The organism is Vogesella indigofera (assembly GCF_003633895.1).
In the GTDB taxonomy this organism is placed as follows: domain Bacteria; phylum Pseudomonadota; class Gammaproteobacteria; order Burkholderiales; family Chromobacteriaceae; genus Vogesella; species Vogesella indigofera.
Genome location: NZ_RBID01000015.1, coordinates 224254 through 386899, shown reverse-complemented (window position 1 = coordinate 386899; position 162646 = coordinate 224254). Strand labels below are relative to the sequence as shown.

At 65.2% G+C, this 162646-nt stretch carries 145 protein-coding genes and 1 pseudogene (1 of these 146 cut by a window edge); 78 read left to right on the top strand and 68 right to left on the bottom strand.

The window, feature by feature from the left end:
* Nucleotides 1-131: 131 nt before the first annotated feature.
* Nucleotides 132-619, bottom strand: a pseudogene (locus tag C8E02_RS11805) (transposase); the annotation flags it as partial.
* A gap of 374 nt (nucleotides 620-993) precedes the next feature.
* Between C8E02_RS11805 and C8E02_RS11800 the strand changes: the two are divergent.
* Nucleotides 994-2388 carry a sodium:proton antiporter gene (locus C8E02_RS11800; protein WP_120810922.1) on the top strand — a complete coding sequence of 465 codons (1395 nt, stop codon included), beginning with the start codon at nucleotides 994-996 and terminating at the stop codon, nucleotides 2386-2388.
* Nucleotides 2389-2481: 93 nt separating this feature from the next.
* On the top strand, nucleotides 2482-3861 hold the full coding sequence (gene mpl, locus C8E02_RS11795) for a UDP-N-acetylmuramate:L-alanyl-gamma-D-glutamyl-meso-diaminopimelate ligase (protein WP_120810956.1): 1380 nt from the start codon (nucleotides 2482-2484) through the stop codon (nucleotides 3859-3861).
* 46 nt (nucleotides 3862-3907) lie between these two features.
* Here mpl and C8E02_RS11790 read toward each other — a convergent pair whose 3' ends face one another.
* The 10 genes from C8E02_RS11790 to smpB form a co-directional block, all read right to left on the bottom strand.
* Complete coding sequence (locus tag C8E02_RS11790) at nucleotides 3908-5776, bottom strand: sensor domain-containing diguanylate cyclase (RefSeq protein ID WP_120810921.1); 1869 nt, start codon at nucleotides 5774-5776, stop codon at nucleotides 3908-3910.
* On the bottom strand, nucleotides 5773-6285 hold the full coding sequence (locus tag C8E02_RS11785) for a PilZ domain-containing protein (RefSeq protein ID WP_120810920.1): 513 nt from the start codon (nucleotides 6283-6285) through the stop codon (nucleotides 5773-5775). The genes C8E02_RS11790 and C8E02_RS11785 overlap by 4 nt, the downstream gene beginning before the upstream one ends.
* 17 nt (nucleotides 6286-6302) lie before the next feature.
* Complete coding sequence (gene serB / locus C8E02_RS11780) at nucleotides 6303-7151, bottom strand: phosphoserine phosphatase SerB (RefSeq protein ID WP_120810919.1); 849 nt, start codon at nucleotides 7149-7151, stop codon at nucleotides 6303-6305.
* 46 nt (nucleotides 7152-7197) lie between these two features.
* Nucleotides 7198-7653 (bottom strand): DoxX family protein, encoded by a 456-nt coding sequence (locus C8E02_RS11775; RefSeq protein ID WP_245961135.1) that lies wholly within the window; start codon nucleotides 7651-7653, stop codon nucleotides 7198-7200.
* Nucleotides 7650-8402: an HvfC/BufC family peptide modification chaperone gene (locus C8E02_RS11770; RefSeq protein WP_120810918.1), complete on the bottom strand. Its 753-nt coding sequence runs from the start codon at nucleotides 8400-8402 to the stop codon at nucleotides 7650-7652. The genes C8E02_RS11775 and C8E02_RS11770 overlap by 4 nt, the downstream gene beginning before the upstream one ends.
* Nucleotides 8395-9249, bottom strand: a complete 855-nt coding sequence (gene bufB, locus C8E02_RS11765) for an MNIO family bufferin maturase (protein ID WP_245961134.1) — start codon at nucleotides 9247-9249, stop codon at nucleotides 8395-8397. The genes C8E02_RS11770 and bufB overlap by 8 nt, the downstream gene beginning before the upstream one ends.
* 53 nt (nucleotides 9250-9302) lie before the next feature.
* On the bottom strand, nucleotides 9303-9554 hold the full coding sequence (locus C8E02_RS11760) for a BufA1 family periplasmic bufferin-type metallophore (protein WP_120810917.1): 252 nt from the start codon (nucleotides 9552-9554) through the stop codon (nucleotides 9303-9305).
* A 233-nt stretch (nucleotides 9555-9787) separates the two neighbouring features.
* Nucleotides 9788-11365, bottom strand: a complete 1578-nt coding sequence (gene guaA / locus C8E02_RS11755) for a glutamine-hydrolyzing GMP synthase (protein WP_120810916.1) — start codon at nucleotides 11363-11365, stop codon at nucleotides 9788-9790.
* Nucleotides 11366-11455: 90 nt separating this feature from the next.
* The gene (locus C8E02_RS11750) at nucleotides 11456-11782 is read right to left on the bottom strand and encodes a hypothetical protein (protein ID WP_120810915.1); all 327 of its coding nucleotides are present in this window, start codon (nucleotides 11780-11782) and stop codon (nucleotides 11456-11458) included.
* Between the two features lie 3 nt (nucleotides 11783-11785).
* Nucleotides 11786-12232, bottom strand: coding sequence for an SsrA-binding protein SmpB (smpB, locus tag C8E02_RS11745; RefSeq protein WP_047965770.1), 447 nt, complete (start codon nucleotides 12230-12232; stop codon nucleotides 11786-11788).
* Nucleotides 12233-12382: 150 nt separating this feature from the next.
* On the opposite strand from smpB, the gene C8E02_RS11740 reads away from it, so the two are divergent.
* Nucleotides 12383-12820: a type II toxin-antitoxin system RatA family toxin gene (locus C8E02_RS11740; protein ID WP_120810914.1), complete on the top strand. Its 438-nt coding sequence runs from the start codon at nucleotides 12383-12385 to the stop codon at nucleotides 12818-12820.
* Nucleotides 12813-13103: an RnfH family protein gene (locus C8E02_RS11735; protein ID WP_120810913.1), complete on the top strand. Its 291-nt coding sequence runs from the start codon at nucleotides 12813-12815 to the stop codon at nucleotides 13101-13103. Before C8E02_RS11740 ends, C8E02_RS11735 begins: the two co-directional genes overlap by 8 nt.
* A 261-nt stretch (nucleotides 13104-13364) precedes the next feature.
* On the opposite strand, the gene aceA is transcribed toward C8E02_RS11735, so the two are convergent.
* Nucleotides 13365-14663, bottom strand: coding sequence for an isocitrate lyase (aceA, locus tag C8E02_RS11730; RefSeq protein ID WP_047965767.1), 1299 nt, complete (start codon nucleotides 14661-14663; stop codon nucleotides 13365-13367).
* A gap of 419 nt (nucleotides 14664-15082) precedes the next feature.
* Between aceA and grpE the strand changes: the two genes are divergently transcribed.
* The 6 genes from grpE to hemB all read left to right on the top strand — a co-directional run bounded on the left by grpE (nucleotide 15083) and on the right by hemB (nucleotide 22042).
* Nucleotides 15083-15613 carry a nucleotide exchange factor GrpE gene (gene grpE / locus C8E02_RS11725; protein WP_047965766.1) on the top strand — a complete coding sequence of 177 codons (531 nt, stop codon included), beginning with the start codon at nucleotides 15083-15085 and terminating at the stop codon, nucleotides 15611-15613.
* Nucleotides 15614-15745: 132 nt separating this feature from the next.
* On the top strand, nucleotides 15746-17662 hold the full coding sequence (gene dnaK, locus C8E02_RS11720) for a molecular chaperone DnaK (protein ID WP_047965765.1): 1917 nt from the start codon (nucleotides 15746-15748) through the stop codon (nucleotides 17660-17662).
* A gap of 105 nt (nucleotides 17663-17767) precedes the next feature.
* Nucleotides 17768-18892: a molecular chaperone DnaJ gene (gene dnaJ, locus C8E02_RS11715; RefSeq protein WP_047965764.1), complete on the top strand. Its 1125-nt coding sequence runs from the start codon at nucleotides 17768-17770 to the stop codon at nucleotides 18890-18892.
* A 280-nt stretch (nucleotides 18893-19172) separates the two neighbouring features.
* Entirely contained in the window at nucleotides 19173-20663 is a 1491-nt protein-coding gene (locus tag C8E02_RS11710) for an alanine/glycine:cation symporter family protein (RefSeq protein ID WP_120810912.1), read from the top strand.
* A 69-nt stretch (nucleotides 20664-20732) separates the two neighbouring features.
* Nucleotides 20733-20918, top strand: a complete 186-nt coding sequence (locus C8E02_RS11705; protein WP_120810911.1) for a hypothetical protein — start codon at nucleotides 20733-20735, stop codon at nucleotides 20916-20918.
* A gap of 125 nt (nucleotides 20919-21043) precedes the next feature.
* Nucleotides 21044-22042, top strand: a complete 999-nt coding sequence (gene hemB, locus C8E02_RS11700; RefSeq protein ID WP_047965761.1) for a porphobilinogen synthase — start codon at nucleotides 21044-21046, stop codon at nucleotides 22040-22042.
* 62 nt (nucleotides 22043-22104) lie between these two features.
* Here the strand turns inward: hemB and C8E02_RS11695 are convergent, their stop codons facing one another.
* On the bottom strand, nucleotides 22105-22908 hold the full coding sequence (locus C8E02_RS11695; RefSeq protein ID WP_211329234.1) for an alpha/beta fold hydrolase: 804 nt from the start codon (nucleotides 22906-22908) through the stop codon (nucleotides 22105-22107).
* A 117-nt stretch (nucleotides 22909-23025) separates the two neighbouring features.
* On the bottom strand, nucleotides 23026-24180 hold the full coding sequence (locus C8E02_RS11690) for an autotransporter outer membrane beta-barrel domain-containing protein (RefSeq protein ID WP_245961137.1): 1155 nt from the start codon (nucleotides 24178-24180) through the stop codon (nucleotides 23026-23028).
* A 974-nt stretch (nucleotides 24181-25154) separates the two neighbouring features.
* On the opposite strand from C8E02_RS11690, the gene C8E02_RS11680 reads away from it, so the two are divergent.
* The 13 genes from C8E02_RS11680 (at nucleotide 25155) to C8E02_RS11620 (ending at nucleotide 36666) form a co-directional block, all read left to right on the top strand.
* Nucleotides 25155-26354, top strand: coding sequence for a glycine C-acetyltransferase (locus tag C8E02_RS11680; RefSeq protein ID WP_047965760.1), 1200 nt, complete (start codon nucleotides 25155-25157; stop codon nucleotides 26352-26354).
* 95 nt (nucleotides 26355-26449) lie between these two features.
* Nucleotides 26450-27475 (top strand): L-threonine 3-dehydrogenase, encoded by a 1026-nt coding sequence (gene tdh, locus C8E02_RS11675; RefSeq protein WP_120810908.1) that lies wholly within the window; start codon nucleotides 26450-26452, stop codon nucleotides 27473-27475.
* Nucleotides 27476-27591: 116 nt separating this feature from the next.
* Nucleotides 27592-28482, top strand: a complete 891-nt coding sequence (gene glyQ, locus C8E02_RS11670) for a glycine--tRNA ligase subunit alpha (RefSeq protein ID WP_047965816.1) — start codon at nucleotides 27592-27594, stop codon at nucleotides 28480-28482.
* 1 nt (nucleotide 28483) lies between these two features.
* The gene (locus tag C8E02_RS11665; RefSeq protein WP_047965758.1) at nucleotides 28484-28954 is read left to right on the top strand and encodes a surface-adhesin E family protein; all 471 of its coding nucleotides are present in this window, start codon (nucleotides 28484-28486) and stop codon (nucleotides 28952-28954) included.
* Nucleotides 28955-28956: 2 nt separating this feature from the next.
* A complete protein-coding gene (gene glyS / locus C8E02_RS11660) occupies nucleotides 28957-31017 on the top strand; it encodes a glycine--tRNA ligase subunit beta (protein WP_120810952.1) in 2061 nt (686 codons plus the stop codon).
* 168 nt (nucleotides 31018-31185) lie between these two features.
* Entirely contained in the window at nucleotides 31186-31728 is a 543-nt protein-coding gene (gene gmhB / locus C8E02_RS11655) for a D-glycero-beta-D-manno-heptose 1,7-bisphosphate 7-phosphatase (protein WP_120810907.1), read from the top strand.
* A gap of 7 nt (nucleotides 31729-31735) precedes the next feature.
* Nucleotides 31736-32491, top strand: coding sequence for a lysophospholipid acyltransferase family protein (locus C8E02_RS11650; RefSeq protein ID WP_120810906.1), 756 nt, complete (start codon nucleotides 31736-31738; stop codon nucleotides 32489-32491).
* Nucleotides 32466-33179, top strand: coding sequence for a M48 family metallopeptidase (locus C8E02_RS11645; protein WP_120810905.1), 714 nt, complete (start codon nucleotides 32466-32468; stop codon nucleotides 33177-33179). The genes C8E02_RS11650 and C8E02_RS11645 overlap by 26 nt, the downstream gene beginning before the upstream one ends.
* Before the next feature lie 267 nt (nucleotides 33180-33446).
* Nucleotides 33447-33836 (top strand): lactoylglutathione lyase, encoded by a 390-nt coding sequence (gene gloA, locus C8E02_RS11640; protein WP_120810904.1) that lies wholly within the window; start codon nucleotides 33447-33449, stop codon nucleotides 33834-33836.
* 130 nt (nucleotides 33837-33966) lie between these two features.
* Nucleotides 33967-34731, top strand: a complete 765-nt coding sequence (locus C8E02_RS11635; protein WP_120810903.1) for a DeoR/GlpR family DNA-binding transcription regulator — start codon at nucleotides 33967-33969, stop codon at nucleotides 34729-34731.
* The gene (locus tag C8E02_RS11630; protein WP_120810902.1) at nucleotides 34731-35105 is read left to right on the top strand and encodes a MerR family transcriptional regulator; all 375 of its coding nucleotides are present in this window, start codon (nucleotides 34731-34733) and stop codon (nucleotides 35103-35105) included. The genes C8E02_RS11635 and C8E02_RS11630 overlap by 1 nt, the downstream gene beginning before the upstream one ends.
* Before the next feature lie 60 nt (nucleotides 35106-35165).
* Entirely contained in the window at nucleotides 35166-35969 is an 804-nt protein-coding gene (locus C8E02_RS11625; RefSeq protein ID WP_120810901.1) for an SDR family NAD(P)-dependent oxidoreductase, read from the top strand.
* Nucleotides 35970-36027: 58 nt separating this feature from the next.
* Nucleotides 36028-36666 carry a LysE family translocator gene (locus C8E02_RS11620; RefSeq protein WP_120810900.1) on the top strand — a complete coding sequence of 213 codons (639 nt, stop codon included), beginning with the start codon at nucleotides 36028-36030 and terminating at the stop codon, nucleotides 36664-36666.
* Between the two features lie 172 nt (nucleotides 36667-36838).
* Here C8E02_RS11620 and glpD read toward each other — a convergent pair whose 3' ends face one another.
* The 8 genes from glpD to C8E02_RS11580 all read right to left on the bottom strand — a co-directional run bounded on the left by glpD (nucleotide 36839) and on the right by C8E02_RS11580 (nucleotide 46237).
* On the bottom strand, nucleotides 36839-38368 hold the full coding sequence (gene glpD / locus C8E02_RS11615) for a glycerol-3-phosphate dehydrogenase (protein WP_120810899.1): 1530 nt from the start codon (nucleotides 38366-38368) through the stop codon (nucleotides 36839-36841).
* 216 nt (nucleotides 38369-38584) lie between these two features.
* Nucleotides 38585-39289 (bottom strand): MIP/aquaporin family protein, encoded by a 705-nt coding sequence (locus tag C8E02_RS11610; protein ID WP_120810898.1) that lies wholly within the window; start codon nucleotides 39287-39289, stop codon nucleotides 38585-38587.
* Between the two features lie 259 nt (nucleotides 39290-39548).
* A complete protein-coding gene (gene glpK / locus C8E02_RS11605; protein ID WP_120810897.1) occupies nucleotides 39549-41051 on the bottom strand; it encodes a glycerol kinase GlpK in 1503 nt (500 codons plus the stop codon).
* Between the two features lie 454 nt (nucleotides 41052-41505).
* Nucleotides 41506-42444, bottom strand: a complete 939-nt coding sequence (locus C8E02_RS11600) for a diacylglycerol/lipid kinase family protein (RefSeq protein WP_120810896.1) — start codon at nucleotides 42442-42444, stop codon at nucleotides 41506-41508.
* Between the two features lie 258 nt (nucleotides 42445-42702).
* A complete protein-coding gene (locus tag C8E02_RS11595; protein ID WP_120810895.1) occupies nucleotides 42703-43386 on the bottom strand; it encodes a type 1 glutamine amidotransferase domain-containing protein in 684 nt (227 codons plus the stop codon).
* 70 nt (nucleotides 43387-43456) lie between these two features.
* Nucleotides 43457-44557 carry an N-ethylmaleimide reductase gene (gene nemA / locus C8E02_RS11590; protein ID WP_120810894.1) on the bottom strand — a complete coding sequence of 367 codons (1101 nt, stop codon included), beginning with the start codon at nucleotides 44555-44557 and terminating at the stop codon, nucleotides 43457-43459.
* 228 nt (nucleotides 44558-44785) lie between these two features.
* Nucleotides 44786-45391 (bottom strand): TetR/AcrR family transcriptional regulator, encoded by a 606-nt coding sequence (locus C8E02_RS11585; RefSeq protein WP_120810893.1) that lies wholly within the window; start codon nucleotides 45389-45391, stop codon nucleotides 44786-44788.
* Between the two features lie 402 nt (nucleotides 45392-45793).
* A complete protein-coding gene (locus C8E02_RS11580) occupies nucleotides 45794-46237 on the bottom strand; it encodes a winged helix-turn-helix transcriptional regulator (RefSeq protein ID WP_120810892.1) in 444 nt (147 codons plus the stop codon).
* Nucleotides 46238-46421: 184 nt separating this feature from the next.
* On the opposite strand from C8E02_RS11580, the gene C8E02_RS11575 reads away from it, so the two are divergent.
* The 4 genes from C8E02_RS11575 to C8E02_RS11560 are packed head-to-tail and all read left to right on the top strand — an operon-like array spanning nucleotide 46422 to nucleotide 50251.
* Nucleotides 46422-47261 carry an alpha/beta fold hydrolase gene (locus C8E02_RS11575; protein ID WP_245961136.1) on the top strand — a complete coding sequence of 280 codons (840 nt, stop codon included), beginning with the start codon at nucleotides 46422-46424 and terminating at the stop codon, nucleotides 47259-47261.
* A gap of 44 nt (nucleotides 47262-47305) precedes the next feature.
* A complete protein-coding gene (locus C8E02_RS11570; RefSeq protein ID WP_120810951.1) occupies nucleotides 47306-48307 on the top strand; it encodes an NADP-dependent oxidoreductase in 1002 nt (333 codons plus the stop codon).
* 53 nt (nucleotides 48308-48360) lie between these two features.
* Nucleotides 48361-49155 (top strand): SDR family NAD(P)-dependent oxidoreductase, encoded by a 795-nt coding sequence (locus C8E02_RS11565; protein ID WP_120810890.1) that lies wholly within the window; start codon nucleotides 48361-48363, stop codon nucleotides 49153-49155.
* A gap of 28 nt (nucleotides 49156-49183) precedes the next feature.
* A complete protein-coding gene (locus C8E02_RS11560; protein ID WP_120810889.1) occupies nucleotides 49184-50251 on the top strand; it encodes an alkene reductase in 1068 nt (355 codons plus the stop codon).
* A gap of 225 nt (nucleotides 50252-50476) precedes the next feature.
* Here the strand turns inward: C8E02_RS11560 and C8E02_RS11555 are convergent, their stop codons facing one another.
* A complete protein-coding gene (locus C8E02_RS11555; RefSeq protein ID WP_120810888.1) occupies nucleotides 50477-51385 on the bottom strand; it encodes a LysR family transcriptional regulator in 909 nt (302 codons plus the stop codon).
* A gap of 209 nt (nucleotides 51386-51594) precedes the next feature.
* Here C8E02_RS11555 and C8E02_RS11550 point away from each other — a divergent pair, with 209 nt between their 5' ends.
* The 4 genes from C8E02_RS11550 (at nucleotide 51595) to C8E02_RS11535 (ending at nucleotide 55799) form a co-directional block, all read left to right on the top strand.
* Nucleotides 51595-52749, top strand: a complete 1155-nt coding sequence (locus tag C8E02_RS11550) for an aldo/keto reductase (protein WP_170152152.1) — start codon at nucleotides 51595-51597, stop codon at nucleotides 52747-52749.
* Nucleotides 52750-52872: 123 nt separating this feature from the next.
* Nucleotides 52873-53868 (top strand): aldo/keto reductase, encoded by a 996-nt coding sequence (locus tag C8E02_RS11545; protein WP_245961133.1) that lies wholly within the window; start codon nucleotides 52873-52875, stop codon nucleotides 53866-53868.
* A gap of 27 nt (nucleotides 53869-53895) precedes the next feature.
* The gene (locus C8E02_RS11540) at nucleotides 53896-54402 is read left to right on the top strand and encodes an NAD(P)H-binding protein (RefSeq protein ID WP_211329232.1); all 507 of its coding nucleotides are present in this window, start codon (nucleotides 53896-53898) and stop codon (nucleotides 54400-54402) included.
* A 35-nt stretch (nucleotides 54403-54437) separates the two neighbouring features.
* Nucleotides 54438-55799, top strand: a complete 1362-nt coding sequence (locus C8E02_RS11535; protein ID WP_211329231.1) for an MFS transporter — start codon at nucleotides 54438-54440, stop codon at nucleotides 55797-55799.
* A 240-nt stretch (nucleotides 55800-56039) separates the two neighbouring features.
* On the opposite strand, the gene C8E02_RS11530 is transcribed toward C8E02_RS11535, so the two are convergent.
* Together C8E02_RS11530 and C8E02_RS11525 are read right to left on the bottom strand one after the other, a co-directional pair.
* Complete coding sequence (locus C8E02_RS11530; RefSeq protein ID WP_120810885.1) at nucleotides 56040-56987, bottom strand: sensor domain-containing diguanylate cyclase; 948 nt, start codon at nucleotides 56985-56987, stop codon at nucleotides 56040-56042.
* Nucleotides 56988-57136: 149 nt separating this feature from the next.
* Entirely contained in the window at nucleotides 57137-57754 is a 618-nt protein-coding gene (locus C8E02_RS11525) for a helix-turn-helix domain-containing protein (protein WP_120810884.1), read from the bottom strand.
* Nucleotides 57755-57797: 43 nt separating this feature from the next.
* On the opposite strand from C8E02_RS11525, the gene C8E02_RS11520 reads away from it, so the two are divergent.
* The 3 genes from C8E02_RS11520 to C8E02_RS11510 all read left to right on the top strand — a co-directional run bounded on the left by C8E02_RS11520 (nucleotide 57798) and on the right by C8E02_RS11510 (nucleotide 59902).
* Nucleotides 57798-58493, top strand: coding sequence for a B3/B4 domain-containing protein (locus tag C8E02_RS11520; RefSeq protein ID WP_120810883.1), 696 nt, complete (start codon nucleotides 57798-57800; stop codon nucleotides 58491-58493).
* A gap of 19 nt (nucleotides 58494-58512) precedes the next feature.
* Nucleotides 58513-59127: a LysE family translocator gene (locus tag C8E02_RS11515; RefSeq protein WP_120810882.1), complete on the top strand. Its 615-nt coding sequence runs from the start codon at nucleotides 58513-58515 to the stop codon at nucleotides 59125-59127.
* Between the two features lie 136 nt (nucleotides 59128-59263).
* Entirely contained in the window at nucleotides 59264-59902 is a 639-nt protein-coding gene (locus tag C8E02_RS11510; protein ID WP_120810881.1) for an FMN-binding negative transcriptional regulator, read from the top strand.
* 78 nt (nucleotides 59903-59980) lie between these two features.
* On the opposite strand, the gene C8E02_RS11505 is transcribed toward C8E02_RS11510, so the two are convergent.
* From C8E02_RS11505 to C8E02_RS11485, 5 genes are all read right to left on the bottom strand, one after another.
* On the bottom strand, nucleotides 59981-60784 hold the full coding sequence (locus C8E02_RS11505; protein WP_120810948.1) for an alpha/beta fold hydrolase: 804 nt from the start codon (nucleotides 60782-60784) through the stop codon (nucleotides 59981-59983).
* A 73-nt stretch (nucleotides 60785-60857) separates the two neighbouring features.
* Nucleotides 60858-62075, bottom strand: a complete 1218-nt coding sequence (locus C8E02_RS11500; RefSeq protein WP_211329230.1) for a pyridoxal phosphate-dependent aminotransferase — start codon at nucleotides 62073-62075, stop codon at nucleotides 60858-60860.
* Between the two features lie 2 nt (nucleotides 62076-62077).
* Nucleotides 62078-62719 carry an RraA family protein gene (locus C8E02_RS11495; RefSeq protein WP_211329229.1) on the bottom strand — a complete coding sequence of 214 codons (642 nt, stop codon included), beginning with the start codon at nucleotides 62717-62719 and terminating at the stop codon, nucleotides 62078-62080.
* Entirely contained in the window at nucleotides 62716-63378 is a 663-nt protein-coding gene (locus C8E02_RS11490) for an RraA family protein (RefSeq protein ID WP_120810878.1), read from the bottom strand. The genes C8E02_RS11495 and C8E02_RS11490 overlap by 4 nt, the downstream gene beginning before the upstream one ends.
* Complete coding sequence (locus tag C8E02_RS11485; protein WP_120810877.1) at nucleotides 63375-64043, bottom strand: RraA family protein; 669 nt, start codon at nucleotides 64041-64043, stop codon at nucleotides 63375-63377. The genes C8E02_RS11490 and C8E02_RS11485 overlap by 4 nt, the downstream gene beginning before the upstream one ends.
* Before the next feature lie 107 nt (nucleotides 64044-64150).
* Here C8E02_RS11485 and C8E02_RS11480 point away from each other — a divergent pair, with 107 nt between their 5' ends.
* The gene (locus tag C8E02_RS11480; RefSeq protein WP_120810876.1) at nucleotides 64151-65056 is read left to right on the top strand and encodes a LysR family transcriptional regulator; all 906 of its coding nucleotides are present in this window, start codon (nucleotides 64151-64153) and stop codon (nucleotides 65054-65056) included.
* A 37-nt stretch (nucleotides 65057-65093) separates the two neighbouring features.
* Here the strand turns inward: C8E02_RS11480 and C8E02_RS11475 are convergent, their stop codons facing one another.
* Nucleotides 65094-65993 carry a DMT family transporter gene (locus tag C8E02_RS11475; RefSeq protein WP_211329228.1) on the bottom strand — a complete coding sequence of 300 codons (900 nt, stop codon included), beginning with the start codon at nucleotides 65991-65993 and terminating at the stop codon, nucleotides 65094-65096.
* A gap of 534 nt (nucleotides 65994-66527) precedes the next feature.
* On the opposite strand from C8E02_RS11475, the gene C8E02_RS11470 reads away from it, so the two are divergent.
* The 6 genes from C8E02_RS11470 to C8E02_RS17745 all read left to right on the top strand — a co-directional run bounded on the left by C8E02_RS11470 (nucleotide 66528) and on the right by C8E02_RS17745 (nucleotide 72822).
* On the top strand, nucleotides 66528-67214 hold the full coding sequence (locus C8E02_RS11470) for a 3-oxoacid CoA-transferase subunit A (RefSeq protein WP_120810874.1): 687 nt from the start codon (nucleotides 66528-66530) through the stop codon (nucleotides 67212-67214).
* A gap of 12 nt (nucleotides 67215-67226) precedes the next feature.
* Nucleotides 67227-67892: a 3-oxoacid CoA-transferase subunit B gene (locus tag C8E02_RS11465; RefSeq protein WP_120810873.1), complete on the top strand. Its 666-nt coding sequence runs from the start codon at nucleotides 67227-67229 to the stop codon at nucleotides 67890-67892.
* A gap of 11 nt (nucleotides 67893-67903) precedes the next feature.
* Entirely contained in the window at nucleotides 67904-69106 is a 1203-nt protein-coding gene (pcaF, locus tag C8E02_RS11460; RefSeq protein WP_120810872.1) for a 3-oxoadipyl-CoA thiolase, read from the top strand.
* Between the two features lie 86 nt (nucleotides 69107-69192).
* Nucleotides 69193-69972: a 3-oxoadipate enol-lactonase gene (gene pcaD, locus C8E02_RS11455; RefSeq protein ID WP_120810947.1), complete on the top strand. Its 780-nt coding sequence runs from the start codon at nucleotides 69193-69195 to the stop codon at nucleotides 69970-69972.
* A 317-nt stretch (nucleotides 69973-70289) separates the two neighbouring features.
* Entirely contained in the window at nucleotides 70290-71663 is a 1374-nt protein-coding gene (locus C8E02_RS11450; RefSeq protein WP_120810871.1) for an MFS transporter, read from the top strand.
* A 142-nt stretch (nucleotides 71664-71805) separates the two neighbouring features.
* The gene (locus tag C8E02_RS17745; protein ID WP_170152151.1) at nucleotides 71806-72822 is read left to right on the top strand and encodes a methyl-accepting chemotaxis protein; all 1017 of its coding nucleotides are present in this window, start codon (nucleotides 71806-71808) and stop codon (nucleotides 72820-72822) included.
* On the opposite strand, the gene C8E02_RS11440 is transcribed toward C8E02_RS17745, so the two are convergent.
* Nucleotides 72816-73721 (bottom strand): LysR family transcriptional regulator, encoded by a 906-nt coding sequence (locus C8E02_RS11440; protein ID WP_120810946.1) that lies wholly within the window; start codon nucleotides 73719-73721, stop codon nucleotides 72816-72818. The genes C8E02_RS17745 and C8E02_RS11440 overlap by 7 nt on opposite strands.
* 111 nt (nucleotides 73722-73832) lie before the next feature.
* On the opposite strand from C8E02_RS11440, the gene C8E02_RS11435 reads away from it, so the two are divergent.
* The 9 genes from C8E02_RS11435 to C8E02_RS11400 all read left to right on the top strand — a co-directional run bounded on the left by C8E02_RS11435 (nucleotide 73833) and on the right by C8E02_RS11400 (nucleotide 81464).
* Nucleotides 73833-74942, top strand: a complete 1110-nt coding sequence (locus tag C8E02_RS11435) for a muconate/chloromuconate family cycloisomerase (RefSeq protein WP_120810869.1) — start codon at nucleotides 73833-73835, stop codon at nucleotides 74940-74942.
* A gap of 42 nt (nucleotides 74943-74984) precedes the next feature.
* Complete coding sequence (gene catC, locus C8E02_RS11430) at nucleotides 74985-75275, top strand: muconolactone Delta-isomerase (RefSeq protein ID WP_047965727.1); 291 nt, start codon at nucleotides 74985-74987, stop codon at nucleotides 75273-75275.
* 93 nt (nucleotides 75276-75368) lie between these two features.
* Complete coding sequence (catA, locus tag C8E02_RS11425; protein ID WP_120810868.1) at nucleotides 75369-76289, top strand: catechol 1,2-dioxygenase; 921 nt, start codon at nucleotides 75369-75371, stop codon at nucleotides 76287-76289.
* A 75-nt stretch (nucleotides 76290-76364) separates the two neighbouring features.
* Nucleotides 76365-77309 (top strand): Rieske 2Fe-2S domain-containing protein, encoded by a 945-nt coding sequence (locus tag C8E02_RS17780; RefSeq protein ID WP_342766777.1) that lies wholly within the window; start codon nucleotides 76365-76367, stop codon nucleotides 77307-77309.
* Between the two features lie 15 nt (nucleotides 77310-77324).
* Nucleotides 77325-77732: an SRPBCC family protein gene (locus C8E02_RS17775; RefSeq protein WP_342766776.1), complete on the top strand. Its 408-nt coding sequence runs from the start codon at nucleotides 77325-77327 to the stop codon at nucleotides 77730-77732.
* Nucleotides 77729-78220: a benzoate 1,2-dioxygenase small subunit gene (gene benB, locus C8E02_RS11415; protein WP_120810867.1), complete on the top strand. Its 492-nt coding sequence runs from the start codon at nucleotides 77729-77731 to the stop codon at nucleotides 78218-78220. The genes C8E02_RS17775 and benB overlap by 4 nt, the downstream gene beginning before the upstream one ends.
* A gap of 21 nt (nucleotides 78221-78241) precedes the next feature.
* The gene (gene benC / locus C8E02_RS11410; protein WP_120810866.1) at nucleotides 78242-79261 is read left to right on the top strand and encodes a benzoate 1,2-dioxygenase electron transfer component BenC; all 1020 of its coding nucleotides are present in this window, start codon (nucleotides 78242-78244) and stop codon (nucleotides 79259-79261) included.
* 4 nt (nucleotides 79262-79265) lie between these two features.
* Nucleotides 79266-80051: a benzoate diol dehydrogenase BenD gene (gene benD, locus C8E02_RS11405; protein ID WP_120810865.1), complete on the top strand. Its 786-nt coding sequence runs from the start codon at nucleotides 79266-79268 to the stop codon at nucleotides 80049-80051.
* 177 nt (nucleotides 80052-80228) lie between these two features.
* Nucleotides 80229-81464, top strand: coding sequence for a benzoate/H(+) symporter BenE family transporter (locus tag C8E02_RS11400; protein ID WP_120810864.1), 1236 nt, complete (start codon nucleotides 80229-80231; stop codon nucleotides 81462-81464).
* On the opposite strand, the gene C8E02_RS11395 is transcribed toward C8E02_RS11400, so the two are convergent.
* The 3 genes from C8E02_RS11395 to C8E02_RS11385 form a co-directional block, all read right to left on the bottom strand.
* On the bottom strand, nucleotides 81445-82035 hold the full coding sequence (locus C8E02_RS11395; protein ID WP_120810863.1) for a DUF4360 domain-containing protein: 591 nt from the start codon (nucleotides 82033-82035) through the stop codon (nucleotides 81445-81447). The two genes, C8E02_RS11400 and C8E02_RS11395, sit on opposite strands and share 20 nt — an antisense overlap.
* Before the next feature lie 58 nt (nucleotides 82036-82093).
* Nucleotides 82094-82684, bottom strand: a complete 591-nt coding sequence (locus C8E02_RS11390; RefSeq protein ID WP_170152150.1) for a DUF4360 domain-containing protein — start codon at nucleotides 82682-82684, stop codon at nucleotides 82094-82096.
* Between the two features lie 423 nt (nucleotides 82685-83107).
* Complete coding sequence (locus C8E02_RS11385; protein WP_120810861.1) at nucleotides 83108-83788, bottom strand: GntR family transcriptional regulator; 681 nt, start codon at nucleotides 83786-83788, stop codon at nucleotides 83108-83110.
* A 325-nt stretch (nucleotides 83789-84113) separates the two neighbouring features.
* Between C8E02_RS11385 and C8E02_RS11380 the strand changes: the two genes are divergently transcribed.
* Genes C8E02_RS11380 through C8E02_RS11370 form a run of 3 tightly spaced genes read left to right on the top strand, consistent with a single transcriptional unit; the run spans nucleotide 84114 to nucleotide 87233 of the window.
* Complete coding sequence (locus C8E02_RS11380) at nucleotides 84114-84854, top strand: SDR family NAD(P)-dependent oxidoreductase (protein ID WP_211329227.1); 741 nt, start codon at nucleotides 84114-84116, stop codon at nucleotides 84852-84854.
* Nucleotides 84847-85905 (top strand): phosphotransferase, encoded by a 1059-nt coding sequence (locus tag C8E02_RS11375; RefSeq protein WP_120810860.1) that lies wholly within the window; start codon nucleotides 84847-84849, stop codon nucleotides 85903-85905. Before C8E02_RS11380 ends, C8E02_RS11375 begins: the two co-directional genes overlap by 8 nt.
* Nucleotides 85902-87233, top strand: a complete 1332-nt coding sequence (locus C8E02_RS11370) for an aspartate aminotransferase family protein (RefSeq protein WP_120810859.1) — start codon at nucleotides 85902-85904, stop codon at nucleotides 87231-87233. Before C8E02_RS11375 ends, C8E02_RS11370 begins: the two co-directional genes overlap by 4 nt.
* A gap of 389 nt (nucleotides 87234-87622) precedes the next feature.
* On the opposite strand, the gene C8E02_RS11365 is transcribed toward C8E02_RS11370, so the two are convergent.
* The 8 genes from C8E02_RS11365 to C8E02_RS11330 all read right to left on the bottom strand — a co-directional run bounded on the left by C8E02_RS11365 (nucleotide 87623) and on the right by C8E02_RS11330 (nucleotide 94381).
* Nucleotides 87623-88216 (bottom strand): PqiC family protein, encoded by a 594-nt coding sequence (locus C8E02_RS11365; RefSeq protein WP_120810858.1) that lies wholly within the window; start codon nucleotides 88214-88216, stop codon nucleotides 87623-87625.
* Nucleotides 88213-89862: a PqiB family protein gene (locus tag C8E02_RS11360; RefSeq protein ID WP_245961132.1), complete on the bottom strand. Its 1650-nt coding sequence runs from the start codon at nucleotides 89860-89862 to the stop codon at nucleotides 88213-88215. The genes C8E02_RS11365 and C8E02_RS11360 overlap by 4 nt, the downstream gene beginning before the upstream one ends.
* On the bottom strand, nucleotides 89843-90340 hold the full coding sequence (locus C8E02_RS11355; RefSeq protein ID WP_238377236.1) for a paraquat-inducible protein A: 498 nt from the start codon (nucleotides 90338-90340) through the stop codon (nucleotides 89843-89845). Before C8E02_RS11355 ends, C8E02_RS11360 begins: the two co-directional genes overlap by 20 nt.
* A 134-nt stretch (nucleotides 90341-90474) precedes the next feature.
* On the bottom strand, nucleotides 90475-91050 hold the full coding sequence (locus tag C8E02_RS11350) for a paraquat-inducible protein A (protein ID WP_211329226.1): 576 nt from the start codon (nucleotides 91048-91050) through the stop codon (nucleotides 90475-90477).
* A 109-nt stretch (nucleotides 91051-91159) separates the two neighbouring features.
* The gene (locus C8E02_RS11345) at nucleotides 91160-91963 is read right to left on the bottom strand and encodes a bestrophin-like domain (RefSeq protein WP_147424492.1); all 804 of its coding nucleotides are present in this window, start codon (nucleotides 91961-91963) and stop codon (nucleotides 91160-91162) included.
* Between the two features lie 417 nt (nucleotides 91964-92380).
* Nucleotides 92381-93001 (bottom strand): phosphoribosyltransferase, encoded by a 621-nt coding sequence (locus C8E02_RS11340; protein WP_120810855.1) that lies wholly within the window; start codon nucleotides 92999-93001, stop codon nucleotides 92381-92383.
* Nucleotides 93002-93018: 17 nt separating this feature from the next.
* On the bottom strand, nucleotides 93019-93579 hold the full coding sequence (locus C8E02_RS11335; RefSeq protein ID WP_120810854.1) for a phosphoribosyltransferase family protein: 561 nt from the start codon (nucleotides 93577-93579) through the stop codon (nucleotides 93019-93021).
* Between the two features lie 208 nt (nucleotides 93580-93787).
* Complete coding sequence (locus C8E02_RS11330; RefSeq protein WP_170152149.1) at nucleotides 93788-94381, bottom strand: TIGR02466 family protein; 594 nt, start codon at nucleotides 94379-94381, stop codon at nucleotides 93788-93790.
* A gap of 244 nt (nucleotides 94382-94625) precedes the next feature.
* Between C8E02_RS11330 and C8E02_RS11325 the strand changes: the two genes are divergently transcribed.
* The 3 genes from C8E02_RS11325 (at nucleotide 94626) to C8E02_RS11315 (ending at nucleotide 100204) form a co-directional block, all read left to right on the top strand.
* Nucleotides 94626-96584, top strand: a complete 1959-nt coding sequence (locus tag C8E02_RS11325) for an autotransporter family protein (RefSeq protein ID WP_170152148.1) — start codon at nucleotides 94626-94628, stop codon at nucleotides 96582-96584.
* Nucleotides 96585-96650: 66 nt separating this feature from the next.
* Nucleotides 96651-98465, top strand: a complete 1815-nt coding sequence (locus C8E02_RS11320; RefSeq protein WP_147424491.1) for a hypothetical protein — start codon at nucleotides 96651-96653, stop codon at nucleotides 98463-98465.
* 2 nt (nucleotides 98466-98467) lie between these two features.
* Nucleotides 98468-100204 (top strand): hypothetical protein, encoded by a 1737-nt coding sequence (locus tag C8E02_RS11315; protein WP_147424490.1) that lies wholly within the window; start codon nucleotides 98468-98470, stop codon nucleotides 100202-100204.
* Nucleotides 100205-100325: 121 nt separating this feature from the next.
* Here the strand turns inward: C8E02_RS11315 and C8E02_RS11310 are convergent, their stop codons facing one another.
* The 11 genes from C8E02_RS11310 to C8E02_RS11260 form a co-directional block, all read right to left on the bottom strand.
* Nucleotides 100326-100763 carry an Lrp/AsnC family transcriptional regulator gene (locus C8E02_RS11310; protein ID WP_120810849.1) on the bottom strand — a complete coding sequence of 146 codons (438 nt, stop codon included), beginning with the start codon at nucleotides 100761-100763 and terminating at the stop codon, nucleotides 100326-100328.
* Between the two features lie 44 nt (nucleotides 100764-100807).
* A complete protein-coding gene (locus tag C8E02_RS11305; RefSeq protein ID WP_120810942.1) occupies nucleotides 100808-101977 on the bottom strand; it encodes a trans-sulfuration enzyme family protein in 1170 nt (389 codons plus the stop codon).
* Between the two features lie 35 nt (nucleotides 101978-102012).
* Nucleotides 102013-102699: an ABC transporter permease gene (locus C8E02_RS11300; RefSeq protein WP_120810848.1), complete on the bottom strand. Its 687-nt coding sequence runs from the start codon at nucleotides 102697-102699 to the stop codon at nucleotides 102013-102015.
* Nucleotides 102700-102710: 11 nt separating this feature from the next.
* On the bottom strand, nucleotides 102711-103388 hold the full coding sequence (locus C8E02_RS11295; RefSeq protein WP_120810847.1) for an ABC transporter permease: 678 nt from the start codon (nucleotides 103386-103388) through the stop codon (nucleotides 102711-102713).
* A gap of 48 nt (nucleotides 103389-103436) precedes the next feature.
* On the bottom strand, nucleotides 103437-104213 hold the full coding sequence (locus C8E02_RS11290) for an ABC transporter substrate-binding protein (RefSeq protein WP_120810846.1): 777 nt from the start codon (nucleotides 104211-104213) through the stop codon (nucleotides 103437-103439).
* A 28-nt stretch (nucleotides 104214-104241) separates the two neighbouring features.
* Complete coding sequence (locus tag C8E02_RS11285) at nucleotides 104242-105039, bottom strand: ABC transporter ATP-binding protein (RefSeq protein ID WP_047965702.1); 798 nt, start codon at nucleotides 105037-105039, stop codon at nucleotides 104242-104244.
* A gap of 95 nt (nucleotides 105040-105134) precedes the next feature.
* Nucleotides 105135-106550, bottom strand: a complete 1416-nt coding sequence (locus tag C8E02_RS11280) for an aldehyde dehydrogenase family protein (RefSeq protein ID WP_120810845.1) — start codon at nucleotides 106548-106550, stop codon at nucleotides 105135-105137.
* Nucleotides 106547-107614, bottom strand: coding sequence for a homoserine dehydrogenase (locus C8E02_RS11275; RefSeq protein ID WP_120810844.1), 1068 nt, complete (start codon nucleotides 107612-107614; stop codon nucleotides 106547-106549). The genes C8E02_RS11280 and C8E02_RS11275 overlap by 4 nt, the downstream gene beginning before the upstream one ends.
* Before the next feature lie 87 nt (nucleotides 107615-107701).
* Nucleotides 107702-108214, bottom strand: a complete 513-nt coding sequence (locus C8E02_RS11270; protein ID WP_047965699.1) for an Lrp/AsnC family transcriptional regulator — start codon at nucleotides 108212-108214, stop codon at nucleotides 107702-107704.
* A gap of 16 nt (nucleotides 108215-108230) precedes the next feature.
* Complete coding sequence (locus tag C8E02_RS11265) at nucleotides 108231-108887, bottom strand: hypothetical protein (protein ID WP_147424489.1); 657 nt, start codon at nucleotides 108885-108887, stop codon at nucleotides 108231-108233.
* A gap of 259 nt (nucleotides 108888-109146) precedes the next feature.
* A complete protein-coding gene (locus tag C8E02_RS11260) occupies nucleotides 109147-109911 on the bottom strand; it encodes a transporter substrate-binding domain-containing protein (RefSeq protein ID WP_047965698.1) in 765 nt (254 codons plus the stop codon).
* A gap of 276 nt (nucleotides 109912-110187) precedes the next feature.
* Between C8E02_RS11260 and C8E02_RS11255 the strand changes: the two genes are divergently transcribed.
* From C8E02_RS11255 to astD, 6 genes are all read left to right on the top strand, one after another.
* Nucleotides 110188-110418, top strand: coding sequence for a DUF3079 domain-containing protein (locus C8E02_RS11255; protein ID WP_120810941.1), 231 nt, complete (start codon nucleotides 110188-110190; stop codon nucleotides 110416-110418).
* 483 nt (nucleotides 110419-110901) lie between these two features.
* Nucleotides 110902-111873, top strand: coding sequence for a GlxA family transcriptional regulator (locus C8E02_RS11250; RefSeq protein ID WP_047965697.1), 972 nt, complete (start codon nucleotides 110902-110904; stop codon nucleotides 111871-111873).
* A 272-nt stretch (nucleotides 111874-112145) separates the two neighbouring features.
* A complete protein-coding gene (locus C8E02_RS11245) occupies nucleotides 112146-113387 on the top strand; it encodes an aspartate aminotransferase family protein (RefSeq protein WP_120810940.1) in 1242 nt (413 codons plus the stop codon).
* A 58-nt stretch (nucleotides 113388-113445) separates the two neighbouring features.
* Nucleotides 113446-114486 (top strand): arginine N-succinyltransferase, encoded by a 1041-nt coding sequence (locus C8E02_RS11240; RefSeq protein ID WP_120810842.1) that lies wholly within the window; start codon nucleotides 113446-113448, stop codon nucleotides 114484-114486.
* Complete coding sequence (gene astA, locus C8E02_RS11235; RefSeq protein WP_120810841.1) at nucleotides 114486-115511, top strand: arginine N-succinyltransferase; 1026 nt, start codon at nucleotides 114486-114488, stop codon at nucleotides 115509-115511. The genes C8E02_RS11240 and astA overlap by 1 nt, the downstream gene beginning before the upstream one ends.
* A 103-nt stretch (nucleotides 115512-115614) precedes the next feature.
* The gene (gene astD / locus C8E02_RS11230; RefSeq protein ID WP_120810840.1) at nucleotides 115615-117081 is read left to right on the top strand and encodes a succinylglutamate-semialdehyde dehydrogenase; all 1467 of its coding nucleotides are present in this window, start codon (nucleotides 115615-115617) and stop codon (nucleotides 117079-117081) included.
* A 247-nt stretch (nucleotides 117082-117328) separates the two neighbouring features.
* On the opposite strand, the gene C8E02_RS11225 is transcribed toward astD, so the two are convergent.
* A complete protein-coding gene (locus C8E02_RS11225) occupies nucleotides 117329-119800 on the bottom strand; it encodes a putative bifunctional diguanylate cyclase/phosphodiesterase (protein ID WP_120810839.1) in 2472 nt (823 codons plus the stop codon).
* A 480-nt stretch (nucleotides 119801-120280) separates the two neighbouring features.
* On the opposite strand from C8E02_RS11225, the gene C8E02_RS11220 reads away from it, so the two are divergent.
* Nucleotides 120281-120628, top strand: a complete 348-nt coding sequence (locus tag C8E02_RS11220; RefSeq protein WP_120810838.1) for a hypothetical protein — start codon at nucleotides 120281-120283, stop codon at nucleotides 120626-120628.
* Between the two features lie 174 nt (nucleotides 120629-120802).
* Here C8E02_RS11220 and gcvA read toward each other — a convergent pair whose 3' ends face one another.
* A complete protein-coding gene (gene gcvA / locus C8E02_RS11215; RefSeq protein ID WP_120810837.1) occupies nucleotides 120803-121729 on the bottom strand; it encodes a transcriptional regulator GcvA in 927 nt (308 codons plus the stop codon).
* Between the two features lie 151 nt (nucleotides 121730-121880).
* On the opposite strand from gcvA, the gene C8E02_RS11210 reads away from it, so the two are divergent.
* From C8E02_RS11210 to C8E02_RS11195, 4 genes are all read left to right on the top strand, one after another.
* Entirely contained in the window at nucleotides 121881-122927 is a 1047-nt protein-coding gene (locus C8E02_RS11210) for a DUF1338 domain-containing protein (protein ID WP_120810836.1), read from the top strand.
* A 111-nt stretch (nucleotides 122928-123038) separates the two neighbouring features.
* Nucleotides 123039-126083, top strand: coding sequence for a D-2-hydroxyglutarate dehydrogenase YdiJ (gene ydiJ, locus C8E02_RS11205; RefSeq protein WP_120810835.1), 3045 nt, complete (start codon nucleotides 123039-123041; stop codon nucleotides 126081-126083).
* A 153-nt stretch (nucleotides 126084-126236) separates the two neighbouring features.
* Nucleotides 126237-127958 carry a thiamine pyrophosphate-binding protein gene (locus C8E02_RS11200; protein ID WP_120810834.1) on the top strand — a complete coding sequence of 574 codons (1722 nt, stop codon included), beginning with the start codon at nucleotides 126237-126239 and terminating at the stop codon, nucleotides 127956-127958.
* Nucleotides 127959-128107: 149 nt separating this feature from the next.
* A complete protein-coding gene (locus C8E02_RS11195) occupies nucleotides 128108-128614 on the top strand; it encodes a DUF1993 domain-containing protein (protein ID WP_120810939.1) in 507 nt (168 codons plus the stop codon).
* Nucleotides 128615-128927: 313 nt separating this feature from the next.
* Here C8E02_RS11195 and C8E02_RS11190 read toward each other — a convergent pair whose 3' ends face one another.
* Together C8E02_RS11190 and C8E02_RS11185 are read right to left on the bottom strand one after the other, a co-directional pair.
* Nucleotides 128928-130286, bottom strand: a complete 1359-nt coding sequence (locus tag C8E02_RS11190; RefSeq protein WP_120810833.1) for an MBL fold metallo-hydrolase RNA specificity domain-containing protein — start codon at nucleotides 130284-130286, stop codon at nucleotides 128928-128930.
* Between the two features lie 249 nt (nucleotides 130287-130535).
* Nucleotides 130536-132422 carry a methyl-accepting chemotaxis protein gene (locus C8E02_RS11185; RefSeq protein WP_211329225.1) on the bottom strand — a complete coding sequence of 629 codons (1887 nt, stop codon included), beginning with the start codon at nucleotides 132420-132422 and terminating at the stop codon, nucleotides 130536-130538.
* Between the two features lie 448 nt (nucleotides 132423-132870).
* Between C8E02_RS11185 and C8E02_RS17740 the strand changes: the two genes are divergently transcribed.
* On the top strand, nucleotides 132871-134187 hold the full coding sequence (locus tag C8E02_RS17740; protein ID WP_120810832.1) for a methyl-accepting chemotaxis protein: 1317 nt from the start codon (nucleotides 132871-132873) through the stop codon (nucleotides 134185-134187).
* 28 nt (nucleotides 134188-134215) lie between these two features.
* Here the strand turns inward: C8E02_RS17740 and C8E02_RS11175 are convergent, their stop codons facing one another.
* Nucleotides 134216-134779: a lipocalin family protein gene (locus tag C8E02_RS11175; protein WP_120810831.1), complete on the bottom strand. Its 564-nt coding sequence runs from the start codon at nucleotides 134777-134779 to the stop codon at nucleotides 134216-134218.
* Between the two features lie 166 nt (nucleotides 134780-134945).
* Between C8E02_RS11175 and ahpC the strand changes: the two genes are divergently transcribed.
* From ahpC to C8E02_RS11160, 3 genes are all read left to right on the top strand, one after another.
* Nucleotides 134946-135509 (top strand): alkyl hydroperoxide reductase subunit C, encoded by a 564-nt coding sequence (gene ahpC / locus C8E02_RS11170; RefSeq protein WP_047965683.1) that lies wholly within the window; start codon nucleotides 134946-134948, stop codon nucleotides 135507-135509.
* A gap of 484 nt (nucleotides 135510-135993) precedes the next feature.
* Entirely contained in the window at nucleotides 135994-137568 is a 1575-nt protein-coding gene (ahpF, locus tag C8E02_RS11165; RefSeq protein WP_120810830.1) for an alkyl hydroperoxide reductase subunit F, read from the top strand.
* A gap of 553 nt (nucleotides 137569-138121) precedes the next feature.
* Nucleotides 138122-139936, top strand: coding sequence for a hypothetical protein (locus C8E02_RS11160; protein WP_245961131.1), 1815 nt, complete (start codon nucleotides 138122-138124; stop codon nucleotides 139934-139936).
* A 118-nt stretch (nucleotides 139937-140054) separates the two neighbouring features.
* Here C8E02_RS11160 and C8E02_RS11155 read toward each other — a convergent pair whose 3' ends face one another.
* Together C8E02_RS11155 and C8E02_RS11150 are read right to left on the bottom strand one after the other, a co-directional pair.
* Nucleotides 140055-141857, bottom strand: coding sequence for an NEW3 domain-containing protein (locus C8E02_RS11155; RefSeq protein WP_120810829.1), 1803 nt, complete (start codon nucleotides 141855-141857; stop codon nucleotides 140055-140057).
* A gap of 790 nt (nucleotides 141858-142647) precedes the next feature.
* A complete protein-coding gene (locus C8E02_RS11150) occupies nucleotides 142648-143361 on the bottom strand; it encodes a DsbC family protein (protein ID WP_245961130.1) in 714 nt (237 codons plus the stop codon).
* 101 nt (nucleotides 143362-143462) lie between these two features.
* On the opposite strand from C8E02_RS11150, the gene C8E02_RS17455 reads away from it, so the two are divergent.
* The 4 genes from C8E02_RS17455 (at nucleotide 143463) to C8E02_RS11140 (ending at nucleotide 146742) form a co-directional block, all read left to right on the top strand.
* Complete coding sequence (locus tag C8E02_RS17455) at nucleotides 143463-143666, top strand: hypothetical protein (protein WP_170152147.1); 204 nt, start codon at nucleotides 143463-143465, stop codon at nucleotides 143664-143666.
* Nucleotides 143667-143869: 203 nt separating this feature from the next.
* Entirely contained in the window at nucleotides 143870-144331 is a 462-nt protein-coding gene (locus C8E02_RS17255) for a hypothetical protein (protein WP_147424488.1), read from the top strand.
* Nucleotides 144292-146082 carry a PAS domain S-box protein gene (locus C8E02_RS11145; protein ID WP_120810828.1) on the top strand — a complete coding sequence of 597 codons (1791 nt, stop codon included), beginning with the start codon at nucleotides 144292-144294 and terminating at the stop codon, nucleotides 146080-146082. Before C8E02_RS17255 ends, C8E02_RS11145 begins: the two co-directional genes overlap by 40 nt.
* 282 nt (nucleotides 146083-146364) lie before the next feature.
* Nucleotides 146365-146742, top strand: coding sequence for a YkvA family protein (locus C8E02_RS11140; RefSeq protein WP_120810827.1), 378 nt, complete (start codon nucleotides 146365-146367; stop codon nucleotides 146740-146742).
* Between the two features lie 153 nt (nucleotides 146743-146895).
* On the opposite strand, the gene chrA is transcribed toward C8E02_RS11140, so the two are convergent.
* Nucleotides 146896-148458 (bottom strand): chromate efflux transporter, encoded by a 1563-nt coding sequence (chrA, locus tag C8E02_RS11135; protein ID WP_245961129.1) that lies wholly within the window; start codon nucleotides 148456-148458, stop codon nucleotides 146896-146898.
* Nucleotides 148459-148643: 185 nt separating this feature from the next.
* On the opposite strand from chrA, the gene C8E02_RS11130 reads away from it, so the two are divergent.
* Together C8E02_RS11130 and C8E02_RS11125 are read left to right on the top strand one after the other, a co-directional pair.
* Entirely contained in the window at nucleotides 148644-152042 is a 3399-nt protein-coding gene (locus tag C8E02_RS11130; protein WP_170152146.1) for an EAL domain-containing protein, read from the top strand.
* A 202-nt stretch (nucleotides 152043-152244) separates the two neighbouring features.
* Nucleotides 152245-154458, top strand: a complete 2214-nt coding sequence (locus C8E02_RS11125; RefSeq protein ID WP_120810824.1) for an FUSC family protein — start codon at nucleotides 152245-152247, stop codon at nucleotides 154456-154458.
* 30 nt (nucleotides 154459-154488) lie between these two features.
* On the opposite strand, the gene C8E02_RS11120 is transcribed toward C8E02_RS11125, so the two are convergent.
* Nucleotides 154489-156990, bottom strand: a complete 2502-nt coding sequence (locus tag C8E02_RS11120) for a cation-translocating P-type ATPase (RefSeq protein WP_120810823.1) — start codon at nucleotides 156988-156990, stop codon at nucleotides 154489-154491.
* Between the two features lie 174 nt (nucleotides 156991-157164).
* Entirely contained in the window at nucleotides 157165-157935 is a 771-nt protein-coding gene (locus C8E02_RS11115; RefSeq protein ID WP_120810822.1) for a type 2 periplasmic-binding domain-containing protein, read from the bottom strand.
* Nucleotides 157936-158075: 140 nt separating this feature from the next.
* On the opposite strand from C8E02_RS11115, the gene C8E02_RS11110 reads away from it, so the two are divergent.
* Nucleotides 158076-159602 (top strand): fumarate hydratase, encoded by a 1527-nt coding sequence (locus C8E02_RS11110; protein WP_120810821.1) that lies wholly within the window; start codon nucleotides 158076-158078, stop codon nucleotides 159600-159602.
* Nucleotides 159603-159691: 89 nt separating this feature from the next.
* On the opposite strand, the gene C8E02_RS11105 is transcribed toward C8E02_RS11110, so the two are convergent.
* The 4 genes from C8E02_RS11105 to C8E02_RS11090 form a co-directional block, all read right to left on the bottom strand.
* Nucleotides 159692-160123, bottom strand: a complete 432-nt coding sequence (locus C8E02_RS11105) for a DUF411 domain-containing protein (protein ID WP_120810820.1) — start codon at nucleotides 160121-160123, stop codon at nucleotides 159692-159694.
* Nucleotides 160124-160198: 75 nt separating this feature from the next.
* Nucleotides 160199-160900, bottom strand: a complete 702-nt coding sequence (locus C8E02_RS11100) for an EF-hand domain-containing protein (RefSeq protein WP_170152145.1) — start codon at nucleotides 160898-160900, stop codon at nucleotides 160199-160201.
* Nucleotides 160901-161006: 106 nt separating this feature from the next.
* Nucleotides 161007-162122 (bottom strand): ATP-binding protein, encoded by a 1116-nt coding sequence (locus C8E02_RS11095; protein WP_120810818.1) that lies wholly within the window; start codon nucleotides 162120-162122, stop codon nucleotides 161007-161009.
* Nucleotides 162119-162646: the 3' portion of a response regulator gene (locus C8E02_RS11090; protein ID WP_120810817.1), read on the bottom strand. It continues 192 nt past the right edge of the window; only the last 528 of its 720 coding nucleotides appear in the window; its start codon lies off the right edge, out of view; it ends in the stop codon at nucleotides 162119-162121. Before C8E02_RS11090 ends, C8E02_RS11095 begins: the two co-directional genes overlap by 4 nt.

The window sequence follows — 162646 nt, the reverse complement described above, 5'->3', positions numbered from 1 at the left end:
CCGGATACCGCCAGCAGTGTTTGCGGCACGCTACCGCCAGCAGCGGGCCACCGAACTATCAAGCAGTACCACTACCATGCAAACCTAGGACTTCTCTCCTTATCGCTGGTATGGCTGGCGGGGGCAGATCACTTCCACCTGCGAATTTGCAGACACGCCTCGGCATAGAGCCGATCCACCCGCTTGTGATTGACCTGCATGCCTTGCTGCCGCAGCTTCAGGTAAATCATGCCGGTGCCGTAGCGTCGGTGACGTTGCGCGAGCGCGATGATCTGCGCTTTCAAGACGGCATTGCGGTCGGTGGCGGGCTGGTAACGGAATGAACTGAGGCTGATGCCTGCCAGACGCAGCGATCGACGCTCGCTGAGCCCTTTGTCCAGCAGGTGGCGCACCAGCTCCCGCCGCGACGGTACGCTCATCACTTTTTTCGCAGCGCCTCTTTGGCAATCTCGTTCTCAAGCATCGTCTCGGCCAGGAGTTTCTTCAGGCGCGCATTCTCGGTCTCCAGCTCTTTGAGGCGCTTGGCATCCGAGATATTCATGCCGCCAAACTTGCTGCGCCAGAGGTAGTAACTGGCTTCCGAGAAGGCGTGCTTGCGGCACAGCTCGGCAATGGGCATGCCGGCTTCTGCTTCGCGCAGGAAGCAGATGATCTGTTCTTCGGTGAATCATTTCTTCATGTCCAAACTCCTTGTCATGGTGGATTGGACTCTAAAGTCACGTGCTACTCAATACGGGGGGACGTCGCAGCCTTCCGACTCCCATCGAATCGTCTTGCCGAGTGGTGTCGCCGTTGTTCGGCTAACACGATCCAATTCGAACCCTATGTCATTAGTTGTCTTGAAACCGTCAATCGGTTGAATCTTTTTGTGAAAAACTAGTCTACCGAGCTTGCTTCGAATAACTAAAGTCAACACTAGCGGTTTCCTGCACGATACGGCGTGGAGTGGTCAGTGCCTGTCTGGTTTAGTGTTGTCTGCCAAGAGGAGAAAAAATGCCCCGTCTGATCGTCTTGTTGCTGCTGTGCAGTACGCCGTTACTGGCCCATGCGGCAGCGCTGGATGGCGCCAGCCTGAGCCTGCTGTGGGGCGTTCCCTTCGCCGGCATTCTGCTGTCGATTGCCTTGTTTCCGATTGTGGCGCCGGAGTTCTGGCACCATCACTTTGGCAAGATCACTGCCGGCTGGACCCTGCTGTTTCTGCTTCCATTCACCGTGAGCTTTGGTGGCGCCACTTCGGCCGCGCTGGTGGTGCATGCCATGCTGGCCGAGTTCATCCCCTTCGTCGTGCTGCTGTTTGCGCTGTACACGGTGTCCGGCGGCATCCTGGTGGCGGGCAACCTGCACGGCTCGCCGGCGTTGAATACCGGCCTGCTGGCCTTGGGCACGGTGCTGGCATCGATCATGGGGACCACCGGTGCGGCAATGCTGCTGATCCGGCCGTTGATCAAGGCCAACGACAACCGTCGCCACAATGTCCATGTGGTGGTGTTTTTCATTTTCCTGGTGGCGAATATTGGCGGTGGCCTGACGCCGCTGGGCGATCCGCCACTGTTCCTCGGTTTTCTGAAGGGGGTCGATTTCGGCTGGACCCTGCAAGCAATGGCACTGCCGGTGCTGCTGATGGCGGTGGCGTTGCTGCTGATTTTCTATGCGATCGACAGCTATCTGTTCCGGAAAGAAGGCGTGTTGCCACGTGACCGGACGCCGGACTCGCCGGTCCGCATCAGCGGCTTGCAGAACCTGCCGCTGCTGGGTGTGGTGATTGCCGCGGTGCTGCTGTCCGGCATCTGGAAGCCGGGCGTGGTCTTCGATGTGCTGGGCACGCCGGTGGCGCTGCAGAACCTGGTGCGCGACCTGCTGCTGCTGGCGATTGCCGCGCTGTCGCTGTGGCTGACGCCGAAAGCCATTCGCGAGGGCAACGAATTCAACTGGGATCCGATGCTGGAAGTGGGCAAGCTGTTTGCCGGTATCTTCATTACCATCGGGCCGGTGCTGGCGGTATTGCAGGCCGGTGAGCAGGGTGCGCTGGCCGCCCTGGTGCAGCTGGTGACCACCGAGCAAGGCACCCCGGACAATGTGATGTACTTCTGGCTGACCGGCGTGCTGTCCAGTTTCCTCGACAATGCGCCGACCTATCTGGTGTTCTTCAATCTGGCATCGGGCGATGCGGCAACGCTGATGGGGCCGTTGGCGCCGACGCTGCTGGCAATCTCGATGGGGGCGGTGTTCATGGGGGCGTGCACCTATATCGGCAACGCGCCCAACTTCATGGTCAAGGCCATTGCACAGCAGCGCGGCATCGTGATGCCCAGCTTCTTCGGTTATATGGCCTGGTCGTTCGGCATCCTGCTGCCGCTGTTCCTGCTGCTGACGCCGATCGTGCTGTAAACCGTCGCGCAGGCATCCGGGCTGCCCGCTGTGGCAGCCTTTTTTGCTTGAAATCCGGTATCCTTGCTGTTTTTCCGTTTTCGCGATTCTGTCATGCACATCCATATCCTCGGTATCTGCGGCACCTTCATGGGCGGTATCGCCGCCATCGCCAAGGCCGCCGGCCACAAGGTTACCGGCTGCGACGCCAACGTCTACCCGCCGATGAGCACCCAGCTACAGGCCATGGGCATCGAGCTGCTGCAGGGCTTTGGTGCCGAGCAGGCCGACATCGGCGCCGACGTGTTCGTGATCGGCAACGTGGTGACGCGCGGCAAGCCGCTGATGGAAGAAATCATGAATCGCGGCCTGCCGTACATCTCCGGCCCGCAGTGGCTGGCCGAGAATGTGCTGCACGACAAATGGGTGCTGGCGGTGGCCGGTACCCACGGCAAGACCACCACCACCTCGATGCTGGCGTGGATCCTGCAGGATGCCGGCCTGGAGCCGGGCTTCCTGATCGGTGGCATTCCGGAAAACTTCGGCATCTCCGCGCGGCTGCCGGGTGCGCCGCGTCAGGATGCGGCCAGTACCAGCCCGTTCTTCGTGATCGAGGCCGACGAGTACGACACCGCCTTCTTCGACAAGCGCAGCAAGTTCGTGCACTACCACCCGCGCACCGCGGTGCTGAACAACCTGGAATTCGACCACGCCGACATCTTTGCCGATCTGGCCGCCATCGAAACCCAGTTCCACCACCTGGTGCGCACCGTGCCGGGCAATGGCCTGATCGTGAGCAATGGCCGCGAGGCCAGTCTGCAGCGCGTGCTGGAACGCGGCTGCTGGAGTCCGGTAGAGCAGTTTGGCAGCGATGCCGGCTGGCAGGCCGGCGCGGCGGCTGCCGACGGCAGCTTCGACGTGCTGCTGCACGGTGAACGGCTTGGCCGCGTGCAGTGGAATGTGCCCGGCGAACACAACCGCCTGAATGCGGTAGCGGCGATTGCCGCCGCGCGCCATGTCGGCGTCACGCCGGCGCTGGCCATTGATGCACTGTCGCGCTTCAAGAGCGTGAAGCGGCGCATGGAGGTGAAGGGCACCGTGCGCGGCGTGACCGTGTACGACGACTTCGCCCATCACCCCACCGCCATCACCACCACCATTGCCGGCCTGCGCCACAAGGTTGGCCGCACTACGCGCATCCTGGCGGTGCTGGAGCCGCGCTCCAATACCATGAAGCTGGGCACCATGAAGGCGGCACTGCCCGAGTCGCTGGCCGATGGCGATGTGGTGTTCTGCTTTGGTGCGGCCAACCTTGGCTGGAGCGTGGCCGAGGCGATGGCGCCACTGGGCAGCAAGGCGCAGTGCTTCGACGACATCGACGCGCTGGTGGCCGCCATCGTGGCCGAGGCGCGCGACGGTGACCAGGTGCTGGTGATGAGCAACGGCGGCTTCGGCGGTATCCACGGCAAGCTGCTGAGCGCACTGGCCGGCTAAGACACCTTGCCGGTGCAATAACGCCAGACTGCGGTCTGGCGTTTTTTTATGGTGCGCTGCTTTCCACGCAATTGCGGCCGTTGGCCTTGGCGCGATACAGCGCCTTGTCGGCCAGCTTCAGCAGCTCGGACAGGTCGTGCGCGTGGCCGTTGCGGCTGGCGGCGACGCCGGCGGAGAAGGTCAGCTGCAGCTGCTGGCCGTCGGTATGGAACGACTGCGCGGCGATGCCGTTGCGCAGCACGTCGACGATGGCGTGTGCCTCGCCCAGCGAGGTATCCGGCAGCAGCAACGCAAACTCCTCGCCACCCATGCGCCCGGCCATCGCGCTGTCCGGCAGTGCCGCGCGCAGGTTGCTGGCGAAGTGTTGCAGCGCGGCATCGCCGGCGGCGTGGCCGTAGCGGTCGTTGATGTTCTTGAAGTGGTCGAGGTCGATCAGCGCCACGGCGACGGTGTCGTCGGCCAGCCGCGCGCGTTCCAGCGCCTTGCCGGCGAAGGACAGGAAGTGGCGGCGATTGGCCAGCCCGGTGAGGTCGTCCAGCGTGGCGCGCTGGTACAGCTCGTGCTGGGTGGCCTGCAGTTGCGCCAGTGCGCGTTCGGTAGCCTGTTTCTCGTCCTGCAGCCGCTGGGCGTGGGCGATGCGCTCGGTGATGTCGATCAGGCTGACGGCGATGGCGTGGCGTTCGCGGAATTGCAGGTAACGCATCGAGGTCATGCTCCAGCAGACCTTGTGGTTGTGGTTGTTGAGCTGCGCCTCGCGGTCGGTGACGATCTGCTGTTCCTGCAGTACCGCCAGCAGCTCCTCGCAGCGTTGCGGGTTGTGGAACAGCGCCGGCAGCGTCTGCCGCTGCAGCATCTGCCGCGACATGCCCAGCATGCGCGCGGCGGCATCGTTGCTGGTGAGGATGGACAGCTCGCTGGCGTCGACGATCAGCACGCCGACCTGCACCGTTTCGATCAGCGTCTGCTGGTCGCGCTGTTCGTCGATCAGGGTGCGCATCTTTTCGCGCAGGCTGCTGTTGGTCAGCGCCAGCAGCTGCTGCGCGTGGTTGAACTGGCTGCTGCTGTGCTCGACATGCAGCAGGATCTGGTTGATGCGCCACATCATCAGCAGCAGCAGGCAACTGAGCACCAGCGCGACACCGAGCAGGCTCAGCGCGAACAGGTTGAAGCTGCGGATGATCTGGCTGCTGCGGTAGTTGGCCGCCAGCAGCAGCGGCACCTGGCCCAGACGGGTGGTGGCGACCTGGGTCAGGTTGTCGCCGTTGAAATCCATGCTGCCATTGCTGGCCAGTACGCTGCCGTTGATGTCGAGCACGGCGTAGGCGGGGTGATCCACCAGCTGTTCCGGATCCAGTAGTTCGCTGACGCGCAGGAAGCCGGTGAGCGCGCTGTGACAGCGCTCCAGCTCGCACAAGGGCAGCACCACTTGCAGCAGCTCGCTGTTGCCGGGGCGTTTGTCGATCACCGGCAGCGGCAGCACGGTCAGCGCGGGGTGCACCGCCGGGCTTTGCAGCCATTGCCGCACTTGCAGCGCGGCCGCTGCGCTCAGCGCCTGCTGCTGTCCGCGCAGCTGTTGCTGCTGACTGGCGTCCACCAGCCACAGGCTGCCGCCCTGCAGCGGGAACAGCTGGGTGGCGTCGCGGGCCAGGCTGGGCTGGTCATTGGCGAACAGCTGCAATTCCTTGTACAGGTTGCGCAGCCGGTCATCCACCGCCGCGCTGGACAGGCGCAGCCATTCTGCCTGCTGGGTCTGTTGCTGGGCGCTGAGCAGCGACTGGCGCTGGCGCAGGCCCTCGATCACGCCGCCCCACATCACCGCCAGTACCAGCAGGGCCAGCACCCACGACAGGCGCAGCAGACGGCGGGCGCGTTGCGCTTCCGGCGCTTGCTGTTCCGGCGGCAGGGTCGGCGTCATGCCTTGCCCTTGCCGATGTGCTGGCGATGCTGCTGGAACACCCAGCGCTCCCAGCGGCGGGTGTCGCTGTCGTGGCGCAGCGGCTGCAGGCGCGCCAGATGCTGGTGGCCGTCAGGGCTGGCCTGGCTGGCTTCGATGGTCACAAACAGGTACAGCGGGCAGCCGGACGGCGCGTGCGGATGCAGCTGCAGCAGGCCGCTGTCGCCGGCGCTGGCAGGCTGCTCGTCCTGCCACACCACCGCCTCCAGCCCGATGCGGCAGGGGCGCGCTGGCGGCAGTTGCGGATAGCGCGCCAGCAGGCCCAGCTCCAGCACGAAGTCGAGCTTGGCTTCCAGCCGTTGCAGCAGCGGGCTGCCGTCACTGTCCTGGTCCAGCGGCGCGGCGAGCACCGCCAGCGCCAAGCCGGTTTCCAGCTGCGCGGCGTGGCGGGTGACTTCGTCCGGCGCCGGGTGGAAGCGCAGCGGAAAACAGCTGTCAAAGTAGACGGTGTCCAGTTCGGGCAGTGGCATACAAGGTTGGCCGCAGGCTACAGGAACAGGTGGCGGATGCCATCCAGTCCGACATGGTTGAGGGTGTAGCTTGCCTGGGCGCGCACCACCGGCTTGGCGTGGGTGGCGACGCCGACGCCGGCTTCGGCCAGCATCAGCAGGTCGTTGGCACCGTCGCCCATGGCGATCACCTGCTCGGCGCTCAGTCCCAGTGCCTCGCGCTGCGCGATCAGCAGGCGGCGCTTGGCGGCGCCGTCGACGATGTCGCCGATGACGCGGCCGGTGAGCTTGCCGTCGACGATTTCCAGCTGGTTGGCGTGACAGTAGTCGAGGTTCAGCTCCGCCTTCAGCCGTTCGGTGAAGTAGGTGAAGCCGCCGGAAACCAGCATGAATTTCACGCTGTGCTCACGACAGGCGGCCAGCAGCTCACGGGCGCCGGCCATCAGCTGCAGGCGCTCATCGTAGACGCTGGCCAGTGCCGCTTCCGGCAGCCCGGCCAGCAAAGCGACGCGCGCTTTCAGCGATTCGGTAAAGTCCAGCTCGCCGCGCATCGAGCGCTCGGTAATGGCCGCCACTTGCGGTTTCAGCCCCTGCATGTCGGCGATCTCGTCGATGCACTCGATGGTGATCAGCGTGGAATCCATGTCCGAGACCAGCAGCCCGAAATCGGCAAAGCGGCGCGCGCTGTCGACATAGTTGGCATCCACGCTCAGGCGTTCGGCGCGCGCCAGCACCAGCTCGCGGCGGGCGGGGTCGACACCGTCGAGACGCACCACGTTGGCCGCAACGCTGCGGCTGTCGCTGGCGCCGGACAGGGCGGCCAGTTCGGTGATGCGGGCTTGGTCGAGGGTGGGGGCTTGTAATACCAGGGTCTGTGGCGTGCTCATGCGTGGGCAGGGGTCGAGAGTGAACAGTGCCGACGATTATGCCATGTCACAGCCGATACTGGCGTCTGATCAGCGCGTCCAGCGCCAGCCGTCCGGGGCCGCAGGCCAGCAGCGTAAACAGCATCAGCCCCCACTGGTAGTGGAAGTCCAGCGCGCTGCCTTCCAGCGCCGGATAGCTGATCACCGCCACCGTGTTGAGCACGAACAGGCCGAGCGCGGCGAAGCGGCCGGCCAGCCCCAGCGCCAGTAGCACCGGCAGCACCAGCTCGCCGCCGGTGCCCAGCCATGCGGCCAACGTTGGCGGCAGCAGCGGCACCGCGTACTCCTCGTGGAACAGGAACAGCGTGCTGTCCCAGTCCTCGATCTTGGTCAGCCCGGACCTGAAGAACACCCACGCCAGCCACAGGCGCAGCGCCAGCAGGGCGAGGTCTTGCAGCGGTGGCGCCAGTGGCGTGATCACGCGGCTGGACTGGCGCAGCAGGCAGGCGATGGGCGAGTTCATGGCGGGTTTCCTTGGGCTTGCGCAAACCAGCCGTGCTGCAGGCCGGTCAGCAGGGTGTCCTGCAATGCGAAATCGGGTGCTACCGCCAGCGCGGCGGCGGTGGCTTCGTCCAGCGTGGCGCCCTGTTGCAGGCGGTGCAGGAACTCGGCCGGCGCGTCGGCCACGGGGCGCAGCTGCATCCGGCCGTGCTCGCGCCACAGCAGCAGGTTTTCCGCCTGTGCCAGCGTGAACGGCTCTTTTGTTGTACCCGGCTGGTGGTAGGCGTGAATCGCCGACAGCGCCCACGGCGAGCGCAACAGGCTCAGCGAGGCATCCAGCGGCAGGCGCAGCGCGCCCCATTGCGCGGGTGACAGCGCGGCGAGGGTGGCGACGTCGAGACGCGCACTGTCGGGGGCGTAATAGCCGCGATGCAGCGCCCACTCCATGCGCGCCACGTCCGGCAGGTAGGGCCACTCGGCAGTAGGCGCAAAGCCGGCGATGAAGTCGGCGAAGCCGGCGCCGTAGCGGTGCAGGTTGCCGCTGTGCGACGGGGTGGCGCGCACGAATTCGCGGCTCAGCGCGCCGAAGAATTCTGCACCCAGCAGCTGCTGCACGATGGGGTAGACGAGGGCGAGCATCTCCATCAGCCCGACGCGGTAGTTGTTGCGGTACACCGCCAGCGCATTGGCCGGCAGCGTGGCGTGCGCCTGCCACTGCGGTGCGGTGATGGCGTCCAGCAGCGCGTGCTGCCAGCGTTGTGCGTCAGTCATGGCACGCCCCCCGGCCGGTGGTGTCGAGAATGCGCTGTGCCGTTGCCGCCTCCGCCTGCAGCGTGTCCAGCGGCGGAATGTCGCTGTCCCACTCGATCAGGGTTGGCCGCGGCCCGATGCGGGCAATCACCGTGCGGTACAGTTGCCACACCGCCGGCGCTACCGGCCGGCTGTGAGTATCGACCAGCAGGCTGCTGCCGTCGTCGAAGCGGCGTTCACTGTGGCCGGCGAGGTGGATCTCGCCGATGGCGGCCGCCGGCAGCGCGTCGAGGAAGGCATCGACATCCAGTCCGAGATTGACGTGGTTGACGTACAGATTGTTGACGTCGAGCAGAATGCCGCAGCCGGTGCGCTGCACCAGCTCGGCGAGGAATTCGGCTTCGCTCATCTCGTTGCCTGGAAACTGCAGGTAGCTGGACAGGTTTTCCAGCAGCAGCGGGTGGCCGATGGCGTCCTGGGCCTCGGCCACGTTGGCCTCAACCTGCGCCAGCATGGCGCGGGTGTAGGGGATGGGCAGCAGGTCGTTGGCGAAGCGGTAGTCGGCATCGTGGTTGAACGACAGGTGCTCCGACACCGCCGCCACCGGCAACTGCGCCAGCAGCCGCTGCAGCGACGCCAGGTGCTGCGGCTCGGGGCGCGCGGCGGAACCCAGGCCGAGGCCGACGCCGTGCAGCGACAGCGGATAGCTTGCGGCCAGGCTTTGCAGCATTGCCAGCGGCTGGCCGCCGTCAAAGAAATTCTCGCTGTGCAGCTCGATCCAGCCCAGCGCGGGCAGGGTGTCCAGCACCTGGCGGTAGTGCGGCTGGCGCAGGCCGATGCCGGCGCAGGCGGGAAGCGGGGTGGTCATGATCGGCTTTCGCAAAAAACCGGCGGGGCAGGTGCCCCGCCCGGTGCGCAGGCTTACTTGCTGCCCGGCTGCAACATGCCGCCCAGCTGGGTGCAGCTGCCGGCGGCGACGTATTTCCACTCCGCCGGATCCTTGTCGAGCTTGGCCTGGCCGGCGCAGCTGTGGCCGTTGGCGGCGCAGTCGTTCTTGCCTGCGGCGGCGACGCCGTAGCATTTTTCCTTGCTGGCGGCGACGGCCGGGGCGGCCGCGCTCATGGCGATGACGGCGGTCAGGGCGGAGGCAAGCAGGGTGCTGGATGCGGACATGGTGTTTCTCCTGAATGGTCGGGGTGGTGGTTGATGAAATGCGCGATGTCGCGCATTACCGCCTTTAGTCGCCTGCGGTATTGATTCATTACAGCATGCCCGAAAAAATTTTGGCATGGCGATGGCGCGTGGGTCCGGGGCGGTGTGCTTGCCGTGGGCGCAAAAAACCCCGCGCCTTGGCACGGGGGGGCGGGGTGTGGCGTTGCCCGCTGTCAGCGGCGAGCCGCGTCAGATCACTCCCACTCGATGGTTGCTGGCGGCTTGCCCGATACATCGTAGACCACGCGGTTGAGGCCGCGGACTTCGTTGATGATGCGGTTGGACACGCGGCCGAGCAGGCTGTACGGCAGCTCCGCCCAGTGTGCGGTCATGAAGTCGCTGGTTACCACCGCGCGCAGTGCGCACACGTAGTCGTAGGTGCGGCCGTCGCCCATCACGCCCACCGACTTCACCGGCAGGAATACCGCGAACGCCTGGCTGGTCAGCTCGTACCAGTTCTTGCCGGTTTTCTCGTCGACGGTGTTGCGCAGCTCTTCGATGAAGATGGCGTCGGCACGGCGCAGCAGGTCGGCGTATTCCATTTTCACTTCGCCGAGGATGCGCACGCCCAGGCCCGGGCCCGGGAACGGGTGACGGTAGACCATGTCGTGCGGCAGGCCCAGCGCCACGCCCAGCTGGCGCACTTCGTCCTTGAACAGGTCGCGCAGCGGCTCCAGCAGCTTCAGGTTCATGTCGTCTGGCAGGCCGCCGACGTTGTGGTGGCTCTTGATGGCGTGCGCCTTGCCGGTCTTGGCGCCGGCGGATTCGATCACGTCCGGATAGATGGTGCCCTGTGCCAGCCACTTGGCGTTGGTGAGCTTGCCGGATTCGCGCTGGAACACCTCGACGAACTCGGCGCCGATGATCTTGCGTTTCTTCTCCGGGTCGGACTCGCCGGCCAGCTTGCCCATGAACTGGGCGGTGGCATCGACCTGGATCACTTTCACACCCAGGTTCTGCGCGAACATTTCCATCACCATCTTGCCTTCGTTCAGGCGCAGCAGGCCGTGGTCGACGAAGACGCAGGTCAGCTGGTCGCCGATGGCGCGGTGGATCAGCGCGGCGGCTACCGAGGAATCGACACCGCCGGACAGGCCGAGGATGACTTCCTCGTCACCGACCTGGTCGCGGATCTTCTGTACCGCTTCCTCGATGTAGTTCGGCATGGTCCAGCTCGGCTTGGCGCCGGCGACGTGCAGCACGAAGCGGTGCAGCATCTCGGTGCCGCGCTTGGTGTGGGTCACTTCCGGGTGGAACTGCACCGCGTAGAAGCCGCGGGCCTCGTCGGCCATCGCGGCGATCGGGCAGGACGGGGTCTCGGCGATGACGTTGAAGCCGGCCGGCAGCGCGGTGACCTTGTCGCCGTGGCTCATCCACACGTCGAGGAAGCCGTTGCCGGCGTCGTCGATGCGGTCCTGCAGGCCTTCCAGGATCTTGGAGTGGTGACGCGCCTGGATTTCGGCGTAGCCGAATTCGCGGGTGTCACCGGCCTCGACCTTGCCGCCCAGGCTCTGCGCCATGAACTGCATGCCGTAGCAGATACCCAGTACCGGCAGGCCGAGCGAGAAGATGGCAGGATCAGCCTGGTAGTCGGATTCGTATACCGAGTTCGGGCCGCCGGACAGGATGATGGCTTTCGGGGCGAAGGCCTTGATGTCGGCCAGCGGCATGTCGAACGGGTGCAGCTCGCAGTAAACGTGCGCTTCGCGTACGCGGCGGGCGATCAGCTGGGAAACCTGGGAGCCGAAATCGAGGATGAGGATTTTGTCCATGACTGTCCTTGAATGTAAAAGACTGGTCGGGTCACCAGTCGGATTTGAATACGGGTACTCGGGGCCGGGCCTGCGGCTGCCAGGCGGGCGCTATTTCTTCAGGCGCCGCTCCGGAATGTGGTCGCTGCGCGCGATCAGCATCAGGATGCCAAGCAGGATCATGCCCAGCGCCAGGCTGTGGCTCAGGCGCAGCCTGCTGGTGTCGAACAGGTAGAGGGCAGCACCGGTATAGATCAGCATCGGGTTGGTCACAACGCTGGATTTGGTGAGGCCATCGATCAGCAGCAAGCCGGCGCCGGCTCCCGCCAGCAGTATGGCCAGCAGCGTGGTGGTGTCCGGCAGCAGCGCGGTGCTTTTCAGCAGCCACAGGGCGCCGAGGATGATGAGGATGAAGGCCTGGGTGGCGCTGGGTTTCATGGCTCAGCCCTTGTCGCGCATCAGACGCTGTTTCTCGCGCGCCCATTCGCGTTCTTTCTCCGACTGGCGCTTGTCGTGCTGCTTCTTGCCCTTGGCGAGGCCGATGTCGACCTTGATGTTGCCTTTGCTGTAGTGCAGGTTCAGCGCCACGATGGTGTAGCCGGCGCGCTCGACCTTGCCGATCAGGCGGCTGATCTGCTCCTGCTTCAGCAGCAGCTTGCGGTCGCGGATCGGATCGGGCTTGATGTGGGTCGATGCGGATTGCAGTGCGGTAATATGGCAGCCGACGAGGTAGAATGCGCCATTGCGGTAGATGACGTAGCTTTCTTTCAGCTGCACGCGACCGGCGCGGATGGCCTTGACCTCCCAGCCTTCCAGGACCAGACCGGCCTCGATGTTTTCTTCGATGAAGTAATCGTGAAACGCTTTGCGGTTGTCGATGATGCTCATGGCGGCGGTGGCGGAAAGACGAAGCAGTAAACCGGGTATTCTACCAGAACAAAGCGTATCGCCAAAGTATCGAAAATTCATGGGCTTGCTGCGGCCAACCTTGGCTTGCCGTCGTGCCCGCCTTTTACGGACCTCCACACAGTTTTCATCATGCAAGTTGTCGAGAAAAATGTCCTGGTCGCCCACACTCCGGAGCAGATGTTCCGCCTGGTGGACGACGTGGCGCACTACCCGCGCTTTTTACCGTGGTGCAGCAAGGGGGAGGAGCACTCCCGCGACGGCGACCAGCTGGTCGCCAGCCTGCACATCGATTACCTCAAGGTGAGGCAGCACTTTACCACCCGCAATCATAACGAGCCGTACAGCAGCATCCTGATGGAGCTGGTGGACGGGCCGTTCAAGCACCTGCAGGGGCGCTGGCACTTCCACCCTTTGGGCGATGTCGGCTGCAAGGTGGAGTTCCGCCTCAGCTACGAGTTCTCCAGCAAGATCCTGGAAAAACTGATCGGGCCGGTGTTCGGCCACATTTCTGGCACGCTGGTCGACGCCTTCATCAAGGAAGCCGACAAGGTGTACGGCGATGACTGACCGGCTGCAGCTGGAGGTCGCCTATGCGCGTCCGGAGCGGCAGCTGATCGTCAAGCTGTCGCTGCCGGCCGGCACCACCGCGCGCGAGGCGGTGCTGCAGTCCGGCATCGCCGGCGAGTTTCCGGACATCGACCTTGCGCACCTGCAGCTGGGCGTGTTCGGTAAGGCGGTGCCGCCGGAGCACGTGCTGCGCGATCGTGACCGCGTGGAGATCTACCGCCCGTTGCAGGCCGACCCGAAGGAGGTGCGCCGCCGCCGGGCCGAGGCCGGCAAGGCGGAGTAGCGGGGCGTACGGCCGCCGCGGCTTGCGGCCAACCTTGAACACGCCAGCGGCTTGCCGCTGGCGTTGTCGTTCTGGGCGGCCCGGCATGGTGGCGTTCCCCGGTACCTGTCGGCGTGGGGCTGGTGTTTGGCGGCAGAAAAGCAAACCGCCCGCAACGGGGTTGCAGGCGGTTTGGGTGCCCCGCGCACGAGCACTGCGTGCAGTGTCAGGCGGGGCTGTTTGACGCAGACGGCAGGGTCGAGGTGCCGTAATGTCGAACGCTTAGTGGAACTGTTCTTCTTCGGTGGAGCCGGTCAGCGCGGTCACCGAGGACTTGCCGCCCTGGATCACGGTGGTCACGTCGTCGAAGTAACCGGTGCCGACTTCCTGCTGGTGCGACACGAAGGTGTAGCCGCGGTCGCGGGCCGCGAATTCCGGCTCCTGCACCTTCTCCACGTAGGCGGACATGCCGCGTGCCACGTAGTCCTGCGCCAGATCGAACATGTTGTACCACATGGAGTGGATGCCGGCCAAGGTGATGAACTGGTACTTGTAGCCCATGGCGCCCAGCTCGCGCTGGAACTTGGCGATGGTGGCATCGTCCAGGTTTTTCTTCCAGTTGAAGGAAGGCGAGCAGTTGTAGGCCAGCAGTTTGCCTGGATGCTTGGCGTGCACGGCTTCGGCGAAGCGGCGGGCAAATTCCAGATCCGGGGTGCCGGTTTCGCACCATACCAGGTCGGCGTACTCGGCGTAGGCCACGGCGCGGCTGATGGCTTGCTCCAGACCTTTCTTGGTCTTGTAGAAGCCTTCGGCTGTGCGCTCGCCGGTCAGGAATGGCTTGTCGTTTTCGTCGTAGTCGCTGGTCAGCAGGTCGGCCGCTTCGGCGTCGGTACGGGCGATCACCAGGGTTGGGACGCCGTAGACGTCGGCAGCCATACGGGCGGCGATCAGCTTCTGTACCGCTTCCTGGGTTGGAACCAGGACCTTGCCGCCCATGTGGCCGCATTTTTTCACGGAAGCCAGCTGGTCTTCGAAGTGCACGCCACCGGCGCCGGCGCGGATCATCGCCTTCATCAGCTCGTAGGCGTTCAGCACGCCACCGAAACCGGCTTCGGCATCGGCCACGATCGGTGCGTAGTAGTCGACATAACCGGCGTCGCCTTGTTCCACACCCTTGGAGTGCTGGATTTCGTCGGCACGGGTGAAAGCGTTGTTGATGCGCTCTACCACCTTCGGCACCGAGTCAACCGGATACAGCGACTGGTCCGGGTACATGGCGGAGTATTCGTTGTTGTCGGCGGCAACCTGCCAGCCGGACAGGTAGATCGCCTTGATGCCGGCTTTCACCTGCTGCATCGCCTGACCGCCGGTCAGTGCGCCCAGACAGTTGATGTACGGCTCGTTGTTCACCAGATTCCACAGCTTCTCGGCACCGTTGCGGGCCAGGGTGTGCTCTACCTGCACGGAGCCGCGCAGGCGCTCAACGTCAGCAGCGGTGTAGCCACGTTTGATGCCTTTCCAGCGCGGGTTGGTGTCCCAGTCGTGCTGGATGGCGGCGATGCGTTGTTCGCGAGTAGTCATGGTAAACCCTTCACTTGATAGTTTCGTTTTGCCGGATAAACCGGCGCTCCCAGTTTCTCTTGCTGCAGGCCGGTGATGCCGGTCTTTGGTGCGTTGCTAACCCGCCTGTTCTGGTGGCGGGCCTGACTGCCGGAAACCGCCCCGGATCCAGTGCTGGCGGGCCTTGCAGTAGCGCTGTTGTGGAATCATTTAAGCATAAAAAAATTGCGTTGTGTGCACTGCAGCACAAAAAAATCCTTTGTTTTCAAAAGGTAACAAAGGTGCACAAAAATGAATCACCGGCGCGCGCCGATCCTGATCGTTAACGAAAATAAAAGTAACTAAATGACCATTTACTTATTGTGGAGAAGATCTTGAAAACGGCGGGCTTGGCCTTATTTACCTGAGGTCTTTGTGAATTCAGCCAAACGGAAGCGATCATGCAGGAAAATCAAAATCCCCAAGCGGAAGAAGTGCTTGAACAAGTTGCCAACCCGGCCGAAGGCGCCGTCGTCAGTGACGCGGAGCGTGTCGCCCAGCTGGAAGTTGAACTTGCAGAAATGAAAGAGCAGTTTTTGCGCGCCAAGGCCGAAACTGAAAACCAGCGTCGCCGTGGCGTGGAAGAAGTGGCCAAGGCACAAAAGTTTGCCATCGAAAAATTCGCCTCCGAACTCATCGCGGTCAAGGACAGCCTGGAAATGGCGCTTCAGGACCAGTCCGGCCAGTTCGAAAACCTCAAATTCGGCGTCGACCTGACGCTGAAGCAGCTGCTGGCCGCCTTCGAGAAGGGCCAGATCAGCGAAATCAACCCGCTGGGCGAGAAGCTGGACCCGCATCGCCACCAGGCTATCAGCACCGAAGAGTCCGACGCCGAGCCGAATTCGGTGGTGCGCGTGATGCAAAAAGGGTATCTGATCGCCGATCGCGTGCTGCGTCCGGCAATGGTGGTGGTCGCCAAGGCCAAGAGCTGAGATTGCGGCGACTAACCCTCTTGAAAACGCGGAAATAGCCAATATCTGGCAAGACAACCCCCCGGCGCACCACCGGCTGCGACGGGCAAGCAAACAGATTAAATCGAGATCAAATCGAAAGGATTCAGCACTATGGGCAAAATTATCGGTATTGACCTGGGCACCACCAACTCCTGCGTGGCCGTCGTTGAAAACGGCAACCCGCTGGTGATCGAGAACGCCGAAGGCGCACGCACCACCCCGTCCATCATCGCCTACATGGAAGACGGCGAGATCCTGGTCGGCGCCCCGGCCAAGCGCCAGGCGGTGACCAACCCGAAGAACACCCTGTACGCGGTGAAGCGCCTGATCGGCCGTCGCTTCGAAGACAAGGAAGTGCAGAAAGACATCGACCTGATGCCTTTCCAGATCAAGAAGGCCGGTAACGGCGATGCGTGGGTACAGGTACGCGACAAGGAAATGGCGCCGCCGCAAATCTCCGCCGAAGTACTGCGCAAGATGAAGAAGGCCGCCGAAGACTACCTGGGCGAAGAAGTGACCGAAGCGGTCATCACCGTGCCGGCCTACTTCAACGACAGCCAGCGTCAGGCCACCAAGGACGCCGGCCGCATCGCCGGTCTGGACGTGAAGCGCATCATCAACGAACCGACCGCTGCCGCGCTGGCCTTTGGCCTGGCCAAGCAGGAAGGCGACCGCAAGATTGCCGTCTATGACCTCGGCGGCGGTACCTTCGACGTGTCCATCATCGAAATCGCCGACGTTGACGGCGAGCACCAGTTCGAAGTGCTGTCCACCAACGGCGACACCTTCCTCGGCGGCGAAGACTTCGACCAGCGTGTGATCGACTACATCGTGACCGAGTTCAAGAAGGACCAGGGCGTTGATCTGAAGAACGACGTGATGGCACTGCAGCGCCTGAAGGAAGCCGCGGAAAAGGCCAAGATCGAACTGTCGTCCGCCACCCAGACCGAAGTGAACCTGCCGTACATCACCATGGATGCGACCGGTCCAAAGCACCTGGCGATGAAGATCACCCGCGCCAAGTTCGAAAGCCTGGTCGACGACCTGGTACAGCGCTCCATCGAGCCGTGCAAGGTAGCGCTGAAAGACGCCGGCGTATCGCTGGCCGACATCACCGACGTGATCCTGGTCGGCGGCCAAACCCGTATGCCGAAAGTACAGGAAGCGGTGAAGGCCTTCTTCGGCAAGGAACCGCGCCGTGACGTGAACCCGGACGAAGCCGTGGCCGTGGGCGCCGCGATCCAGGGTTCGGTACTGTCCGGCGATCGCAAGGACGTGCTGCTGCTGGACGTGACCCCGCTGTCGCTGGGTATCGAGACCATGGGCGGCATCATGACCAAGCTGATCCAGAAGAACACCACCATCCCGACCAAGGCGTCGCAGGTGTTCTCCACTGCCGAAGACAACCAGACCGCGGTGACCATCCACGTGCTGCAGGGCGAGCGCGAGAAGGCTTCCGCCAACAAGTCGCTGGGCCAGTTCAACCTGGGTGACATTCCGGCTGCCGCCCGCGGCGTGCCGCAGATCGAGGTCGAGTTCAACATCGACGCCAACGGCATCCTGCACGTATCCGCCAAGGACAAGGCCACCAGCAAGCAGGCCAACATCACCATCCAGGCCTCCAGCGGCCTGTCGGAAGACGAAATCCAGCAAATGGTACGTGACGCCGAGCTGAATGCGGAAGAAGACAAGAAGCTGCACGAGCTGGTACAGGCCCGCAACCAGGGTGAAGGCCTGATCCACAGCGTGAAGAAATCGCTGGCCGAACACGGCGACAAGATCTCCGCCGAAGAAAAGACCACCATCGAAGCCGCGCTGAAGGATGCGGAAGAAGTGGTCAAGGGCGACGACAAGGAAGCCATTGACGCCAAGATCGAAGAGCTGATGAAGGCATCGCACAAACTGGCCGAGCAGATGTACGCGGCGCAAGGTGCGGAAGGTGCCGCCAACACCGAAGCGGACGCCGGCAAGCAGGACGACGGCAATGTCGTTGACGCCGAGTTCGAAGAAGTGAAGAAAGACAAGTAATCGGCTGACGGTCGACAAGGCACAGGGCTCGCGCGCGGGCGCTGTGCTTTTTCATTGGTAAAACTTGCGGCCAACCTTCGCGGTTGGGCGCACTGGTGAGACAGCATGGCTAAAAAGGACTTTTACGAGGTACTGGGCGTCAATCGCGATGCGTCGGACGACGACATCAAGAAGGCCTATCGCAAGCTGGCGATGAAGTACCACCCGGACCGTAATCCGGACAGCAAGGACGCCGAAGAAAAGTTCAAGGAGGTCAAGGCCGCGTATGAAATCCTGTCCGACGGCCAGAAACGTGCCGCCTACGACCAGTACGGCCACGCCGGGGTAGACCCGCAGGCCGGCATGGGCGGCGGCGGTGCCGGCTTTGGCGGCTTCGATTTCGGCGACATCTTCAGCGACATCTTCGGCGGCCAGCGCGGCGGTGGCGGTGGTGGCCGTTCCAATGTCTATCGCGGCTCCGACCTGCGCTACAACATGGAGATCACGCTGGAAGAGGCGGCACGCGGCTGCGAGAAGCAGATCCGCATCCCGTCGCACGAAAACTGCGACGTGTGCCACGGCTCCGGCGCCAAGCCGGGCACCCAGCCGAAGACCTGCACCACCTGCGGCGGTCACGGCCAGGTGCGCATGAGCCAGGGCTTCTTCTCCATCCAGCAGACCTGCCCGACCTGCCACGGCAGCGGCAAGCAGATCACCGATCCGTGCCACAAGTGCCACGGTGCCGGCCAGGTAAAGACGCACAAGACGCTGAACGTGAAGATCCCGGCTGGTGTCGACGAGGGCGACCGCATCCGCCTGTCCGGCGAGGGCGAACCGGGGCAGAACGGCGGCCCGGCCGGCGACCTGTTCGTGGTCACCCACATCAAGAAGCACAGCGTATTCGAGCGCGACGGCATGGATCTGCATTGCGAAATGCCGATCAGCTTCGCCACCGCGGCGCTGGGCGGCGAGGTGGAGATCCCGACCCTGGACGGCATGGTCAAGGTCAAGATCGCGTCGGAAACGCAGAGCGGCAAGGTATACCGCGTGCGCGGCAAGGGCGTGAAGTCGGTGCGCGGCCATGATGTCGGCGACCTGATGTGCCACGTCATCGTCGAAACGCCGGTCAGCCTCACCGAGCGGCAGAAGGAATTGCTGCGCGAATTCGAGGCCATCAGCCAAGGCGATGTCGCAACGCACAATCCGCGTGCCAACTCCTTCATGGACAAGCTGAAAGACTTTTTTGGCTGATTAGTGTTGTTTTCAGTTGTTTCAATGGCGCGCCGTCAAGCAAGTTTGACGGCGCGTTTTGTTTTTTGGCGCAAGGATGTGCCGTTATTCTGCGGATTGTCGGACAAATAATGGCTAATGTATCCAGACTACTATTCACGCGGAACTTGTTTCAGTAATGTTCTGCTCTCGCGAAACAGGCGCATGACCTGTGCGATAGCACGCTACAGCTTACTAGGCTGTGGCGGCCACAACACCGTCGGAGCGGGTACAGACCCTCCCTTGAAACTGAGGAGTAAACATGCAGGCAGCAGTTGATTTTCTGAATGGCTGGATCTGGAGCAAGGGATTGATCTTCCTTTGCCTGGGCGTTGGTTTGTTCTTTTCCATTCGCAGCCGTTTTGCCCAGGTGCGCCATTTCGGCGAAATGATCCGTTTGATGTTTGACGGCAAGTCCAGCGACAGCGGCGTGTCGTCCTTCCAGGCACTGGCCATGACACTGGCCGGCCGTGTGGGTACCGGCAACATTGCCGGTGTGGCCACCGCCATTACCTTTGGCGGCCCTGGTGCCGTGTTCTGGATGTGGATGGTAGCCTTCCTGGGCGCCAGCTCGGCCTTCGTCGAGTCCACCCTCGGCCAGATCTACAAGGAAAAGATCAACGGTGAATACCGTGGCGGTCCGGCCTTCTATATCGAGAAGGGCCTCGGCATGAAGCCGTTCGCGATCGTATTCGCCATCGCCACCATCTTCGCCTGCGGCGTGCTGCTGCCGGGTACCCAGTCCAACTCGATCGGTGCCGGCCTGCAGAACGCACTGGGCATTGACCCGAACGTGACGGCGGCCATTCTGGCGCTGATGCTGGGCTTCATCATCTTCGGCGGCGTGAAGCGTATTGCTTCCTTTGCCGAAATCGTGGTGCCGTTCATGGCCCTGGGTTACATCCTGGTGGCCTGCGTGATCGTGGCGCTGAACATTCACGAACTGCCGCACGTACTCAGCCTGATCTTCAAGAGCGCTTTCGGCTTCGACGCCGGCTTCGGTGCCATCCTGGGCATGGCGATCCAGTGGGGCGTGAAGCGTGGCGTGTACTCCAACGAAGCCGGTCAGGGTACCGGCCCGCACGCATCGTCCGCCGCTTCGGTATCGCATCCTGCCAAGCAGGGTCTGGTACAGGCGTTCTCGGTCTACATCGACACCCTGTTCGTGTGCTCCGCGACCGCCTTCATGCTGCTGATTACCGGCCAGTACAACGTACAGGGTCCGGATGGCAACGCGCTGCATACCGGTATCGCCGGTGTGGCTGCAGGCCCGGGCTATGTGCAGACCGCGATGGAAAACATCATGCCGGGCTTCGGTTCCATCTTCGTGGCCGTGGCACTGTTCTTCTTCGCCTTCACCACCATCATTGCCTACTACTACATCGCTGAAACCAACATCGCCTACCTGAGCCGCAAGGTAAACCGTCCTTGGCTGACGCTGGTGTTGAAGATCGGCATCATGGCGACCGTGGTATACGGCACCGTGAAGACCGCCGATCTGGCCTGGGGCCTGGGTGATATCGGTGTCGGCATGATGGCATGGATGAACATCGCCGCCATCCTGATGCTGCAGAAGCCGGCCTTCATCGCACTGCGCGACTACGAGGCACAGCTGGCCAAGGGTGTGGATCCGGTGTTCCACCCTGAAAAACTGGGTATCAAGGGCGCCGACTACTGGACCGGCCACCAGTCGGAAGACAATCTGGAAGAAGAGCGCAAGCACGGTGGTCAACCGGTCTACGATCGAGTTTGATAGACTTACCGTAATCCGCATCATCATTGACGCCGGGGCAACCCGGCGTTTTTTCATTGGACCACCGACATGGATTTACTGCACAGCACCTGGTTCTGGATCGTGATCATCGGCGCACCGCTGGGCACCGTGCTCGGCACCCTGGCGCGGCTGTCGCAAAAACAGCCGCCGATTGAGCTGCCGCCGGGCGTGGCACCGGGCACCTACGCCCGCCGTGAACAGGCCGAGCAGGATGAGGACGCGGCATCGCGCTAACGCCGCGCGGCGTTGCGGCCAACCTTGCGCTGCCGCAAATGGCGCTGAACTTCTGCTGTGCCGGCTGTCCCAGTCTTGCTATCTTTAGCGCCTTCCTTCTGAACCGTTTGCCGCGAAAGACCCTCATGTTTGCCAACCGCTACTTCCCCGCGACCCGTCTGCGTCGCATGCGCCGTGACGATTTCTCCCGCCGCCTGATGCGCGAGAACGTGCTGACCACCAACGACCTGATCTATCCGGTATTCGTGCTGGAAGGGCAGGGGCGCGAGCAGGCGGTGACGTCGATGCCGGGCGTGGTGCGCCAGAGCTTGGACAAGCTGCTGTTTACCGCCGAAGACGCGCTGCAGCTGGGCATTCCGATGCTGTCGATCTTCCCGGTGGTGGAAACCGGCAAGGACAACTCCGGCAAGGAAGCCTACAACCCGGACGGGCTGGTGCCGACCGTGGTGCGCGAGCTGAAGGCGCGTTTCCCCGAGCTTGGCATCATGACCGACCTCGCGCTCGACCCGTACACCATCCACGGCCAGGACGGCCTGCTCGACGACAGCGGCTACGTGCTGAACGACGAAACCACCGAAGTGCTGGTGCAGCAGGCGCTGTGCCACGCCGAAGCCGGCGCCGACGTGCTCGGCCCGTCCGACATGATGGACGGCCGCATCGGCGCCATCCGCAGCGCGCTGGAAGAGGACGGCTACATCCACACCAGGATCCTGGCCTACAGCGCCAAGTACGCGTCCGCCTTCTACGGCCCGTTCCGCGACGCGGTCGGCTCTGCGGCCAACCTTGGCAAGGCCGACAAGTACACCTACCAGATGGACCCGGCCAACCTCGACGAGGCGATCCAGGAAGTGGCGATGGATCTGGAAGAGGGCGCCGACATGGTGATGATCAAGCCGGGCATGCCCTATCTGGACGTGATCCGCCGTATCAAGGACACCTTCAAGGTGCCAACCTACGCCTACCAGGTGTCCGGCGAATACGCGATGCTGAAAGCCGCCGCGCAGAACGGCTGGCTGGACGAAGAGAAGTGCATGATGGAAAGCCTGCTCGCCTTCAAGCGCGCCGGTGCCGACGGCATCCTCACCTACTTCGCGCTGGACGCGGCGCGGCTGCTGCGTCGCTGATACACGCAGCACGCTCAGCAACAATGCGGCCAACGTTGGCCGCATTTTTCATGGGCGCAGCGTCAGGGTGCCAGCGTGCCGCTTTCCAGTTGCCGCCAGATTTGTGGCCACTGCGCCGCCCAGCAGCAGTGATGATCGAAGCCCGGAAACGAGACGATAAGCTGCTGTTGCGCCGGCGCCCGCCGGGCGAAGGACTGCGCGATGAGCACGGGAATGACGCGATCCTGCTGGCCAAGCAGATGCCATTGCGGTATCTGCGTCAGCCGTTCGGCCGAATCCGCCGGGTTGAGCGAATGGCGCAGCGGGCTGATGCGGTGATGCTCGGTCCAGGCCTGGCTGTCCAGATTGCCGGCGACGCTGATCAGGCGGTCGACATCCTGCCGTCGGGCGCCGACCAGCGCCGCCACCGCCGCACCGCCGGAGTAACCGATCAGGCTTACCTGCCTGGCGCCATAACGGGTTTTCAGCTGGCTGATCGCCTCGTCGGTGGCCTGGATCACGTCGGCGGAAAAGCGGGCGTCCGTCCAGTAGCGTTGCGCGCAGCGCCGGTCTTGTGCCGTTAGATACTGGCAGGGGCGGGCCAGGTACACCGCATTGCCATCGGGCTGGGCAAGGGCGAGGCGCAGCGCCAGCGGGTCGATGGGGGTCGGGTCGCCGGACGGTTGCTCGCGGTTGAGCCAGGCAAAGCCGTCGCCTTCGATGTAGACGCTCAGCGGCTTGTCGGCCCGGATGTGTGCCGGGCCATAGCTGCGCAGCATGAAGGTGCTGCTGCTCAGGGTGCTTGCCTGCCAGTTGCCGGGCAGGGTCAGCGCCTGTGCCGTGGTGGCGCGCTCGGCCGGCGTCGGCAGCGTACTGCATGCGGCCAAGCATAGCAGCGGCAACAAGCGGTAGCGGAGGGCAGGGGGTCTGCTGTTGTCTGTTGTCGTCATCATGAAAAAGGCCACAAGCCGGTGACGGGTTGTGGCCGGGTGAGCATGGGTTATTTAGAACGCCCAGCGTGCCTTGAGCGATGCGGTCTGGTTCAGGAAGGCTTCCCGGTGTTCGGCATCATAACGCAAGGTGATCTCGGTACCGTTGGCGGTGGTATGCGTCAGGCCGACGCCGGCTCGTGCCGACCATGGCTCCGCATCCAGGCCGTAGGTGGTAAACGCGGCACCGGGAGCACCGGCAAAGGTGGCGGTGATGCTGGAGCGCTTAGCCATGGTGTCATAGCCGACACCCAGGTTGGCCGACAGGCTGGTGTTGTCACTCAGCTGGTGGCTGATCTTGCCGTCCAGACCAAGCACGAACTCTTCGCTGTCACGGCTGCCCACGTTCAGGTTCAGCAGGCCGGCGCCGCTTTCCTGGTAGGCCTTGTCCTTGATCCAGGTGTAGTCGGCGCGGATGGACGGGGTGATGCTGGTGGCGGCGCTCAACTGGTAGGTGCGGCCAAGGCCGGCACCGGCGTGGGCGGTGTAGCTGGTGTACTCGGAGGTCGCGGTGCTGTTGGTAAAGGCGATGCTGCGACGGCCCTTGTTGCTGTTCTGGCCCACGTCTACCTGGAAGTTGACTTCGCTGTTGTTGCCCAGGCTGTAGCTGCCGTAGCCGACCAGCTGGAACACGTCCACATCGGCACTCTGCTTGGCCACGTTCGAATTGCTGTCCACGTCGGCCTTGGCGTAGGCCATGGCCGTGCCAAGGCGCAGCTTGTCGTTCACGGCGCTGTCGACACCAAATGCCACGCCGGTGGTGGTCGACTTGAAGCCGGACACGCCTTGCTGGTCATCCTGATCTGCCCACGAACCGAACGGCTTCACCCACACGTATTTGTCGCCGAAGAAACCGTCACCGGCAGACAGGCCGCGGTTGGATTCGATGCGAGCCTGAATCACCTTGTTGATGCCGGACAGCGCGTTGCCTGCTGCCGCCATGGAACCGCCGGTCAGCAGGGGCAGCGTCTGGCTGGCGGCCGCAGAGACTTCTTGGTCGGTGCTCAAGTCACTGAACAGGGCTTGCAGATTAGGGGTGGCATCAATGATGGTGGCAGCGTTCAGGGCCGGATTGTTGGACTGGTTGGTGGATGATTGGGTGACGTTTAGCGCCAGATGGCCGAGGGCATAATAAAAACTTTCTGTCGCAATAACATAAGGGTCAAACATCCCACCATTTGTTATATGGGTGTGGCCTGTATGCAGGAAAGTGCCAGTCACGTCATTGTCACTGACGGAGGTCGCAAATAAAGGCCCTGCGTAGCCATTCGTATTCATATTGAAAGAGGCGCCCGTATTTACCCCTGTCAAATCACCGGAAGCAAGAGCCAAGGAGTTTGCTAGCGTGGTATTTCCCCACCATGGTTGACTTTGCAATTGGCTGCTGGCCGCATTAAAGGTGGTCTGCGTGTAGCTGATGACGTAACGCTTGCCATCCGAGCCCGTGACGGTGACTTCCGTAATAGATGGCGTTGCGTAGACTGTATGACAGAGACCGGTCAGCAGAAGGCTTGCTGTTATGTTTTTTACGGAAAATGTCGGGTGCATTTGTAATCCAATCTATAAAGTGTTGTTGGTATGACTGTGAGTATTGAGGGGGGTAATACAAAAAGTCAATATGACAGACACAGTGTTTGATCTGGATGCAACGCCAATTGAATAGCTATGGCTTCGCGTTACTTTTAGAATGGTTGCAAGCTATTCGAGTGTGAGTAAGTCGGTGATTCTATTTGAGGCGGATAACGCGACCAAGGTTGGTTGGGGGTTTGGCTTGAAATAGCTGGCAGTCGCGCCCTGTCGCCTCGCGCACTTCCTGCAGCGGCAGCCGCTTGCTCTTGAAGTCCATGGCGCGGCAGCCGTAGGGGAAACGGGCGTCGTGGGTGATGTAGTAGTGGACGCAAGCGCGGCAATGCGGCACGGGAGGGCTGGGGCGGTTCACGGTCGGTTCGGCGCGGGAATGGGACGTGGATTGTCGCACAGCCGGGCTGTCGTCGGCCGGCGGGGGGTAACACTCACCCGGTGAAAATCGTGTGCAACTGTCCCTGATAAAGTCGTTGGCGCGGGTCTAGAATGGTGACAGAACGATGCTCGCCGGCCAGGTCAACGGCGCCGGCTTCCACGCTGAACAACAGGGACCCTCCCGCATGAACCACACCTATCTCGCTCATCTGCAAGCCACGCTGGCGCAAATCCGTGCCGACGGTTTCGAGAAACCGGAACGCGTGATTGCCACGCCGCAACGTGCCGGCATCACCCTGTCCGGCGGCCGCGAGGTGCTGAACTTCTGTGCCAACAACTACCTGGGCCTGGCCGACGACGCGCGCCTGATCGCGGCGGCGAAGCAGGGTCTGGACGACTACGGCTACGGCTGCGCCTCGGTGCGTTTCATCTGCGGCACGCAGCAGGTGCACAAGGATCTGGAAGCGGCGATCTCCGGCTTCCTCGGCACCGACGACACCATCCTCTATTCCAGCTGTTTCGATGCCAACGGCGGCGTGTTCGAGACCCTGCTCACCGAAGACGACGCGGTGATCTCCGACGAGCTGAACCACGCCTCCATCATCGACGGCGTGCGCCTGTGCAAGGCCAAGCGTTTCCGCTACAAAAACAACGACATGGCGGATCTGGAAACCCAGCTCAAGGCCGCCGAAGAGGCCGGTGCCCGCTTCAAGCTGATCGTCACCGATGGCGTGTTCTCGATGGACGGCATCATCGCGGACCTGAAAACGCTGTGCGACGTCGCCGAACGTTACGGCGCCATCGTGATGGTGGATGATTCGCACGCGGTTGGCTTCATGGGCGAGCACGGTGCCGGCACCCCGGAGCTGTGCGGCGTCAGCGACCGCGTCGACATCTACACCGGCACGCTGGGCAAGGCGCTGGGCGGCGCGTCCGGCGGTTATGTCTCCGGCCGCAAGCCGATCATCGACCTGCTGCGCCAGCGTTCGCGGCCGTACCTGTTCTCCAACACCCTGGCGCCGGCCATCGCCGCCGCCAGCCTGAAGGTGCTGCAGATTCTGGCCACGGAAGAGGGCGCTGAGCTGCGCGCCAACCTGAAGCGCAACGCCGACTACTTCCGTCAGGCGATGAGCGAGGCCGGTTTCAGCCTGGTGCCGGGCCAGCATCCGATCATTCCGGTGATGCTGGGCGACGCCAAGCTGGCCGGCGAGATGGCAGCGGCACTGCTGGCGGAAGGCGTGTTCGTCACCGGCTTCTCCTACCCGGTGGTGCCGAAGGGCAAGGCGCGCATCCGTACCCAGATGTCGGCCGGCCACAGCCTGGCGCAGGTGCAGCACACCGTGGCCGCCTTCATCAAGGTTGGCCGCGAGCTGGGCGTGATCTGATTCTTGCGGTGGCCACGGCGGCGCTGCCTGCCGCTTGGCCCGCGCGTTCCGTTTCACCGCGCCGCCGCCTGTCGCGGCGCACTACAGGATAAAACATGAAAGCTCTTGCCAAACTGCAGGCCGCTCCCGGCCTGTCGATGACCGATGTACCGCATCCGGAAGTCGGCCACAACGACCTGCTGATCAAGATCACCAAGACCGCGATCTGCGGCACCGACATCCACATCTGGAACTGGGACGACTGGGCGCAGAAGACCATTCCGGTGCCGATGCACGTCGGTCACGAGTATGTCGGCGTCGTTGCCGGCATGGGTTCGGAAGTACAGGGCTTCAAGATCGGTGACCGCGTGTCCGGCGAAGGCCACATCACCTGCGGTCACTGCCGCAACTGTCGCGCCGGCCGTCGTCACCTGTGCCGCAACACTACCGGTGTCGGTGTCAACCGCGAAGGCGCGTTTGCCGAATATCTGGTGATCCCGGCTTTCAACGCCTTCCCGATTCCGGATGACATCTCCGACGACCTGGCCTCCATCTTCGATCCGTTCGGCAATGCGGTGCACACCGCGCTGTCGTTCAACCTGGTCGGCGAGGACGTGCTGATCACCGGCGCCGGCCCGATCGGCATCATGGCGGTGGCGATTGCCAAGCACGTCGGCGCGCGCCACGTTGTGATCACCGACGTCAACGACTTCCGCCTCGATCTGGCGCGCAAGATGGGCGCCACCCGCGCGGTGAACGTGGCCAATGAAGACCTGAAGGCGGTGATGCAGGAACTGCACATGAGCGAAGGCTTCGATGTCGGCCTGGAAATGTCCGGCAACCCGCACGCCTTCCGCCAGATGCTGGAAACGATGAACCACGGTGGCAAGGTGGCGCTCTTGGGCATCCCGCCGGCCAATACCGCCATCGACTGGAACCAGGTGATCTTCAAGGGTCTGGAGATCAAGGGCATCTACGGTCGCGAGATGTTCGAGACCTGGTACAAGATGGTGGCGCTGATCCAGTCCGGGCTGGATATTTCGCCGATCATCACCCACCACTTCAAGGTCGACGATTTCGAAGCCGGCTTCGCCGCCATGCTGTCCGGACAGAGCGGCAAGGTGATTCTGGACTGGCAGTAAGCGCAATATGATGTTTGCGGCCAACCTTTGCCACAAGGTTGGCCGCAATGGATGGCAGAGCAAGGCACGATGCGGTTAGAATCGTGCCTTGTTTTTCATCTTTGAAACGCCGCGACATGCTCACTTTTCAGGAAATCATCCTCACCCTGCAGCACTACTGGAACCGTCAGGGCTGCGCCTTGCTCCAGCCGTACGATACCGAAGTGGGCGCAGGCACCTCGCATACCGCCACCTTCCTGCGCGCCCTCGGCCCGGAACCTTGGCACGCCGCCTACGTGCAGCCCAGCCGCCGCCCGAAAGACGGCCGCTACGGCGAGAACCCCAACCGCCTGTTCCAGCACCACCAGTTCCAGGTGGTACTGAAGCCGTCGCCACCGAATATCCAGGACCTGTACCTGGGCTCGCTGCGCGAGCTGGGCATCGATCCGACCGTGCACGACATCCGCTTTGTCGAGGACGACTGGGAAAACCCGACCCTCGGCGCCTGGGGTCTGGGCTGGGAAGTGTGGCTCAACGGCATGGAAGTGACGCAGTTCACCTACTTCCAGCAGGTCGGCGGCCTCGATTGCAAGCCGGTGCTGGGCGAGATCACCTACGGCCTGGAACGGCTGGCGATGTACCTGCAGGACATCGAAAACGTGTACGAGCTGGTGTGGACCTACCTGCCGGACGGCACGCCGGTGAGCTACGGCGACGTGTTCTTCCAGAACGAAGTCGAGCAGTCGCGCTTTGCCTTCGAGCACAGCAATGTCGAGCTGCTGTTCAAGCAGTTCGGCGACTACGAAGCCGAGGCCAAGCGCCTGCTGGACGCCGGCCTGCCGCTGCCGGGCTACGAGATGATCCTGAAGGCCGGCCACACCTTCAACCTGCTGGACGCGCGCGGCGCCATCTCGGTGACCGAACGCGCCGCCTACATCGGCCGCATCCGCAACCTGGCCCGTGGCGTGGCGCAAGCCTACTACGCCGCACGCGAGGCGCTGGGCTTCCCGATGTGCAAGAAAGACTGACATGAAGACGTGGGCAGCGCTGTTCTTTGTGCTGTTGGCCACGCTGGCCGCGCTCAGCTGGTATGTGCGCAGTCAGCAGGCGGAGCCGCAACCGGAAGGGCAGTTCCAGGTGTACCAGAGCGGTACCGGCCTGGAACTGTCGCTGGAGCTGGCCACCATCGCCAACGTCAAGGACGGCCTTGTCCGTTTCGTCAACCAGGAGCGGTTCAGCGAGCGCAAGACCCAGAAAGAGCTGGGCATCCGCTATCACATCCGCCGCCTCGAAGGTCGTGCCGACTGCAACGCGCGCCAGTATGCGTTCATCAGCGCCTCGTACTGGACCGCCAGTGGCCAGCACGTGTACACGCAGATGTTCCCGTTGCAGCGTTTCAACTGGACCTTCGTGCCGGTGGTCGCCGATTCGACGGCCGATACCATGCTGCGCCTGGTGTGCCGACTCGCCCCCAATGCTCCTAGCTTGAAGATTGAATGACCATGACTGCTACCCTGTTGATCGAGCTGCTCACCGAAGAGCTGCCGCCGAAAGCACTGGAAAAGCTGGCCGCCAGCTTTGCCGATACCATTACCGACGAACTGAAAAAACTGCAGTTCGTGGCCAGCAACGTGCAGTCGCACGTGTTCGCCAGCCCGCGCCGTCTGGCGGTGCAGATCCCGACCGTCGCCGCCATCCAGCCCGAGCAGCACAGCGTGCGTCGCGGCCCGGCGGTGGCCAGCGGCATGAAGGACGGCCAGCCGACTCCGGCACTGGCCGGCTTCGCCCGCTCCTGCGGCGTGGAGGTGAGCCAGCTCACTACCGTGCACGACGGCAAGCAGGACGTGTACGCCTATGAATCGACCAAGGCCGGCGAGAGCCTGTCCGCGGTGCTGTCCGGCATCGTCGCCGGTGCGCTGAAAAAGCTGCCGGCGCCGAAGCTGATGCGCTGGGGCGACCTCGACGTGCAGTTCGTGCGTCCGGTACACGGCCTGGTGATGCTGCACGGCGAGCAAATCGTCGCCGGCGAGGTGCTGGGGCTGCAAAGCGGCAACGTCACCCGCGGCCACCGCTTCCTGTCCGCCGGTGAGGTAACCATCCCGAGCGCCGATGCCTACCCGCGCACGCTGGCGGAAGAGGGCAAGGTGATTGCCAGCTTCCTCGCCCGCCGCGAGCTGGTGCGCCAGCGCCTGTCGCACGCCGCCGCCAAACTGAACGCCACCATCGCCGCACCGGACGCGCTGTTCGACGAAGTGACCGGTCTGGTGGAATGGCCGGTGGTGCTGGAAGCCGGCTTCGAGGCCGAGTTCCTGAACGTGCCGCAGGAATGCCTGATCCTGACCATGCAGCAGAACCAGAAGTACTTCCCGCTGCTCGATAGCAACGGCAAGCTGATGAACCGCTTCCTGCTGGTGTCCAACCTGGAAGCCGAAGACCCGCGCTACATCATCGGTGGTAACGAGCGCGTGCTGCGTGCGCGCCTGTCTGATGCCAAGTTCTTCTACGAACAGGACCAGAAGCACCGCCTCGACAGCCGCCTGCCGCGGCTGGAACACGTGGTCTACCACAACAAGATCGGCAACCAGCTGGAACGCGTCAGCCGTCTGTCCAGCATCGCCGCTGCCATCGCCGGCAAGCTCGGCGCCGACAGCTCGCTGGCCGGCCGCGCCGCTTACCTCGCCAAGGCCGACCTGGTGTCGGACATGGTCGGTGAATTCCCCGAGCTGCAGGGCATCATGGGCCGCTACTATGCGCGTCTGGATGGCGAGGACGAGGTGGTCGCCGACGCCATCGAAGGCCACTACCACCCGCGCTTTGCTGGTGACAGCCTGCCGCAAGGCCCGATTGCCACCGCGGTGGCACTGGCCGACAAGCTGGAAACCATCGTCGGCATCTGGGGCATCGGCCTGATCCCGACCGGCGACAAGGACCCGTTCGCACTGCGCCGCGCCGCGTTGGGCGTGCTGCGCATGGTGCTGGAACAGCCGCTGGATCTGAAGGCGCTGATCAGCGACGCCGCCGCCGCCTTCCCGGCCGGCCTGTTGTCCGCCACCGTGGTGGACGAGGTGTACGCCTTCTGCCTGGAGCGGCTGAAGAACTACCTCGCCAATGACTACAAGGGCGACGAGATCGATGCCGTGCTGGCGCTGGCGCCGACGCAGCTGAACGAAGTGGGCGCCATCCTGGCCGCCGTCGCGCAGTTCAAGGCGCTGCCGGAGGCGGCCACGTTGGCCGCGGCCAACAAACGCGTGAAGAACATCCTGAAGAAGACCGAGGGCGACATCGCCGCGGTGAACCCGGCGCTGTTTGCCGAGGATGCCGAGCGCGCGCTGTTCGCGGCGGTGGAAGCACTGGCGCCGGCGGTGGACGCCAAGTTTGCCGCCCACGACTTCGCCGGCGCGCTGACCCAGCTGGCCTCGCTGCGTGCGCCGGTGGATGCCTTCTTCGATGGCGTGATGGTGATGGCCGACGATCTGGCGGTGCGGGCGAACCGCATCGCGCTGCTGGCAAGGTTGGCCGCACTGTTCAACCGCGTGGCCGACATCTCGCTGCTGGCGGAGTAAGGATTGGCGCTGCCGGCGCCAGCATCCGCCTGACCGGCTTCCCGCAAACCGGGGCATCGCACGATGCTCCGGTTTGTGTTGCCGGGGCGGCGGGCACGATGGCCGGCAGTACGCTGCCGGTTTTGTGGGGCTTGCGGTCGCGACCGTGGCCAGAACTAGGAGTGTTGCTTGAAACTCGTCATCCTCGATCGTGACGGCGTGATCAATGAAGATCGCGACGATTTCGTCAAAAACACCATGGAATGGCAGCCGCTGCCGAAGAGCTGCGACGCCATCGCCAACCTGACCCAGGCCGGCTGGCACGTGGTGGTCGCCACCAACCAGTCCGGCATCGGCCGCGGCCTGTTCGACATGCACGCGCTCAATGCGATGCACGAGAAGATGCACCGGCTGGTGGGCCAGGCCGGCGGCCGCATCGACGCGGTGGTGTTCTGTCCGCACACCGCCGACGACCAGTGTCACTGCCGCAAGCCGCAGCCTGGCATGGTCGAAGACATCATGGCGCGCTTCAACGTGCGCGGCGAAGGCCTGCCGATGGTCGGCGACAGCCTGCGCGACCTGCAGGCGATTGCCGCGGTCGGCGGCCGGCCACTGCTGGTGAAGACCGGCAAGGGCTTGCGCACGCTGGAAAAGGGCGGCCTGCCGGAGGGCACGCAGGTGTTCGACAACCTGTTTGCCGCCGCCGACTACCTGATTAACCTGGAAAACTGAACTGCCCATGTTGCTGATTCGTAACCTGATCTACTGGCTGCTGGTGGCCATCGTCACGCCGCTGTTCTTCCTCGGCCTGTTCATCGGCGCGCCCTTGCCGCGCCGTACCCGTCACGTGATCGGCGAGAGCTGGGCGCGGCTGTTGACCTGGCTGCTGTGGCACGTGGTCGGCCTGCGCTACCGCGTGATCGGTGCCGAGAACATCGTCAAGGAGCCGGCGATCATCTGCGCCAAGCACCAGTCCGGCTGGGAAACGCTGGCGCTGCAGGAGATCTTTCCGTCGCAGGTGTTCGTCGCCAAGAAGGAACTGCTGTGGATTCCGTTCTTCGGCTGGGGGCTGGCGCTGACCAACCCGATCACCATCAACCGTTCCGACCGCGCCAATGCCAACCGCCTGATGCTGGAGCAGGGCACCAACCGCAAGCAGCACGGCTTCTGGATCAGCGTGTTTCCGGAAGGCACCCGCACCCGCCCCGGCGTGGCCGGCAAGTACAAGCTGGGCGCGGCGCGGATGGCGAAGCAGCTGGACATGCCGCTGGTGCCGGTGGCGCACAATGCCGGTGAATTCTGGCCGCGTAACGCCTTTCTGAAGCATCCCGGTGAGATCACGCTGGTGATCGGCCCGGCGATTTATCCGCGCGACGATGTCGGTCCGGAAGCGATGACGCGGCAGGCGGAGGCCTGGATCGAGGCGCGCCAGCGCGAGATCGGCGGCGTCGGCCCGTTTGCCCACCCCGATGAACGCAAAGCACGCACTGCTTAGCCTGCAGCTGCCGCAAGGCGCGGTGACGGTACGCCTGATCCGACGCGCGCGGCAGAGTGTCGGCATCCGCATCAAGGACGGCGCGGTGGAGCTGATCGCGCCGCCGGCGGTGCCGCTGGCCTACCTGCACGAGGTGCTGGCCAGCAAGCGCGACTGGATCGCCCGCCATCTGGCGCGCCACCACGCCGAGCAGGGCGAGCGCGCGCTGACGCAGGGCCAGGTGCTGCTGGGCGGCGAGAGCTACCGCCTGCACTGCGTCGCCGCCAGCCGCCACCAGGCGCAGCTGGTCGGCGATACCCTGCACCTGGCCGGGCCGATGCTGGAACAGCCGGCACGGCTGGCCGCCAGCGTGGTCGGCTACCTGCAACGCGAGGCGCGGCAGCGCTTTGCCGCGCGGCTGGCACAGTGGCAGCCGCGTGCGGCGCGGTCGCTGACCGGCTGGGGGCTGTCCTCGGCACGCACGCGCTGGGGCAGCTGCACCGGAAAGGGGGTGGTGCGCCTCAACTGGCGGCTGGTGCAGGCGCCGGAGTCGGTGCTCGATTACGTGATCGCGCACGAGCTGGCGCACCTCTTGCACATGAACCATTCGCCGGCGTTCTGGGCCGAGGTCGGCCGCCTCTATCCCGGCTGGCACGGCGCGCGGCAGTGGCTGAAGCAGCACGGCGACAGCCTGTTCCGCTACGGCTGAGTACCTGTTCACCATCTGCTGAGGCTGATTACTAGTGGGACGATACGGCGTTGAAAACGACTTCGGCATGCTTGTTTATATCTGGCTAAATACCGCTTCCTCAGCCGTTTTCGCCTTGTCTCGTCCTGGCTCGCTAGATCGTGAGTATGTTCTGGATACGACCCGCAAACACACTGTTCTGGCCGGTGCTGGCTTTGCTTTCGCCTGCGCCGTCCCCATCTGATCTGCCTCGCTGCCTGTTGCGGCCAACCTTTTCCGGAGAACACCATGCGCCTGCTGCATACCATGATCCGCGTCGGCAACCTCGACCGCGCCATTGCCTTCTACACCGAGGTGCTGGGCATGACCCTGCTGCGCCGCCACGACTACCCCGACGGCCGTTTCACCCTCGCCTTTGTCGGTTACGGCGACGAGGACAGCAACAGCGTGATCGAGCTGACCCACAACTGGGATACCGACAGCTACGAGCTGGGCAACGCCTTCGGCCATCTGGCGGTGGAAGTGGCCGACGCCTACGCCGCCTGTGACGCGGTGCGTGCCAAGGGTGGCAAGGTGGTGCGCGAGGCGGGGCCGATGAAGCACGGCAGCACCGTGATCGCCTTCGTCGAAGACCCGGACGGCTACAAGATCGAGTTCATTCAGCGCGGCACGCGCTAAGCCGATACGATCAAGCAGCGGCCAGTCGCAACTCTGCGGCTGGCCGTTTTGCCGTCTGCATGCCGTTGGGCAGCAGCGGCGGCGACTCGGTTACAATGAACGCCATTCGGATAAGGGAAGTGCCGCTTGCATGCTGATCCTCAATCAACGTCAGAAAGACCTGCTGGCCTGGGTTAACCGCGAGGGCTATGTCGCGGTCGAGAAAATGGCCGCCCATTTCGCCGTCACCCACCAGACCATCCGCCGCGACATCACGCTGCTGGCCGAGAACAAGCTGCTGCAGCGCTATCACGGCGGCGCCAGCGTGCTGTCCAGCGTCGAGAACGTCGCCTACGACGCGCGCCAGGTGCTGATGATCGACGAGAAACGCCGCATCGCGCGCGCGCTGGCGGCGGAAATCCCCGACAACGCCTCGCTGTTCATCAACCTCGGCACCACCACCGAGGAGGTGGCCAAGGCGCTGAGCCAGCATCGCGGCTTGCGCGTGATCACCAACAACTTCCACATCGCCAACCTGATGTGCGACTACCCGGACTGCGAGGTGCTGGTCGCCGGCGGCGCGCTGCGCAAGCGCGACCGCGGCCTGACCGGCGAGGCGACGGTGCAGTTCATCCGCCAGTTCAAGGTCGACTACGGCATCATCGGCGTGTCCTGTATCGAGCACGGCGGCGTGCTGCGCGACTACGACTACCGCGAGGTGCTGACCACGCAGGCGATCATGCAGCAGTCGCGCCAGGTGTGGCTGGCGGCCGACCATTCCAAGTTCGATCGTCCGGCGCTGGTGGAGCTGGGGCATCTGGCACAGGTGGACGCGCTGTTTACCGACCAGCCGGTGAGTGCGGAAATGGCCGAGGTGCTGGCCGCCGGTGATACCCGGCTGGTGGTGGCGGCCTGATGCTGATCGGCGAGCTGGCGGCGCTGACCGGCGCCACGCGCAAGGCGATCCGCCTCTACGAGGCGCAGGGCTTGCTGCCGGTGCCGCAGCGCCGCGGCAACTACCGTGTCTATCAGCCACTGGACGTGCATCTGGTCAGCATGATCCGCCGCGCGCAGACGGTGGGCTTCAGCCTGGCGGAGCTGAAAGAGCTGGCGGTACTGAAGGCCGCCTCCGGCAGCTTTCCGCTGGCGGTGGCACAGCAGCTGATCCGGCAGAAACAGCGGCATTTCCAGCAGGAGTTGCAACGGCTGCAGGCTTTGCAGCAGCAGCTGGCGCAGCTGGAGGCCGAGCTGGCGCAGAACTACGGTGCCGCCCCCGTCACCTGCACTTGACCTTGCCCTGTAGGGCAAGCTTTACGCTGATGCTTCCTTATCCCATCAGGAGCATTTGCGATGACATCCCTGCCTTTTGAACGCATGACCGCGCTGGTCAGCGGCGCCTCTTCCGGTATCGGCCGCTGCTTTGCCGAGGCGCTGGCGCAGCGCGGCTGCCACCTCATTCTCACCGCCCGTTCCGACGATGCGTTGCAACAGCTGGCCGCGCAACTGCGGGCCCGGCATGGCATCAGGGTGCTGGTCATCGTCGCCGATCTGGCGCAAGCCGGTGCCGCGGCGGCGCTGTACGCTGAGATCACGGCCGCGGGCTGGACGGTGGACCTGCTGGTCAACAATGCCGGCTTCGGCAAATGGCGCCATTTTCTCGACGAAGACGCCGACACCTACCAGCGCATGCTGATGCTGAACATCGTGGCGCTGACCGAACTGACGCGGCTGTTGCTGCCGGCGATGCAGGTGCGCCGGCTGGGGGCGGTGATCAACGTGGCCTCGACCGCGGCGTTCCAGCCCCTGCCGTATATCGCGGTGTATGGCGCCTCCAAGGCCTATGTGTTGCACCTGACCGAGGCGCTGGCCGCCGAGTACGAGGGCAGCGGCGTGCGCTTTCTGGCGCTGTGTCCGGGCAATACCCAAACCCGCTTTACCGAGGTGGCCAACGCCGATGTGTCGGGCATGGCGGCGGCCTCGCCGGAGTCGGTGGTGGCCTCGGCGCTGCGGGCGCTGGACGCGGGGCGGCACTACCACGTGCCGGGCCGGGTGAATTACCTGACCGCGCAGCTGCCGCGACTGCTGTCGCGGCGCCAGGTAACGCGGCTGGTCGCATCGTTGTTTGCCAAGCGCATTATGCCAAAGGTATCGTGAGGGGCGGCGGGCGTGCGGTCCGCCGGACGAGGGATGTGCTTACCTGAAAGGAAACAAGATGGCGACTTCACCCCAGTGGTGGCTGTTTGCCGGAGCGGCGCTGCTGATGGTGCTGACCCCCGGCCCCAATATGCTTTACCTGCTGTCGCGCAGCCTGTGCCAGGGACGCCGTGCCGGCATGATCTCGCTGCTGGGCGTGGTGGCCGGTTTCCTGCTGCACATGCTGGCGGCCGCGTTGGGGCTGACGGCACTGTTTCTGGCCGTGCCGCTGGCCTATGCGCTGCTGAAGTGGGGTGGTGCCGCCTACCTGATGTGGCTGGCATGGCAGGCGCTGCGCCCCGGTGCGCGCTCGCCGTTTGCCACGCGCAGCCTGAGGGCCGATTCGCCACGGCGCCTGTTCATGATGGGCTTCCTCACCAATGTGCTGAACCCCAAGATCGCGGTGTTTTACCTGTCCATCCTGCCGCAATTCATTGTGCCGGGGGCGGGCAGCGTGTTCCGGCAAAGCCTGCTGCTGGGGCTGACCCAGATTGCCATCAGTTTTGCGGTCAACCTGCTGATCGTGCTGTTTGCCGCCCGCCTGGCCGCGGGCTTTGCCGCCAGGCCGCGTTGGCTGGCGGCGCAGCGCTACGTGATGGGCAGCGTGCTGGCCGCGCTGGCCGTACGCATGGCACTGCAGCCACAGCGCGCCGGCTAAGCGCCGGTTCACGATCGGCTGTGCCTTGATCTCAATGGGGCGATACGGCGTTGAAAACGGCCTCGGCTGCCTGTTTATCGCCAGCTAAACGCCGCGTCCTCAGCCGTTTTCGCCTTGTCTCGCGTGAGTGCGCGGGATCGTGAACACGCTCCAGCACGCTGCGGCCAAGCTCTTACCCTTGGTGTGCTTGCGTCTCGCGCACACTGGCTGCCGGCCGGCTGCTGCGATACGCCGCCAGCCAGCGTTCTACCGCGTCCTCGGCGCCGGCCGGCAGGTGCAGGCGCAGCTTGCTGCGCCGCCACAGCACGTCGTCGGCGCAGGTCGCCCATTCCTTGTCCACCAGATAGCGCAGCTCGGCCTCGTACAGCCCGGGCTGGATTTCCGCGCCCAGTGCCGCAAGGTTGGCCGCAGTGCCCAGTAGCGCGTCCACGCGGCTGCCGTAGGCGCGCGCCAGCCGCGTGGCCAGCGCCGGCGGCAGCCACGGCTTGGCCTGCTGCAGGTTGCGCACGAAGGTGTCGAAGTCGCCGCCGGGCAGGTCGCCGCCGGGCAGGTGCTGGCCGGCGGTCCAGCTTGGGCGCGTGTTGCCCAGCAGTGGCGCCAGCTGGTCGACCGCCTGTTCCGCCAGCTTGCGGTAGGTGGTGATCTTGCCGCCGAACACCGACAGCAGCGGCGCGCCGTCGCTGTCCAGCTCCAGCGCGTAGTCGCGGGTGACGCCGCTGGCGTTGTCGTGCTCGTCGTCCAGCAGCGGCCGCACCCCGGAGTAGGTGGCGACCACGTCGGCGGGGCCGATCTGGCGTTCGAAGTAGCGGTTGCTCATCGCGCACAGGTAGGCGATCTCGTCGCGGTCGATGGCGACGCGCGCGGCATCGTCGTGGTATTCGACGTCGGTGGTGCCGATCAGGGTGAAGTCCTGCTCGTAGGGAATGGCGAAGATGATGCGCTTGTCCGGGTTCTGGAAGATGTAGGCAAAGTCGTGATCGAACAGCTTCTTCACGATGATGTGGCTGCCCTTCACCAGCCGGATCGCCTTGCGCGCCGGCGCGTGGATCACGCCGCCAAGCAGCTGCTGCACCCACGGCCCGCCGGCGTTGACCAGCGCGCGGGCGCGCACCTGCTGCTGGCCGTGTTCGCCATCCAGCGTGCACAGCCAGCCGTCGCCGTCGCGCTGCGCGGCGACACAGGCGGTGCGGGTGCGGATGCTGGCGCCGCGCTCGGCGGCGTCCATCGCGTTGAGCACCACCAGCCGCGCGTCGTTGACCCAGCCGTCGGAGTAGACGAAACCCTGGTGGTAGCGGCTTTTCAGCGGGCTACCGGCCGGGTGGCGGTCGAAGCGGATGCGCTCGCTGCCGGGCAGGCGACGGCGACGGGCCAGGTGGTCGTACAGGAACAGGCCGCAGCGGATCAGCCACGCCGGGCGCTGTTCGGCATCGTGCGGCATCACGAAGCGCAGCGGCCACATGATGTGCGGCGCGGCGTCGAGCAGCCCTTCGCGCTCCTGCAGCGCCTTGCGCACCAGCGAGAATTCGTAATATTCCAGATAGCGCAGGCCGCCGTGGATCAGCTTGGTGCTGGCCGACGAGGTGTGCGCCGCCAGATCGTCCTTTTCACAGAGCAGCACTTTCAGGCCGCGACCGGCGGCGTCACGGGCGATGCCGGCACCGTTGATGCCGCCACCGATCACGAGCAGATCATAACTTTCCACGAGCTTTCCTTTGCACGGCGCGCCGCCCTGACGGCGTGGCGCTTGTTGTCTCTTGATAATAGAAGATAGATAAAAACGAACACAAAAGCAACATTAAACGATCAAAAATGTTTGTTTTGTGTTTTTGTAGAGCGCAAAAAAAGACGCCCGAAGGCGTCGAGGGAGAGTGCAATCTGTGGCGACGGCCGCGCCGATGTGGCGCGGTTGGTGTCGGGATCAGGCCACGCTGTGGGCCACCGCGGCCAACGTTGCGCCCAGCAGCGAACCGACCACCGGCACCCAGCTGTAGCGCCAGTCGCTGTCGCGCTTGCCTTTGATCGGCAGGATGGCGTGCATGATGCGCGGCGCCAGATCGCGCGCCGGGCTCATCGCGTAGCCGGTGGTGCCGCCCAGCGATACGCCGATGCCCAGTACCAGCAAGGCCACCGGCAGCGCGTCCATCGCGCCCAGCGACACCTTCGGCGCCACCATGCTGAGGATGGCGAACACCAGTACGAAGGTGGCCAGCACTTCCGACAGCAGGTTGCCGCCGGTGCTGCGGATCGCCGGGCCGGTGCAGAACACCGCCAGCTTGGTGTCGGCGCAGTCGGTATGGTCGAAGTGGTCGCGGTAGATCAGCCACATCAACAGCGCGCCGGCCATGCCGCCCAGCATCTGCGCCGCGATATAACCGGGGGCGTCGGCCCAGGCAAACTTGCCGGCCACCGCCAGCGCCACGGTGACCGCCGGGTTGAGGTGGGCGCCGCTGATGGCGGCGACGCTGAACACGCCGACAAACACCGCCATCGCCCAGCCGAAGGCGATCACGATCAGGCCGCTGTTATGACCCTTGGTCCCTTTCAGGATCACGTTGGCAACCACGCCGTTGCCGAGCAGCACCAGCAGCGCGGTGCCGATGAATTCGCCGAATAGTGGATTCATGTTGAAACTCCGTAGCGAACGCGGGGCAGCACGCTGCCGCCGCGGGAAAACAGGATGGGGAGGGTGCCGCGCCGGCAGCGTCTGGCTACTGGCGCGGCGTCTGGCTTAGAGCCTGAGCACGATCTGCTGCGACTTGATCTCAACGGGGCGATACGGCGTTAAGTCCGGTTCAGGAATGCTCATTTACTATTTGTAAACGCCGCTTCCTCAGTCGTTTTCGCCATGTCTTGCGTGAGCTCGCTAGATCGTGAACACGCTCTCAGGCCGCGTCGTTGGCCCAGCTGATCGCGGCGCGGGTGGCGCGCTGCCAGCCGGCGACGTAGCGATCGACGGTGGCGGCATCCAGCTGCGGCGAGAAGCGGGTGTCCAGCTGCCACTGCCCCTGGATGTCGTCGGTGCCCTGCCAGTAGCCGACGGCGAGGCCGGCGAGGTAGGCGGCGCCGAGCGCGGTGGTCTCAGTGATCTTCGGCCGCGCGACCTGGGTGCCGAGGATGTCGCTCTGGAACTGCATCAGCACATTGTTGACGCAGGCGCCGCCGTCGACGCGCAGCTCGGCGATGGTGATGCCGGAGTCGGCCTGCATCGCGCCCAGCACGTCCATGGTCTGGAACGCGATGCTGTCCAGCGCGGCACGGGCGATGTGGGCGGCGCCGGTGCCCTGCGTCATGCCGACGAGGGTGCCGCGCGCGTCGGAATTCCAGTGCGGCGCACCCAGCCCGGCGAAGGCTGGCACCAGGTACACGCCGTCGCTGTCCTTCACCTCGGCCGCCAGCGGGCCGACATCGTGTGAGTGCTTGATGATGCCGAGGCCGTCGCGCAGCCATTTCACCACCGAGCCGCCGATGAAGATGCTGCCTTCCAGCGCGTATTGCACCTTGTCGCCGACCTGCCAGGCGATGGTGGTCAGCAGCTGGTTGTGCGACGCGATCGGGGTGTCGCCGGTATTCATCATCATGAAGCAGCCGGTGCCGTAGGTGTTCTTCACCATGCCCGGCGTGGTGCACTGCTGGCCGAACAGCGCCGCCTGCTGGTCCCCGGCGACGCCGGCGATCGGGATCGCCACGCCCAGGTGCGCGGCATGGGTGTGACCGTAGACTTCGCTGGAGCTTTTCACCTGCGGCAGCATGCTGGCCGGGATGCCCATGATGTCGAGCAGCTCGTCGTCCCACTGCAGGCGGTGGATGTCGTACAGCATGGTGCGCGAGGCGTTGGACACGTCGGTGACGTGCACCGCGCCGTGGGTCAGCTGCCAGATCAGCCAGCTGTCGATGGTGCCGAAGGCCAGCTTGCCGGCATTGGCGCGCTCGCGGGCGCCGGGCACGTTTTCCAGGATCCAGCGCACCTTGGTGGCGGAGAAGTAGGAGTCGACCAGCAGCCCGGTCTTGTTGCGGATGGTGTCGGCCAGGCCACGCTCGCGGATCTCGTCGCAGAACGGCGCGGTGCGGCGGTCCTGCCACACGATGGCGTTGTACACCGGCTGGCCGGTGTCGCGGTCCCACACCACCGTGGTTTCACGCTGGTTGGTGATGCCGACCGCGGCGATCTTGCTGCCGGGGATGCCGGCGCGCGCCAGTGCCTCGGCGGCCACGCCGACCTGGCCGGCCCAGATTTCCATCGCATCGTGCTCGACCCAGCCCGGCTGCGGGTAGATCTGGCGGAATTCCTTCTGTGCCGAGGCGACGATGTCGCCACTGCGGTTGAATACAATTGCCCGGGAGCTGGTCGTGCCCTGATCCAGCGCCAGAATGAATTGATCTTGCATTTGAGAAGTCTCCTCGGCCGCGGGCCGTGTTGTGAGTTGTTTCTTTGTTGTTTGTTTTTGTGTTTATTTTGTTGTTTTTGCTTTCGTTCGAATTGTAGTGCCGCCAAAGCGGCTGTCAATTCGCACCGTCAAAAAGTTGACACAAAGCCCGGATGTTGCAGTGCGGAGTGTGGTGTAGTCGTGCGGCTACAAGTTGTTGCGATGCAAGGCAAAAATGCCGTTTCCCGGTCGGGAAAACGGCATTGTGCGCGCAGGGTACCCGTTGCGCGGATGTTGCAGTGCAAAGGTTGGCCGCAGGGCCTCGGCATCTGTTCAAGGTCTGTCGCGCTCACGCGAGACAAGGCAAAACCGGCGGGGGCTGCGGCGTTTAGCTGGATATAAACAGGTGGCCGAAGACGTTTTTAACGCCGTATCGCCCCATCGAGATCCGAGGCCGCAGACACTGAACAGGTTCTTAGCCGGGCGGCAGCATCAGGCACTGCAAGGCGGCGGGCACCAGTTCGAAGCTGACCGGCGTGCTGCCGCACAGCTCGCCGTCCAGCTCCAGCGGGCAGTCCGCCGCCGCGCCGTCCACCTGCAGCTGGCGGCCGCGCAGGTAGCGCACCCGCGGGTCACGCAGCGGCTGCGCCGCGCGCAGTTGCGGCAGCAGGCGCAGGAAGTCCAGGCCGTTGCCGTCGCGGATCAGCACCAGCTCGAACAGGCCGTCGTTGACGCTGGCCTGCGGCGCGATGCCCAGCCCGCTGCCGAAGTAGCGGCCGTTGGCCACCGACAGGCACAGGAAACGGCCACTGATGGTCTCGCCGTCCAGCGTCAGCCGCATCAGCCGCGGCCGGAAGCGCAGCAGCGCCGCCAGCACCGCACTGGAGAAGGCGGCGCTGGCCGGCAGCCACGCCGGCAGGCGCTTCACCCGCCGCACGATGTCGCTGCTGATGCCGAGCGAGGCGATGTTGTTGCACCAGCGCACCTGCGGCTGGCCGTCGCTGCCGCGGGTGGTGACGCGGATCAGGTCCAGCGGGTAGGCGTGGCCGGCGGCGATCAGCGCCAGCAAGTCGTCGCTGTGGCGGCCGCTGCCCAGCGTGCGCACGAAGTCGTTGCCGGTGCCGCTGGGCAGCACCCCCAGCACCAGCTGCTGCCGCTGCGCCGCCGGCACGCTCATCAGACCGTTGACCACCTCGTGCACGGTGCCGTCGCCACCGACGGCGATCACCCAGCGCGCGCCGGACAGCGCCGCCTCGCGCGCCAGGCGAGTGGCGCTGCTGGCGGAGGTGGTCAGCAGCACGTCGACGCTGAACCGGTCGCGGAACGGTTGCAGCAGCTGCTGCGGCAGGCCGTCGGGGCAGTGGCGGCCGTGGATGATGAACACGATGCGGGAGATGGGCGTAGACGGAGACATGGTGAGGATCGCGATGCAGATCGCGCCATTATGCCGCCATCGCGCGTTCGCGCAATGGCGCAAGGTTGGCCGCAAGCGTTGCGACCAACCTTGCGCAGGGCTCAGCGCGTGTCCACGATCCCGCACGCTCACGCGAGACAAGGCGAAAACTGAGGGGCGCGGCGTTGAGCCGGATATCAACCAGTAGCCGAAGCCGTTTTCAACGCGGTATCACCCCCCCCCCCCGAGATCAAGCCGCAGCAGATCGTGAACAGGCGCTCAGGCGTTCAGCCTGGCCAGCAGCGCGTGGGCGACGGCTTCGGACGAGGCCGGATTCTGGCCGGTGATCAGCAGGCCGTCCTCGACGAGAAACGGCGCCCAGTCGGGGCCTTTCTCGTAACGGGCGCCGCGCGCCTGCAGCGCGTCTTCCAGCAGTAGCGGCACGATGCTGGAGAGCTGCACCGCCTCTTCCTCGCTGTTGCTGAAGCCGGTGACGCGCTTGCCGGCGACCAGCGCCTTGCCGTCGGCGCCCACGACATTGACCAGCACCGCCGGCGCGTGGCACACCGCGGCCACCGGTTTGCCGGCGGCGAGGGTGGCGGCGATCAGGCGCTGCGAGTCGGCGTTGTCGACCAGATCCCACAGCGGGCCGTGGCCGCCGGGGTAGAACACCGCGTCGTAGTGGCTGGCGTCGATGCTGTCCAGCGGCAGCGTTTCCGCCAGCCGCGCCTGCAGCGTGGCGTCGGCATTGAAGCGCTCGGTGGCCGGGGTGCTGAACGCCGGGTCGGCGCTTTTCGGGTCGATCGGCGGCTGCCCGCCGCGCGGCGAGGCGAGGGTGATGGCGACGCCCTGATCGGCCAATGCGTAGTAGGGCGCGGCGAACTCCTCGATCCAGAAGCCGGTCTTGTGGCCGCTGTCACCGAGCCGGTCGTGGCTGGTGAGCACAAACAGTACGTGTTTCATGGGCGTCTCCGTTAAGCGAATACAAGGTTGGCCGCACGCGGCCAACCTTGCGGGCAGGGCCGGCTGAGGCTTAATCGGCCAGCGCCGGGTAGTCGGTGTAGCCTTCGGCGCCACCGCCGTAGAAGGTTTCCGGCTGCGGCGGGTTCAGCTCCGCGCCGCGGGCAAAGCGCGCGGGCAGATCCGGGTTGGCGATGAACGGACGGCCGAAGGCGACCGCGTCGATCAGCCCGGCGCCGATCAGGCGCTCGGCCTTGTCTACGGTATAGCCGCCGGCGGCGATAATCGGGTGCGGATAGATGGCGCGGATCCTGGTGCGGAAGTCATCCGGCCACGCGGGGCCGCCGGCCCAGTCCGGCTCCGACAGGTGCAGGAAGGCGATGTTGCGCTTGGCGATCTCGCCGATCAGGTACAGCGCCATCTCCTGCTGGTCGGTCTCCGACAGGCCGTTGAACACCCCCAGCGGCGACAGGCGGATGCCGACGTGGGCGGCGTCCCACTCGGCGATCACCGCGTCCAGCACTTCCAGCACGATGCGGGCGCGGTTCTCGACGCTGCCGCCGTACTGGTCGGTGCGAACGTTGGCCGCCGGCGACAGGAACTGGTCCAGCAGGTAGCCGTGGGCGCCGTGGATCTCGACCAGGTCGAAGCCGGCGCGGCGCGCGTTATCGGTGGCGCGGCGGTAGTCCTCGATCAGGTCGGCGATTTCGGCGGTTTCCAGCGCGCGCGGGGTGGAGGTCGGGCTGCGTACCAGCTGGCCCATTTCGTCACGGATATTGGTGTTACTGTCGGCGCGGATCGCCGACGGTGCCAGTGGCGCGTCGCCGTTCGGCTGCAGGCTGCTGTGCGAGATGCGGCCGGTGTGCCACAGCTGGATGGCGATCTTGCCGCCGGCGGCGTGCACCGCGTCGTTGACCTCGCGCCAGGCGCGCACCTGTTCCTCGCTGTAGATACCCGGCGCGCCGGCATAGCCCTTGGCGGTCGGCGAGATGTGGGTGCCTTCGTTGATGATCAGGCCGGCACCGGCACGCTGGCGGTAGTAGTCGACCGCCAGTGCGGTCGGCACGTCGCCCGGCTCGGTATTGCGCAGGCGGGTCAGCGGTGCCATCAGCACGCGGTTGGCGAGGGTAACGGCACCGAGGTGCAGAGGGGTCAGCAGTTTGTCGGCTTGCATGGGGCGTGGTCCTTTTTCGGTAAAGAGGCGGCGATACGGGTGCTACTCACGTCCTGCGGGCAGGCAGGGCGCTCGGGTAAAAGGGCTTGCGGCCAACGTTGGCCGCGCGCTGCGCCGGCGGTTGTCGGGCGGCAGGCAGGCAATTTTCTTTCTGCTTACTAATAGACCGGTCGTCTATTTTTTTTGCCATAAAAAACCGCTCGCCCGTGGCGAACGGTACTGCGTGTCTCAGGCGGCGTTGCAGGGCAACAGCAGGCCTTGGGTGTGGGTCATCGCCGCTTGCAGCGGCGCCAGACTGTGCTGGGTCTTGTACATCAGCGCCGCGCCCAGCCACAGGCTGTACAGCGCATAGGCGGTGTCATCGGCCGGCAGCTGCGGCTTGATCGAGCCATCCTGCTGCCCGCTGCGGATACAGGCCGCCAGCTTGCGCACGATGGCATCCATGCCGTCGCTCAGCGCCACGCGCATCGGCTCCGACATGTCGGACACCTCGGCCGCCAGCTTCACCGCCAGGCAGCTTTGCGATTCGCAGCTGGCGTGGTTGTCCAGCCATTGCTGAAAGTAGGCCAGCAGCCGTTCGCGGCCGTTACCATGCTGGCTGTCGGTCAGCAGATCGCCGACCCGCTCGCGGTAACCGGCGAAATAGCGCGCCAGCAACGCCACACCAAAGTCTTCCTTCGACTTGAAGTAGTGATAGAACGACCCCTTCGGTACCTTGGCCTCGGACAGCAGCTCGGAGAGCCCCATCGCGGTAAAACTGCGGCCGTGGATCAGCACCTCGCCGACGGCAAGGATGTGTTCGCGGGTATCGGGGTATAGGCTTTGACGTGACATGTTTCAAATATATTAGACCGGTCGTCTTGATGTCAAGCACTGTGTTGGGGCAGGGTGGTTGTGTTGTGCAAATAATGCCAAAAACAAGACAGTAACGTCTAAAACCAGTACCGGCAGCTGTCCGTGGCCACTGGTCTTTACCTAGTCTTGGTGCTCAACCTTGATCACTGGGAGAGAGTCTGAAGTTCGGCCGAAGCCGTGCTTCGCAGGCGAGATATAAAGGTGGCTGCTTTCACATCGGAAACGGCCACAAAAGTATTCAGCAAACGAGGGGCGCTTCACTCAGTAGCAGCATCAGCAAAGTAGCTGCGGATCGCTGACTGTGGTGGAGCTTGGTGCACCAAGGCTTGCATCTACCCTCGGCGAATACGCAGCGCCACCATCGGTTGCTCAAATCGCCAGTCAGCTTTCGTCCGGCGTGGCCATGCGCATGGGGCGAGTTCCTATCTTCGCCCCGGTGACCTCATCTACGGCGATTGCTTTAATTTCCGTGCCCGTTTCCGCGTCGAAGAAACGGGTCAGCTTGCCGCCGCCCCGGTATTGGCGCCCCCACGCGCCAATCATGAACAGCACCGGCAAAAAATCGCGACCGGCGGCGGTCAGCAGATATTCCTCACGCGGCGGGTGTTCCGAGTAGCGCCGCTTCTCCAGCAAGCCCTCCTCGGTCAGTGTCGCCAGCCGGCGGGTCAGCATCGTCGGTGCAATGCCCAGGCTTTTCCTGAATTGGTCAAAGCGCGAGAGGCCGGCGTGGGCGTCCCGCAGGATCAATATGCTCCACGCGTCCCCGGCGACAGCCAGGCTACGCGCGATCGGGCACGGGTTATCGCAACTATTTTCGTTGTCCATACTATTTTGATAGTGACTTTCCGGTGAATTGCCAGTATTGTTCGTATCAATTCGATACTAACACCTCGACGACAAGCAATCCACCGTCACGGAGATTTCATTGATGGGCACGAACAATACAGGTATCGCTCCGGTAACCGGGGCACCCTCAAGCATCGGCGGAGCCGCCGCCGCGAGGGGAGGGATGGGCAATGTGAAATGGAAGGATGTACCGACCCGCACGATAGCCGTTGGCAGAGTAGCTTTCGCCTACCGGGAGCTTGGCCCGGATTCCGGCGTGCCGGTGATCTTCCTGCACCACCTGATGGCCGTGCTCGACGACTGGGATCCGCGTGTTATCGACGGCATCGCCGCACAGCGCCGGGTCATCGCCTTCGACAATCGCGGGGTCGGGGCTTCCGGAGGCGCGGTCCCGCACACCATCGAGGAGATGGGGCGCGATGCCATCGCCTTCATCCGCGCCCTGGGGTTCACGCAGGTCGACCTGCTCGGCTTCTCGATGGGCGGTGGCGTGGCACAGACGGTGGCTCTGCAGGCGCCTGACCTCGTACGGAGGATGATCCTCGCAGGAACGGGCCCACGGGGTGGCGGAGGCATCGACGAGGTCACCAAAGTCGCGGTTCTTGCCTACATCAAGGCGGCGTTGAGCTGGAGCGACGCAAGAAACTTCCTGTTCTTCCCCCGTACCTCGGAAGGCAAGTGTGCAGCGAGGGATTACTTCGCCGCACTGAACGAGCGCACCCAAGGCCGTGACAAGCCCATTTCCCTGCAGGCCCGACGTGCGCAACTGAAGGCGATTCGTCACTGGGGCTTGAACACCACCCATGATCTCTCCGCCATCAAACAACCTGTGTTCGTGGCTAACGGCGACAACGACCTCATGGTCGACAGCAGCCTGTCCGCCGATATGGCGCGCCGGCTGCCGAATGCCCGACTCACGATCTACCCCGATTCCGGTCACGGCGGCGTGTTCCAGCACTACCGGGCCTTTGTCCCCGCCGTGCTGGACTTCCTCGCCGACTGATCCGCTCCGACCAGAATGAAAAACCAAGGATGGAAAATCACCGCATGAAAGCCCTTACTTTCAAACGCTACGGCAAGTCGCCTGAGATCGGGCTCAGCGAGGTGCCGCACCCCACGCTCAAGGATGACGAACTGCTGGTACAGGTTCACGCTGCCGGCCTGAACCCGATCGACTACGTAGTTCCGACCGGGATGTTCAAACCGGTTCTGCATTTCCAGCTTCCGGCCACATTGGGCAGCGATCTGGCCGGCGTGGTGACCGAGGTTGGCCGCAACGTGACTCGCTTCAAGCCAGGCGATGCCGTCTTCGCCAGCATCTTCGACCTTGGCACGGGGTCGATTGCCGAATTCGCGGTGGTACCGGAGCGCGCTGCCGCGCTGAAACCGGCCAATCTGGACTTCGTGCAGGCTGCCTCGATCCCGATGGTCGGCCTCACTTCGTGGCAAGCGTTGAAGGAACGCGCCAATCTTCAGGCCGGCCAGAAGGTATTCATCCCGGCCGGCTCCGGCGGGATCGGCACCTTTGCCATCCAGCTGGCCAAGCACCTTGGTGCCAGGGTGGGCACCACCACCAGTACCGGCAACGTCGAACTGGTGCGCGGTCTGGGCGCCGACGAGGTGGTCGACTACAAGCAGCAGGCATTCGAGAACGTGCTGCGCGGCTACGACGCGGTGCTTGGCACCGTCAAGGGTGACGCGATTGAAAAGTCCCTCACCATCCTCAAGCCGGGAAGCAAGGTCGTCTCGCTGATCGGCCCGCTGGATGCCGCATTCGCGCGCGCCAGAGGCTTGAACGTCGTGCTGCGCTTTGTGTTCGGGCTGATGAGCCGCAAGATCATGCGCCTTGCCAGGCAGCGGGGCGTTAGCTACTCGTTTTTGTTCGTGCGCCCGGACGGCGGCCAACTTGGCCACATTGGTCAGCTCCTCGAGACGGAACGCATCCGGCCGGTGATCGACAAGGTATTTCCGTTCGAGCAGGCCAAGGAGGCGCTTGAGTACCTTGCCCAAGGACGATCCAAGGGCAAAGTGGTCGTCAAGATGCGGTGAATCGTCGCCATTAAGCCCCCCGTTTTTACCCACCAGACCAACAGAAGAAAACCATGAACTCATCCAGAAAAATCGCGGTTGTCACCGGCGCTTCATCCGGCATTGGCGCCATCTATGCCGATCGTCTGGCCCGGCGCGGCTATGACCTGCTGCTCGTCGCCCGACGCGGTGAGCGCCTGCAGACGCTCGCCGCACGGCTTGAACAGGCTTACGACGTCAAGGCCGAAACGCTGGTGGCCGACCTTGAGCAAGAGGCCGATCTCACGCGGCTGGAAACCGTTCTAGCTGACAATCCCGCCATCCGGGTGCTGGTGAACAATGCCGGTATTGCCAGGCTGAGCCAGGTTGCCGACGCACCGCCGCAAGACTCGCTGTCGCAGATCGCGTTGAACATCACCGCGCTGACGCGCTTGACGCATGCGGTGCTGCCGGCGTTCAAGGCCCGCAACGATGGGGTCATCATCAATATTGCCTCGGCGCTGGCACTGCATGCGCTGCCGGTAAGCGCCGTCTACAGCGGCACCAAGGGCTTCGTGCTCCATTTCAGCCGCGGCCTGCAGCAGGAACTGGCGAATACCGGCATCCGGGTCCAGGTGGTGCTGCCTGCCGCCACCGCCACCGATCTCTGGGATATCTCCGGCGTACCGCTGGCGGCACTGGCGCCGGACACGGTGATGTCTGCCGAGCATCTGGTCGATGCCGCATTGGCCGGTTTCGACCTGGGTGAGTCGGTCACTTTGCCATCCATGGCGGATACCGCGCTCTGGGAGCGATACGACACGGCACGCGCCGAGCTGTTCGCCGCGATGCAGACCGGCCAGCCTGCGCCGCGACTGCTTGACCTCTGACACCGAACGACATCCCCTGGAGATTTTTATGAGCAGCCCACTCTTCACCCCCTCCCAACTCGGCAGCCTGTCGCTGAAGAACCGCATCGTCATGGCGCCGCTGACGCGCAGCCGCGCGCTCGGCAACCTGCCCAATGAACTGATGGAACAGTATTACCGCCTGCGGGCGGAGGCCGGACTGATCATTACCGAAGGCACCTCGCCATCGCCCAACGGCCTGGGTTATGCACGCATCCCCGGACTGTTCAACGCAGAACAGGTGCAGGGCTGGCGACGGGTGACCGATGGCGTCCATCAGGCCGGCGGCAGGATTTTTGTGCAGCTGATGCACACCGGGCGGGTCAGCCACCCCGCGAACATGCCGGCCGGCGCCAGCGTGCTGGCACCCTCGGCGGTTGCCGTTCCCGGCGAGATGTGGACCGACAGCGACGGCATGCAGCCGCATCCGGTACCACGCGAAATGAGCGAGGCGGACATTGCGCACAGCATCGCCGAATATGCGGCGTCGGCCAAACTGGCGATAGCGGCCGGTTTCGATGGCGTCGAGCTGCATGCGGCCAACGGCTACCTGATCGACCAGTTCCTCAATACCGCTTCCAATCAGCGCCATGATCGCTGGGGCGGCGCGGTCGAAAACCGCATCCGCTTCGCGGTCGAAGTCGCCAGGGCAACCGTCGCCGCCATTGGCGCCGAGCGCGTTGGCATGCGGATCTCGCCGTATGGCGTCTTCAATGCCCAGCTGCCGGATGCCGAGATGGACGAGGTGTACCTGCGTCTGATCGAGGAGTTGAATGCGCTCGGCCTGCTCTATATCCACATCGTGGATCACAGCGCCATGGGGGCGCCGGAAGTCAGCCCCGCATTGAAAGCCAAGCTCCGTGCCTCGTTCGACGGGCAATACATTCTTTCCGGTGGCTACGATGTCGCCCGCGCCGATGCCGATCTCGACGCCCAGCGTGGCGACCTGGTGGCATTCGGTCGTCCGTTTATCTCGAACCTGGATCTGGTCGCCAAGCTGAAGTCGGGACAGGAACTGGTGGCACCTGATTTCGCTACCTTCTATACGCCTGGAGCAGAGGGCTACACCGATTATTGAAGCCTGACTCAGGTCACATAGCTGTCATTTAGGCGACGGGTGTGAAACTGGCCGCGTTAGAGGCAGAAGCGGACATCTCGCCTCTCTGGGGAAGTTGACCGCTTCGGCCGATGTCCTGCCAACCCTCCCACATGATTGACTGGAGGTCGGCCAAAGCAGACGGTTTGTTGCGCTATAACTATGGAATACAAGTTAAGAAGATTGGTCACGGCTAGAGCAGTGTTGTCACAGAGATGTTTTCTGCCGAGTCCAATCACGTACCGCCTGTGTAAATAGCCTGAGTGCCGCCGGTGGATGGCGATTGGCCGGGTAATAAAGACTCAGGCCAGGCAACGTGGGACTCCAGTCTGGCAAGAGGTAGATCAGTTGTCCTGATGCAACATACTCGGCAACCAGATATTCCGGCACCCAGGCAATCCCAATCCCTGCCAGCGCGGCTTCCAGCATCAGATTGCCGTTGTCCAAGGTCATTGGCCCTGCGGCATCTAGCGTCATACTGACCCCGCCGCGCATCAGATCCCAGTGATACAGCGCTCCGCTGCTAAAGCGGAAACGCAGGCAGCGATGGTGCTTTAGTTCTTCCGGCGTACGTGGCGGCTCATGCTGCGCCAGGTAAGCGGGAGATGCTACGGCGACAAATTTCCAGTCTGCTCCGAACTTGATGGCGACCATGTCACGTGGCACATCCTGCAAGACACGAATGCCAGCGTCGAAGCCATCGGCCACGATATCCACAAGGCGGGTATCGACGACGAACTCGACATGAATGTTCGGGTAGGTCGCCAGAAAAGCCGGCAGCACATTCCTGATCAAGATTCTCGCCCCCGCTTCTGCGGTGCTGATCCGGATCGAACCGGAAGGTCGGTCGCGCGATGAAGCCATCTCATTGACCGCATCCTGAATATCACCGAGCGCAGGTGCAACACGACGCAGAAACAGCTCCCCTGCCTCAGTCAGCGCAACCGAGCGGGTGGTGCGGTTAAACAACCGCGTGTTGAGACTCGCTTCAAGGTTTTTCACTGTGTGACTGAGTGCCGACGGCGATACGCCCAGTATCCGCGCTGCGGCGCGAAAACTGCGCTGCTCGGCGATGGTAATGAAGGCGGTCAGTTCGGAGAGGCCAGTGCGCAGCATAGTTGAAAATTATTGAACAGATCGTGAAACATTACATCCATTGTTCGTCAGCTTGCAACACCCTAGGATTAACGGATACCGCAGCATTTCCCTGCTCCGAACGTTTTTGGGGCATTGCCGGAAGCAAGGCGCGCCTGTGCATTTCTGCCGGCTTGGCCTCTACTCAGCGGTGCTGCATTTGATGAAAACCGTGTAACGAAGGAGTGGAAATGAGCAATGCTGAACTTGATGTAAATCGCCGGAAGTTCATTGGTAGCTCGATGGCGCTCGTCTCCAGTGCCGCCATTACCGGTGCAGGGCTTGTAGGGTGCGCACAGGCGCAGACCCGCAGCACACTTGTGTCATCCGCTCAGCCAGGGGCGCGACGCAAGCTTGGTCAGCTGGAAGTGTCCAGCGTCGGCCTTGGCGTCCAGAACATGGCCCGCACCTATCAAACGACAGTCCCCGCCCGCCCCGAGATGATCGACATCATCCGTGCGGCCCATGACCACGGCGTCACTTTTTTTGATACCGCCGAGGCCTATGGCCCGCATGAATGCGAGCGCATCCTCGGCGAAGCCATCGCCCCGTTCCGCAACAAGGTCGTGATCACCAGCAAATTCGGCTGGAACATCGACCCGCAGACCGGCGAGCGCCGTCCGGGGCTGATCAGTCGTCCAGACCACGTCAAACAGGCGGTGGAAGGCATGCTCAAGCGTCTGCGCACCGACCGGATCGATCTGCTCTATCAACACCGGGTCGATCCGCAGGTACCGATCGAAGACGTTGCCGGCGCCATCAAGGACTTGATGGCCCAGGGCAAGGTGCTGCACTGGGGCTTGTCCGAAATGGGGCTGCAAACCTTGCGCCGCGCCCATGCCGAGTTACCTGTTACTGCAGTACAGAGTGAGTACTCGATGTTCTGGCGTGGCCCGGAGAAGGAAGTCCTGCCCCTGTGCCAGGAGCTGGGCATCGGTTTTGTACCCTGGAGTCCGCTCGGGGTGGGCTTCCTGACCGGCGCCATTGACCAGAGGACTAGCTTTGCCGACGGCGATTTCCGCAAGAGCGAAACCCGCTTCTCACCCGAAAACCGGGAACACAATCTGGCGCTGGTCAGCCTTGTGAAAAGCTGGGCGCTGCGCAAGAAAACGACACCCGCGCGGATTGCGTTGGCCTGGTTGCTGGCACAGAAGCCCTGGATTGTGCCCATCCCCGGCACGACCCAGATGGGCCACCTGCTCGACAACATCGGTGCCCGCGAAGTGGCCTTCGACACCGATGAGCTTCAGGCGCTGAATGCGTCGCTGGCGGCCATCACGATCCAGGGGGAGCGGCTACCGCCGGCAGTGCTTGCCTACAGCGGGGTCGAGGCGCCTTTGAAGTGATATGTGCTAGCGCTTGCCAGCCTCGAGCGCACATCAATGCCTGGATGGCAAACAGCAGGTGTAAAAGCGACTGCGCCACTAACGCCGCACACTGATTGCAAAAAATATCTCGCTAGGGGAGTAATGGTGAAATACCGCACGCTCGGTAACAAACTTGAAGTCTCGGCCATGGGCCTGGGATGCATGTCGATGACCGGTGCCATATATGGTGCACCGGCGGATAAACGGGAAATGGTCCAGCTTCTGCGCTCCGCGCATGAACAGGGCGTAACGCTGTTCGACACCGCCGAAGCCTATGGCCCTTTCAGTAACGAAGAATTGCTCGGAGAAGCCCTTGCGCCGATCCGCGATCAGGTAGTCATTGCCACCAAGTTCGGTTTTGACATTGATCCGGTCACCGGTCAGCGTGGCCCTGGCACCAATAGCCGACCAGCGCATATCAAGGCGGCGGTCGACGCCAGCCTGAAACGCCTGCGTACCGACTACATCGACTTGCTCTTTCAGCACCGGGTCGACCCTGCCGTCCCGATCGAGGACGTCGCAGGCACCGTCAAGGAGCTGGTGGCCGCCGGCAAGGTACGCCATTTTGGCCTTTCGGAGGCCGGAGTGGCCACGATCCGTCGCGCCCATGCGGTGCTACCGCTCACCGCCGTACAGAGCGAGTACTCGATGTTCTGGCGCGGTCCGGAAATGGAGCTGCTGGCCACCCTTGAAGAACTCGGCATCGGGTTTGTCCCCTTCAGCCCGCTCGGTGCCGGCTTTCTCACTGGCAAGATCGATGAGAGTACACAGTTCGACCCGACGGACTTCCGTAACGTCGTTCCGCGCTTCTCGGCAGAGGCCCGCAAAGCCAATCTGGCGCTGGTGGAGGTACTCAAGTCCATCGCCGCCAGCAAGGGAGCAACGCCGGCACAGATTGCCCTGGCCTGGCTGCTTGCACAGAAACCATGGATCGTGCCGATTCCGGGCACCACCAAGCGGCACCGCCTTGAGGAGAACCTGGGGGCGGTCACTATCGAACTCGGAGCCAATGATCTCGCACGCATCCAATCCTTGCTGGCGGGAATCGAGATTCAGGGTGAACGTCTGCCGGAAGCAGTTCTGATGACTGGTCTTTGATTCACCGGCCCCTACTCAATGGTCCGAGTGGCGCTCACGCTCTACCTGCGCCGCTCCAAGCGCCTCAGCAATCCCGACCCGGCACGCGTTTCCATCGTTGAAGGAGACGTATTGGATCAAACCATGCTGGAGGCGGCAATGCGCGGGCAGGGCGTGGTCTATGCCAATCTCGCCGGCGATATGGCGGCACAGACCGGCACGATCATCGCCGCGATGAAGGCAGTCGGCCTCAAACGGCTGATCTTCATCAGTTCGATGGGTATCTACAGCGAAGTGCCGAGCGAGCGTTATCGCAGCGTACTGGATCCCTATCGCGATGCTACGGCGTTCATCGAAGCCTCGTCCCTCGACTACACTTTTCTGCGCCCAGGCTGGTTCATCCGTGACAAAACGGTGAGTTACCAGCTCACACAGAAGGGTGAAGCCTTCCGTGGCCATGACGTGTCGCTGAATAGCCTATCTGACCTCATTGTGAAGCTCGCCTTGGTCCCGCACTTGGAAGTCCGCCGCAGTCTTGGAGTCAGCACGAAATGAACGCAATACGCCCCCAAGCCAGGCTCCGCCATCGTATGGTGCTTGCCATCATCATGGCGAGCTACCTGATGCTCGTGATCGACATCTCCATCGTGCTCACCGGCCTGCCACGTATCCAGGCCGATCTTGGCTTCACACCGGCTGGGCTGTCGTGGATTCAGAACGCCTACACGCTCGCTTTTGGCGGCTTCCTGCTGCTCGGTGCGCGGGCGGGCGATATTCTCGGTCGGCGACGTATGTTCATCACCGGACTTTCTATCTTCACACTGGCCTCACTGGCTATCGGTGCTGCGCAGTCGCCAGTCTGGATGATCGCCTCCCGCGCTGTACAGGGTTTCGGTGCCGCCGTGCTTGCCCCCTCGACGCTGGCACTGATCACGACACATTTCGAGGAGGGGCATGCGCGTAACCGCGCACTCGCCTGGTATGCGGCGGCGGCTGGTATTGGTGCCACGCTGGGCCTTGTGCTCGGTGGCCTGCTGGCCGATCTGATTTCCTGGCGTGCCGGTTTCCTGATCAACCTGCCGATCGGCGCGGCACTCATCGTTGGTACCTTGCGCCATATCCACGAGACCGAGCGCCACAACGGGCGTTTCGACATCGCCGGCGCACTCAGCTCCACCTTGGGCATGTGCGCGCTGGTATTCGGTATTGTCGAGGCCGCCGATGCGGGTTGGGGTGCCGCGTTGACGCAGGCAAGCATTGCTGTGGGAGTGGTGGTACTGGCCGCTTTTCTATGGATCGAACGTCACGCCAGTCAGCCGCTGCTTCCGCTAGCCATGCTGACCAGTGCGCAGCGCAATGGCGCCTATGCCGCTCGACTGCTCTTTCTCTCTGGCATGGCGGGATTCTGGTTCTTCACCGCGCAATACCTGCAAGGTGCACTGGGTTTTTCCCCGATGCAGGCCGGCCTGGCTTTCATTCCGGTAACGGTGCCGCAGTTTCTGGCATCGGTGAGCGTGCCACATGTTGCCCATCGCATCGGGCAGCGACGCATGCTGCTAGCGGGGCTGGCGTTGTGCGTGTTGGGACTGGCATGGCTCAGTATCACTGCCGCGCAGATGTCCTACCTTGGTGGCGTGGTGTTACCGATGCTGCTGACCGGATTCGGCCAAGGTTGGGTGCTCGCGCCGCTCACGGTAGCCGGTGTTACCGGCGTGGAGGGACGCAATGCTGGCGCTGCTTCCGGACTAGTCAACGTCGCCCACCAACTCGGTGCCTCACTCGGCTTGGCCGTCCTGGTTGTGGTATATGCAGGCGGCCACACCTCGGCATTCGATGCCTTCGGTTTGGCTTGGCATACCGGCGTCACGATGGGAGTGGCAGCTTTACTGCTGCTGGCCGCACTCTCCGTGTCTGCTCGCTACATTGACTTTGACACTGACCGATCGAACTGAATCACTGAATTGCCTCTCGTTTACTAGATACTTATATGGCTGTTTTCAATATGAAAGCAGCCATCTTTTATTTGGTACACGAAGGACCGCTATGGCCGACAAACGGCTTGCCGCACGGTTGGCCAGGCCGCAGGTCGGGCAAAGCGGGCGCCCAGGCTCAGTGCGGAGTTGTCCGCTACCTCTGTGATTCATCCCCGTGGCGCTCAACGGCCACAGCCAGCGCAGCACCGCCCGGCCACCTCAGGACGCGATGTGCAGTGTCTCGATCCGGTTGCGGCCGTTTTGCTTGGCGACATACAGCTGCCGGTCGACGGCCTGGATGAAGTCGGTGGTGGTCAGCCTGTCGCCTGGCATCACGGTGCCGACGCCAATGCTGACGGTGACGCGCTGGCCGTGCGGCGATTGTGAGTGGGCGATTGCCAGTTTCTCGATCAGCCGCTGGCAGCGCTCGGCGACGCGCTGCGCGCCGTTGGCGTCGGTTTCCGGCAGCATGATGATGAATTCCTCGCCGCCGTAACGCGCGACCAGATCGCGCGGGCCGGCCAGGGCCAGATTCAGCGTTTGCGCGATGCGGGTCAGGCAGTGGTCACCGGCGATGTGCCCGTACAGGTCGTTGAACTGCTTGAAGAAGTCGACATCGAACAGGATCAGCGACAGCGGCAGGCGGCTGCTGCGCGTGTTTTGCCACTCCAGGTCCAGGCTGGTGTCGAAGCGGCGCCGGTTGGCAATGCCGGTCAGCCCGTCCTTGAACGACAGCGCTTCCAGCTCTTTTTGCAGCACCAGCAGTTTTTCTTCCGTCTTCTTGCGCTCGCTGATATCGAACATGAAGCCGATCAGCGACTCGACCTCGCCCTGCGCATTGCGCACCACGTGGACGACATCGCGTATCCACACGTAGCCGTTTTCCTTGGTCAGCGCCCGGTAGTCGGCTTCGTGGTCGACCCCGGCCTTGGATTGCGCAACACAGAAATTCACCACGTTGTCGCGATCCTCCGGATGGATGCGCTGCGCCCAGTCGTTGGCGGACGCCCAGCTTTCCTGGCTCCAGCCCAGCAAGGCCTCGATTTGCGGGCCGATGTAGGCAAACTGCATGGTGGCCCAGTCGATTTTCCACGGGATGGCCTTGGTCGACTCCAGAAGGGTTTTATAAACCGCGTTGTCGCTGCTGAGTTCGCTTACGTCGGACATGCCTCACGTCTCCTTGAACGGTGTCGGGGTAGGGGCGGCTGGGCGCATGGTGCGGGGGCTAACCATCGCGGCCTGCCCATGGCGCTGGCAACAGTATGCCATTGCCACCGATGGCCGGGCTTGCATGGCCGCCATGCGGCGGCCGTGGCTCACCGTGTCGTCTGCAATTGATGCAGTTCGGCGACAGTCATGGTGAAAACCAGCTTGTCGGTGCCCTCGTTCGCATAGCAGTGCGGCATGTCGGTTCTGGCGACGGCAGAGCAACCCGCCGCGATGATCAGTTCGGTGTTGTCCACCGTCAGCTTCAGCTGCCCTTGCTCGACATGAAAAAGCTCGAAGGTGCCGGCCGGGTGTCCGGCGGACTCGAAGCGCTCGCCCGGGTGCAGCTGCCAGCGCCACAGTTCGATCATGTTGGGGCCGCTGGTCCCGGCCAGCAGGCGGGCGCTGCCGCCGCCGGGGCCGCTCCACAGCGTCGGGATGTCCTTGCTGTCGATGAGATGGGCGGAGGGGGCGCTGGCCACGTTCACGATATCGGCCACCGACACGCCCAGCGCCGCCGCGAGCTTGCACAGGATGGCGATGCTGGGATTGGCGATGCACTTCTCGATTTCGACCAGCATGCCCTTGCTGACGCCGGCGCGGCGGGACAGCTCGTCCAGTGAGAGTTTCTGCTGCTTTCTGTGCTGTTTGAGCTTGCCGGCAACCGCCGCGCTGACGAACTGCACATCGGCACCGGAGTCGGTCGATATATTGACTTTTTTGGTCATTAGTCACTAGCATGGGATAAATTAGTCACCAAAGGATTCTCCAATGCGCGCCATCCTGCCGTCAATCGCACCAGCTATCGTTGAGCTGGCCCCGGATTTCCGGGCGCTCAGCATCAGCGTCGACGCTGCCGCCATCGTCAATCCGGGCATTGCCAGCGCAGCACTCAGCCGGGCCTGCCAGTCGCTGTCCGCCGGCGAGGCCGCGTGGGCGGATGCCCATCTGCTGGCGTGGGCAGAGGTGTTCCGCAAGTTTGGCGCCAAACCGCAGCGCACGCCTTGCTCGGCCGAAGCCCTGCGCAAGCGCGTGCTGCGCGACGGCAGCCTGCCGAGCATTGACCCGATCGTGGACCTCTACAACGCCATCAGCATCGAATACGCCGTTCCGGTCGGTGGTGAAAACTTTGCGGCATACGTCGGCGCGCCAAGACTGGTCATCGCCGACGGCACCGAGCGCTTCGACACCATGAAGGACGGCGTGCTGGCCCACGAGTCGCCAGACGCCGGAGAAGTGGTGTGGCGTGACGATGTCGGCGTCACCTGCCGGCGCTGGAACTGGCGGCAAGGCGTCCGGACCCGGCTGAGTGCCGAGGCACAGCAGATGTGGTTCATCCTGGAAAGCTTGCCGGCGATGCCGCTGGCGGCGCTGCATGCCGCCGGTGAGCGCCTGGCGCAGGACCTGCAAGGCATGATGCCCGGCGCCCGCATCGATTCGCAGCTCATCGGCTGCGGGCCACAGTAAAGAAAGGCAAGGTCTGGCCATGCTTCCCTCCATTACCTTCCTGCTGGCCGCCGCGCTGCTGGCGATCACCCCCGGCCCCGGCATTGCCTATGTCGTCGCGCGCACGGTGGCCGGCGGCAAAGCCGAAGGCGTCGCCTCGTCACTGGGCACCGCGCTCGGCGGCATGGCGCATGTCCTCGCCGCCGCGCTGGGCTTGTCGTTGCTGATTGCGCAGTCGGCGCTGGCTTACGCGCTGGTGCAATATCTCGGCGCGGCGTATCTGGTGTACCTCGGCATCCGGCTGCTGGCATCGCGCGCCGGGTCTGCGGCACTGCCGACGCTGCCGCGTGCCGGCGCCGGCAAGGCACTGCGCGACGGCGCCATCGTCGAAGTGCTGAACGTGAAGACCGCCATGTTCTTCCTTGCCTTCATCCCGCAATTTGTGTCCACGCAGCAGGCGCTGGCGCCGCAGTTCATCCTGCTCGGCAGCATCTGCGTGCTGCTGAATACCGCGGTTGACTTGATCGCGGTGGCGGCGGCCAGCCGCTTTGTCGCCTCCGGCGCCAGCAGGGCGGGCAGGGCGCGATGGCTGTCGCGGCTATCCGGCACCACCATGCTGGTGCTCGGTGTCATGGTCGCGCTTGCCCAGCGCTAGCGTTCACCCCCCGGTGGCGGTCCGCAGCCGCCGTCATCACTCAGGCAGCCGGACGGCCGCCTGGCCAGCGCCACGACCCGGCCATCGAGCCGCGCGGCCGCCGCCCAGACGATCCGGTCCTCCCCCTGGAGCCAGCATGTACCTACCCGCTCATTTCAACGAATCCCGCACCGAGATCCTGCAGCAATGCATCGCCCGGCATCCGTTTGGCACCCTGATTACGCACGGCAAGGGCTGGCTGGATGCCAATCACTTGCCGTTCGAGCTGGCGGCGCACGACGGCACGCTCGGTGTCCTGCGCGCCCATGTGGCCCGCACCAATCCGCTATGGCAGCAGGTGGCGAATGGCGACGAAGTGCTGGTCGTCTTTCGTGCCGGCGATGGCTATGTGTCCCCGAACTGGTACCCGAGCAAGCACGAGTCGCACCGCCAGGTGCCGACCTGGAACTACATCGTGGTCCATGCCTATGGCCGGATTCACGTTCACGATGACGAGTGCTTCGTACGGGGCGTGGTCGCCCGCCTGACCCGCAGCCACGAGGCCGCGCAGGCCGAGCCGTGGCAGATGAGCGATGCGCCCAGCGACTATCTGGACGCCGCGCTCAAGTCTATCGTCGGCCTGCAGATCGAGATCACCCGCCTGCTTGGCAAGAGCAAGCTGGGACAGGACGAAGTTGCCGGCGACATCCTCGGCGCCGGCCATGCGCTCAAGGGCTGCGGCAACAATCAAATCGGCGACGCCATGCTCGCCCACTGCGCCGCAAAGCCGGATTAGCCGCCCCCAAAGCAGAAAAGCCGGCCCTTGGTCAGGGGCCGGCCAGGATCGGCAATGAAAAGGCCGCGCGGCAACACGCTAGCCGGCGATAAAGTCGGCGAGCTGCCGCCACATGAACAGCGGGTTGGAATACATCGGAAAGTGGCCGCAATGTGGCACTTCGCTGAGTCTCACCCCGTGCCGCCCGATATGCGCCAGGTAGCTGAGGCCGGCATTCTGTGCGCCGTACATGAACAGCTTGCGGCAGGGCAGCGCCAGAAACTGTTCCATCAGCCGGCCGTGGTCCGACAGCGCCACCATGGAACTGAAAATGCCGCGTACCGCCGCGGCGCGCACCTTGTGGCGCAGGCTGGCGGCGTACAGGGCGCTGGCGTAGGCCGGCGCGTGGCGGGTGCGTTCGATGAAGTCATCGAAAAACGCCTCGGCGTCGGCATTCGGGTAATCGACGATCTGGCGGCTCAGAAAGCAGTCTTCCGGCGCGATATTGCCTTCGATATCGGTAAAGCTGAGCACGCGTTCGCCCAGCTGGCTGGCCAGCAGCAAGGCGGTGAGGCCGCCCATCGAGTGGCCGACCAGATGGAAGCGATCCACCCGGTAGTGCGCCAGCACCCGTAGCGCGGTGTGCAGCAGCAGGCTGATCGACACCTGCGCCAGATCGGCGCAAACCGTGTCGCCGCAGCCGGGCGCGTCATAGGCGATGAACGGGTGCCCGTCGAAGGCGGCGTGCCGCACGATGTCGGCGTAATCTTCCTTGCTCGAGCCGAAACCGTGCAGAAACAGGATCGGCGCCTTGTCGCCGCCACGGTGGAGGGTGGCGATGTCGACGGCCACGCCATCGATGTCGAACGCCAGCCGCTGGCTGGCAAATTGTTGGCTTGTCATGCTGTGTTCCAATAAGCAGCTGCGCTTGCGGCCAACCTTGTGCCCAAGGTTGGCCGCAAGCGTCGGGTTGCAGTTAACGGGGGCTCATCACCGCGGTGCAGAACTCGCCGATCGCCGCACACGCCTGCTGCAGCGCGGCGTCGTCAAGCGCGTAGGCGATGCGGATATACGGCGCCAGGCCAAAGGCGCTGCCCTGTACCACGGCGACCCCGGCTTCATTCAGCAGCGCCATCGCCACGTCTTCGTCGCTGGCCAGCAATTTGCCGGCCGGGCTGGTCTTGCCCAGCAGTTCCTCGCAGCAGGCAAACACGTAGAACGCGCCGCCGGGCTGGGCGCAGGACAGCCCCGGCGTGGCGTTGAGCTGCCGCACCATGCGGTCGCGGCGGGTTTCGAAGACCTCGCGCGAGCGGCTGATGAAGTCCTGCGGCCCGGTCAGCGCCGCCAGTGCCGCCTGCTGCGAGATGGCGCTGGCACCTGAGGTCTGCTGCCCCTGCAGTTTTTCCATCGCCTGCAGCAGCCAGCGCGGGCCGGTGGCGTAGCCGATGCGCCAGCCGGTCATCGCGTAGGCCTTCGACACCCCGTTCATGGTCAGCGTCCGCGCCTGCAGCCGCGGTTCGACCTGCGCCAGGGTAAAGAACGGCTGGCCGTCGAACAGCAGGTGTTCGTAGATGTCGTCGGCCAGCACCAGCACGTGCGGGTGATCCAGCAGCACCTGCGCCAGCGCCTGCAGCTCGTCGCGGCCATACACCGCGCCGGTGGGGTTGGATGGCGAGTTCAGGATCAGCCAGCGCGTCTGCGGGGTGATGGCGGCGGCCAGCGTGGCCGCCGTCAGCTTGAAGCCGCTGTCGTGGCCGCAGGGCACTACCACCGGGTGCGCACCGCACAGCTGTACGATTTCCGGGTAGCTCACCCAGTACGGCGCCGGCACGATCACCTCGTCGCCTTCGTTCAGGGTGGCGGCCAGCGCGTTGAAGATCACCTGCTTGCCGCCGGAGCAGACCATGGTGTCCTGCCACTGCACGTCCAGCCCGTTCTCGCGGCGGAACTTGCTGGCCACCGCCTCGCGCAGCGCACGGGTGCCGGCCACCTGGGTGTAGCGGGTGTGACCGCCGTTGATGGCGGCGATGGCCGCGGTACGGATGTGTTCCGGCGTATCGAAATCCGGTTCGCAGGCACACAGCGAGATGATGTGGATGCCGGCGGCGCGCAGCGCGGCCACGCGGTCCATCACCTTGTAGGTGGCGGAAGGTTTGGCCGTGGCCAGGTGTTTGTTCAGGTATTGGGTCGTCATGGTCATGCCCTCTCGCGCCAGTGGTCCAGCCCCATCAGCTGCAGGGTGGTCGCGCCCTGGCTCAGCTGGCGCATCATCACGCTTTCCTTGGTGGCGCGCGCTTCGCCGGCCTGCAGCGTGCCGGCCACCGCGGCGGCGGGCACTATGATCACGCCGTCATCGTCGGCCACCACCAGATCGCCGGCGGCCACCGGTACGCCGCCAAAAATCATCGGCAGGCCGATGGCCGGTGCGCTGGCCTTCACCGTGCCGCGCACCGACACGCCGCGGGCAAACACCGGAAAGCGGCGCTTGCCGATGGCGGCGACATCGCGCACGCCGCCGTTGATCACCAGCCCGACGATGCCGGCGGCCTCGGCGGCGACGGTCAGCACCTCGCCCCAGTAGCCGGCGATGAAGTCGCCGGTGTCCACCACCAGCACGCTGCCGCGCGGTGCGCGCTCCAGCGCGATGTGGATGGACAGGTTGTCGCCGGGGGAGCAGACCAGCGGGTAGGCCGGCGCGGCGATGAAGGCGCCGGGCCACAGGCTGCGAATCTGCGGGTCTACCGCGCAAGGTTGGCCGCAGGCCTCGTACAGCGTGGCGCTGCCCAGCACGGCACAGCGTGCGGCCAACGTTGGCTTGTGTTCAGCGGTGTTCATCATGCTTTCCTTTGCAGTGTGTGGTAACCCAGTGCGGCGCGCGCGGCGGTCAGGGTGCTGCCCTGCGCCAGCTGCTGGCGGATCGCGGCTTCCACCGTCTCGATCTGCTGCGCCAGTGCCGCCACCTCGGCGGCGCGCTCGCGCGGCACCACCACCACGCCGTTGGCGTCGGCCACCACGATGTCGCGGGCGGCGACGCGGGCGCTGCCGATCGACACCGTGCCGCCCACCGCTTCCACTTGCACCCGGTCCTTGCCGGTGCGCATGAAGCGGCCACGAGTGAACAGCGGATAGCCTTCGCCCAGCGCCTTGTTGACGTCGCGGCACACGCCGTCGATCACGGTGCCAGCGATCTGCCGCAGCCCGGCGTACTGGGTCATGATGTCGCCCCACACCGTGCAGTCGCTGCGGCCGTCGTTGTCGATCACCACCACGTCGCCGGCGGCGACATCGTCGATGAAATCGCCGACGCTGCCGGCCGGGCTGCTGGCCGACACATACTTGACGGTAAACGCCGGCCCCACCACCACCTGGCGGTAGTTGTCCAGCGGCATGATGCCCAGGCACTGCCCCGGCAAGCCCAGCTTGTCCATGGCATCGGACACGCCGGCGGTATCCAGCCCGGCGAACAGGGCCACCAGTTCACGATCTGCTGCGTTCATTTGGCGGCCTCCTGCTGGATGGCGTCGAATTGCCGGTCGTGCATCACCTCAGTCACCGAACGGCCGCTGCGCACCGCCGCCACCATGCCGTGCTGGCGCCGTGCGATGCGCTCGGCCAGGTTCAGCACTTCTTCGATATGTGCCGCCGGCACAAACACCGTGCCGCAGCGGTCGGCCAGCACGTAGTCGCCTTCCGCTACTTGTACGCCGGCCATGTTCACCGGCTGGCCGGACGACAGCTGGATCACACGATTGCGCGCACTGATCATGGTGACGCCGCGGCCATACAGCGGGTAGCCGATGTCGGCGCTGCCGTCGATGTCGCGGCTGAGGCCGTCGATCACCGTGCCGCGCACACCCTTCACCTGCGCGGCATTGGCCAGGATGTCGCCCCAGCAGGAAATGCCATCCACGCCGCCGGCGATCACCAGCACGCGCTCAGTGCTGTCGATGGCGGCGATCACCGGCGAGATCAGGTGCACCGTCGGCACCGCATCGGTCTTGCGGCCCAGTTGCACGGTGCTGGCGCGGCCAACCAGCTTGGGGCAGTCCCACAGCGGGCGCAGGCCATAGGTGGCGCCGGGCAGATTGAGGAAATCGAGCGCGTCGGACAGCGTGTTGCTGTCCTGCTGCTGCAAACGCGCGAGTAAAGAAGGCTGGCTCATCGGACTCTCCTGTTGTGGGGCTTGTGTGCCGCTACTTTCCGCCCTACAGTTCGATAGGTAAATTCCGAAATTTGTAACGTTTACATACGCCAAACCTATCAAAAATCATGATCAACTTTCGTCTCATCCGCCACCTGTGGCTGTTCCTGGCCGTGGCCGAGGAACAGCACTTCGGCCGTGCCGCCAAGCGCCTCGGCATGTCGCAACCGCCGCTGACCGAGCAGATCCAGATCCTGGAGCAGGCACTGAAGGTGAAGCTGTTCGAGCGTTCGCGCCGTGGCGCGCAGCTGACGGCGGTGGGGCAGGCGATCCTGCCGGCGATGAAGAAATTCGCCGAGCAGCTGGAAAGCCTGGAGCTGGCGGTACGCGAGGCGGCCGCCGGGCAGATCGGCACCATCACCATCGGCGCGATCACCTCGGCGATTCTGGACGTGCTGCCGGGCCTGATCGAACAGATCAAGCAGCAGCACCCGGGGCTGACGGTGGCGGTAAAGGAAATCGACAGCTACGAGGCGCTGCCGGCGCTGCTCAGCGGCGACATCGACCTGGCGTTTGCGCGGCTGGAAGGCGATCTGGGCGAGCACATCAGCGCGCTGCCGCTACGCGCGGACCGGCTGGCGGTGGCGCTGCCGGCGACGCACCCGCTGTGCGGCCAGGCGCAGCTGGCGCTGCACGATCTGGCCGGCGAGGATTTCATCATGTTCGCGCGCAAGGTTAGCCCGATCTCGTTCGACCGGCTGACCGCGGCCTGCCACAGCAGCGGCTTTTCACCGCGCATCCTGCACGAGGTGCGCTCGGTAACGTCGCAGATCGCCTTTGTCGGCTGCAATCAGGGGGTGGCGCTGGTGCCGGCGTCGGTGCAGGGCATGGCGCCGGCCAGCGTGGTGATCCGGCCGCTGGCGGACGAGTTGCACGTGGTCACCACTGCCATGGCGTGGAACACGCAGCGGCAGAACCACCTGCTTGCCGCGGTGCTGGAGACGGTGCACAGCTACCGCGCGGCCAACGGCTGAGGTGCTGCGCTTGCGGCCAACCCTGAACGGCGAACGCTCAGCGGCGGCTGGCCAGCAGCACCCCGCTAATCACCAGCACCGTGCCGGCCAGCTGCGACAGCGACACCGCCTCGTGCAGCAGCCACCAGCCAAAAAAGATCGTCAGCACCGGCCCCAGCATGCCGATCAGCACCGCGCGGGCGGCGCCAATATGGCGGATCGCCAGCGACTGCCAGACGATGGGCAGGATGGTGGAAAACAGGGCCATGCCCAGGCTGTAGCCATAGACCGGCGCCGGCAGCAGCAACTGCTGCCACGGCCGGCTGAGCAGAAAGTGCAGTGCCACGGCCGCGGTTGCCACCAGGATGGACAGCAGCGAAAAGCGCATCGCCCCCAGCCGCTTGATGGCCACCTCCGAGCCGGCACTGTACAGCGCGTACAGCACCGCGCAGCCAAACACAAAACCGGCGCCGAGCGCCACGCTGTGCACATCATTGCTCTGGCTGGCGTCATGCACGAAGGCAATCGCAATCCCGGCATAGGACAGCATCGCGGCCAGCATGATGCTGCGCTCCGCGGGTTTGCCCAGGAACAGCACGCCGATCAGGATGGTGAGGGTGGGGTAGGTGAACAGGATCAGCCGTTCCAGCCCGGCCGAGATGTACTGCAGGCCATAGAAATCGAGCATGCTGGAGCCGTAATAGCCGATGCCGCCCAGCAACAGCAGCATGCCGACATCGCGCCGCGACAGCCGCGGCATGCCCCGCAACACCGGCACACAGGCCACCATGACAAAGGGCAGGCAAAACACCATTCTCAGCGTCAGCAGGGTGACGGCATCCACCGGCGCGGTGGCGTAGGAAAGCTTGACGAAAATGGCCTTGAAGGAAAAGCCGAAGGCGGCCAGAAAGGCAAACATCACCCCCAGCCGGTCGGGCTTGCTCAGGATATTTCTCACTGGTGCGATCTCGAAAGCGGTCAGCCCCCATGCTCGTTGCTGACGCCGGCGCTGTGAAATACCTTTTGCCTAAGCTTGTGATAGGCGGAACAGATCAGGCGGTGCCGCCCGCGCTGCGGCAGTAACCGGCCTTGAGGGTCATTGACCGTGGGCTGGAACATTACCGGTTAACGTCAACAGGCTGCTTCCAGAATGGAAGCAGCTTTTTTATTGGGCAAGAAAAAACACAGTATGCCAATGATTAACAGGCTCATTAAATTAATATTTGATGATGCAATTTAATTGGTGGGTTGATTTTTTATTAGGTTTGGTTTTTTTATGTCATGCTTTATCAATTCGCTGTCGGGTGATTTTTCAATATTGCCAGGGTATTTATTAAATACCTCGCGGGTATGGAATTGTTGGTAATTTGCTTTTGAACCTAGGTTCAACCGTCAGGAGGGGGCACACCCTCCATCCATACCAACCGGTTCGTCGGCTTGCGACGGACACACGACACATCTGCATCCCGCAGCGGATGACGCGAGAGAGAGCATGATAGACAAGACTGTATCTTCCCTTGAAGAGGCCGTGGCCGGCATCTTCGACGGGGCCACGGTGATGATCGGCGGCTTCGGCATCGCCGGCCAGCCGGCCGAGCTGATCGACGCGCTGATCGCCCACGGCGCCCGCGACCTCACCATCGTCAACAACAATGCCGGCAACGGCGAGATCGGCCTCGCGGCGCTGCTCAAGGCGCGGCGGGTGAAGAAGATCATCTGTTCCTTCCCGCGGCAGGCGGATTCCCAGGTGTTCGATGCGCTGTACCACGCCGGCGAGATCGAGCTGGAGCTGGTGCCGCAGGGCAATCTGGCGGCGCGCATCCAGGCGGCCGGCGCCGGCCTTGGCGCCATCTACACGCCGACCGGCTACGGCACCCTGCTGGCCGAGGGCAAGGAAACGCGCGAGATCGACGGTAAGCACTATGTGCTGGAGTACCCGATCCGCGCCGACTTCGCGCTGATCAAGGCCTTCCGTGGCGACCGCTGGGGCAACCTGGTGTACCGCAAGGCGGCGCGCAACTTCGGCCCGATCATGGCCGCCGCCGCGACCGTGACCATCGCCCAAGTCGGCGAGGTGGTGCCGCTGGGCGTGCTGGACCCGGAGTCCATCGTCACCCCCGGCATTTTTGTACAACGCGTCGTGGCAGTGCCGGGCCTCGCCCAGGCGCGCGTCGCCTGAGGGAGCAAGCGCATGAACAGACTGAACCGTAACCAGATGGCCGAGCGCGTGGCGCAGGACATTCCGGAAGGGGCCTACGTCAACCTCGGCATCGGCCTGCCGACCAAGGTGGCCAACTACCTGCCCGCCGACCGCGAGATTTTCCTGCACAGCGAGAACGGCCTGCTCGGGATGGGGCCGGCGCCGGCGCCGGGCATGGAAGACCCGGAGCTGATGAATGCCGGCAAGGAGCCGGTGACGCTGCTGCAAGGCGGCGCCTTTTTCCATCACGGTGATTCCTTCGCCATGATGCGCGGCGGCCATCTCGACATCTGCGTGCTGGGCGCCTTCCAGGTGTCGGCCGGCGGCGATCTGGCCAACTGGCACACCGGCGCCGCGGACGCGATTCCGGCGGTGGGCGGGGCGATGGACCTGGCCATCGGCGCCAAGCAGGTGTTCGTGATGATGGAGCACCTGAGCAAGAACGGCGAATGCAAGATCGTGCCGCACTGCAGCTACCCGGTGACCGGCATCGGCTGTGTCGACCGCATCTACACCGATCTGGCGGTGATCGACATCACCGCGCACGGCCTGCTGGTGCGCGAAATGGTCGACGGCCTCGACTTCGCCGAGCTGCAGCGCCTGACGCCGGTGCCGCTAACGTTGGCCGCAGCGGCCGCCACCACCGTGACCGCGTAAAGGGGATGACCATGGAACATGCCTACATCTGTGATGCCATCCGCACCCCGTTCGGCCGCTACGGCGGCACCCTGTCCGGCATGCGCGCCGACGACCTGGGCGCCTTGCCGCTCAAGGCGCTGATGGCGCGCAACCCCGGCGTCGATTGGGGCGCCATCGACGACGTGATCTACGGCTGCGCCAACCAGGCCGGCGAAGACAACCGCAACGTGGCACGCATGTCCAGCTTGCTGGCCGGCCTGCCGCCGGAAGTGGCGGGCACCACCGTCAACCGCCTGTGCGGCTCCAGCCTCGACGCCATCGGCATCGCCGCGCGCGCGATCAAGAGTGGCGAGACCGGGCTGCTGATCGCCGGCGGCGTGGAGAGCATGAGCCGCGCGCCGTTCGTGATGGGCAAGGCCGATAGCGCCTTCTCGCGCAATATGAAGCTCGAGGACACCACCATAGGCTGGCGGCTGGTCAACCCGCTGATGAAGGCGCAGTACGGCGTCGATTCGATGCCGGAAACCGCCGAGAACGTGGCCACCGATTTCAACATCAGCCGTGCCGACCAGGACGCCTTCGCGCTGCGCAGCCAGCAGCGCTACGCCGCCGCCCACGAGTGCGGTCGCTTCGCCGACGAGCTGATCGCGGTCAGCATCGCGCAGAAGAAGGGCGATCCGGTCGTCTTCGCCAAGGACGAGCATCCGCGCGCCACCACGCTGGACGCGCTGGCCCGGCTCAAGGGCGTGGTGCGCGCCGATGGCTCGGTGACCGCCGGCAATGCCTCCGGCGTCAACGACGGCGCCTGCGCGCTGCTGCTGGCCAATGCCGCGACGGCAGCGCGCTACGGGCTGACCCCGCGCGCGCGCATCGTGGCGATGGCGACCGCCGGTGTGGCACCGCGCATCATGGGCTTCGGCCCGGCGCCGGCGGTGCGCAAGGTGCTGGCGCTGGCCGGGCTGCGCCTGGACCAGATCGACCTGATCGAGCTGAACGAGGCTTTCGCCGCGCAGGCGCTGGCGGTCACGCGTGACCTCGGCCTCGCCGACGACGACGTGCGCGTCAACCCCAACGGCGGTGCCATCGCCATCGGCCACCCGCTGGGCGCCTCCGGCGCACGGCTGGTGACCACCGCCGCCTATCAGCTGGCGCGCAGCGGCGGCCGTTACGCGCTGTGCACCATGTGCATCGGCGTGGGGCAGGGCATCGCGCTGATCATCGAACGCGTTTAATCCACCGGCCCCGCCCGCTATTGCGGCCAACCTTGGGGCACCAGGGTTGGCCGCAGCCCGGCGGGGCCGCTATCCGGAGCATCATCTTGCCTTATCTCGATCTTGACGGCCGGCGCCTGCACTACCGCCTCGACGGCGCGGCCGGCGCACCGGTACTGCTGCTGTCCAACTCGCTGGGCACCACCCTGGACATGTGGCAGCCGCAGCTGGCGGCGCTGGGCCAGCATTTCCGCCTGCTGCGCTACGATACCCGTGGCCACGGCGGCTCCACGCTGGGCAGCGGCCCTTGCGACATCGCGCAGCTGGGCGGGGACGTGCTGGCGCTGCTGGACGCGCTGGATATCGAGCGCGTGCATTTTTGCGGCATCTCGATGGGCGGCCTGACCGGGCAGTGGCTGGGCGTGCACGCGCCGCAGCGCCTGCACAAGCTGGTGTTGTGCAATACCGCGGCGCGCATCGGCAGTCAGCAGGCGTGGGACAGCCGCGCGGCGCTGGTGCGGCAGAGCGGCATGGCCGAGGTCGCCGCCGGCGCCGCTGCACGCTGGTTCACCGCCGACTATATCGCCGCCGAGGCGACGGCGGTGGCCGGCCTGCTGCGGCAGCTGGCGGAGTGTGACGCGGCGGGTTACGCCGCCTGTTGCGATGCGCTGGCGACGGCCGACCTGGGCGCCGCCATCGCCGGCATCACGCTGCCGACGCTGGTGGTGGCCGGCCTGCAAGACCCAGTCACGACGCCGGCTGATGCCGACTTCATCGCCGGCCAGATCGTGGGTGCGCAGCGCGTCGACCTGCTGGCCTCGCACCTGTCCTCCATCGAGGCCGCCGCGGCGTTCAACAACGTACTGCTGCGCTTCCTGAACGCCTGACCCTGAGCCGGCGGCCGGCCGGTCCCCCCGCCCGTTAACCGTTCCGTGTTTATTCGCCATTTTTATTTGTTCAAATAAAAGTGGCGAATAAACACGTCTATTGTTTTCATTTTGTTTTATTGGCGGCCGCGTTAGCGTGAATACTGCGCGAGTATTATCGGATACTAAATCAGTATTAGACGCCGTTTTTATTTGACCGCAGCATGATTTCCTATATCGGGCACCGCTTTGGTGTGCCGGTTATTCAAGTGGCGGAGAAATCCGGCAAGAGATTTTCCGGCCACGTCAGTCTGGTGTCATTACACGCGGAGAGAGTCATGAGTCAGGAACGTATCAAGAAAACGGTCAATGTGCAGACATTGATCAACGAGCAGGGATTGTCCGGCTATCAGAAGCTGGTTTTGTTTTTCTGTTTTTCCATCCTCGCACTGGACGGGCTGGATACCGCCGCCGTCGGCTATATCGCACCGCTGCTGGTGGCCGAGTGGGGCATCGAGCGTTCCGCACTGGCGCCGGCGTTGAGCGCCGCGCTGTTCGGGCTGGCGTTTGGCGCGCTGGCCGCCGGCCCCTGTGCCGACCGCTTTGGCCGCAAGGTGACGCTGATCGTGGCGACCGTGTTTTTTGCGCTGTTCAGCCTGCTGACCGCGCTGGCCTATGACATCCCCAGCCTGGCCCTGATCCGCTTCCTGACCGGGCTGGGTCTCGGCGCGGCGATGCCCAATGCGGTGACGCTGATGGCGGAGCTGGCGCCGGCGCGCTGCCGCTCGTTGGTGATCAATACCGTCTATGTCGGCTTTCCGCTGGGGGCGGCGGCGGGCGGTTTCGTGGCGGCGTGGCTGATTCCGCATTACGGCTGGCAGGGCATCTTCATCCTCGGCGGTGTGCTGCCCCTGCTGCTGTTGCCGTTCCTGATCCGCTCGCTGCCGGAGTCGGTGTCCTACATGACCGCGCGCGGCTATCCGCTGCCCCGCATCCGTGCGGTGCTGGAGCGCATCTGCCGCTGCGATCTGGGCCATGTCGAGCGCTTCGTGCTGGCCGAAGCACCGGCCAAGTCCGGCGACTCCTCGCTGCGCCTGATCCTGTCGCGCTCCTATGTGCTGGGCACGCTGATGCTGTGGATCACCTACTTCATGGGGCTGCTGATTTTCTACCTGCTGACCAGCTGGATGCCGCTGATGATGAAAGATGCCGGTTTCTCCATCGAAAAAGCGGCATTGCTGACCGCGATCTTCCCGCTGGGCGGCGGCATCGGCACCCTGGTGAGCGGGGTGCTGATGGACAAGTTCAATCCGGGGCGGGTGCTGAGTGTTGTCTACGTGCTGGCGGCGCTGCTGCTGATCGCGGTCGGGCAGAGCATGGAGAACGTGGCCGTGTTTGCGGTGCTGATCTTCCTGGCCGGGGTGATGGTGACCGGTGCCCAGGCGTCGCTGCCGGCACTGGCGGCGCCGATCTATCCGACCGCCGCGCGCGCCACCGGCATGGCGTGGATGCTGGGCATCGGCCGCTTTGGCGGTATCGCCGGGGCGTTGCTGGGCGGCGTGCTGCTGTCGATGAAGCTGCCGTTCAGCCAGATCGTGGTGCTGCTGGCGATCCCGGCGGCGCTGGCGATGCTGGCACTGTGGCTGCTGTCGCTCAAGATGGCGCGGCCGGCGGCGGCTGCCGCCGGGGCGCTGGCGCGTTCCGCCAGCTGAGTCATCGCCGCGGGTGGCGCGAATCGCCGCCGGCTGGATGCTTGCCACGCGCTCGCGGCCAACGTTGGCCGCGAGCGTGTGGCATTCCCGGCTGGCGCCCGCCGCCGCGGCTTCGCAATCGACAGGCAAGGGAGGGATCACGATGGAAAGATGGAGCGCGACTTATCTGCGCGTCTGGCCGGCACTGCAGTTGCTGCTGTGCGTGGGGGCGCAGTTCTGGGTCGGGGATGGCATCGCGCGCGGCGCGCTGCTGCTGGCCGGCGCACTGGCGCTGGCGCAATGGCTGCAGGGTTGCTGGCAACAGCGCGCTGAACGGCAGCAGCAGGCGGCCGAGGCGGCAGTACCGCCGGTAGCGCTGACCTTGCCGGCGCTGCGCTTCCGGACGGAGGCGCCGCCGCCTGCCGTCGCGCCCGATCGTTCCGCACCGCCGCCACCGGTTGTACTGCCGGACGACGCGGCCGGCAAGCTGGCCGACGATGCGGCGCAGCTGTCCGCGCTGCAAGAACAGTCCTGGCACGACATGGCGCGGGCGAGCAGCGTGGCCAGCTCGTCCGGCAGCCTGGTCGCCGGCAGCGCGCGGGCGCTGGCCGAGGCGACGCAGCAGATCGATGCGCTGGCGGCGCACACCGAACATAGTGCCGAGGTGTTTCAGCAATTGTCGGCGCAGTCGCAGCGCATCGGCCGCATCGTGGACAGCATCCAGGACATTGCCAAGCAGACCAATCTGCTGGCGCTGAACGCGGCGATCGAGGCGGCGCGCGCCGGCGAGTACGGGCGCGGTTTTGCCGTGGTGGCGGACGAGGTGCGCCGCCTGTCCGAGCGCGCCGCCGCGGCCAGCGACGAGATCGGCAACATCGCCGGCAACCTCAGTCAGGCGGCGGGGGCGGCCGAAGACGGCGTGGCGCTGGCGCGCGGCCATGCCCAGGCCGGGCGCAGCCTCGCCGACGAGGCGCAGGCGGCGATGCAGCAGCTCATCCGCGACGCGGCGCTGCGGGTCGAGATCGTGCAGGGCATCATCGCCTCCTTGCAGCAGCAGCGCCGCCTGGGTGAGGCGCTGCAGGGTGGGGTGCAGGCGTGGCAGCAGTCGTCGGTGCGGCTGCGCGACCGCCTGTCGCCGGCACAGGCCGCGGTCACGCCGGCCGGCGCCGTGACTCAGTAGCGGATGTAGTCGATTTTCTCTTCTTCGTAGATGCGGATGATCATCTCGATCAGCAGCTTGATCTCGCGCGACTCATCCAGCAGCCGGGTGCTGAGGATGATGGGGGAGACCATGTTGTGGTCCTGCAGCGGCAGGTAGCACACGTCCTCGCGCTTCAGCCCCTGCACGCTGGCGGGCACGATGGCGACGCCTTCGCCGGCGGCCACCAGGCCGATGGCGACCTGCAGTTCGCGGGCCTCGTAGATCTTTTTCGGCTCCAGGCCGCGGTCGTGGAACGAGGCCAGTATCTGGTCGGCAAAGCTCGGCCGCGGTGCCTTCGGAAACACGATCAGCGTGTCGTCGACGAGATCCAGCAGGCTGATCACCGGCCTGTCGGTTAGCGCATGGCCCGACGGTAGCGCCGCGACCAGCCGTTCCTCGCGCAGCACGATGCGGCGCACATTGGGATCTTCGTGGCGGATGCGGCCGAAGCCGACGTCGATCTTGCCTTCCTTCAGCGCGCTGATCTGCTCCATCGAGGTCATCTCGTGCAGCGTCAGCTCGGTGGTGTTCTGTTCGCTGCGAAAGCGGCGGATCACCTTGGGCAGCATGCCGTACAGGGTGGAGCCGACAAAACCGATCGACAGCTTGCGCTCGATGGTGCCGATACGGCGCGTCATCGCCTCCAGCTCGCGGCTCTGCGACAGCAGCTGGCGGGCATGGGCATAGAAGAACTGGCCGGCCTCGGTCAGCGTCAGCGGCCGCGAGCCGCGCACCAGCAAGGGCACCCCCAGCTCCTCTTCCAGCTGCTGTATCTGCCGGCTCAGCGGCGGCTGCGCGATATGCAGGCGTTCGGCGGCGCGGGTGATGTTTCCCTCCTCCGCGACCACCACAAAATAGCGCAAATGGCGCAAATCCATCTTCATACCTCCAGGGTATAAAAAACATACTAAATCAGTGTTGGTCGCGGAAATTTTAGCCGTGTATTGTTGATTTTGAAATTTCCAACACGAATTCTATACCGAAAAAACATGATCCGCTCAATAGAAACCATACTCGCAGACGTGCCCACCATACGCCCTCACAAGCTGTCGGTGGCCACGATGAGCACTCAAACGCTGGTCCTGATCCGCGTCCTTTGCGATGACGGCATCGAGGGTTGGGGGGAGGCGACCACCATCGGTGGCCTGAGCTACGGCGAGGAAAGCCCGGAAAGCATCAAGGCCAATATCGACACCCATATCGCGCCGCAGATTGTCGGCATGGACGCGACCAAGGTGGCGCTGGTGATGGTCCGCATCCGCAAGACGATCCAGGGCAACCGCTTTGCCAAATGCGCGATCGAAACCGCGCTGCTGGATGCGCAGGCCAAGCGGCTGGGCATGCCGCTGAGCGAGTTGCTCGGCGGCCGGGTGCGCGACGCCTTGCCGGTGGCATGGACGCTGGCCAGCGGCGATACCGCCCGCGACATTGCCGAGGCCGAGCAGATGCTGGCGCAGCGTCGGCACCGCATCTTCAAGCTGAAGATCGGCCTGCGCAGCGTGCAGGACGATGTGGCGCACGTGCTGGCGATCAAGAAGGCGCTCGGTGACGAGGTCAGCGTGCGCGTCGACGTCAACCAGGCGTGGAGCGAGCTGGACGCGGTGTCCGGCATCGCGGCACTGGAGGCTGGCGGCATCGACCTGATCGAGCAGCCGGTGCGCGCCGAGCAGCGTGCGTCGCTGGCGCGGCTGGCCAGCCGTTTCAGCGTGCCGCTGATGGCCGACGAGGCCCTGCACGGCCCGCAGAGCGCCTTTGAGCTGGCCGCGTCGGCCGGCGCCGATGTGTTCGCGGTCAAGATCGCGCAGTCCGGCGGCCTGCTGCCGGCGCGACTGGTTGGCGAGCTGGCGCAGCTGGCGGGCATCGGCCTGTACGGCGGCACCATGCTGGAAGGTGCCGTCGGCACCGCCGCCTCGGCGCACCTGTTTTCCACCTTTGCCTCGCTCAGCCACGGCACCGAGCTGTTCGGGCCGCTGCTGCTGACCGAGGAAATCCTGTGCGAGCCGCTGCAGTACCGGGACTTCATGCTGCAGGTGCCGAGCGGGCCGGGGCTGGGCATCACCATCGACCGCGACAAGCTGGCCCGCCTGCGCCGCCAGTAACGCCGTCGCTGACCTTATCCCGAATCAGAAGAGGAGCAAATCATGCTGTTTCACGTACGAATGGACGTCAAGTTGCCTCACGACATGGCCGACAGCGTTGCGGCCAACCTGAAGCAAGTCGAGAAGGACAAGGCGCAGGCGCTGCAGCGCAGCGGCACCTGGCGCCATCTGTGGCGCATCGCCGGCCAGTACTCGAACGTCAGCATTTTTGACGTGGCGGATGTCGAGGAGCTGCATCAGCTGCTGTCCACGCTGCCACTGTTTCCGTACATGACCATCCAGGTCATGCCCCTGTGTCGTCATCCGTCTTCGGTGCATGACGACGACCGTTGAATGAACAAGGCCCGCAGAAGGCCTGAGCCGTAAACCCGCGTCAACCGCAACCCCCGAGTCACAACACAACAGCACTACAGAGGAGTCTTAGACATGAATCACGCAGAAATCGATGCCCTGGTAAAAAGCTTCATCGTCGATACCGCTACCGGCGACGTGAATCCACGGGTCCAGCAAGTGGTCGTGCGCCTGACCAGCGACCTGTTCAAGGCGATCGAGGACCTGGACCTCACCCCGAGCGAAATCTGGAAAGGCCTGGAGTACTTTGCCGAAGCCGGTGCCACCCACGAGCTGGGCCTGCTGGCCCCAGGTATCGGCCTGGAGCGTTTCATCGACATTCGCCAGGATGAGGCCGAGGCCCGCGCCGGCCTGAACGGCGGCACGCCGCGCACCATCGAAGGCCCGCTGTACGTGGCCGGCGCGCCGAAGAGCACCGGTTTTGCCCGTCTGGACGATGGCACCGAGTCCGAGCAGGGTGAAGTGCTGTTCATGCAGGGCACCGTCTACGGTGCCGACGGCAAGCCGCTGCCGGGGGCGCAGGTGGAGGTGTGGCACGCCAACCTGATGGGCAACTACTCCTTCTTCGACAAGAGCCAGTCCCACTTCAACCTGCGTCGCACCATCATCACCGATGAGCAGGGTCGTTACCAGTTCCGCAGCATCGTGCCGATGGGCTACGGCTGTCCGCCGGAAGGCACCACCCAGCGCCTGCTGACGCAGCTGGGCCGCCACGGCCGTCGCCCCGCGCACATCCACTTCTTCGTGTCGGCGGCCGATCATCGCAAGCTGACCACCCAGATCAACATCGAGGGTGACGAGTACTGCTGGGACGACTTCGCCTTTGCCAGTCGCGAAGGACTGGTGCCGTCGGTGACCCGCATCAGCGATCCGGCCGAGCTGGACCAGAAACAGCTGAACAAGCCGTTCGCCGCCATCGATTTCGATTTCCACCTCTACGGTGAGACGGCCGTCGTACCGAGCAGCATCGTCGAGCGCCAGCGCGCCAGCGCCTGATCGATACCGGGCATCAAGCCACAGGGACGGATCACGCCAGGCGTGATCCGTCTGACCAGACCGAGGAGTACGGAAATGATCCCCATCCATCCCGATGCCACGCCGAAGCTGCGGCAGCTGGACGACTACCTGATCGAGAACCCGCAGACCGGTGACTACCGCCTGCACCGCAGCGTGTTCACCGACGAAGCGCTGTTCGAACTCGAGATGAAGCACATCTTCGAAGGCAACTGGATCTATCTCGCGCACGAGAGCCAGATCCCGAACAACAACGACTACTACACCACCAATATGGGGCGCCAGCCGATCTTCATCGCGCGCAACCGCCAGGGTGAGCTGAACGCCTTCGTCAACGCCTGTACCCACCGCGGCGCGACGCTGTGCCGCCACAAGCGCGGCAACAAGGCGACCTATACCTGCCCGTTCCACGGCTGGACCTTCAACAACAGCGGCAAGCTGCTGAAGGTGAAGGATCCGGAAGACGCCGGCTATCCGGACTGCTTCAACAAGGAAGGCTCGCACGACCTGAAGAAGGTGGCGCGCTTCGAGAACTACCGCGGCTTCCTGTTCGGCAGCCTCAATGCGGAGGTCAAGCCGCTGCAGGACTACCTCGGCGAGGCCACCAAGATCATCGACATGATCGTCGAGCAGTCGCCGGACGGGCTGGAAGTGCTGCGCGGCTCGTCGACCTACACCTTTGACGGTAACTGGAAGCTGACCGCCGAAAACGGCGCCGACGGCTACCACGTCTCGGCCGTGCACTGGAACTACGCCGCCACCACCAGCCACCGCAAGGAACAGAACGCGCGCGAAGACAACACCCGAGCGATGGATGCCGGCAAGTGGGGCAAGCAGGGCGGTGGCTTCTACGCCTTCGAGCACGGTCACATGCTGCTGTGGACGCAGTGGGCGAACCCGGAAGACCGCCCGAACTTCGCGCGCCGCGACGAATACGCCGACAAGCTCGGCCCGGAAATGGCCGACTGGATGGTGCGCAACTCGCGCAACCTGTGCCTGTAACCCAACGTGTACCTGATGGACCAGTTCGGCTCGCAGATCCGCGTGGTGCGGCCGCTGTCGGTGGGCAAGTCCGAAGTGACCATCTACTGCATCGCGCCCAAGGGCGAACCGGCCGATGCGCGCGCCCGCCGCATCCGCCAGTACGAGGACTTCTTCAACGCCAGCGGCATGGCGACGCCGGACGACCTGGAAGAATTCCGCGCCTGCCAGCAAGGTTATGCCGGCCGTGCGGTGGAATGGAACGACATGTGCCGCGGTTCGACGCACTGGGTGGAAGGTGCCGACGACGCCGCCCGCAAGATCGGCCTGAAGCCGGTGCTCAGCGGGGTCAAGACCGAGGACGAGGGCCTGTACACGGTGCAGCACCGCTACTGGCTGGACGTGATGAAGAAAGCCGTTGCCGCGGAAGGGGGTCAGGCATGAGCACCGTGAACATGGAGCAGATTCGCGCCTTTCTCTACCGCGAAAGCCGCCTGCTCGACGACGAGCAGTGGGACGACTGGCTGGCGTGCTACCACCCCGACGCCGAGTTCTGGATGCCGTCGTGGGATGACGACGACACCCTGGTCTCCGATCCGCAGCGCGAAATCTCGTTGATCTACTACCCGAGTCGCCAGGGGCTGGAAGACCGCGTGTTCCGCATCAAGACCGAGCGCTCCAGCGCCACCATGCCGGACACCCGCACCAGCCACAACATCAGCAATGTCGAGCTGGTGGCGCAGGACGGCGCGCAGGTCACGGTGCGCTTCAACTGGCACACGCTGAGCCACCGTTACAAGACCGATTACAGCCACTTCGGCATGGCGCGCTACGTGATCGATTTTGCCGGGGACAGTCCGAAAATCCGCAACAAGTATGTGGTGCTGAAGAACGATTACATCCACCAGGTAATCGACATCTACCACATCTGATCCGCCAGGCAGGAATACACCATGAGTTATCAGATTGCACTTCAGTTTGAGGATAGCGTCACCCGTTTCATCAGCTGCAACGACAACGAGACGCTATCCGATGCCGCCTATCGCCAGAAGATCAACATCCCGCTGGATTGTCGTGACGGCGCCTGCGGCACCTGTCGCGGCCTGTGCGAGTCCGGCAGCTACGAGCTGCCGCCGTCCAGCTACATCGACGACGCGCTGACCGCGGAAGAAGCCGGCCAGGGTTATATCCTCGCCTGCCAGACGCGGCCGAAATCCGATTGCGTGATCCGGATCCCGGCCTCGTCACAGGCGTGCAAGACCGGCGTCACCACCTTTGACGGCACGCTGGCGGCGGTGGAGACCCTGTCCGATTCCACCATCGGCTTCGCCATCGAACTGGATGCTGCGGCCAACCTTGGTTTCCTGCCCGGCCAGTACGTGAAGGTCAACATCCCCGGCAGCGAGCTGTCGCGTGCCTACTCCTTCAGCTCGCCGCCGGGTGCCGCGCAGGCGGCCTTCGTGGTGCGCAATGTGCCGGGCGGCCGCATGAGCCACTTCCTGAGCCATGACGCCCGCCCCGGCCAGCGCATCAGTTTCAGCGGCCCGTACGGCAGCTTCTATCTGCGCGAAGTGGTGCGTCCGGTGCTGTTCCTCGCCGGCGGCACCGGCATCGCACCCTTCCTGTCGATGCTGGCGGTGCTGGCCGAATCCGGCAGCCCGCAGCCGCTGCGCATGGTGTTCGGCGTCACCAACGATGTCGACCTGGTGGCGCTGGAACAGCTGGAGGCCGCCCATGTCCGCCTGCCGCAGTTCGAGTACCGCAGCTGCGTGGCATCTGCCGACAGCGAGCATCCGCGCAAGGGTTACGTCACCGGTCACATCGACCCGGCGTGGCTGAATGGCGGCGACGTCGACATCTACCTGTGCGGCCCGGTGGCGATGGTCGATGCGGTGCGCCAGTGGCTGGCCGACTCGGGCATTAGCCCGGCCAACTTCTACTACGAGAAATTCTCGGCCAGCAGCGAGGCGTGACGCGATGCGACAGCAACAACGTTTTGACGAAAAAGTAATCATGGTGACCGGGGCGGCGCAGGGCATCGGCCGCGGCGTCGCCATCGCGGCGGCACAGGAGGGCGCCGCGCTGGTGCTGGTCGACCGCTCCGACTACGTGCACGAGGTGGCCGGCGAGATCAAGGCCGACGGCGGCCGCGCCATCGTGGTCAGTGCCGATCTGGAAACCTACGCCGGCGCGCAGCAGGCGGTGACGGCGGCGCTGGACGAGTTCGGCCGCATCGACGTGCTGGTCAACAACGTCGGCGGCACCATCTGGGCCAAGCCGTACCAGGAGTACGACGAGACCCAGATCGAGGCCGAGATCCGCCGCTCGCTGTTCCCGACACTGTGGTGCTGCCGCGCGGTGCTGCCGCCGATGATCGCACGCCGGCAGGGGGTGATCGTGAACGTGTCCTCCATCGCCACCCGCGGCATCTACCGCATTCCGTACTCGGCGGCCAAGGGCGGCGTCAACGCGCTGACCGCCAGCCTCGCCTTCGAGCACGCCGAGGATGGTATCCGCGTCAATGCGGTGGCCACCGGCGGCACCGAGGCGCCGCCGCGCAAGGTGCCGCGCAACGCGTCGGCGATGAGCGCGCAAGAGGCCGGCTGGTACCAGGGCATCGTCGACCAGACCATCGCCTCCAGCCTGATGCACCGTTACGGCACGATCGCGGAGCAGGTAGCCGCGATCCTGTTCCTGGCGTCGGAGGAGTCCTCCTACATCACCGGCACGGTGTTGCCGGTCGGTGGTGGCGATCAGGGCTAGTTATTGTTTTTTCGAGTTCCCCTTTCCTTGCTGCGCGTCTTTGGCCGTTCCCACGGCGAAGGGCGCGCCTTTTTTTGCCGGCAAGGTTGGCCGCAAGCGCGGGCGGGGGAGGATGACTGCTGCTGCGAGCGCCGCCGTGTGCTTATGGTGCAGGGTGTGAATATGGAAGGAGCGAAGATGGGGTCTGAACAAGGCAAGACCGGCGGCGACGGCGCGCTGGCACGCCTGCGGCGGGACTGGTCGCTGTCGGCGGTCAGTGCCGGCTTCCTGGCGGTGCTGGTGTCCTATGCCGGGCCGCTGGCGATCTTTTTCCATGCGGCGGAGGTCGGCCACTTCAGCCACGACATGGTGGCGTCGTGGGTGTGGGCGATTTCGATCGGCGCCGCGCTGTCCGGCATCTTGCTGAGCTGGACAACCAAGGTGCCGGTGATCACCGCCTGGTCGGCACCCGGCACCGCGCTGCTGGTGACGCTGTTCCCGGCGCTGCCGCTGCCGCAGGTGGTGGGCGCCTACCTCACCGCGGCGCTGATCCTCTTCCTGATCGGCTGTTCCGGCTACTTCGACCGCATCATGGCGCGGATTCCCCGCGGCATCGCGGCGGGGATGATGGCGGGCATCCTGTTCCAGTTCGGGGTGCAGGCGTTCAAGTCGGCGGCGGCGGCGCCACTGCTGGGCGTCAGCATGGTGCTGGCCTACCTGCTGTTCCGCCGCCTGTTGCCGCGCTACTGCATCGTGCTGGTGTTGCTGGTCGGCGTGCTGCTGTCGCTGGCGACGGGGACGCTGCATGGCGGCGAGGCGAGCTTCAGCCTGACGCGGCCGCAGTTCATTGCGCCGCAGTGGAGCATCGCGGCGACGCTGAGCCTGGCCATCCCGCTGGTCATCGTCAGCCTCACCGGGCAGTTCCTGCCGGGGATGGCCATTCTGCGCGGTGCCGGCTATACCATTGCGGCGCGGCCTATCCTGCTGGTCACCAGCGTGGCCTCGCTGCTGGTCGCCTGTTTTGGCGGGGTGACCATCGTGGTGGCGGCGATCACCGCGGCGCTGTGTACCGGCAAGGACGCGCACGAAGACCCGGGCAAGCGCTATGTGGCGGGGATTGCCAATGGCGTGTTCTATCTGCTGGGCGGGCTGTTCTCGGGGGCGATCGTGCTGCTGTTCGCGGCGCTGTCCAAGGCGCTGGTCGCCATACTGGCCGGGGTGGCGCTGATCGGCGCGATCACGGCCAACCTGCTGGCGGTGCTGCAGGACGAGGAGCAGCGCGAGGCGGCCATGATCACCTTCCTGGCGACCGCCTCCGGCATGAGCTACGCCGGACTGGGCGCCGCGTTTTGGGGCGTGCTGATCGGCAGCATCGCCAGCTATGTGCTGCGCAAGCCGGAGGCCAGCGCTCGCGTCAAGACGGGCACGGCTTGAGATTGAGATGGTAGACCAGGGCCGCGCCCGGGGCGGCGTCGGTGGTGTCCAGCGACGCCATGGCCGCGCCGCGCCGCAGCTCGCCATCGAGGCTTAGCGTGATGCTGACATCAAGCATCGCCGCCGCGCCGCAGCCGACCCGTTTCATTTGTCCGGCGCCGATGTTTTCCGTAAACAGGTAGTCGTTTTCATGCGGGCCTTTGATCTTGCGTTTGAAAACGCGGCCGTGTGCGTTGTCGCGTGGCCCCAGGAAGTATTGCACGTCGAGTGCGGTTTCCTGTTTCGCCGCCAGTTTGGCAAAGCCGCGGTAGTCGACCCTGTAGACACCGATGGAATAACCGGCCGGTAAATTGAGCGGGGACGTAATGCGGCAGACTTTGCGTTGCGCGCCGCTCACGGCATTCGCGTTGTTGGCGACGGTGAACTGGTCAAACAAGATGCTCAGGGTGGTGCCATCGGGCGAACTGATGACGGAGTAGCTGCCCGCAGGGCAACCGTTGCTTTCCTGGGCCTGTGCCGGCAGGCACAGCAGCCCGGCGCAGGCGAGAAGACTACGCAGCAGCCAGGTCATGGTCGTTTCCTTTCATGAACCGGGCGGCGCCTGCTGCCAGGCACCGCCCGCGATGGGCTCAGCGGCAATTGCGCCACTGCAGGTGGTAGATGATCGAGGCATTGACGTCTTCGGAATCGATCGACGCCATGGCTTCCCTGTTGGAAACCGTGTTCACGCGCATGCTCGAATTGGTGCGCAGGTTGACGTCCTCGCCACAGCGCGACCAGATGATCGACTCGGCAGTCAACGTGTTGCTGATCAGATAGTCTTCATCAATGGGACCGCGAAATCGCCGCTGGAAGGCCGGGCCTCTGCTGCCGGCGAAGAAGTACTCGACGTTGAACTGCGAGGTCGCCGACTGCGGCAGGTGATTAAAGCCACGGAAGTCGATTTTCAGGATCGACACGCTCAGTCCTTGCGGCACGTGCACGGGGATGGCGATGTTGCAGCTCTTGCGGTCAAAGCTTTTACCGCTGCTTCCACCGACGCTGACCTGGTATTCGTCGAATAACAGACTCAAGGATTTGGCATCCGGACTCAGGGTGACATCGACGGTGCCGGCCGGACAGCCGGTTCCGCCGTAGCCTGGCTCGCCCAGCGCAATATCGTCGGCGTAAGCCGCCGTGCCGAGCAGCAGGGCGGTCATTAACAGAATGATTTTTTTCATGTTGCATCTCCTCGTATGACGAGTCCTGCTTGCGCAAGACGGCATGACCGGTGCGGCTCTTGGCGCGGAACGCGGTGCGTCACGCCTGATTGCCGTCGCGGGCCTTATCGCCGTTTGCCGCGTTGCTCCCGCGCGTACTGCCATGGTCGGCGTTGGCGCCTGGGTTCAGGCTGGCTTGGCTAGTTGCAGCTTGTGGCGCCGTGCTGTTGGCGTCTGTCTGCTGACGCACATACTCGGGCAGTTGCCGGCAGCGGTACCAAGCGTGCCGTCGCCGCAGCGTAGGGGATGGGGGATGGCCTGGGCCGCGGGCGCTGCCGGCGGGGCGGTTTGGGGCAGGGATTGTGGCCGGGGGCGCACTGCGTGACAGCGGCGCCCCGTTTGGGGGGGCGTGGGTGGCGGCCCGGGTTGGGGCCGCGCCGGGGCTTACACCGCCGGTGGCGCCACCGTGGCGGCTTGCAGATGCTGCAGGATCACCTGCCCGCCGCACAGGATGTCGTCGCTGATGGCGCGGGCGGCGGCCGGGCCGTCATGGGCGCGGATGGCGGCCAGCACCGGGTAGTGGAAGTCGAGCATGTCGTCGCCGCCGTCACCGTAGACGTCGGCAATCAGCGGCCCCATCTGCAGCCAGATGCGGTACAGGATGCCCTGCAGGAAGGGCATGCCGGCGATGTCGACCAGCGCGAAGTGAAAGCGCTGGTTCAGGTCGCAGCCGCGGGCGGTGTCGCCGTCGGCAATCGCCTGTTCGTTCTGCCGCACCAGTTCTTCCAGCTGCACGATCTGCTCGGCGTCGGCATTTTGCGCCGCCATTTCTGCGGCCAACCCTTCCAGCTTGATGCGGATGGCGCGGATCTCCAGATAGCGTTCCACCGTCATGTGCGGCACGCGGATGTCGCGCGCCGATTTCATCGCCAGCGCCTGTTCCTGCACCAGCCGCAGGATGGCATCGCGCACCGGGGTGACGCTGGTGCCCAGCCGCGCCGCCAGCTCGCGGATCTTCAGCCGCTCGCCCGGCTTGAGCTTGCCCTGGATCAGGGCATTGCACAGCAGGTGGTAGACGGTGCTACCGAGGTTGTCGTGTTCCAGCGTGTCCAGCGCGTCGGTCATGGTGGGGCGTGCCGCAAGATTGAGTTGGCTGATTCTAGCATCGGCACCTGCATATATGATGCATCAAATAAACAGAAGGGTAGCTCGCGCGTGGTGCGGCAAGGTTGGCCGCAGGGTCGGCAAGTCCCGTGCGGCAGTGCTTGGGGGCAGCGGCAATCACGCGGCACGGCGCTGGCGGTGCCGCGCTTGCAATTGAAAAATGCAACAAATATGATGCATCATAAATTTGATGTCGTGATGTCACGGCACGCCCGCCAGCGCCGCGCGGCTGGGATTAGCACCGGCCCGCCGCAACGGCCGCCACCACCGCAACCAGGAGTCTGCCATGCCGGATAAAAAGCGTTACATGCTGTTGACGGGGGCCAGCCGCGGCATCGGCCACGCCACCGTCAAGCTGTTCCAGGAGCACAACTGGCACATCTTTACCGTGTCGCGGCAGCCGTTTTCCGAGGATTGCCGCTGGCCGTCGGCGCGCGCCAGTCATGTGCAGGCCGATCTGGCCGACCTGTCCTGCCTTGATGCGCTGGTGGCCGAGGTGCGCAGCCGGCTGCCGGGTGGCGAGCTGCACGCGCTGGTGAACAATGCCGGCATCTCGCCCAAGGGGCCGCACGGCGCGCGGCTGGGCATTCTGGACAGCGACATGGACACCTGGGGCCGGGTGCTGAACGTCAACCTGGTGTCCACCGCGCTGCTGGCGCGGGGGCTGTTTCCAGAGCTGAAAAAAGGGCAGGGCAGCATCGTCAACGTCACCTCCATTGCTGGCTCGCGGGTGCACCCGTTTGCCGGCGTCGCCTACGCCGCGTCCAAGGCTGGTTTGGCGGCGCTGACCCGCGAGCTGGCGCACGAATTCGCGCCGCACGGCATCCGCGCCAATGCCATCGCCCCCGGCGAGATCGACACCGCCATCCTGTCGCCGGACACCGCCAAAATCGTCGAACACGACGTGCCGATGCAGCGGCTGGGCACGCCGCACGAGGTGGCGGAGGCGATCTACTTCCTGTGCTCCAACCGTTCCTCGTATATCAACGGCTCGGAAATCCACATCAACGGAGGCCAGCATGTCTGACAGCGCCATCGACCAGCTGTTTTCCACCATGGGCAGCGCCACCTCGGAGGATGCCGCCAGCGCGCTGCTGTGGCAGCACTACGGCCTGCGTGGCCGCGCCAGCGTGCTTAACAGCGAGCGCGACCAGAACTTCCACATCCGTGGCGACGACGGCCGGCAGTACGTGCTGAAGCTGACGCACCCGGCCGAGGCGCGCGGCGTCACCGATTTCCAGACCCGCGCGCTGCTGCATGCCGCCAGCCGCGACCCGGCGCTGCCGATTCCGCGCGTCATCCCGCGGCTGGATGGCGAGCCGTATGCGGCGATTACCCTGCCGGACGGCACGCAGCGGGTGCTGCGCCTGCTCAGCTACCTTGGCGGCCAACCTTTGCACCAGATCACGCGCAGCGCCGCCCAGCGCCGCCATCTGGGACAGACTCTGGCGCGGCTGGATCTGGCGCTCAGCGATTTTGCCCATCCGTCCGCCGACCACGCGTTGCTGTGGGACATCCAGCATAGCGAGCGGCTGCAGCCGCTGCTGGCCGAGCTGCCGCCGGGGCCGCAGACCGACACGCTGGCGGCATTCGTCGCCCATTTCCGGCGCGAGATCCAGCCGGCGCTGGCCGGCCTGCGCCGGCAGGTGATCCACAACGACCTCAACCCCTACAACGTGCTGGTCGATCCGCAGGATCAGATCACCACCAGCGGGCTGATCGACTTTGGCGACATGGTGCAGGCGCCGCTGGTGGGCGAGCTGGCGGTGGCCTGTTCCTACCAGCTGTCCGGCAATGCCAATCCGCTGGATACCGCCGCCGAGCTGATCGCCGGCTATCACCAGCTATGCCCGCTGCGGCGCGAAGAAGTGTTGCTGCTGTACGAGCTGATCCTCACCCGGCTGTGCATGACGGTGACCATCACCGGCTGGCGCGCCAGCCGCTACCCGGAAAACAAGACCTACATCCTGCGCAACAACGGCCTGAGCTGGGACGGCCTGCAACGGCTGCAAGCCATCGGCCGCGAACAGGCGCAGGCATTTTTGCTGCAGGTGTGCGGCATGAAAGGACAAGCATGAGCAGCAAGGACCAACGCATGGCCAATGCCTTCGACCCGGCCACCGCTGGCAGCCTGCCGGCGCGCGAGCAGGCGCTGATCCAGCGCCGGCAGCAGGTGCTGGGCCAGGCCTACCGGCTGTTCTATGAACAGCCGCTGCACGTGGTGCGCGGCGAGGGCGTATGGCTGTACGACCCGGACGGCAACGCCTATCTCGACGTGTACAACAACGTCGCCTCGGTCGGGCACAGCCACCCGCGGGTGGTGGACGCCATCGCCCGCCAGGCGGCGACGCTGAACACCCACACCCGTTACCTCAACGACGTCATTCTCGACTACGCCGAGCGGCTGCTGGCGACGCTGCCGGCAGCCACCAGCCAGGCAATGTTCACCTGTACCGGCAGCGAGGCCAACGATCTGGCGCTGCGGCTGGCGGCCAACTACAGCGGCGGTACCGGCGTGATCGTCACCAGCCATGCCTATCACGGCGTCACCAGCAGCGTGGCGGCGTGCTCGCCGGCCTTCGGCCACAACGTGCCGCTGGGCGTGCACGTGCGCACCGTGCCGGCGCCCGACGCCTACCGCTACCCGGACGAGGATGTCGGGGCACGCTTTACCCGCCATGTCGAGCAGGCCATCGCCGACCTGCAGCGGCACGGCATCCAGCCGGCGGCGCTGCTGGTGGACACGCTGTTTACCAGCGACGGCGTGTTTGCCGAGCCGGCAGGTTTTCTCGCCGGTGCGGTGGACGCCATCCGCGCCGCCGGCGGGCTGTTCATCGCCGACGAAGTGCAGGCCGGCTTTGCCCGCAGCGGCAGCCATTTCTGGGGCTTCCAGCGCCACGGCGTCACCCCGGACATCGTCACCATGGGCAAGCCGATGGGTAACGGCCACCCGATTGCCGGGCTGGCGGCACGGCCGGAGATCATCGACGCCTTCGGTCGTCAGGTGCGCTACTTCAATACCTTCGGCGGCAACCCGGTGTCGTGTGCCGCCGGCATGGCGGTGCTGGACATCATCCGCGACGAGGGTTTGCAGCAGAACGCGCGTGACACCGGCGCCTATCTCAAGGCCGGCTTCGACAGGTTGGCCGCAAAGCATGAGCTGATCGGCGATGTGCGCGGCGCCGGTTTCTTCCTCGGGGTGGAGCTGGTGAGCGACCGGCAGCGCAAGACGGCGGCCACGGCGGAAACCGGCCGCATCGTCAACGCGCTGCGCGAGCGGCGCATCCTGATCAGCGCCACCGGCCCGGCCGGCAATATCCTCAAGCTGCGGCCGCAGCTGCCGTTCTCGCGCGCCAACGCCGACCAGCTGCTGGGCACGCTGGACGAGGTGCTGGCCGGGCTGTAGCGCGGCTGACGCGGCGCCGGGGTGTTTCGGGATTGCCGGCGGATGCCGCCGGGCTGTCCCGTCCGGCGGTGACAACGGTTTCAGCACTGTAAAGCCAGCCGCCTCTGCGGTTGGTGGCGACTACGCTGGCGCTTGTCGTCATCGCCGCGCTGTTGTCGCTGACCCCGCTTGGTACCCGTTTCGGCTTCGTGTCCCCGTCAGTCCGCTTCGGTTTCGCTCCCGGTGCCAGGCGCAAAGCCGACAACGCCGCCGTTGATGGCAGGAGCCCTTCGGGGAGGGGCGGTGTCCAGCGCCCCGGCCGATCGATTTGCCGTCGATGGTGACGCTCGCATCGATCCGCGGGAGGCCACGGTGCCGCCCCGTTGCCGCTTCCGGCAAGGTGCATTCCATTAAAACGTCCCAGCGGGGGACAAACGTATTTGCTCACAGAATTTCGCGGACAGGAACTGGGCCAGTTTATCAAGCAGTCGCGCCTGCGCTTTCACCACATCGCTCACCTGGCCACCGGTAACGGCCTCCCTGGCGTGGAACACCCCGGTCAGCAACGGCCGGTCCCGTCCCTTGGCAAGCAGGCGCCAGCCAGCCTCCAGCTCGGCCTCCTTGCCGGGGGCCAGCCGGAACACCCTCACATCAAGCAGGAGCGAAAAATCGGTCTGCGCCAAGCCGGGCTGCGGCCAAGCGTACACGGTGCCCAGGCCTGACTGGCGCGACAAATCCAGGGCCACCGCCTGCGCGAGCAGTCGCGGCAGGCTGGCGACCCAGCGCTGCTCCTCGGCCAGCAGCAAACGGCCATCCGCCTGTTCCAGCACCAGCTGGGGATGGTCTACGCCAGCCGGCAAGGTCACCGGCCCCACCAGCAGACTGGCGCCGGAAGTCAGCTCGCCCGGAGCCGGTGCGATGGCGGCGAGGTCATGGAAGGTGGCTGGCACGGAGGCACAGCCCGCCAGCATCAGTACCGCCAGGAGTGCGAAGCGGCATTTCATTGGGCGTCTCCTTGCTTGCCGCGAATCAGTGCTTCGGGATGACGGTCGAGATAATCGACCAGGGCACGGACACTGCGTGCGGTTTCGCTGACCTCAAGCGCGGCGTTGCGCATGTCCTGCTGTAGCGGCGAGTTGGCCTGCAGCACTTGCTGGGTGTCGTCCAGCGTCTTTTGCAGCTTGTCCAGTGTTTGCGTGGCCTGCGGCAGCATCTTGTCGTCGATGTTGCCCATCAGTTGGCGGGTGGCGGCCAGCATGGCGCGCAACTCGTGAACGGACTGGTCCAGTCCTGCGCTGATGGATTCCAGCGGCATCTTGTCCAGCTTGCGGGCGATGCGTTGCATCATGGCCTGCAGCTCTTCCAGATCGCCCGGGATGGTCGGCATCACGTCCATGTCCTGCTCGTGTCCCAGTTGTGCCGGCTTGGCGTCGCGGAAGAAGTCCAGCGCCACGAACAGCTGGCCGGTAATCAGGCTGCCGGAGCGCAACTGGGCGCGCAGGCCGTTTGTCACCATTTGCTTGAGCGACAGTTGCTGGCGAAGGCTGCGGTCCTTGTCGAGATTGCTCGACATGGCCAGCAAGCGGCTGGGAAAGATGCGCACATCCACCAGCATGTTGAAATCCTTGCGTGCCTTGTCCTGTTCCAGGCCGATGGCCGTCACCTCGCCAATGACAATGCCACGGAAGTCCACCGGCGCACCCACGGAGAGGCCACGCACCGACTGCTGGAATTTGAGCCGTATCGGATACACCTCGTGATCCGCCGTGCGCATGGCCACATCGCGGGTTTCCGCCAGGCCGAATACCGCGCCTGCTGCCGCTGGCTGCGCGCTCTCGCCAGAGGATGGTGACTCGAAGGCGATGCCCCCCAGCGCGATGGCCGTCAGAGACTGTGTGTTTACCTTCAGCCCGTTGGCGGAAATGGAAAGGTCTACGCCGCTGGCGTGCCAGAAGCGGGTATCCGGCACCACGAAGCGGTCGTAGGGGGCGTTGATGAAGACGGTGAGGTCCAGCCCCTGCCCACTCTTGTCCAGGGCGTAGGCGACCACTTGCCCTACCGGCACCCGGCGGAAGTACACCGGCGCGCCGATGTCCAGCGAGCCGAGATCGGCGGATTTCAGCACGAACTGCCTGCCCGGCAGGTCGCCGGTGATGATGGGAGGCACGTCCAGACCGGTGAAATGCTGGCTGCTGGTCTTGCTCCGCCCCGCGTCCATGCCGATATAGGCGCCGGACAGCAGGGTGCCGAGGCCGGACACGCTGCCGCCGGCGATACGCGGTCGGACGATCCAGAAGCGACTGTCGCTGGTGAGATAGGGCTCGGCCTCCTTGCTTATCTGCGCGGTGGCAATGATGCTCTTGCGGTCCTCGCTCACTTTTACCGAGGTCACCTCGCCGATGTCCACATCCCGGTACTTGATGCGCGTCTTGCCGGCCTCCAGGCCTTCGGCGTTGTGAAAAGCGATGGTAATGGTGGGGCCGCGCGACAGGATGGCTTGCACGGTCAGGTAGCCCCCTATCAGCGCGGCCACCACCGGGATCAGCCACACCAGCGAGGGTGACCAGCGCCGTCGTTCCTCCAGCCTGGCCTGCGGCAATTCCTGTTGCACCGGTTCGTCCGGTGCGTCGTCACGCTTGTCGATCATCATTTACCTCGATGGGGTCCCAGATGAGCCTGGGGTCGAAACACATGGCGGACAGCATGGTGAGCACCACTACCGCGCCGAAGGCCATGGCGCCAGGGCCGGCCTTGATGCTGGCCAGCGACTGCAGCTGCACCAGCGACACCAGCAGCGCCACGACATAAATATCCAGCATCGACCACGGGCCGATGGCTTCCAGTAAGCGGTACAGCCGCGTGCGTTGCCGCGGCGCCCAGCGCGAGCGGCACTGTACGGTGACCAGCAACAGCAGCATGGCCAGAATCTTGAGCAGCGGCACCAGCACGCTGGCAATGAAAACCACCAGTGCCAGCGGCCAGGAGCCGCTTTGCCAGAGGAACACCACGCCGCTCATGATGGTGTCGCTCTGCGTACCGGACAGCATGACGGTTTCCATGATGGGCAGCAGATTGGCCGGCAGATAACAGATGATGGCGGCCAGCAGGAAGGCCCAGGCGTATTCCACGCTGCGCTTCTTGCGCGCCCTCACCTCGGCCCCGCAGCGTGGACAGACGGCCGCCGTGCCGGGACGCTCATCCACGCCCCGGCACAACAGGCCGCAAGCGTGGCAATGCCACCAGCCGCGCGCGGCGGCGGAATTCAGCGGATAGCGCGGCATGCTTCGTATCGCTCCCACAGCAGGGCCGCGTCGAAGCGGCTGGCACTGGTAGCCAGCAGCACGATCAGCACGAAAAACGACCACAGCCCGATACCGGGATGTACCTGGGCCAGATGGGCCAACTTGACCAGCGACACCAGCACGCCGAGCAAGAATACTTCCACCATCCCCCAGGGGTGCAGCATCTGGATCGCGCGCATCACGCGGGGGAAGCCGTGCGGCACACGGCCCAGCGTCAATGGCAGCAATAGGTAGAGCAAGGCCAGCAACTCGATGCCCGGCAGCAGCACACCGGTGAACAGCACCAGCATGGCCACCGGCAGCATGTCCTGATGCATCAGCTGCGAGACGGTGCCCAGCAGCGTGGTGGCGGTGCGCACCCCGCCCACCTCCAGTCCCACCACGGGAAACACATTGGCCAGCGCGAAGACGAACAGGGTGGCCAACACCAGCGCCAGCGAGGTCTGCGGCTGATCACCCGGCGCGCGATGCAGCAGTGCGCCGCAGCGGCAGCAGACCACGTTTTGCGTGACGGCCACCGGCAGTACCTGCAGCAAGTCACATTCGTGGCAAGCAGTCTTGGCGTGATGATGCGTGCTGTTTTTACGATTCGACATCATTGGATGTTGGGCATTTTTTGAAAAGCAGGCACCAGATAAAAATCATTCAAATGAATGTCGCGGGTTGCTTATTTGACGAGAGTTCCTGTTGGTCTTTGTTCATGGAGTCAATCAGTAAATCCAGCGCCGCACTCGAGACCTTGAAAATGCCATGGTAGGGTTGGGTTAATTCCAGTATCAGGAAATTTGTACTGGCAACGGCCAAGGACCCCATGGACAGCAGAAAAGCAGAAAACAAGCTGGCCTCACCTGTACAGCCATATAGAAAAAACAACAGGCATGCCCAGCCAAAAATGATGAATAGCAACAGTGACGGAACCTGGTTCGACAGGTTTCTGATGATATTGGATTGAGTGGTTACAAAATTACTGGAAAGTTGCCGGATGGCATTAATGTCATCTTGCGTTACGCCGGGCATGCTTTCCGCGATCTTGTTGATCTCGATCATGCCATCGATGTCGTCAGAAAGATTGGCATAGCCGACCTTTTTCCAGTGCGTGCCATTTTTTTCAGGCCAGTAGCGACAATGCAGGGCGATGACAATTTCCCTCAGGATGTGACGAGAGGGATTGTCCTTGGACTGAAATCTCTTTAGCAGCAGGTCGATATTGGCCAGGACGGTTACTAGTGAATTCAAGTCGGCCTTATGACCGTTAAAGGCATTGTAGGATGACGACACCAGCAACCCCAGAACGATAGCGAACAGCGTGCCAACCAGGCCCGATATGGAACGGGCCATGTCCATGGGAAAACTCATCTGGAACGGGATGAATTCATGAATGGACATGCCAAGAATCGCAAAACAAAGCACCATAAGGGCAACCAGGGCACAGCGGCTCAGCGTACTCATAGACACCCCATCTTGTTTATCGTTAAACCGCCTGGCGGCTTTCTGGTGTGAAGTCGGGTAACCGGGGCATGGCCACCTTGTTGAACGAGTCGTTACGGTTTGCCCATTGTCCATTCTTGCCCTTGTTACGCGTGCTTCGATCACCGCTCCATACCAGACGATGGCAGGGGGCGGACATTTCGCACAAAGAGGGACGGCAAAGTCGGCACGCAGCGTGTCCGCTTGCCCCGTTATCCGTTAAATAACTATACCGTCTGGTAAAATTATGTTGGCAGAGCGGAACCACTGTCAAGGTCTAATGAAGCCAGGACGAGGGCAAGACTATGGCGTGGCAAGGCGGCGGGTTTGTGTCGCCTGTTGCCGGCAACGGCTGCGGCTTGCGACCGTCAGCAGATTCGTTCGGCGGCGGCAACGGCTTCAGCCGCCGAGCAGCGCGATCACTTCCTCGTCTTCCACCTGCGGGAAGTGGCGGTAGAACTGGCCGACAGCCTGGAAGTAGGGCGGCGCGTGCAGGCAGACCACCTCGTCGGCCAGCGGGCGCACCAGCTCTAGCGCATCGGGCGAGGCCACCGGCACGGCACAGACCAGCCGCTCCGGCTTTTTGTGGCGCAGCGCGTGCAGTGCCGCCAGCATGGTGGCGCCGGTCGCCAGGCCGTCGTCGACCACGATCACCAGCCGGCCGGCGGGGTCCAGCGGCGGCCGGATCGGGGTGTAGCTTTCCCGCCGCGCGTGGATGGTCGCCAGCTGCGTCTGTTTCTCGCGCTCGATGTAGTCCTGATCCGCGCCCATCGCCGTCGCGTAGGGCGCCAGGTAGGTCCAGCCGCTTTCGTCAATGGCACCGATGGCGGTTTCCGCATGGCGCGGCGCGCGCAGCTTGCGCACCAGCACGACATCGAAATCCCCGCCCAGCGCGTCGGCGAGCAACCTGGCCATCGGCACCGCACCGCGCGGGATCGCCAGCACCAGCGGGTGCTGGCCCCTGTAGGGCTGCAGCCGTGCGGCCAACTGGCGCGCGGCATCATCGCGGTCTGCAAACATGGCGTTTTCCGTCGGGGTCAGTGGGGGCGATCGGGCTGCAACAGCTCGATCTTGAAGTCGCTTTCAAACGGCGGCACATGGCACTCGATGATGTCCGGGGGCGCAATCTCCAGCCGGGTGCCGACCACGTCGGCGGCCAGCGGCAGACAGCGGCCGGCCCGCTCCACCAGCACGGCGACCCGGATGGCGGCGGGCTGCTTCTGCACCAGATAATTCACCACTTTCAGGATGGAGTGCCCGCTGTAGAGCACGTCGTCGACCACCAGCAGGGTGTAGCCGGAGAGATCCAGCGCCGCGTGTTGCGCCTGCTCGGTAAGTTGTGTTTCCGGGTGCAGCAGGGTGAGATCGTCGGCGTAGCGCTTGACCAGCAGGTCCAGCCGCAACGGCGGCGCCATGCCATGCACCGCCACCAGCCGCTCGGTGAGCAGGTCGGCCAGTGGTGCGCCACGGCGGCGGATGCCGATCACCGCCACGCGTTGCCGGCCGCGCAGCAGGCCAGCGCTCCGCGCGGCCATGGCATCGAGCAGATCCGTCAGTTGCGCCGCGTCAAACAGGCAGGTTCGTGAACCGGGTGTCATGGCGGGAATCACCTCGCTGCAAGTTGGTGCCAGCGGCCGCATCGAAAGGTTGGCCGCAAGCGGGCGCGCGCGGCGTTTCCTGCTGCCGGTATCACAAGGCGGGTGTCACGCGAGCATGGCATCGCCCTTGTTGTTGCGGGCTGTCCTGTGTATAGCAAGCGGCCTGGCCGCGGGCAAGCCGGGGGCGGCGTGTCACGGAAGCCCCGGGTCAGATGCCCAGGACGGCATTGACCGGGATCGAGATGCGCGACTCGCTGCCGGCATGGACTTCGGTGCCATGTTCCAGCCAGTTGGGGAACACCAGTAGCTGGCCGGCTTCCGGGGTAATGGAAATTTCGCTGCCGGCGTTGGGGCGCAAGCTGCCCTGCCACGGTGACAACAGCGCGCCGGGTCGCGGGTCACGCAGCACGATGGGCCCGCTGCCGGCGGGTACCTTCAGGTAGTAACAGGCGCTGAGCAGTGCTCCGGCATGATTGTGAAAGGTGTTGTAGCCGCCCGCGTCGTGCACATTGGCCCAGGCTTTCAGCTGGTAGCGATGCAGTGGTGGGCCCATTTCGTTGAAGATGAAATCGAAAACGGTGCGTACCGCCTGTGCCAGCGGCAGAAAAAGCGGGTCATCAAACAGTGTCTGCGTACTGTTCCAGCCCATGCGGTTGGAGCGTCCCTCCGCAACCGGATTCTGCTGCCGCCACGATTCGATCTGTGCTGTCCATTGCGGTACGTGCTCGTTCAGGGTTGACAGGCTGACCGACCAGACCCGGGTCGGAAACAGCTCCATGTGGGCAAGATTGAGTTGCGGCATCGAGGTATTTTTCAAAGTTTGTTTATAAAGTGCGCTGCATACCGGCAGTGTTGCTGTGGTGGTCATGTGCAGACAGTTTGTGGCCTTGGCGACGAAACGCCTGTATTAGCGGGCTGTCATCCCTGTTTTCGAGTATGGAAAACCACAGTAGGGATAATAAATTGCCCGATGTTATGACATTTTATTTTCAAGTTGTCTTTATGTAATCACAATGTCGCCACCTGTACCAGACTTAGGAATAGCCATGCCCACCCCATTCTCTGCCCGTCCTGCCTGCGGCCAACCTGCCAGCAAGCAAAAACCGCTGGTGCTGGCCACCGCCGCCGCCTGTTTTGCATTGGCCGCCGGTTCGGCGCAAGCGGTCGGCTGCGCTACCTCCGTCACCACCGAGACAACCACGGCGGCGACGGTGTGTAGCAACCTGACCGTTAGCTCTGCCGGTAAGATCGATGTGAGCGGCAGCACTGCCGTTACGGTCAGCACTGGCAACGAGTTTTCTACCTCTATTGACAACAGTGGCCGCATCACCGGCAATACTGCGATTTATGTGCAGGATACCTCAGGTACTTACAGCACCCAGATCAACAACAACAGCAGCGGCGTGATGGTGGGGCAGAACTATGCGGTGAACCGGGCAGGCAGCCCGGGACAGAGCGTCAATATCTTTAACGAGGGCCAGATCGCCGGCTCCATCGTCGCCACCAACCTGACCAATGCTGGCAGCGGCGTGGTGACACTCAAGACTAATGCCGACAGGGACGACCTGCGCAATAGCGGTAGCACCGGCTCAGCGCAGCTGAGTGGCACCTTCAGCCAGGAGTCCGGTGCCACGCTGCGGGTCGCCATTGTCTCCACCAGTGACGAGGGCAGCTACAGCTACCTGCAGGCGGCCAACGTTAACCTGAACGGTACGCTGGATGTGGACGTGAAGGCCAACAGCGGCCTGAGCCTGAGTTCCGGCCTCAACTCCTTCGGCATCATCCACGCGACGAATACCTTCAATGGCACCTTCTCGCAGATCACCGACAACAGTGCGCTGTTCAACTTCGAGCAGCGGGTGCTCTCCAACACCCTGTACATCGATGCCGTGCGCGCACTGACGGTGGAGCAGGCGGCGCGTGACAACAGCAATACCCCGGGGCTGGGCGCGGCACAGGTGCTGGACTCCGGTGCCACCGGTCTGCAAGAAGTGGTCGATGCGCTGGGCCAGCTGGCTACGGCACAGGAAGTGTCCGACGCGGTGTCGCAGACCCTGCCGCTGCATACCGGTGCTTCCATCGCCGCGACGCAGGATGCGCTGTCCAGCGTCAACCAGATCGTGCAGGCACGTATCGAAGGCAGTACCGGCCTGTCGGCCGGTGACCAGGCGTTCAGCGACCGTTATGTGTGGGTAAAACCGTTCGGCTCCTGGGCGGAGCAGGAAAACCGTGACGGCGTGGCCGGCTATGATGCGCGCACCCGTGGTCTGACGCTCGGGGTCGACGGTGCCTTGTCGCCGCAGCTGCGTCTGGGTGGCGCGCTGGCCTATGCCAATATCGATATCGACGGCAAGTCCACGGTCGCGAAGCAGAGCAGCGAAGTGGATGTCTATCAGCTGGTCGGCTACGGCAGCTACAGCCTGGACGAGCGCACCAACCTGAATTTCCAGGTGGACGTTGGCCAGGGCAACTCGCAGGGCGAGCGCCGGATCGCGTTCACCCAGTCCACGGCCGCTTCCGACTATGACAGCTTCACCGCGCATGCCGGCCTGGGTATCGGTCGCAGCTATGCGCTGGATAGCAGTACCACGGTCATTCCGTCGCTGCGTGCCGACTACACCTGGATCAAGGATCAGGCCTATAGCGAAACCGGTGCCGGCGCACTGAACCTGCAGGTGCAAAGCCGTAAGTCGGATGCACTGGTACTGGCGCTGGAAGGCAAACTGAACAAGGATCTCGGCAACGGCACCCAGCTGCAGGCCAACCTCGGCGTCGGTTACGATACCCTCAACGAGCGCTCGTCCATCGTGTCGGCCTTTGCCGGTGCGCCCAATGCGGCATTTGTCACCTACGGTGCGAAACCCAGCCCGTGGCAGGTGCGTGGCGGTTTCGGCCTGAGCCACAAAACCGCCAGCGGCATGGAAATCACCGGCCGTTACGATGCGCTGTACAAGACCGACTTCCTGAACCAGACGGTGTCGGTCAAACTGCGCTGGATGTTCTAAGCCAGCCGGTTTTATGACTGACCATGGCAGTGGCGCGCGCCACTGCCATTTTTTATGCTTTTTTTCATGACCTACATACTCGAGTTGCAGCCTGCCCGTTCGCCGGTTTACCGCTACGGGCTGTCCCAGCCGGTTCAGACCCTACGCTTCCGCTCTGCGGCGCTGGCGCCAGACGCCGACTGGCAGGCGGCCGACGTCTGGCTGGCGGCGACATTCCGGCTAGCGCTCACGCCCGTTGCCGTGGACCCACTGTGGACTGCTGGCGAACAGTGCGTGGCGCAGTGGGCCTGGCGCGTGCTGCAGTTGGCCGCACAGCTGCAGCGGCTGGCACGCATCCCGGTATTCACGCCGGGGGTGATCACGCGGCTGCTGCCGGCGGTGGCTGATGGCTGGCAGGTGGAGGCGGCGATTGCGCACGTGGCCTATTTCCCGGCGGCGGATGTCACACGCTGTTACGAAGCCGCCGCCATCGTGCTGAGCGGCTATCTCGCCAACCCCGGCCACTTTGCCGCGAGTGAAGTGTTGTACCGGCAACTGGAGGCGACGCTGATCGGGCCGTTGTGCCGGCACAATCCGACCGACGACACCACCTTGTCGCTGCTGGCCGCTGCCGCGGCGGCCAAACTGCCGTGGCAGCATCTGGGGCAGGGCTGCTACCAGATCGGCTGGGGCGGTCATGCTCGACGGCTGCAGCAGGGCGGGCTGGCGACGGATTCGATGCTCGGCATCCAGGTCAGCGGCAACAAGGTGCTGACCCGGCGCTGGCTGGCCAGTGCCGGCATGCCAGTGCCGAAGCAGCGGCTGTTGGCGACGGAGGCCGATGCGGTACTGGCATGGCGCGAAATGGCGACACCGCTGGTGTTCAAGCCGGCCAGTGGCGAGGGCGGGCAGGGGGTGAGCGTCGGCGTGGCGGACGAGACCGCCGCCCGCCTGGCCTTTCGGCTGGCGGCCGCCGTGGCCGGCGAGGTGATTGTCGAGCGCCAGGTCGCCGGCGACACCCATCACCTGCAGGTGGTGGATGGCGAGCTGCTGTTCGTGATGCGCCGCCGGCCGGCTGCGCTGGTCGCCGATGGCCGCCATGATCTCGCACACTGTCTGGCTGCGGAGAACCGCCGGCGACAGGAGGAGATGCTGTGGTGGCGCCTGCCACCGCTGCCGCAGGATCAGGTCGCGACCGCTTGCCTCGCCCGGCAGGGCCATGACTGGCACAGCATCCCGCCCGCCGGCACGCCGCTCTTCCTGCGCGACATCCCCAGCAATATCGACGGTGCGCAGGATGAGGATGTGACCCGGCTGGTACATCCGGACAACATCGCGCTGGCCTGTCGTGCCGCCCGCCGGCTGGGGCTGGCGATGGCCGGGGTGGACATCATTTCGCCTGATATCCGGCGCCCGTGGCATGAAAACGGCGCGGTGATCAACGAGGTCAATCATGCGCCGCAGCTGGGCGCCGGCACGCTATACAGGCGCTATCTGCCCGCCATGCTGCGGCAACTGTGGCCCGTTGGCGGCCGCATCCCGGTCGAGGTCTATATCGGCGCCGCGGCCGCACTGGCAACGGCACGCCAGCGGCAGGCAGCGTGGGCGGCGCAGGGCGTCAGCTGCTTTATCTGTAGCGATGAGTTCTGTCTCGATGCGCACGGCCAGCCGCTGGCGATGACGGGAGACGCGGATCACCGGCTGCAGGCGCTGTTGCTGGAGCCGCGGGTGCAGGCCGTGCTGCTGGTGAGCACTGGCCACTGGCTGGCGGCCGGACTGCCCCTCGATCGCATTTCGCGGCTGGAGGTGGTGGCCGAGACCCCGAGCGACCAAGCGCCGGTAGATGCCGGGCAATGGCTGGCGCTGCTGCAAGCGTACCTGCCACCCGCTGAAGAGGAGTAGCGATGACGATGACGACCTTGCCCTCCCTTGCTGACGGCACGATCCGGCAGCCACAGCAGGTGTTGAGCATCCGCCTTGGCCCGCTGCCGGCTGACATGGACTGGCCATTGCTGGATGGCTGGCTGCACGCCTGGCTGGAGCAGCCGTTGGTCGAGCCAGCACTGCCGGATGCAGCGCATGATCCGGTCGAGGCGCAGCTGCAGCGCCTTGCCTGGCGCATAGCCGTCGCCACGCCGGCACTGTTGCGCGCCTGCGGCATACCGCTGCTGGCCGACGGCAAGGTGCTGGCCATCACGCCGCCGCAGGATGGGGCGGCGAGCTGGCAGTGCGACATCGCCTTTGCGCAACTGGATGGCGTACCGGCCGCGCTGCTACTGCAGGCCTGTGACTGCTGTGTCCGCTGGCTGCAGGCGGTGGCATGGCAGGCTGCAGGCGGTGATCCGGTGGCGGCGTTTTTTCAGTCGCTGGTGCAGGACACCCTGCCGCGGCTGCTGCCGCACGCCATCGCCGCGCCGTCGGGCATGGCACTGCTGCAGGCTGCGGCCAACGCCGGCATCCCGTGGCGGCACGAGGGCAACGGCGTGTTCCAGCTGGGCTGGGGCGTGCATCTGCGGCACGCCTTCACCAGCCGGCTGGATAGCGATTCCTCGATCGGCATCCGCGCGGCGGGCAACAAGCAGCTGGCCGCGCAGTGGTTGCGGCAGGCGGGGCTGCCCACGGCTGTGCAGCGGCTGGTGGGCAACGGCGAACAGGCCAGCGCCGCGGCGCAGGAGCTGGGCTGGCCGCTGGTGGTGAAACCGCTGGCGCGCGATCGTGGCGAAGGTGTCAGCACCGGGATCGGCAACCGCTCGCAGCTGCAGCTGGCGCTGGACAAGGCCGCGCATTTTGGCTGGCCGCTGCTGCTGGAGCAGCAGGCCCCCGGCGTCTGCCATCGCATTCTGGTGGTCGGCGGCCGGGTGATGTATGTGGTCAAGCGCCTGCCGGTGGCGGTGCAAGGCGATGGTGTGCGCAGCATCCAGGCGCTGATCGATGCGGCCAACTTGCAGCAGCTGGCCCTGCCGCCGTGGCGACGCGCGCCGCCGTTGCGGGCCGATGACGACACCCGTGCCTGCCTGCGCGAGGCGGGACTGCAGCTGGCGTCGGTGCCGGCGGCGGGGGCGTGGATCGCGTTGCGCGCGATCGAATCGTCGGCCGATGGCGGCCGCGACGAAGACATGCTGGCCGCCGCCCACCCGGACAATCTGGCGCTGGCGCTGCGTGCGGCGGCGCTGTTTGGCCTGGAGGTGGCCGGCATCGACATGATCACGCCTGACATCGGCCAGCCCTGGCATGCCAACGGCGCCATCATCAACGAGATCAATGCCGCGCCGGCGCTGGGTGCCAGCCAGAGTTCGCGCGACGCGATGCCGCGGCTGATGCAGCAGCTGTTCCCGACAGGGGGGCGTATCCCGGTCGAGCTGTTCGTCGGCGGCGCCATGGCCGAGGCGGCGGCACGGCAACGCCGCGACGAGCTGCAGCGTGCCGGTGTGGCGTGCTACTTCACCACCGCACAGCACAGCGAGGACGCCACCGGGCAGCGTCATCACCTGGCCTGCGACAGCCTGTACCAGCGCTGCCTGGCGCTCTTGAGCGACCGCAGCGTTGGCGCGCTGATGATCGCCGTCACGCCAGAGCAGTGGCGAGAAGAGGCGCTGCCGCTGGATCGGGTGGCGCGGGTATTGCAGTGTGCGGATGCCTGAGCCGTGAAGGTCACACGCCGGCTGGCTGGCATCACCTGCACGCGGCCGCGCGGCTGGCGGTTGCGGCCAACCTTGCCGCTCCGAGCTGCCGCCGCGCATCACTCACGCGAACGCGACCGTCTCACGCCCGCTGCACCAGGGTTGACAGCACGAAGCAGGTGTTGATGTTTTGCACGCCGGCGAGGGTGCTGATCTGGCTCCAGATCTCGTTGATGCGCTCGTGGGAGTCGGCCTCCAGCCGCACCATCAGGTCGATCTCGCCGCTGAGGATGGCGCAGTCCACCACTTCCGGGATTTTGGAGAGTACGCTGGTGACATCGGCGCCGCGCATGCGGTCCTTGCGGTATACCAGCATCACCGCGCGTACCGCGTGCGCGTTGCTGTTGCTGGCGCGGCGGATGGTGTAGCCGCTGATCACCTTTTGCCCTTCCAGGCGGTCGATGCGTTGCCGCACCGATTGCCGCGACAGGCCCAGCCGGGTGGCCAGCGTCGCCAGCGGAATGCGGGCGTCGGCCGTCAGCTCGTCGAGGATGTGCTGGTCGATGGCGTCGAGTTTCATGGTCGGTCAGCTCCGGAACGGGCGGCGGCGCCGCCCGCTAGGGGTCACAGTGTGGCAAGCGCCTGCAGTACGTCGCGCTTCAGGTCTTCGACATTCTCGATGCCGACCGAGTAGCGGACGAAGTTGAGCGGGATGTCGGCCGCCTGCATTTGCGCCGGGCTCATGGTGCCGGCCCACATCGCGGCGGTGTGGATGGCCAGCGAGTCGACGCCGCCGAGGTTGCCGGCGTTGTGCGGGATCTGCAGCGCGGCGACGAAGCGCTCGGCCTCGGCGTAGCCGCCGCGCACGCCAAACGCCACCACGCCGCCGTAGCCCTGCATCTGCGTGCGCGCCAGCTCGTGCTGCGGGTGGCTCTCCAGCCCCGGGTAGTACACGCGCTCGACCTGCGGCTGCTGCTCCAGGAAGCGGGCCAGCGCCAGTGCATTGGCGTTGATGCGCTCGACGCGCATCGGCAGCGTGCGCAGGCCGCGCAGCAGCAGCCAGGCGTCCATCGGCGACAGCACCGAACCCAGCGTGATGTGGGTGTGCCAGATTTCCTCGGCCAGCGTCTTGCTGGTGCAGATCACGCCGCCGCTCATGTCGTGGTGGCCGCCCAGGTATTTGGTGGCGCTGTGCACCACGATGTCCACGCCCAGCGCGTGCGGGCGCTGGTTGATCGGCGAGGAGAAGGTGTTGTCGGCCATGGTCAGGATGCCGTGTGCGCGGGCCACGCGGGTGATGGCGGCGAGGTCGGTCAGCATCAGCACCGGGTTGACCGGGCTTTCCAGCAGGATCAGCCGGGTGTTGGGGCGGATCGCCGCTTCGAAGGCGGCGGCGTCTTCCTGTTCTACCAGCGTCACCTCGATGCCGAAGCGCGGCAGCATGTCGTCCAGCAGCTTGCTGGTGCTCATGTAGTGCCGACGCTGGCCGATGACGTGGTCGCCGGCCTTGACCAGCGCCAGCACCGTGGTGGCGATGGCGCCCATGCCGGAGGCGGTGACCAGTGCCGTCTCGGTGCCCTCCAGTTGCGCCATCACGGTTTTCACCCGTTCGTGCACCGGGTTGCCGTAGCGGGTGTAGTTGCGCGGGTGCTGTGGTTCGCTGGACATCGCGATGAATTCGGCGCTGTCCTCGGCCTTGAACACCGCCGAGTAGTGGATGGCCGGCGCGACGCCCTTTTCGTCGGTGACGTCGGCATCGGCATGAATCACCATGGTTTCCAGTTGATAGTCCATATTGTTCTCGCTGGGTTGGTTGCGCGCGGACACGGTCAGTGCGGTTGGTGTAGGTTCAGGCGCGCCTCGCCGTACTTGATCAGCAGCGACAGCACGGCGGCGATGACGATATAGAGCAGGCCGGCCAGCAGCAGCGCGTCGGTGGTGTAGGCCTCGATCGACAGCCGTCGCGCCACGCCGGTGAGGTCGAGCACGGTGATGGTGCTGGCCAGCGCGGTGGATTTCAGCTGTAGCACGATCTCGTTGCCCAGCGTCGGCGCGACGATGCCGATGGCACGCGGCACCACGATGTACCAGGTGACCATCAGCCGGCTCATGCCGAAGGCGGTGGCCGCCTCCTTTTCGCCGGCCGGCACGCCGAGAATGCCGCCGCGGATGTCTTCCGCCATGTACGCCGCCAGGTTCAGTGTCAGCGCCAAGAGCGCACATGAGAAGGCGTCGTCGAGCAGCAGCCACAGCACGGAATCACGCACCCACTCGAACTGCGCCAGGCCGTAGTAGAGGATGAAGATCTGCACCAGCAGCGGCGTGCCGCGGAAGGCGGACATGAACAGTCGGCAGGGCAGCGCGATCCAGCGCCGCGGCGAGGTGCGGGCCACCGCCAGCGGCACCGCCAGCGCGAAGCCGAGGACACAGGAGAACAGCAGCAACTGCAGCGAGATCCACAGTCCGTCGAGCAGCGCCGGCCACGAGAGGCTCAGCAGCGAAGCAAGTTGATCCATGAGGGTTCCTTTCACGCCGGGCTGGCGTAACCGCGATTGGCGCGCTTTTCAAAGTAGGCAAACGCGGGGTTGGAGACGGCCAGCAGCAACAGGTAGACCACCGCCACCGCGGCGTAGAACACGAAGGGCTGCTTGGTGAATTGTGCGGCGATGCTGGCCTTGCGCAGCATGTCCTCCAGCCCGACGATCGAGACCAGCGAGGTGTCCTTCAGCAGGTTCTGCCACATGTTGTTGAGGCTGGGCAGGCAGATGCGCCACGCTTGCGGCAGCTGCACGCACCAGAAGATCTGCCCGCGCGACAGGCCGTAGGAGCGCGCCGCCTCCAGCTGACCCTTGGGCACCGCCAGGAAGGCGCCGCGGAATACCTCTGACGCGTAGGCGCCGAACACCAGCGCCAGCGCTACCACGCCACCGGCAAACGGGCTGAGGCTCAGCGTGCCGGCGAAGTGGGTGTTGATCAGATTGGACAGGCCGAAGTAGCAGATCAGCAGGATCAGGAATTCGGGAATGCCGCGCAGGATGTTGCTGACCAGATAGGCGGCCTGCCGCAGCCAGGGCAGTGCCGACATCTTGGCAGCGGCGCCGGCCAGCCCCAGCAGCAGGCCGAAGCAGAGCGAGGTGAACGCCAGTTCCAGGGTCAGGCCGGCGCCTTCCAGCAGCTGGGCGCTGTAGTCGAATAGTGCAGCCATGAAGAGTCTCCAGTGCGGGCCGCCGTGCTGGCGGCCCGGCGGGTGGGGTTATTGCGGCAGGATGCTGAACGGGAAGTAGCGCTTGTTGACGGCCTGGAAGTAGCCGTCCTTGTGCACACCGAGAATGGCCAGATCGAACTGCGCCTTGAGTTGGCTGTCGCCCTTGCGCACGGCGATGGCGGTGCCGGCGCCAAAGATGGCGTCATCGGAGATGGCCTGGCCGGCAAAGGCGAAGCCCGCCTGCTGCCCGCTCTTGGCCAGCCAGTCGTGGGCCACGGTGCTGTCGGCGAACACCGCCTGGATGCGGCCGGACTCCAGATCCAGCCAGGCGGCGTCCAGCGACTGGTAGACCTTGACGTTGATGCCGCTGCTGCTCGTCGGCAGGCGGTTGCGGAAATAGCTTTCATGGGTGGAGGCGGTCTGCACACCGACGGTCTTGCCGCGCAGCGTGGCCGGCTGGTGGCTGATGCCGCTGCCTTTCTTCGCCACCAGGTGGACCGGCGCGGTGGTGAAGATGCGGCTGAAGTCCACCGATTTTTCCCGTTCCGCGGTTCTCGACATCTGGGCCAGCACCGCATCGATCTGGCGCGCCTTCAGCGCCGGGATCAGCGCGTCGAAGTCCATGGTCACCCACTGACAGGTGACTTTCATCGCGGTGCACATCTTGTTGCCGATTTCGATCTCCATCCCCTGCAGCTTGCCGGAGGCGTCCTTGTATTCGAACGGGGCGTAGTCGGCGAGGGTGCCGATGCGGACCACCTGCTGCGCGTGGGCGGTGCTGATCAGGGTCAGGGCGGTGAGGGCGGAGAACACGAGCTTTTTCATGGCAATTTCCTTTGGGTGGGGGCGGCAATCACAGGATGCTGGACAGGAATTTCTGGAAACGGGGCGACTGCTGGCGGGTGAACACTTCATCGGGGCAGCCGTCTTCTTCGATCTTGCCCTGGTGCACGAACACCACGCGGCTGGCGACCTCGCGCGCGAAGCCCATCTCGTGGGTGACCACCAGCATGGTGCGGCCGTCCTCGGCCAGCGCGCGCATCACCTTCAGCACTTCACCCACCAGCTCCGGGTCCAGCGCCGAGGTCGGCTCGTCGAACAGCAGCACTTCCGGGTCGGTGGCCAGCGCGCGGGCAATGGCCACCCGCTGCTGCTGGCCGCCGGAGAGTTGGGCAGGGTAGGCGTGGCACTTGCCGGCCATGCCCACCTTTTCCAGCATCTCCAGCGCCTTGGCTTCGGCCTCCTGGCGGCCGAGGCCGAGCACCTTCTGCGGCACGAACATCACGTTCTGCAGCACCGTCATGTGTGCCCACAGGTTGAACTGCTGGAACACCATGGCCAGCTTGCGACGGATGCGGGTGATCTGCCGCGGGTCGGCCAGGGTCAGGCCGCCATCGCGCGTCGCCTTCATCTCCAGATGCTCGCCGTTGATGGTCAGGCGGCCGGCGTCCGGGGTTTCCAGCAGGTTGATACAGCGCAGCAGGGTGCTTTTGCCGGAGCCGCTGCTGCCCAGGATCGAGATCACGTCGTGCTTGTGCGCGGTGAGTGAAATGCCTTTCAGGATCTCGACGCTGCCGAACGACTTGTGCAGGTCCTCGATGGCCAGCACCGGCGCTGGCGGCGAAAAAGCGGGATGGGCTAGGGATGTCATGGGTGATCCTCTCTTTCTCGATTTGTGGACGTCTTTTTTTGTGTGCAGCTTCCGGCGGCGGCAGCGTCGCCGGCACGACGACTTTCAACAGGCGCTTAGTGCGCGCCCAGGCGCTTGCGTTTGAAACAGATCACCTTGGGCTGCGACATCTCGGCGATGGCGAAGCGCACCCCCTCGCGTCCCAGCGAGCCGTACTTGAAACCGCCGAACGGCATGCCGTCGAAGCGGAAGTCGGAGGAGTCGTTGATCATCACCCCGCCGGCCTGCAGCCGTTCCGCGACGCCCAGCGCCGTCTCCAGGTGGCTGGTGAAGATGCCGGCCTGCAGGCTGCTGTCGCTATCGTTGGCCGCAGCCAGCGCGCTATCCAGATCGTCGAACGGGGCGACGATCACCACCGGCGCGAACACCTCCTCACGCCAGACGCGGGCGGTGGTCGGCACGTCGGCAAGAATGGTCGGCGCGTACAGCGCACCCTGGCGCTGGTGGCCGCACAGCACGCTGGCGCCCTCTGCGATCGCCTCGTCCACCCAGCTTTCGATGCGGCAGGCCTGCGCCTCGCTGATCATCGGCCCCATGTCGGTGGCCTCGTCCAGCGGGTCACCGACCCGCATCGCGGCGGTCAGCTCGGTCAGGTAGCGGGTGAACAGCTCGTACACCGGGCGTGCGATAAGCAGGCGCTGGGTGCCGATGCAGTTCTGGCCGGCGGCCCAGAACGCGCCGGAGACACAGGATTCGGCGGCGTCGCGCAGGTCGCAGTCGGCCATCACGATCACCGGTGCGTTGCCGCCCAGGTCCATCGCCAGCTTCTTCAGCCCCGCCTCGCGGGTGATGGCCTCGCCGCTGACCGGGCCGCCGGTGAAGCTGACCATGCGGATCGCCTTGTCGCGCACCAGCGGCGCGGCCACCTCGCTGCCGCCGTGCACCAGCTGCAGCGCGTCGCGCGGCACGCCGGCCTGCCACAGGCACTCCGCCAGCCGCACCGCCGACAGCGGTGCCAGCAGCGACGGCTTGAGGATCACCGCATTGCCGGCGGCCAGCGCCGGCCCCAGCTTGTGGGCGACCAGGTTGAGCGGGTCGTTGAACGGGGTGATGGCGAGGATCACGCCCAGCGGTTCGTGGGTGAAATAGCCGCTGCGGTCTTCGGCACCGGCGTAGGCATCGAACGGGATGATCTCGCCGCCGTGGCGCTTGGCTTCCTCGGCCGACAGCCGCAGGGTGTTGACGCAGCGCGCCACTTCCTTGCGTGCCTGGCGCAGCGCCTTGCCGGACTCCTGCACGATGGTGCGGGCAAACTCGGCGGCCTGCTGTTCGACCATGGTTGCGGCGCGTTGCAGCAGCTCGGCGCGCTGGTGGCGCGGCAGTGCTGCGGCCAACGTTGCGCCGTGGCGGGCGCGGCTGACGATGGCCGGCAACGCCTCGACCGGGGTCAGCTCGACGCTGCCGACCACACTGCCGTCGAACGGCGACTGCACTTCGCAGTGCATGGCCTGGTGCTTGAGTGGCGCGTTCATGCTTGCACCTCCTGGCCGCGGGTCTGGCCGGCCAGCTCGATCAGGTCGGACAGCACGGCGAAGGCGGTTTCCACGCGGCCGGCGCCGGGGCCGCTGATGGTGACGCCGCCCAGCACGTCGGTGTCGAAGGTGATGGCATTGGTGACACCACCTATCGCCGCCAGCGGGTGGCCGGCCGGCAGTTCGCGTGGCTCGACGCTGGCGCTGACGCTGCCGTCCGGGTGACGGGTGGCGGCGCCGACCAGTCGCCAGCTGCGTCCGGCGGCCTGCGCGGCTTGGATATCGGCACTGGTGAGGCCGGTGATGCCGCGGCAGCTGACATCGGAGCGGGTCAGGCCGGCCTGCCACAGCGTGTTGGCGAGGATCACCACCTTCAGCTGCACGTCGCCACCGCCGAGGTCGGCGCTGGGGTCGGCTTCGGCATAGCCGAGTGCCTGCGCCTCGCGCACCGCGTCGTCGAAGTCGTGGCCCTGTGCCAGCCGTTCCAGTACGAAGTTGGAGGTGCCGTTGAGGATGCCGGCAAAGCCGTTGATCTCGCAGCCGCGCAGCGTGGTGCTGATCTGGCGCAGCACCGGCGTGCCGCTCATCACCGCGCCCTCGTACTTGATGGCGGCGCCGTTGGCCGCAGCCAGCTGGGCGAGCGACTGCTGTGCCAGCGCGATCGGGCCCTTGTTGGTGGTGATCACGTGCTTGCCGTGGCTCAGCGCGGCACGGCAGTGCGACAGCGCCGGCTCGCCGGTGTGCGGGTCGGTGAAGGTGGCCTCGACCACCACGTCGACGTAGTCGGCGGTGACCAGCTCCAGGGTGGCAGCCAGGTCGATGTGTTCGCTGATGCGGGTGGCGGGGTCGCGGCGCAGCGCGTCGGTGGCGAAGCCGCTGTCGGCGGTTGCCAGCAGCGCGTCGAGATCCAGCCCCTGCGGGTTGCTGACCACGCCCAGGCGCAGGTCGGCCAGCGCGGTGATGCGGATGTCGAGGCCGTTCAGCTTGCCTTGCTTGGCCTTGAGCAGGGCCACCAGGCCCTGGTTCACGCCGCCGAAACCAATCAGTGCCAATCGGAAAGTCATCGCTAGATCCCTTCGTGTTCGAGTGTGGAACTTCATGTTACGGCGGCAAAATGGCGCCAACAATCGACAAAATGACGCTAAAAACGGTTATTTTGTTGCAATTTGGCTGCTGTCGGCTGCGCTTTGCCCGTCGCCTTCCACCGGGATGAACAGCGAGGTTTTCAGGGTGTTGAGCACCACGTTGGTGGTGATGCGGCGGATCATCGGGTTGTTCTCCATCACCCGCGCCGTCAGGCGGTCGTAGGCCTCGACATCCTGCGCGGTGATGATGACGATCAGGTCGGCGGCGCCGGTCACGTAGTAGATCTGCTGGATGGCGTCGATCTGCTTCGCCCACTCGCGGAAGCGGTTGACGGTGTCGTAGTTGTCGCGCTCGATTTCCATGGCGGCGACAAAGCTCATCGGCCGCCCGACCAGCGCGCGGTCGAGCACGGCCACTTCGGCGGTGATGATCTTTTCCGCGCGCAGCCGCTTGAGGCGTTTCTGCACGGCGGAGGCGGACAGGCCGATGGCCTCGGCAATCACCTCCGCCTTGACCGAGCAGTCGCGCTGCATGATGGTGAGGATCTTTTGGTCGAACGAATCAAGCGTTGTGCTCATGGCGGGTACCGGAAAATTAGAGATAGAACGCGGTGGCCGTGTCGGCCCCCGCACAGCGGCGCACCTGGTCCAGCGCCTGGATCAGCGCGCGCTTGCGCTCGGCGTCGAAGCCATCTAGGCGCACCGTCGGCAGTTCGATACGGTCAACGCCCGCTGGCAGCGGATAGGCCCGTTCCGAGCCTTGCTGGCGCTTGGCGATCAGCGCGCTGCCCTGCAGCGCCAGCAGCGTCATCTGCAGCGAGCAGGGGGTTGGCAGCGCCAGCGCGCCGGCCAGCGGCAGCAGCAGGGTGATTTGCTGCAATAGCGGAATCTCGTACACCCCCGGCCACCAGGCGCGCGCGTGCGGCGGCCAGCAGCCGGTGGGCAGCACGGCGACCATTTCCACGCTGCGGTCAGCGCGCAGCAGGGCATGGGCCTGCACCCGGCCGTCGGCGTCGGCAGCGGCGTGACAGCACAGGCCCGCCGGGTGCGGCACAGGCGGCGTCAGCGGGATGCCGGCCGGGCGCAATTGCTGCAGCAGTGCCAGCGCGTGCTGCCGCTGCGCGGCAGACAGCGGGTGGCCGGCGACGCCGGGGGCCGGCAACAGCCGGCAGCGCCACTGCGGACCGGGCGGCATCACGACACTGCCGTCGTGCAGCAACGGCAATTCGCCGGCAGAAAATGGTTCACGCATACGACCCCCTCCCGTCTTGCTGCCGCCCCGGACCCGGGCTGTGGCAGCGACACCTTGACTGTCATTATGCAGAGAGTGATCGCGGCGAAAGCGCAATGTGATGCACTTTTGTTACGCAGACGCGCCAATTTTCAGGATTATGTTCCGTCTGGCTGCGTTGATGACGGCGGCAAACGGTGGCCGCGGCAAAACAAAACCCGCACCGGGACGGTGCGGGTTGCGGGGGGCCGACGCGGCGCTGGCGCGCCGGCGGTGTGGCTTACTTGAACGGGTAGATGTCGTTGCTGAAGTACTTGTCCTGGATCTTCTTGTAGGTGCCGTCCTTCAGGATTTTCTTCAGGGCCACGTTGATCTTGGCCAGCAGTTCCTTGTTGCCTTTCTGTACCGCAATGCCGCAGCCCTGGTAGTACTTCGGATCGTTGAACACCGGGCCGACAAAGGCGTAGCCCTTGCCCTTGCCGGTTTTCAGGAAGTCTTCCTCACCCACGGTGGACTCCAGGAACACCGCGTCCAGACGCTGGCTGGACAGGTCGAGGAAGGCGTCGGTGATCTTGCCGTAGACCTTGATCTGCGCGCCTTTCGGCTTCAGCTTGTCGTTGGCTTCCTGTTGCTGCACGGCGCTGCGCAGCACGCCGATGTTCTTGCCCTTGTACCAGGCGTCGTTGATCTGGGTACCTTCCTTGGCCAGCAGGCGGCCGGGCACGTTGAAGTACATGTCGCTGAAATCGACGATCTTGGCGCGTTCCGCGGTGATGCTCATCGAGGCGATGGCGACTTCAAACTTCTTGGCCTGCAGCGCCGGCACAATGCCGTCGAAGTCCATCGCCTTCAGTTCGCACTGCAGCTTAGCCTCGGTACAGATGGCGCGGGCGATGTCCGGATCGAAGCCGGTGATGCTGCCGTCGGCGGCCTGTTTCGAGAACGGCGGGTAGCTGACATCGGTGACGATGCGGATGGTTTGGGCTTGTGCCAGCAATGGCAGCGAGCAGATGGCGGTCAGCGCCAGCAGGTGTTTGTAGTTCATGTTGTCTCCGTTTTCCTTTGTCGTTGCGGTGTGTGTCGCACTCCGCGGCTGTTTCTATCTTAATCGCGGACGCGTGCCAACCGTGCGTCAATTGTGTATACATTTGTGCGGCTTTTTTGCCAGTGCGACATGAAAAATCCGGCGGCGACGCATTTCTGGCGCTTGACTGCCATCAATGCCGCGCTGGCGCGAGTGGCTACAATGGCCGCTGACCCGTCGCCATCCGGCGCGACACCGGGCCGGGACGGCCTCCCGGCACCACGCCCGCACTCCGCCATGGCCAAGAAATTCCCGCTGCACCCCAAGCACCCGGAGCGCATCTGCTGGGGCTGCGACAAGTACTGCCCGGCCAGCTCCCTGCAGTGTGGCAACGGTTCCGGCCGCACCCAGCACCCGGCCGAGATGCTCGGCGACGACTGGTATCTGTGGGGCGACTGGGGCATCACCCCGGACGATGATGTGGCGCAGCCGGCGCCCACCACACCGCCTGTCGCCAGCGGCAGCTGAGCGCCGTCGCGGGCAAAGGTTGGCCGCACACCAGTGCCGGCCCGCGGTCATCGCGACCGCGGCCAGGCGCCGTCGCACCGCCCGCCACTTGCGTACAGGTGACATCGCTGTACAGAAGCGGCACCGTCGCCGCTAGTCCTTTCCAGTAAGAAAAAATTTTATCTCCTTGATAAGGCTGGACAATTTTTCGTGTCTGGCCGATTGCTGCGCCGCACCAGGCACGCCGCCGGCCGTTGTGGGGCGCGGGGATTGCTGAAATGATGCGTACGCAACAGGCTGGGTGCGTCCGTTCGCGCCGCCGGCGCCGCTAAATGCCGTCGCCGCATCGGGTGTCGCGGTGGCCGTGCTCCCGCCGTGCGCGTTGCCTGTCATCCCTATTCATCCGCTGCCATCGGCAGCGTCAGCCGCCAAGGAGTGAAGCATGTTCCTGCCCGTCATTGCCGCCCGGCAACAGCCCGTCCCGCCGTTCGCGGGGGCCGGCCGATGACGGCGCCGCTGCAGCTGGCGGTGCTGCTGCTGCCGCCGTGTTCGCCGTTCGGCATCGGCTGCTTCGCCGAGCCCTTCCTGCAGGCCAACCGCCTGGCCGGCAAGACGCTGTACCAGTTGCGCTTCTATAGCTGGAACGGCCAGCCGCTGCCGATGGCCGGCGGCATGCGCTACCCGGTGAGCGGCGCGCTGCGCGATGCCGAGGCCTGCGACCAGCTGTTCGTGCTCAGCGAGGGCGTGCTGCCGTTCAGCGATGCCGCGCTGTGCTGCCATGCGCTGGCGCTGCTGGCGTCCCGCGTGTCGCTGCTGGGCGGGGTGCACTGCGGTGCCTGGTGGCTGGCCAGTGCCGGGCTGCTCGACGGCTACCACGCGACCATTCACTGGCCGGAACAGCCGGCCTTTGCCGAGCGCTTTCGCAGTGTGGTGGCGTCGCAGCATGTGTACGAGCTGGATCGCGGCCGCTTTACCTGTGCCGGCGGCCTGGCGCAGATCGACGGCACGCTGGCGCTGATCGGGCGCCAGCACGGCGTCGAGCTGGTGGAGTCCATCGCCGCGGTGCTGTGTGCCGAGCGCGTGCGCGGCAGCGACGAACGCCAGCGCGTGCCGCTGCTGGCGCGGGTCGGCGAGAAGCATCCCAAGCTGACCGAGGCGGTGATGCTGATGGAAGCCAATATCGAGGAGCCGCTGACCACCGACGAGCTGGCGCGGCTCACCAACCAGTCGCGGCGCCAGCTGGCGCGCCTGTTCAAGCAATACCTCGACGATTCGCCGTCGCGCTACTACCTGCAGCTGCGGCTGGAGCGCGCGCGGCAGCTGCTGCGCAACACCGGCAAGTCGGTGGTGCAGATCGGCTTGCTGTGCGGCTTTTCTTCCGGGCCGCACTTTTCCACCGTGTACCGCACCCATTTCGGCATCTCGCCGCGCGAGGAGCGCTTCCCCGGCGACAGCGACCTCGCCGACGAGGGCTGAGGCCGCCGTCTGCGGCCAACGTTGGCCGCAGATGCGCCGGCTGGCCCGAACAGTTCATAGTTCGTCGCCCGGATAAGCGTAGCGCGTCCGGGAATATCGGAGCCCCTCCCGGACGCGCCTGTGGCTGATCCGGACGCCTTGCTGACACGCGATGCGGCCAACCTTGCCCACTGCTGGCCCAAACAGAAAGCTGCGTGTCTTGATTCTGGACGGAAAGTTTGACGCACCTGCCTAGAATGGCTCCATCTCAACGCCAGATGAAGGATTCCCAGATGTCCGCTCCTGTTACCCGCCAAACCTTTGATGAAGTGATGGTTCCCAACTACGCCCCGGCCGCGTTCGTTCCGGTCAAGGGTGAGGGCTCCCGCCTGTGGGACCAGCAGGGCAAGGAATACATCGATTTCGCCAGCGGCATCGCCGTAACCAGCCTGGGCCATCTGCATCCGGAACTGACCAAGGTCTTGCACGAGCAGGTCGACCGCCTGTGGCACCTGTCCAATACCTTCACCAACGAGCCGGCGCTGAAACTGGCGCGCCGCCTGACCGAGACTACCTTTGCCGAGAAGGTGTTCTTCTGCAACTCCGGCGCCGAAGCCAACGAAGCCGCGCTGAAGCTGGCGCGCCGTTACGCCTTCGACCATTTCGGCGGCAGCAAGACCGGCATCGTGTCCTGCAAGCAGGCCTTCCACGGCCGCACCCTGTTCACCGTATCGGTCGGCGGTCAGCCGAAGTACACCGAAGGCTTCGCCCCGCTGCCGGGTGACCTGAACCACATCGAATTCAACAACCTGGAAGCCGCCGAGGCCGCCATCAACGCCGGTACCTGCGCGGTGATCGTGGAGCCGGTACAGGGCGAGGGCGGCGTGCTGCCGGCCACCAAGGCCTACCTGCAGAAGCTGCGCGAACTGTGCGACAAGCACAACGCGCTGCTGATTTTCGACGAAGTACAGATCGGTGTCGGCCGCTCCGGCGCGCTGTACGCCTACCAGGCCTACGGCGTGACCCCGGACATCCTGACCAGCGCCAAGGCACTGGGCAACGGCTTCCCGGTCGCCGCGATGCTGACCAGCAACAAGGTTGCCGCCTCCTTCGTGGTCGGCACCCACGGTTCCACCTACGGTGGCAACCCGCTGGCCTGCTGCGTGGCCGACAAGGTGCTGGAACTGATCGACACCCCGGAAGTGCTGGACGGCGTCAGCAAGCGTCACCAGCTGCTGAAGGACGGCCTGGCCGCCATCAACGCCAAGCACGGCGTGTTCAAGGAAGTGCGCGGCATGGGCCTGTTGATCGGCGCCGAGCTGCAGGGCGCGTTCCACAACAAGGCCAAGGACATCGTCAACGCCGCCGCCAAGCACGGCCTGATGGTACTGGTGGCCGGCACCAATGTGCTGCGCATCGTGCCGTCGCTGGTGATTCCGGAAGCCGACCTGCAGGAAGGCCTGGCGCGTCTGGATGCCACCATCGCCGAACTGGTGACCAAGGCGGAAACCGCCAAACAGGCGCAACCGGCCTAATGCCATACACGGCGGCGACCAAGTATCGCCGCCGTTTTTCCCTACAGAGGAAGAAGTCATGCTCCTAGTCCGTCCGAGCAAGCTGTCCGACCTGCCGCAGATTGAACGCATGGCGCGTTCCGACGGCCCGGTACTGCACTCCCTGCCGCCCGACCGCGATCGCCTGCAGCAGCGGGTGGATGATTCCGTGCATTCGCTGCGCGCCGAGGTCGATTGCCCCGGCGAGGAAAGCTATCTGTTCGTGCTGGAAGACACCGCCACCGGCCAGCTGCACGGCACCGCCGGCATCATGGCGGTCGCCGGTTTTTCCGAGCCGTTCTACGCCTTTCGCAACGAAGTGCTGGTGCACGCCTCGCGCGAACTGAAGGTGAACCACCGCGTGCACGCGCTGGTGACCTCGCACGAGCTGACCGGCCGCACCCGCCTGACCGGCTTCTACTTCGACGAAGCCGCGCTCGGTCGCGGCATGGCCGCGCCGCAGCTGCTGTCGCGCGCACGCATGATGTTCATCGCCCAGCACCGCGAACGCTTCAACAACGAGATTTTCTCGGTATTGCCGGGCGTCACCGACGACAACGGCCGCTCGCCGTTCTGGGACGCCGTCGGCTTCAAGTTCTTCCGTCGCGACTTTGCCGAGATGGAGCTGGCCTCCGGTGGCCGCAGCCGCACCTTCATCGCCGAGATGATGCAGGTCGATCCGCTGTACGTGCCGCTGATCGCCGAAGAAGCACAGCGGGTGATGGGCGAGCCGCACAGCGGCGCGCGCACCAACTACCGCTGCCACCTGGCCGAAGGCCTGGAGCCGGATCATTTCGTCGACCTGTTCGACGCCGGCCCGGTGCTGACCGCACAGCTGGACGTGTGCCGCTCGGTGCGTTACAGCCGCCTGCACACCGCCCGCCGCGGCGTGGTCAGCGGTGCCACCGTGCCGTATCTGGTCAGCAACACGCTGACCGCCGAATTCCGTTGCCTGCTGGTGGATCTGCCGCCGCTGCAGGGCGACGAAGTCATGCTGCCGACCGCGGTAGCCGACGCGCTTGAGATCGTGGATGGCGACGCCGTGCGTTGCGTTCCGTTGCAGACCGAAGGGGGCCGCTGATGATCGTATTGAGAATGTGCCGGCCGGACGACGTCGACGCGCTGGTGATGCTGGGCCACAAGGCCGGCCCCGGCCTGACCACGCTGAAGCCGGACCCGGTCGCGCAGGGCGCGCGCCTTGAGCGCGTGCAGCGCACCATCGCCGGCGAACTGCCGCTGGCGGAGCAGGGCTACCTGTTCGTGCTGGAAGACACGGCCAGCGGCAAGGTGGTCGGGGTGTGCGGCATCGAGGTCGCCGTCGGTCTCGACCAGGCGTTCTGGACCTACCGCATGGACACCTTCGTGCACGCCAGCCGCGAGCTGGGGCTGTGGACGCGCATGGACAAGCTGCACATGTCGCACGGCCTGACCGGCTATTCCGAGCTGTGCACGCTGTTCCTCGACCCGGATTTCCGCGTCAACGGCAACGGCTCGCTGCTGTCCAAGGCGCGCTTCATGTTCATCGGCCAGTTCCGCGAACGCTTTGCCGAGCGCATCTGCGCCGAAATGCGCGGCTACTTCGACGAAAACGGCGAATCGCCATTCTGGAAGGCGCTGGGCGCACACTTCTACCGCATCGACTTTCACGAGGCCGACCGCCTGGTGGCGCTGGGCAAGAAGTCCTTCCTCGCCGAGCTGATGCCGCGCTACCCGGTGTACATCGACTTCCTGCCGCAGGACGCCCGCGACTGCATCGGCAAGGTGCACAAGGAAACCGAACCGGCGCGCCGCATGCTGGAAGTGGAAGGCCTGCGCCTGGAACAGCACGTGGACATCTTCGAGGGCGGCCCGGTGCTGGAAGCGCGCATCGACGACCTGCGCGTGATGCGCGACAGCCAGCTGTGCCAGGTGGAAATCGTGGCCGAAACCGCCGCCGACGCGCCGCGCCAGCTGGTGGCCAACGGCGAGCTGGCCGACTTCCGCGTGATCCTGGCTGCGGCCAACGTCAGCGATGGCGTGGTGCATCTCGGTGCCGAACAGGCGCGCGCGCTGCAGGTGAAAGCCGGCGACCGTGTGCGCGTGATGCCGCAGAACCCGGCCAAGTAAACCGACTACACATTGCCGGCAGCCGCTGCGCTGCCGGTTGACCAACACAACCGGGCGCCTCGAAAAGCTAGCGTTTTCGAGGCGTCCAGACAGGAATACAGCAATGAGCCAACTCTTCATCGACGGCGCCTGGACCAGCGGTCGCGGCGCATCCTTCGTCTCGCTCAACCCGGCCAACGGCCAGCCGGTATGGGAAGGCCACGCCGCCTCTGCCGCCGACATCGGCGCCGCTTTCGCCGCCGCGCGCCGCGCGTTTGACGACTGGCGCTGCCGCTCGCTGGACGAGCGCATCGCGCTGGTACGCCGCTTTGCCGAAGTGCTGGGCGAGCACAAGGAAGAGATGGCCCGCGCCATCGGCGTGGAAACCGGCAAGCCGCTGTGGGAGTCGCGCCAGGAAGTGGCGGCCATGGTGGGCAAGATCGACATCTCCATCCGCGCCTACAACGAGCGCACCGGTGAAAAGCGCGGCGAGCTGGCCGGCGACGCCACCGTGCTGCGCCACCGTCCGCACGGCGTGCTGGCGGTGTACGGCCCGTACAACTTCCCCGGCCACCTGCCGAACGGCCACATCGTGCCGGCGCTGATCGCCGGCAACACCATCCTGTTCAAGCCGTCGGAACTGACCCCGCTGGTGGCCGAGCTCACCGTCAAGCTGTGGGAAAAGGCCGGCGCGCCGGCTGGCGTGATCAACCTGCTGCAGGGCGAGCGCGATACCGGCATCGCGCTGGCGCAGCATCCGATGCTGGACGGCCTGCTGTTCACCGGCAGCTCCGCCACCGGCGTGGCGCTGCACAAGCAGTTCGCCGGCCGCCCGGGCTTCATGCTGGCGCTAGAAATGGGTGGCAACAACCCGATGGTGGTGGCGGAAGTCGACAACCTGGACGGCGCGGTACACCACGCCATCCAGTCGTCCTTCCTGTCGGCCGGCCAGCGCTGCACCTGCGCACGCCGCCTGCTGGTGCCGCACGGCGAGTTCGGCGACCGTTTCATCGCCCGCTTTGCCGAAGTGGCCGCCAAGCTCACCATCGGTGACTACGATGCCGAACAGCAGCCGTTCATGGGCGCCATGGTGTCGCTGAAGGCGGCGCAGGGCATGCTGGCGGCACAGGACAAGCTGCTGGCCATGGGCGCCAAATCCATCCTGGCCATGCGCCAGCTGCAGGACGGCAAGGCCTTCGTGACCCCGGCCATTCTGGATGTGACCGCCATCGCCGGCCAGCTGCCGGACGAGGAATACTTCGGCCCGCTGAGCCAGATCATCCGCTACCACGACTTCGACGAAGCGCTGCAGATCGCCAATCGTACCCAGTACGGCCTGTCCGCCGCGCTGCTGGCCGACGACGCGGCGCTGTGGCAGCGCTTCAACCAGGATATCCGCGCCGGCGTGGTGAACTGGAACAAGCCGACCAATGGCGCGTCGTCCGCGGCACCGTTCGGTGGCACCGGCCTGTCCGGCAACCACCGTCCGGGCGCGTTCTACGCCGCCGACTACTGCGCCTACCCGATGGCGTCGGTGGAGGCGGGCGAGCTGACGCTGCCGGCGCAGCTGTCGCCGGGCATGACTTTCTGAGGGTGTTGTTTCTGCTCATTGACAGCCCGCCACGTGCGGGCTTTTTTCATGCTGCGGCCAACGTTGTGCGGCCGACAAGGTTGGCCGCACGTGCCCAGAACCTGTTCAAGGTCTCGCGCGCTCACGCGAGACAAGGCGAAAACGGCTGAGGCAGCGGTGTTTGGCTGGAGATAAACAAGCCTGCCGAAGGCGTTTTCAATGCGGTATCGCCGCGTGAGAACCGCCGCAGCAGACATTGAACAGGCTCTCAGGACTTGCCGCGCAGGTAGTCGGCGACCGCCGCCGGTGGCAAGGGTCGCGCCTCGAGAAAGCCCTGCATCTCGTCGCAGCCGTTGGCCAGCAGCCAGGCCTGCTGCGCCGGGGTTTCCACGCCCTCGGCCACGGTGTTGCAGGCCAGCTGTTGCGCCAGGGTGATGATGGTGCGCGCCACCGCGCGGCCTTCCTCGCGGTCGAGATTGCGCACGAAGGCAAGGTCGATCTTCAGCACCGACACCGGCAGCTGCTGCAGGTAGGCGAGCGAGGAGTAGCCGGTGCCGAAGTCGTCGAGCGCGAGGTGCAGCCCCAGTCCACGCAGCTGCTGCAGCACCGGCAGCGCCCACTGCAGGTTTTCCATCGCCGCGGTCTCGGTGATTTCCAGCTCCAGCTGTGCCGGTGCCACGCCGTGGCGCTGGCAGCTTTGCAGCAGCCAGTCCTGCAGCCCGGCATCGCCGAGCTGGCGCGGCGACAGGTTGATTGCCATGCGGCCAACCTGGTAGCCGTCGCGCTGCCAGGCGGCACGCTGCGCGATGGCCTGATCCAGTGTCCAGCGCCCGAGGCGGAGGATGAAGCCGGTTTCTTCCGCCACCGGGATGAACTCGCCGGGGCTGATGGCGCCCTCGGCCGCCTGCCAGCGCAGCAGCGCCTCGAAGCCGGCGACGCTGCCGTCGCGCAGCCGCACCCGCGGCTGGTACACCATGGAAAATTGTTGCTGCTGCAGCGCCAGCGCCATCTGGCCGGCCAGCTGCAGCCAGCGGCGGGTACGTGCCGGTTCGCAGTCGCTGAATGCTACCACCGGCGTGCTGATGCTGCGCTTGGCGGCGGTCATCGCCATTTCGGCGTGCTGCAGCAGCTGGCTGGCCTGATCGCCGTCCTCCGGATAGCGGCAGTAGCCGGCACGGGCGCCGGCCTGAAGCTCGATGCCGCCGGGCAGCACGAACGGTGCGGCAAAGGCTTCCAGCAGTTGCTGCGCGCGCGGCAGCGGCAGGCGCTGGCCCGGCATCAGCACCGCGAAGCTGTCGCCCTGCAGCCGCGTCAGCTGCTCGTCGGGGTGCAGCAGGCCTTGCAGGCGCTGGCTGCTGGCCACCAGCAGCGCATCGCCGCTGTCGTGACCGAACACCTGGTTGATGCGCCCCAGCGCGTCGATATTGCACAGCAGCAGCGCGCCGTGCGGGCACTGCTGCAGGCTGGCATCCAGCTGCTGGATGGTGGCGTGGCGGTTGGGCAGACCGGTCAGTTCGTCGTTGAGCGCCAGCCATTGCAGCTGCGAGGTCTGCTGCACCTGTACGCTGATGTCGCTGACAAAGGCCAGCACATAGGCGTGCTGGCCCCAGTGCAGCGGCGCCAGCTCGACACTGGCGTGAAACTGGCTGCCGTCGCAGCGCTCGGCGGTCACCTGCTGGCGTTCGCTCATGCGGCGCACGCTGGCCGCGGCGTGGTAGCCGCTGCGGTGCTGGCGGTGTGCGCCGCGCAGCGCGCTGGGCACCAGCTGGTCGATGTGGCCGCCGTCGAGCGCGCCCGGCGCGGCATGGAACAGCTGTTCCGCCGCCGGATTGCTGCTGACGATGCGGCCGTCCTGATCCACCACCAGAATGCCCAGCGGTGCGCCGGAAACCAGCGCGTGCAGGCGGTTACGCGCGTCCTCGTGCGCGGTCTTTTCCACGGTCAGTTGCTGGTAGGGTTGCAGCAGGCGGGTTTCGATCACCCCGCGCAGGAAGAAGCCCTGGCCGATGACCTTGAACACGTGGCCTAGGCCGTTGGCGACATCGTCCACCAGCTGGTAGAAGCAGAAAAACAGCTCGCCGAAGGCCAGCACCAGCAGGCCGGCGGTCAGCCACTGCCCGGCAAAGATGGACTGCTGCGCGCGGTGCACGCGAAAGGCCAGCAGCAGGTAGCCACCCACCAGCAGCCACTCCAGCGCGATTTTCAGCGCGGTCAGGCCGCTACCGGGCTGGTACAGCACCGGCAGCCTGCCGTACAGGCCGACACCGAGCAGCGCCACCAGCGCACCGTACAGCCAAAGCAGCGGAATGGCGCGCCGCTGTTGCGGGGGCGGCAGCAGCATGCACAGGATGGCCAGCGCCACCATCGCGCGCGCGCCCAGCCACAGCACGATGGCCTTTTGCGGGGTGTTGGTGGTGACGAAGGCCGGCAGCAGCGCGTAGGACACGGTGTGCAGGGTGTCCAGTGCCGCGATCACCGCGAAGCCGACCGCCAGCACCCGTAGCGGGCGGCTGCTGTCGGTGCGGAACCAGGCCATCACCGCCACCAGCAGGCTCATGGCGATGGACAGGATTTCCAGCATGGTGTGAATGGCGGCATAGCCGGGCAGGCGTGCCCAGCCCGGCGACACCAGTTGCAACAGCAGCATCAGCGAGATCAGGAAGCACAGCAGCAGCGCCAGCGGCAGCGGGGTCGCGGTGTTGGCAGACGGCGTACTGGCGGGCCAGGACAGAGATAGCATGCGGGCGGGCTTTCGGCTGGGGTCGCAAAATGATGATTCAGCATAGCCACCCGGTGCCGGCGGCGGCAAATTATCACTTTACCTTAAGTCATGCTTGCCATGCTGCTACGGCATGCTGGAACTTGATCTGACCCCACTGCCAGTGTGGCAATGCCGACAACGGCCGCAGCAGCCGTCCACCTGCGCCAGCAGCCATGTGCGAAAAGACGCACCTTGTCGACGTCGGGGTTGGGTAGAACCGTAGCCCGGATAAGCCACAGGCGCATCCGGGTAGGCGGTGTCTGATTTTCCCGGATGCGCTGCGTATATCCGGGCGACGAGAGCGCCACCTGTGCCCGCCGCCATCTGCGGAACACGTGCACCTTGTGGACGCCGGGGCGGGGTGGGCGTGTCTATAGTGTGATCAAGCTAACCGCAACAACAGGCGGACTACGCTGCAAGACGGCGGGCGCCGTTTTGGCACAAGCTGGAGACACGATCATGCCCAATACGCCGGAACCCGGATTGCTGCAGCTGTTGTATCTCTATTTCATCCCGTACTGGCTGTTTCGCGATGTCAGCCACGGCGATCAGATGCTGCGCGAGCAGAACTATCGCTATAACCGCGAGCAGCGCAAATACCTGCCCGGTTATCTGCTGAAGTGGGCGATCCTGTGTACGGTGCTGCTGGCCAGCCACCAGCTGGCCAGGGAGCTGACGGTGCTGGTGCCGGACTGGGACCACCTGTTCCGCATCTGGACACTGTTTTCCGGCATCAGCTTCGCGGTCGGCGTGGCGTTGATGTCCAACATCATGGTGGCCTGGAGCTTCCTGACCTTCATCCCCTGAGGTCTGCCCGTGCGGCGCAAGGTTGGCCGCATGGCCGTGTGCGCTTGCGGCCAAGTTTTTACGCGGCCCCGGGTTGCCTCGGGTAGCCCGGATAAGCCGCAGGCGCATCCGGGGAGTCGGTGCCTGATTTTCCTATGGGTTTATCCGGGCTACGGGTTTATCCGGTTCACGAGTTTATCCGGGCGATGAGAGCGCCGCCTCCTCCTGTGCCGCCTGTGCCAGCAGCCAGTCGCGGAACACGCGCACCTTGTAGACGTCGGTGCGGGTGGCCGGGTGCACCAGATAGTAGGCGTGCTGGCTGCGCACCGGCTGGTCCAGCGCCAGCTGCAGCCGGCCGCTGGCCAGTTCCTCCGCCACCAGAAACTGCGGCAGCACCGCGATGCCGAGGCCGGAGATGGCGGCCTGGATCACCATGAAGAAGTGCTCGAAGCGGGGCCCGCTCAGCAGGCTGGCCTGATGGGTGTCCATGTCCTGCAGGCCGGCGGCGGACAGCCAGTCGTTCCACGCCTGCGGCCGGGTGGTGTGCTGCAGCAGGGTGTAGTCCAGCAGCTCGCGCACATCGCTCAGCGGTTTTTTCAGCAGGCCGGGCGCGCACACCGGCACGATGTCCTCGCCCATCAGCCGGTGACAGATCGCCCCTGGCCACAGCGCCGGGCCGAAGTGGATCGCCACGTCGGCTTCCACCTTGTCGAAATCGAACGGCCGCACCTGGGTCACCAGATTGAGCTGGATGTCCGGGTAGCGCGCGCTGAAATCCACCAGCCGCGGCACCAGCCAGCGTGAGCCGAAGGTGGGCAGCATGGCCACCGTCAGCACGCCGCCTTCGCCGCGATAGGCCATCAGCTGCAGCGTGGCGGCCTCGGCGCGATCGAGCACGTCCTGCACCGCGGCGGCGTAGGCCTCGCCGGCCACGGTCAGCACCAGCCGCTGCTTGACGCGCTCGAACAAGGGGCGGCCGATGAAGTCTTCCAGGCCGCGGATCTGGCGGCTGACCGCGCTTTGCGTCAGGTTCAGCTCCTCGGCGGCGCGGGTAAAGCTCAGGTGGCGCACTGCAGCTTCGAAACACTGCAGGGCCATCAGCGAGGGGAGGGTGCGGCGCATGGCGAGTTCATGAGTTTACGGAATGAAGTCAGCAGAATACATCGCTTGAGCGCGACAGGGAAAGCCGTGACACTTTGCTTCATCAACGCCGCAGCAAAGATCACCGACAGATCGCCGGCCATATCGCACACTCAGGGAAGGGTATTCACAAATGACACAAACTCAAGCGTCCGCCGCCAACAGCCAACTGCACAAACTGCTGGTACAGGTAGCCGGTGAAAAAGCCGCCGCCGAGCTGTTCACCATGATCAAGGTCGAAGACGTACTGCTGGCCGAGCCGGCCGGCGAGCAGGTATCGCGTCTGGTACTGGCGCAGGCGATGAACATGCTGCTGTTCGCGAAGAACCTGGACGCGGTGCCGGAAGGCAAGCGCTACGTCGCCGACAAGCTGGCCGCCGGCGGCCAGGTGGTATTCGACCACGGCGCGCTGCGCACCGTGGCCGCCGCCAACACCGGCGCGCTGCCGCAGGGCGAGTTGGCCTTCAAGCGCGTGCTGGAGCCGCTGGGCTTTGCCGTCGCCGACGTGTACCCGCTGCCGCGCCTGAAGATGACCGGCCGCGCCTACTGTCATCAGGATGCGCCGGAACAGGTGGCGCAGTTCTTCGTGTCCGAGCTGCACGTGGACCAGTTCTCGCCGGCCTTCCAGGCGGCGGTAGACAACGTGGTATCCACCTCGCGCGATCCGTTGTCCACCGCCGACAAGGCGCTGCTGGCCACGCTGTCCGACAACCGCGAACTGCCGTTCGCCGATGCAGCCAGCCTGCTGCCCAAGCTGGTGGGTTGCTTCGACGTGCAGCACGCCACGCCGACACTGGCCGACTACCACACCCTGCTGCAGGAATCCGCCGAAATGGCGTGGATCTCCACCGAGGGCAACGCCTTCAACCACGCCACCGACCACGTGGCGGACGTGTTCGCCACCGCCGACGAGCTGCGCGCCAAGGGCCAGCCGATCAAGGACAAGGTGGAAGTGTCCGCCAGCGGCCGCGTACGCCAGACCGCGTTCAAGGCGGCACAGGTGGAGCGCGAGTTCATCGACGCCGACGGCCAGCGCGTCAGCCGCATCGTGCCGGGCTCGTTCTACGAATTCATCACCCGCGACCGTTACACCGACGAAGCCGGCAACGACAAGCTGGATCTGCGCTTCGACAGCTCCAACGCGCAGGGCATCTTCAAGATGACCGCCGCCGCTTGCTGAGCGCAGTCTGATCTCTCTGGGTAACGGCTCCTTGTTGCCTGCTTGACCTGCCCTGCGTACCGGGGCAGGTCTTTTTCCGGCCTGCGGCCAACCTTTAGCCTGAACACACACATGATTCCCCGTCTGCATACCACCCCCACCAGCGACACGCTGTACCTCGACTTTGCGGCCGAACTGGCCGTGCGCGGCTTTGCCGGCGAGATCAGCCACGCTTATGCCGACCGGACCGTGCTGTCCACCGACAACTCCATCTACCAGGTGCTGCCGCAGCTGGTGGTGTTCCCGCGCGATAACGACGACGTGATCCGCATTGCCCGCCTGGCCGGCGAGCAGCGCTTCCAGGGCCTGAGCTTCAACGCCCGTGGCGGCGGCACCGGCACCAACGGCCAGTCACTGGGCCACGGCGTGATCGTCGACATCTCGCGCCACATGAACCGCATCCTGGAAATCAACGCCGCAGAGCGCTGGGTGCGGGTACAGGGTGGCGTGGTGAAAGACCAGCTCAATGCCGCGCTGAAGGCGCACGGGCTGTTCTTTGCGCCGGAGCTGTCCACCTCCAACCGGGCCACCATCGGCGGCATGATCAACACCGACGCCAGCGGCCAGGGCTCCTGCCTGTACGGCAAAACCCGCGACCACGTGCTGGCGCTGGACACCGTGCTGCTGGATGGCACGTTGTGGCACTCCGCTCCGCTCCCCGAGGCCGAGTTTGCCGCCATCCGCCGCCGTGACGACCGCGTTGGCGCGGTGCACCGCCTGCTGGACGACATCCGTCGCGACGACGCGGCGCTGATAGCCGACAAGTTTCCCAAGCTCAACCGCTGCCTGACCGGCTACGACCTGGCGCACATCCGCGACGACGCCGGCCGCTTCAACCTCAACAACATCCTGTGCGGTTCGGAAGGCACACTGGGCTTCATCGTCGAGGCCAGGCTGAACGTGCTGGCGATCCCGCGCGCCAGCGCGCTGGTGAACGTGCGCTACGCCAGCTTCGATGCCGCGCTGCGCGACGCGCCGGCGCTGATGCAGCTGGGCGCCGCCTCCATCGAAACGGTGGATTCCACGGTGCTGAACCTAGCGCGGCAGGACATCGTGTGGCATGGCGTGCGCGAGTTCTTTCCGGACGACGCCACTCCGGCGCAGGGCATCAACCTGGTGGAATTCCTCGCCGACAGCGATGCCGCGCTGGAAGCCAAGTTGGCCGCCATCGGTGCGCAGCTGAGCGCCGAGGGCGACAGCCATGGCCGTCAGGGCCACACCGTGGCGCGCGGCGCCGCGGTTGGCCGCATCTGGGGCATGCGCAAGAAATCGGTGGGCCTGCTCGGCAACGTCAACGACAGCCGCCGGCCGATCCCGTTCGTGGAAGACACCGCGGTGCCGCCGGAACACCTGGCCGACTACATCGCCGAATTCCGCGCGCTGCTGGACAGCCACGGCGTGCGCTACGGCATGTTCGGCCACGTCGATGCCGGCGTGCTGCATGTGCGCCCGGCCATCGACATGAAAGACCCGGCGCAGGAAGGGCTGGTGCGCAGCATCACCGACGGCGTGGTGGCGCTCACCCAGAAATACCACGGCCTGCTGTGGGGCGAGCACGGCAAGGGCGTGCGCTCCGAGTACGCGCCGGCCTTCTTCGGCCCGCTGTACCCGCGGCTGCAGCAGATCAAGGCGGCGTTCGACCCGTACAACCAGCTCAACCCGGGCAAGATCGCCGCGCCGACGCCAGACGGCTTGTGGAAGGTGGACGGCGTTACCACCCGTGGCCAGCTGGACCGCACCATCCCCATCGCCGTGCGCCAGCACTACGACGAGGCGCTGCACTGCAACGGCAACGGCGCCTGCTACAACTTCGACCCGGACGACGCGATGTGCCCGTCGTGGAAGGGCACCCGCGAGCGGCGCCACTCCCCGAAAGGCCGCGCCTCGCTGCTGCGCGAATGGCTGCGCCAGCTGGCCGCGCAGGGCAGCGACCCGCTCAGCGCCAGCCGTGCGCTGCGCGCCCGCGGCTTTGTCGCCGGCCTGCCGGCGCGCATTGCCAACACGCTGGGCAAGCGCCGCGGCGAGGCCGACTTCTCGCACGAAGTGAAGGAAGCGATGGACGGCTGCCTGGCGTGCAAATCCTGCGTTGGCCAGTGCCCGGTGAAAGTGGATGTGCCGAGCTTCCGCGCCAAGTTCCTGGAGCTGTACTACGGCCGTTACTTGCGCCCGCTCAAGGACTACCTGATCGGCGGGCTGGAACATACGCTGCCGCTGGCAGCACGCCTGCCGTGGCTGTACAACGGCGTGATCGGCAGCAAGGTTGGCCGCATGCTGATGCGCAAGCTGAATCTGGTGGAAAGCCCGCTGCTGTCCGGCATCAACCTGCAGGCCGAGCTCGCGCGCCGCGGTGTGGCGGTGGCCAGTGCAAAGGCGCTGGCGGCCTTGCCGGCGGCGGAGCGCGCCCGCGCGGTGATCGTGGTGCAGGACGCGTTTACCAGCTACTTCGAAACCCCGCTGGTGCTGGACGTGTGCGCGCTGCTGCAGCGGCTGGGCTTTGTGCCGCTGCTGGCGCCGTTCCGCGCCAACGGCAAGCCGCTGCACGTGCATGGCTTCCTCGCCCGCTTTGAAAAAGTGGCTGCGGCCAACGTGGCCAGCCTGCAACAGCTGGCGGCCAGCGGCCTGCCGCTGGTGGGCATCGACCCATCGATGACGCTGACCTACCGCAGCGAATACGCCAAGTTGGTACTGGCAGGCGAGTTGCCCAAGGTACAGCTGCTGCAGGAATGGCTGGCCAGCCGACTGGCCGAACTGCCAGCCGACGCGCGGGCTACCAGCGGAGCAAGCTACACCCTGCTGCCGCACTGCACCGAGAAAACCAACGCCCCGGCGGCGGTGGGCGATTGGCAGAAAGTGTTCGCCGCCTGCGGCCTGAACCTGGCCACCCGCGCCAGCGGCTGCTGCGGCATGGCCGGCACCTTCGGCCACGAGGCCGACAAGCGCGCGCTGTCGGAAACCATCTATCGCCAGAGCTGGCAAGGCATCGTGGCCGGCCAGCGTGACGACAGCCCGCTGCTGGCTACCGGCTACTCCTGCCGCTGCCAGGTGGCGCTGATGGACGACGTGGCGCTGCCGCATCCGGCCAGTGCGTTGCTGAAGGCGTTGACGCCGGCTGCCTGACATCAGGCCCTGCCAGCGCCGTTGTACTGCATTTTGTCGGGAGCATGGCTCCCGGCCGTGACTGTTTTGCGGCAGGCCGAAGCGGCCTGCCAGACGCGTGGCTGCTAAGGTTGGCCGCGTGAGGACAACTCATCACCGACAAGGGGGTAATGCATGAACAGCAAGTTGGCAGGGCATCTGCTGGTGGAGTGCCTGGTGGCACAGGGTGTGGACATTGCCTTTGGCGTGCCGGGCGAAAGCTACCTGGCGGTACTGGACGGCTTCTATCGCAGCCGCGAGCAGATCCGTTTTATCGCTTGCCGTAACGAAGGCGGCGCCGCCTTCATGGCCGAGGCGCACGGCAAGCTCACGCGCCGCCCCGGCGTGTGCCTGGTCACGCGTGGCCCCGGTGCCACCAATGCCAGCATCGGCGTGCATACCGCGTTCCAGGATTCCACCCCCATGGTGCTGCTGGTGGGCGACGTGGGCAGCGATTGTCGCGACCGCGAAGCGTTCCAGGAGATGGACTACAGCGTGTACTTCGGCCCGTCCACCAAGGGCATGGCCAAGCGCGTGGAGCGCATCGACGATGCCCACCGCATCCCGGAATACATCAGCCGCGCCTTCGCCGCCGCCATGAACGGCCGCCCCGGCCCGGTGGTGCTGGTATTGCCGGAAGACATGCTGGTGCAGCCGGTGGCCGACAGCCTGCAGGCTTTGCCACGGGTGGAAGCAGCCACCCCGTATCCGGACCCGGCCGGCATCGCCGCGCTGCAAGGCCTGCTGGAACAGGCCGAGCGCCCGCTGGTCATTGCCGGCGGCAGTGGCTGGGACGCCGCAGGCGCCGCCGCGCTGCAAGCCTTTGCCGAGCGCTGGCAGCTGCCGGTGGGCAACGCCTTTCGCTTTCAGGACACCTTCGACAACCATCACCCGCTGTATGCCGGCGATGTCGGCATCGGTATCAACCCTCCGCTTGCGGCCAACGTCCGCAACAGCGACCTGATCATCGCCATCGGCGCTCGCCTCGGCGAGATGACTACCGGCGGCTACACCCTGCTGCAGGCGCCGCGCAGCCAGCAGCAACTGGTGCACATCCTGCCGCAGGGCGACGAGCTGGACCGCGTGTACCAGGCCGATGTGGCGATTCAGTCCGGCGTCAACGCCGCCGCACAGGCGCTGGCCGCCTTGCCGGTGCCGTCCGCCGCCCCGCGCTGGCAGGCCTGGAGCCGGCAGCTGAACGCCGACTACCGCGCCAACCTGGTGCCGCAGCGCCTGGCTGGGCTGAGCGAAGGCATCAGCGGCGACATCGACCTGCCGCGCGTGATCGCCAGCCTGCAGCGCCAGCTGCCGGCCGACGCGGTCATCACCAACGGCGCCGGCAACTTCGCCAGCTGGATTCACCGCTACTTCCAGTACCACGGCGTGGCGAAAGGCCACAAAACCCAGCTGGCGCCCACCAACGGCGCCATGGGCTACGGCGTGCCGGCCGGCATTGCGGCCAACCTCGCCACCGGCCGCACCGCCTTCACCATCGCCGGCGACGGCGACTTCCTGATGAACGGCCAGGAGCTGGCCACAGCACTGCAGCACGGCGGCAAATCCATCATCCTGCTGCTCAACAACGGCGTGTACGGCACCATCCGCATGCACCAGGAGCGCGAGTACCCCAACCGCATCAGCGGCACCCAACTGGGCAACCCGGACTTCTGCCAGCTGGCCGGCGCCTACGGCTACGCCGCCGAGCGCATCGCCAGCAACGACGAGTTCGACGCCGCGCTGGAACGCGCACTGGCGCGCCCGAACGGCACGCTGCTGGAAATCCGCCTGCCGCCGGACATCATCAGCACCCGCGCCACGCTGTCCACCATCACCCAGGCGGCGCTGGCACGCGACTGAGCTTTGCCAGACGTGAGGAAACCGGCCTGCGGGCCGGTTTTTTGTTGGCGGAAGGTGGCACAAGAACGGGGCTGCTTGCCGGACTATCGGCTATGGTGAAGTTGTTCCGGCGGCCAACCCTGGCCGCCACACCGACCGAGGGAGCCATCATGCCGCTTTCCATGTATCAGGCCGCGATACCGCCGCTGTTGCGCGGGCTGGCCAATCTGTCCGCCATCCTGGACAAGGCGCTGCGCAATGCCGAGAGCCGTCATTTCGACGCCGCCGTATTGCTGCAGGCGCGGCTGGCGCCGGACATGTTCCCGCTGATTCGCCAGGTGCAGATTGTCACCGACACCGCCAAGGGCTGTGGCGCACGGCTGGCGGGGGTGGAGATCCCCAGTTATCCGGATACCGAAACCGGTTTCGACGAACTGCAGCAGCGTATCGCCAGGACCGTGCTGTTTCTGCAGGGTTTGCAAGCGGCGCAGTTCGACGGCAGCGAAGCGCGCGACATCGTGATGAAGTTTCCCAACCAGACGCTGAATTTCACCGGCCAGGACTACCTGCAGTATTTCGTGCTGCCCAACTTCTACTTCCACCTCACCACCGCCTACGACATCCTGCGTCACAACGGCGTGCCGCTGGGCAAGGGGGACTACCTGGGCGGCGGCTAAGAACCTGTTCAATGTCTGCTGCGATTGATTTCAATGGGGCGATACGGCGTTGAAAACGACTTCGGAATGCTCATTTACCCCATGTAAACTCCGCTTCCTCAGTCGTTTTCGCCTTGTCTCGCGTGAGCGCGCGAGACTTTGAACAGGTGCTAAGAGCCGCTGACCAAACTCCTGATCCTGCGTTGCGCCTCCTTGCCGTACGACTTGTACTGTCTGCGTCGGCGCGCCTTGGCTCGGGTGCGCTGCGAGGTGTTGTTAGCGGCGCTAAGCGGCACCGACAAACGGCATCTCGCCGCCGCCGCGCCCGGTGCCGCTACAACGCAACGCGCTGCTGGTGTTCCGGCACCGTCGCGTGCCAGTGCAGCTCCAGGCTGATGCGGCGGCGCAGTGCGTCGGCGGCGGCCGGTTCGCCGTGGATCACGAATACCTGTTGCGGTGCGCTGCTGAAGCCTGTCAGCCACTGCAGGATCTCGTTGCTGTCGGCGTGGGCGGACAGGTGGTCCAGCGCCACCACTTCGGCATTGATCGGCACGTCCTGGCCGTGGATCCGTACCGAGTCGGCGCCGGCCACGATCAGCGCGCCGCGGGTGCCGCCGGCTTGGAAGCCGGAAAACAGCAGCGTGTTGCGCGGATTGGGCGCGAACGCCTTCAGGTGGTGCAGCACCCGGCCGCCGGTGGCCATGCCGCTGGCGGCGATGATGATAGCCGGCTCTTTGGTCTGGTTCAGGCGCTTGGATTCGTCGACCGAGCGCACGATGTGGGCGACGCGGCACATGCCTTCGCACTCGCTTTCCGACAGCTTGTGCAGTTGGCGGAACTGCTGGTACAGCGCGGTGACGTCGCTGGCCATCGGGCTGTTGATGTACACCGGCAGTTTTTGCGGGATGCGGCCGCTCTGTTTCAGCTTGTAGATGTAGTACATCAGCAGCTGGGCGCGGGCGACGGCAAAGGACGGGATCACGGTGATGCCGTGGCGGCCGATGGTGCGGTTGATGACCTCGGCCAGCACATCGGCCACCGCGGTGGCGGGGTGGCTACGGTCGCCGTAGGTGGATTCCACCAGCAGGTAGTCGGCGTGCGGCACCGGTTGCGGCGGCAGCATGATCGGATCGTGCTGGCGGCCGAGGTCGCCGGAGCAGACCAGGGTCTTGCCTTCGGCCTCGATGGTGACGGTGGCGGCGCCGAGGATGTGGCCGGCCGGGCGCAGCAGCAGCTGGATGTCGGGGAAGATTTCGCGGCGCTGGTTGAACGGCAGCGGCCGCAGGTAGGCCAGTGCGCGTTCGGCGTCGGCCTCGGTGTACAGCGGCAGTGCCGGCTGGTGCTTGGAGTAGCCGCGGCGGTTGGCGTATTCGGCTTCCTCTTCCAGCAGGTAGCCGCTGTCGGGTAGCAGGATCGCCGCCAGCTCGCAGCTGGCTTCGGTGGCGTATACCGGGCCGCGAAAGCCGTCGCGCACCAGCGCCGGCAGGTAGCCGCTGTGGTCGAGGTGGGCGTGGCTGAGCACCACCGCGTCGAGGTCGGCCGGGGCGAACGGCAACCCGGCCCAGTTGCGCAGCCGCAGCTGCTTGTAGCCCTGGAACAGGCCGCAGTCGAGCAGGATCTTGCGGCCGCCGCATTCCAGCAGGTACTTGCTGCCGGTGACGGTGCCGGCGGCGCCGAGAAAGGTGAGGTGCATGAGCGTTTCCTGTGCCGCTGGGGCGCTGGTGGCAGGGCGTCGCGCAGTGGGGACGGCGCGGCAGTTCTCTCTTATATATAGTGAGTTGCCGCGCGTGGTGGCGCCGATTTGCGAGGGCAGGCACCGGCCGGCGGTTCCGGGGCCGATGGGCAGGAGCGGCGCCGGTGCCGGCCGCGGTGAGGGGAACAAACAAAAAGGTTGGCCGCAGCGCGGACGCTGCGGCCAACCTTGTCATGGCGCAAACACCGCTCAGAGGCGGAAGCGCGCCACCATGTCGTGCAGGTGGTTGGACAACTGGTGCAGCTCGTTCACGGTGCGGGTGGCGCTTTGCACCGCCTGGTCGGTTTCGATCGCCATGTGGTTGGCGGTCTCCGCCGCGCGGGCCATGTCGGTGGTGGCGATCGACTGCTCGCGGGTGGCGTCGGCGATGTCGCGGATGGTCAGCACCACGCGCGACACCTCGTCCTCGATGCCGGCCATCTGCCCGGCGACCTGGCGCGAGGCGCTGACCCCGTGCTGTACCGATTCACGGGTGTGCTCCATGTCGCCCAGCGCCGATTCCACGTCGTGGTGGGTGGCATCGATCAGCGCGCCGATCTCCACCGTGGCCTTGCCGGTGCGCTCGGCCAGCTTGCGCACCTCGTCGGCCACCACCGCGAAGCCGCGTCCGGTCTCGCCGGCGCGCGCCGCCTCGATCGCCGCGTTCAGCGCCAGCAGGTTGGTCTGGTCGGCGATGTCCTTGATCACGTTGATGATCTGGTCCATCTGCGCCGAGCGCTGCCCCAGCGCGCCGAGGGTGGTGGCCAGCTGGCCGACCTGGCCGGCGATGCGCTCGATGCCGCCGGCCAGCTCGCCCACCGCCTGCGCCGATTGGCGCGAGGTCTGCCCGGTCTGCACCACCACCTCTTCCGCCGAGGTGGCGTTGCCGGCGATGTGGTTGATGCTGACGGTGATCTGTTCGATGGTGGCGGCGGTGGCGCTGGAGGCGTCGGCCTGCTGCTGCGAATCGCTGGCCAGCTGGCGGGTGATGCCGTTCAGCGCGTCGATGCCGCCGTTGAGCGACACCGAGTGCTCGCGCACTTCCAGGAACATCTGCCGCAGGCTGCGGATGAAGCGGTTGAACGCCTCGGCGGTCTGGCCGATCTCGTCCTGCTTGTCCACGCTCAGCTGGTGGGTCAGGTCGCCGTCGCCGCTGGCGACATCCAGCAACGCATCGCGCAGCCGCACCAGGCTGGCCAGCAGGCGGGTGAGGGCGAAGTTGGCCAGCACGATGCCGGCTACCGCCACCAGCAGCCCGGCCAGCACCAGCGTCAGCAGCAGCTGGTTCAGCGGGGCCAGCATCACGTCCTTCTCCACCACCGTGCCCAGCACCCAGTCGCTGCCGGCGATGCTGGCTACCTCGGCGTAGTGGCTGCGGCCGTCGATCTCCACTTCATGCAGCGTCGGGCTGTTGCCGGCGGCGCTGACCAGCGCGGCGTCAAAGCCCGGCATCACCTCGGCCACCGGCTTGAGGGTGGAATCGGCCGCCGGGTGGCTGACGATCTTGCCGTCGCGCGTGACCAGAAAAGCGTAACCGTCGCCGCGCAGCTTGATCGCCTTTACCACCGCGGTCAGCCCGTCCAGCGCGATGTCGCCGCCGACCACGCCGAGTTGCGCGCCGCCGCGCAGGATCGGGCTGGCCACGGTCACGCCCAGCTTCTGCGTGCTGCTGAACACGTAGGGCGCGGTGATGGCAACGCCTTTTTGCGCGCTGGCCAGCTGGTACCACGGCCGCGCGGTCGGGTCGTAGCCGTCGGCCGGCAGCTTGTCAGGCGTGTGGTAGCGCATCGCCTTGTCGGTATAGCCGGCAAAGGTCTGGTCGAAACCACCGGCGTCCTTGCCCTGTTGCAGGAACGGGTACGGCGCGCTGGCATCGACATCGCCGAGGCGGTTGGCCGTCGCCTGGATGGCGTCGCGGCGCTGGGCCAGCCAGCGGCCGAGTGCCTCACTGTTGCCGGCGATGGCGGCGTCCAGCTCCTGCTGCACGCCGTGGATGATCTCGCTGCGCATGCGCTGGTAGGCAAGGGCGGACAGCACCGCGATGGCAATCGCCAGCAGGATGGCGACAAAAAACAGGAGTCGCTGTTTTAACGACATGGGTATTCCTCTGATAACGGGGCAACGCGGCGACTCTGCTGGCCGCCTGGCGTTGCCGGGGTCGGGTGGGGTGTGTTGGGGGTGCCGCGTTCGCACTTTATTTTATGAATCTTTGTGATAAATCAGCGCGCGCGATGATAACAATCTATAACAGCTGCCGCCACCCTCAGTCGCGCCGCTGCCGCATTGGCAGGATTGCCACGCCGGTGGCCGGTGTGCAGACCGCGTCGCCGCGCGTGCCAGGGGTGGCCGCAAGGCGCAGCATCAGTGCCAGCGCGGCTCTCAGCGGTATGTGTGTAATAACTGGCCATCTCGATAAGTCACGCTAGCGAGTTGTGTCGCTGCGATGCGTAATCAAACGACTACAATTTTTTGTAAATAAGTAATTTGTACAATACAATAACTATACAAAATTACGATAACCCGTTCGCCACCACGAGAAAACGCCATGTTCAATACCCGGCTCAAACAGCAGATCGGCGAGCTGCAACAGCAGCTGCGCACCCAGCAGGCGATTGCCAGCGCGCTGGAGCGTTCCTTTGCCAGCGTCCATTTCGATGCAGAGCGCAGGGTGGTGGCGGCCAACCAGAACTTTCTGGACACGCTGGGTTACCGCCAGCTCGGCGATATTCTCGGCCAGCCGCACAGCCTGTTCTGTGCCAGCGACGATGTCGCCAGCCGTGATTACGCGCAGTTCTGGGCGCGGTTGCAGCGCGGTGAGCCGTTCCAGGGCAAGGTGCAGCGCGTTACCGCCGCAGGCGGGGTGGTGTGGCTGGAGGCGACGTACAGCCCGGTTGTCGACGCCGCCGGCCACATCAGCGGCTATGTGAAGTTTGCAACCGACATCACCGCCCGCGTGCGCGAGGCGGCGCACAACCGCTCGGTGCTGCAGGCGCTGGATCGCGCGATGGCGACCATCGAATTCCGCCCCGACGGGACCATCGTCGGCGCCAACGACAACTTCCTGCGCACCATGGGCTACCGCCTGGAGCAGCTGCGCGGCCAGCATCACCGCCTGCTGTGCGAGCGCGAGTTCGGCGACAGCGCCGAGTACGAGCAGCTGTGGCAGCGCCTGCGCCGCGGCGAGTTCTTCGCCGGCCAGATCCGGCGCCGCCACCACGACGGCCGCACGGTGTGGCTGGAGGCCAGCTACAACCCGGTGCTGGACGAAAACCAGCAGGTGGTCAGCGTGATCAAGTTCGCCACCGACATCAGCGCCCGCGTCGAGCAGGTGCAGCAGGAGCGCGACAGCGCCCAGTTTGCCTACAGCTCGTCACGGCAGACGCTGGACTGGTCGGACAGCGGCGTGGCCGGCATCAGCCAGAGCGTGGAGGAGATCCGGCAGATGGCCGGCAGCATCGAGGCGGCCAGCCACACGGTGCAGCAGCTGGGCGCGCGCTCGCTGCAGATCACCTCCATCGTGCAGACCATCAAGGACATCGCCGACCAGACCAACCTCTTGGCGCTGAACGCGGCGATCGAGGCGGCGCGGGCCGGCGAGACCGGGCGCGGCTTCGCGGTGGTGGCCGACGAGGTGCGCAAGCTGGCCGAGCGCACCACCGCGTCGACCACCGAGATTGCCGCCATGGTCGGCGACATCCAGCAACAGACCGGCAGTGCGGTGCAAAGCATGGCGCAGATCCTGCAACAGGCGCAGCACAGTGTGACGCTGACGCAGCGCGCCGGCAGCACCATCGCGCAGATCCGCGACGGCGCCCACGCGGTGGTGGAAGCCATCGGCCGCTTTACCTACCTCAAGTCGTGAGCCGGCGCCGCGCCGCCGCGGCGGCCGTTCAGTCGAGCTGCGGCGTGCGCTGCAGCTTGCCGGTGTCAAAGCCCTGCTGCCGCAGCCGGGCCAGCAGCGCGGCGTAGGCGGCCGGCGCCACGCTGCGGCTGCGCGCCAGCACCCACAGGTAGTCGCGCTTCGGCTCGCTGACGGCGACCAGCTGGTAGTCCTCGTCCAGATCGATCACCCAGTAATCCCCCCACACCCACGGCAACCATGACAGCCAGGCCGGCGCGAAGCGCACCTGCAGCTTTGGCGAGCTGGCGCCGCCGATTTGCCGCGCGCTGCCGCTGGCGCTGCTGATGTCGCCATTGGCCAGCCGGCAGCGATTGTCCACCGTCACCGTGCCGTCCGCCTGCAGCCGGTAACGGGCGCTGGCATTGGCGACGCACTTTTGCTGAAACCAGTTGGGAAAGCGGGCGATCTCGTACCAGGTGCCCATGTAGCGCGGCACATCCAGCGCGGCAATGGTTTGCAGGCGGCCGTCGCCGGCAATGCCCGCCGGCTGCGGGCTGGCGCAGGCCGGCAGGGTGGCAAGACACAGCAGGGCGGTAACAAGGGTCTTTTTCATGGGCGGGTTCCCGGCGGGCTGGCCAGCCGCGCGACCGATGTTGGGCGCGGCAATGGCGTGATAAAGAAAATAAAACTATCTGAAAAAGACATTCAATTGGAATTGGCTATCGTAATGCGGCATGATCCATCCGTCGACAACGACTAACCCATTCAAGGAGCGAAGCATGTCCATCATCAACAGCCAGATCAAACCGTTTGCCAGCAAAGCCTTCCACAACGGCCAGTTTATCGACGTGACTGACCAGACGCTGCTGGGCAAGTGGTCGGTGGTGTTCTTCTACCCGGCCGACTTCACCTTCGTGTGCCCGACCGAACTGGGCGACCTGGCTGACCTGTATCCGCAGTTCCGTGATATGGGCGTGGAAATCTACTCGGTGTCCACCGACACCCACTTTACCCACAAAGCGTGGCACGACACCTCCGACACCATCAAGAAGATCCAGTATCCGATGCTGGCCGACCCGACGCACCTGATCTCGCGCAACTTCGGCGTGCTGATCGAGGAAGCCGGTCTGGCCGATCGCGGCACCTTCGTGATCGATCCGGAAGGCAAGATCCAGATCGTGGAAATCAGCGCCGGCGGCGTCGGCCGCGATGCCTCCGAACTGCTGCGCAAAATCAAGGCGGCCCAGTACGTGGCGGCGCACCCGGGCGAAGTGTGCCCGGCCAAGTGGAAAGAAGGCGATGCCACGCTGGCACCGTCGCTGGACCTGGTAGGCAAGATCTAAGCAAAGCTGCTGCGTGCCCGTGATTGCGGCTTGGGCGCTGCTCGGCATCCTCATGTACTCAACGTACATTCCGGTGCCTGCGCTGCGGCCGCACCGCACTGACAGGCACTCGTGACGCTTTGCTGCGTTTTCGCCGCCCTTCGGCCAGATAGCTTTGTCGGCGGCGTGGCGCGGGGGCTTGCCGTACGCCATGTACTGTCTGCGCCCCCGCTGGCTGGCCTTCGCGCTCTCGGACCGAATCATCGACGGAAACAAGGTGGGAGAAACACTCCCCAACACCCGACATTCATTGCCGGGTGCCCCGGAAAACGGCTTGCGGCCAACCTTAGCGCCACGAACAACACCTCGCAGAGAACCTGAGCCAAGGCGCGCCGACGCAGACAGTACACGTCGTACGGCAAGGAGGCGCAACGCAGGATCAGGGGTGTTGTTAGCGGCTCGTAGAGGCCGCTTTCCCGGGTACCCGTACACCAAGGAGCACACCATGCTGGACAACAATATCAAGACGCAACTGCAAGCTTACCTGACCAACCTGCAGCACCCGATCGAGCTGGTGGCCTCGCTGGGCAACGGTCCGAAAGACGAGGAAGTACGCGGCCTGATCGCCGACATCGCCACGCTGTCCGACAAGGTCAGCGCCCGTTATGACGGTAACGATGCGCGCCAGCCGTCGTTCACTGTTGGCCGCAACGGCGATGCCGCCAGCCGCGTGCAGTTTGCCGGCGTGCCGATGGGCCACGAGTTCACCTCGCTGGTGCTGGCGCTGCTGCAGGTGGGCGGCCATCCGTCCAAGGCCGGCCAGGCGCTGATCCAGCAGGTGAAAGACCTGAGCGGCGAATACACCTTCGAGACCTATATCTCGCTGTCGTGCCAGAACTGCCCGGACGTGGTGCAGGCGCTGAACCTGATGGCGGTGCTGAACCCCGGCATCCGCCACACCATGATCGACGGCGCGCTGTTCCAGGACGAGGTGAACGCCCGCCAGATCATGTCGGTGCCCACCGTGTACCTGAATGGTGAAGTGTTCGGCCAGGGCCGCATGGGGCTGGAAGAAATCGTCGCCAAGCTGGACACCGGCGCCGCCGCCCGCGATGCGGCCAACATCGACCAGAAAGACGCCTTCGACGTACTGGTGGTCGGCGGTGGCCCGGCCGGTGCCGCGGCGGCCATCTACACCGCCCGCAAGGGCATCCGCACCGGCGTGGTGGCGGAGCGTTTCGGCGGCCAGGTGCTGGACACCATGAGCATCGAGAACTTCATCTCGGTGCAGGAAACCGAAGGCCCGAAACTGGCGATGGCGCTGGAACAGCACGTCAAGGAATACGACGTGGACGTGATGAACCTGCAGCGCGCCAGCAAGCTGGTGGCGGCCAGTGAAAGTGCCAGCGGCCTCACCGAAATCCAGCTGCAAAGCGGCGCCACGCTGAAGGCCAAGACCGTGATCATCGCCACCGGCGCCCGTTGGCGTGAAATGAACGTGCCGGGCGAACAGGCCTACCGCAACAAGGGCGTGGCCTACTGCCCGCACTGCGACGGCCCGCTGTTCAAGGGCAAGCGCGTGGCGGTGATTGGCGGCGGCAACTCCGGCGTGGAAGCGGCCATCGATCTGGCGGGCATCGTGTCGCACGTGACGCTGCTGGAATTCGGCGATGCGATGCGGGCCGACGCGGTGCTGCAGAACAAATTGCGCAGCCTGCCCAACGTGACCATCATCCTGCAGGCGCAGACGACCGAAGTCACCGGCGACGGCAGCAAGGTAAATGGCCTGTCCTATACCGATCGCGTCAGCGGCGAGGCGCGCCACATCGAACTGGAGGGCATCTTCGTGCAGATCGGCCTGCTGCCGAACACCGACTGGCTGCGCGGCAGCGTCGAGCTGTCCAGCCGTGGCGAGATCCTGGTTGGCCGCCATCAGGACACCACCGTGCCCGGCGTGTTCGCCGCCGGTGACGTGACCGACGTGCCGTACAAGCAGATCATCATCGCCATGGGCGAGGGCGCCAAGGCCGCGCTCGGCGCCTTCGATCACCTGATTCGCAGCGGCGTGTCCGCCAGCTGAGTCAAGGTTGGCCGCAGCCTGCGGCCAACCTTGGCATCCCAGATGCAAGCCCCGTATCGGATGATGCGGGGCTTTTTGTCGTGTGCCGGCGCTCGTACCGCGGCCTATACTGCATTGCGCACCCCGCGTGCGGCTGGCCAGCCGCCGCGGCGGTCAGCTCGTGGCGCCCGCCGCTAGTCACAACTGTCTTTTTCGTCGTTCCGCGTGGTGATTTCTGCCGCAAAAATGCTGATCAATACTGATTTTCCTGCCAGCTTTCCTGATGTTATATTTTCAACAGTTGCTTGAATCTGTTTTTACTGTAACCTACGATGAAGCGTAGCAAACCCAGCCGGCATCAGGGAGGAGGGCTTTCATCACGGTCTGGGATTGTCAGGACGAGGTGTAGTACCGATAGAGCTTTGGCGGTGGTGCCGGCGCTTGCTGGCGCAATCGCCTCCATGCAAGAAGCCATGCGGTGTGAACGTTATCGGCACGTGCCATGAGGTGGGAATCACGCGTGCGATTCCTTGGCAGGAACCGCCTCTACATTGCGATCTAATGGAGGCACAAAATGTTCTCATTAACCAAGCTAAGAAAGGCGCTGTCCGCCTTCGCCCTGTGCTGTCTGGGCGTCATGGGCATGGGCATCACGCCGTTCGCCTTAGCAGATAACCCGGCAACCTATTTCCAACTTGACGGCGACATGAAGGGCGGCACCCAAGAGAAGCCGGACTGGAGTGATGTCTTTGACAGCAATCTCCCTGCTGTCGGCGCCACCCCGAAAGCGTCGCTGCCTAGCGGCTTCAGTTCGCCAACCTTCGTCGTTGACTTTTTTCCGGCCACCAGCAACGACAACAGCCTGTTCGCTACCGGGAGTAAGGATACCCTGAACATCACCCCGGGCTGGCAGTGCAAGAAGACCAACAACGTCAATGACAAGACTGATATCAACAATGCCTACGCGGTTGCCTACATCAATCCAAACAATCACCTGATTGTCTACTTTGCTCTGGATGTGGCCTCCAATGACGGTACCAAGGATGTCGGTTTCTGGTTCCTCAAGGACCCGGATGTCAGCTGCCCTGCCGGTAGCGGCACAACCTCATTCGTCGGCAATCACACTGATGGCGACGTATTGATCGTGTCCGAATTTACCAATGGTGGCCGCGTCAGCGAGATCAAGGCCTACCGCTGGAACGGCGGCGCGAATGGTTCGCTTGGCACGTCACCGATCGCCTCTGGTGGCGAGTGCAACGGCGATGCTTTTAACGTTTGTGCCAGGGTCAACACTGCCGTGCTCAACGGCGATGGCGCCAATGCCGATGTGCCTTGGCTGGTAAAAAGCAAGACCTCCAATCCTAGCGGCCCTGCCTACACCAGCAGCAAGGATCTGGATATCGGCATGTTCTTCGAAGGCGGCATTGACCTGACTGCGGTCGGTATCTCCGGATGCTTCAACCGCTATCTGGCCGATACCCGTTCGTCGACCTCGCTCGGTGCCACCATCTTCGACTTTGCGCTGGGTGATTTCTCCAACTGCAGTATTGGCGCGGCCAAAGCTTGTACCCAGGCAACCGTGAATAGTGACTTTGCCACCTTTACCAGTCCGTTTACGGCCACGGTCACCAACTCCAGCCCAACCGGAACCGTCTATGACGTAACCATTAACGAGAGCTTCAACTTTGCCAATACCGGCGAAACCAGCTGCACCATCACCAGCAACACTGGCGATCAGAATGTCAACGGCACCGAGCTCATTACCGGCACGCCGGTGAAAGTGGCCAGCAGCCTGGCTCCGGGAGCGAGCGTAACCGTCGGCATTTCGTGTATCGGCAGCCTGAACAGCTTCCAGAATGCTATCCATGCTGCGGCCGGTTCGGCTCCGGGGCAGAGCGATATCACGAAGGATGCGGTCGTCAGTGCCGTCAGCGCGAGCGCTTGCCAGGCGACAGTGACGGCGGATCTGGATATCACCAAGGTCTGCAAAGGGATGCAACTGGTGGCCGGTACCAATGGTCTGCTGGCGCTGCAAACCGATGTCAGGGTTGAGGTGAGCAACCCGAGCACTTCCAACCAGTCGGTGACCATCACGACTCCGGTCGATACCAAGGTCAGCACGCTGAACCAGGTTGATTGCATCACCGGGGTCGCCAAGTCGGATCTGGTACTGGCACCAAACGAGACTGCCTGCTTCCTGGGTAGTTACAACCCGACCAATGCCGATCTGGTCAACCCGCCGTCCAGCGCCGCGTTCACCGATGGCGTGAGTGTAACGGGCGAGGGCAGCATCAATGGCACCTTCACCGCAGGTCCGGTGAATGCCACCTGCTACCTGTGCGATACCGATCTTGATGGTATTCCGGATGTCACTGACACCAGTGACTGACCGGCAGTGGCTGCAGTAAACCGCCTTTCCTGAGCATCGGGAAAAGCCAGGGCGATGGATCGCAAGATCCATCGCCCTTTTCATCTGGCGTCGGCACCACGGGCACCGTCCCCTGCGCTTACTTGCTGCGCCCCTTGGCCCTGGTCGTGGTGGTCGTGCTGCTGCCGATCACGTAGCTTGACGCGCCGCTGCCACTGTATGTGGTGGCGCTGCTGTTGCTGGCCTTGGCTCCGATGCTGTAGCTCCCGGCCAGTGCCGAGCCTGGCGATGTGACCGTCAGGGTGGTCGATGCGCTGCTGCCGGCGGCGAGGCTCAGGCTGGCGTTTTTCCAGCTGCCGCTCCAGCCGCTGGGCAGGCTGCCTTGCAGGCTGAAGCTGGCGGCGCTGCAGCTGCTGCTGTCGTTATTGGTGACCGCGACGGTGTAGGTCACCGCGGTGCCAGCCACGACCGTGCTGCCTGGCGACGACATCACCAGCGACGGATTGGCGCGGGTGCAGGTGCTCTTGGCAAACGTGACATCCACGCCGATGCCGCCGCTGTTGGCCCAGGTCGGGGTGATGGTCACGCCTGCGCTGGTGTCGGTATAGCTTTGTCCGATCACCAGGGCCGGGTCGGCCAGATCGGCAGTGGCGGAGTAGGAAAGACTGCCCGGCGTCATGTCCAGCGCGTAGCTGCTCGACGCGGCACCATCCGTGCCGGTGCGTACCCACACCCCCGCAAAGATATTGCCCGGCTGATAAATGCTGTTGGTGCTGAAATAGTAGTCAACCCCGATCGGCTGGCGGTATTCCAGGTAATACCAGGTCTTGGCGCCGGTGACCGGGTCGGTACTCTTGAGAATCTTCAGCCCCTTGGCATTGCTGCCGCCCGTCTCGATCGGCTCGATCACATAGCTGCCGCTGCTCTGTACCGTGGTAATGGCAGGAGAGGCGCTGTAGTTCAACCAGCCCAGCCTTTCCTTCTGGAAGGCATTCAGATGTCCCGTTTGCCATCCCATGATATCGACGCGGTCACCATATTCGACATAGGTGCAGCTGTTGCCGGTGGCGCTGACATCGCAGTCCAGGCCGTGCGAATGCCACAAGCCGAGAGCGTGGCCCAGCTCGTGCCCGACCACACTCAGCGACATGGTGCCGTTGATGAAGGACTGCGAGGGAATGCTGCCCACCGAGGACAGGCCGCCCCAGCTGCAGCTGCTGGTATTGGGGAACGCATACACAACGCGGGCGTAGCCGGAGAGATCAACCCCGGCGGCACTGGCCGCCGCCTTGGCGGCGCTGGCGATGTTGTCGCTGTTGCAGGTATCGGTGCTGTTGAGCGGCAGCGTGTACCAGCCGAATACCTTGCCGCTGAACGAGGTCTGCTGGTAAGAGTTTTCCAGGTAGAAACTGTTGACGGAGCCGCTGGCGCTGCCGAACACGAAGCTGTGCCACTGCTCAGGCGTCCAGGGCTTGTTGGCGGGCTGATCCTGGAAGTTGACCAGCAGCACCGCGGTGCTTTGCACCCCCAGGGCATTGATCCCCGTCGCCGGTGCCGCCAGGTACTGGTAGCTGGTGTCGCCACCGGTTTCCAGCATCAGGCTGTTGCCGCTCAGCGTGCCCTGTACCCGTACCTTGCTGCCCGGCTCATGCTGCGGCTGTTTTGTCTTGAATTTAAGCTCGTAGCGTTGCCCCGCTTCGGTCTTCAGGAACTGCCGCGAGTGGCTCTTCTTGTTCTTGAAGTCATCTTCGGTCCACAGCTCCAGCTCGCCTTCAAGCTGGATTGGCTTGGCGGCCACGCTGGCTGGCAGGGCCGGTGTTGTCTTGCCTGACGCCAGGGTGATACCTGGTGCCGCAAGCAGCAGAAGCAGCAAGCAGGCGCCCGGCAACATCGTCGGCAGGCCGAAACGTTGGCCGCAGGCACGCATTGCGCGTTGAAGCATGACATTCCTCTCATCATCAAAAGAAAAGCCCATCCCCCGCAACTGCCTACACCACTCATGACCGTACTCGTAGAAGGCACATTTTCTGAAAACAGACTAAATGTTTTCATTGATGCGGTTTTATTAGTATCAGCGTCTGCTTAAAAGTGTTTTGTGGCGTGTGTGCAGCTGTGCACCGGTTAACTGCTGCTCTAGGCGGCGGGTGATGAATATTCCGAGAATTTACTTAATATTGAAGAGCGAACTATACACAAGAAACAGGCAATGGCAATATTGCCAAAAAGCAATTGCTTAAATATGGAAATGTGATTGTTTTTATTGTTGTTTTTTGGTTTTGTCATGGTGGGTTGTTTATTTTATATTAAACAAAATTATGTTAATCATTCCGATATTTTATTTATTCAAGATGATGTTTATTAATTCATAAGCAATATACATTGCTTGGTGGCAATAAATAACCCTAAATAGATTAAATGTAAACTTGGAAGGGTGATGCCAGGACGACAGCGGCGCGCAGCGTGCTTGCGGCGGGGCAGGAGGCGGGAGCGGAACGGGGCAGGGAGTGTGGCGCGGCGGCAGCGGGTCTGCGGCCAACGTTGGCGGTGCGGAGAAGGAAATGCGGGTGCGCGCGCCAAGCCGCTCGGTCGTGCGGTGGTGACGACGGTGGCGCTGTCAACGGCGCCCCGGGACATCGTGCCGGCGGGAGGGTGTGGTGCGCCGGACTAGCCGCGGTCGCGGTTAGCCGGTACCAGACTGCAGTCGTGCTGTGGGGCTTGTCGGCGATGCCGGCTCAGGGCGTGGTGTTGCCCAGTAGCTGCTCTATTCGTGCCGCCGGGATGGCGCCGGCAACGCGCTCGTTATTGGCGAAGATCAGCGTCGGCGTGCCGGTGATGCGGTGGGTGCGCGCCAGTTTGGCCAGATTGGTGATCGGGGTGTCGCACTCGCCGCTGCCCTCCGGCACGGTGTTGTCGTGCACCGAGGCCAGCCAGGCCTTGGCGCGGTCCGGTGCGCACCAGATCTTGCGCGACTTCAGCGTGGCACCGGGGTGCAGCTGTTCGATGGGGTACAGGAACACGTAGATGGTGACATCGTTGACCTTCTGCAGCTCGCGTTCCAGCTGCTTGCAGAACGGGCAATCCGGGTCCTCGAACACGGCGACCTGGCGCTTGCCGTTGCCCCTGACGATCTTGATCGCCTGTTCGAAAGGCAGCTTGTTGAAGCTGATCTCGGACAGCACTTTCATGCGCTCGGCGCTCAGGCTTTGCCGGGTCTGGGCATTGATCAGATTGCCCTGGATCGCGTAGCTGACCTTTTCATCGACATAGAATAACTGGCCGATGGCATATACCTCGTACAAGCCGGTCAGCGCCTCCTTTTTCACCGAGGACACCTCTGCGCCGGGGAAGCGTTCTTCGAATGAGCGTTTCACCGATTGCTCGTCCGCCACCGCCAGTGCCGACAGCAAGGCGGTAATCAGCAGTGAACTGCGCAGCAGTATTCCCATGATGAATCTCCCGATGGCCGATAAATGCAGAAAAGATCAATCCGATATAGTTCAGATTGGGTTTCGCTGCCGACTATTCATCATTCTTAATGGGAAGATTCATGTTTTATGGTGATTGTTTGTCATGGCGGGTTTTTATCGGCATCACCGCAATGCGCTGGCACGGCGGTCGCGCGGCCATTCTCGGTTACCGCTCGGTCAATGATGTTCGCCGTGCAGTGGTGGCCGGTTGCAGTGCCGGCTTGCGGCCAACCTTGTCGCCGCGGCGAGCCGCGGTGGGCTGGCCGACGGCTGGTAAAGCGTGATGCTGATGCCGGCATGGTGATCATTGTTTTTAATTGAACAGTATTTCAATAGTAATACTGCTTCAATGCCATGTTGCCGTGCTCATTCACCTTGGCGCACCGTTTGCCGGTCAAGCCTTCGCCGCGCTGGCAAGGCGTCATGATGCTGCTTCAAGTTTTTAACATGTCATGAAATTTAAAATCAGCGCGCGGATTTTTGCTGAATGGCGTCGTACAAAACGGTGCAATCCGCCGCGCTGACTGGCCGTGGCGTGCACCTTGCCGGTGCTGCCGCTGGCACCGCTACGGGGCAGGCCAGGCTTGTCGCTGCGCGGTATCGGCCGGTCGTGCCGAGCTATGGCGGCGGCCATTGTCTGCCGGATGGGGACCGGGCTCACCCGCTGCGGACATGGCTGAAATGCGCTCTGCGTAAGGCGTTAAATACGGGTTATTTTCTTTGTAGAAAACTTTATTGCTTATTGCGTGTTGTTGGTATTTTTAACATCAATAAATTATTTGATTTTCATGAGCTGGCCACTAAGATCAATTTGAGTTTGCAGCAATGCGGTGGTGGCGGTCCGGGCCGGGGAGGCGGCGGATTGGCGATTGCGGCTGATTACAAAGCGATCATAAGGGGAAGTGAGCCATGGGAAGCCGTCAGTCAATTGCGCGTTTGCTGCGCCTGAATCTGGGTGACACCACGCGGCAGATACTGGACCAGGCCGTCGATGCCGTGGTCAGTATTGATGACAATAACAATATTACCTATTTCAACCCCGCCGCCGAACGGCTGTGGGGCTACAGCGCGCTGGAGGTGCTGGGCCAGAACGTGAAGCTGCTGGTGCCGCAGCTGATCCGCCACGATCACGACCGGCTGGTGAACGCCAACCGCGAAACCGGCGTCGACAAGATCGTCGGCAGCAGCCGCGAGGTGCTGATCGAGCGCAAGGACGGCGGCAAGGTGTGGGGCAGCCTGTCGCTGTCCAAGGTGCAGCAGGGCAAGTCGATCACCTATACCGCCTTTGTGCGCGACATCACCACCGAACACACGGCGCGCGAAAGCATCCGGCAGACGCTGGAGCAGGCGCTGGACGCGGTGGTCAGCATCGACGAGCACAACCTGATCACCTTTTTCAATGCCGCGGCCGAGCGGCTGTGGGGTTACGCGCGCAGCGAGGTGCTGGGGCAGAACATCAAGATGCTGGTGCCCAAGGACATCCAGGGCAGCCACGACGGCTACGTCAACGCCAACCGCCACACCGGCCAGGACAAGATCGTCGGCACCAGCCGCGACGTGCCGGTCTTCCGCAAGGACGGCACCCAGCTGTGGGGCAACCTGTCGCTGTCCAAGGTGGAGATCGAGGGCCGCATCACCTACACCGCCTTCGTCAAGGACATCACCAAGGAGCGCCAGGTGCGCGAGGCGCTGAACCAGACGCTGGAGCAGGCGCTGGACGCGGTGGTCAGCATCGATCCGGACAACAACGTCACCTTCTTCAACGCGGCGGCGGAGCGGCTGTGGGGCTACGAGCGGCGGGAGGTGCTCGGCCACAACGTGAAGATGCTGGTGCCGCAGATGATCCAGTCGCAGCACGACGAGCTGGTCAACGCCAACCGCCGCACCGGCGTCGACAAGATCGTCGGCACCAGCCGCGAGGTCTGCATCGAGCGCAAGGACGGCAGCAAGGTGTGGGGCAGCCTGTCGCTGTCGCGGGTGCGCTGCGGCGATCGCATCAGCTATACCGCCTTCGTCAAGGACGTGACCCGCGAGCGCGAGGCGCGCGAGATGATGAACCAGACGCTGGAGCAGGCGCTGGACGCGGTGGTCGCCATCGACGAGAACAATCTGGTCACCTTTTTCAACGCGGCGGCGGAGCGGCTGTGGGGCTACGAGCGCCGCGAGGTGATCGGCCACAACGTGAAGATGCTGGTGCCGCAGGCGATCCAGAGCAATCACGACCATCTGGTCAACGCCAACCGCAGCAGCGGCCAGGACAAGATCGTCGGCACCAGCCGCGAGGTGTCCATCGAGCGCAAGGACGGCAGCAAGGTGTGGGGCATGCTGTCGCTGTCCAAGATCCGGCTGGAAGGACGCATTGCCTATACCGCGTTCGTGAAGAATGTGCAGGGCGAGCACGAGAGCCGTGACACCACCGACGGTGCGATGAACGCGGTGCTGGCCTCCAGCAACCAGATCGGCCAGATCGTGTCGGTGATCGACGAGATCGCGGCGCAGACCAATCTGCTGTCGCTGAACGCGGCGATCGAGGCGGCGCGGGCCGGCGAGGCCGGGCGCGGCTTTGCCGTGGTGGCGGACGAGGTGCGCAAGCTGGCCTCGCGCTCGTCGTCCTCGGCCAAGGAGATCAACGGCCTGGTGGATGAAACCAAGCAGCGCATCAGCGAGCTGGCCAATTCGCTGCAGCGCCTGTCCGGCTAGCGCGCCGGTTGTTTCCTGTCCTGCACGCCGACCGTCTGCCGACGGTCGGCGTTGTCATTGGCGTGCCGCGCACCGCCGACGATTTTGCTGCCGCTGCGTGGTCTGGCCGCACAGGGTCGCGCGCGCCGTGCGCCGCTGGCGAGCTTGCCAGGGCGGCAGGCACGCCCGGTATCGGGGCCGCCCGAACCTCGCCGCCCACACTCGCGCGCCTGACAAGTGCCGGCGGTCGCGGCATGATGGTGGCGGGCCGGAGCATGCTTGCGGCCAACCTTTGGAGCCGCCATGTCCTTGCTTGCCACCGCCCGGCGCTGGGCGCATCAACTCAAGCGCGATGTCGTCACCGTCTACTTTGCCGCGCGCCATCCGGCTACACCGCGCTGGCTGCGTCTGCTGGCCTTGCTGGTGGCCGCCTACGCGCTGAGCCCGATCGACCTGATCCCCGATTTCGTGCCGCTGCTCGGTTATGTCGATGACTTGCTGCTGCTGCCACTCGGCCTGCTGCTGGTGCTGCGCTGCCTGCCGCCGGCGGTGCTGGCCGCCTGTCGCGAACAGGCGGCACAGCTGCTGACGCGGCCGCGCAGCCGCCGCGCGGCGGTGGTGATCGCCGGCCTGTGGCTGGGCAGCGCGCTGGCGCTGGCGTGGTATTGCTGGCCGCGCTGAGCGCCTTGGCGCCGCTTTACCCTCGGTGGCGACTCGATCTCAATGGCGCGATACGGCGTCAAGTACCAGTCAGACATGTGCCGTTAGCACTGCTAAACGCCTAGGCCGTTGTCGCCTTGTCTCGCGTGAGCTGCTGAGGCTGTGAGCACGCGCTTACAGCAGTATTTTCAGCGCCAGCCCGAGCACGGCGCAGCCGGCGATGACGTGGATCACGTTGCGCTTGAAGCGGAACAGTGCCACTGCCGCCAGCAGCGCAATCAGCAGTGACGGCCAGTCGAGGCCGCCGGAAAAGCCGTGCGGCCACAGCACGTGGTAGCCGAAGAACAGCGCCAGGTTGAGGATCACGCCAACCACGGCGGCGGTGATCGCGGTCAGCGGCGCGGTGAACTTGAGGTCGCCATGGGTGGCTTCCACCAGCGGTCCGCCGGCAAGGATGAACAGGAAGGAGGGCAGGAAGGTGAACCAGGTCACCACGCAGGCGGCGACGGCCCCGGCGGCAAACAGCGCCTCCGGCCCGAACAGCGCCTGGCCGTAGGCGCCGACAAAACCGACGAAGGCCACCACCATGATCAGCGGCCCCGGCGTGGTTTCGCCCAGCGCCAAGCCGTCGATCATCTGCGTCGCCGTCAGCCAGCCGAAGTGCTCCACCGCGCCCTGATAGACGTAGGGCAGCACCGCGTAGGCGCCGCCGAAGGTCAGCAACGCCGCCTTGCTGAAGAACCAGCCCATCTGCGGCAGCGTGTGCGGCCAACCGTACGTCAGCGTCAGCAGCGCCATCGGCAGCAGCCACAGCAGCGCGCCCACCGCCAGCACCAGTCCCAGCCGGCGCCAGCAAAAGCGCGCGTGCGGTGGTGACGGCGTGTCGTCGTCGATCAGTGCGGCACCGAACGATTGGCCGCCGCCGGCGTGGCCAGCCGCGCCGTGGAAGGCGGCCGGTACCAGACGGCCGCCGACATGGCCGGCCAGCGCGGCCGCGGCCACGATCAGCGGGAACGGCAGCCGCAGCACGAAGATGGCGACAAAGGACGCCGCCGCGATGCCCCACAGCAGCCGGTGGCGCAGCGCGCGCAGGCCGATGCGGTGCGCAGCCTGCAGCACGATGGCGGTGACTGCCGGCTTGATGCCGTAGAACAGGCCGGCCACCAGCGGCACCTCGCCAAAGGCAACGTACAGCCACGACAGCAGGATCAGGATCAACAGCGACGGCAGCACGAACAGGGCGCCGGCGATGATGCCGCCCACGCTGCGGTGCATCAGCCAGCCGATGTAGGTGGCCAGCTGCTGCGCCTCCGGGCCGGGCAGCAGCATGCAGTAGTTCAGCGCGTGCAGGAAACGGCGCTCGGACAGCCAGCGTCGCTTCTCCACCAGCTCCTGGTGCATGATGGCGATCTGCCCGGCCGGGCCGCCAAAGCTGATCAGCCCCAGCTTCAGCCAGAAACGGAAGGCCTGCCAAAGGCTGACGGGGGCGGGGGGATCGGCAGGCGCGAGCCTGGTGGCGGTGTCGGGTGGTGTCATGGCGGTGGATGGTCGTGGGTGACAGGCGCGGCGTGCGGCCAACGTTGGCCGCACGGTGCGTCGGCCGGCGGTACTGCACGGATGGCGCAGGCGGTCGCCGGCAACGGCCTGCCAGCTTAACGCGTTTGGCGCCGCCCCGAAACGCCGCCGCCCGCCGCTGGCCAGCGTGCCGGTGGCGGCGATGGGCGAAGGCGGCACCATTATCTATGCTGTATAAAAGCCACGCCCGGGCGCGGCCGGCTGCATGGCCGGCCACCGCTTCGGGTAACATGCGGCAAGGTAGGCGGCTGGCCGGTGCGCGGGTACTGGCGCGCCGCCGCCGCGACCGTTGCACCTGTCCCCCTCGCCGGTGTGCCATCGCGGCGTCAATCAAGGATCAATGTGGCATGACAGGTCATCCCCGTAATCGTTTTATCCTGCTGTCGATCACCAGCTACGTCGTGTGCGGGCTGTTGTGGATCCTGTTGTCCGACCGTCTGCTGCTGCTGTTTGCCGATGCCGGCGCGCTGACCTGGCTGTCGACCGCCAAGGGCGTGCTCTTCGTCATCGCCACCGCGGCGGTGTTCTTTTTCCTGCTGCGCGCGGTGCCGCCGTTCGATGCGACGCAGCGCGAATCGCTGCTCGGCAGCCTGACGCTCAGCATCGACCGCGAGCGGCGGCCGCACTGGCTGCTGTATGTGTTCGCGGTGGTGATCACCGCTGCGGTCATGCTGCTGCGCCTCAACATCCCGGTCGATTTCGCCGTGCAGCCGATGCTGATCCTGTTCATGCTGCCGATCGTGCTGTGCGCGCTGCTCGGCGGCCTCGGGCCGGGGCTGTTTGCCACCGCGCTCGCCGCGCTGGCCACCGATCTGGCGGCCGAGCCGCACTTCCACAGTACGGCCTCATCACCCTACGTGCAGCTGCAGTGGGCATCGCTGGTGCTCAACGGCATCGGCGTCAGCCTGCTCAGCGCCTTGCTGCGCCAGTCGCTGGCCAAGCAGGAGGTCAACCGCCGCCTGCTGGATGCGGTGGTGTCCGGCACCACCGACGCGGTGTTCGTCAAGGACGAGCAGGGCCGCTACCTGCTGGTCAATGCCGCCGCCGCCGCCTTTGTCGGCAAGCCGGTGCACGATATCCTCGGCCGCGACGACCGTGAGGTGTTCGATGCCGCTTCGGCGCAGGCGCTGATGAGCAAGGACCGCGACATCATGGCCGCCGGCGCGGTGCAGACCGCCGAAGAGCGGCTGACGCTGCCGGACGGCAAGGCGATGGTGTTCCTGGTCACCAAGGGGCCGATGTTCGATGGCAACGGCCGCATCAACGGCCTGTTCGGCATCTCGCGCGACATTACCGAGCGCAAGCGCATTGACGACGAGCTGCGCTATGTGCTGAACGAGGCCAGCGATGCGATCTGGGTGACCGCGGCCGACGGCCGCTTCCTGTTTGCCAACCCGGCCGCCTGCCGCCTGAGCGGCCACCCGCTGCCACTGCTGGAGCAGCTGCACTTTGTCGAGATCCTGGCAGCCGAGAGCCAGGCCGAGCTGCCGGCGCACCTGCAGCAGCTGCAGGCCGCCGCCTTCCTGCGCCGCGAATGGCAGCTGCGCCATGCCGACGGCCATCCGCTCACCGTCGAGCTGACCACCGGCCGCATGCAGGATGGCCGCTACATGATCTTCGGCCGCGACCTCACCGAGAAAATGCGCGCCGAGCTGGCGCTGCAGGAGCGCGAGCAGCAGCTGGCGCGGGTGATCGACGGCTCCGACCAGGGCTACTGGGACTGGAACCTGCAAACCAATGCGTTCGAGGTCAGCGCGCGCTGGGAAACCATGCTCGGCTACACGCCGGGAGAAATGGCGATCACCGTCGAGCGCTGGCCGGATTACGTGCATCCGGAAGACCTGCCGCGGGCGATCGACTCCATCCAGCGCCATCTGTCCGGCGCGGCGCCCAGCCACGAGGTGGAAATCCGCTGCCTGTGCAAATCCGGCGCCTGGCGCTGGATGCTGTCGCGCGGCCGCATCGTGTCGTGGGACGCGCACGGCCTGCCGCTGATGATGTCCGGCACCCATACCGACATCACCGAGCGCAAGCTGTTCGAGCTGGCGCTGAAAGAGGCGGCGGTGGTGTTCGACAGCAGCTACGAGGGCATCATGGTGGTCAGCCCAGCCGGGCAGATCACCAAGGTCAACGCCGCCTTCTCGCGCATTACCGGCTACCGCGCGGACGAGGCGGTCGGGCAGTCGCCGAAGCTGCTGTCGTCCGGCCAGCACGACGCCGCCTTTTACCGCGAGATGTGGGATTCGGTGCGGCAGCATGATTTCTGGCGCGGCGAAATCTGGAACCGGCGCCGGAACGGTGACTGCTATCCCGAGCTGCTGTCCATCTCGGTGGTGCGCGACGAGCTGGGCCAGGTGCGTCACTACGTCGGCATTTTCTCCGACATCAGCCAGCTGAAGGCGCACGAGGCCGAGCTGGAGCGCATCGCCCACTTCGACCCGCTGACCGGCCTGCCGAACCGGCGCCTGCTGTCGGACAGGCTGGGGCAGGCGATCCGGCACACCGCGCGCAGCGGCAAATCCTGCGCCGTGTGCTTCCTCGACCTTGACGGCTTCAAGGCGATCAACGACCAGTACGGCCATGCCGCCGGCGACCAGCTGCTGATCGGCGTCACCGACAACCTGAAAGCGGTGCTGCGCGCCGACGACACCCTGGCGCGGCTGGGCGGCGACGAATTCGTGGTACTGCTGGTGGACGTGGCGGGTACGGAGGAGTGCGCGCAGGTGCTGGAGCGGTTGCTGGCGGCGATCCAGCAGGAAGTCTGCCTTGGCGATGCGGTGGTGCGTGCCTCGGCCAGCATCGGCGTCAGCCTCTATCCGCAGGACAATGCCGACGCCGATACCCTGCTGCGCCATGCCGACCAGGCGATGTACCTGGCCAAGGATGCCGGCAAGAACCGCTACCAGATGTTCGACCCGGAAAGCGACCGCAAGGCGCAGGCGCACCGCAAGGAGCTGGAGCTGCTGCGCCACGCGCTGGACAACGGCGAGTTCGTGCTCTACTACCAGCCGAAGGTGGACCTGGAGAACGGCGACATCATCGGCGCCGAGGCGCTGATCCGCTGGCGCCACCCCGAGCGCGGCCTGCTGGCGCCGGACGCATTCCTGCCGCTGCTGCACGGCAGCGAGCTGGAAAACGTGGTCGACGAGTGGGTGATCAACACCGCGCTGGCGCAGGCGTCGGCGTGGCACGACGCCGGGCTGGTGATGCGCGTCAGCGTCAATGTCAGCGCCGGCTACCTGCTGGCGCCGACCTTCTATGCCGATCTGGCGCGTGCGCTGCACCGCCACGGCAATGTGCCGCCGGCGCACCTGGAGCTGGAGGTGCTGGAGACGGCGGCCATCGCCGACATGGAGCAGGCGGTCGCCATCCTGCAGCGCTGCCGTCAGCTGGGCGTGCACTTTGCGCTGGATGACTTCGGCACCGGCTATTCGTCGCTGACCTATCTGCGCAAGCTGCCGGTCGACACCCTCAAGATCGACCAGAGCTTCGTGCGCGACATGCTCACCGATGCCGACGATCTGGGTATCGTCGAAGGCGTGATCCAGCTGGCGACGGTGTTCGAGCGGCAGGTGATCGCCGAAGGGGTGGAAACGCTGCAGCACGGCGCGGTGCTACGCCGGCTCGGCTGCCGGCTGGTGCAGGGCTACGGCATTGCGCGGCCGCTGGCCGCCGACGCCTTCCCGCACTGGTGCCGGCAGTGGCAGAGCGATGCCGCCTGGCGCGCGCTCACCGAAGCCTCCTGAGCGCCTGTTCACCGTCGCTCACGCGTGACAAGGCAAACATGGCTGAGGTGGCGTTGAGCTGACGGTAAACCAGCGTGTCGAAGGCGTTTCCAACGCTGTATCGCCCCATTGCCATCCGTCGCCGCCGACATTGAAGCGCTTTTGAGTGCCGGCGTAGGCCGCCGGCGCATTGTCCATCCCAATTTTCCGGGTTGATTACGCCATGCCGAGATTTGCCTTTGCCCCGCCGCATCCCCGCCTCGCCCTGCGCGTGGCGCTTAGCCACCACGTCGCCAACGGCCTGTCGGCGGCGCTGGGGCTGCTGCTGATCTCCGCCGCGGTGCACCTGTGGCTGGGCGCCCTGGCCGCGGCGGCGGCCTCGGTCGGCGTGGTGGTGTGCATTCCGCCGGACCAGCCGGCGCCGCGGCGCGGCAAGTTGCGGCAACTGCTGCCGGCGGCGCTGCTCGGCCTGCCGCTGTTCCTCGGCACGCGCTTGCTGCACGGCGATACGCTGCAGCTGGGCTTGCTGTTGCTGCCGGCCACCTTCATCGCCTTTCTCGCCGCCGCGTGGGGCAAGCGCGGCATTCCGCTGTCGGTCTCGATCATGTTCGCGATGCTGTTCGCGATGGCGATGCCGGCGCACGACGGCACCGCGCCGGTGCTGGCCAGCAGCCTGCACTTCGCGCTCGGCGCCGGCCTGTACCTGCTGTGGGCGACGCTGGCCAATGCCTTGCTGAATGGCCGCTACCGGGTGCTGCTGCTGGCCGACACCCTGCTGGCGCTGGCGGAGCTGATGCAGCTGCAGGCGCAGCAATTCCTGCCGCCGGACAGTGACGAGCGGCGCCGGGCGCCGTTGATCGGCCGCCTGCTGCGCGAGCAGGCGGCGCTGACCGACCAGCTGCAGAGCGCGCGCAACATCCTGCTGGAGTCGCCGCGCACGCCACGGCGGCAGCAGCTGGCGGCGATGTTGCTGCAGGTGCTGGAAATGCGCGATCACCTGCTGGCTTGCGAGCTGGATCTGGACGCGCTGAAATCCCGCCCCGGCCACGCACCGGTGCTGGGCGTGCTGCACGAGGTGTTGCAAACGTTGGCCGCAGACATCGCGCAGCTGGCCGACAAGCTGCTGTACGGGCGCACGCCGTCGCCGGTCGCCAGCCTGCGGCCGCTGCTGGCCACGCTGCACTGGGCAGAGGCGGAAGCGGCCGCCGAGTCGCAGGCGCCGTCGGCGGCGATGCTGGCGCGCGGGCTGGCCAACCGTGTCGGCAACATCAACGACGAGGTGGTGCGGCTGGTGGCGCTGGCGCGCGGCGAGCAGGCGCCGGATCTGACCGGGGTACGCGCCAGCTGGCAACTGTTCGTCAGCCCCACCGCGTGGTCGTTGCGGCCGTTCGCCGGGCTGTGGCGCTGGGATGCGCCGCCGCTGCGCCACGCCATCCGCGCCGCGCTGGCCGTCGGCGCCGCCTACGCGCTGGCGCAGGTGCTGCCGTGGGTGGCGCACGACTACTGGATCCTGCTGACCATCGTGGTGGTGCTGCGCGGCAGCCTGGCGCAGACGCTGGAGCGGCGTAACAGCCGTGTCGCCGGCACCCTGCTCGGTTGCGTGATTGCCGGCGCACTGCTGGCGCTGCAGCCGTCGACGTGGCTGTTGCTGCTGGCGGTCACGCTGGCACAGGCTTTCGCCCATGCCTTTGCCGTGCGCCGCTATCTGGTGACGGCGGTGGCCGCCACCGTGCTCGGCCTGCTGCAGGCCCATATGCTGCATGCCGGCGCCAGCCCGGTGTTCGGCGTGCCGGAGCGCATTGCCGATACCCTGCTCGGTGTTGCCATCGCCTGGGCGTGCAGCTATGTGCTGCCGTCGTGGGAGCGGCACCAGATCCCGGCGCTGGTGGCGCGCACGCTCAGCGCGCAGGCACGCCATGCCCGCGTGGCGCTGGGACTGGGCCAGTTGCAGGCGATCGACAACGAGCCGGAGCTGGCTTGGCGCCTGGCGCGGCGCGAGGCCTACGACAGCCTGTCGGCACTGGTGCAGGCGACGCAGCGCTCGCTGGCCGAGCCGCGTGCGGTGCGGCCGCCGCTGGCGCCGCTGGGCTTGCTGCTGGCGCACAGTTACCAGCTGCTGGCACAGCTGACGGCGGTGAAGAGCATGCTGCTGTTGCGTCGCGACCGTCTGCAGCCGGAGCAGATCCGCCAGCCGCTGCAGCAGGCGGCGCAGTCCATCGACAGCACGCTGCAGCACGCCGGCGGCGCGGTGGAGGAGGCGGCGGAAGCGGCGCCGGGGCCGGTGCTGCTGCCCGATCCGTTCGAGAGCGATCTCAGCCCGTGGCTGCTGCGCCGGCTGGAGCTGGCGACCCGCCTCGCCGGCCAGCTGCGGCAGGATGCCGATCAGGTGCTGGCGCCGGCAACCCCGACACCGGCAAGCCAGGCTGCGGCCGAATAAGGCTGAACAAGGCTGAACTGGCGGTCGCTTTCAGCGCCGCCAGGCGGCGACGCGCTTGCTGCCTTCCAGCAGCAGCAGGGTGGCGCAGCCGAGGGAAAATGCCGCCAGCCACAGCGCAGGCGCCGGCGGCACGAAGCCGAAGGCGCCAGCCAGCGCCGGGATGCTGGTGATCAGCAGCAGGCTGAGCAGGGTGCCGCCCAGTACCCACGCCGCCACCGCCGACAGACCACCGAACAGCGCCTGCCAGCCGCTCTGCGCCGAGCGGTTGGGCAGGATCAGCAGCGCATTGGCGCTGACCAGCACGATGAAGGTCAGCGCCCGCGCGGTGGCGTCGTCGAGCGCCACCGCCAGGCTGACGGCGTAGGCGACGCCGCAGCTGAGCAGCACCAGCGCGCCCTGCGCCAGCGCCAGCAGCAGTTGCGGCCGCGACAGCAGCGTTTCGCCGGCGCGGCGCGGTGGCTGCTGCATCTGCTGCGGCCGTTCCGGCTCGGCCTCGAACACGATGGAGCAGGCCGGGTCGATCACCAGTTCCAGAAAGGCGATGTGGATCGGCGCCAGGATCAGCGGCATGCCGAACAGCAGCGGCAGCATCGACAGCCCGATGATCGGCACGTGCACCGCCAGCGTGTAGCTCATCGCCTGGCGCAGGTTGGCGAAGATGCGCCGCCCGAGGCGGATCGCGGTCACGATGGCGGTGAAGTCGTCGTCCAGCAGCACCAGCGCGGCGGCCTCGCGCGCCACGTCGGTGCCGCGCTTGCCCATCGCGATGCCGATGTGCGCCGCCTTCAGCGCCGGCGCGTCGTTGACGCCGTCGCCGGTCATCGCCACCACCTCGCCGGCGGCCTTCAGCGCGTTGACGATGGCCAGCTTCTGCTGCGGCGTGACCCGCGCGAACACGTTGATGCCGGCCAGCTGCCGGCCAAGGTTGGCCGCATCGTCGCCCAGCGCCGCAAGCTCGCTGCCGGTCAGCGTGCCGCGGCTGGCGATGCCGGCCCGGCGGGCGATGGCGCGCGCGGTGTGCGGGTGATCGCCGGTGATCATCAGCACGCGGATGCCGGCCTGCTGGCACTCGCGGATGGCGGCGGGCACCTCCGGGCGCAGCGGATCGGCAAAGCCGACCAGTCCGAGCAGCTCGAAGTCGAAATCATGCTGCAGCGACGGCCACTCCTGGTGCAGACTGTGCCGTGCCTTGGCGATGCCCAGCACGCGCAGGCCACGGTCGGCCAGCGTCGCCGCGTCCGCGATCAGGCGCGCGCGCGCCGCGTCCGGCAGGTGGCACAGCTCGGCAATCGCCTCCGGTGCGCCCTTGGTGGCGACCACGTCGTCGTCGTCGCCATCCTGCCGCCACAGGTGCGACATTGCCAGCAGCGCCGGCGACAGCTCGTACTCGCGCGCCAGCGACCACGCCGGGTGCAGGTGTTCGGTATCGGCCAGATAGGTGCGTGCATAGTGGTGGAAGGCCTGCTCCATCGGGTCGTGCGGTTCGATCTCGCTGGCCAGCACCGCGTATTCCAGCAGCTCGTGGTAGGCCTCCGGCAGCTCGCCGCCGGGTAGCTCACCGGTGTCCAGCAGCTGGCCGTCCACCGCCAGCGCCGCCAGCGCCATGCGGTTCTGCGTCAGGGTGCCGGTCTTGTCGACACACAGCACCGTGGTTTCCCCCAGCGTCTCGATGGCGTTCAGGCGCCGGGTCAGCACCTGGTGGCTGGCGATGCGGCGCGCGCCCAGCGCCAGGAACACGATCATGATCACCGGGAATTCCTGCGGCAGGATGCCCATCGCCAGCGTGATGCCGGCCAAGAGCGCGTCCAGCCAGCTGTCGCGCAGCAGCCAGTACAGCAGCGCCAGCAGCAGGCACAGGCCGACGCCCAAGAGCGCCAGCTGCCGCGTCAGCCGCGCGATCTCGTCGCGCAGTGGCGAGGCTTCGACGGCGATGGTGGTCAGCGATTTGCCGATGCGGCCCAGCTCGGTGTGCTGGCCGGTGGCGCACACCTGCAGCAGGCCCTGGCCGCGCACCACCAGCGTGCCGGCGTAGGCCGGCTCGCGCTGGCCGAACTTGGCCACCGGCTCCGATTCGCCGCTGAGCATCGATTCGTCGGTGGCCAGCTCGTGCGCCTGCAGCACCACGCCGTCGGCCGGAATGCGGTCGCCCTCGCTGAGGATCAGGATGTCGTCGCGCACCACCTCGCGCCCGGCGATGCGCTGTGCCTCGCCGTCGCGGATCACCAGTGCGCGCGGGCTGGACAGGTCGCGCAGCGCCTCCAGCGCGTTCTCGGTGCGCCGCTCCTGCACGATGGTGACCGTCATGATGATGGCGACGAAGCCGAGCAGGATCAGCGCCTCGTGCGCGTCGCCCATCGCCAGATAGATGGCACCTGCGCCAAGCAGCAGCAGGAACATCGGCTCGCGCACCACCTCGCCGGCGATGGCGGCCAGGCTGCGGCGCTGCTCGGTACCCAGCTCGTTGGCGCCTTCGGCGGCCAGCCGGGCGCGGGCGACGCTGTGGCTGAGTCCGCGGGGAAGGGCTTCGCTCATGACGGCTCCGGCAGGGGAAACAGGGCAGGGGTGCGTATAGCGGTTATAGCAGTCGGCACCGCGACTGGCGGTAGGGAGAGGCGTTCGCTTTTGGCGGATGGCGCCGGTGGACGGCTTACCGCAGGCGTGGGGAATGCAGGGAATGCAGGGAGTGCAAGAAGTGCCGGAAACGGCTCAGTCGCCGGGCAGCGTCTCGCGCGGCAATTGCAGCCGCTGGCGCAGGCGGTCGAATACGCCCTCGCGCTGCAGCTGGCGGAACAGGCGGGCATAACGGCGGCTTAGTTGCGGCGCGGAGCCGGGGCTGAACGCGAGGTAGAGCGGGGTGGACAGTGCCGGCAGCGGCAGCACCGGCTGCAGCAGGCGCGGGTCCAGGCCCAGTTCGCGTGTCCGCCAGGCCAGCACCAGATGATTGGAGAACGGGAGCAGGTCGATGCGGCCGGCGTACAGCTTGCGGATATTGGACAGGTCGTCGCTGCTTTGCTGCAGGTTGCGCTCGTAGGCAAAGCCCTGTTGCAGCAGGTAGTCCGCCTTCATGTCCCGCGCGGTCACGCCCAGCTGCCAACGCTGGGCTTCTTGCAGCGTGGCGGGGTTGACCTCGGGGCGGTCGGCCAGGCGCCACAGTCTGGCGTCACCGCTGGCGATGCGCCCGATCCAACCGTAGCGCGCTTCGCGTTGCGGCGTGCGGCCAAGGCAGAAGATCAGCAGTCCGGGCGTGGTTTCCGCCATCTGGTAGGCGCGCGGCCACGGCAGGAACTGCACCGCCAGCGTATCGCCGTTGCGCGCCGCCAGCGCTTGTGCTGCTTCCAGCGCCAGCCCCCACGGTGCCGGCTGCTCGCTCTGGAACGGTGGAAATTCGGTGGTGACGGCGTGGATGACGGCCGCCGTGGCCGGAGTGGACAGCAACAGCAGGCACAGCAACAGCGATAACAGCGGGCGCGGCATCATGATGCCCTGATGATTTTTTGACAAACGGCAGCATGAACGCAAGCCGGGCAATCTTCAAGCATTCCAGCATGGCGCAGCGCAGCGTAAGTCCCTAAAATGGGGCGGTTATCCCCACAGCCGCTACGCTGGAGAACACATCAATGGCTATCATCCGTCAGGAAGACTTTATCCAGAGCATCGCCGATGCTTTTCAGTACATCAGTTGCTATCACCCCAAGGATTACATTGACGCGCTGTACAAGGCGTATCAGCACGAGGAAAGCCCTGCCGCCAAGGACGCGATGGCGCAGATCCTGATCAACAGCCGCATGTGTGCCGAAGGCCGCCGCCCGATCTGCCAGGATACCGGTATCGCCGTGGTGTTCCTGAAGGTGGGCATGAAGGTGCAGTGGGACAGCACCCTGTCGGTACAGGAAATGGTCAACGAAGGCGTGCGTCGCGCCTACAACAACCCGGACAACAAGCTGCGCGCCTCGGTGCTGCTGGATCCGGCCGGCCTGCGCAAGAACTCCAAGGACAACACCCCGGCGGTGGTGCACTTCGAGATCGTCGAAGGCGACGGCGTGGAAGTGATCTGTGCCGCCAAGGGCGGCGGCTCGGAGAACAAGTCCAAGTTCTACGCACTGAACCCGTCCGACAGCATCGTGGACTGGGTGATCAAGACCGTGCCGACCATGGGCGCCGGCTGGTGTCCGCCGGGCATCCTCGGTATCGGCATCGGCGGCACACCGGAAAAGGCGATGCTGCTGGCCAAGGAATCGCTGATGGACCACGTCGACATCCACGAGCTGAAGGCGAAAGCCGCCAGCGGCGCGGAACTGAGCAAGGTCGAAGCGCTGCGCCTGGAAATCTTCGAGAAGGTGAACGCGCTGGGTATTGGCGCGCAGGGCCTGGGTGGCCTGACCACGGTGCTGGACGTGAAGATCCTCGACTACCCGACCCACGCGGCATCGTTGCCGGTGGCGATGATCCCGAACTGCGCCGCCACCCGCCACATCCACTTCCATCTCGATGGCAGCGGCCCGGCGCACCTGGAAACGCCAAAGCTGGAAGACTGGCCGGAAATCACCTACGACACCAGCAACGGCAAGCGTGTCGACCTGAACAACATCACCCCGGAAGAAGTGGCCAGCTGGCAGCCGGGCGACGTGCTGCTGCTCAACGGCAAGATCCTGACCGGCCGCGACGCCGCGCACAAGCGCATGATCGACATGCTGAACAAGGGCGAGAAGCTGCCGGTGGACTTCACCAACCGCTTCATCTACTACGTCGGCCCGGTGGACCCGGTGCGTGACGAAGTGGTCGGCCCGGCCGGCCCGACTACCGCCACCCGCATGGACAAGTTCACCCGCCAGATGCTGGAGCAGACCGGCCTCTTGGGCATGATCGGCAAGGCCGAGCGCGGCCCGGCGGCGATCGACGCCATCCGCGACAACAAGGCGGTGTACCTGATGGCGGTCGGCGGCTCGGCTTACCTGGTGTCCAAGGCGATCAAGGCCTCGAAAGTGGTCGGCTTCGAAGACCTGGGCATGGAAGCCATCTACGAGTTCGACGTGCAGGACATGCCGGTGACCGTGGCCGTGGACTCCTGTGGCACTTCGGTGCACAACACCGGCCCGGCCGAATGGCGCGTCAAGATTGGCAAGATTCCGGTCGCCACCGCCTGATGCGGGTTGCGGCCAACGTTGGCCGCAAACAGGAAAACCGCCTGTCCCCGTTATGGGGGCAGGCGGTTTTTCATGGGTTTGCCGACGGCTTAGCGCGTGGCGTACACCCACTGCTTGCCCTTGGCATCAAACGCCATCACCTGGTAGGGCTGCTTGACGCCGGTTTCCATGCCGGGGCTGCCCTGTGGCATGCCGGCCACCGCCAGGCCGCGAATGGCCGGTTTCTCGCGCAGTACTTTCTGCACCAGGTCGGCCGGCACGTGGCCCTCGAATACGTAGCCGCCGATGCTGGCGGTGTGGCAGGAGCGCAGCTTGTCCGGCACCTGCAGCTTGTCCTTGATCGCGGCCATGTCGCTGCGGTTTTCGCTGTGCAGCGGCAATTGCTGGCTGGCCATGTGCTCGGCCCACTTGCTGCAACAGCCGCAGTTGGGGGCCTTGAACAGGGTGGCGACCGGCGCGGCCAGCACCGGCAGGGAAAGCGCCAGCAGGGTGCCGGCGCGGAACAGGGATCGGATCAGCATGGGGAGCCTCGTCGGGAATAGGGGGGCAGGTGGCCAGTGACAGACCCTGGCCGGCGTCACTGGTTCCCGTCGTGGTCAGGCGGTCAGTTGCACGCTGCTGCCGCTATTGCTGTCGTCGTCGCTGCTGTAGGCGCGCAGCATCGCCATCAGCCGCATCATGATGCGACCATCCTGCTCGCTGTCGGCACTGGCCACGCTGCTGTTTTCGCTGTCACTGCCGCTGCTGCCGCGTTGTGCCTCTTCGTAGGCGATGCTTTCCGCGAAGCTGACCTTGCCGTCCTGGTTGCTGTCGGCGCTGTCGAAGTTTTCTGCCAGCGCGGCGAAGCGGGCCGCCGCCACACTGTCGCCGGCCTCGCTGGCGTCGGCAGCCATCGCCGACAACTGCTCCTGTTCCAGCCCGGCGTCGTCCTCGCCGCCGGCGGGCGGTGGCGGTGGCATACCCTGCATGCCGCCCGCCATCATCATGCCGCCCATGCCCTGGCTGCGCATGGCGTTGAACTGGTTGTCCAGTTCTTCCGCCAGCTCTTTTAGACGTGTGCTCAGCTCGCTCTTGCTGACCTTGCCGTCGCTGTCGCTGTCCAGCGCGCTGAACAGGTCTTCATTGTCGCTGCCAAAATCGCTGGCTTCGAGATAACCCTGGTTGTCGGTATCCAGCTTGCTGAAGATCTCGCTGGCCATCTGCTCGCCGTCCGGGCGTTTCATCGCGCGCGGACCGCCACCCATGCCACTCATGCCGGGCAGGTAGCTGCTGCCGACACTGCTGATTGCGCTGCTCATTGTCATGCTCCTCGTCTCGCCTGCGGAATCCCCGCCGGCCATGCGGCACTGCTGCGGGTGATGACAATTTATAGGCAGTGTGTCAACGCCATTTATCCGCTTTGTATCAAAGCTGATACAAAGCGCCGTGCGCGTCGCGCGGCAGGGTCAGGCGCGCGATCAGGCCGCCCTGCGGCGCATTGTGCAGCGTCAGCGTGCCGCCCATGCGCCGCGCCGCGTCGCGGGCGATGGCGAGGCCGAGGCCGACGCCGCCGGTGTGGCGGTTGCGCGATTCTTCCAGCCGCACGAAGGGCTCGAATACCGAGCTCATGCGGTTTTCCGGAATGCCGGGGCCGTGGTCGCGGATCTCGATGCCCACCGTATCGCCGGTTTGCTGCAGGTGGATGTCGGCGCGCTCGCCGTAGCGCAGCGCATTTTCCAGCAGGTTGTCGAGGCAGCGGCGCAGGCTGCCCGGCAGCGTCAGCAGGCTGTCGGCGTGGCCGTCGACGCTGACGTGGTGGCCCTGTTCCTGCGCGTCTTCGGCCAGCACCTGCAACAGCGCGGTGATGTCCAGCATCTGCCAGCTTTCCTGCTGCGACTCGTCGCGCAGGTAGGCCAGCGTCGCGTCCAGCATCGCGGTCATGTCGTCGATGTCCTTGCCCAGCCTGGCCTGCAGCGCGGTGTCGTCCAGCTGCGCGCTGCGCAGGCGGATGCGGGTCAGCGGCGTGCGCAGGTCGTGCGAGACCGCGGCGAGGAAACGGCTGCGCTCCGCCATCTGCTGGCGCAGCTTGTCCTGCATGCGGTTGAACAGCCGCGCCGCCTGCCGCGTTTCCTGCGGCCCGCTTTCCTCGATTGGCGGTGCCTCCAGATTGTCGCCCAGCCGCGCCGCGGCCTGGGTCAGCTGCTGGATGGGGCGCGCCAGCCGTCGTGCGCCGTACCAGGCCAGCAGGCCGATGATCGCCAGCGTCACCAGCTGTGCCAGCCAGAACGGTGCCGGAAAGCGGTTGCGATTGTCCGGTGGCGGCGGTGGCTGTCGCGCGGCGTCGCCGGGCGCCAGGGTTGGCCGCAGGCTGGTGCCGGGGGCGGTACGCTCCAGCGGCGGGCGCGGCGGCGGCTCGTCGCGCGAAAAGTGCGGTCCGAAAAACAGCAGCAGGCTGGTCATCACCAGATGGGTGGTCAGCAGCGCCGCCACCACCAGCCCGAACAGGCGGGTGAAGACGGTATCGGGAATCAGGCGTTTCATTGGCGTACCTTGCAGTCAAACAGGTAACCCTCGCCGCGCACCGTTTTCAGCAGGCGCGGCGCTTTCGGGTCGTCGCCCAGCTTCTGGCGCAGGCGCGATACCAAGAGGTCGATGCTGCGGTCGAAGGCCTCCACCGTGCGTCCGCGCGCCGCGTCCAGCAGCTGCTCGCGGCTGAGGATGCGCTGCGGCCGTTCCAGAAAGGTGCACAGCAGCCGGTATTCGGCGTTCGACAGCGGCACCAGCAGCTGCTGCGGGGTGGTGAGTTCGCGCTTCAGGTGGCTGAGCGTCCAGCCGTCGAAGTGCACGTCCTGCTGCGGATTGGCGCTGCCGCCGGCGGCACTGCGCAGGCTGCGTCGCAGCACGGTGTGGATGCGCGCCACCAGCTCGCGCGGGTCGAACGGCTTCACCACGTAGTCGTCGGCGCCCAGCTCCAGCCCCACCACGCGGTCGGTCGCCTCGCCGCGCGCGGTGAGCATGATGATCGGCAGCTCGCCCTCGCTGCGGATCTGGCGACACAGCGCCAG

Bases quoted from the DNA above. Each gene is read 5' to 3' on its own strand.
- C8E02_RS11800 (WP_120810922.1), top strand. From the start codon at position 994: ATGCCCCGTCTGATCGTCTTGTTGCTGCTGTGCAGTACGCCGTTACTG.
- mpl (WP_120810956.1), top strand. From the start codon at position 2,482: ATGCACATCCATATCCTCGGTATCTGCGGCACCTTCATGGGCGGTATC.
- C8E02_RS11790 (WP_120810921.1), bottom strand. From the start codon at position 5,776: ATGACGCCGACCCTGCCGCCGGAACAGCAAGCGCCGGAAGCGCAACGC.
- C8E02_RS11785 (WP_120810920.1), bottom strand. From the start codon at position 6,285: ATGCCACTGCCCGAACTGGACACCGTCTACTTTGACAGCTGTTTTCCG.
- serB (WP_120810919.1), bottom strand. From the start codon at position 7,151: ATGAGCACGCCACAGACCCTGGTATTACAAGCCCCCACCCTCGACCAA.
- C8E02_RS11775 (WP_245961135.1), bottom strand. From the start codon at position 7,653: ATGAACTCGCCCATCGCCTGCCTGCTGCGCCAGTCCAGCCGCGTGATC.
- C8E02_RS11770 (WP_120810918.1), bottom strand. From the start codon at position 8,402: ATGACTGACGCACAACGCTGGCAGCACGCGCTGCTGGACGCCATCACC.
- bufB (WP_245961134.1), bottom strand. From the start codon at position 9,249: ATGACCACCCCGCTTCCCGCCTGCGCCGGCATCGGCCTGCGCCAGCCG.
- C8E02_RS11760 (WP_120810917.1), bottom strand. From the start codon at position 9,554: ATGTCCGCATCCAGCACCCTGCTTGCCTCCGCCCTGACCGCCGTCATC.
- guaA (WP_120810916.1), bottom strand. From the start codon at position 11,365: ATGGACAAAATCCTCATCCTCGATTTCGGCTCCCAGGTTTCCCAGCTG.
- C8E02_RS11750 (WP_120810915.1), bottom strand. From the start codon at position 11,782: ATGAAACCCAGCGCCACCCAGGCCTTCATCCTCATCATCCTCGGCGCC.
- smpB (WP_047965770.1), bottom strand. From the start codon at position 12,232: ATGAGCATCATCGACAACCGCAAAGCGTTTCACGATTACTTCATCGAA.
- C8E02_RS11740 (WP_120810914.1), top strand. From the start codon at position 12,383: ATGCAAGTTGTCGAGAAAAATGTCCTGGTCGCCCACACTCCGGAGCAG.
- C8E02_RS11735 (WP_120810913.1), top strand. From the start codon at position 12,813: ATGACTGACCGGCTGCAGCTGGAGGTCGCCTATGCGCGTCCGGAGCGG.
- aceA (WP_047965767.1), bottom strand. From the start codon at position 14,663: ATGACTACTCGCGAACAACGCATCGCCGCCATCCAGCACGACTGGGAC.
- grpE (WP_047965766.1), top strand. From the start codon at position 15,083: ATGCAGGAAAATCAAAATCCCCAAGCGGAAGAAGTGCTTGAACAAGTT.
- dnaK (WP_047965765.1), top strand. From the start codon at position 15,746: ATGGGCAAAATTATCGGTATTGACCTGGGCACCACCAACTCCTGCGTG.
- dnaJ (WP_047965764.1), top strand. From the start codon at position 17,768: ATGGCTAAAAAGGACTTTTACGAGGTACTGGGCGTCAATCGCGATGCG.
- C8E02_RS11710 (WP_120810912.1), top strand. From the start codon at position 19,173: ATGCAGGCAGCAGTTGATTTTCTGAATGGCTGGATCTGGAGCAAGGGA.
- C8E02_RS11705 (WP_120810911.1), top strand. From the start codon at position 20,733: ATGGATTTACTGCACAGCACCTGGTTCTGGATCGTGATCATCGGCGCA.
- hemB (WP_047965761.1), top strand. From the start codon at position 21,044: ATGTTTGCCAACCGCTACTTCCCCGCGACCCGTCTGCGTCGCATGCGC.
- C8E02_RS11690 (WP_245961137.1), bottom strand. From the start codon at position 24,180: ATGTTTGACCCTTATGTTATTGCGACAGAAAGTTTTTATTATGCCCTC.
- C8E02_RS11680 (WP_047965760.1), top strand. From the start codon at position 25,155: ATGAACCACACCTATCTCGCTCATCTGCAAGCCACGCTGGCGCAAATC.
- tdh (WP_120810908.1), top strand. From the start codon at position 26,450: ATGAAAGCTCTTGCCAAACTGCAGGCCGCTCCCGGCCTGTCGATGACC.
- glyQ (WP_047965816.1), top strand. From the start codon at position 27,592: ATGCTCACTTTTCAGGAAATCATCCTCACCCTGCAGCACTACTGGAAC.
- C8E02_RS11665 (WP_047965758.1), top strand. From the start codon at position 28,484: ATGAAGACGTGGGCAGCGCTGTTCTTTGTGCTGTTGGCCACGCTGGCC.
- glyS (WP_120810952.1), top strand. From the start codon at position 28,957: ATGACTGCTACCCTGTTGATCGAGCTGCTCACCGAAGAGCTGCCGCCG.
- C8E02_RS11650 (WP_120810906.1), top strand. From the start codon at position 31,736: ATGTTGCTGATTCGTAACCTGATCTACTGGCTGCTGGTGGCCATCGTC.
- C8E02_RS11645 (WP_120810905.1), top strand. From the start codon at position 32,466: ATGAACGCAAAGCACGCACTGCTTAGCCTGCAGCTGCCGCAAGGCGCG.
- gloA (WP_120810904.1), top strand. From the start codon at position 33,447: ATGCGCCTGCTGCATACCATGATCCGCGTCGGCAACCTCGACCGCGCC.
- C8E02_RS11635 (WP_120810903.1), top strand. From the start codon at position 33,967: ATGCTGATCCTCAATCAACGTCAGAAAGACCTGCTGGCCTGGGTTAAC.
- C8E02_RS11630 (WP_120810902.1), top strand. From the start codon at position 34,731: ATGCTGATCGGCGAGCTGGCGGCGCTGACCGGCGCCACGCGCAAGGCG.
- C8E02_RS11625 (WP_120810901.1), top strand. From the start codon at position 35,166: ATGACATCCCTGCCTTTTGAACGCATGACCGCGCTGGTCAGCGGCGCC.
- C8E02_RS11620 (WP_120810900.1), top strand. From the start codon at position 36,028: ATGGCGACTTCACCCCAGTGGTGGCTGTTTGCCGGAGCGGCGCTGCTG.
- C8E02_RS11610 (WP_120810898.1), bottom strand. From the start codon at position 39,289: ATGAATCCACTATTCGGCGAATTCATCGGCACCGCGCTGCTGGTGCTG.
- glpK (WP_120810897.1), bottom strand. From the start codon at position 41,051: ATGCAAGATCAATTCATTCTGGCGCTGGATCAGGGCACGACCAGCTCC.
- C8E02_RS11600 (WP_120810896.1), bottom strand. From the start codon at position 42,444: ATGTCTCCGTCTACGCCCATCTCCCGCATCGTGTTCATCATCCACGGC.
- C8E02_RS11595 (WP_120810895.1), bottom strand. From the start codon at position 43,386: ATGAAACACGTACTGTTTGTGCTCACCAGCCACGACCGGCTCGGTGAC.
- nemA (WP_120810894.1), bottom strand. From the start codon at position 44,557: ATGCAAGCCGACAAACTGCTGACCCCTCTGCACCTCGGTGCCGTTACC.
- C8E02_RS11585 (WP_120810893.1), bottom strand. From the start codon at position 45,391: ATGTCACGTCAAAGCCTATACCCCGATACCCGCGAACACATCCTTGCC.
- C8E02_RS11580 (WP_120810892.1), bottom strand. From the start codon at position 46,237: ATGGACAACGAAAATAGTTGCGATAACCCGTGCCCGATCGCGCGTAGC.
- C8E02_RS11575 (WP_245961136.1), top strand. From the start codon at position 46,422: ATGGGCAATGTGAAATGGAAGGATGTACCGACCCGCACGATAGCCGTT.
- C8E02_RS11570 (WP_120810951.1), top strand. From the start codon at position 47,306: ATGAAAGCCCTTACTTTCAAACGCTACGGCAAGTCGCCTGAGATCGGG.
- C8E02_RS11565 (WP_120810890.1), top strand. From the start codon at position 48,361: ATGAACTCATCCAGAAAAATCGCGGTTGTCACCGGCGCTTCATCCGGC.
- C8E02_RS11560 (WP_120810889.1), top strand. From the start codon at position 49,184: ATGAGCAGCCCACTCTTCACCCCCTCCCAACTCGGCAGCCTGTCGCTG.
- C8E02_RS11555 (WP_120810888.1), bottom strand. From the start codon at position 51,385: ATGCTGCGCACTGGCCTCTCCGAACTGACCGCCTTCATTACCATCGCC.
- C8E02_RS11550 (WP_170152152.1), top strand. From the start codon at position 51,595: ATGAGCAATGCTGAACTTGATGTAAATCGCCGGAAGTTCATTGGTAGC.
- C8E02_RS11545 (WP_245961133.1), top strand. From the start codon at position 52,873: ATGGTGAAATACCGCACGCTCGGTAACAAACTTGAAGTCTCGGCCATG.
- C8E02_RS11535 (WP_211329231.1), top strand. From the start codon at position 54,438: ATGGTGCTTGCCATCATCATGGCGAGCTACCTGATGCTCGTGATCGAC.
- C8E02_RS11530 (WP_120810885.1), bottom strand. From the start codon at position 56,987: ATGTCCGACGTAAGCGAACTCAGCAGCGACAACGCGGTTTATAAAACC.
- C8E02_RS11525 (WP_120810884.1), bottom strand. From the start codon at position 57,754: ATGACCAAAAAAGTCAATATATCGACCGACTCCGGTGCCGATGTGCAG.
- C8E02_RS11520 (WP_120810883.1), top strand. From the start codon at position 57,798: ATGCGCGCCATCCTGCCGTCAATCGCACCAGCTATCGTTGAGCTGGCC.
- C8E02_RS11515 (WP_120810882.1), top strand. From the start codon at position 58,513: ATGCTTCCCTCCATTACCTTCCTGCTGGCCGCCGCGCTGCTGGCGATC.
- C8E02_RS11510 (WP_120810881.1), top strand. From the start codon at position 59,264: ATGTACCTACCCGCTCATTTCAACGAATCCCGCACCGAGATCCTGCAG.
- C8E02_RS11505 (WP_120810948.1), bottom strand. From the start codon at position 60,784: ATGACAAGCCAACAATTTGCCAGCCAGCGGCTGGCGTTCGACATCGAT.
- C8E02_RS11500 (WP_211329230.1), bottom strand. From the start codon at position 62,075: ATGACGACCCAATACCTGAACAAACACCTGGCCACGGCCAAACCTTCC.
- C8E02_RS11495 (WP_211329229.1), bottom strand. From the start codon at position 62,719: ATGATGAACACCGCTGAACACAAGCCAACGTTGGCCGCACGCTGTGCC.
- C8E02_RS11490 (WP_120810878.1), bottom strand. From the start codon at position 63,378: ATGAACGCAGCAGATCGTGAACTGGTGGCCCTGTTCGCCGGGCTGGAT.
- C8E02_RS11485 (WP_120810877.1), bottom strand. From the start codon at position 64,043: ATGAGCCAGCCTTCTTTACTCGCGCGTTTGCAGCAGCAGGACAGCAAC.
- C8E02_RS11480 (WP_120810876.1), top strand. From the start codon at position 64,151: ATGATCAACTTTCGTCTCATCCGCCACCTGTGGCTGTTCCTGGCCGTG.
- C8E02_RS11470 (WP_120810874.1), top strand. From the start codon at position 66,528: ATGATAGACAAGACTGTATCTTCCCTTGAAGAGGCCGTGGCCGGCATC.
- C8E02_RS11465 (WP_120810873.1), top strand. From the start codon at position 67,227: ATGAACAGACTGAACCGTAACCAGATGGCCGAGCGCGTGGCGCAGGAC.
- pcaF (WP_120810872.1), top strand. From the start codon at position 67,904: ATGGAACATGCCTACATCTGTGATGCCATCCGCACCCCGTTCGGCCGC.
- C8E02_RS11450 (WP_120810871.1), top strand. From the start codon at position 70,290: ATGAGTCAGGAACGTATCAAGAAAACGGTCAATGTGCAGACATTGATC.
- C8E02_RS17745 (WP_170152151.1), top strand. From the start codon at position 71,806: ATGGAAAGATGGAGCGCGACTTATCTGCGCGTCTGGCCGGCACTGCAG.
- C8E02_RS11440 (WP_120810946.1), bottom strand. From the start codon at position 73,721: ATGGATTTGCGCCATTTGCGCTATTTTGTGGTGGTCGCGGAGGAGGGA.
- C8E02_RS11435 (WP_120810869.1), top strand. From the start codon at position 73,833: ATGATCCGCTCAATAGAAACCATACTCGCAGACGTGCCCACCATACGC.
- catC (WP_047965727.1), top strand. From the start codon at position 74,985: ATGCTGTTTCACGTACGAATGGACGTCAAGTTGCCTCACGACATGGCC.
- catA (WP_120810868.1), top strand. From the start codon at position 75,369: ATGAATCACGCAGAAATCGATGCCCTGGTAAAAAGCTTCATCGTCGAT.
- C8E02_RS17780 (WP_342766777.1), top strand. From the start codon at position 76,365: ATGATCCCCATCCATCCCGATGCCACGCCGAAGCTGCGGCAGCTGGAC.
- C8E02_RS17775 (WP_342766776.1), top strand. From the start codon at position 77,325: ATGGACCAGTTCGGCTCGCAGATCCGCGTGGTGCGGCCGCTGTCGGTG.
- benB (WP_120810867.1), top strand. From the start codon at position 77,729: ATGAGCACCGTGAACATGGAGCAGATTCGCGCCTTTCTCTACCGCGAA.
- benC (WP_120810866.1), top strand. From the start codon at position 78,242: ATGAGTTATCAGATTGCACTTCAGTTTGAGGATAGCGTCACCCGTTTC.
- benD (WP_120810865.1), top strand. From the start codon at position 79,266: ATGCGACAGCAACAACGTTTTGACGAAAAAGTAATCATGGTGACCGGG.
- C8E02_RS11400 (WP_120810864.1), top strand. From the start codon at position 80,229: ATGGGGTCTGAACAAGGCAAGACCGGCGGCGACGGCGCGCTGGCACGC.
- C8E02_RS11395 (WP_120810863.1), bottom strand. From the start codon at position 82,035: ATGACCTGGCTGCTGCGTAGTCTTCTCGCCTGCGCCGGGCTGCTGTGC.
- C8E02_RS11390 (WP_170152150.1), bottom strand. From the start codon at position 82,684: ATGAAAAAAATCATTCTGTTAATGACCGCCCTGCTGCTCGGCACGGCG.
- C8E02_RS11385 (WP_120810861.1), bottom strand. From the start codon at position 83,788: ATGACCGACGCGCTGGACACGCTGGAACACGACAACCTCGGTAGCACC.
- C8E02_RS11380 (WP_211329227.1), top strand. From the start codon at position 84,114: ATGCCGGATAAAAAGCGTTACATGCTGTTGACGGGGGCCAGCCGCGGC.
- C8E02_RS11375 (WP_120810860.1), top strand. From the start codon at position 84,847: ATGTCTGACAGCGCCATCGACCAGCTGTTTTCCACCATGGGCAGCGCC.
- C8E02_RS11370 (WP_120810859.1), top strand. From the start codon at position 85,902: ATGAGCAGCAAGGACCAACGCATGGCCAATGCCTTCGACCCGGCCACC.
- C8E02_RS11365 (WP_120810858.1), bottom strand. From the start codon at position 88,216: ATGAAATGCCGCTTCGCACTCCTGGCGGTACTGATGCTGGCGGGCTGT.
- C8E02_RS11360 (WP_245961132.1), bottom strand. From the start codon at position 89,862: ATGATGATCGACAAGCGTGACGACGCACCGGACGAACCGGTGCAACAG.
- C8E02_RS11345 (WP_147424492.1), bottom strand. From the start codon at position 91,963: ATGAGTACGCTGAGCCGCTGTGCCCTGGTTGCCCTTATGGTGCTTTGT.
- C8E02_RS11340 (WP_120810855.1), bottom strand. From the start codon at position 93,001: ATGTTTGCAGACCGCGATGATGCCGCGCGCCAGTTGGCCGCACGGCTG.
- C8E02_RS11335 (WP_120810854.1), bottom strand. From the start codon at position 93,579: ATGACACCCGGTTCACGAACCTGCCTGTTTGACGCGGCGCAACTGACG.
- C8E02_RS11330 (WP_170152149.1), bottom strand. From the start codon at position 94,381: ATGCCGCAACTCAATCTTGCCCACATGGAGCTGTTTCCGACCCGGGTC.
- C8E02_RS11325 (WP_170152148.1), top strand. From the start codon at position 94,626: ATGCCCACCCCATTCTCTGCCCGTCCTGCCTGCGGCCAACCTGCCAGC.
- C8E02_RS11320 (WP_147424491.1), top strand. From the start codon at position 96,651: ATGACCTACATACTCGAGTTGCAGCCTGCCCGTTCGCCGGTTTACCGC.
- C8E02_RS11315 (WP_147424490.1), top strand. From the start codon at position 98,468: ATGACGATGACGACCTTGCCCTCCCTTGCTGACGGCACGATCCGGCAG.
- C8E02_RS11310 (WP_120810849.1), bottom strand. From the start codon at position 100,763: ATGAAACTCGACGCCATCGACCAGCACATCCTCGACGAGCTGACGGCC.
- C8E02_RS11305 (WP_120810942.1), bottom strand. From the start codon at position 101,977: ATGGACTATCAACTGGAAACCATGGTGATTCATGCCGATGCCGACGTC.
- C8E02_RS11300 (WP_120810848.1), bottom strand. From the start codon at position 102,699: ATGGATCAACTTGCTTCGCTGCTGAGCCTCTCGTGGCCGGCGCTGCTC.
- C8E02_RS11295 (WP_120810847.1), bottom strand. From the start codon at position 103,388: ATGGCTGCACTATTCGACTACAGCGCCCAGCTGCTGGAAGGCGCCGGC.
- C8E02_RS11290 (WP_120810846.1), bottom strand. From the start codon at position 104,213: ATGAAAAAGCTCGTGTTCTCCGCCCTCACCGCCCTGACCCTGATCAGC.
- C8E02_RS11285 (WP_047965702.1), bottom strand. From the start codon at position 105,039: ATGACATCCCTAGCCCATCCCGCTTTTTCGCCGCCAGCGCCGGTGCTG.
- C8E02_RS11280 (WP_120810845.1), bottom strand. From the start codon at position 106,550: ATGAACGCGCCACTCAAGCACCAGGCCATGCACTGCGAAGTGCAGTCG.
- C8E02_RS11275 (WP_120810844.1), bottom strand. From the start codon at position 107,614: ATGACTTTCCGATTGGCACTGATTGGTTTCGGCGGCGTGAACCAGGGC.
- C8E02_RS11270 (WP_047965699.1), bottom strand. From the start codon at position 108,214: ATGAGCACAACGCTTGATTCGTTCGACCAAAAGATCCTCACCATCATG.
- C8E02_RS11265 (WP_147424489.1), bottom strand. From the start codon at position 108,887: ATGCGTGAACCATTTTCTGCCGGCGAATTGCCGTTGCTGCACGACGGC.
- C8E02_RS11260 (WP_047965698.1), bottom strand. From the start codon at position 109,911: ATGAACTACAAACACCTGCTGGCGCTGACCGCCATCTGCTCGCTGCCA.
- C8E02_RS11255 (WP_120810941.1), top strand. From the start codon at position 110,188: ATGGCCAAGAAATTCCCGCTGCACCCCAAGCACCCGGAGCGCATCTGC.
- C8E02_RS11250 (WP_047965697.1), top strand. From the start codon at position 110,902: ATGACGGCGCCGCTGCAGCTGGCGGTGCTGCTGCTGCCGCCGTGTTCG.
- C8E02_RS11245 (WP_120810940.1), top strand. From the start codon at position 112,146: ATGTCCGCTCCTGTTACCCGCCAAACCTTTGATGAAGTGATGGTTCCC.
- C8E02_RS11240 (WP_120810842.1), top strand. From the start codon at position 113,446: ATGCTCCTAGTCCGTCCGAGCAAGCTGTCCGACCTGCCGCAGATTGAA.
- astA (WP_120810841.1), top strand. From the start codon at position 114,486: ATGATCGTATTGAGAATGTGCCGGCCGGACGACGTCGACGCGCTGGTG.
- astD (WP_120810840.1), top strand. From the start codon at position 115,615: ATGAGCCAACTCTTCATCGACGGCGCCTGGACCAGCGGTCGCGGCGCA.
- C8E02_RS11225 (WP_120810839.1), bottom strand. From the start codon at position 119,800: ATGCTATCTCTGTCCTGGCCCGCCAGTACGCCGTCTGCCAACACCGCG.
- C8E02_RS11220 (WP_120810838.1), top strand. From the start codon at position 120,281: ATGCCCAATACGCCGGAACCCGGATTGCTGCAGCTGTTGTATCTCTAT.
- gcvA (WP_120810837.1), bottom strand. From the start codon at position 121,729: ATGCGCCGCACCCTCCCCTCGCTGATGGCCCTGCAGTGTTTCGAAGCT.
- C8E02_RS11210 (WP_120810836.1), top strand. From the start codon at position 121,881: ATGACACAAACTCAAGCGTCCGCCGCCAACAGCCAACTGCACAAACTG.
- ydiJ (WP_120810835.1), top strand. From the start codon at position 123,039: ATGATTCCCCGTCTGCATACCACCCCCACCAGCGACACGCTGTACCTC.
- C8E02_RS11200 (WP_120810834.1), top strand. From the start codon at position 126,237: ATGAACAGCAAGTTGGCAGGGCATCTGCTGGTGGAGTGCCTGGTGGCA.
- C8E02_RS11195 (WP_120810939.1), top strand. From the start codon at position 128,108: ATGCCGCTTTCCATGTATCAGGCCGCGATACCGCCGCTGTTGCGCGGG.
- C8E02_RS11190 (WP_120810833.1), bottom strand. From the start codon at position 130,286: ATGCACCTCACCTTTCTCGGCGCCGCCGGCACCGTCACCGGCAGCAAG.
- C8E02_RS11185 (WP_211329225.1), bottom strand. From the start codon at position 132,422: ATGTCGTTAAAACAGCGACTCCTGTTTTTTGTCGCCATCCTGCTGGCG.
- C8E02_RS17740 (WP_120810832.1), top strand. From the start codon at position 132,871: ATGTTCAATACCCGGCTCAAACAGCAGATCGGCGAGCTGCAACAGCAG.
- C8E02_RS11175 (WP_120810831.1), bottom strand. From the start codon at position 134,779: ATGAAAAAGACCCTTGTTACCGCCCTGCTGTGTCTTGCCACCCTGCCG.
- ahpC (WP_047965683.1), top strand. From the start codon at position 134,946: ATGTCCATCATCAACAGCCAGATCAAACCGTTTGCCAGCAAAGCCTTC.
- ahpF (WP_120810830.1), top strand. From the start codon at position 135,994: ATGCTGGACAACAATATCAAGACGCAACTGCAAGCTTACCTGACCAAC.
- C8E02_RS11160 (WP_245961131.1), top strand. From the start codon at position 138,122: ATGTTCTCATTAACCAAGCTAAGAAAGGCGCTGTCCGCCTTCGCCCTG.
- C8E02_RS11155 (WP_120810829.1), bottom strand. From the start codon at position 141,857: ATGCTTCAACGCGCAATGCGTGCCTGCGGCCAACGTTTCGGCCTGCCG.
- C8E02_RS11150 (WP_245961130.1), bottom strand. From the start codon at position 143,361: ATGGGAATACTGCTGCGCAGTTCACTGCTGATTACCGCCTTGCTGTCG.
- C8E02_RS17455 (WP_170152147.1), top strand. From the start codon at position 143,463: ATGTTTTATGGTGATTGTTTGTCATGGCGGGTTTTTATCGGCATCACC.
- C8E02_RS17255 (WP_147424488.1), top strand. From the start codon at position 143,870: ATGGCGTCGTACAAAACGGTGCAATCCGCCGCGCTGACTGGCCGTGGC.
- C8E02_RS11145 (WP_120810828.1), top strand. From the start codon at position 144,292: ATGGGAAGCCGTCAGTCAATTGCGCGTTTGCTGCGCCTGAATCTGGGT.
- C8E02_RS11140 (WP_120810827.1), top strand. From the start codon at position 146,365: ATGTCCTTGCTTGCCACCGCCCGGCGCTGGGCGCATCAACTCAAGCGC.
- chrA (WP_245961129.1), bottom strand. From the start codon at position 148,458: ATGGTGCCGCCTTCGCCCATCGCCGCCACCGGCACGCTGGCCAGCGGC.
- C8E02_RS11130 (WP_170152146.1), top strand. From the start codon at position 148,644: ATGACAGGTCATCCCCGTAATCGTTTTATCCTGCTGTCGATCACCAGC.
- C8E02_RS11125 (WP_120810824.1), top strand. From the start codon at position 152,245: ATGCCGAGATTTGCCTTTGCCCCGCCGCATCCCCGCCTCGCCCTGCGC.
- C8E02_RS11120 (WP_120810823.1), bottom strand. From the start codon at position 156,990: ATGAGCGAAGCCCTTCCCCGCGGACTCAGCCACAGCGTCGCCCGCGCC.
- C8E02_RS11115 (WP_120810822.1), bottom strand. From the start codon at position 157,935: ATGATGCCGCGCCCGCTGTTATCGCTGTTGCTGTGCCTGCTGTTGCTG.
- C8E02_RS11110 (WP_120810821.1), top strand. From the start codon at position 158,076: ATGGCTATCATCCGTCAGGAAGACTTTATCCAGAGCATCGCCGATGCT.
- C8E02_RS11105 (WP_120810820.1), bottom strand. From the start codon at position 160,123: ATGCTGATCCGATCCCTGTTCCGCGCCGGCACCCTGCTGGCGCTTTCC.
- C8E02_RS11100 (WP_170152145.1), bottom strand. From the start codon at position 160,900: ATGAGCAGCGCAATCAGCAGTGTCGGCAGCAGCTACCTGCCCGGCATG.
- C8E02_RS11095 (WP_120810818.1), bottom strand. From the start codon at position 162,122: ATGAAACGCCTGATTCCCGATACCGTCTTCACCCGCCTGTTCGGGCTG.